General features: G+C 74.1%; 198 protein-coding genes and 3 tRNA genes. 134 read left to right on the top strand and 67 right to left on the bottom strand.

The features are described 5' to 3' along the window. The first annotated feature begins 36 nt into the window (after positions 1–36). The 9 genes from AAG589_RS05390 to AAG589_RS05430 all read left to right on the top strand — a co-directional run bounded on the left by AAG589_RS05390 (position 37) and on the right by AAG589_RS05430 (position 13140). A complete protein-coding gene (locus AAG589_RS05390) occupies positions 37–954 on the top strand; it encodes a carbohydrate ABC transporter permease (RefSeq protein WP_430566244.1) in 918 nt (305 codons plus the stop codon). A 50-nt stretch (positions 955–1004) separates the two neighbouring features. Further along, the gene (locus AAG589_RS05395) at positions 1005–1661 is read left to right on the top strand and encodes a hypothetical protein (protein ID WP_430566245.1); all 657 of its coding nucleotides are present in this window, start codon (positions 1005–1007) and stop codon (positions 1659–1661) included. Positions 1662–1756: 95 nt separating this feature from the next. Beyond that, positions 1757–4081 carry a rhamnogalacturonan lyase gene (locus AAG589_RS05400; protein ID WP_430566246.1) on the top strand — a complete coding sequence of 775 codons (2325 nt, stop codon included), beginning with the start codon at positions 1757–1759 and terminating at the stop codon, positions 4079–4081. Positions 4082–4146: 65 nt separating this feature from the next. Further along, positions 4147–5472, top strand: a complete 1326-nt coding sequence (locus AAG589_RS05405; protein WP_430566247.1) for an ABC transporter substrate-binding protein — start codon at positions 4147–4149, stop codon at positions 5470–5472. Between the two features lie 42 nt (positions 5473–5514). Then, the gene (locus tag AAG589_RS05410; protein ID WP_430566248.1) at positions 5515–6657 is read left to right on the top strand and encodes a Gfo/Idh/MocA family protein; all 1143 of its coding nucleotides are present in this window, start codon (positions 5515–5517) and stop codon (positions 6655–6657) included. Positions 6658–6844: 187 nt separating this feature from the next. Continuing rightward, positions 6845–8179 (top strand): extracellular solute-binding protein, encoded by a 1335-nt coding sequence (locus tag AAG589_RS05415; RefSeq protein ID WP_430566249.1) that lies wholly within the window; start codon positions 6845–6847, stop codon positions 8177–8179. Further along, a complete protein-coding gene (locus AAG589_RS05420) occupies positions 8176–9132 on the top strand; it encodes a carbohydrate ABC transporter permease (RefSeq protein ID WP_430566250.1) in 957 nt (318 codons plus the stop codon). The genes AAG589_RS05415 and AAG589_RS05420 overlap by 4 nt, the downstream gene beginning before the upstream one ends. Further along, a complete protein-coding gene (locus AAG589_RS05425) occupies positions 9129–10052 on the top strand; it encodes a carbohydrate ABC transporter permease (protein ID WP_430566251.1) in 924 nt (307 codons plus the stop codon). The genes AAG589_RS05420 and AAG589_RS05425 overlap by 4 nt, the downstream gene beginning before the upstream one ends. Positions 10053–10059: 7 nt before the next feature. Beyond that, positions 10060–13140, top strand: a complete 3081-nt coding sequence (locus AAG589_RS05430; RefSeq protein ID WP_430566252.1) for a glycoside hydrolase family 2 TIM barrel-domain containing protein — start codon at positions 10060–10062, stop codon at positions 13138–13140. Positions 13141–13293: 153 nt separating this feature from the next. Here AAG589_RS05430 and abc-f read toward each other — a convergent pair whose 3' ends face one another. The 4 genes from abc-f to AAG589_RS05450 form a co-directional block, all read right to left on the bottom strand. Beyond that, positions 13294–14964 carry a ribosomal protection-like ABC-F family protein gene (gene abc-f, locus AAG589_RS05435; protein ID WP_430566253.1) on the bottom strand — a complete coding sequence of 557 codons (1671 nt, stop codon included), beginning with the start codon at positions 14962–14964 and terminating at the stop codon, positions 13294–13296. A 242-nt stretch (positions 14965–15206) separates the two neighbouring features. Further along, a complete protein-coding gene (locus AAG589_RS05440) occupies positions 15207–17636 on the bottom strand; it encodes a hypothetical protein (protein WP_430566254.1) in 2430 nt (809 codons plus the stop codon). Further along, the gene (locus AAG589_RS05445) at positions 17633–19705 is read right to left on the bottom strand and encodes a beta-galactosidase (protein ID WP_430566255.1); all 2073 of its coding nucleotides are present in this window, start codon (positions 19703–19705) and stop codon (positions 17633–17635) included. The genes AAG589_RS05440 and AAG589_RS05445 overlap by 4 nt, the downstream gene beginning before the upstream one ends. A 131-nt stretch (positions 19706–19836) precedes the next feature. Continuing rightward, positions 19837–20856: a LacI family DNA-binding transcriptional regulator gene (locus AAG589_RS05450; RefSeq protein ID WP_430566256.1), complete on the bottom strand. Its 1020-nt coding sequence runs from the start codon at positions 20854–20856 to the stop codon at positions 19837–19839. Between the two features lie 89 nt (positions 20857–20945). Here AAG589_RS05450 and AAG589_RS05455 point away from each other — a divergent pair, with 89 nt between their 5' ends. The 5 genes from AAG589_RS05455 to AAG589_RS05475 all read left to right on the top strand — a co-directional run bounded on the left by AAG589_RS05455 (position 20946) and on the right by AAG589_RS05475 (position 27161). Further along, positions 20946–21320: an L-rhamnose mutarotase gene (locus AAG589_RS05455; RefSeq protein ID WP_430566257.1), complete on the top strand. Its 375-nt coding sequence runs from the start codon at positions 20946–20948 to the stop codon at positions 21318–21320. A 190-nt stretch (positions 21321–21510) separates the two neighbouring features. Further along, on the top strand, positions 21511–22692 hold the full coding sequence (gene rhaI / locus AAG589_RS05460) for an L-rhamnose isomerase (protein ID WP_430566258.1): 1182 nt from the start codon (positions 21511–21513) through the stop codon (positions 22690–22692). Between the two features lie 2 nt (positions 22693–22694). Continuing rightward, positions 22695–23612 (top strand): alpha/beta hydrolase, encoded by a 918-nt coding sequence (locus AAG589_RS05465; protein WP_430566259.1) that lies wholly within the window; start codon positions 22695–22697, stop codon positions 23610–23612. Positions 23613–23655: 43 nt separating this feature from the next. Continuing rightward, the gene (locus tag AAG589_RS05470; RefSeq protein WP_430566260.1) at positions 23656–25710 is read left to right on the top strand and encodes a bifunctional aldolase/short-chain dehydrogenase; all 2055 of its coding nucleotides are present in this window, start codon (positions 23656–23658) and stop codon (positions 25708–25710) included. Next, the gene (locus AAG589_RS05475; RefSeq protein ID WP_430566261.1) at positions 25707–27161 is read left to right on the top strand and encodes a rhamnulokinase; all 1455 of its coding nucleotides are present in this window, start codon (positions 25707–25709) and stop codon (positions 27159–27161) included. The genes AAG589_RS05470 and AAG589_RS05475 overlap by 4 nt, the downstream gene beginning before the upstream one ends. On the opposite strand, the gene AAG589_RS05480 is transcribed toward AAG589_RS05475, so the two are convergent. From AAG589_RS05480 to AAG589_RS05530, 11 genes are all read right to left on the bottom strand, one after another. Then, positions 27146–27679: an ATP-binding protein gene (locus AAG589_RS05480; RefSeq protein ID WP_430566262.1), complete on the bottom strand. Its 534-nt coding sequence runs from the start codon at positions 27677–27679 to the stop codon at positions 27146–27148. The two genes, AAG589_RS05475 and AAG589_RS05480, sit on opposite strands and share 16 nt — an antisense overlap. A 194-nt stretch (positions 27680–27873) precedes the next feature. After that, positions 27874–29928 (bottom strand): pectinesterase family protein, encoded by a 2055-nt coding sequence (locus AAG589_RS05485; protein ID WP_430566263.1) that lies wholly within the window; start codon positions 29926–29928, stop codon positions 27874–27876. Between the two features lie 25 nt (positions 29929–29953). Continuing rightward, positions 29954–31429 (bottom strand): pectinesterase family protein, encoded by a 1476-nt coding sequence (locus AAG589_RS05490; protein ID WP_430566264.1) that lies wholly within the window; start codon positions 31427–31429, stop codon positions 29954–29956. A 581-nt stretch (positions 31430–32010) separates the two neighbouring features. Continuing rightward, positions 32011–33975: a DUF6807 family protein gene (locus AAG589_RS05495; protein ID WP_430566265.1), complete on the bottom strand. Its 1965-nt coding sequence runs from the start codon at positions 33973–33975 to the stop codon at positions 32011–32013. Further along, positions 33975–35498, bottom strand: coding sequence for a glycoside hydrolase family 43 protein (locus tag AAG589_RS05500; protein WP_430566266.1), 1524 nt, complete (start codon positions 35496–35498; stop codon positions 33975–33977). The genes AAG589_RS05495 and AAG589_RS05500 overlap by 1 nt, the downstream gene beginning before the upstream one ends. A 138-nt stretch (positions 35499–35636) precedes the next feature. Beyond that, positions 35637–36116 (bottom strand): HAAS signaling domain-containing protein, encoded by a 480-nt coding sequence (locus tag AAG589_RS05505; protein ID WP_430566267.1) that lies wholly within the window; start codon positions 36114–36116, stop codon positions 35637–35639. After that, positions 36113–36451, bottom strand: coding sequence for a PadR family transcriptional regulator (locus AAG589_RS05510; RefSeq protein WP_430566268.1), 339 nt, complete (start codon positions 36449–36451; stop codon positions 36113–36115). Before AAG589_RS05510 ends, AAG589_RS05505 begins: the two co-directional genes overlap by 4 nt. A gap of 65 nt (positions 36452–36516) precedes the next feature. Then, positions 36517–36948 (bottom strand): iron chaperone, encoded by a 432-nt coding sequence (locus AAG589_RS05515; protein ID WP_430566269.1) that lies wholly within the window; start codon positions 36946–36948, stop codon positions 36517–36519. A 240-nt stretch (positions 36949–37188) separates the two neighbouring features. Further along, a complete protein-coding gene (locus tag AAG589_RS05520) occupies positions 37189–38079 on the bottom strand; it encodes a sugar phosphate isomerase/epimerase family protein (protein WP_430566270.1) in 891 nt (296 codons plus the stop codon). Further along, positions 38076–39269 (bottom strand): dihydrodipicolinate synthase family protein, encoded by a 1194-nt coding sequence (locus tag AAG589_RS05525; protein WP_446719708.1) that lies wholly within the window; start codon positions 39267–39269, stop codon positions 38076–38078. Before AAG589_RS05525 ends, AAG589_RS05520 begins: the two co-directional genes overlap by 4 nt. An 86-nt stretch (positions 39270–39355) precedes the next feature. Further along, entirely contained in the window at positions 39356–40492 is a 1137-nt protein-coding gene (locus AAG589_RS05530; protein ID WP_446719709.1) for a Gfo/Idh/MocA family protein, read from the bottom strand. A gap of 248 nt (positions 40493–40740) precedes the next feature. On the opposite strand from AAG589_RS05530, the gene AAG589_RS05535 reads away from it, so the two are divergent. Next, positions 40741–41757, top strand: coding sequence for a LacI family DNA-binding transcriptional regulator (locus AAG589_RS05535; RefSeq protein ID WP_430566273.1), 1017 nt, complete (start codon positions 40741–40743; stop codon positions 41755–41757). A gap of 19 nt (positions 41758–41776) precedes the next feature. Here the strand turns inward: AAG589_RS05535 and AAG589_RS05540 are convergent, their stop codons facing one another. The 3 genes from AAG589_RS05540 to AAG589_RS05550 all read right to left on the bottom strand — a co-directional run bounded on the left by AAG589_RS05540 (position 41777) and on the right by AAG589_RS05550 (position 44226). Next, on the bottom strand, positions 41777–43021 hold the full coding sequence (locus AAG589_RS05540) for a glycosyltransferase (RefSeq protein ID WP_430566274.1): 1245 nt from the start codon (positions 43019–43021) through the stop codon (positions 41777–41779). Positions 43022–43143: 122 nt separating this feature from the next. Then, positions 43144–43518: a VOC family protein gene (locus AAG589_RS05545; protein WP_430566275.1), complete on the bottom strand. Its 375-nt coding sequence runs from the start codon at positions 43516–43518 to the stop codon at positions 43144–43146. A 42-nt stretch (positions 43519–43560) separates the two neighbouring features. Beyond that, positions 43561–44226, bottom strand: coding sequence for a uridine kinase family protein (locus AAG589_RS05550; protein ID WP_430566276.1), 666 nt, complete (start codon positions 44224–44226; stop codon positions 43561–43563). Positions 44227–44398: 172 nt separating this feature from the next. Here AAG589_RS05550 and AAG589_RS05555 point away from each other — a divergent pair, with 172 nt between their 5' ends. Next, the gene (locus AAG589_RS05555) at positions 44399–45571 is read left to right on the top strand and encodes an endo-1,4-beta-xylanase (RefSeq protein WP_430566277.1); all 1173 of its coding nucleotides are present in this window, start codon (positions 44399–44401) and stop codon (positions 45569–45571) included. Positions 45572–45660: 89 nt separating this feature from the next. Here AAG589_RS05555 and AAG589_RS05560 read toward each other — a convergent pair whose 3' ends face one another. Genes AAG589_RS05560 through AAG589_RS05570 form a run of 3 tightly spaced genes read right to left on the bottom strand, consistent with a single transcriptional unit; the run spans position 45661 to position 48784 of the window. After that, the gene (locus AAG589_RS05560) at positions 45661–46395 is read right to left on the bottom strand and encodes a LutC/YkgG family protein (RefSeq protein ID WP_430566278.1); all 735 of its coding nucleotides are present in this window, start codon (positions 46393–46395) and stop codon (positions 45661–45663) included. Then, the gene (locus tag AAG589_RS05565) at positions 46392–47969 is read right to left on the bottom strand and encodes a LutB/LldF family L-lactate oxidation iron-sulfur protein (protein WP_430566279.1); all 1578 of its coding nucleotides are present in this window, start codon (positions 47967–47969) and stop codon (positions 46392–46394) included. Before AAG589_RS05565 ends, AAG589_RS05560 begins: the two co-directional genes overlap by 4 nt. Further along, the gene (locus tag AAG589_RS05570; protein ID WP_430566280.1) at positions 47966–48784 is read right to left on the bottom strand and encodes a (Fe-S)-binding protein; all 819 of its coding nucleotides are present in this window, start codon (positions 48782–48784) and stop codon (positions 47966–47968) included. The genes AAG589_RS05565 and AAG589_RS05570 overlap by 4 nt, the downstream gene beginning before the upstream one ends. Before the next feature lie 183 nt (positions 48785–48967). Here AAG589_RS05570 and AAG589_RS05575 point away from each other — a divergent pair, with 183 nt between their 5' ends. The 6 genes from AAG589_RS05575 (at position 48968) to AAG589_RS05600 (ending at position 57429) form a co-directional block, all read left to right on the top strand. After that, complete coding sequence (locus tag AAG589_RS05575) at positions 48968–49672, top strand: FadR/GntR family transcriptional regulator (protein WP_430566281.1); 705 nt, start codon at positions 48968–48970, stop codon at positions 49670–49672. A 111-nt stretch (positions 49673–49783) separates the two neighbouring features. Then, a complete protein-coding gene (locus tag AAG589_RS05580; RefSeq protein WP_430566282.1) occupies positions 49784–50464 on the top strand; it encodes a SprT-like domain-containing protein in 681 nt (226 codons plus the stop codon). A gap of 205 nt (positions 50465–50669) precedes the next feature. Next, positions 50670–52676: a rhamnogalacturonan acetylesterase gene (locus tag AAG589_RS05585; RefSeq protein ID WP_430566283.1), complete on the top strand. Its 2007-nt coding sequence runs from the start codon at positions 50670–50672 to the stop codon at positions 52674–52676. Then, on the top strand, positions 52673–54709 hold the full coding sequence (locus tag AAG589_RS05590) for a rhamnogalacturonan lyase (RefSeq protein ID WP_430566284.1): 2037 nt from the start codon (positions 52673–52675) through the stop codon (positions 54707–54709). Before AAG589_RS05585 ends, AAG589_RS05590 begins: the two co-directional genes overlap by 4 nt. Positions 54710–54799: 90 nt before the next feature. Next, the gene (locus tag AAG589_RS05595) at positions 54800–55846 is read left to right on the top strand and encodes a beta-ketoacyl-ACP synthase III (protein ID WP_430566285.1); all 1047 of its coding nucleotides are present in this window, start codon (positions 54800–54802) and stop codon (positions 55844–55846) included. A 179-nt stretch (positions 55847–56025) separates the two neighbouring features. Further along, complete coding sequence (locus AAG589_RS05600) at positions 56026–57429, top strand: Gfo/Idh/MocA family oxidoreductase (protein WP_430566286.1); 1404 nt, start codon at positions 56026–56028, stop codon at positions 57427–57429. A gap of 138 nt (positions 57430–57567) precedes the next feature. Here the strand turns inward: AAG589_RS05600 and AAG589_RS05605 are convergent, their stop codons facing one another. From AAG589_RS05605 to AAG589_RS05615, 3 genes are all read right to left on the bottom strand, one after another. Further along, positions 57568–59025 carry a pectate lyase family protein gene (locus tag AAG589_RS05605; RefSeq protein WP_430566287.1) on the bottom strand — a complete coding sequence of 486 codons (1458 nt, stop codon included), beginning with the start codon at positions 59023–59025 and terminating at the stop codon, positions 57568–57570. 66 nt (positions 59026–59091) lie between these two features. Further along, positions 59092–60261, bottom strand: coding sequence for a Gfo/Idh/MocA family protein (locus AAG589_RS05610; protein ID WP_430566288.1), 1170 nt, complete (start codon positions 60259–60261; stop codon positions 59092–59094). Positions 60262–60299: 38 nt separating this feature from the next. Further along, positions 60300–62261 carry a DUF6807 family protein gene (locus tag AAG589_RS05615; RefSeq protein WP_430566289.1) on the bottom strand — a complete coding sequence of 654 codons (1962 nt, stop codon included), beginning with the start codon at positions 62259–62261 and terminating at the stop codon, positions 60300–60302. 189 nt (positions 62262–62450) lie between these two features. Between AAG589_RS05615 and AAG589_RS05620 the strand changes: the two genes are divergently transcribed. Genes AAG589_RS05620 through AAG589_RS05630 form a run of 3 tightly spaced genes read left to right on the top strand, consistent with a single transcriptional unit; the run spans position 62451 to position 65680 of the window. Further along, complete coding sequence (locus AAG589_RS05620; protein ID WP_430566290.1) at positions 62451–63374, top strand: carbohydrate ABC transporter permease; 924 nt, start codon at positions 62451–62453, stop codon at positions 63372–63374. Further along, positions 63367–64302 (top strand): carbohydrate ABC transporter permease, encoded by a 936-nt coding sequence (locus AAG589_RS05625; RefSeq protein WP_430566291.1) that lies wholly within the window; start codon positions 63367–63369, stop codon positions 64300–64302. Before AAG589_RS05620 ends, AAG589_RS05625 begins: the two co-directional genes overlap by 8 nt. A 52-nt stretch (positions 64303–64354) precedes the next feature. Beyond that, positions 64355–65680 carry an ABC transporter substrate-binding protein gene (locus AAG589_RS05630; protein ID WP_430566292.1) on the top strand — a complete coding sequence of 442 codons (1326 nt, stop codon included), beginning with the start codon at positions 64355–64357 and terminating at the stop codon, positions 65678–65680. Between the two features lie 113 nt (positions 65681–65793). Here AAG589_RS05630 and AAG589_RS05635 read toward each other — a convergent pair whose 3' ends face one another. Beyond that, positions 65794–66312, bottom strand: a complete 519-nt coding sequence (locus AAG589_RS05635) for a MarR family winged helix-turn-helix transcriptional regulator (protein WP_430566293.1) — start codon at positions 66310–66312, stop codon at positions 65794–65796. A gap of 111 nt (positions 66313–66423) precedes the next feature. On the opposite strand from AAG589_RS05635, the gene AAG589_RS05640 reads away from it, so the two are divergent. From AAG589_RS05640 to AAG589_RS05655, 4 genes are all read left to right on the top strand, one after another. Beyond that, positions 66424–68730: an LLM class flavin-dependent oxidoreductase gene (locus AAG589_RS05640; protein ID WP_430566294.1), complete on the top strand. Its 2307-nt coding sequence runs from the start codon at positions 66424–66426 to the stop codon at positions 68728–68730. 102 nt (positions 68731–68832) lie between these two features. Then, positions 68833–69894, top strand: a complete 1062-nt coding sequence (gene mgrA / locus AAG589_RS05645) for an L-glyceraldehyde 3-phosphate reductase (protein WP_430566295.1) — start codon at positions 68833–68835, stop codon at positions 69892–69894. 129 nt (positions 69895–70023) lie between these two features. Continuing rightward, complete coding sequence (locus AAG589_RS05650; protein ID WP_430566296.1) at positions 70024–70998, top strand: carbohydrate kinase family protein; 975 nt, start codon at positions 70024–70026, stop codon at positions 70996–70998. Next, a complete protein-coding gene (locus AAG589_RS05655) occupies positions 70995–71648 on the top strand; it encodes a nucleoside/nucleotide kinase family protein (RefSeq protein WP_430566297.1) in 654 nt (217 codons plus the stop codon). The genes AAG589_RS05650 and AAG589_RS05655 overlap by 4 nt, the downstream gene beginning before the upstream one ends. Positions 71649–71736: 88 nt before the next feature. Here the strand turns inward: AAG589_RS05655 and AAG589_RS05660 are convergent, their stop codons facing one another. Further along, positions 71737–72210, bottom strand: a complete 474-nt coding sequence (locus AAG589_RS05660) for an Lrp/AsnC family transcriptional regulator (protein WP_430566298.1) — start codon at positions 72208–72210, stop codon at positions 71737–71739. Between the two features lie 140 nt (positions 72211–72350). Between AAG589_RS05660 and AAG589_RS05665 the strand changes: the two genes are divergently transcribed. From AAG589_RS05665 to AAG589_RS05715, 11 genes are read left to right on the top strand one after another with little or no spacing between them, the layout of a single operon-like run. After that, a complete protein-coding gene (locus AAG589_RS05665) occupies positions 72351–73658 on the top strand; it encodes a thiamine pyrophosphate-dependent dehydrogenase E1 component subunit alpha (RefSeq protein WP_430566299.1) in 1308 nt (435 codons plus the stop codon). Further along, entirely contained in the window at positions 73655–74680 is a 1026-nt protein-coding gene (locus AAG589_RS05670) for an alpha-ketoacid dehydrogenase subunit beta (RefSeq protein ID WP_430566300.1), read from the top strand. The genes AAG589_RS05665 and AAG589_RS05670 overlap by 4 nt, the downstream gene beginning before the upstream one ends. Further along, positions 74680–76155 carry a dihydrolipoamide acetyltransferase family protein gene (locus tag AAG589_RS05675; protein WP_430566301.1) on the top strand — a complete coding sequence of 492 codons (1476 nt, stop codon included), beginning with the start codon at positions 74680–74682 and terminating at the stop codon, positions 76153–76155. The genes AAG589_RS05670 and AAG589_RS05675 overlap by 1 nt, the downstream gene beginning before the upstream one ends. Then, positions 76152–77807, top strand: a complete 1656-nt coding sequence (locus AAG589_RS05680) for a carboxyl transferase domain-containing protein (RefSeq protein WP_430566302.1) — start codon at positions 76152–76154, stop codon at positions 77805–77807. The genes AAG589_RS05675 and AAG589_RS05680 overlap by 4 nt, the downstream gene beginning before the upstream one ends. 5 nt (positions 77808–77812) lie before the next feature. Continuing rightward, positions 77813–80026 carry an acetyl/propionyl/methylcrotonyl-CoA carboxylase subunit alpha gene (locus AAG589_RS05685; protein ID WP_430566303.1) on the top strand — a complete coding sequence of 738 codons (2214 nt, stop codon included), beginning with the start codon at positions 77813–77815 and terminating at the stop codon, positions 80024–80026. Beyond that, a complete protein-coding gene (locus AAG589_RS05690; RefSeq protein WP_430566304.1) occupies positions 80023–81210 on the top strand; it encodes an acyl-CoA dehydrogenase family protein in 1188 nt (395 codons plus the stop codon). The genes AAG589_RS05685 and AAG589_RS05690 overlap by 4 nt, the downstream gene beginning before the upstream one ends. A 35-nt stretch (positions 81211–81245) precedes the next feature. Continuing rightward, on the top strand, positions 81246–81764 hold the full coding sequence (locus tag AAG589_RS05695) for a MaoC family dehydratase (RefSeq protein WP_430566305.1): 519 nt from the start codon (positions 81246–81248) through the stop codon (positions 81762–81764). Beyond that, entirely contained in the window at positions 81761–82705 is a 945-nt protein-coding gene (locus AAG589_RS05700) for an HpcH/HpaI aldolase/citrate lyase family protein (protein WP_430566306.1), read from the top strand. Before AAG589_RS05695 ends, AAG589_RS05700 begins: the two co-directional genes overlap by 4 nt. Further along, positions 82702–83484 carry a CoA transferase subunit A gene (locus AAG589_RS05705; protein ID WP_430566307.1) on the top strand — a complete coding sequence of 261 codons (783 nt, stop codon included), beginning with the start codon at positions 82702–82704 and terminating at the stop codon, positions 83482–83484. Before AAG589_RS05700 ends, AAG589_RS05705 begins: the two co-directional genes overlap by 4 nt. Next, the gene (locus AAG589_RS05710; RefSeq protein WP_430566308.1) at positions 83481–84191 is read left to right on the top strand and encodes a CoA transferase subunit B; all 711 of its coding nucleotides are present in this window, start codon (positions 83481–83483) and stop codon (positions 84189–84191) included. The genes AAG589_RS05705 and AAG589_RS05710 overlap by 4 nt, the downstream gene beginning before the upstream one ends. Beyond that, positions 84188–85372 (top strand): acetyl-CoA C-acyltransferase, encoded by a 1185-nt coding sequence (locus AAG589_RS05715; protein WP_430566309.1) that lies wholly within the window; start codon positions 84188–84190, stop codon positions 85370–85372. The genes AAG589_RS05710 and AAG589_RS05715 overlap by 4 nt, the downstream gene beginning before the upstream one ends. A gap of 103 nt (positions 85373–85475) precedes the next feature. On the opposite strand, the gene AAG589_RS05720 is transcribed toward AAG589_RS05715, so the two are convergent. Beyond that, entirely contained in the window at positions 85476–85916 is a 441-nt protein-coding gene (locus AAG589_RS05720) for a DUF1772 domain-containing protein (protein ID WP_430566310.1), read from the bottom strand. A gap of 79 nt (positions 85917–85995) precedes the next feature. Here AAG589_RS05720 and AAG589_RS05725 point away from each other — a divergent pair, with 79 nt between their 5' ends. The 3 genes from AAG589_RS05725 to AAG589_RS05735 all read left to right on the top strand — a co-directional run bounded on the left by AAG589_RS05725 (position 85996) and on the right by AAG589_RS05735 (position 87800). Continuing rightward, the gene (locus AAG589_RS05725; protein WP_430566311.1) at positions 85996–86592 is read left to right on the top strand and encodes a TetR/AcrR family transcriptional regulator; all 597 of its coding nucleotides are present in this window, start codon (positions 85996–85998) and stop codon (positions 86590–86592) included. A 66-nt stretch (positions 86593–86658) separates the two neighbouring features. Further along, entirely contained in the window at positions 86659–87366 is a 708-nt protein-coding gene (locus tag AAG589_RS05730) for a ThuA domain-containing protein (RefSeq protein WP_430566312.1), read from the top strand. 47 nt (positions 87367–87413) lie between these two features. After that, complete coding sequence (locus AAG589_RS05735) at positions 87414–87800, top strand: VOC family protein (RefSeq protein WP_430566313.1); 387 nt, start codon at positions 87414–87416, stop codon at positions 87798–87800. Positions 87801–87820: 20 nt separating this feature from the next. Here the strand turns inward: AAG589_RS05735 and AAG589_RS05740 are convergent, their stop codons facing one another. The 4 genes from AAG589_RS05740 to AAG589_RS05755 all read right to left on the bottom strand — a co-directional run bounded on the left by AAG589_RS05740 (position 87821) and on the right by AAG589_RS05755 (position 90108). Then, a complete protein-coding gene (locus tag AAG589_RS05740) occupies positions 87821–88273 on the bottom strand; it encodes a hypothetical protein (protein ID WP_430566314.1) in 453 nt (150 codons plus the stop codon). Between the two features lie 46 nt (positions 88274–88319). Then, a complete protein-coding gene (locus tag AAG589_RS05745; RefSeq protein ID WP_430566315.1) occupies positions 88320–88991 on the bottom strand; it encodes an AIM24 family protein in 672 nt (223 codons plus the stop codon). A gap of 68 nt (positions 88992–89059) precedes the next feature. After that, on the bottom strand, positions 89060–89710 hold the full coding sequence (locus AAG589_RS05750; RefSeq protein ID WP_430566316.1) for an NUDIX domain-containing protein: 651 nt from the start codon (positions 89708–89710) through the stop codon (positions 89060–89062). Next, positions 89707–90108 carry a DUF4406 domain-containing protein gene (locus AAG589_RS05755; protein ID WP_430566317.1) on the bottom strand — a complete coding sequence of 134 codons (402 nt, stop codon included), beginning with the start codon at positions 90106–90108 and terminating at the stop codon, positions 89707–89709. Before AAG589_RS05755 ends, AAG589_RS05750 begins: the two co-directional genes overlap by 4 nt. A 50-nt stretch (positions 90109–90158) precedes the next feature. On the opposite strand from AAG589_RS05755, the gene AAG589_RS05760 reads away from it, so the two are divergent. After that, positions 90159–90917 (top strand): DeoR/GlpR family DNA-binding transcription regulator, encoded by a 759-nt coding sequence (locus tag AAG589_RS05760; protein WP_430566318.1) that lies wholly within the window; start codon positions 90159–90161, stop codon positions 90915–90917. Next, entirely contained in the window at positions 90914–91804 is an 891-nt protein-coding gene (locus AAG589_RS05765) for a PhzF family phenazine biosynthesis protein (protein ID WP_430566319.1), read from the top strand. Before AAG589_RS05760 ends, AAG589_RS05765 begins: the two co-directional genes overlap by 4 nt. A 2-nt stretch (positions 91805–91806) precedes the next feature. Here the strand turns inward: AAG589_RS05765 and AAG589_RS05770 are convergent, their stop codons facing one another. Then, positions 91807–92313, bottom strand: a complete 507-nt coding sequence (locus AAG589_RS05770; RefSeq protein ID WP_430566320.1) for a tRNA (cytidine(34)-2'-O)-methyltransferase — start codon at positions 92311–92313, stop codon at positions 91807–91809. 121 nt (positions 92314–92434) lie between these two features. On the opposite strand from AAG589_RS05770, the gene AAG589_RS05775 reads away from it, so the two are divergent. After that, the gene (locus AAG589_RS05775) at positions 92435–93547 is read left to right on the top strand and encodes an alcohol dehydrogenase family protein (RefSeq protein WP_430566321.1); all 1113 of its coding nucleotides are present in this window, start codon (positions 92435–92437) and stop codon (positions 93545–93547) included. After that, entirely contained in the window at positions 93534–94580 is a 1047-nt protein-coding gene (locus AAG589_RS05780) for a proline racemase family protein (RefSeq protein WP_430566322.1), read from the top strand. The genes AAG589_RS05775 and AAG589_RS05780 overlap by 14 nt, the downstream gene beginning before the upstream one ends. Before the next feature lie 19 nt (positions 94581–94599). Here AAG589_RS05780 and AAG589_RS05785 read toward each other — a convergent pair whose 3' ends face one another. Next, the gene (locus tag AAG589_RS05785) at positions 94600–95802 is read right to left on the bottom strand and encodes a hypothetical protein (protein WP_430566323.1); all 1203 of its coding nucleotides are present in this window, start codon (positions 95800–95802) and stop codon (positions 94600–94602) included. 213 nt (positions 95803–96015) lie between these two features. Here AAG589_RS05785 and trpS point away from each other — a divergent pair, with 213 nt between their 5' ends. Continuing rightward, positions 96016–97125, top strand: a complete 1110-nt coding sequence (gene trpS / locus AAG589_RS05790) for a tryptophan--tRNA ligase (RefSeq protein WP_430566324.1) — start codon at positions 96016–96018, stop codon at positions 97123–97125. Positions 97126–97321: 196 nt separating this feature from the next. Here the strand turns inward: trpS and AAG589_RS05795 are convergent, their stop codons facing one another. Further along, a complete protein-coding gene (locus AAG589_RS05795; protein WP_430566325.1) occupies positions 97322–99241 on the bottom strand; it encodes a phosphoenolpyruvate carboxykinase (GTP) in 1920 nt (639 codons plus the stop codon). 130 nt (positions 99242–99371) lie between these two features. Here AAG589_RS05795 and AAG589_RS05800 point away from each other — a divergent pair, with 130 nt between their 5' ends. After that, complete coding sequence (locus AAG589_RS05800) at positions 99372–100859, top strand: helix-turn-helix domain-containing protein (protein WP_430566326.1); 1488 nt, start codon at positions 99372–99374, stop codon at positions 100857–100859. Positions 100860–101154: 295 nt separating this feature from the next. Here the strand turns inward: AAG589_RS05800 and AAG589_RS05805 are convergent, their stop codons facing one another. Together AAG589_RS05805 and AAG589_RS05810 are read right to left on the bottom strand one after the other, a co-directional pair. Then, entirely contained in the window at positions 101155–101943 is a 789-nt protein-coding gene (locus AAG589_RS05805; RefSeq protein WP_430566327.1) for an ABC transporter ATP-binding protein, read from the bottom strand. A gap of 127 nt (positions 101944–102070) precedes the next feature. Beyond that, the gene (locus tag AAG589_RS05810; RefSeq protein ID WP_430566328.1) at positions 102071–103930 is read right to left on the bottom strand and encodes an FAD-dependent oxidoreductase; all 1860 of its coding nucleotides are present in this window, start codon (positions 103928–103930) and stop codon (positions 102071–102073) included. 118 nt (positions 103931–104048) lie between these two features. Between AAG589_RS05810 and AAG589_RS05815 the strand changes: the two genes are divergently transcribed. Then, positions 104049–104426: a YybH family protein gene (locus AAG589_RS05815; protein WP_430566329.1), complete on the top strand. Its 378-nt coding sequence runs from the start codon at positions 104049–104051 to the stop codon at positions 104424–104426. Between the two features lies 1 nt (position 104427). Here the strand turns inward: AAG589_RS05815 and AAG589_RS05820 are convergent, their stop codons facing one another. Then, the gene (locus tag AAG589_RS05820) at positions 104428–104847 is read right to left on the bottom strand and encodes a hypothetical protein (protein ID WP_430566330.1); all 420 of its coding nucleotides are present in this window, start codon (positions 104845–104847) and stop codon (positions 104428–104430) included. Between the two features lie 48 nt (positions 104848–104895). Next, positions 104896–106200, bottom strand: coding sequence for an alpha/beta fold hydrolase (locus tag AAG589_RS05825; protein ID WP_430566331.1), 1305 nt, complete (start codon positions 106198–106200; stop codon positions 104896–104898). A gap of 56 nt (positions 106201–106256) precedes the next feature. Between AAG589_RS05825 and AAG589_RS05830 the strand changes: the two genes are divergently transcribed. Both AAG589_RS05830 and AAG589_RS05835 read left to right on the top strand, forming a co-directional pair. Then, complete coding sequence (locus tag AAG589_RS05830; protein ID WP_430566332.1) at positions 106257–106982, top strand: YqeB family protein; 726 nt, start codon at positions 106257–106259, stop codon at positions 106980–106982. Then, entirely contained in the window at positions 106966–107562 is a 597-nt protein-coding gene (locus tag AAG589_RS05835) for a TetR/AcrR family transcriptional regulator (RefSeq protein WP_430566333.1), read from the top strand. Before AAG589_RS05830 ends, AAG589_RS05835 begins: the two co-directional genes overlap by 17 nt. Positions 107563–107767: 205 nt before the next feature. Here AAG589_RS05835 and glpK read toward each other — a convergent pair whose 3' ends face one another. The 3 genes from glpK to AAG589_RS05850 form a co-directional block, all read right to left on the bottom strand. Further along, on the bottom strand, positions 107768–109282 hold the full coding sequence (glpK, locus tag AAG589_RS05840; RefSeq protein WP_430566334.1) for a glycerol kinase GlpK: 1515 nt from the start codon (positions 109280–109282) through the stop codon (positions 107768–107770). A 74-nt stretch (positions 109283–109356) separates the two neighbouring features. Next, positions 109357–110118: an MIP/aquaporin family protein gene (locus AAG589_RS05845; RefSeq protein WP_430566335.1), complete on the bottom strand. Its 762-nt coding sequence runs from the start codon at positions 110116–110118 to the stop codon at positions 109357–109359. A 113-nt stretch (positions 110119–110231) separates the two neighbouring features. Beyond that, on the bottom strand, positions 110232–111977 hold the full coding sequence (locus AAG589_RS05850; RefSeq protein WP_430566336.1) for a glycerol-3-phosphate dehydrogenase/oxidase: 1746 nt from the start codon (positions 111975–111977) through the stop codon (positions 110232–110234). 100 nt (positions 111978–112077) lie between these two features. Between AAG589_RS05850 and AAG589_RS05855 the strand changes: the two genes are divergently transcribed. Together AAG589_RS05855 and AAG589_RS05860 are read left to right on the top strand one after the other, a co-directional pair. Continuing rightward, a complete protein-coding gene (locus AAG589_RS05855; protein ID WP_430566337.1) occupies positions 112078–113031 on the top strand; it encodes a sugar-binding transcriptional regulator in 954 nt (317 codons plus the stop codon). Between the two features lie 57 nt (positions 113032–113088). Next, a complete protein-coding gene (locus AAG589_RS05860; RefSeq protein ID WP_430566338.1) occupies positions 113089–113634 on the top strand; it encodes an amino-acid N-acetyltransferase in 546 nt (181 codons plus the stop codon). A 78-nt stretch (positions 113635–113712) separates the two neighbouring features. Here the strand turns inward: AAG589_RS05860 and AAG589_RS05865 are convergent, their stop codons facing one another. Beyond that, positions 113713–114636, bottom strand: coding sequence for an A/G-specific adenine glycosylase (locus AAG589_RS05865; protein WP_430566339.1), 924 nt, complete (start codon positions 114634–114636; stop codon positions 113713–113715). 728 nt (positions 114637–115364) lie between these two features. Here AAG589_RS05865 and AAG589_RS05870 point away from each other — a divergent pair. Both AAG589_RS05870 and AAG589_RS05875 read left to right on the top strand, forming a co-directional pair. Next, positions 115365–116111, top strand: coding sequence for a hypothetical protein (locus AAG589_RS05870; RefSeq protein WP_430566340.1), 747 nt, complete (start codon positions 115365–115367; stop codon positions 116109–116111). 59 nt (positions 116112–116170) lie between these two features. Next, positions 116171–116620 carry a GNAT family N-acetyltransferase gene (locus AAG589_RS05875; protein ID WP_430566341.1) on the top strand — a complete coding sequence of 150 codons (450 nt, stop codon included), beginning with the start codon at positions 116171–116173 and terminating at the stop codon, positions 116618–116620. Between the two features lie 27 nt (positions 116621–116647). Here AAG589_RS05875 and disA read toward each other — a convergent pair whose 3' ends face one another. Together disA and radA are read right to left on the bottom strand one after the other, a co-directional pair. Then, complete coding sequence (gene disA, locus AAG589_RS05880) at positions 116648–117733, bottom strand: DNA integrity scanning diadenylate cyclase DisA (RefSeq protein ID WP_430566342.1); 1086 nt, start codon at positions 117731–117733, stop codon at positions 116648–116650. A 24-nt stretch (positions 117734–117757) separates the two neighbouring features. Then, positions 117758–119188: a DNA repair protein RadA gene (gene radA, locus AAG589_RS05885; RefSeq protein WP_430566343.1), complete on the bottom strand. Its 1431-nt coding sequence runs from the start codon at positions 119186–119188 to the stop codon at positions 117758–117760. A gap of 53 nt (positions 119189–119241) precedes the next feature. Between radA and AAG589_RS05890 the strand changes: the two genes are divergently transcribed. The 6 genes from AAG589_RS05890 to AAG589_RS05915 all read left to right on the top strand — a co-directional run bounded on the left by AAG589_RS05890 (position 119242) and on the right by AAG589_RS05915 (position 123778). After that, on the top strand, positions 119242–119961 hold the full coding sequence (locus tag AAG589_RS05890; protein WP_430566344.1) for a DUF2087 domain-containing protein: 720 nt from the start codon (positions 119242–119244) through the stop codon (positions 119959–119961). 121 nt (positions 119962–120082) lie between these two features. Continuing rightward, positions 120083–120712, top strand: coding sequence for a hypothetical protein (locus tag AAG589_RS05895; RefSeq protein WP_430566345.1), 630 nt, complete (start codon positions 120083–120085; stop codon positions 120710–120712). Between the two features lie 47 nt (positions 120713–120759). Next, positions 120760–121623 (top strand): pyrroline-5-carboxylate reductase, encoded by an 864-nt coding sequence (gene proC, locus AAG589_RS05900; RefSeq protein ID WP_430566346.1) that lies wholly within the window; start codon positions 120760–120762, stop codon positions 121621–121623. Between the two features lie 19 nt (positions 121624–121642). Beyond that, positions 121643–122314 (top strand): TetR/AcrR family transcriptional regulator, encoded by a 672-nt coding sequence (locus AAG589_RS05905; protein WP_430566347.1) that lies wholly within the window; start codon positions 121643–121645, stop codon positions 122312–122314. Beyond that, positions 122304–123059, top strand: a complete 756-nt coding sequence (locus AAG589_RS05910) for an ABC transporter ATP-binding protein (RefSeq protein ID WP_430566348.1) — start codon at positions 122304–122306, stop codon at positions 123057–123059. Before AAG589_RS05905 ends, AAG589_RS05910 begins: the two co-directional genes overlap by 11 nt. Continuing rightward, positions 123056–123778 (top strand): ABC transporter permease, encoded by a 723-nt coding sequence (locus AAG589_RS05915; RefSeq protein WP_430566349.1) that lies wholly within the window; start codon positions 123056–123058, stop codon positions 123776–123778. Before AAG589_RS05910 ends, AAG589_RS05915 begins: the two co-directional genes overlap by 4 nt. Positions 123779–123850: 72 nt before the next feature. On the opposite strand, the gene AAG589_RS05920 is transcribed toward AAG589_RS05915, so the two are convergent. From AAG589_RS05920 to AAG589_RS05930, 3 genes are all read right to left on the bottom strand, one after another. Beyond that, complete coding sequence (locus AAG589_RS05920; RefSeq protein WP_430566350.1) at positions 123851–125239, bottom strand: phytase; 1389 nt, start codon at positions 125237–125239, stop codon at positions 123851–123853. Between the two features lie 160 nt (positions 125240–125399). Beyond that, on the bottom strand, positions 125400–126071 hold the full coding sequence (locus tag AAG589_RS05925; protein WP_430566351.1) for a potassium channel family protein: 672 nt from the start codon (positions 126069–126071) through the stop codon (positions 125400–125402). A gap of 35 nt (positions 126072–126106) precedes the next feature. Continuing rightward, the gene (locus AAG589_RS05930; RefSeq protein ID WP_430566352.1) at positions 126107–127498 is read right to left on the bottom strand and encodes a TrkH family potassium uptake protein; all 1392 of its coding nucleotides are present in this window, start codon (positions 127496–127498) and stop codon (positions 126107–126109) included. Between the two features lie 64 nt (positions 127499–127562). On the opposite strand from AAG589_RS05930, the gene AAG589_RS05935 reads away from it, so the two are divergent. Next, on the top strand, positions 127563–128738 hold the full coding sequence (locus tag AAG589_RS05935; protein WP_430566353.1) for an acetoin utilization protein AcuC: 1176 nt from the start codon (positions 127563–127565) through the stop codon (positions 128736–128738). Between the two features lie 154 nt (positions 128739–128892). Then, the gene (locus AAG589_RS05940) at positions 128893–128991 is read left to right on the top strand and encodes a 30S ribosomal protein bS22 (RefSeq protein ID WP_003792170.1); all 99 of its coding nucleotides are present in this window, start codon (positions 128893–128895) and stop codon (positions 128989–128991) included. 142 nt (positions 128992–129133) lie between these two features. Here the strand turns inward: AAG589_RS05940 and AAG589_RS05945 are convergent, their stop codons facing one another. Next, positions 129134–129937: an HAD family hydrolase gene (locus AAG589_RS05945; RefSeq protein WP_430566354.1), complete on the bottom strand. Its 804-nt coding sequence runs from the start codon at positions 129935–129937 to the stop codon at positions 129134–129136. 35 nt (positions 129938–129972) lie between these two features. Between AAG589_RS05945 and AAG589_RS05950 the strand changes: the two genes are divergently transcribed. After that, positions 129973–130245, top strand: coding sequence for a glutaredoxin family protein (locus AAG589_RS05950; protein WP_430566355.1), 273 nt, complete (start codon positions 129973–129975; stop codon positions 130243–130245). 31 nt (positions 130246–130276) lie between these two features. Then, a complete protein-coding gene (locus tag AAG589_RS05955) occupies positions 130277–130939 on the top strand; it encodes a redox-sensing transcriptional repressor Rex (protein WP_430566356.1) in 663 nt (220 codons plus the stop codon). Positions 130940–131056: 117 nt separating this feature from the next. Here AAG589_RS05955 and AAG589_RS05960 read toward each other — a convergent pair whose 3' ends face one another. Next, positions 131057–131605 (bottom strand): YceI family protein, encoded by a 549-nt coding sequence (locus tag AAG589_RS05960; RefSeq protein ID WP_430566357.1) that lies wholly within the window; start codon positions 131603–131605, stop codon positions 131057–131059. Positions 131606–131706: 101 nt separating this feature from the next. Here AAG589_RS05960 and AAG589_RS05965 point away from each other — a divergent pair, with 101 nt between their 5' ends. The 7 genes from AAG589_RS05965 (at position 131707) to ccsB (ending at position 138138) form a co-directional block, all read left to right on the top strand. Further along, complete coding sequence (locus AAG589_RS05965; RefSeq protein WP_430566358.1) at positions 131707–132222, top strand: MarR family winged helix-turn-helix transcriptional regulator; 516 nt, start codon at positions 131707–131709, stop codon at positions 132220–132222. Between the two features lie 160 nt (positions 132223–132382). Then, on the top strand, positions 132383–133198 hold the full coding sequence (locus tag AAG589_RS05970) for a pectate lyase (protein WP_430566359.1): 816 nt from the start codon (positions 132383–132385) through the stop codon (positions 133196–133198). A gap of 90 nt (positions 133199–133288) precedes the next feature. After that, the gene (locus tag AAG589_RS05975) at positions 133289–133933 is read left to right on the top strand and encodes a histidine phosphatase family protein (protein WP_430566360.1); all 645 of its coding nucleotides are present in this window, start codon (positions 133289–133291) and stop codon (positions 133931–133933) included. After that, entirely contained in the window at positions 133930–134574 is a 645-nt protein-coding gene (locus AAG589_RS05980; RefSeq protein WP_430566361.1) for a TlpA family protein disulfide reductase, read from the top strand. Before AAG589_RS05975 ends, AAG589_RS05980 begins: the two co-directional genes overlap by 4 nt. After that, on the top strand, positions 134574–135353 hold the full coding sequence (locus AAG589_RS05985) for a cytochrome c biogenesis CcdA family protein (protein WP_430566362.1): 780 nt from the start codon (positions 134574–134576) through the stop codon (positions 135351–135353). Before AAG589_RS05980 ends, AAG589_RS05985 begins: the two co-directional genes overlap by 1 nt. After that, positions 135353–137137, top strand: a complete 1785-nt coding sequence (gene resB / locus AAG589_RS05990; protein ID WP_430566363.1) for a cytochrome c biogenesis protein ResB — start codon at positions 135353–135355, stop codon at positions 137135–137137. Before AAG589_RS05985 ends, resB begins: the two co-directional genes overlap by 1 nt. 2 nt (positions 137138–137139) lie before the next feature. Continuing rightward, the gene (gene ccsB, locus AAG589_RS05995; protein ID WP_430566364.1) at positions 137140–138138 is read left to right on the top strand and encodes a c-type cytochrome biogenesis protein CcsB; all 999 of its coding nucleotides are present in this window, start codon (positions 137140–137142) and stop codon (positions 138136–138138) included. 88 nt (positions 138139–138226) lie between these two features. Here ccsB and AAG589_RS06000 read toward each other — a convergent pair whose 3' ends face one another. Next, positions 138227–138583 (bottom strand): PLD nuclease N-terminal domain-containing protein, encoded by a 357-nt coding sequence (locus AAG589_RS06000; RefSeq protein WP_430566365.1) that lies wholly within the window; start codon positions 138581–138583, stop codon positions 138227–138229. Positions 138584–138638: 55 nt separating this feature from the next. Here AAG589_RS06000 and AAG589_RS06005 point away from each other — a divergent pair, with 55 nt between their 5' ends. Next, positions 138639–138914 (top strand): DUF4229 domain-containing protein, encoded by a 276-nt coding sequence (locus tag AAG589_RS06005; RefSeq protein WP_430566366.1) that lies wholly within the window; start codon positions 138639–138641, stop codon positions 138912–138914. Between the two features lie 12 nt (positions 138915–138926). On the opposite strand, the gene AAG589_RS06010 is transcribed toward AAG589_RS06005, so the two are convergent. Both AAG589_RS06010 and AAG589_RS06015 read right to left on the bottom strand, forming a co-directional pair. Then, on the bottom strand, positions 138927–139796 hold the full coding sequence (locus AAG589_RS06010) for a 1,4-dihydroxy-2-naphthoate polyprenyltransferase (protein ID WP_430566367.1): 870 nt from the start codon (positions 139794–139796) through the stop codon (positions 138927–138929). A gap of 48 nt (positions 139797–139844) precedes the next feature. Then, entirely contained in the window at positions 139845–141089 is a 1245-nt protein-coding gene (locus tag AAG589_RS06015; RefSeq protein WP_430566368.1) for an AMP-binding protein, read from the bottom strand. A 118-nt stretch (positions 141090–141207) separates the two neighbouring features. On the opposite strand from AAG589_RS06015, the gene AAG589_RS06020 reads away from it, so the two are divergent. Then, the gene (locus tag AAG589_RS06020) at positions 141208–142314 is read left to right on the top strand and encodes a DUF3048 domain-containing protein (RefSeq protein ID WP_430566369.1); all 1107 of its coding nucleotides are present in this window, start codon (positions 141208–141210) and stop codon (positions 142312–142314) included. A gap of 76 nt (positions 142315–142390) precedes the next feature. After that, the gene (locus AAG589_RS06025) at positions 142391–143461 is read left to right on the top strand and encodes a DUF3048 domain-containing protein (protein ID WP_430566370.1); all 1071 of its coding nucleotides are present in this window, start codon (positions 142391–142393) and stop codon (positions 143459–143461) included. A gap of 34 nt (positions 143462–143495) precedes the next feature. On the opposite strand, the gene AAG589_RS06030 is transcribed toward AAG589_RS06025, so the two are convergent. From AAG589_RS06030 to AAG589_RS06040, 3 genes are all read right to left on the bottom strand, one after another. Next, positions 143496–145082, bottom strand: a complete 1587-nt coding sequence (locus AAG589_RS06030) for an outer membrane protein assembly factor BamB family protein (RefSeq protein ID WP_430566371.1) — start codon at positions 145080–145082, stop codon at positions 143496–143498. Between the two features lie 86 nt (positions 145083–145168). Beyond that, positions 145169–146158, bottom strand: a complete 990-nt coding sequence (locus tag AAG589_RS06035; RefSeq protein WP_430566372.1) for a 1,4-dihydroxy-2-naphthoyl-CoA synthase — start codon at positions 146156–146158, stop codon at positions 145169–145171. Beyond that, positions 146155–147129, bottom strand: a complete 975-nt coding sequence (locus AAG589_RS06040) for a DMT family transporter (RefSeq protein WP_430566373.1) — start codon at positions 147127–147129, stop codon at positions 146155–146157. Before AAG589_RS06040 ends, AAG589_RS06035 begins: the two co-directional genes overlap by 4 nt. A gap of 67 nt (positions 147130–147196) precedes the next feature. Here AAG589_RS06040 and pdxR point away from each other — a divergent pair, with 67 nt between their 5' ends. From pdxR to AAG589_RS06055, 3 genes are all read left to right on the top strand, one after another. Continuing rightward, entirely contained in the window at positions 147197–148609 is a 1413-nt protein-coding gene (gene pdxR, locus AAG589_RS06045; RefSeq protein WP_430566374.1) for a MocR-like pyridoxine biosynthesis transcription factor PdxR, read from the top strand. A gap of 189 nt (positions 148610–148798) precedes the next feature. Further along, positions 148799–149146 (top strand): SdpI family protein, encoded by a 348-nt coding sequence (locus AAG589_RS06050; RefSeq protein ID WP_430566375.1) that lies wholly within the window; start codon positions 148799–148801, stop codon positions 149144–149146. Beyond that, entirely contained in the window at positions 149143–149640 is a 498-nt protein-coding gene (locus tag AAG589_RS06055; protein ID WP_430566376.1) for a hypothetical protein, read from the top strand. The genes AAG589_RS06050 and AAG589_RS06055 overlap by 4 nt, the downstream gene beginning before the upstream one ends. 47 nt (positions 149641–149687) lie before the next feature. On the opposite strand, the gene AAG589_RS06060 is transcribed toward AAG589_RS06055, so the two are convergent. Continuing rightward, positions 149688–151400, bottom strand: coding sequence for a BCCT family transporter (locus AAG589_RS06060; protein ID WP_430567151.1), 1713 nt, complete (start codon positions 151398–151400; stop codon positions 149688–149690). 356 nt (positions 151401–151756) lie between these two features. On the opposite strand from AAG589_RS06060, the gene AAG589_RS06065 reads away from it, so the two are divergent. From AAG589_RS06065 to AAG589_RS06080, 4 genes are all read left to right on the top strand, one after another. Next, on the top strand, positions 151757–151924 hold the full coding sequence (locus AAG589_RS06065; protein WP_430566377.1) for a hypothetical protein: 168 nt from the start codon (positions 151757–151759) through the stop codon (positions 151922–151924). An 89-nt stretch (positions 151925–152013) separates the two neighbouring features. Next, the gene (locus AAG589_RS06070; RefSeq protein WP_430566378.1) at positions 152014–153030 is read left to right on the top strand and encodes an o-succinylbenzoate synthase; all 1017 of its coding nucleotides are present in this window, start codon (positions 152014–152016) and stop codon (positions 153028–153030) included. After that, a complete protein-coding gene (gene menD, locus AAG589_RS06075; RefSeq protein ID WP_430566379.1) occupies positions 153027–154856 on the top strand; it encodes a 2-succinyl-5-enolpyruvyl-6-hydroxy-3-cyclohexene-1-carboxylic-acid synthase in 1830 nt (609 codons plus the stop codon). The genes AAG589_RS06070 and menD overlap by 4 nt, the downstream gene beginning before the upstream one ends. A 96-nt stretch (positions 154857–154952) precedes the next feature. Further along, a complete protein-coding gene (locus AAG589_RS06080; RefSeq protein WP_430566380.1) occupies positions 154953–156740 on the top strand; it encodes a S1C family serine protease in 1788 nt (595 codons plus the stop codon). A gap of 117 nt (positions 156741–156857) precedes the next feature. Here AAG589_RS06080 and AAG589_RS06085 read toward each other — a convergent pair whose 3' ends face one another. Beyond that, on the bottom strand, positions 156858–157481 hold the full coding sequence (locus AAG589_RS06085; protein ID WP_430566381.1) for a TetR/AcrR family transcriptional regulator: 624 nt from the start codon (positions 157479–157481) through the stop codon (positions 156858–156860). Positions 157482–157636: 155 nt separating this feature from the next. Here AAG589_RS06085 and AAG589_RS06090 point away from each other — a divergent pair, with 155 nt between their 5' ends. Together AAG589_RS06090 and AAG589_RS06095 are read left to right on the top strand one after the other, a co-directional pair. Next, a complete protein-coding gene (locus AAG589_RS06090; RefSeq protein WP_430566382.1) occupies positions 157637–158227 on the top strand; it encodes a DUF6230 family protein in 591 nt (196 codons plus the stop codon). A 28-nt stretch (positions 158228–158255) separates the two neighbouring features. Then, positions 158256–159815, top strand: coding sequence for a DUF6114 domain-containing protein (locus AAG589_RS06095; RefSeq protein WP_430566383.1), 1560 nt, complete (start codon positions 158256–158258; stop codon positions 159813–159815). Positions 159816–159929: 114 nt separating this feature from the next. Here the strand turns inward: AAG589_RS06095 and AAG589_RS06100 are convergent, their stop codons facing one another. The 3 genes from AAG589_RS06100 to AAG589_RS06110 all read right to left on the bottom strand — a co-directional run bounded on the left by AAG589_RS06100 (position 159930) and on the right by AAG589_RS06110 (position 164422). Further along, the gene (locus AAG589_RS06100) at positions 159930–161348 is read right to left on the bottom strand and encodes an isochorismate synthase (RefSeq protein ID WP_430566384.1); all 1419 of its coding nucleotides are present in this window, start codon (positions 161346–161348) and stop codon (positions 159930–159932) included. Positions 161349–161415: 67 nt separating this feature from the next. Continuing rightward, a complete protein-coding gene (locus tag AAG589_RS06105) occupies positions 161416–162876 on the bottom strand; it encodes a nucleobase:cation symporter-2 family protein (RefSeq protein ID WP_430566385.1) in 1461 nt (486 codons plus the stop codon). Positions 162877–163060: 184 nt separating this feature from the next. After that, positions 163061–164422 (bottom strand): 8-oxoguanine deaminase, encoded by a 1362-nt coding sequence (locus AAG589_RS06110; protein ID WP_430566386.1) that lies wholly within the window; start codon positions 164420–164422, stop codon positions 163061–163063. A 159-nt stretch (positions 164423–164581) separates the two neighbouring features. Between AAG589_RS06110 and AAG589_RS06115 the strand changes: the two genes are divergently transcribed. Together AAG589_RS06115 and AAG589_RS06120 are read left to right on the top strand one after the other, a co-directional pair. Next, positions 164582–165277, top strand: coding sequence for a demethylmenaquinone methyltransferase (locus tag AAG589_RS06115; protein ID WP_430566387.1), 696 nt, complete (start codon positions 164582–164584; stop codon positions 165275–165277). Positions 165278–165403: 126 nt separating this feature from the next. After that, entirely contained in the window at positions 165404–166732 is a 1329-nt protein-coding gene (locus AAG589_RS06120) for an MFS transporter (protein ID WP_430566388.1), read from the top strand. Between the two features lie 62 nt (positions 166733–166794). Here AAG589_RS06120 and AAG589_RS06125 read toward each other — a convergent pair whose 3' ends face one another. Further along, positions 166795–167010: a hypothetical protein gene (locus AAG589_RS06125; RefSeq protein ID WP_430566389.1), complete on the bottom strand. Its 216-nt coding sequence runs from the start codon at positions 167008–167010 to the stop codon at positions 166795–166797. A 292-nt stretch (positions 167011–167302) separates the two neighbouring features. Between AAG589_RS06125 and AAG589_RS06130 the strand changes: the two genes are divergently transcribed. The 16 genes from AAG589_RS06130 (at position 167303) to AAG589_RS06205 (ending at position 186768) form a co-directional block, all read left to right on the top strand. Next, a complete protein-coding gene (locus AAG589_RS06130; protein ID WP_430566390.1) occupies positions 167303–168616 on the top strand; it encodes a geranylgeranyl reductase family protein in 1314 nt (437 codons plus the stop codon). A 49-nt stretch (positions 168617–168665) separates the two neighbouring features. After that, complete coding sequence (locus AAG589_RS06135) at positions 168666–169028, top strand: NADH-quinone oxidoreductase subunit A (protein WP_430566391.1); 363 nt, start codon at positions 168666–168668, stop codon at positions 169026–169028. A gap of 136 nt (positions 169029–169164) precedes the next feature. Continuing rightward, a complete protein-coding gene (locus AAG589_RS06140; RefSeq protein WP_430566392.1) occupies positions 169165–169716 on the top strand; it encodes a NuoB/complex I 20 kDa subunit family protein in 552 nt (183 codons plus the stop codon). Continuing rightward, positions 169713–170519: an NADH-quinone oxidoreductase subunit C gene (locus tag AAG589_RS06145; protein WP_430566393.1), complete on the top strand. Its 807-nt coding sequence runs from the start codon at positions 169713–169715 to the stop codon at positions 170517–170519. The genes AAG589_RS06140 and AAG589_RS06145 overlap by 4 nt, the downstream gene beginning before the upstream one ends. 52 nt (positions 170520–170571) lie before the next feature. Next, entirely contained in the window at positions 170572–171918 is a 1347-nt protein-coding gene (locus tag AAG589_RS06150) for an NADH-quinone oxidoreductase subunit D (protein WP_430566394.1), read from the top strand. Next, complete coding sequence (gene nuoE, locus AAG589_RS06155; protein WP_430566395.1) at positions 171915–172805, top strand: NADH-quinone oxidoreductase subunit NuoE; 891 nt, start codon at positions 171915–171917, stop codon at positions 172803–172805. Before AAG589_RS06150 ends, nuoE begins: the two co-directional genes overlap by 4 nt. Next, a complete protein-coding gene (nuoF, locus tag AAG589_RS06160) occupies positions 172798–174132 on the top strand; it encodes an NADH-quinone oxidoreductase subunit NuoF (RefSeq protein WP_430566396.1) in 1335 nt (444 codons plus the stop codon). Before nuoE ends, nuoF begins: the two co-directional genes overlap by 8 nt. Beyond that, positions 174132–176834 carry an NADH-quinone oxidoreductase subunit G gene (locus AAG589_RS06165; RefSeq protein WP_430566397.1) on the top strand — a complete coding sequence of 901 codons (2703 nt, stop codon included), beginning with the start codon at positions 174132–174134 and terminating at the stop codon, positions 176832–176834. Before nuoF ends, AAG589_RS06165 begins: the two co-directional genes overlap by 1 nt. Next, entirely contained in the window at positions 176831–178207 is a 1377-nt protein-coding gene (nuoH, locus tag AAG589_RS06170; protein ID WP_430566398.1) for an NADH-quinone oxidoreductase subunit NuoH, read from the top strand. Before AAG589_RS06165 ends, nuoH begins: the two co-directional genes overlap by 4 nt. Further along, positions 178204–178998: an NADH-quinone oxidoreductase subunit NuoI gene (gene nuoI, locus AAG589_RS06175; RefSeq protein WP_430566399.1), complete on the top strand. Its 795-nt coding sequence runs from the start codon at positions 178204–178206 to the stop codon at positions 178996–178998. The genes nuoH and nuoI overlap by 4 nt, the downstream gene beginning before the upstream one ends. Positions 178999–179045: 47 nt before the next feature. Beyond that, positions 179046–179885, top strand: a complete 840-nt coding sequence (locus tag AAG589_RS06180) for an NADH-quinone oxidoreductase subunit J (protein WP_446719710.1) — start codon at positions 179046–179048, stop codon at positions 179883–179885. After that, positions 179885–180184: an NADH-quinone oxidoreductase subunit NuoK gene (gene nuoK / locus AAG589_RS06185; protein ID WP_430566401.1), complete on the top strand. Its 300-nt coding sequence runs from the start codon at positions 179885–179887 to the stop codon at positions 180182–180184. Before AAG589_RS06180 ends, nuoK begins: the two co-directional genes overlap by 1 nt. 28 nt (positions 180185–180212) lie before the next feature. Then, the gene (nuoL, locus tag AAG589_RS06190) at positions 180213–182141 is read left to right on the top strand and encodes an NADH-quinone oxidoreductase subunit L (protein WP_430566402.1); all 1929 of its coding nucleotides are present in this window, start codon (positions 180213–180215) and stop codon (positions 182139–182141) included. 70 nt (positions 182142–182211) lie between these two features. Beyond that, positions 182212–183867: an NADH-quinone oxidoreductase subunit M gene (locus AAG589_RS06195; RefSeq protein WP_430567152.1), complete on the top strand. Its 1656-nt coding sequence runs from the start codon at positions 182212–182214 to the stop codon at positions 183865–183867. Further along, a complete protein-coding gene (nuoN, locus tag AAG589_RS06200; RefSeq protein WP_430566403.1) occupies positions 183864–185618 on the top strand; it encodes an NADH-quinone oxidoreductase subunit NuoN in 1755 nt (584 codons plus the stop codon). The genes AAG589_RS06195 and nuoN overlap by 4 nt, the downstream gene beginning before the upstream one ends. 205 nt (positions 185619–185823) lie before the next feature. After that, complete coding sequence (locus AAG589_RS06205) at positions 185824–186768, top strand: polyprenyl synthetase family protein (RefSeq protein WP_430567153.1); 945 nt, start codon at positions 185824–185826, stop codon at positions 186766–186768. Between the two features lie 36 nt (positions 186769–186804). Here AAG589_RS06205 and AAG589_RS06210 read toward each other — a convergent pair whose 3' ends face one another. Further along, positions 186805–187383, bottom strand: a complete 579-nt coding sequence (locus tag AAG589_RS06210; protein ID WP_430566404.1) for an A24 family peptidase — start codon at positions 187381–187383, stop codon at positions 186805–186807. Positions 187384–187448: 65 nt separating this feature from the next. Further along, positions 187449–188297, bottom strand: coding sequence for a UbiA family prenyltransferase (locus AAG589_RS06215; RefSeq protein ID WP_430566405.1), 849 nt, complete (start codon positions 188295–188297; stop codon positions 187449–187451). Positions 188298–188448: 151 nt separating this feature from the next. Between AAG589_RS06215 and AAG589_RS06220 the strand changes: the two genes are divergently transcribed. The 24 genes from AAG589_RS06220 to AAG589_RS06335 all read left to right on the top strand — a co-directional run bounded on the left by AAG589_RS06220 (position 188449) and on the right by AAG589_RS06335 (position 222754). Further along, positions 188449–189549 (top strand): type III polyketide synthase, encoded by a 1101-nt coding sequence (locus AAG589_RS06220; RefSeq protein WP_430566406.1) that lies wholly within the window; start codon positions 188449–188451, stop codon positions 189547–189549. Next, positions 189546–190070, top strand: coding sequence for an isoprenylcysteine carboxyl methyltransferase family protein (locus AAG589_RS06225; RefSeq protein ID WP_430566407.1), 525 nt, complete (start codon positions 189546–189548; stop codon positions 190068–190070). Before AAG589_RS06220 ends, AAG589_RS06225 begins: the two co-directional genes overlap by 4 nt. Continuing rightward, positions 190070–191119, top strand: a complete 1050-nt coding sequence (locus AAG589_RS06230) for an NAD(P)/FAD-dependent oxidoreductase (protein ID WP_430566408.1) — start codon at positions 190070–190072, stop codon at positions 191117–191119. The genes AAG589_RS06225 and AAG589_RS06230 overlap by 1 nt, the downstream gene beginning before the upstream one ends. 264 nt (positions 191120–191383) lie before the next feature. Next, entirely contained in the window at positions 191384–197488 is a 6105-nt protein-coding gene (locus tag AAG589_RS06235) for an Ig-like domain-containing protein (RefSeq protein WP_430566409.1), read from the top strand. A 106-nt stretch (positions 197489–197594) separates the two neighbouring features. After that, positions 197595–198575, top strand: coding sequence for an AAA family ATPase (locus tag AAG589_RS06240; protein ID WP_430566410.1), 981 nt, complete (start codon positions 197595–197597; stop codon positions 198573–198575). After that, a complete protein-coding gene (locus AAG589_RS06245; RefSeq protein ID WP_430566411.1) occupies positions 198572–199828 on the top strand; it encodes a DUF58 domain-containing protein in 1257 nt (418 codons plus the stop codon). The genes AAG589_RS06240 and AAG589_RS06245 overlap by 4 nt, the downstream gene beginning before the upstream one ends. Continuing rightward, complete coding sequence (locus AAG589_RS06250) at positions 199825–202287, top strand: transglutaminase-like domain-containing protein (RefSeq protein ID WP_430566412.1); 2463 nt, start codon at positions 199825–199827, stop codon at positions 202285–202287. The genes AAG589_RS06245 and AAG589_RS06250 overlap by 4 nt, the downstream gene beginning before the upstream one ends. Continuing rightward, positions 202284–203786, top strand: a complete 1503-nt coding sequence (locus AAG589_RS06255; RefSeq protein ID WP_430566413.1) for an RDD family protein — start codon at positions 202284–202286, stop codon at positions 203784–203786. The genes AAG589_RS06250 and AAG589_RS06255 overlap by 4 nt, the downstream gene beginning before the upstream one ends. Further along, a complete protein-coding gene (locus AAG589_RS06260; RefSeq protein ID WP_430566414.1) occupies positions 203783–204655 on the top strand; it encodes a PP2C family protein-serine/threonine phosphatase in 873 nt (290 codons plus the stop codon). Before AAG589_RS06255 ends, AAG589_RS06260 begins: the two co-directional genes overlap by 4 nt. Then, positions 204652–206469, top strand: a complete 1818-nt coding sequence (locus AAG589_RS06265) for an FHA domain-containing protein (RefSeq protein WP_430566415.1) — start codon at positions 204652–204654, stop codon at positions 206467–206469. The genes AAG589_RS06260 and AAG589_RS06265 overlap by 4 nt, the downstream gene beginning before the upstream one ends. Beyond that, positions 206466–208187 (top strand): serine/threonine-protein kinase, encoded by a 1722-nt coding sequence (locus AAG589_RS06270; protein ID WP_430566416.1) that lies wholly within the window; start codon positions 206466–206468, stop codon positions 208185–208187. The genes AAG589_RS06265 and AAG589_RS06270 overlap by 4 nt, the downstream gene beginning before the upstream one ends. A gap of 85 nt (positions 208188–208272) precedes the next feature. Next, complete coding sequence (locus tag AAG589_RS06275) at positions 208273–209025, top strand: hypothetical protein (RefSeq protein WP_430566417.1); 753 nt, start codon at positions 208273–208275, stop codon at positions 209023–209025. Positions 209026–209102: 77 nt separating this feature from the next. Then, positions 209103–213542 carry an FtsK/SpoIIIE domain-containing protein gene (locus AAG589_RS06280; RefSeq protein ID WP_430566418.1) on the top strand — a complete coding sequence of 1480 codons (4440 nt, stop codon included), beginning with the start codon at positions 209103–209105 and terminating at the stop codon, positions 213540–213542. Between the two features lie 127 nt (positions 213543–213669). Continuing rightward, positions 213670–213936 carry a WXG100 family type VII secretion target gene (locus AAG589_RS06285; protein ID WP_430566419.1) on the top strand — a complete coding sequence of 89 codons (267 nt, stop codon included), beginning with the start codon at positions 213670–213672 and terminating at the stop codon, positions 213934–213936. Between the two features lie 75 nt (positions 213937–214011). Further along, entirely contained in the window at positions 214012–214281 is a 270-nt protein-coding gene (locus AAG589_RS06290) for a WXG100 family type VII secretion target (protein WP_430566420.1), read from the top strand. Positions 214282–214386: 105 nt separating this feature from the next. Continuing rightward, positions 214387–215559, top strand: a complete 1173-nt coding sequence (locus AAG589_RS06295; RefSeq protein WP_430566421.1) for a C2 family cysteine protease — start codon at positions 214387–214389, stop codon at positions 215557–215559. Between the two features lie 10 nt (positions 215560–215569). Then, on the top strand, positions 215570–215842 hold the full coding sequence (locus AAG589_RS06300; RefSeq protein ID WP_430566422.1) for a hypothetical protein: 273 nt from the start codon (positions 215570–215572) through the stop codon (positions 215840–215842). Continuing rightward, positions 215839–216429 carry a hypothetical protein gene (locus AAG589_RS06305; protein ID WP_430566423.1) on the top strand — a complete coding sequence of 197 codons (591 nt, stop codon included), beginning with the start codon at positions 215839–215841 and terminating at the stop codon, positions 216427–216429. Before AAG589_RS06300 ends, AAG589_RS06305 begins: the two co-directional genes overlap by 4 nt. A gap of 148 nt (positions 216430–216577) precedes the next feature. Then, entirely contained in the window at positions 216578–217585 is a 1008-nt protein-coding gene (locus AAG589_RS06310) for a hypothetical protein (RefSeq protein WP_430566424.1), read from the top strand. Then, on the top strand, positions 217582–218370 hold the full coding sequence (locus tag AAG589_RS06315; RefSeq protein WP_430566425.1) for a hypothetical protein: 789 nt from the start codon (positions 217582–217584) through the stop codon (positions 218368–218370). Before AAG589_RS06310 ends, AAG589_RS06315 begins: the two co-directional genes overlap by 4 nt. 26 nt (positions 218371–218396) lie before the next feature. After that, on the top strand, positions 218397–219119 hold the full coding sequence (locus tag AAG589_RS06320) for a hypothetical protein (RefSeq protein ID WP_430566426.1): 723 nt from the start codon (positions 218397–218399) through the stop codon (positions 219117–219119). A 180-nt stretch (positions 219120–219299) separates the two neighbouring features. Further along, complete coding sequence (locus tag AAG589_RS06325; protein WP_430566427.1) at positions 219300–220706, top strand: FAD-dependent oxidoreductase; 1407 nt, start codon at positions 219300–219302, stop codon at positions 220704–220706. Positions 220707–220933: 227 nt separating this feature from the next. Further along, a complete protein-coding gene (gene htpX, locus AAG589_RS06330; protein ID WP_430566428.1) occupies positions 220934–221827 on the top strand; it encodes a zinc metalloprotease HtpX in 894 nt (297 codons plus the stop codon). A 60-nt stretch (positions 221828–221887) separates the two neighbouring features. Next, the gene (locus AAG589_RS06335) at positions 221888–222754 is read left to right on the top strand and encodes a potassium channel family protein (RefSeq protein ID WP_430566429.1); all 867 of its coding nucleotides are present in this window, start codon (positions 221888–221890) and stop codon (positions 222752–222754) included. Here AAG589_RS06335 and AAG589_RS06340 read toward each other — a convergent pair. The 3 genes from AAG589_RS06340 to rarD are packed head-to-tail and all read right to left on the bottom strand — an operon-like array spanning position 222724 to position 225105. Next, positions 222724–223650, bottom strand: a complete 927-nt coding sequence (locus AAG589_RS06340) for an HAD family hydrolase (protein WP_430566430.1) — start codon at positions 223648–223650, stop codon at positions 222724–222726. The two genes, AAG589_RS06335 and AAG589_RS06340, sit on opposite strands and share 31 nt — an antisense overlap. Next, the gene (locus AAG589_RS06345; protein ID WP_430566431.1) at positions 223647–224144 is read right to left on the bottom strand and encodes a YajQ family cyclic di-GMP-binding protein; all 498 of its coding nucleotides are present in this window, start codon (positions 224142–224144) and stop codon (positions 223647–223649) included. Before AAG589_RS06345 ends, AAG589_RS06340 begins: the two co-directional genes overlap by 4 nt. 22 nt (positions 224145–224166) lie before the next feature. Beyond that, positions 224167–225105, bottom strand: a complete 939-nt coding sequence (rarD, locus tag AAG589_RS06350; protein WP_430566432.1) for an EamA family transporter RarD — start codon at positions 225103–225105, stop codon at positions 224167–224169. A 124-nt stretch (positions 225106–225229) separates the two neighbouring features. Between rarD and AAG589_RS06355 the strand changes: the two genes are divergently transcribed. From AAG589_RS06355 to AAG589_RS06385, 7 genes are all read left to right on the top strand, one after another. Then, positions 225230–225311: transfer RNA gene (locus AAG589_RS06355), tRNA-Tyr, on the top strand. A 142-nt stretch (positions 225312–225453) separates the two neighbouring features. Beyond that, positions 225454–225526: transfer RNA gene (locus AAG589_RS06360), tRNA-Thr, on the top strand. Between the two features lie 63 nt (positions 225527–225589). Then, positions 225590–225663, top strand: a tRNA-Met gene (locus tag AAG589_RS06365). 90 nt (positions 225664–225753) lie between these two features. Next, positions 225754–225924: a 50S ribosomal protein L33 gene (gene rpmG / locus AAG589_RS06370; RefSeq protein ID WP_079572326.1), complete on the top strand. Its 171-nt coding sequence runs from the start codon at positions 225754–225756 to the stop codon at positions 225922–225924. A 29-nt stretch (positions 225925–225953) separates the two neighbouring features. Continuing rightward, the gene (locus AAG589_RS06375; RefSeq protein WP_430566433.1) at positions 225954–226436 is read left to right on the top strand and encodes an FAS1-like dehydratase domain-containing protein; all 483 of its coding nucleotides are present in this window, start codon (positions 225954–225956) and stop codon (positions 226434–226436) included. Beyond that, positions 226436–226861, top strand: coding sequence for a MaoC family dehydratase (locus AAG589_RS06380; protein WP_430566434.1), 426 nt, complete (start codon positions 226436–226438; stop codon positions 226859–226861). Before AAG589_RS06375 ends, AAG589_RS06380 begins: the two co-directional genes overlap by 1 nt. A 152-nt stretch (positions 226862–227013) precedes the next feature. Beyond that, positions 227014–229233 (top strand): N-acetylmuramoyl-L-alanine amidase, encoded by a 2220-nt coding sequence (locus AAG589_RS06385; protein ID WP_430566435.1) that lies wholly within the window; start codon positions 227014–227016, stop codon positions 229231–229233. A 128-nt stretch (positions 229234–229361) separates the two neighbouring features. On the opposite strand, the gene AAG589_RS06390 is transcribed toward AAG589_RS06385, so the two are convergent. After that, the gene (locus AAG589_RS06390; RefSeq protein WP_430566436.1) at positions 229362–230681 is read right to left on the bottom strand and encodes a C39 family peptidase; all 1320 of its coding nucleotides are present in this window, start codon (positions 230679–230681) and stop codon (positions 229362–229364) included. Between the last annotated feature and the right edge of the window lie 5 nt (positions 230682–230686).

Raw genomic sequence — 230686 nt, forward strand, 5'->3', positions numbered from 1 at the left:
GTCCAACGCCTGGGTCCACTACTCCGGAGACAACCGATGAGCGCGCAGACTCTCTCCCAGCCCGCACCCGTACGAGAGCCCGCCACCATCGACTCGTCCCTGCGTCAGGCCGCCAAGCGGCGTCGAGGGGCGCGGTCGGTCGGGTTCCACGCGTTCATGGTCGTGTGCACGATCGTGGTGCTGTATCCCGCGGCGTGGATGCTGATGAGCTCGTTCAAGCCGTCGAACGAGATCATCGGGAACATCAGCCTGTGGTCGGACAACTTCTCGTTGTCCAACTTCGCCACCGCGTTGTCCGGGATCGGCGGGGTCGGGTTCTGGACCTTCTTCGGCAACTCGATGATCCTGGCCGTCGCGTCGGTGGTCGGGGTGATCCTGTCCTCGACCGTGGCCGCGTATGCGTTCGCGCGGATCGACTTCCCCGGCCGGGGGATCTTCTTCGCGATCATGATCGGCACCCTGCTGCTGCCGTTCCACGTCGTGATCATCCCGCAATACATCATGTTCAACGAGCTCGGCCTGGTGAACACGTTCATCCCCCTACTGGCACCGAAGTTCCTCGCCGGCGAAGCGTTCTTCGTGTTCCTCATGGTCCAGTTCATGCGCAACCTGCCCCGCGAGCTCGACGAAGCCGCCCGGATCGACGGCGCCGGCCACGGACGCATCTTCGGCTCGATCATGCTGCCGTTGATGCGCCCCGCGATCATCACCAGCTCGATCTTCGCGTTCATCTGGTCCTGGAACGACTTCCTCGGCCCCCTGCTCTACCTCAAGAAGCCCGACCTGTACCCCCTGCCCATCGCGCTACGCCTCTACGTCGACCAAACGTCGGTGTCCGACTACGGCGCCCAGATGGCCATGGCCGTCCTCGCCCTGCTGCCCGTGATGCTCTTCTTCATCCTCTTCCAGCGCTACATCGTCGACGGCGTCGCCACCCAAGGCCTCAAGGGCTGACGATGGGGCGCGGCACGACGGTGCGCACGACGGCGACAGGAGGGGCAGCCATGGCGGCACGATCCGGGCGGGAGCGAGGCCGCGACCGGCGGAAGCGGTCCGCGGCCAGGGGCGAGACCAAGACCGGTGCCGCCCTCGGGCTGTTCGCCGAGGTGGTGCTGGCCGGCGTGCTCGTCGCGCTCGGCAGCCTGCTGCTGGTCACCGCCGTACCCTCCCTGGCGGCGGGCGTGTCGCACGTCCGCCGCCAGGTGACCGGCCACGACATCGGCGTGGCCCGGTTCGCCCGCGACTGGTGGGCGGCCGTGCGGGCCCTGTGGCCCCTCGGCCTCGCCGCCGTCGCGGTGGCGCTGCTGCTCGCCCTGGACTGGCAGCTCGCCCGGGCGGACGTGCTCCCCGGCGCGAGCGTCGTCGCGGTGGTGGTCGCCGTCGCCGCGGCGGCCGTCGTTGCCGTGCTGGCCCGGGCGGCGGGCGCCTGGTCGGAGCCCGCCGTCTCCGGCGACGGCCCCGGCCTGACGGCGCGCGAGGCGCTGGCCGCGGGCGTGCAGCGCACCCAGGACGACCTCGCCGGCTCGGTGCTGCTCGCCGCCGCGGCGGCCCTCTGCGTCGTCTTCGTCTGGATGCTCCCGCCGCTCGTGCTCGTGGTGGGCGGCCTGCTCGCCCTCGCGGTGGTGGGCGTCGAGTCCCGACGCCGCGGCCGACCGGCCTGACCTTCTTCCGGCCGCCCGTCGGGGACCCGCACGGTCCCCGACGGCGGACGGTGGTGTCCGATCCCTGGTTGCAACGATGCAGAGAGGAACGACCCATGCGAACGACCAGAACCACCGCGGGTGCAGTCGCCGCGCTGACGGCAGGGGTGCTTGCCGTCAGCGGCGTCTCCGCCGCCGCGGCACCGGCCCAGGCCGGCGGGCGCACGCCGGCGGGTGTCCAGCTGGAGCACCTCGACCGGGGCCTCGTCGCCGCGAGCACCAGCGAGGGCGTCTTCCTCTCCTGGCGGCTCCTCGGCGACGAGGTCACCGGGCACACCGCCACCGGCATGGCCGGCCCCGACTTCGCCGTCTTCCGCGACGGGAAGCGGGTCGCCACGGTCTCGGGCTCCACGAGCTACGTCGACACCAAGGGCGCAGGCGGCGACGCGACCGCGCGGTACGCCGTCGCGCCGGTGACGCAGGACAAGCACGGCCGGGACCGGGTCGGGAAGCGCAGCGCACCGGTCACCGCCTGGTCCGACGACCACCTCGACATCCCGCTGAACAAGCCCGCCGACGGGGTCACGCCCGCCGGCGAGAGCTACACCTACCGCGCGAACGACGCGTCCGTGGCCGACCTCGACGGCGACGGCGAGCTCGAGATCGTGCTCAAGTGGGACCCCTCGAACTCCAAGGACGTCTCGCAGAAGGGGTACACGGGCAACCAGTACCTCGACGCGTACGAGCTGGACGGCACGCAGCTGTGGCGCATCGACCTGGGCGTGAACATCCGCGCCGGCGCGCACTACACGCAGTTCCCCGTGTACGACTTCGACGGTGACGGCCGCGCCGAGCTCATGGTCAAGACCGCCCCCGGCACCAAGGTCACGACGTACCGGAACGGGAAGGCGGCGCACGAGAGGTACGTCCAGATCCCGAAGGACGACCGGAAGACCGGCGTCACGCACGCCGACGACTACCGGTACAGCGCCGACGACTACGCCGAGCACCTCGTGGAGACGTTCCGGGGCTGGTCCGCGCAGCCCGAGGTGGTCTCCGGGCAGTGGCCGGCCACGCTCGAGGAGGCGTTCGGCATCGAGCCGCGCTACGACTACCCGCTGAGCGAGGCGGACGCGCGCGAGCTGGTCGACTACTTCATCGACGTGTACGCGCCGTCGCGCTCCGACAAGAACGATCTGCGCGGCTTCGAGGGCTTCGTGATCTCCGGCCCCGAGTACCTCAGCGTGTTCGACGGACGGTCCGGCAGGCCGCTGGAGACGGTGGACTACGAGCCGGGCCGCACCGACGACGGGCTGCGCTGGGGCGACTACGCCATGGCGCGCATCGAGCCGGGCAACCGCGTGGACCGCTTCCTCGCCGGGGTGGCGTACCTCGACGGCGAGCACCCGTCGGCGGTCTTCGCCCGGGGCTACTACACGCGCTCGACGATGGTCGCCTACGACTGGGACGGCCGGCACCTGTCGAAGCGCTGGACGGTCGACTCCGGCTGGACGCCGATGAGCAACCCGTTCGACGACTCGCCGCACGGCGTCCCGGGCACCGACCCCGAGTTCGGGTCGATCACCACGCAGGGCTTCCACTCGATGTCGGCGGCGGACGTCGACGGCGACGGGAGGCAGGAGATCGTGTACGGGTCGGCGACCATCGACGACGACGGCTCCCTGCTCTACTCGTCCTTCGACACCCTGCCCGACGGCAGCGGCAACCCCGGTGCCCGCGCCGGCCTCGGGCACGGCGACGCCATGCACGTCACCGACATCGACCCGGCGCGCCCGGGGCTGGAGATCTGGACCTGCCACGAGGGCGGCGCCTGGGCGCCGTACGGCTCCGCGATGCGCGACGCCGCGACGGGCGAGGTGCTGTTCGGCGCGTTCTCCGGCAAGGACACGGGCCGCTGCCTCGTCGGCGACGTCGACCCGGCCACGCCCGGCATCGAGGTGTGGGCCTCCATGCCCGACGGCACGGACGCGTCCGGGCTGCTCAGCGCGACCGGCCAGAAGCTGCGCACGACCACGCCGGGCACCAACCAGACGGTGCGGTGGGCCGCGGACGGCACCACGCAGGTCGTGGCCGGCTCCGTCGACGAGACCCCGCGGATCGTGGAGGGCGACGGCACGGTGGTGCGGACCCTCGACGGCACGCTCACCAACAACCACACCAAGGGCAACCCGTCGCTGGTGGCCGACGTCCTGGGCGACTGGCGCGAGGAGGTGCTGGTGCGCACGACGGACTCGTCCGCGCTGCGGCTGTACACCTCCACCGAGGTGAGCGACGTCGCGATGTACACCCTGCTGCACGACCCGCAGTACCGGGCCGAGGTGGCCCGCCAGCAGACCGCCTACAACCAGCCGTCGTACCCGGGGTTCTACCTCGCGTCCGACACCGACTGGTCGCAGGTCCCCGTCCCGTCCCTGAGGTAGTCCGGGTCTCGCCGAGGTGCGGACTACCTCGGCGGGCCGGGAACTCCCTCGCCAGAGAGGAAGTCATGAAGCCCAGCCCCCGTCGTCGACGGCTCGCCGCCGTCGCCGCTCCCGCCGCCGTCGTCGCGCTGCTCGCCTCGTCCTGCGGGGCCGACGACGCCCCGTCGGGCGTCGCCGAGACGCTCGACCCGGACGAGAAGATCACCCTCACCGTCGCCTGGTGGGGCGACGACGACCGCGCCGCGCGGTACGAGGAGGCGCTGGACCTCTTCGAGGAGCAGCACCCGAACATCACGATCCAGAGCTCGTTCGTCTCCTTCGACGACTACTGGACGGCGCGCGCCACGGAGGCGGCGGGCAGCTCGCTGCCGGACGTCATGCAGTTCGACTCGTCGTACCTGCGCGAGTACGCGGGTACCGGGCAGCTGCTCGACGTCACGCCGTACCTCGGCGAGGGGGACGACGCGGGGATCGACACGACCCAGGTGGCGCCCGAGCTGATCGACTCCGGGAAGATCGACGACGCCGTCTACGCGGTGCCCACGGCCACGAACACGTGGGCGACGTTCTACAACCCGTCCGTGGTGGAGAAGCTCGGCCTGGAGCCGCCGGCCGACGGGTTCACCTGGGACGACCTGGCGTCGTGGACCGCCGAGGCGAGCGAGGCCGGCGCGGGGAAGGACCCCGCGCTGTACGGGGCCAACGACTACACCGGGGTCTTCTGGGCGTTCCTGCAGCACCTGGTGCAGGAGGGCGTCACCCCCTTCACGGACGACGGCGAGCTCGGCTTCACCAAGGACGACATGGCCGAGTGGCTGCACTCCGGGGACGCGCTGCGCGAGGCCGGCGCGGTCTTCCCGGTCAAGCGCGCGCAGCAGCTCGCGCCGGAGAGCGGCTTCACCCGCAACGAGCAGGCGCTCGAGATGAGCTGGGACAACTTCCTCGCCGGGTACGCGGCGGGCACCGGGCAGGACATCGAGATGCTGCCCACGCCCGCCGGGTCGGACGGCGAGAAGCACATGTTCGCCCGGACCTTCCAGATGGCGGGCTCCGCGCACACCGAGCACCCCGCGGCCGTGGCCGCGCTGCTCGACTTCTTCGTCAACGAGCCCGAGCTGGGGCGCATCTTCGGCACCTCGAAGGGCGTGCCCGCCACCCAGGCGCAGCGCGACGCGATGGAGCTCGAGCCGGGCTCCGTGGACGAGAAGGTCGTGCAGTACGAGGAGGAGCGCGCGGACGACATCACCGAGCCCGCCCCCATCCCCGTGGAGGGCTTCGGCGCGCTCGAGGCGGAGTTCAAGCGCCTCGGCGAGGAGCTCGCGTACGGCAACATCACGGTCGACGAGTTCGTCGACCAGTGGTTCTCGATGGCCGACTCGCAGCTCTCCTGACCGCACCACCCCTGTCGTCGAGGTAGTCAGAAGGAAGCAGACATGAAGGCCACCATCCTCGGCGCCGGCGCGATCGCCGGCGCGCACGTCGACGCCGTCCGCGCGCTGGCCGCGCACGGCGGGCCCGCCGGCGTGGAGGTCACGCACGTCGTCGACGTCGACGCGGGCCGCGCCGCCGCGTTCGCGGCCGAGCACGGCGTGCCGCACCACGGCACGGACCTGCCGGCGTTGCTCGACGCCGGGGAGGTCGACGTCGTGCACGTGTGCACCCCGCCGTCGGTGCACCTCGACGCCGCCGTCGCCGCCCTGCGGGCGGGGGCGCACGTGGTGGTGGAGAAGCCGGCCGTGCTCTCGCTGGCCGAGGCGGACGCCCTCGCCGCGGCCGAGCGGCAGGCGGTCGACGCCGGCCTGCCCGGCCGGTTCACGCAGATCGTGCAGCACCGGTTCGGCGCCGGGATCCGGCGGCTGCGCCGGATGCTCGACGACGGGACGCTGGGCGACGCGTACGTGGCGCAGTGCGACACGCTGTGGTTCCGCACGCCGGAGTACTTCGAGGTGCCGTGGCGCGGGCGCTTCGACACCGAGGGCGGCGGCACCACGATGGGTCACGGCATCCACCAGTTCGACCTGCTGCTGGCCGTCCTCGGCCCGTGGACCGAGGTGCGGGCGATGGCCGGCAGGCTCGCGCGGCACACCGACACCGAGGACGTGTCGACGGCGCTCGTACGGTTCGCGGGCGGCACGATGGCGACGATCACGAACTCCGCGATCTCGCCGCGCCAGACGTCGCGCCTGCGCTTCGACACCGAGGCCGCGACCGTCGAGCTGGAGCACCTCTACGGCTACGACGACACGAGCTGGACGGTCACTCCCGTGGCCGGCCGCGAGGACGTCGCCGAGGCGTGGGCGGCGGACGCGGCGGCGACGCACGAGGCGTCGGACGGCGGCGCGAGCGGCCACCTGGCCCAGCTCGTGCCCACGTACCTGGCCCTGGCGGCGGGCCGCACGCCGCCGGTCACGGTGGCCGACACCCGCGCCACGCTCGAGCTGGCCGCGGCGATCTACAAGTCGGCCTTCGCCGACGTCACCGTCCGCGCCGGCGAGATCGTCGAGGGCGACCCGTTCCACGCCTCCATGGCCGGCACCGGCACCCCCTGGCCCCCGGTGAAGGACGCCGCCGCCTGACCCCAGGCGTTGTGGGTGCGATCGTGGCCCCGTTCTCGATGAGAACGGGGCCACGATCGCACCCACAACGGTCGACTGACACGCCGCCGGATCTTGACCGCCCGGTCGGCGTCGCTGTTAACGTGACCACGCTCACAGCGCGCCCGGGGCACCCGCCCCGGCCGACGTCACGACGAAGTGGGGACGGATGCGAGAGGTCACGAGACGGGAGCTCCTCGGGTGGGGGCTCGCCGGGGGAGCGACGGCGATGCTCGCCGGGTGCGCGACACCCGGCACGACGTCGGTCAACGCGCAGCCGGTGGTGCCGGCCGCGACGGGGGAGAAGGTCACGCTCACGTACTGGGCGTGGCTCAAGGACCTGCAGAAGGTCGCCGACGTCTGGAACGCCAAGAATCCCGACGTCCAGGTGCAGGTCTCCTGGATCCCCGGCGGCAACGACGGCGGGTACCAGAAGATGTACTCGGCCCTCGCCGCCGGCGGCGGGCCCGACCTGGCGCAGGTGGAGATGCGCACCGTGCCCGAGTTCATGCTGGTCAACGGGCTGGTCGACCTCGAGCGGTACGGGGTCTCCGAGCACGCGGACAAGTTCGACGAGACGCTGTGGAGCCAGGTCAGCTTCGCCGGCGGCGTGTACGGCATCCCGCAGGACTCCGGCCCGGTGGGCATGTACTACCGGCCCGACCTGTACGACCAGGTGGGCGCCGAGGTCCCCACCACGTGGGCGCAGTGGGCCGAGGTGGCGCCCGCCTTCCGCGACGCCGGCGTCTACATCGACTCCTTCCCGCTCGACGACACGTCGGTCTTCACCGCGCACGCCATGCAGGCCGGGGCCACGTGGCTGCGCAGCGCCGAGGACGGCTGGGTCATCGACATGGCCGGCGAGGTGACGCTCGACGTCGCCCGGTTCTTCGACCAGGTGATCGACGACGACCTGGTCACCACCGCCGCCAACCCGTACACCCCCGGCTGGTACGCGGCCGCCGCCCACGACCAGATCGCCTCGCTGGTGAGCGCGAGCTGGGGCGACGCGCTGCTGCAGAGCGTCAGCGGCGCGGAGGGCAAGTGGCGCGTGGCGCCGGCGCCGCGGTGGGAGCACGGCTACGGGTCGTCGTTCATCGGCGGCTCGACGTCGGCGGTGCTGGCGAACAGCAAGCACCCCAAGGAGGCGATGGAGTTCGCCGTCTGGATGAACACCGACCCGGAGGGGATCGACGCGATGATCAAGTACTCCGGCATCGGGTGGTCGCCGGCCCGCGACTACATCGGCGCGGCGCGCGAGGAGCCGAGCGACTTCTTCGGCGGCCAGCGCTACAACACGGAGGTCTTCCAGCCGGCCACGCAGGACCAGAACCCCGACTGGCAGTGGTGGCCCATCACGCAGCAGACGTTCAACATCCTCGGCGACGGGTTCCGGCGCAAGGCGACGGGCGGCACGCTCGTCGACGCCGTCGTCGCCGCGGAGGAGCGGACCATCGAGGTGTTCCGTCAGAAGGGCCTGACGATCCGGAAGGCGGAGCGATGACCACGCAGACCACCCCCGCCGGCGCCCCCGCCGCCCGGCGCCCGGCGTCGCCCCCCGCGAAGAAGCGCAGCACCGCCGTCGGCCGTGCGCCGTGGATCCTGGTGGGGCCGTTCCTCGTGCTGTTCCTGCTGACGTTCGTGCTGCCGATCATCGTGGCGATCGGGCAGAGCTTCACCACCGTCACCCGCGCCGGGCTGTTCGGCGAGCAGGGCGTCACCACGCAGTTCGCGTGGTTCGAGAACTACCGGATCGCGCTGGAGGACGGGAACTTCATCGCGTCGATCTGGCGGATGCTGCTGTTCGGCGTCGTGCAGGTGCCGGTGATGATCGTCGCCGCGACGGTGCTGGCGCTGCTGCTCGAGTCCGCGTCGGCGCGCTGGCCGGGCTTCTTCCGCGCCACCTACTTCATGCCGTACGGCATCCCGGGCGTCATCGCGACCATCCTCTGGTCGTTCCTCTACGTGCCCGGCCTGAGCCCGATCATCGACCTCTCCGAGACGCTGTTCGGCTTCACGCCCGACTTCCTCGGCGCGGGGACGGTGCTGTGGTCGATCGCGAACATCGTCACCTGGACGTACGCGGGCTACAACATGCTCATCATCGTGGCCCAGCTCAAGGCGATCCCGCCGGAGATGTACGAGGCGGCCCGCGTGGACGGCGCCGGGCCCTGGCGCACGGCGTGGAGCATCCAGCTGCCGCTGATCCGCCCGGCCCTGGTGCTCACCACGGTGTTCTCGATCATCGGCACGCTGCAGCTCTTCGCGGAGCCGCAGCTGCTGCAGACCGTGTCGCCCGCGATCGACTCGCAGTACACGCCCAACCTGTCCGCCTACACGACCGCCTTCGCCTACAACGACTACAACGTCGCCGCCGCCCAGTCCGTGCTCATCGCGCTCGTGGCGTTCGCGCTGTCCTTCCTCTTCCTCCGGCTGACGAACAGGAGCTCGCGATGACCAGCGCCACCGTCTCCACCGCGCCGCGCCGTACCGACGTCTCGGACGCTCCCGCCCCGGCTCCCGGCGGCCGGTCCGGTCGCCGCCCGGCGACGACGATCCTCGTCACCGGCATCCTCGCCGTCGTCGCGATCTACTTCCTCGTGCCGGTGTACTGGGTCGTGGTCGCCGCGTCGAAGACGACGGACGACCTGTTCGGCACCAACGGCTTCTGGTTCGGCAACACCTTCGCGCTGTTCGACAACCTCGGCGCCGTGCTGACCTACGGCGACGGCGTCTTCGTCCGCTGGTTCGCCAACTCGGTGCTGTACGCCGGGGTGGGCGGGCTGATCGCCACCTACCTCGCGGCCGCGGGCGGGTACGCCCTCGCGAAGTACGCCTTCAAGGGCCGCAACCTCATCTTCGGGCTGGTGCTCGGCGGCGTCCTGGTGCCCGGCACGGCCACGGCCCTGCCGCTGTTCCTGCTGTTCAGCCAGCTCGGGCTCGCCAACACGTACTGGAGCGTGCTGATCCCGTCGCTGGTGTCGCCGTTCGGGTTCTTCCTCTGCCGCATCTACGCGGACGCGACGGTGGACACGTCGCTGGTCGAGGCGGCGCGGATCGACGGCGCGGGGGAGCTGCGCATCTTCCACACCCTCGGGCTGCGGATCATGACGCCCGCCCTCGTGACGGTGTTCCTCTTCCAGATCGTCGGGATCTGGAACAACTACTTCCTGCCGCTCGTGATGCTGAGCGACCAGGACCTCTACCCGATCACCCTCGGGCTCAACAACTGGAACAGCCAGACCGACCGGCTGCCCGAGTTCTACGAGCTCACCACCGGGGGCGTGCTGCTCTCGGTCATCCCGCTCGCCGTCGCCATGATCGTGCTGCAACGGTTCTGGCGCGGCGGCCTGACGGAAGGTGCTGTCAAAGCATGATGGCTGCATGACCCTGCTCTCCCCGCTCCCGCACGAACACGCAGCGCCCTGGACGGGGCGCGTCGAGCCGCCGCGGTCCGCGCCGGCCGGCGACGCCCCGCGCCTCCGCCTGGACGGCACGTGGGGCTTCCGCCTCCTGCCGGGCGTGCCCGGTTCTCCTGGGGCGCATGGCGTCCTGCCCGACGGCGAGGGCCCGGCGGACTTCGCGCAGCCCGGCTACGCGGCGTCGCCCGCCGCGGGCTGGGGCGAGCTCCCCGTGCCCGCGCACTGGGTGCTGGAGGGCGACGGCGCGCACGGGCTGCCGATCTACACGAACGTGCAGTTCCCGTTCCCGGTGGACCCGCCGCACGTGCCGGACGAGAACCCGACCGGCGACTACCGGCGCGAGGTGGACGTGCCGGCGTCGTGGACCTCCGGCGGCCGCGTGCTGCTGCGGTTCGACGGCGTCGAGTCGTTCTTCACGGTGTGGGTGAACGGCGAGGAGGTGGGCTCGGCGTCGGGCTCGCGCCTGGCGCACGAGTTCGACGTCACGGAGGCGGTGCGCCCGGGCGCGAACACCGTCGCCGTCCGCGTCGTGCAGTGGTCGGCCGCGAGCTACCTCGAGGACCAGGACCAGTGGTGGCTGCCCGGCATCTTCCGCGACGTCACCCTGCTGCACCGCCCCGTCGGGGCGCTGGACGACGTGTGGCTCGACGCGGACTTCGACCCCGCCACCGGCGAGGGCGTCCTCGTGCCCGAGGTGCGGGGCGACGACGCCGCGTACCCGGTGCGGCTGGCCGTGCCCGAGCTCGGGGTGGACGTCGCGTGGGCGGCGCCCGAGGACGTCGCGCCCGTCGCCGTCGGCGCCGTCGAGCCCTGGTCGGCGGAGGAGCCGAACTTGTACGACGTGACTGTCGCGTCGTCGGGCGAGACGGTCTCCCTGCGGGTCGGCTTCCGGCGCGTCGAGATCGTCGGCGACCGGCTGCTCGTCAACGGCCGGCGCGTGGTGTTCTCCGGGATGAACCGGCACGAGACCCACCCCGACCGCGGGCGCGTCTTCGACGAGGAGCACGCCCGCGCCGACCTGGCACGGATGAAGCAGCACAACGTCAACGCCATCCGTACCAGCCACTACCCACCGCACCCGCGCGTGCTCGACCTCGCCGACGAGCTGGGCCTGTGGGTGATCCTCGAGACCGACCTCGAGACGCACGGCTTCGAGTCCGGCGGCTGGGTGGGCAACCCCAGCGACGACCCGGCGTGGCGCGACGCCTACCTCGACCGTGTGCGCCGCACCGTCGAGCGGGACAAGAACCACGCGAGCATCGTGCTGTGGTCGCTCGGCAACGAGTCCGGCACCGGCAGCAACCTCGCCGCGATGGCGGAGTGGGTGCACCACCGCGACCCGTCCCGGCCGGTGCACTACGAGGGCGACTACGCCGGCGAGTACACCGACGTCTACTCCCGGATGTACTCGACCGTGCCGGAGACGGCGTCGATCGGGAGCGACGACGACCTGTCACCGGTGCTCGGCTGCAGCATCGGCGACTCGGCCCGGCAGCGGTCCAAGCCGTTCCTGCTGTGCGAGTACGCGCACGCGATGGGCAACGGCCCCGGGGCGCTGGACCAGTACCGGGAGCTCGTCGACACCCACCCGCGCCTGCACGGCGGGTTCGTCTGGGAGTGGCGCGACCACGGGCTGCGCACCCGCACGCCGGACGGCACCGAGTACTTCGCCTACGGCGGCGACTTCGGCGAGGTCGTGCACGACGGCAACTTCGTCATGGACGGCATGGTGCTGTCCGACGACACCCCCAGCCCCGGGCTGACGGAGTTCTGGCACGTCGAGCGGCCGGTCGTCGTGCGGCCGCTGCCGACCGAGGGCGCCGAGCCGGGCGTCGTCGAGATCTGGAACCGGCGGCACACCGCCGACACGGCCGATCTGGAGCTGCGCTGGCGCGTGGAGCACGACGGCGACGTCGTGGCCGAGGGCAAGGCCGCCGTCGAGGACGCGGACGGTCGCCCCGTCGCGGCGGGGGAGCGGGTCGTCGTCGGGCTGCTCGACGCCGCCGCGCTCCCGGCCGCCGCCCCCGGCGCCGAGGCCTTCGTCACCGCGGAGCTCGTGCTGCGCGGGGCGACGGCATGGGCCGACGCCGGGCACGTCGTCGCGCGCGACCAGTGGGCGCTGCCGACGCCGGCGGCCGTCCGTGCGCGCCGCCCGTCCGTGGCGCTCGCGGACGCGCCCGTCGGCTTCCGCGGGCCGGAGCTCGTGGCGCTGGCGGGGGCGGACGTCTCCGCGCCGCGCGTGGAGTTGTGGCGCGCGCCCACGGACAACGACGAGGGCGCGGCCATGGGCAGCTACGACGCCGACGACCCGACGACCCTGCCCTGGCGCGGCACGCCCGCGCCGTCGGTCGCCGACCGCTGGCGCCGCCAGGGTCTGGACCGGCTGACCCACCGCACCGTCGCCGTCGAGGAATCGGCCGACCGGCTGCGGGTGCTGCGTCGGGTGTCCGCGGCGCAGAGCCGCCGGTCGATCGCCGTCGAGGAGACGTGGACCGCGGAGCGGGCCGCGGACGGCGCCGTCGAGGCCGTGCTGCGCGTGGTCATGACCCCCGACGACCACTGGGACGACGTCTGGCCCCGGATCGGCGTGCACCTGGAGCTGCCGACCGACGTCGACGCGGCCTCGTGGCTCGGGCTGGGGCCGCACGACTCGTACCCGGACGTACGCTCGTCGGTCGTGGTGGGGCGCCACCGCGCCGGTATCGACGACCTGTCCGTGCCGTACGCGCGGCCGCAGGAGTCGGGCCACCGGTCCGAGGTGCGCGAGCTCGTGCTGGAGCGCGGCGGCCGACCCTGGGCGCGGGTGACGGCCGCCCGCGACGCCCGCGGCCGCCTGCCCGGGTTCACGCTCGCCCGCCACTCGGCCCACGAGCTCGCGGCGGCGGACCACCCGCACGAGCTCCCGACGCCGACCCGCCACCACCTGTACGTGGACGCCGCCCAGCACGGCCTGGGCTCCCGCGCCTGCGGCCCGGACGTGTGGCCGACGGCGATGCTGCGCCCCCAGGCCCGCACGCTCGAGCTGCGCTGGCGCGCCCTCTGATCGCCGAGGTAGTCCGAACCCTGCCGAGGTAGTCCGCATCGCGCCGAGGTAGTTCGAAACCTGCCGAGGTAGTTCGGGACACCGTGTCCCGAACTACCTCGCCAGGACCGGAACTACCTCGGCAGGTTTCGGACTACCTCGGCAGGACCGGAACTACCTCGGCGGGACGGCGGAGGTGTCCGCCACGATCGCGCCGGCGTCGAGCGCGATGCGCCGGCCGCGGAACCGCTCGCGCATCGTGCGGTCGTGGGAGACGAGCACGAGGGTGCCCTCGAACGCGGCGAACGCGCGCTCGAGCTCCTCGACGAGTGCGGGGGACAGGTGGTTCGTCGGCTCGTCCACCAGCAGCACGTCGGTCGCGGTCGTGACCACCCGCGCGAGCTCGAGGCGCGACCGCTGCCCCTGCGACAGCTCCGCGATCGGGCGGGGTAGGTCCTCCGGGCGGAACAGGCCCGTCGCGAGCAGCGCCTCCGCGTGCTCCTCCAGGTCGCCGGGTCGGCCGGCGGCGAAGCCGTGCAGCACCGTGCGGCCGTCGCCGATGGCGAACGCGCCCGCCTGCCGCAGGTGCCCGACGGCGCCCGCGGTACGCGCCGTCCCCGCCGCCGGCGCGTGCTCGCCCGCGACCACGCCCAGCAGCGTGCTCTTGCCCGCGCCGTTCGGGCCGGTCACGAGCACGTGCTCGCCCGCCGCGACCGCCAGCCGGGCGACCGTCAGCCGCCCGGGCACCTCCACGCCGACAAGCTCGATCGCCGGCGCGACGTCGTCCTCGTCGCGCGCCGGGCCGGTCGTGGTGCCGACGTCGGTGCGGAACTCGGCGCGGTCGGCGGGCCGCTCGGCCGGGTCGTCGGCGAGCCGCCGCAGCCGCTCCTTGGCGTTGCGGATGCGCCCGGTGGCGCCGTGGGTGCGCGACCGCGACCGGAAGGCGCCCGAGCCGAACGACGCCATCGGCAGCTTGCGCGGGATCTGGTCCATCGCTTCCGCGTTGGCGTCGAGCAGCCGCTGCTGGCGCCCGAGGTCGGCCTGCCACCGCTCGTAGGCGAGCCGCAGCTGCTCGCGCTCGGCCTCCTTCGCGGCGAGGTAGCCGGTCCAGCCGGTGCCGTAGCGCCGGGCGCGCCCGCCGTCGACCTCGACGAGCGTCGTCGTGAGGCCGGCCAGGAACGCGCGGTCGTGGGTGACCGCGACGACGGTGCCGTCGTGCGAGCGCAGCCGGTCGGTGAGCCAGTCGAGGGCGTCGTCGTCGAGGTCGTTGGTCGGCTCGTCGAGGAGCAGCAGCTCCGGGTCGGCCGCGAGGGTCGCGGCCAGCGCGAGGCGCGAGCGCTCGCCGCCCGAGAGCGTGCCGAGCGCACGGCCGCGGTCCAGGCCGGGCAGGCCCAGCCGGTGCAGCGCCACGTCGACCCGCCGGTCGGCGCCGCGGCCGTCGCGGGCGTCGAAGCGCGCGGTGAGCTCCGCGTACCGGCGCAGCGCGTCGTCCAGCGCCGCCCCGTCGAGGGTGCCGAGCCGGTCCTCGAGCGCGGCGACCTGCGCCGCGAGCGCGCGCACGTCCGCCAGCACGTGGTCGATCGCGTCGTCGACGGTGCTCGATGCCGGCAGGTCGAGCGTCTGCGGCAGGTAGCCGGTGCCGCCCGCAGCCCGCACGACGCGCGTGCCGTTCTGCGGCTCCAGCGCTCCGGCGACGACCGCGAGCAGGGTGCTCTTGCCGGAGCCGTTGTCGCCGACGACGCCGACGCGCTCGCCCGGCGCGACGGTCAGGGACAGGCGGTCGAGCACCACGCGGTCGGCGTAGCGCAGGGTGATGTCGGTGAGGGTGAGCTGTGACGGGTCCACGGGCGGGACTCCTTCCGTCGCCGGCGTCGGCGACCGTGGAGGACGGCGGGCGCGCGAACGCCGACGCGGAACGGCCCGGTCGGACCTGCTCGACGCGTCGGCGCGGGTGTGCTCACAGAGTTCCCATCGCGGTGCACCCTACGCATGCCCGCGCGCGGCCACCAGCGGATTGCTGTGAGCGGGCGTCTGGCCCTGTCGTGCTCCCGAAACAGGGCCAGACGCCCGCTCACAACGCTCGGGGCTCACCAGGCGAGCGTGACCGGGCCGAGCAGGCCGGACGGGCGGCGGTCGCCCTCGTAGTAGTTCGCGGCGCTGTTGCTCACCAGCACCTCGAGGGTGCGGGTTCCCGGGGCGAGGGGGCCGAGGTCCACCACGTACGGCGCGGCCAGCGCATGTACGACGACGACGCCGTCCACGCTCACCGTCGCGGCCTCGCCGACGACGCCCAGGTCCAGCCGCGCCGAGACCGTCCCGCCGGGCACCTCCACCTCCGCGACGTACCGCACGGACCCGGCCAGCCTCCGCAGCCCGGGCTCCCGGGACCAGTCGCCCAGCCCCAGCTCCGCGGGCGCGGCGACGGCCGGGTCGTCTCCGATCGCGTCCCGGTCGCCGACGACGCGCTCGACCGTGCCGCGCCAGCCGGTCACGTCGACGCTGCGCCCCGACGCCGGTGCGGCGCGGGAGACGGGGTGCCCGGCGGCCGGCACCAGAGCCAGGGTCCGGCGGCGCTCGAGCTCCAGCAGCACGCGGCCGTCGGCGTCGCGCTCCACCGGGTGCCGGGTGTCGGCGAACGGGTCCCACCAGCGCGCGTCGTCGGGCACCGACGGCAGGCGGAGCCAGGTGCGGACCGGCGTCTCGCCCTCGTGGAAGAACACGAAGCCCGCATGGTCGGAGAGCACGACGGCGCGCAGGTCCGGGGCCGCGGGCTCGGCGTCCACGACGGGAGCGCCGGTCGCGCGCAGCCGTTCCTTGAGGGCGGCGACGTCGAGGGCGGTGGCGTCGGGTACGTCGTCGGGGTCGAGCAGGACGGCGTGCCGGGCTGCCGCGCTCTCGTCGTCGCGGTCCACGTACCCGAAGTCGACCTGCCCCTCCAGCAGCGCGCGCACCACGGGCCCCGACGGTACGGCGTCGGGCCGGCTCAGCACGCCGACCGGCCAGACCGGCGGCGCCGCGTCGAGCAGCTCCGCCACCCGCCGCACGTAGGCCACCAGGGGAGGCAGGTGCGGCCACCACGAGTTCCACCGGCCGAGGTCCGGCTCGCTCTCGAACGCGCGACCGCCGCGCACGGACGCGAAGAACGCGTGCAGCACGGGGGTGGTGACGCCGCGGGCGAGGTACCAGTCCAGCAGCCAGCGCGCCTCGTCCAGGCTGAGGCGCCAGCCGTACGCGCCCAGCACCTCGGTGACCGCCGGCGCCCCGCGCAGGCGGGCCGCGCTGGCGGCCACCTTGGGCGCCGTGCTCTCCGGCCCGTCGAGGCCGCTCGTGGCCGGGTCGCCCCCGGGCAGCACCCACCGCCAGACGGTGTCCTGCCCGGGCCAGTGCAGGCGGCCCGCGGTGGCGAGGTCGTCCGGCTCGGCCGGGTGCCCGGTGAGCGCGATGCCGTGCGCGGCGCACCACGCGGCCTGCGCGTCGTAGTACACGCGGTGCAGCCGGGCGCGCACGGCGTCGTCGTACGCGCGGACGAACCCCGTGGCGTCCGGGGCGGTGCCGCCCGGGCGGGTGTCCTCGCCGTCCCACAGCTCGGGCAGGCGCCGCAGCACCTGCTCGACGTCGACGCCCGAGCCGTCGTCGAGCATCGCCGCCACCTCCGACTCCAGCCCCGGCGTGTACGGCCGGGCGAGCCTCCGGTGCCCGCGGCCCAGCAGGAACGGCTCGTCGGTGAACATCGCGACCACCGTGGTGCCCAGGTGCTCCCCGAGCGCGGCGGCGTACGCGTCGTGGGTCAGCTCCAGGAACGCCGCGACGGCGTCCCGGTTCAGCAGGTCCGCCGCCGGCGGCGCGAGCGCCGACCCGTCGTCCTGCTCCGCGTGCGCGCCGCGGATCGTGCCGCCGCTGGCGGCGTCGAACACCGCCGTCACCCGCCACGCGCCCGGCGCCAGGTCGAGCCGCACCAGCCCGGGCGCGCGCACCGGGAGCAGCACGGCGTCGTCAGGGCCGTCGTCACCCGCACGACGCGCGACGACGGCGAGCAGCCGCGCGTCCAGGTCGCGGCCGAGCGCGGGCCGCCAGTAGCCCGTCTCCCCGCCGTCGTCCGGGACGACGACGTCGCGCGTCACGGGCACCAGGCACCGCGCGGCGAACGCCGGGTCGCGCGCCACGACGGCGCCGTTGGCCGAGCCCGACGGGTACGACGCCTCGTCGTAGAGCATCACCGCGAGGCCGAGCCGGGCGCACTCGTCGACCGCGACGCGCACCAGCCGCAGGAACTCGTCCGTCAGGTACCCCACCCGCCGGCTCAGCCCCACGCGCGCGCTCAGGGTGACGCCGACGAACCCCGCCTCCGCGATCTCGCCGAGCTGCGCGAGCACGGCGGCGTCGTCCAGGTCGTCGTTCCAGAACACGAACGCGTACGGCCCCACCGGCCCGCCGGGTCGTTGTGGGTGCGCTCGTGGCCCCGTCTCCGGGCCGGACGGGGCCACGGGCGCACCCACAACGGCGGGGTGGTCGGTCATCCGTCGACCCGCACCACGCGCACGGCGCCGGCCGGCACGACGAGCCGGCCCTCGACGGCGTCACCCGTGAGCAGCTCGGTGCCGGTCACCGGGGTCTCGGCGGTGCCGAGGGTGGCGACGGCGTCCGTGTGGTTGATGGCGAACAGCCACGACACGGTCCCGTCGTCGGCCCACCGCCGCACGACCTCCACGCCCTCCGGCGCGACGACGTCCGGCCCGACGCCGGACTCCGCGACGAGGCGCTCCGCGAGCGCGGCGAGACCGGGCTCGTCGAGCCGCGTCGCGACGTACCACGCCCGCCCGGCTCCGACCTCGCGGCGGGTGACCGCGGGGCGCCCGGCGAGCGCGCCGTCGTCGTACGCCGCGACCACCTCCGTGCCGTCCACGACGCGCGTCTTCTCCGTCCACAGGTCGGCCGTGGCCTCGTCGCCCACGGCCTTGCCCGTCACGCGCACGGTCTCGCCGTCCTGCAGCGGGTGGAACTCCTCCGTCCGCACGCCGAGCAGGTCGCGGAACGCGCCCGGGTAGCCGCCGAGGCGCACGTGGTCGTGGGAGTCCACGATGCCGGAGAAGTAGGTGACGACGACGGTCGCCCCGCGCTCGGCGGCCGCCGCGACGTTCGCCGCGTCGGAGTCCGTGACGACGTACGTGGTGGGCAGCACCACCAGGTCGTAGCCGTCGAGGTCGGCGCCCGGCGGCACGAGGTCGGTCGTGACGCCGAGCCGCCACAGGGCGCGGTACCAGGCCTGCACCTGGTCCATGTAGCGCAGGTCCTGCGTGGGGTGCGAGTCGAGCTCCGACCCCCACCACGACGGATAGTCCACGACGACGGCCGCGCGCGACCGCACCCGCGACCCGCGCACCTCGCCCAGCGCCCGCAGCGCGCGGCCGAGCGTGACGACGTCGCGCCACACGTCGGAGTCGCGGCCGGCGTGGGGCACCATCGCCGAGTGGTACTTCTCGGCGCCGGCCCTCGACTGGCGCCACTGGAAGAACATCACCGCGTCCGCGCCGCGGGCCACGTGCTGCAGGGAGTTGCGCAGCATCTCGCCCGGCGCCTTGGGCGTGTTGCGCGGCTGCCAGTTCACGGCCGACGTCGAGTGCTCCATGAGGATCCACGGCGCACCGCCCCCGACGCCGCGGGTGAGGTCGGCGGAGAACGCGAGGTCGACGTGCCGTTCCGCGTCGGCGGACATCGTGTAGTGGTCGTTCGCGACGACGTCGAGCTCCGGGCCCCACGAGAAGTAGTCCATGCCCCGGCAGTGCGCCGTCGCCATGAGGTTGGTCGTGACGGGCACGTCGGGGGTGATCTCGCGCAGCGTGTCGCGCAGGTCGAGGTAGTAGTCGAGCAGCGCGTCGGAGGAGAACCGGTGGAAGTCGAGCTGCTGCGTCGGGTTGGCGAACGTCGGCGCGACCAGCGGCGGCAGCACGTCGTCGAACGAGCCGTAGCGCTGCGACCAGAACGCCGTGCCCCACGCCTCGTTGAGGGCGTCGACGGTGCCGTAGCGTGCGCGCAGCCAGTCGCGGAAGTCTGCGGCGGCGGCGTCGGAGTAGTCGCGCGACACGTGGCAGCCGATCTCGTTGTCCACGTGCCAGACGGCGAGCGCCGGGTGGTCGCGGTAGCGCTCCGCGATGCGGGTGGTCATGCGCAGCGCGTAGTCGCGGTGCACGGGGTGGGTGACGGCGTACGACTGGCGCCCGCCCTGGTGCAGCACCGTGCCGTCGGCCAGGCGGGGGAGGATCTCGGGGTGCTTGCGCGTGAGCCACGGCGGCGGCGACGCGGTGGCGGTGGCGAGCGCGACCTGGATGCCGGCGGCGTGCAGCCGGTCCATGGTCTCGTCGAGCCAGCCCCAGTCGAGCTCGCCCTCGCGCGGCTCGATGGTGGCCCAGGAGAAGATCGCCACGCTGAGGATGGTGACGCCGGCGTCGCGCATGAGCTCGAGGTCCTCGAGGCGCACGTCCTGCGGCCACTGCTCGGGGTTGTAGTCACCCCCGAAGCCGAGGCCGTCCAGGCCGGCGTTCCAGGGGCGGGGGGTCGGGGTGGACTCCGGTGTCGTGCGTCGTCGCATGGGGCGAGTCTGTCATGTATCGATTCAACGGGGAAGCGCTTGCCAACGACCGGCGCGCCTTCGACCAACCGATCCTTTGTGTCATCCGCACCGATGACGCGAGGGATCGCTTGGTCGAAGGGTGGGTGGGCTCAGCCGACGCCGGTCGTAGACTCGCGGACGACGAGCTCCGGCTGGAACGTCACCTGCTCGACGACGTCGTCCGGGTCCAGCAGCAGGTCCGCCGCGCGGTGACCGAGCTGGTGGGTGGGCTGGCGCACCGACGTCAGCGGGGTGGCGAGCTCGCCGGCGAACGTGACGTCGTCGTAGCCGACGACCGCCATCCCGGACGGCACCGGGACGTCCGCGACGCGCAGCGTGCGCAGGGCGCCCAGGGCGGTGAGGTCGTTGACGCACATGATCGCCGTCGGGCGGTCGGCGAGGGCCAGCACCTGCTCGGTGCCGGCCTGGCCGCCGTCGGCGTTGAGGGTGGAGATCGTGACCTCGACCAGCGCCTCGGCCGGGTTCAGGCCGAGCTCGACGAGCGCGTCGTGCAGGCCGGCGCTGCGGTCGGCGCACTGGCGGATCGTGTGCGGCCCGTTGAGGAAGGCGATGCGCTCGTGCCCCAGGTCGACGAGGTGGCGCGCGGCCGCGGCGGCGCCCGCGCGGTCGTCGACGGCCACCGACGACAGCGTGTCGACCGGCGACGGGCGGTCGAGCAGCACCACGCGCAGGCCGCGGGCGGCGAGGGTCTCCAGGTGCTCGACGTCCGGCGTGGCCGGCACGACCATGAGGCCCTGCACGCCGTGCTCCTCGAAGAGCCGCAGGTATCGGGCCTCGCGCTCGGGGTTCTCGTCGGAGCTGGCGAGCATCAGCGTGTAGTCCGCCTCCTCGAGGCGGTCCTCGATGCCGCGGGCGACGTCGGTGAAGAACGGGTTCGAGACGTCGAGCACGATGGCGCCCGCCGTCGTGATGGTGCCGGCGCGGAGCTGGCGGGCCGAGCCGTTGGGCACGAACGCGAGGTCGTCGATGGCGGCGAGCACGCGCTCGCGGGTGGCGGGCGAGACGCGGTCGGGCCGGTTGAGCACGTTCGAGACGGTGCCGACCGACACCTTGGCCTGACGCGCGACGTCGCTGATCGACGCGCGGCGGCGGGGGGCGGTCGTCGTCATGGGCTGCTCCTCGGGTTCGGGCGCCTCGTCGCGCCTGGGCTCCAGCGTAGAGGTACCTGGACAGGGTTCGATGTTGCTACGTTCATGCTATGAACCGTTTCATCGACGACGGCGCAACGACGCACGTCTGTTTCGTCTCCCGCGTACGGCGCGACCGGCTCGAGGAGTACAAGGCGGCCCACGCCGCCGTCTGGCCGGAGATGCTGGAGGCGCTGGCCGAGACCGGCTGGCACGACTACCGGCTCTTCCTCGGTGCGGACGGGCTGCTGGTCGGCATCCTGCGCACCGACGACTACGAGCGCGCGCAGCGCGACATGGCCGCCCGCGAGGTGAACGAGCGCTGGCAGGCGCAGATGAAGGACTTCTTCGAGCCCGCCGAGGGTCGCCCCGACGAGGGATTCGTCCAGCTCGAGGAGGTCTTCCACCTGGAGTCGCAGCTCGACGCCGCCCGCCGCGCGGGCTGACCGCCCGCGACTTGTCAGGACCGCGCGCGCGAATTGACGCTCCTGGTCCTGACAGCTCGACCGCAGTGTCCAGGCAGGGGGGACGGTTGACGCCGACCTCCCGCGCATCTAGGCTATGAAACGATTCAAAGCGCGGTCGCCCCGCCGGCCGCACCAGCACCGCGCGAGGGAGCGCGGACGAGGAGGAGACATGACGGCGACGACGCCCGTGCTCGACGCACGGCTGCGCAAGGCCCTCGGCGAGCAGACCATCGAGCTGCCCTCGTGGGCGTTCGGCAACTCGGGTACCCGGTTCAAGGTCTTCGGCACGCCCGGGACCCCCCGCGACCCGTACGAGAAGATCGCGGACGCCGCCCAGGTGCACCGCTACACGGGGATCGCGCCGCGCGTGTCGCTGCACGTCCCGTGGGACCTGGTCGACGACTTCTCCGACCTGGCCCGGCACGCCAAGGAGCACGGCGTGACGATCGGGATGATCAACTCGAACCTGTTCCAGGACGACGACTACAAGCTCGGCTCCCTCACGCACTCCGACCCGGCCGTGCGCCGCAAGGCGGTCGCGCACCACGTGCAGTGCATCGACGTCATGCGCGCCACGGGGTCGAAGGAGCTGAAGGTCTGGCTGCCGGACGGCACCAACTACCCGGGCCAGGACTCGATCCGTGCCCGTCAGGACCGGCTCGCCGAGTCGCTCGCGGAGATCTACGCCGAGCTCGACGACGACCACCGCATGGTGCTCGAGTACAAGTTCTTCGAGCCGGCGTTCTACCACACGGACGTGCCGGACTGGGGCACGTCGCTGCTGCACTGCCTCGCCCTCGGCGAGAAGGCGAACGTCGTGCTCGACACGGGCCACCACGCGCCCGGCACCAACATCGAGTTCATCGTGGCGCAGCTGCTGCGGCAGGGCCGGCTCGGCGCGTTCGACTTCAACTCGCGCTTCTACGCCGACGACGACCTCATGGCCGGCGCCGCCGACCCGTTCCAGCTCTTCCGGATCATGCACGAGATCGTGCAGGCCGACGCGCTGCGCCCGGAGTCGGGGGTGAACTTCATGCTCGACCAGTGCCACAACATCGAGGAGAAGATCCCCGGCCAGATCCGCTCCGTGATGAACGTGCAGGAGGCCACGGCCAAGGCGCTGCTCGTCGACGCCGAGGCCCTCGACGCCGCGCAGCGGTCGGGCGACGTGCTCGGCGCGAACGGGGTGCTCATGGACGCGTACAACACGGACGTGCGCGGCCTCCTCGCCGACCTGCGCGCCGAGCAGGGCCTGGACGCCGACCCGATGAAGGCGTTCGCCGCCTCGGGCTACGCCGAGAAGATCGCGGCCGAGCGTGTCGGCGGCCAGCAGGCCGGCTGGGGCGCCTGAGCATGACGACGACGGAGACGGCGGCCGCCGCGCAGGTCGTGGTCGCCGACCGCGTGCTCGACGGCCCGCACGGCGACCTGCGCGTGCGGGTCTACCAGCCCTCGACCACCCCGGTCGCGGGCATCGTGTGGGCGCACGGCGGCGGCTTCATGCACGGCGACCTCGACATGCACGAGGGCGACGGCGTGGCCCGGCACCTCGCGGCGGCCGGCGTGGCCGTGGTGAGCGTCGACTACCGGCTCGTGCCGCCGATCGACCGCGCCGCGGCGGCGGCCGACCCGGCCACGGCCGTGGGCTCCGACGGGGTGCGCTTCCCGGTGCCGTCCGAGGAGGTCGCGTTCGCGTTCGGCTGGGCCCGCAGCGAGGCCGCGGGCCTGGGCGTGGCCGACGACCGGTGGTCGATCGGCGGCGCCAGCGCGGGCGGGAACCTGGCCGCCGGGGCGTCGCTGCGCCTGCGCGACGCCGGCACGCCGGTGCGCAGCGTGGTGCTCGCCTACCCGGTCGCGCACCACGCGCTGCCGCCCCACTCCGACGAGCTCGCGGCCAAGGTCGCCGCGGTCCCCGGGGGCAGCTTCCCGCCTGCCGAGGTCCTGGCCATGAACGACAACTACCTCGGCCACGCCGACGGCCCGTCGTCGCCGTACGCGTTCCCGGGCGGCAGCGACACGGACGACCTGCGTGGCCTGCCGCCCACGTTCGTCCTGACCTCCGACCACGACGGGCTGCGCTCGTCCGGCGAGGCGTACGCCTCCGAGCTGGCCGCCGCCGGGGTCGACGTGCTGCTGGTCCGCGAGGACGGCACGACGCACGGGCACCTCAACCAGCCGGCCCACCCCGGGTGCGCCCGCAGCCTCGCGCGGATCGCCACCTGGCTGACCACGGACGCGCTCGTCGGCACCACGCACGAGCCGGCGCGCTGACCGCCCCAGACACCTCCCGACCCGTACCGAACCCGGAGCACCGATGACGAACCCGACCGTCACCTCCCTCGTCGAACGCTCGAACCGCCTGGGCGCCGACCCGAGGAACACCAACTACGCCGGCGGCAACACGTCCGCCAAGGGCACCGAGAAGGACCCGGTCACCGGGCAGGACGTCGAGCTGCTGTGGGTCAAGGGCTCGGGCGGCGACCTCGGCACCCTGACCGAGAAGGGCCTCGCCGTCCTGCGCCTCGACCGCCTGCGCGCGCTCACCGAGGTGTACCCGGGCGTGGAGCGCGAGGACGAGATGGTCGCCGCGTTCGACTACTGCCTGCACGGCAAGGGCGGCGCCGCCCCCAGCATCGACACGGCCATGCACGGCCTGGTCGACGCAGCGCACGTGGACCACCTGCACCCGGACGCCGGCATCGCGATCGCGACCGCCGTCGACGGGCCGGAGCTCACGCAGAAGATCTTCGGCGGCAAGGTCGTGTGGGTGCCGTGGCGCCGCCCCGGCTTCCAGCTCGGCCTGGACATCGCGGAGATCAAGGCCGCGAACCCCGACGCGATCGGCACGGTGCTCGGCGGGCACGGCATCACCGCGTGGGGCGACACGGCCGAGGAGGCCGAGGCGAGCTCCCTGTGGATCATCGAGACCGCCGCGGCGTACATCGCCGAGCACGGCCGGCCGGAGCCCTTCGGCCCCGCCCTCGACGGCTACGGCGCCCTGCCCGACGACGAGCGCCGCGCCAAGGCGGCCGCGCTCGCGCCGCACCTGCGCGCCGTCGCGTCGCACGACAAGCCGCAGGTGGGGCACTTCACCGACGCGGACGTCGTGCTCGACTTCCTCGCGAGCGCCGAGCACGCCCGCCTGGCGGAGCTCGGCACGAGCTGCCCCGACCACTTCCTGCGCACCAAGGTGAAGCCGCTGGTCGTGGACCTGCCGGCCACCGCCACGGTGGAGGAGATCGTCGAGCGGCTGCCCGAGCTGCACGAGGCGTACCGCGCCGACTACACCGCCTACTACGAGCGCGGCGCTGCCGAGGCCCGCGCGCGCGGCGAGGAGCCGCCCGCCATGCGCGGCGCGGACCCGGCGATCGTGCTGGTGCCCGGCGTCGGCATGTTCTCCTACGGCGCGGACAAGCAGACCGCGCGTGTGGCCGGCGAGTTCTACGTCAACGCGATCAACGTGATGCGCGGGGCCGAGGCCCTGTCCACCTACGCCCCGATCGACGAGTCGGAGAAGTTCCGCATCGAGTACTGGGCGCTGGAGGAGGCGAAGCTGCAGCGCAAGCCGAAGCCCAAGCCGCTCGCCACGCGCATCGCCTTCGTCACCGGCGCGGCGTCCGGCATCGGCAAGGCCATCGCGACCCGCCTCGCGGCCGAGGGCGCGTGCGTCGTCGTCGCCGACCTCGACCTCGCCAAGGCGCAGGCCGCTGCGGCGGAGCTCGGGAACGCCGACGTGGCCGTCGGCCTCGCCGCGAACGTCGCCGACGAGGCCGCCGTGCAGGCTGCGCTCGCCGACGCCGTCCTCGCGTTCGGCGGCGTGGACATCGTCGTGAACAACGCCGGCCTGTCGCTGAGCAAGTCGCTGTTCGACACCACCGAGGCGGACTGGGACCTGCAGCACGACGTCATGGCCAAGGGCTCGTTCCTCGTGGCCAAGAACGCCGCGCGCATCCTCGTGGACCAGAAGCTCGGCGGCGACATCGTCTACATCTCGTCGAAGAACTCCGTGTTCGCCGGCCCGAACAACATCGCGTACTCGGCCACCAAGGCCGACCAGGCGCACCAGGTGCGGCTGCTGGCCGCCGAGCTCGGCGAGCACGGCATCAAGGTCAACGGCATCAACCCGGACGGCGTCGTGCGCGGCTCGGGCATCTTCGCCTCGGGCTGGGGCGCCAACCGCGCCAAGACGTACGGCATCGAGGAGCAGGACCTGGGCAAGTTCTACGCCCAGCGCACGCTGCTCAAGCGGGAGGTGCTCCCGGAGCACGTCGCGAACGCCGTCTACGCGCTGTGCACGTCCGACTTCTCGCACACGACCGGCCTGCACGTGCCCGTCGACGCCGGCGTGGCCCAGGCGTTCCTGCGATGACGGCGGTATCGGCGCTGTCGGGGTCGACGGCGGCGGGCACGCTCGCCGCCGTCGACCTGGGCGCCACCAGCGGGCGCGTCATCCTGGGCCGCTTCGGCGGCCGCGAGGGGCTGCGGCTGCACCACGTCGCCCGCTTCCCGAACGACCCGGTGCGCACGCCCGACGGGCTGCACTGGAACCTGCTCGAGCTGTACCGGCAGGTGGTCGAGGGGCTGGCCGCGGCCGAGCGCGAGGCGCCGGGGGAGATCCTCGGCGTCGGGATCGACTCGTGGGCCGTGGACTACGGCCTGCTGCGCGGCGGGCGGCTGCTCGGCGTGCCGTACCACTACCGCGACGCGCGCACCGCCGCCGGCGTGGAGCGCGTGCACGCGCGGGTCGACGCCGCCGCGCTGTACGCCCGCAACGGGCTGCAGCACCTGCCGTTCAACACGGTGTTCCAGCTCGCCACCGAAGGGCCGCTGCTCGACCTCGCGGACCGGATGCTGCTGGTGCCCGACCTGCTCGCGCACTGGCTCACCGGCGCCGAGGTCGCCGAGCGCACCAACGCCTCCACCACCGGCCTGCTCAACGCCCGGACGGGGGAGTGGGACACGGCTCTGGCCGAGGAGCTCGGGATCCCGTCCCGGATTCTGCCGGGCCTGGTGGACCCGGGCGCGTCGCTCGGCACCCTCAGCCCCGACGTCGCGCAGCTGGTGGGGCGTGCCCTCGAGGTCACGGCCGTCGGCTCGCACGACACGGCGTCCGCCGTCGTCGCCGTCCCCGCGACCGACCGGGACGTCGCCTACGTGTCGTGCGGCACGTGGGGCCTGGTGGGCCTCGAGCTCGACGCGCCCGTCCTCACCGAGGAGGCCCGCCTCGCCGGCTTCACCAACGAGGGCGGCGTCGACGGCCGCACCCGGTTCCTGCACAACGTCATGGGGCTGTGGCTGCTGAGCGAGTCGATCCGCACCTGGGAGCGCGAGTCCACGGCGGCCCAGCGCTCCAGCACCCTGCAGGAGCTGCTCGCCGAGGCGGCGCACGTCACGGCGCCGGTGGCGATCTTCGACGTCGACGACCCGCGCTTCCTGCCGCCGGGCGACATCCCGGCCCGGATCGCCGACTGGTGCCGCGAGCACGACCAGCCGGTGCCCGCCACGCGCGGTGAGTACGTGCGCAGCATCGTGGAGAGCCTCGCGCAGGCGTTCGCCGACGCTGTCACGACGGCGGCGAAGCTCGCCGGGCGCACCGTGTCCGCCATCCACGTGGTGGGCGGCGGCGCGCAGAACACCCTGCTGTGCCAGGCGACGGCGGACCGCTCCGGGCTGCCCGTCGTCGCGGGGCCCGTCGAGGCCACCGCCATCGGCAACCTGCTGGTGCAGGCCCGCGCCCGGGGCCTCGTGGGCGGCGGGCTGGAGGACCTGCGTGCGCTCGTCGCCGCGGCGTTCACGCCCGAGCGCTACGCGCCGCGGTAGGCACCGCCGGAGGACGCCCCCGACACCGCGCCGTAGGCCGCCAGGCGTTGCGGCGCGGTGACGGGCGCCCGGTCCGCGGTCGTGAACCGCGCCCACACGTGCTTCTCGCCGCGGTCCGTGCGATACCAGCCGACCTCGTCGGCGATCGTCTTCGCGAGGCGCAGGCCGTGGCCGCCCTCGCCCGGCTCGCGATCGTGCGGGACGACGGGCGGAGCGTCGGGGCTGCGGTCGACGACGTCGACCACGGCGACGTCGCCGTCGCACAGCAGCCGCGCGACGACGGGCGGTAGGGCGTGCTCCAGCGCGTTCGCGACCAGCTCGCTGGCGACCAGCACCATCCGCTGGCGCCCGGAGAATCCGCCGACGTCCGCGGCCGGGCCCACCCGCGCCGCCGGGCAGTCGCACGGGAGGCGTGACTCGAGCGCCGCGCGCACGTCCGCGAGGTCGTCGACCGTGCGCACGGTCCACGCCCCGACCACGTCGAGCCGCCCGACGGGAACCGCCTCGACCGGCGTCACGGGCGCACGTCCGGAACCATGCAGCCTCCTGTGGCCACGGGGGATGGGTGCCTTCCGACGGCCGCGGAGGCGGCCTGAACCGTCGTCGACCCTACTGCCCCGAGGCCGCCGCCGCGCGCGCTACCGGGCACCCGCCGGTCGAGCCGGTCGAGACCCGCGCAGGGGCCCCGACCGGCTCGACGGATGCGACCAGGTCAGCGCCAGGGCGCCCAGCCGTCGTCGCCGGACAGGTACGCCTCGCGGGTGTGCGCGGTGGCTTCCTTCTCGGACAGCTGGGGGCGGCCGTCAGCGACCTCGCCGGCCGGAGCGGCGCCCGGGCCCGCGTTGCGGTACTCGCGCATGAAGTCGTCGCGCCACGACCACCCGCTCATGTCCGACCAGGCGGGCGTGCCGACGTGCGCGCCCAGCCACGAGTCGCGCACGACGACGGACGGGTCGACGAGCGGGTTGCTGCTCGGGTGCCACGGGCGGCCGAGGAAGACGGACCCCGCCGCCGCGTCGGAGGTGAACCTCGTGTGCGTGAACAGGAAGCCCTTGCCGCCCGGCACGGTCGCCGGGGCGGCCACGTACCCGTTGTTCGTCGCGGAGCCGCGGTCGAGCGAGCGGATCTCCGAGTCCTCGACGACGAGGGTGCCGCCGCCGTAGACGAAGTCGACGTCGCCCTCGATGTACGAGTCGGTGACGTAGGTGCGCGCGGCCGCGGCGCCCGAGCCCGGGTCGGCCAGGTAGGTGTCCTGGTTGCCCAGCAGGCGCACGCCGTCGAGCACCGTCCGGTCGCCCGCCGTGCGCAGCGCGAGCGCCTGGCTGCCGCCGTTCGTGGCCTCGTCGTAGGCGTTCTCGACCGTGAGGTCGCGCAGCGTGACGTCGTCGGCCAGCACCGACAGGACCGGCGAGCCGGTGTGCCCGAACGTGCCGCCGTAGAACTTCGCCTGCCCTGCGGCGAGGTCGTACGTCAGGACCACGTCCTGGGGGTCGCCGGTGGCGCCGCGGATCGTGACCCCGTCGGCGCCGGGCCAGACCCGCACGACCTCGCGGTAGACGCCAGGCTCGACGACGACGTCCACCGGGTGCGGCGACCGCGAGGCCGCGCCCACCGCGGCCCCGATGGACGCGTAGTCGCCCGTCCCGTCGAGCGCCACCGTGACGGTGCGGCCCACCTTCTCGGGCGCGCCGAGCGTGCCCGCGCCCGCCGTGACGATGCGGGTGACGTCGTCCACGTCGTCGGCGGTGTACGCGTAGCGTGCGGCCGGGTCGAACGTCGGGCCGGTGTCGTCCTTGCGGCCGCGGATGTTGACGAACCGGTTGCCGCGCGACTCCACCCTCGACTCCGCCTCATTGGCGACGATCGCGTCCTCGCCGTTCGAGTACACGCTCGACTCGACGACGAGCTGCGACGGGCCCCGCGACATCGTGCCGTACTGCGCCTGCCCGTCGAACCAGTTGTTGTACAGGTGGCCGGCGGCGACGCTGCCCATGCTGGCGTTGCGCTGGTAGGTGTTCGCGAACCGGTTGTGGTGCATCGTGATCTCGGTGACCAGGTTCTCGGTCCAGCCCACGCCCACCGTCTTGTTGTGGTCGTGCAGGTAGTTCCAGGACAGGGTGACGGCGGTGGAGTCCTTGCGGACGTCGATCAGCCCGTCGCCGAGGCGCGTGAGCTCGTTGTGGTCGATCCACACGTGGCTGGACGTGTCGATCCGGATGCCGTCGTTGTCGTTGTCCGCGCTCTTGCCGTCCCAGTCGCCCGGCACGTAGGAGTCGCGGAAGCGCAGGTTGCGGACGACGACGTTCTCCACGTGGTCGAGCCGCAGTCCGACGCCGACCAGCTCGGCGCCCGAGGCGAACCCGACGATCGTCTTGTCGCTGGCGACGTCGATCATCGAGCCGAACTCGTCGGGCTCGATCGTGCCCTTGACGTAGATGGTCAGCGGGTCGTCGGACGCCGCGGCCGCGGCGAGCGCCGCCGCGTCCCGGACGGTGACCATGTCGCCGCCCGCGCCGCCGGTCGTGCCGTGCGGCAGGTCGTCGGTGGGGGTGGAGGCGAAGCCGGTCGCGACCGGCGACCAGACCGGACCGTCGGCGGTCGTGGTGGTGGGCGCGCCGATGCGCTCGAGGACGGCGGCGCCCGCGGCGGCGGGGTCGACGTCGGTGGGCGTGGCCGCGTGCGCGGCCGGGGCGAGCAGAGTGAGCGCCAGCACGGGCGCGCCGAGGACGGCGAGACGTCGCTGGTTGAGCTTGTCGAAACCAGTCATGGTGCTCCTTCGTCGGTGAAGGGGATCAGGGGAGTCGGGGGTCCTCGGTCGTGACGTCGCCGCCGACCAGCTCGACGTCGTCCAGCACGGTGCCGTCGCCGGCGTCGCGCAGGGCGAGGGTCTCGGCGGGGCCGTTCGCCTCGGCGTCGTAGGCGTTCTCGAGCGTGAGGTCGCGCAGGGCCACGCCGTCGGCGAGGACGGTCGCGGTGGCCCAGTCGCGCGCCGGCTTGTCGTAGGTGACGACGACGTCCGCCGGGTCCCCGGTGGCGCCGCGGATCGTGAGGCCCTCGGCGCCGGGCCAGACGGTCAGCACCTCGCGGTAGGTGCCGGGCTCGACGACGACCTCGACCGGCCGGGCCGACCGCGACGCCGCGCCCACGGCGGCCTGGATCGACAGGAAGTCACCGGTGCCGTCCTGCGCCACGGTGACCTGCCGGCCGAGCCGGTCGTCGCGCGTGGAGCGGGTGCCGGCGTACCGGGTCAACAGCGGCACGACGTCCTCGACCGGGTCGGCGGTGTAGTCGTAGAGGTCGGACGCCTCGAACGTCGGCCCGGTCTCGGCCGGCTCCTCGCCCCAGTTCCCGCGGAACACGTTGCCGCGCTGGTGCAGGCGCGCGTCGTCGCCGCTGAGGATGAGGGGGTTGCGGGCGTTCTCGTAGACGCTGGACTCCACCAGCAGCGTGGAGCCGCCGCGCGACGTGGTGCCGTACGAGCTCACCCCGGACAGCCAGTTGTTGTACAGGTGGCCGAGCGCCACGTTGTCGATGCTGCCGTTGCGCTGGTGCACGTTCGAGAACCGGTTGTGGTGCAGCGTCAGCGTGGTCACCACGTTGTCCGTCCACCCGACGCCGAGCGTCTTGTTGTGGTCGTGGAACGAGTTCCAGGACGCCGTCACGGCCGTGGAGTCCTTGCGGATGTCGAGCTGCCCGTCGCCGAGCCGCGCGAACTCGTTGTGGTCCACCCACACGTGGTCGGAGGTGTCGACGCGGATGCCGTCGTTGTCGTTGTCGTCGCTCTTGCCGTCCCAGTCCGCCGCGACGTACGAGTCGCGGAAGGTCAGGTTCCGGATGATGACGTTCTCGACCTCGAGCAGCCGCAGCCCGCCGCCGACGAGCTCGCCGCCCGACGCCGCGCCCACGATGGTCTTGTCGCTCGCGACGTCGATCATGGAGCCGAACGGCTCCACGTCGAGGGTGCCCTGCACGAGGATCGTCAGCGGCTCGTCGGCCGCGGCGTAGGCCGCCAGGTCCGCGGCGTCGCGTGCGGTGACCGTCCGGCCGCCCGCGCCGCCGGTGGTGCCGTCGGGCAGCTCGTCGGTGGGCACGGACGCGAAGCCCGTCGCGGTGGGGGACCAGACCGGGCCGTCCGCGGTGGTGACGGGCGGTGCCCCGATGCGGTGCATGAGCGCCCGCCCCGCGGCGTCGGGGTCGGTGCCGGGTGCCGCGTGCGCGGCCGGGCCGAGCAGCGTCAGGCCGAGCACCGGGACCGCGAGGGCCGCCACGGCTCGGCGGGCCCGCGGTGCGCTGCGGTGGGGACGTGGGGTCGTGCCGTGCGGTGTGGGTCGATGGTCCACGGTGAAGGGCATCGTCGCGCCTCTCGTGAGACTCGGGCCGGTGGCCCTCGGGTCGGGACGAGCGGGTGGCGGTCGAGCGCCCGTCGAACCACGGACGGTGCCCGATGGTGCCTGTCGTTGCTGGTCAGTGCTGGTGGTGCTGCTCGTTGTCTCGGGCCGACGTCGGTGTCGACCCTCCCGTGCCCGTCGCGCTCTGCGACCGGAAACGCCTCAGAAACCGGTTTCCCAGAACCTAGCCGAACCCGTGCCTCTCGTCAATAGTTCAGCGGCCGGAACCAATCGCGAGGCCGGGTGGTATCGGTCCTGACCACGGAGGTGGCAAGCGGAACTGACGAGAGCGGGGCGGTGGTTTCTCCGCGGGGACGTATCCCTCCCGAAGTGGAGGGCGCCCTGGCGCCCGTGAACGCGTCCCCGCGGAGAAACCACCGCCCCGCTCGTCCCGACCGAGGTTGCGGACCGACCGAGGTCGCGGACCGACCGAACCAGCGACCGCCGAACCCGTGACCGGCTCACCCCGTGACGGCCCCCACCCGCCCGACCGCAAGAGCGGCGACGTCCCCCGCGCTCGTGATGTCGAGCCGCCGGTCCACGACCGCAGCCACGACGTCGACCTCGAGCGACGACCCGGCCGGCACCGTGCGCACGGTGTCCCAGGCGAGCGCCGGACCCAGCCCCACGTAGTCGCCCACGCGCGCGAACCAGGGATCCGGCTCCCCGGACGCCTGGGCCAGCACCAGCGTGGTCCAGGCCGTCCCGGTCCGCCGCACCACGGCGACCCAGGGGGAGCGCGAGCCGTGCACGTCGGCGCCGCGGTCGGGGCTCAGGGCGAACGCCTCGTCCGCCGAGGGGAGCCGCCAGAACCAGCCGCCGTACCCGGCGCCGGGACGGCCGTTCGTCGCCGGGCTGCCGATCTCGACGTCGGCGTCCCCGGCCCGCAGGGTGCCCCGCCAGCCGAGCACCCACGCGTCGACCTCCGGCAGCACGACCGCGGTGAGGCGCCGCTCCTCCGTGAGCTGCACGCCGCCGCGCTCGTCCAGCCAGCGCAGCTGCTGGGTCAGGGTGGCGCCGTCATCGGTCACCTCGGTGCGCCCGGCCTCCTGGCGGCCGTGGTTCGCGAGCAGCGTCGGCCCCTGGTCGCGCACGTAGGTGCGCCCGCCCCAGTGGCTGGTGCCGTCCACGTCGGCCACGGCCATCGAGACGCCGTAGTGGTGGCGGTGGTCCAGCGGGCTCTTGGCCGTCATCGCCACGCCCTGCGCCGAGTGCACGGGGTGCAGGAACGGCCGCGGGCTGTGCACCCCGGGCATCCCGTCGCCCCGGGAGTACCGGCCGAGGGGGCGGTCGTCGCCGACGCCGAGCACCCAGTCGTCGTCGACGGGCCGCCACCGGGCCCGGATGCTGTCGTCGCGGGCGTGGGCGCGCCCGGCGAGGTCGGCCGACGTCACGCCGAGCCGCCGCGCGGGCGGCACCGGCCCCGTGCTGCCCCGCACCACCAGCCCCGGCGTCACGTGCACGGCGATGCCCTCGGCGCCGAGCCGCGTGCGCTCGGTGCCCAGCACGCGGGCGTGCAGCAGCTCCCAGGCGCGGCGGCCGAGGTCGGCCTGCGGCACGGCGGCGGTGGTCAGCGACGGCGTCGCGTAGCGGGCGAGCTCGATGTCGTCGAAGCCGCCGATCGAGATGTCCCCCGGCACCGCCACGCCTGCCTCATTGAGCCGCGCGAGGAGGCCGAACGCGACCAGGTCGTTGAACGCGACGACTCCGGTCGCGCCGGTGGCCAGCACCGCGTCCGCCGCGCGGTACCCGGCGTCCACGGTGGGGCCGCAGGGCACGGTCGTGACGCGCAGGCCGGGGTGGCGCTCGCGGGCGTCGTCGAGGGCGCGGGCGCGCAGCGCGTTCGACGCGCTCGAGCGGGGGCCGGCGACGTACGCGAGCTCGCGGTGCCCGAGCGCGACCAGGTGGTCGACCATGCTGCGCACGCCCGCCCCGTAGTCGACGCGGACGCTCGGCACGGAGAGGCCGGGCACGTGCCGGTTGACCACGACGACCGGCTCCAGCCGCGGCAGGAGCTCCAGCAGCGCGTCCTCGGACGTGCGCGGCGCGGCGAGGACCAGGGCGTCGCACCGCAGGCGCGCCTCGAGCGCGACCTCGGCCTCGTCGGCCGTGTTCTCGGCGGTGTCGGCCACCAGGACGCGGTAGTCGTGCGGCGCGGCCGCCGCCATCGTGCCGCGCAGGATCTGCTGGAACATCGGGTTCGCCAGGTCGGGCACGACCAGCGCGACCGAGTTGGTGCGGCCCAGCGACAGGCTGCGCGCCACCCGGCTGGGCTGGTAGCGCAGGTCCTGGGCCGCGACGCGCACCCGCTCGGCGATGTCCCGCGCGACGCTGGCCCGGCCGTTCATCACCCGCGAGACCGTGGCCCGCGACACCCCGGCGGCCGCCGCCACCTCGTCGATCGTGGGGCCGCCCGAGCGGGCCATCAGGCCTCCTTCCCGGCCACGGTGACGCGCACCGGGCCGAAGGTGCCGCCGTCGTCCGGCCGCAGGTCCGCCCCGACCGGGGCGCTCGCGAAGAGGCCGACCTCCGCGCCGATCCAGTGCCCGACGACCGCCCGCCACGGCGGCGCGGGCTCGTGCCACCCCGCGTCCGCGCCGGCGGTGTCGGCGCGCCAGGCCCAGGTGACGAGGCCTTCCGCGTCGACGGCGGCGCGGACGACGACGCCCGTCGCGCCCGCGGGCACCGGCTCCTGCGCGACGGTCTCCTCGTCGCCGTAGGTGCCGCCGCGCCGCACGGTCATCTCGACGCCCACGGGGGTGCGCACGAGGCCCGCCCACGCGTACTCGCGGCCGAGCACGACGACGCCGGCCCGGGTGCCGGGGGCGTCGCCCGTGAGGTCGACGCGGGTCTCCCAGGTGCTCGGCTGCCCGGGCAGCTGCTGGCAGAGCACGGCCCCCTGGTCGCGCAGGTTGCCCCGCGGCGAGGGCTGCGCCGGCAGCCGCAGCGTCCCGCCGCCGTCGGCGACCGCCCAGCCGTCGGCCGGGTTCGCCTGCCAGTGCCAGCGGTGCGCGAGCCCGGGGACGGCGAAGTCGTCGCTGCGCACCGGCTCGCCGGGCTCGGCGCCCTCGACCGGAGTCGGATGGGTGAGCACCGGGGACCCTCCGTCGCCCAGCACCGGCCAGCCGCCGTCGTCCCAGGTCATCGGCTGCAGGTGGACCACGCGCCCGAAGGCGTCGCGGTCCTGGAAGTGCAGGAACCAGTCGTCGCCGTCCGGGGTGTCGACCCACGCGCCCTGGTGCGGGCCGTTGACCGGGGTGTCGCCCTGGGCCAGCACCACGCGGTGCTCGTACGGACCCCAGACGGAGCGCGACCGGAACGCCGTCTGCCAGCCCGTGGACACCCCGCCCGCGGGGGCGAAGATCCAGTACCAGCCGTCGCGCTGGTACAGCTTGGGGCCCTCGAGGGTGCGGAACCCGGCCAGCTCGTCGCCGTCGATCACGGTGCGCGCCGGCCCGACGGGGCGGCGCAGGCCGGGGTCCACCTCGACCACGGTGAGCCGGTTCTTCACCCCGGCCCGGCTCTTGGCCCAGCCGTGCACGAGGTAGGCGCGGCCGTCGTCGCCCCACAGGGGGCAGGGGTCGATGAGGCCCTTGCCCGGCAGCAGGCACCAGGGCTCGGACCAGGGTCCGCGCGGGTCGGCCGCGGTGAGGACGAAGATGCCGTGGTCCGGGTCGGGGTAGACGATCCAGAACAGCCCGTCGTGGTGGCGCAGGCTGGGCGCCCACACCCCGGAGCCGTGCCGGGGGAGCGCGTAGTGGCCGGCGGGCGGCAGCGCCGGCAGCGCGTTGGCCACGTGCTCCCAGGACACGAGGTCGCGCGAGTGCAGCACGGGCAGCCCGGGCGCGCGGTTGAAGCTGGACGCGATCAGCCAGTAGTCGTCCCCGACGCGCACGGCGTCGGGGTCCGGCCAGTCCGCGTCGAGGACCGGGTTGCTGTAGTGGGTCATGGTCGCCTTCCGTCACGTCGCTGGGACAGTCGGCGAGAAACCGTGAGAAACCGGTTCCCGCCGTGCTGTGCCCAGCCTAGCAACCGGTTTCCGTCGGAGGGAACGCCCGACCCGTGGCGGACCGCCCCTCTGGGCCCCTCAGCCGGCCAGCACGTGCGACACGAAGAGCGCCACCGCCCCCACGAAGGAGACGGCGCCCACGACGAGCGCGAACTTCTGCAGGCCACGGTTCCCGGCGCCGGAACGGAGCCGGACCAGCGCCCACACCACCACCGCGGCGGCGACGAGCGGGATCACGAAGAGCGCCAGCGAGGCGACGGCGAGCACGACCAGCCAGACGTCGGCTGCCGGCGTGGGGGAAGCCGGCGCCACAGGCGCCGCGGCGGCAGCCGGAGCCGGGGTCGAGGCGGCGGCGATGGCGTCCACCGGGCCCAGCTCGTCGAGCACGCGGCGGGCGCCGGCGTCGTCCGAGCCATGCAGCGCGAGGGACTCGGCCGCGTGCTCGCGCACCGCGGCGAGCGTCTCGGCGCGCTCGCGGGGCTCGCTCGCGGCGAGGGCGCGCTCGAGGTCGGCGAGGTAGGCCTCGATCAGCGGCGGGAATGCGGGGGCTGTGGTCATCGTGGCTCCAGGGTCGTGCGGACGTCTTCCGTGAAGCGGGCCCAGGTGGCGGCGAACGTCTCGAGCGCCGCCCGCCCCTCGGCCGTGAGCTCGTAGTACCGGCGCGGCGGGCCCATCGCCGACGCGACCTGCGTCGTCGTGACCCAGCCCTGCTGGCGCAGCCGAGAGAGCAGCGGATAGAGGGTGCCCTCGCTGGTCAGCAGGGTGCTCGTGGCGCCGAGGCGCTCGGCGAGCTCGAGGCCGTACGCCGGGGCCGTGCGCAGGCAGGCCAGGACGCAGTACTCCACGACTCCCTTGCGGAGCTGGGTGAGGACCACGTCGGAGGTCGGTACCATGCGACACAAGGTAGCAGACTCTTGCGTCGCAAGGTACCGGCCTCCGACGTGGTCGCCCCGCGTGGTCAGCCCGCCGCCGTGCGCACCAGGGCGGTGAGCCTCTCCTCGAGGGCAGGGGTCCAGGCGAGGACGGCGAACGCCGTCGGCCAGAAGTCGCCGTCGTCGAGCTGGGCGGCGGGGTCGAAGCCGACCGTCGCGTACCGGGTCTTGAACTTCGCGGCCGGCTGGACGAACACCACCATCTTGCCGGCGGCGTTCGCGAAGCCCGGCATGCCGTAGTAGGTCTTCGGCACGAGGTCGGGCGCGACCTCCGTGACGACCCGGTACAGGCCCTCGGCGATGTCCCGGTCGGAACCCTCGAGCGGCTCGATCGCCTCGCGCACCGCCTTCTCGCCCGCGGCGCGGTTCTTGCCGGCCTTCTCCTGCTCGCGCAGCTCCTTGGCGCGCTGCTTCACTGCCGCGCGCTCGTCGGCGCTCAGACCCTCGGACGTGGTCATGTCGTTCCTCCTGGCCGGTGAGGCGGCGCCGTGCGGCGCCGCTGAGAGCCAGGCTAGGGAGCGGGCCCGCCGCCGCGCTTCTCCGTTCCTGATCAGTGCGGGTCGGTGTGGGCCCTGGGTCCGCGCACGACGACGCCCCGCCGCCTCGGTGAGGCGACGGGGCGTCGTGCGGCGGGCCGGCGTCGGCGACAGGCCCGCACCGGGGTGTCAAGGCCCGGTGTGCTGGGCGGGCGGGCCGCCTTACAGGTGCGGGAGCACGTGCCGCGCGTACCGCTCGCCGACGGTACGGGCGGTGTCGCGAGGGTCGGCGGCCCAGATCTCCTCGTTGAAGATCTCGGTCTCGACGTCCCCGGCGTAGCCCGCCTCGGCGACCCAGCGCGAGATGGTCGGGAAGTCGATGTAGCCGTCGCCCACGTGCCCGCGGGAGTTGAGCGGGTCGGCGGCGAGCGGCAGGTTCCAGTCGCACACCTGGTAGCCCGCGATCCGGCCCTCGGCCCCGGCCCGCGCGATCGACTCGCGCAGCTGCGGGTCCCACCACACGTGGTAGGTGTCGACGACGACGCCCACGGTCTCGGGCGCGAACGGCGCGGCGAGGTCGAGCGCCTGCCCGAGGGTGGAGATCACGGCGCGGTCGGCGGCGAACATCGGGTGCAGCGCCTCGAGCACGATGCGGACGTCGTGCTCGGCCGCGAACGGCGCGAGCTCGGCGATCCGGTCGGCCACGCGGGCGCGGGCGGCGACGACGTCGCGGTCGCCAGGTCCGGCGTCGGGGCGCGGCCCCTGGCCGGGCTCGCTGAGGGCGGGCAGGCCCCCGACCACGAACACGAGCTCGCGGGTGCCGACGCCCGCCGTCTCCTCGATGGCGCGCTTGTTGTCGTCGAGCGCGGCGGCGATGCCCGCCTCGTCGGCGGCCGTGAGGAACCCGCCGCGGCACAGCGACGAGACGCGCAGGCCGGCGTCCGACACGATGCGCGCCGCCTTCTCCGCGCCGTGCTCCTGCACCTGGTGGCGCCACAGTCCGACGGCGCCGAGGCCGGCGGCGGCCGCGGCGTCGACCGCCTCGGCCAGGGTCGCGTGCTTGACGGTCGCGGTGTTGAGGGAGCAGCGGCTCAGGTCCGCCGTCCCGGTCATGCGGTCACCCCGTTGGTGACGAGCAGGGCGTCGAGGCGCTTGGCCGCGAGCGCCGGGTCGAGCAGCATGCCGCAGCCGTCGGCCAGGCGCGCCAGCTCCACGAGGTGCGCCAGCGAGCGGCCGGACTGCAGGCCGCCGACCAGCTGGAACCCGGCCTGGAAGCCGTTCAGCCAGGACAGGAACGCCACGCCGGTCTTGTAGTAGTACGTGGGCGCGGCGAAGATGTGCCGGCCCAGCTTCTCGGTGGAGGCGAGGATCGCGTGGCCGCGCCCTGCCTCCCCGGCGTCGAACGCCTGCAGCGCGGTGGACGCCGCGGGGTAGATCGCCGCGAAGATGCCGAGCAGGGCGTCGGAGTGGCCCTGCTCGTCGCCGGCGATGAGCTCGGGGTAGTTGAAGTCGTCGCCGGTGTACAGGCGCACGGGGGAGCCGTCGAGCGCGGCGAGCGCCCGGCGCAGGCCGATCTCGTGCTGCGCGTCGAGCAGCGACACCTTGACGCCGTCGACCCTGTCCTGGTGGGCCTTGATGAGGTCGAGGAACGTGGCGGTCGCCGACTCCACGTCGTCCGACCCCCAGTAGCCCGCCAGCGCCGGGTCGAACATCGTGCCCAGCCAGTGCAGGACGACGGGCTGGTCGGCCTCGGCCAGCACGGCGTCGTAGACGCGGGCGTAGTCCTCGGGGGAGCGGGCCACCTTCGCCAGCGCGCGCGAGGCCATGACGATGACCTGCGCCCCGGCGTCCTGCACCACGTGCACCTGCTCGCGGTAGGCGTCGATCACCGCGGCGAGGCCGGCCTCGCCGGGCTCGACCGACGCCGGGTCGAGCTGGTCGGTGCCCGCGCCGCACGCGATGCGCGCGCCGACGGACGCGGCCTCGGCCGACGACCGGCGCACCAGCTCCTGCGTCGCGGACCAGTCGAGGCCCATGCCGCGCTGGGCGGTGTCCATGGCGTCGGCGACGCCGAGGCCGAAGCGCCAGATCTCGTGCCGGTAGGCGAGCGTCGCGTCCCAGTCGACGACGGCGGGCGCGCCGGGTACGTTCTCGGCGCCGACCTGCGGCACCACGTGCGCCGCGGCGAACGCCACGCGCGAGGTGATCGGCGACGCCGGCGCGTGCCACGGGCCCGGCGCGTTGAGCTCGCGCACCTCCGTGCCGGTGGCGCGGCCCGCGCCGTCGAACCGGGGGAGGCGCACGGTGACGCCGCTGGGCGTCAGCTCGGGCGCGCCCTTCGACAGGCTCAGGGACCGGGTCTCGACGGGCTCGACCAGCGACCGCCCGGTCACAGCGAGATCTCCGGGACGTCCAGGCGGCGGCCCTCGGCCGACGACTGCATGCCCAGCTCGGCGAGCTGCACGCCGCGAGCGGCCGAGAGCAGGTCGAAGCGGTGCGGGCGCCCGGCGACGACGTCGCGCAGGAACTCCTCCCACTGCAGCTTGAAGCCGTTGTCCAGGTCGGCGTTCGCGGGCACCTCGAGCCACTGGTCGCGGAACGGCTCCGTGACGGGCAGGTCCGGGTTCCATACCGGCTTGGGGGTGTGCGCGCGCTGCTGGGCGACGCACTTGCGCAGCCCGGCGACGGCGGAGCCGTGCGTGCCGTCCACCTGGAACTCCACCAGCTCGTCGCGGTACACGCGCACGGCCCAGGAGGAGTTGATCTGCGCCACGACCGGGTCCCCGTCCGGCGTCTCGATCTCGAAGATGCCGTACGCGGCGTCGTCGGCGGTGGCGGCGTACTCCTTGCCCTGCTCGTCCCAGCGGGCGGGGATGTGGGTGATCGTCTGGGCGTTGACCGTCTTGACGGAGCCGAGGATGCCCTCGAGGACGTAGTTCCAGTGGCAGAACATGTCCGTGGTCATGCCGCCGCCGTCCTCCTTGCGGTAGTTCCACGACGGGCGCTGGGCGGCCTGGTGCTCGCCCTCGAACACCCAGTAGCCGAACTCGCCGCGCAGCGACAGGATGCGGCCGAAGAAGCCCTCGTCGACGAGGCGGCGCAGCTTGACCAGGCCCGGCAGGTAGAGCTTGTCGTGCACGACGCCGGCGGTGACGCCGGTCTCCTCGCGCAGCTTCGCGAGCTCGATCGCCTCGGCGAGCGTCTCGGCGGTCGGCTTCTCGGTGTAGACGTGCTTGCCCGCCTGCATGGCCTTGGTGAGGGTCTTGGCGCGCAGCGACGTCATCGAGGCGTCGAAGACGATGTCCGTGGCCGGGTCGGCGATGATGCCGTCGAGGTCGGTCGTGTACTCGGTGACCCCGTGCTTCGCGGCCAGCTCGGCCAGCTTGGACTCGCTGCGCCCCACGAGGACGGGCTCCACCTGCACGCGGGAGCCGTCGGGCAGCTCCACGCCGCCCTGCTCGCGGATCGGCAGGATCGAGCGCACGAGGTGCTGGCGGTAGCCCATGCGGCCCGTGACGCCGTTCATCGCGATGCGCAGCGTGCGCGTGGGTGTGCTCACTCGGGACTCCTTCGTCGTCGTCGACGCCGCACGGCGTCGCCGGATGGCGGGCGCGAGGCCCCGCCGCGAAGACGACGAGGAATGCGCTTTCCAGCCCACGGTAAGGTGTCCCCGGCGAGCGCGTCAAGGCGTGCCGCCGCCGGAGGCGACGGCGCCGCCGGCGACAGCGGGCGGTGCACAGCGGGTGGGCCCGCACGGACGAGCAGGAGGAGCAGGTGGCACGAGCGAGGCTGCAGGACGTCGCCGACCGCGCGGGGGTCTCCCTCGCCACGGCGTCGCGGGTGCTCAACGGGTCGGCGCGGCAGCCCGGGGAGGACCTGGTCGGCCGGGTCAAGGCCGCTGCCGCGGAGCTGGGGTACGTCGTGAACGCCCAGGCCCAGGCCCTGGCGCGCGCCCGGTCGGGGCTGCTCGGCCTCGTGGTGCAGGACATCTCCGACCCGTACTTCTCGTCCATCGCCGCCGGCGCCCAGGCCGCGGCGCGGGCGAGCGGTCGCCTCGTGCTGCTCGCCTCCACCGGCCGCGACCCGGAGGCGGAGCGGGAGGCGGTGGCCGCCTTCGCCGCGCACCGCGTGGACGCCGTCGTCGTCGCCGGCACGCGGTGGACTCCCGACGAGGACGCCGCGCTCGCGGCCGAGCTCGGCGCGTTCGTCTCCGCCGGAGGCCGGTCGGTGATCGTCGGCCAGCCGGTGGGCGACGGGTCGGTGGTCCGCCCGCCGAACGCCACGGGCGCGCGGGCGCTCGCGGAGGCGCTCCTGGCGCAGGGGCAGCGGCGGTTCGTCGTGCTCGGCGGTCCGGCGCGCGTCGTGACGTCGCGCGAGCGGACCGAGGCGTTCGCCGCCGCCGCCCGCGCCGGCGGCGGGGAGGTGGCGGAGGTGCTGGTCACCGAGTTCTCGCGGGACGGCGGCTACGCGGCCGGCGACGACGTCGCCGAGCTCGTGCGCGCCGAGCCCGCCGGCGGCGAGCCGCTGAGCGTGTTCGCCGTCACGGACGTCATGGCGATCGGGCTCATCGCGCGCCTGCGAGAGCTCGGCGTCGAGGTGCCACGCGACGTGCGCGTGGCCGGGTTCGACGACGTCCCGACGCTGCGCGACCACACGCCCGCCCTGTCCACCGTGCGCATCCCGCTGGAGGAGATGGGCAGCCTCGCCGTGCAGGCCGCCGTCGGCGACGCGGCGCCGGGCGCCGTCACCGAGGTGGGCTTCGAGGTGCGGCTGCGCGACTCCACGCGCTGACGGGCGGCCGCGGGGCCGGTCAGGCGCGGGCGAGCGTCAGCCCCAGCCCGCGGTGCGCGCGCTCGATCGTGGAGGCGTACCCCGAGAGCATCCGGACGTGGCTGAACCGCGGCCGCGCCGCGACGAGCGCCCCGGTGAGGGCGTCGCGCCGCGCGGCCGCCTCGCGCCACGCCGCCGCGATCTCCGCCGGCTCGAAGCCGGTCACGAGCCCGATGCCGTCCACGATCCGCGCGCTGTCGCCCACCGGCGTCGTCACGGGGACCGCGCCGCACATCGCACCCTCGATGAGGCACAGCGGCGCCGCCTCGCCGAAGGCCGACGTGAGCGCCACGACGTCCGAGGCCGCGAGAACCTGCTCCATGTCGTGCCGCACCCCGAGCAGGTGCACGCGCGCCAGCAGGTCGGGCCGGTCGCCGAACGCGTCGTGCAGGTCGGCAGCCAGGTCAGGGTTGGTGGGGCTCATGCCCGACCCGCACATCACGACGTGCGCGTCGGCGTCGGCCCCCAGCAGCTCGCGGGCCGCGGCGACGAACAGGCGGGGGTTCTTCATCGCGTCGTAGCGCGCCGCGTACGTCACGACGGTCCCGTCCGCCGGCAGGCGGTGGGCCCCGCGGACGGCGAGGCGGCGCGCGGGCCGCGCCGGCCGGAAGCGGGTCAGGTCGACGCCGTTCGGGATCACGCGCAGCAGGTGGGCGGGCACGCCCGCGGCCTCGTAGGCGGCGCGCGTGGACTCGGCGCAGCAGACGACGGCGGCGAGGCGGCCGTCGTCCGCCGCGCGCAGCAGGTGGCCGAGGCCCGAGCCCTGGTGCTCGGGGTCGGAGCGGTGCAGGCAGGCGACCACCGGGCGGTCGGGGAGCACCTCGGGGTGCGCGAGCAGCCGCAGCGGCTGCTCCTTGAGGGAGAGGACGACGTCCGTGCCGCGCAGCGCCCGCGCCAGCACCTCGGCCTCGGCGTCGGTGAGGACCTCCGGGTCGTGGGGCACCTCGGAGGACCGGCCGAGCGACGTCACCCGTACACCGGCGGCCGTGAGCTGCCGGTACCGGCGGTCGTCGACCATCCGCTGCAGAGCGGCGTCGCGCCGCACCTCGTCGTGGATGCTCAGCGCCGCGTGCCGCTGCCGGCCCTGCCCGTGCAGGCCCGCCACCACGGACGAGTGCAGCACGCGGGCGCCGCCGCTGAAGAATCCCTCGTAGAGGGACAGGACCCGAAGAGCTCCGTGCTCGACGTACCGCTCGACACCACGCTCGACGTACAGCTCGGCCATGGGGACCACCTCCTGCCCCCAGCGTGAGCGGCGATGGTGTGGGGCGGATGACCGGCGTGTGACATTCTCATGACGCGTCGAAGGGCGTTCGTGGCGACGTCTTGGCCGTCGCCGAGCCGGGCTCAGTCGATGCAGAACTCGTTGCCCTCGACGTCCTGCATGGTGATGCAGGACTCCTCCTCGCCGTCGGCGAGCTGCGTCCACAGGTGGACGGCGCCCAGCGGCTCGAGGCGCGCCTGCTCCGCGCGCAGCGCGGCCAGCCGCTCGTCGCCGACCAGCCCGGTGCCGACGCGGACGTCGAGGTGCACGCGGTTCTTGACGACCTTGCCCTCGGGCACCTTCTGGAAGTACAGCCGCGGGCCCTCGCCGGTCGGATCCTGTGCGACGCAGTCCACCCCCTCGGGCATGACGTACCCGAGCACCTCGCACCAGAAGTGGGCGACGCGGGCCGGGTCGGCGCAGTCGAACGTGACCTGGAACTTCCTCACCGTTGCCATGCGCTCACCGTAGGGGGAGGGGCGGCCGGTGCTGCAGCGAATTCAGGGGGCGAGCAGCGCGCGGATGTCCCGCTCCGCCTGCGCGGGGGTGGCGAGACGGCAGCCGAGGTCGGTCCACCGGCGCACGAGCGCGGGCTCCGCCCGCAGCAGGCCCCAGCCCCGGCGCACCAGCGTCGGTAGCGGCTTGCGCGACTCGGCGACGTCGCGCAGGAACCGGAACCAGAAGTTCACGACGCGCGGCTGGCCGAGGCAGATCGCGTCGGCCAGGATCCCCTCGGCCCGGCACGCCGCCACGAGCTCCGCCGCGAAGATGCCCTCCGCGACGACGACGGGCGCGGCGCCGGCCTCGAGCACCGTCGCGCCGGTGCGGCGCGAGGTGGGGATGTCGTAGACCGGCACGTCGGCACGGCCGGTGCGGACCACGGCGCGCAGCGCGTCCATCGCCGCCCCGGAGTCCCAGCTGCGCGGGTCGTCCCAGTCGACGATGCCGTACCGCATCGGCATCCCGGGGAAGTCGGCGTCGTGGTAGAAGTCGTCGAGGTTCATCACGGGGAGCCCCAGGCGTCGCGTCAGCGCCGTCTTGCCCGAGCCGGACGGGCCCGTGAGCAGCACGATCCGCCGGGCGGGACGGCGCGCGCCGGGCGGCACGTCGAAGAGGGCGTCGGACTCGTCCGCCGGCTCGTTCCCGGGGAGCGCGCTGTGGGTCACGGGCATCCATTGTGCGGCCTTCGTAGGGCCCTGACGACCGCGGCGTCCGGGGTCGGAGAACCGCCCGCCCTACCTCTTGCGAAAACGTTATCGACATCGCTACCTTGCACCACGTCGGACCCGTTCGACGGCTCGCCCGAGCCGTGGAAGACCCGACCGGAGAGGAACAACGATGTCCCATTCCCCGCAGCTGAGGCGCGCGGCCGCCGTCGCGGCGTCGGCCGTCACCGTGCTCGCCCTGACCGTCCCCGCGGCGCAGGCCGCCCGACCGGACCCCACCCTGCGCTCCGCCGCCCCGCACGACCTCGAGATCGGCAGCGCCGTGTGGGGCCAGAACGAGCTGATCGGCTACGACCGCAAGAACCCCACCGAGTTCCAGACGATCCTCGGGGCCGAGTTCGGCTCGCTCACCCCGGAGAACGACATGAAGTGGGCCGAGCTCCACCCCGAGCCGGGCGTCTACGACTTCTCCGGCGCGGACGCCGTCGTCGCCTTCGCGAAGGCGAACGGCCAGGAGGTGCGGGGGCACACGCTGCTCTGGCACAGCCAGAACCCCGAGTGGGTCACCGAGGCGAGCAAGACCTGGACGTGCGACGAGGCGCGCGACGTCCTCGAGGACCACGTCCGGACCGTCGTCGGCCGCTACGCCGGCGAGATCTACGAGTGGGACGTGATCAACGAGGTCATGCAGGACGACTGGGACGCCGGCGGCGTGCGCCTGCGCACCGAGGCCAACCCGTTCCTCAAGGCGTGCTCGGACGACCCGGTCGGACTCATCGGCGACGTGTTCCGGTGGGCGCACGAGGCCGACCCCGACGCGCTGCTGTTCATGAACGACTACAACGCGGAGGGCATCAACGCCAAGACCGACGCCTACTACGCGCTCGCCCAGGAGCTGCTGGCCGACGGGGCGCCGCTGCAGGGCTTCGGGGCGCAGAGCCACCTGAGCCTCCAGTACGGCTTCGACGACTCGATGCGGGCGAACTTCGAGCGGTTCGCGGACCTCGGCCTCAAGGTGGCCGTCACCGAGGCGGACGTCCGGATGCCGCTCGGCGACGACGGCGAGCCCACCGCCGAGCAGATCGCCGCCCAGGCGGACCGGTACGACCGGCTGCTCCAGGCGTGCCTCGACGTCTCCGCCTGCACGAGCTTCACCGTGTGGGGCTTCGACGACGGGCGCTCGTGGGTGCCCGGCGTCTTCCCCGAGGGGTACGCCGCGATCATGACCGAGGACTTCGAGAAGAAGCCGGCGTACTTCGCGCTGCTCGACGGCCTCACCGACGCCACCCCCGGCACGTCCCCGCGCACGCCGCCGGGTCTGAACGAGCCCGGTCGGACCGCGTAGCGGCCGCACGGCCGACGACGGCGTGCGGGCCCGAACGGGTCCGCACGCCGTCGTCGTGCCGGGGAGCGTCGTGCCGGTGCTCGCCCGGGTCAGCCGGCCGGTGCGACGAGCAGCACGTGCAGCGTGCGCGGGCCGTGCACGCCCTCGACGCGGTCGAGCTCGATGTCCGACGTCGCGCTGGGGCCGGAGATCCAGGTGAGCGGGCGCTCCGGGTGCGCGCCGAGCAGGCGGACCGCCTCCGGCACGGTCTGCACCGCCTGGTCGGTGCGCACGACGCAGAGGTGCACGTCCGGCACCAGGGAGATCGCGCGCCGGCCCTGGTCGGGCTCGCCGTCGAGCACGATCGTGCCCGTCTCGGAGATCGCGACCCGTGCGGCGGTGACGACGGCGTCCACCGCGTCGAGCTCCGTCGCGGCGAGCGGGTGCTCGCGCGAGTCGCGCACGACGTCGACGTCCGCCGGCAGCGCCGCCAGCCACGCGTCGTCCAGCCCGGCGGGGACCACCACCCGCAACGACCTGTCAGAGCCAGGTCGGTCCATACCCCCGCCTGGCTCTGACAGGTCCGTCACGAGGGTGGCGATCGTGGCGGGCAGGGCGTCGTCGGTGACCTCGTGGACGTGGGCCTTGTAGTCCACCAGCCGGTCGACGAGCTGCTCGATCACTTCCGCCGAGCCGACGGCGTGCTCCCCGGCGGCGCGGTAGGCGCGCGGCACGGGCTCCGGGTGCGGCGCCGTGCCGACCGTGCCGGACGGCGTCGTGCCGGAGCCGGTCTGACCCAGCGCCGCGCGCACCCGCGCCAGGACCTCGGTGCGTGCGGTGGTCATCGTCCGTCCTCCTGGGTCTCGACAGGCTCGACCGGCGGGGCGTCGTGCTCGGCCTTCCACCACTGGCGGAACGTCTGCCGGGGCGGCGCGGGCAGGTCGCGCGCCTTCGTCCACGCCGACGCGGGCGGCGGCGCCAGCGAGATGGCGTGGTCGCGGCCGCCCAGCCCGCTGCCCAGCGTGGCCGCACGACCGGCGAGGGCGAAGCGGTCGCCGTCGGACATCACCCACGACGCCGCCTTCATCGCCGTCCGCCACGGGTCGACGCCGCGCGACGACCGGTCGGCGTCCACCTCGCGGGCGCGCAGGTCGACGAGGATCGACGGGATGTCGATCTTCACCGGGCAGACCTCGTAGCAGGCGCCGCACAGGGTGGAGGCGTACGGCAGGGAGGCGTTCGGGTCGTGGTGCCCGGAGACGCCTCCGGTCGACGCCGTGAGCTGCGGCGTGAGGATGGCCCCGATCGGCCCGGGGTACACCGAGCCGTAGGCGTGGCCGCCCACCCGCTCGTAGACGGGGCACACGTTGAGGCAGGCGGAGCAGCGGATGCAGTGCAGCGCCGAACGGCCGACCTCGTCGGCCAGGACGTCGGTGCGGCCGTTGTCGAGCAGCACGAGGTGGAACTCCTGCGGCCCGTCGCCCTCGGTGACGCCGGTCCACAGGGACGTGTACGGGTTCATGCGCTCGCCGGTGGACGACCGGGGCAGCAGCTGGAGGAACACCTCGAGATCGTCGAAGGTGGGCACGAGCTTCTCGATGCCCATCACCGTCACGAGCGTCTCGGGCAGCGTGAGGCACATGCGCCCGTTGCCCTCGGACTCGACGACGGCGAGCGTGCCCGTGTCCGCGACGGCGAAGTTCGCGCCGCTGACCGCCACCTTGGCCGACAGGAACTTGCGGCGCAGGTGCGCGCGGGCCGCCATCGCCAGCTCGCGCGGCACGTCGGACAGGTCGGGCGGGGCGTCGCCCATCCGGGCCAGGAAGATGTCGCGGATCTCCGACCGGTTGCGGTGGATGGCGGGGACCAGGATGTGCGACGGCATGTCGTCGGCGAGCTGCACGATGAGCTCCGCCAGGTCGGTCTCGATGGCGGCGATGCCCTCGTCGGCCAGCGCCTCGTTCAGCCCGATCTCCTGGGTGGCCATCGACTTGACCTTGACCACCTCGTCGGCGCCCTTGGCCTTCGCGATGTCGGCGACGATCCGGTTGGCCTCCGCCGCGTCGCGGGCCCAGTGCACGACGCCGCCGCGCGCGACGACGTTCTCCTCGAGCTGCTGCAGCAGGTCCGGCAGCTGGGCCATCACCTGCTGCTTCACCCCGGAAGCGGCGTCGCGCAGCGCCTCCCAGTCGGGCACCTCGCCGACGACGGCGGCGCGCTTGGTGCGGATGACCTGCGTGGCGTGGCCGAGGTTGCGGCGCAGCTGGTCGTTCTTCAGGGTCTGCTTCGCGGCGGCGGGGAAGTCGTCGCCCCAGCGCAGCGGCTCCTGCGGGTGGGGGACGGGGCCGAACGGCTCGTCGGCGCCGTCGTCGTCGGGGCGGCGCAGCGTGCGCGGCAGGCCGAGGAACGTGCGGCTCATCGGGCGGCCTCCGTCCGCTTCTCGGGCCGTCCCGGCCGCGTGAACGTCGTCTCGGGCATGGGCGTCGGCTCCTCGCGGGTGGAGGCGAGCACCTCGGCGAGGTGCAGGGCGTGGATGCCGGTGCCCTGCCGGGACAGGCCGCCGCCGATGTGCATGAGGCACGACATGTCGCCGGCGGTCAGCACCTCGGCGCCCGTGCCGCGCACGTTCGCGGCCTTGTCCTCGAGCATCGCGGCCGACGTGTCGGCGTTCTTCAGCGCGAAGGCGCCGCCGAACCCGCAGCACGAGTCGGCCGCGGGCAGCTCGACCAGGTCGATGCCCTCCACGGCGCGCAGCAGCTTGAGCGGCTTGTCGCCCACGTGCAGCATCCGCAGCGAGTGGCAGGTCGGGTGGTACGTGACGCGGTGCGGGAACCAGGCGCCGACGTCGGTGAGGCCGAGCACGTCGACCAGCAGCTCGGACAGCTCGTACGTCTTGGCGGACACCGCCTCCGCGGTGGCGGCGAGGTCGTCCAGGCCGGCGCGGCGGCAGACCATCGCCTGCTGGTGGCGCACCGAGCCGGTGCACGACCCGGACGGGATGACGACGGCGTCCCACTCGCCGTCCGCCACGGGCGCGAACGTCTCCACGTGGTTGCGGATCACGGGGACGGCCTCGCGGAAGTAGCCGGTGTTGACGTGCATCTGCCCGCAGCACGCCTGGCCCGCCGGGAAGACCACCTCGTGGCCGAGCCGTTCGAGGAGCCGCACGGTGGCACGCGGCGCTCCGGGGAACAGGGTGTCGGCGATGCACTGGGCTGCGAGGGCGATACGCATGCGACTCCTAGTTGCTGCTGGTGTGCGGGCCGTGGTGCGGCCTTCCTTCAGGATGGTCGGGCCGCCGGCGGGCCGCCACGGGAACGCTGACGCGCCCCGTCGCGGTGTGTGGTCGGACCATGTGCAGGGCACTGTACCGGATGAGGTCAGGCCACAGTGCTGCGGGGCGGCTACTCTGGGCCGGTGCGCACCCACGAACGAGTCCTCGCCTACCTCGAGGAAGGCATCGCCGCCGGCCGCTGGGGCCTCGGCGAGCGGCTGCCCGGCGAGCGGGCGCTCGCGGAGGACCTCGGCGTCTCCCGCCCCTCCGTCCGCGAGGCGATCCGCGTGCTCGACGCCCTCGGCATCGTGCGCCCGGGCGTCGGCTCCGGACCGAACGCGGGCGCCGTCGTCATCGATCGACCCGCCGCCGGCCTGGGGGCCGCGGTGCGGCTGCACGTCGCCACCGGCACGCTGCCGGTACGGGACGTCGTCGCGACGCGGGTGCTGCTCGAGTCGTGGGCGGTGGCGCAGGCGGCCGAGCGGGCCACGGACCTCGCGCCGGGTGCCGCCGCCCACCTCGAGGAGGCGCGCCGGCTCCTCGGGCGGATGGAGGACGACGACGTGCCGGCGGCCGAGTTCCTCGAGCTCGACCAGGCGTTCCACCTCGAGTTCGTGCGGATGGCGGGCAACGTGCTGGTGGAGGCCGTGATGACCGGGCTGCGCGGCGCCATCGGCGGGTACGTCGCCGTGGGGATCGAGCGGCTGCCGTCGTGGCCGCGCACCGCGGCCCGGCTGCGGGCCGAGCACCGGGCGGTGCTCGACGCGGTCGGCGCCGGGGACGCCGCGGCCGCCTCCGCCGCGGTGAAGGCGCACATCGAGGGCTTCTCCCGCGAGGCCGGGGTCTGACGCTCCGGGTGACGACGGGGCGCTCCGACGGGCCTGTGGACGACGGCTGCCCGGGGGTCGGCGCCGGGCGATAGCGTCCTGCCGACGGCGAGACGCCGACGGGGGTGGAACATGGATCGGGACGACGCCGCGCGGCTGGCGCGCGGCCTCATGGCCGAGCACCGGCTGTCGGGCTGGACGTTCCGGTTCGACGGGGCGCGGCGGCGCGCGGGCCTGTGCCGCTACGACCGCCGCGAGATCAGCCTGTCGGGACCCCTGACGGAGCTGTACGACGAGGCGGACGTGCGCGAGGTGGTGCTGCACGAGATCGCGCACGCGCTCGCCGGCGCGCGGCACGGGCACGACGCGGTGTGGCGCGCGACGGCGCGGTCGATCGGCTCGACCGGTCGCCGCGTGGTGCGCGAGGACAGCCCAGAGGTGGAGGGCGACTGGGTCGGTCTCTGCCCGGCCGGGCACCGCGTGACGCGCTTCCGCCGTCCGCAGCGGCCGCAGGCCTGCGCGCGCTGCTCGCCCGTCTTCGATCGGCGCCACCTGCTGACGTGGACCTACCGGGGCCGGCCGGTGCCCGAGCTCGGGGATCCGATGTCGGGACCTCCAGGCGGGGCCCCGGCCCGCGTCGCGCCGGAGGTCGACCCGGCGGGCGTGCGGCCGGGGGAGCCGCTGCGGGTGGTCGCCCCGGGGCGGTACGACGGCGTCGTCGGCACGCTGCTGAAGCGCGGCCGGACGCGGTTCCATCTGCGGGTCGGCAGGTCGGTGCTCACGGTGCCGTTCGGCCTGGTGGAGCGCCCCTGACCGGCGTCGCCCGCGGGGTCGCACGGCCCTGACAGGGCCGTGACCTGGGGTTGTGCTTGCCCCGGTCGACGGGCATCATGGTCGCGCACCACCTGCTTGAATCCATTCAACCTCGGCGGCCGACGATGGCTGCCGAGGGCGGCTCGACGACGAGACCTCGAGGTGAGCACCAGTGACAGCACAGCACCGCCTTCCGCGTTCATCGATGGAAAGCGCTACCCATCCACCGGGCCGTCCCGCGGCGCGCGCCGCCTGCCGCGGCCTGGCCGCCGGGGCGACGACCGTCGGCCTGCTCCTCGCGGGCCTGTCCGCGGCCGCTCCCGCGTCCGCGGCCGTCCCCGCGCCCACCGCCGTCCGTGTCGCGCACGCCGTCGACGGCGCGCTGTCGATGCGGTGGAACGAGGTGGACGGCGCCACCGGCTACGTGCTCTCGCGCAGCGACGCCGTCGACGGCGAGTACACCGAGGTGGCGCGCACGGACGAGCGCACTGTCTACGCCACCGACGACGTCGACACCACCGCCGTGCACTACTACCGCGCGCAGGCGATCGGCGCCGACGGCGCGCTCTCCGCCCCGTCGGCCGCCGCCGTCGGCACGCTGGTCGGCGACGGTGTGGCCGACCCGGAGATCCCCGAGGGCGGTCTCACGCTCGACCTCGGTGACGGCGCCGTCGCCGACGGCGCGACGCCCGTCGACGCGGGCACGGCCTACGACGCGGACCACCGGCTCGGTTTCGTGGACCCGTCGAAGGTCACGGCGACCGACCGCGGCGGCGACGACGCCCTGCGCTCCGACCTGGTCACCGTCGGGGACACGGAGCTCGTCGTGGACCTGCCTGCCGGCGACTACACCGTCGGCGTCGTCGCGGGCGACCCGGAGGCGGCCACCGACATCGCGATCACCGCCGAGCAGATGGCCAAGGTGCCGGCCACCCAGAAGCCCGCCGGCGAGTTCCTCGAGACCGAGTTCGACATCGCCCTGGTCGACGGGCAGCTCAACCTCGACTTCGCCGGCGACGCGGCGCACCTGGCCGGCCTGACGATCACCCCGAAGCCGTCGCGCGGCGCGGGGGAGAAGCCCACCGTGTACGTGACCGGCGACTCGACCGTGCAGAGCTACACCGACTACTGGATCCCGCAGGCCGGCTGGGGGCAGATGATCGACGGCTTCCTCTCCGACGACGTGACCGTCGACAACCACGCCATCGGCGGCCGGTCGTCGAAGAACTTCATCAGCCAGGGCCGGCTCGACGAGGTCCTCACCCAGATCAAGCCGGGCGACTACCTGTACGTGCAGTTCGGGCACAACGACAACAGCTATGGCGTCGACGACCGCTACGCGGCGCCCGCCGACTACCGCAACTACCTGCGCACGTTCGTCGACGGCGCGAAGCAGCGCGGCGCCACGCCGATCCTCGTCACCCCGGTCTCGCGGCGCAGCTTCGACGCCTCCGGGAAGGCGAACGTCTCGTTCGGCGCGTACGTCGACGAGGCGAAGGCGCTCGCCGAGGAGACGGGCACCCCGCTCGTCGACCTGTCGGCCTCCAGCCGCGCGCTGCTGAACGAGCTCGGTCCGGAGGGATCGAAGAACCTCTTCCTGCACACGGCGCCCGGCGAGTTCGCCGACCGCCCCGACGGCACCGCGGACGACACCCACTTCCAGGCGAACGGCGCCTCGCACATGGCGCGCCTGGTGGCGGAGGGCACGCGGGCGCTCGACATCCCGCTGGCCGACGCCGTGTCCCAGTACCGGTTCGACTTCCAGCCGGCCGTCGGGACGACGCAGGCGGGCTACGCCTCGGTGGACGAGCGCACGCGCTACACCGCGGCGGCCGGGTACGGGTTCCGGGCGGACGCCGGTCCGGACGGCCGCGACCGTGGCCTGGCGTTCGACCCGGCGCCGACGTCGCTGCAGCGAGACTTCCTGTTGCCGAGCTCCGACACCCCGTTCGCCGTCGACGTCCCGGACGGCACCTACGCGGTGTCCGTCGAGTGGGGCGACCCGCTGGGCGTCGCGCGGCTCGGGGTGACGGTCGAGGGCACCGAGTTCGCCGCCCAGGAGTCGACCAAGGGCACCACGTCCACCCGCGAGCTCGACCCGGTCGTCGTGACCGACGGCCGCCTGGACGTCGTCGCCGACGGCTGGCTGAACGGGCTGACCATCACGCGGGTCGACGACACCGCGACCACCATCTCTGGAGGGGACCGATGACCGGACCACGCACGCACCGCACGGCCCGCACCCGCCGCACGGCCCGCCCGCTGGCCGTGGGAGCCGTGGCGCTCGGGCTCGTGCTGCCGCTGTGCGCGATGACGCCCGCGTCGGCAGCGGACGACGCGGCCGCCGCCGTCACCGGCGCAGGCAGCAGCGCGGGCACGACCGCGCTGAAGCGGCAGGCGGAGCGGATCGACCGCTCGCCGGTCGCCGTCGCCCTGGGCGAGGACGACGGCGTGTACGTCGGCTGGCGCATGCTCGGCGACGACCCGGAGGCGATCGGCTTCCACGTCTACCGCGACGGCACGCGCATCACCGACCGGCCGATCACCGGCTCGACCAACCTCACCGACCCGGACGGCACCGCCGGCTCCACGTACCGGATCAGCGCCGTCTCCGGCGGCAGCACCGTCGAGCGCTGGGCCACCGACCCGTTCACGGTCTGGGGCTCCCAGACGCTCGACGTCCCGCTCGACAAGCCCGCCGACGGCATCACGCCCGACGGCAAGGCCTACTCCTATCGGGCGAACGACGCGTCCGTGGGCGACGTCGACGGCGACGGGAAGTACGAGATCGTGCTCAAGTGGGACCCGACCAACTCGCAGGACAACTCCAAGGGCGGGTACACCGGCACCGTGTACCTCGACGCCTACGAGCTGGACGGCACGAGGCTGTGGCGCGTCGACCTGGGGCGCAACATCCGGGCGGGCGCGCACTACACGCAGTTCCAGGTGTTCGACTACGACGGCGACGGCCGCGCCGAGGTCATGACGAAGACGGCGGACGGCACGGTCGACGGCGCGGGCACGGTGATCGGGGACGCCGACGCCGACCACCGCAACGCGTCCGGCTACGTGCTGGACGGGCCGGAGTTCCTCACCGTCTTCGACGGCGAGACGGGCGCCGCGGTGGACACCGTCGACTACACGCCGCCGCGCGGCACGGTCGCCGACTGGGGCGACGGGTACGGCAACCGCGTCGACCGCTTCCTCGCCGGCACGGCCTACCTCGACGGCGAGCACCCCAGCGCGATCTTCGCCCGCGGCTACTACACGCGGGCCGTGATCGCGGCGTACGACTTCGACGGCGCGCACCTGACGCGGCGGTGGGTCTTCGACTCGGACGAGCAGGGCAAGCAGCACGAGGGCGAGGGCAACCACAACCTGGCTGTCGCGGACGTCGACGGCGACCAGAAGGACGAGATCGTCTACGGCTCCATGACGATCGACGACGACGGCTCGGCCCTGTACGACACCGGGCTCGGGCACGGGGACTCGCTGCACGTCGGGGACCTCGACCCGTCGCGACCGGGGCTCGAGGTGTTCGCCGCCCACGAGGACATGACGAAGTCCGGCAACGTCGGGGCGACGTTCCGCGACGCCGCCACGGGCGAGGTGCTGTGGTCCATCCCCGCCACGCGGGACACCGGCCGCGCGGCCGCGGGCGACATCGACCCGCGCCACGCGGGCGCCGAGGGCTGGGCCGTCGGCGGGGACGCCGCGTGGAACTCCCGCGTGGGCGAGCTGCACGCCGCGTCCGGCGAGCTGATCGGCAACACCATCCCGGCCGCCAACTTCCTCACCTGGTGGGACGGCGACCTGCTCGCCGAGATCGGCGACCACGACTTCGACGAGGGCCCCCGCACGGGCGTGCCGACGATCTCGAAGTGGGACTACGAGAACGGCACCGAGACGGAGATCTACCGGGCCACCGGCACGCTGTCGAACAACGACACGAAGGGCAACCCCGCCCTGCAGGCGGACCTGTTCGGCGACTGGCGCGAGGAGCTCGTGACCCGTACGGAGGACTCGACGGCGCTGCGGATCGCGACCACCACGATCCCGACCGAGCACCGGCTGCGGACCCTCATGTCCGACCCGGTCTACCGGCTCGGCGTCGCCTGGCAGAACACCGCCTACAACCAGCCGCCGCACACGTCGTACTTCCTCGGCGAGGGGATGGCGCGGCCCGCCGCCCCGGCCCTGGCGTTCACGACGCCGGCGCGGCCGGGGGAGAAGGTCGGCCGCTGACCTCGTTCGCTGGGTGAGCCTGCCGAAACCCGGGGTTCCGCTGGTTGAGCCTGTCGAAACCCAGGGCGGGTGCGGTGGGATGATCGCTCCATGAGTGAGTCCACCGCCCCCGCCCTGTCGCTGCCGAAGGGCGCCGCCGGTTCCCGCATCGTCGGCCTGGGACACCACCAGCCCGAGCGGGTCATGACCAACGACGACATCGCGCAGCTCGTCGAGACCAACGACGAGTGGATCCGCTCGCGCACGGGCATCGTCACCCGGCACGTCGCGGCCGACGACGTCACCGTCGCGGACATGGCGACCGCCGCCGCCCGGCACGCGCTCGAGGACGCCGGGATCGCCGGCACCGACGTCGACCTCGTGGTCGTCGCGACCACGACCGCCGTCGACCGCTCGCCCAACACCGCCGGCCGCGTGGCGTACGCGCTGCGCACGGGCGTGCAGCCGGGCGCCAGCACCCCCGAGGGCGAGGACGAGCCGGACCTGCGGGGCGTCGTCGGGCCCGCCGTCATCGACCTCAACACCGCCTGCTCCGGGTTCGCGTACGCCGTGGGCGTCGCCGACCAGGCCATCCGCGCCGGGTCCGCCCGCACCGCCGTGGTCGTCGGCGCGGAGAAGCTCACGTCCGTCACGGACTGGTCCGACCGCAGCACCTGCATCCTCACCGCCGACGGCGCGGGCGCGGTCGTGCTGCAGGCCGCCGACACGCCCGCCGTCGGCGCGGTCGTGTGGGGCTCCGAGCCGGAGCTGACGCCGGCGGTCGTCATCGAGCAGCCGGCGGGCACGTTCGTCCAGGACGGCCGCGCCGTCTTCAAGTGGGCCATCACCCGCGCGGCCGACCGCGCCCGCCGGATCGTGGAGGCCTCGGGCCTCACGCTGGACGACATCGGCGTGCTCGCCGCGCACCAGGCGAACCTGCGGATCATCGAGCCGCTGGCCAAGTCGCTGGGCCTCGAGGACCGCGTCGTGCTCGCCGACATCACGGAGTCCGGCAACACGTCCGCCGCCTCCATCCCGATGGGGCTGTCCAAGTGGTGGCACGCGGGCAAGATCCCGGCGGGCACCCCCGCGCTGCTCTTCGGCTTCGGCGGCGGCTTCACCTGGGCCGGCCAGGTCGTCATCACCCCGTCGAGGTAGTCCCGTGCCCCGCGAGGTAGTCCCGTACCCCGCGAGGTAGTCCCTTCCTCGCCGAGGTAGTTCCCCGGCCCGCGAGGTAGTTCGAGCGAACGAGGGTGGGGGCGGCGGCGCGGCTCGGGTAGGCTGTCGGAAACCGCTTACCCGACGTCGCCGTCGCGGCGACACCAAGGAGATCGACGATGCCCTCCGTCCCCGCCGATTCGACCGGTACCTCGACCGGTACCTCGACCGGTACTTCGACCGGCTCCGAGCGCCGCCGCTACGCCGTCGCGGGCGCCGGCCACCGTGCCGGCATGTACGTGAACGCGCTGATCGGGGACCACGCCGACGACGGCGAGATCGTCGCCTGGGTGGAGCCCAACCCCGTGCGCGCGGCCGTGCACGAGGCGAAGGTCGCGGCCGCGGTCGGCGGCGAGCGCCCGGTCTACCACCCCGACCACCTGGAGAAGGCGCTCGACGAGCAGCGGGTCGACCGGCTCATCGTCACGTCGGTGGACAACACGCACGCGGACCTCGTCTCGCGGGCGCTGCGCGCGGGCGTCGACGTCGTCGTCGAGAAGCCGATCGCCGCCACGGAGGCGGAGGCCCGGCAGATCGCGGACGCCGTCGCCGAGACCGGCCGGGACCTCACGATGACGTTCAACTACCGCTACTCGCCGCGGAACTCCGCGCTGCGCGAGGTCATCGCGTCCGGGGAGATCGGGCAGGTGCTCAGCGTCCACTTCGACTGGGCCCTCGACACCGTGCACGGCGCGGACTACTTCCGCCGCTGGCACCGCGAGAAGGTCAACAACGGCGGCCTGCTGGTGCACAAGTCCAGCCACCACTTCGACCTCGTGAACTGGTGGATCGACGCCGTGCCGCAGCGGGTCTTCGCCAGCGGCGGCCGCCGGTTCTACGGCGACGACGCGGCGCACGCGAGCGGCTACGAGCCGACGGCGGGGGAGAAGGCCCTCAACGAGCAGGGCGTGGACCCGTGGCGCATCGACGTCGACGCCGACCCGTACCTCGCGGAGCTGTACGGCGCCGAGGCGCAGGCCGTGGACGGCTACCGCCGCGACCGCAGCGTCTTCGACCCGGGCATCACCACCGAGGACACCCTCGGGCTGGTGGTGGAGTACGCCGGCGGCCCGGTGCTCACGTACTCGCTCACGGCCAGCGCGCCGTGGGAGGGGTACCGCGTGGTCGTCAACGGCTCGCGCGGCCGCGCCGAGCTCGAGGTGGTCGAGCGTGGGAGCGTCGTCTTCGGCGCGGACGGGAAGGCCACCGTCGACCCGAGCTTCACCGCGACCTTCGGCGAGGACACGGTGCGCCCGGAGGCCGAGCGGCTGGTCGTGCAGAAGCACTGGGAGCGTGCGGAGGAGCGGCCGATCGTCGCCGTCGGGCACGGCGGTCACGGCGGCGGCGACGCGCTGCTGCTCGCCGACGTCTTCCGCGGCCGCACCGAGGCCGACCCGCTGGGCCGCGCCGCCGGCTTCCGCGACGGCCTGCGCGCGTCCGGCATCGGCTACGCCGGCAACCGCTCGCTGGCCACCGGCGACCCGGTGCGCCTCGACGACCTGGGCCTCGGCATCGACCTCTGACCGCTCACCCAGGTAGCTCGAGCTCTGCCGAGGTAGTTCCTGGCCCTCCGGCCAGGAACTACCTCGGCACGAGATGAACTACCTCGGCACGAGATGAACTACCTCGGCACGAGATGAACTACCTCGGCAGGGTTCGAACTACCTCGGCGTGGTGGAGCGCAGCACGCCCGCCCCGGCGCCGGCGTCGACGACGGCGGGCACGGCGCGGGCGGGCAGCAGCCGGTAGCGGTAGTGGTCGGACGGCGCCCACCGGGCCTCGTCGGCCAGCGGGGCGTCGGCGGCGGCGTTGAACGCGCCCACCACGTCGACGGGGCGGCCGTTCACGACCGTGCCGGTCTCGCGCAGCATGGTGCCGCCGTAGGCGCCCACGGCCCGTGCGGGTTCGACGCCCGAGGCGAGCCGCAGCGCGTTGTTCTCCACGACCAGGCTCGACTCCTTGCCGGCGCCCCAGAAGTACTGGAACTTGTCGGCCGTCGACTGGATGTACGAGTTGTCGTAGACGTGCACGTCGCCGAAGCGGACACGCGGCGCACGCTGGCCGATGTCCTGGAACCGGTTGTGGTGGATCGTCACGCGGTGCTGGCCGCGGTCCTGCAGCCGCGAGTCGGACGAGCCGATGATCATCGTCTTGTCGTGCGACTCGAAGCGGTTCCACGACACGGTCACCAGGTCACCGCCGTGCGTGACGTCGAGCAGGCCGTCGTGGATCTCGAACGGCCGGCCGAACACCTGCGGCAGCGACGACGCCGGGTGATCGCCGTCGTCGAAGGTGTTGTGGTCCACCCACACGCCGGTGGACGTCCAGACCGACAGGTTGTCGTACGCGGAGTTCCAGCTGCCGAGCTCCCCGTCGGTGGGGTCCCACTGCGGGAAGCAGTCGCGGCCGTCCGAGAGGGTCAGGTTCCGCACGATGACGTTGTGCGAGTCGCGGACCCGCAGGTTCGCCCCGACGATCCGGGCGTCGTCGCCCACGCCCACGATCGTGACGTTCGACCCCACGTGCACCTGGGTCTGCGCCGCCTGCACCTTCGCCGCCGCGACCCGGGCGTCCTCGAGCGGGCCGGCGGGCTCGTCCGTGCCCCAGACGGCGGGGTCGTACGCGGCGATGTAGTCGTCCATCGTGAACGCCTCGCCGCTGCCCGCCACGGGCACCTGGTCGGCGAAGTCCTGGCAGTCCAGCGCCGCGCCGTCCGGGCCGGTGAACGCGTCGATCGTGCCGCGGACGTAGACGATGCGCGGCACCTCGAGCCCGCGACCGTCGTCGAGGTCGGCGCCCGCGCGGCCGCCCAGGGCGTCGCGGAGCTCGGCCCAGGTGTCGACGACGTACACCTCGGGGGCCGCGGCCGCGGCGCCGCCGGTGACCGGCGCGGAGTCCCGCGTGACGCCCTCGGGCGCGGTCGTGGTGGCGACCGACGCCCAGCCGTCCGCGCCGGGCGTCACGACCTGGCGGCCCAGGTCGGTGCGCGGGGGATGGCCGGCAGGCCCGCCGTGCGCCGAGGCGACGCCGGCGCCGGTCGTGACGAGCAGCGCGGCGGCCGCGAGCGCGGCGCCCGTGCGGCGGCGCGGGACCGGGAGGGGAGGGGACGGCAGACGCATGGCGAAACTCCTTCGTTCCGGCGGTACCCGGCCGGCGACGGTGCCGGCCGGGAAGCGTGTGGCGCGTCAGGCGGCCCAGGGCGCCCCGAGCTCGGCGAACGTGCGCTGCGTGCGCGCGACCTCGGCGCACCAGTGCTCGACGTCGCGCACCACGGGGTGCCGCTCCTCGTCCGTGCCCCGCCACTCGACGTGCTCGTCCGCGATCGGCGTCGGGTCGGCGCTGGTGCGCACGGCCTCGAGCACCCGCATGAACGCGCCCGTGTCGCGGACGTCGCACAGCAGGGGGCGCCGGTCGTCGGAGCGCGCGGCGATCAGGTCGTCGAGCAGGGAGGTGCGGCCGTAGGTCTTGTCCATCTGGACCGCGTCGGTGCGCAGCAGCAGCCGGTCGTGCTCGTACTCGAGCACCAGCTCGCCGCGGGTGCCGTGCACCACCACGCGCGCGGGGCTGCGCTCCGGCGCGCACAGCGTCAGGCCGAAGCCGTACCGTCGGCCCGCGGCGTCCTTGACCCGCACGGACGAGGTGTCGTCGGCCTCGATCGAGTTGGCGCGGTACAGGTCGGTGTCCACCCAGGCCACGTCCTGCGCGGTGGTCGCGCCGCCGAGGCGCAGCGTGGTCGCCACCGCGTGGGCCAGCGGGTTGGTCACCACCCCGTCGACGACGTCGCGGCCGTCGAGGCGCCGCCGGCCCGCCCAGGCCGCGCGCTTCCAGTAGGACGCCGTGCGCACCCACGTGCCGACGGCGCCCAGCCCCAGCACCTCGCCGATCTCGCCGCGGGCCAGCGCGTCCGCCGCGGCCGGCAGCGCGTGCGACCCGAACGTCTGGAACCCCACCTGGCAGCGGCGGCCCGTGCGCTCGGCCACCGCGACGAGCTCCGCGTGCTCCGCCAGCGACGCCGTCGTCGGCTTCTCCAGCAGCACGTCGATGCCCGCCTCCATGGCCGCGCGGGCCAGCGGCAGGTGGGTGGGGATGGGGGTGCTCAGCACGACGACGTCGACCCGCGCCTGCGGGGTGGACAGCAGGTCGCCGAGGGTCGGGTACCAGGGTGCGCCGGCGTCGTGCGCGTCGTGGCCGGGGCCCGGCTCCCGCGGGTCGACGACGGCGGCCAGCCGTGCTCGTCCGGCGCGCTGCAGCTCGAGGACGCGGCGCACGTGGGAGGCGCCGTGGCCGTGCAGGCCCACCACGGCGATCTGCGGGGCGATCCGGGTGGCAGAGCCGTCGGAGATCGGGTCGGTCATCGTCGTCCTGTCCGTGTCGTGCCGGGTGTGCGGGGAGGTCAGCGCAGCGCGGCCGCGAGCGCGGCGGCCTCGTCGTGGTCGAGCGCGCGGTCCACGAGGGCGGCCACGAGGCCCGTCTCGACGGTGCCGCCGGCGGGCACGACGAGCGGGGTGTCCCAGGCGAGCGCGGGGCCGGCGCCGGGGTACTCCGCGGCCCGCAGGAACCAGTGCCGGGCCGGCGAGGTCTGCGCGAGCAGCAGCGTCGTCGGGCGGTCCTCGGCGTAGGGGTCGTGGTGCTGCTGCACGTACGCGACCCAGGGCGACGTGCTGCCGTGGGCCGGGGCCTCGCCGTCGCCCGCCTCGGACAGCACCGCCGTGCTCTGCGACATCGGCGCGCGCCAGAAGACGCCGCCGTACCCGGCGCCGGGGCGGCCGTTGGTGGCGGGGGAGCGGATCTCCAGCGGCCCGAGCGACGCGTGCAGCGTGGTGCGCCACTCGAGCACCCAGGTGTCGTCGTCGAGGAGGCGGGCGCCGAGGCGGCGCTGCTCGTCGAGCAGGGGGTTGCCGTGCTCGTCGTCCCAGCGCACCGTGTCGTGCAGGACGTGCGGCGCGAGCGGGTCGACCTCCGTGTGCGTGCTCACCTGCCGCCCGTGATTCGGCAGCAGGGTCGGGCCGACGTCCGCCACGAAGGTCCGGCCGCCCCAGAAGCTGGTGCCGTTGACGTCCGCCACGGCGACGCTCACGCCGTAGTGGTGGCGGTGGTCCACGGGCTCGGACTCGGTGAGGGCCACGCCCGCCAGCGAGTGCACGGGGTGCAGGTACGGCCGCGGGGAGTGGATGGCGGGCAGCCGGCCGCCGTCGACGTAGCGCGCCAGCGGCACGCGGTCGCGCGTGTGCCGCAGCACGATCTCGTGCGGCTCCACAGACCACGTCGGCCCCGGGTCGACGACGTCGGCCTCCGGCGCGGTGGCGGGCTCCGGCTCCGTGACGACGGCGCGCGCGAGGGTGCGCGGCACGGGCCCGGTGCTGGAGCGCGCCTCGAGCCGGGCGGTGAACCGGGTGCTGCTGGCGGCGTGCGCGTCGTCGTCGATGACGGCGTGCAGCTCGCGCCACGCCTGCCGGCCCAGCTCGGCCTGGGGCACGGACACCGTGGTGAGGCCGGGGGTGGCGTACCGGGCGAGGTCGATGTCGTCGAAGCCGGCCACCGAGATGTCGCCGGGCACCGCGACGCCCGCCTCGTTGAGGGCGGCGAGGAGCCCGAACGCGACGAGGTCGTTGTACGCGACGACGGCGGTGGCGCGGCTGGCGAGCACCTCGCCCGCGGCCGCGTGCCCGGACGCCAGGTCGGCGCCCACGGGGAGCTCGACGATCTCGAGGTCCGGGTGGCGCTCGAGGGCGGTGGCGAGGCCGGTGCGGCGGGCCACGTCGGTCGCCGCGGCCCGCGGGCCGGCGAGGTAGGCGAGCCGGCGGTGCCCGAGGTCGACGAGGTGCTCGACGACCTGGACGGTGGCGTCCTCGTAGTCGATGACGAGGCTCGGCGTGGCCGGGTGCTCGACGGCGCGGTTGATCACGGCCGCCGGGCTCACCAGGGGCAGCAGCGCGTCGAGGGCGGCGCCCGGCATCCGCGGCGCGACCAGGATGAGCGCGTCGCAGCGCATGCGCGCCTCGCGGGCGATGGCCGCCTCCTCCGAGGGGTCCTCGGCGGCGTCGGCCACGAGCACCCGGTAGCCGTCCTCCGCGGCGGCGGACGTCACGCCCCGCAGGATCTGCTGGAAGACCGGGTTGCCCAGGTCGGGCACGACGAGCGCGACGGTCTCGGTGCGGCCGAGGGACAGGCTGCGCGCCACGTTGCTGGGGCGGTAGTTCAGGTCGATCGCCGCCTCCTGCACGCGCGCGGCGATGGCGGGGTCGACGGTGCTGCGACCGTTCATCACGCGGGAGACGGTGGCGCGCGAGACGCCCGCGGCGGCGGCGACGTCCGCGATGGTGACGGACGGGCGCCGGACGTTCAGCTCAGGCATCGATGCCTCCTCGGGCTCACGAGCCGACCGTACACCATTGGAAACCGGTTCCTCCCGTGGTACGTTCCCGAGAAGCAACCGGTTTCCAGGTGCAGGAGCCCCCGGAGACCTCGGATCGACGAAGATCGGGAGGCCGGCGATGACGCCCACCACCACGCCGATCGGCACCGTGAGAGGCACGGTGCCGAGATGGCGGTGATCCAGGAGGTGGCCCGCACCCGCGGGGCGGCCCCGGAGCGGCGCAAGGGCGACGGCAAGGCCGCGGCGCTCTTCCTCGCCCCGTGGTTCGTGGGCCTGATCCTCATCACGGCCTTCCCGCTGGTCGCGTCCCTCTACCTGTCCTTCACGGACTACAGCCTGCTCGAGGCCCCGGGCTGGATCGGGCTCGAGAACTACACGCGGATGTTCTCCGACCCGCGGTTCTTCCAGGCCCTCAAGGTCACGTTCACCTACGTGCTCGTCTCCGTGCCGCTGCAGCTGGCGGCCGCGCTCGCGCTCGCCATGGTGCTCGACAAGGGCCTGCGCGGCCTGGCCTTCTACCGGTCCGTGTACTACCTGCCGTCCCTGCTCGGCGGCAGCGTGGCCATCGCCATCCTGTGGCGCCAGGTGTTCGGGGCCGACGGCCTCGTCAACCAGGTCCTCGGGTTCTTCGGGATCGAGGGCGTCGGCTGGGTCTCGCACCCCGACTACGCGCTCGGCACCCTGATGGTGCTGAACGTCTGGACGTTCGGCGCGCCGATGATCATCTTCCTGGCCGGCCTGCGGCAGATCCCCGCCATGTACTACGAGGCCGCGTCGATCGACGGGGCGGGCCCGTGGCGGCGGTTCCGCAGCATCACGGTGCCCCTGCTCACGCCGATCATCTTCTTCAACCTGGTGCTGCAGCTCATCGGGGCCTTCCAGTCCTTCACGCAGGCCTTCATCGTCAGCGGGGGGACGGGCGGCCCGGTCGACTCGACCCTCTTCTACACGCTGTACCTCTACGAGAAGGGCTTCGGCTCGTACCAGATGGGGTACGCGTCGGCGATGGCCTGGTTCCTGCTGCTCGTCGTGGCGGGCATGACCGCCGTGAACTTCCTCGCCTCCAAGTTCTGGGTCTTCTACGATGACTGACGCTCCCGCGCGCACCGAGCCGCGCCCCGCCTCCGCCCGCCCCACGCTCACCGAGGTGGCCGCGAGCTACCCCGAGCGCCGCCCGCCGCGCGGTCGCGCCTGGGCCGCCGTGCGCCGCGTGCTCCGGCACGTCGCGCTGATCGCCTTCGGGCTCGTCATGCTCTACCCGCTGCTGTGGATGCTGGCGAGCTCGTTCAAGCCGACCGAGCTCATCTTCCGCGAGCCGGGGCTGATCCCCACCGAGTGGGACTTCGGCAACTACACCGACGGCTGGAACGCGCTGCTCGACCCGTTCGGCCACTACCTGCTGAACTCGGCGATCGTCGTGCTCGGCTCGGTGCTCGGCAACCTGATCTCGTGCTCGATGGCGGCCTACGCGTTCGCCCGGCTGAAGTTCCGCGGCCGCAACCTGTGGTTCGCCGTCATGCTCATGTCGATCATGCTGCCGATCCACGTCATCATCGTGCCGCAGTACATCCTGTTCTCGTCGCTGTCGTGGATCAACACGTTCCTGCCGCTCATCGTGCCGAAGCTGCTGGCCACCGACGCGTTCTTCGTCTTCCTCATGGTGCAGTTCTTCCGCGGCATCCCGAAGGACCTCGACGAGGCGGCCCGGCTCGACGGCTGCGGGCACGTGCGCATCTTCCTGCGGATCATGCTGCCGCTGTCGCTGCCGGCGCTCGCCACCACCGCGATCTTCACGTTCATCTGGACGTGGAACGACTTCTTCAGCCAGCTCATCTTCCTGACGAAGCCGGACATGTACACCGTGCCCATCGCGCTGCGGACCTTCGTGGACGCGACGAGCAACAGCTCGTGGGGTCCGCTGTTCGCGATGTCGATCGTCTCGCTGATCCCCGTGTTCCTCGTCTTCCTGTTCGGCCAGAAGTACCTCGTCAAGGGCATCGCCACCACCGGCATCAAGTAGCCCGCCGCCACCCCCACCGCACGGTCCGCACCGTCGTTCGAAGGAGAACCTCATGCGAGTCACAGCCACCCGGGCGACGCGACGCCGCGGCGCCGCGCTCGTCGCCCTCACCGCCGCCGGGGCGCTCGCCCTCACCGCCTGTTCCGGGGGCGACTCCGGCATCGTGCCGTCCGACGAGGGCGGCGACGACGGCGGGAACGTCGAGATCCGCTTCGCGTGGTGGGGGTCGGACGACCGGCACAAGACCACCCAGCAGATCATCGACCTGTTCGAGGAGAAGAACCCCGGCATCACCGTCGTGCCGGACTACACCGACTGGGACGGCTACTGGGACAAGCTCGCCACCGCCACGGCCGGCGGCGACACCCCGGACGTCATCACCCAGGAGGAGCGGTACCTGTCCGACTACGCGTCGCGCGGGGTCATCGGCGAGATGACCGGCGTCGACACGTCGAAGATCGCCGACGACATCCTCAGCACGGGCGAGGTCGACGGCAAGCTCGTCGGCATCCCGACCGGCGTCAACGCGTACGCGATGGTCGCCGACCCGCAGATCTTCGCCGACGCCGGCGTCGACATGCCGGACGACAAGACCTGGACGTGGGACGACTACGTCGACATCGCCGGCAAGATCTCGAAGGGCGCCGGCGACGGCGTCTGGGGCGCGCAGGACTACGGCTTCAACGAGGCGGGCCTCAACGTGCTGGCCCGGCAGAAGGGCGAGACCCTCTACAACGAGGACGGCACGCTCGGCGTCTCGAAGGAGACCGTCGCCGAGTTCTTCCAGACGTCGCTCGACCTCATGGCGAACGGCGGCCAGCCCGACGCCTCGCGGTCGGTGGAGTACCAGAACGCCGGGCCCGAGGGCTCGCTCCTCGGCACCAACGCCGGCGCGATGGGCGTGTGGTGGTCCAACCAGCTCGGTGCGCTCTCCGACGCCTCCGGGCACGAGCTCGAGCTGCTGCGGCTGCCCGGCGAGTCGCAGTTCGACCGCACCGGCATGTACTTCAAGCCCGCCATGTACTACTCGATCTCCGCGAAGACGAAGCACCCCGAGGAGTCGGCCAAGCTCGTCGACTTCCTGCTCAACGACCCGGAGGTCGCCAAGCTGCAGCTCACCGACCGCGGCCTGCCGGCCAACGAGTCCGTGCGCGAGGCGATCCTGCCCGACCTGACGGCGGCGGACCAGAAGGTCGCCGACTTCATGGCCGACCTGGAGCCCGACATCGTCGACAACCCGGCCGTGCCGCCGAGCGGCGCGAACGAGATCCAGGACATCATGATCCGCATCAACACCGAGGTGCTGTTCGAGCGGATGACGCCGGACGAGGCGGCCGACGCCTTCCTCAAGGACGTCGGGGCCGCGATCGGCGGCTGACGCCGCAGGCCACCGCGAGAACGGGACTCGTCCCGCCGTCCTTCAGGGCGGCGGGACGAGTCCCTTCTCGTGCGCCGCGGCGGACGGCGCAGGTCTGGTCCGGCCGGGGCCGGTCAGGCCGGGTCGACGACGCGCGCGACGACGGCGCACCGGTCGTCGCCCGGCGCGGCGCCCGTGGCGGCGCGCGTCAGCAGGTGGCGCAGTGCGTCGCGCTCGGCGTCGTCCAGCCCGGCGAGGAGCTCGTCCTCGGCCGTGCGCACCCGGGCGTCGAGGTCGGCCAGGACGGCGAGGCCGTGCTCGGTCGGGACGATGCGGCGCGCGCGCCGGTCCGCCGGGTCGGGCCGCCGCTCGACGAGGCCGCAGCCGGCCAGCTCGTCGAGCAGGTACGTCATCACGGTGCGGTCGATGCCGAGGCGCGCGGCGAGCGCCGCCTGCGTGGGCGGGGCGTCGTGGGTCACGGCGGCGAGCACCTCGTAGCCGCGGCCCCCGTGCGGGACGTCGGCGCACGCGGCGGCGACGCGGGCGCTCCACTCGCGCAGCAGCGCGGCGAGCGACCAGCCCAGCGGCGACGGCGCGTCCGGCGCGTCGGTGGGCTTGCCGTCGTCGCTCACAGGGTCGGTGGTGGTGCTCACCCCGCCATCGTAGAGGAATGCGCGGACGAGAAGAAGAGTTGCGGCTGATATCGTCTGTGGAGCAGACGATCTCCCGCGCGGTGCGGGAGCGGCACCCGCGAAAGGCTTCGCATGACGGACTACGGCCACGACCTGGTCTTCGGCACGTTCATCACCCCCACCAACGCCGACCCCCAGGCGCCCGTGCGCCTGGCGCAGGCGACCGAGGCGGCGGGCCTCGACCTGGTGACGTTCCAGGACCACCCGTACCAGCCCGGGTTCCTCGACACCTGGACGCTGCTGTCGTGGGTGGCCGCCCAGACCGAGCGCGTCACCGTCGCGGGCAACGTGCTCAACCTGCCGCTGCGGCCCCCGGCCGTGCTGGCGCGCGCCGTCGCGTCCCTCGACCTGCTGTCGGGTGGCCGCGCCGCGCTCGGCCTGGGCGCGGGCGGCTTCTGGGACCCGATCGTCGCGATGGGCGGCACCCGGCTGACGCCGGGCGAGTCCGTCGACGCCCTCGACGAGGCCCTCGACATCATCCGCGGCATCTGGGACGGCCGGGAGCGACGGGCCCTGCGGGTCGACGGCGCGCACCACCGCGTCGCCGGCGCCAAGCGCGGCCCCGAGCCCGCGCACGACGTCCCGGTCTGGCTCGGTGCGCTCAAGCCCCGCATGCTGCGGCTCATCGCGCGCAAGGCCGACGGCTGGCTTCCGTCGCTGGCGTACCTCAAGGACGGGGACCTGCAGCGCGGGCACGCGATCATCGACGAGGCGGCGCGGGAGGCGGGGCGCCACCCGGCCGAGATCCGGCGCCTGCTCAACGTGCAGGGCGCGGTGACTTCGCAGCCGCGGGGCTTCCTGCAGGGCCCGGTCGAGCAGTGGGTCGACGAGCTGGCCGCGCTCGCGCTGGAGGACGGCGTCGGCACGATGATCCTCGCCGCCGACGACCCGACCCTGATCCAGGTCTACGGCCAGGAGGTCGCGCCGGCCGTGCGCGAGCTGGTGGCGCGCGAGCGCGCGACGTCGGGCACGGCGCCGGCCGCCACGCAGCGCGGCGAGCGGGCGATCGCCCTGCGCCGCCCGGGCATCGACTACGCCGCGGTGCCGCCGTCGCTCGCCGCCTCCGCCGTCGAGCCCGGCGACCGCGCGTACGACGCGGTGCGGCACAACTACCTGCGCTCCGGCGCCCCCGGCCTCGTGCTCCGCCCGCGGGACACCGCGCAGGTGGCGGAGGCCGTGCGGTTCGCGCGGTCGCAGGACGTGCCGCTCGGCGTGCGGTCGGGCGGGCACGGCATCAGCGGCCGGTCGACGAACGACGGCGGCATCGTCGTCGACCTCGGCGCGCTCGACCAGGTCGAGGTCGTCGACGAGGCCACCCGGCGCGTGCGCGTCGGGGTGGGCGCGACCTGGGGCCGGGTGGCCGAGGCGCTCGCGCCGCGGGGCTGGGCCATCAGCTCGGGCGACTTCGGCGGGGTCGGCGTGGGCGGGCTCGCCACCGCGGGCGGCGTCGGCTTCCTCGGCCGCACCTACGGGCTGACGATCGACCACGTCGTCGCGGCCGAGGTCGTCACGGCGGACGGGCGCGTGGTGCGGGCGTCGGCCGACGAGAACCCGGACCTGTTCTGGGGGCTGCGCGGGGCGGGCGGCAACCTGGGCGTCGTGACGTGGGTGGAGATCGAGGCGATGGCGCTGGGGGACCAGGGCGCCGTCGTGTTCTCGCAGATGACGCTCGACGCCACCGACGTCGCGGGCACCCTCGAGCGCTGGGGACACGTGGTCGAGACCGCGCCGCGCGAGCTGACCAGCTTCCTCATCCTCTCGCCCGGGCGACGCGGGCGGCTCGCGGACGGCAGCGACGACCAGGGGCCCGTCGCCCAGCTCATGACCGTGTGGGCGGGCGACGACACCGACGCCGCCGTCGAGCAGCTCGAGCGCCTCGCGGGCGCCGGGCCGCTGCTCGGCCACCAGGCGTACCTGCTGCCGTACGCGGGCGTCGTGCAGGCGGGGGACAAGCACCACTCCGGCGGAGGCGACCCGGCCGTGCGCTCGGGGCTGGTGGCGCACCTGGACACCGCGACCGCCCGCGCCTTCGAGAAGTTGGCGCTGTCGGGCGAGTCGTACTTCCTCCAGGTACGCGCCACGGGCGGCGCGGCGAACGACGTCGAGGAGGGCGCGACGGCGTACGCGCACCGGCACCAGAACTTCCTGCTGTCGGCGATGTCGTCGTCCCAGGCCCGGCTCGACGCCGTGTGGGACGACGTCATGGCGCCGTACACCGACGGGCTGTACCTGTCGTTCGACACCGACACCCGGCCTGAACGGCTGCTCGACGCCTTCCCCGAGCCCACGCTCACCCGCCTGCGCGAGGTGAAGCGCGACTGGGACCCGGACAACGTGTTCCGCGCCAACTTTCCGGTGCCGCCGGCCCTCGCTGGTTGAGCTTGTCGAAACCCGGTGAGCCTGTCGAAACCCCGTGAGCCGCACGGAACCAGGTTTCGACAGGCTCAACCGGCGAGGGCGGCTGTGGGGGAAGATGTGGTCATGCCTCTCGCACCTCGGTACCTGGCCGACGACGCCCGCTACGAGTCGATGACCTACCGCCGCACCGGCCGTTCCGGCCTCGACCTGCCCGCCCTGTCGCTGGGCCTGTGGCACAACTTCGGCGACGTGAACCCGTTCGACACGCAGCGCGCCATCCTGCGCCGCGCGTTCGACCTGGGCATCACGCACTTCGACCTGGCCAACAACTACGGCCCGCCCTACGGCTCGGCGGAGGAGAACTTCGGCCGCCACCTGGCCAAGGACCTCGCGCCCTACCGCGACGAGCTCGTCATCTCCACCAAGGCCGGCTACGACATGTGGCCCGGCCCGTACGGCGACCACGGCTCGCGCAAGTACCTGCTCTCCTCGCTCGACCAGTCGCTGGGCCGCATGGGTCTGGACCACGTCGACGTCTTCTACCACCACCGCCCCGACCCCTCCACGCCCCTGACCGAGACGATGGGCGCGCTCGCGTCCGCCGTCCAGCAGGGCAAGGCGACGTACGTCGGCGTCTCCAACTACTCGCCGGCGCGCACGCGCGAGGCCGCGCGGGTGCTCGCCGACCTCGGCGTGCCGCTGCTCATCCACCAGCCCAGCTACTCGATGTTCAACCGGCACGTCGAGATCGCCGACCGCGAGGACCCGTACGACGGCCGCCAGAGCGAGTCGCTGCTCGACGTCGTCGGCGACCTGGGCGTCGGCACGATCGTCTTCTCCCCGCTGGCGCAGGGGCTGCTCACGGGCCGCTACCTGGGCGGCTCGGCGCCGGAGGGCTCGCGGGCCGCGCGCAGCGACTCGCCGTTCCTGTCGTCGTCGAACCTCACCGACACCTACCTGGAGCGGGCCCGCGCGCTGAACGCGATCGCCGAGGGCCGCGGCCAGACGCTCGCGCAGCTGGCGCTGTCGTGGGTGCTGCGCGACGACCGCATCACGTCCGCGCTGATCGGCGCGTCGAGCGTGGCGCAGCTCGAGGACAACGTGGCCGCCCTGTCGGCCCCGGCGCTCACCGAGGACGAGATCGCCGCCATCGAGCCGCACGCCGTGGACGGCACCGGCCGGTAGCACGCACTCGGTGGTTGAGCTTGTCGAAACCCCGTTCGCCGGTGATCGAGCCTGTCGAAATCCGAGGACAGGGTTTCGACAGGCTCAACCAGCGACTGGGCTCGACCGACGAAGGAGAGGGGAGGACCGATGGCGGTCTGCTGGTTCGTCGGGCTGACGACGCTCGACGTCGTGCACCGGGCGTCGGCGCGCCCGGGACCGAACGAGAAGATCACGGCGACGCGGCAGGACGTCGCGGCAGGCGGCCCGGCCGCCAATGCCGCGGTCACGGCGGCCGCGTGCGGGGCGCGGGCGGTGCTGGTCAGTGCGCTCGGCGCCGGGCCCGTCGCCCAGGCGGCGCGCGCCGACCTCGACGACGCCGAGGTGCAGGTGCACGACGTCGCCGGGCCGGACGAGGGGTTCCCCCTCGCCGTGTCCGCCGTGCTGGTCGACGAGGCGACGGGGGAGCGGTCGGTGGTCTCCGCCGACGCGGCGCTCGCCGTCGCGCCGGCACCGTCGCCCGGCGCGCTCGACGCCCTGCCGCGGCCCGACGTCGTCCTGCTCGACGGCCATCACCCCGCGATCGCGCGGGCCGTGCTGGACTTCGTCGAGGGGCTGCGGCCGCGGCCGCAGGTGGTGCTCGACGGCGGGCGGTGGCGGCCGGTGTTCGCGGAGCTGCTGCCCGCGGCGGACGTCGCCGCGCTCAGCGCGGACTTCACCGTGCCGGCCGACGTCGCGCCCGGCGCGGCCGACGCCGCGCACGGCGCGCTGCTGCTCGGGGCACGGTCCGTGGTGGTCACGCACGGCGGCGACCCGGTGACCTGGGCCCTGGCGCGCCGTCGCGACGACGGCGCCGTCGAGGCCGGCGAGCGCGGCACCGTGCCCGTGCCGCCGGTCGACGTGCGGGACTCCCTCGGCGCGGGCGACGCGTTCCACGGCGCGCTGGCCGTGGCCCTCGCCCGCGGGGCCGGCCTGCAGGACGCCTGTGCCACGGCGGTGAGCGTCGCGGGCGCCCGGGTGGGGAAGGTCGGGCCGCGCGCCTGGCTCGCGCACCTCCCCGAGCGGTCCCAGCCGCACGGCGGTACGGCCCGGCCCGCGTCGGACAGCTCCCGGGGTGACGGGTGACGGCGGTCGCGGCGACGACGGCGGAGCTCGTGGCCCGCGCCCGACGGCTGGCGGCGGGGGGCGAGCGCCGGATCCTCGGGATCGTCGGACCACCCGGGGCCGGCAAGTCGACGCTCGCTCGCGCCCTCGTGGAGGCGCTCGGGCCGGCGCTCGCCGTCGAGGTCGGGATGGACGGCTACCACCTGTCGAACGCCGTCCTCGCCGACCTCGGGCGCGGCAGCCGCAAGGGCGCGATCGACACCTTCGACGACGCCGGGTACGCGGCCCTGATCGGCCGCCTCGCGGACGCGCGGCCGGGCGACCCGCCCGTCTATGCGCCGGTGTTCCGCCGCGAGCTCGAGGAGCCCGTCGCGGCGGGGGCGGCCGTGCCCGGCGACGTGCCGCTGGTCGTGACGGAGGGCAACTACCTGCTCGCGCCGTCCGGGGCCTGGCCTGCGGCGCGGGCCCGGATGGCGGAGGTCTGGTACCTCGACGTGCCCGACGAGGTGCGCCTCACCCGCCTCGAGGAGCGGCACCACGCGTTCGGCAAGAGCCGCGACGACGCCCGCCGCTGGGCGCACGGCTCCGACCAGGCGAACGCGGAGCTGATCGAGGCGACGCGCGACCGCGCGGACGTCGTCGTCCGCTGGTCCTCCCGCCCCGCTGGTTGAGCCTGTCGAAACCTCGTGAGCCGCTCGTCACCGGGTTTCGACAGGCTCAACCAGCGGGATGGGGTTTCGACAAGCTCCACCAGCGATCTCAGAGGGCGCGGCGCGCGGCCTCGATGAGCGGGCGGATGCGGTAGGGGATCAGCTCGCCCATGGACAGGGACGTCTCGGTGCGCTCGACGCCGTCGATGGCGAGGATGGCGGCGTCGATGCGGAACAGGTGGTCGGTGTCCCGGCACACGACGTGCACGCGCAGGTCGGCGGCGCCGCTGTGCCCGTACGCCTGCACGACCTCGGGGATCCCGGCCAGCCGGTCGACGATGGCGGGCAGCTCGCGCTGCCGCACGGTGACCTCGAGGAACGCCGTCAGCGGGTGCCCGAGCGCGGCGGGGTTGATGCGCCGGTCGAAGGCGAGGAAGGCGCCCGACTCCTCGAGCCGGGTCAGCCGCGCGTGCACGGTGTTCCGGGACAGGCGCAGGCGCTCCGCGAGGGCGGCGATCGTGGCCCGCGGGTCGTCGGCGAGGGCCGTCAGGAGGCTCAGGTCCACGTCGTCGTAGCTGCGCACATCGACCAGCGTAACGGGGGCGGGCTGAGCACTCTGCGCAACGTGTCGCGGGGTGGTGGTCCCACTCTGTGAGCGGCGTTACGTTCGCGGTATCCGGCGCTCGACGAGGAGCATCCGGCGACACGCGAGGTGAGGCGACGATGCCCAGCACCATGGGTTCGACGTCCCGCGACGACCTGTCACGAGCGGGCGGAGCGCGGACGGAGACGGCGTCCGGTACGACGGACGGAACGACGGCAGGAAGCACGAACGGCAGCACGACGGCGGGCACGCAGGGCGCGACGCCGGGCGACGTCCCGGTCCGGCTGCTCGACGAGAAGGGCGTGCGGCACCCCGACCCGGCGCTCGACCGCTGGTTGACGGACGTCGACGCGGGCACGGACGAGGCCCGGGCGGCGCTGCTGACGCTGTACGAGGACATGGTCGTCGCGCGGCGCATCGACGCCGAGGCGACGGCGCTGCAGCGGCAGGGCGAGCTCGCGCTGTGGCCGCCGCTGCAGGGCCAGGAGGCAGCCCAGGTGGGTTCGGCCGCGGCGCTGCGCGCCGACGACTTCGTCTTCTCCAGCTACCGGGAGCACGCCGTCGCCCGCAAGCGCGGCGTGACCCCCGTGGACCTGCTGCGCGTGTGGCGCGGCATCACGGCGTCGGGCTGGGACCCGTACGCGGTGGGCATGGCGACGCCGCAGGTCATCATCGGCGCCCAGGCGCTGCACGGCGTGGGCTATGCGCTGGGGATCCAGGCCGACGTCGGGCGCGGCGCCGTCGAGGTGGGCGACGACGGCACGGCCGCCGTGGTGGCGTACGTCGGCGACGGCGCGATGAGCCAGGGCGACGTCAACGAGGCGTTCGTCTTCGCGGCCACCTGGCAGGTGCCGCTGGTGCTGTTCTGCCAGAACAACCAGTGGGCGATCTCGGAGCCGGTGTCGCTCCAGGCCACGGTGCCGCTGGTCCGCCGGGCCGCGGGCTTCGGCGTGCCGGGCGTGCGGGTGGACGGCAACGACGTGCTCGCCGTGCTCGCCGTGACGCGCGAGGCGCTGCACCGGGCGCGCGCCGGCGGCGGCCCCACCTTCGTCGAGGCCGTCACCTACCGCATGGGCCCGCACACCACCGCCGACGACCCGACCCGCTACCGCGACGCCGCCGAGCTGGACGAGTGGGCCGAGCGCGACCCCGTCGCCCGGCTCGCCGCGTACCTGCGGGCGGGCGGGCTGCTCGGCGAGGACGACGAGGCGCGGGTGCGTGCGGCGGCCGACGCGGTCGCCGCCGAGCTGCGGGCCGGCGTCGTCGCCCTGGAGGACCCGCCTCCGCTGAGCGTCTTCGACCATGTGTTCGCCGAGCCCCACCCGACGGTGGCGGCCGAGCGCGCCGAGCACGCGGCGTACCTGGCGGGGTTCGACGACATGGGCGACACCGACAGCACCACGGGCGCCGAGGGGGCCGACCGATGACCACCCAGACGCTGACCGTCGCCAAGGCGCTCGGCGCCGGCCTGCGCCGCGCGCTGACCGACGACCCGACCGTCATGGTGCTCGGCGAGGACATCGGCCGCCTCGGCGGCGTGTACCGCGTGACCGACGGGCTGCAGGCCGAGTTCGGCCCGCGCCGCGTGGTGGACACGCCGCTGGCGGAGTCCGGCATCCTCGGCACCGCGGTCGGTCTGGCGTACCGCGGCTACCGGCCGGTCGTGGAGATCCAGTTCGACGGGTTCGTGTACGTGGCGTTCGACCAGATCGTCAGCCAGCTCGCCAAGATGCACGCCCGGACGAACGGCGCCGTGCGGCTGCCCGTGACGATCCGCATCCCCGTGGCCGGCGGCATCGGCGCGGCCGAGCACCACTCCGAGTCGCCGGAGGCGTACTTCGTGCACACGGCCGGGCTGCGCGTGGTGTCGGTGTCGAACCCGCAGGACGCCTCGACGGTGCTGCGGCAGGCCATCGCCTGCGACGACCCGGTCGTGTTCTTCGAGCCCAAGCGGCTCTACCACGTCAAGGGGGAGGTGGACCCGGACGTGGCGCTCGACGCCGCGCCGCCGATGGCCGCCGCTCGGGTGGTCCGGCCGGGCGACGACGTCACGCTCGTGACGTTCGGCTCGCACGTCGCGACGGCGCTCGACGCCGCGACGGCGGCGTCCGACGAGGGCGTCTCGATCGAGGTGATCGACCTGCGCTCGCTGTCCCCGATCGACCACGACACGATCGCCGCGTCCGTGCGCCGCACCGGACGGCTCGTCGTGCTGCACGAGGGGCCGAGGCAGGCCGGCGTGGGCGCCGAGATCGCGACGTCGGTCACCGAGCGCTGCTTCGACTTCCTCGAGGCGCCGCCCGTCCGCGTCACCGGGTACGACATCCCGTACCCGCCCGCCAAGCTCGAGGGCAACCAGGTGCCCGACCTGGACCGCGTCCTCGTCGGCGTCGATCGCGTGCTCGGCCGGGTGCCGGCGTCGGGCGCCGGCGTGGAGGTGGGAGCGTGATGGCGACGCGCGAGTTCCGGCTCCCCGACCTCGGCGAGGGGCTGACCGAGTCCGAGGTCGTCGAGTGGCGCGTGGCCGTCGGCGACGCCGTCGAGCTCAACCAGGTGATCGCCGAGGTGGAGACCGCCAAGGCGCTGGTCGAGCTGCCGTCGCCGGTCGCCGGCGTCGTGCGGGTGCTGCACGCCGAGGAGGGACAGACCGTCGAGGTCGGCGAGCCGCTGGTCACCTTCGACCTGTCAGGACCAGGAGAACCAGGACCCGCTCCTGGCCCTGACAACTCCGGGGCGTCAGAGTCGTCAGGACCAGGAGAACCAGAACCTGCTCCTGGTCCTGACAACTCGGCGGGGGAGGACAGCCCGGAGCCGAACCTCGTCGGGTACGGCGCGCGGCCCGCGCGCACGGGTCGCCCGGCGCGACGGAGGCGCCGGGACGTCCCGGTCGCCACCGTCCCCTCAGCGACCGCGACGACGTCGGCCTCGGCGTCGTCCCGGAACGGCGTCGCGTCCACCCCGACGGACGGGCGCGAGCGGCCGCGCTCGACGCCGGTCGTGCGGGCGCTGGCGCGGCAGCGCGGCATCGACCTGGCCACGCTCACGGGCACCGGCCCGCACGGGCGGATCACGCGCGAGGACGTCGAGGCGGCGTCGTCGGGCACGACGGCGCCCGCCACGGCGGCGGGCACAGCGGCGGACGGCGAGACCCGGACGCCGGTGCGCAGCGTCCGCAAGCGCACGGCGGCGGCGATGGTCGCGAGCGCGGCGGCGCCGCAGGCGTCGGTGTTCCTCACCGTGGACGTCACGGCGAGCATGGAGCTGCTGGCGCGCCTCAAGACGCACCCGATGGCGGGCGGGCAGCGGATCACCGTGCTGGCGCTGGTGGCGCGCGCCGTCCTCGCGCTGCTGCCGCAGCACCCGGCGCTCACGAGCCGCTGGGTGGACCTGCCGGGCGGCGAGGCGGAGATCGTCCGTCCCGCGCACGTGAACCTCGGCATCGCCGTCGCGACCGACCGGGGCCTGGTCGTGCCGCACGTCCCCGCCGCGGACACGCTGTCCCTCACCGGGCTGGCCGCCGCGCTGACGGACCTGACGACGACGGCGCGGGCCGGCCGGACCGCGCCCGAGCGGCTCGTGAACGGCACGCTGACGATCACCAACATCGGCGTCTTCGGGGTGGACGCGGGCACGCCGATCCTCAACCCGGGCGAGCCGGCGATCCTCGGCCTCGGGCAGGTCGCCCGGCGCCCCTGGGAGCACGACGGCGAGGTGGCGCTGCGGCAGGTGACGACGCTCAGCCTGACGTTCGACCACCGCGTGGTGGACGGCGAGCAGGGCGCCCGGTTCCTCGCCGACCTCGGGGCGGTGCTCGCCGACCCGGCGCTCGCGATCCTCACCTCGCCGGTCTCGCTGGTCGAGCCTGTCGAGACCACGGCCACCCCAGTCTCGACGGGCTCGACCAGCGATGGGGAGGCCCCGTGACCACCCTGACCAGCGCGGTCGACCCCCGCACCGACGCGGCCCGCGCCAACGACGCGGCCCAGCGGGCGCTCGCGGACCGCCTGCGCGAGCGCACCGCCACGGCCGCCGTCGGCGGGACCCAGCGTGCCCGCGACCAGCACACGTCGCGCGGCAAGCTGCTGCCGCGCGACCGCGTGGCGCGGCTGCTCGACGAGGGCAGCCCGTTCCTCGAGGTCGCGCCGCTCGCGGCGTACGGGATCGACGCCGACCGTGCCGGTGAGCGTGGCGAGCCGGGCGAGTGGCCGGGCGCGGGCGTCATCGCCGGCATCGGGCTGGTGAGCGGGCGGCAGGTGATGGTGGTCTGCAACGACGCGACCGTCAAGGGCGGCACCTACCACCCGCTCACCGTGAAGAAGCACCTGCGGGCGCAGGAGATCGCGCTGGAGAACCGGCTGCCCTGCGTCTACCTCGTGGACTCGGGCGGCGCGTTCCTGCCGCGGCAGGACGAGGTGTTCCCCGACCGGGACCACTTCGGCCGGATCTTCTACCACCAGGCGAAGCTGTCGGCGGCGCGCATCCCGCAGATCTCCGCGGTGCTCGGCTCGTGCACGGCGGGCGGCGCGTACGTGCCGGCGATGAGCGACGAGACGGTCATCGTGCGGGGCCAGGGCACGATCTTCCTCGGCGGGCCGCCGCTGGTGAAGGCGGCGATCGGCGAGGACGTGACGGCCGAGGAGCTGGGCGGCGGGGAGCTGCACGCGCAGCGCTCCGGCGTCGTCGACCACCTCGCCGAGGACGACGAGCACGCGCTCGACCTCGTGCGCGACATCGTCGCCACCCTGCCGCCCGACCCGGAGCCGGCGTGGGAGGTCGCGCCGTCGCGCGAGCCCGTCGTCGACCCCGACGAGCTGTACGCCGTCGTACCAGCAGACGTGCAGCAGCCGTACGACCCGCGCGAGGTGATCGCCCGCATCGTCGACGGCAGCGAGCTGCACGAGTTCAAGCCCGAGTACGGCACCACGCTCGTCACGGGTTTCGCGCGCATCCACGGCCACCCGGTGGGGGTGCTGGCCAACGCGGGCGTGCTGTTCCGCGAGTCGGCGCTCAAGGGTGCGCACTTCGTGGAGCTCTGCGACCAGCGGGGGATCCCGCTGGTGTTCCTGCAGAACATCTCGGGGTTCATGGTCGGGCGCGACGCCGAGGCCGGCGGCATCGCCAAGGACGGCGCCAAGATGGTCACGGCCGTCGCGACCACCCGGGTGCCCAAGCTGACCGTCATCGTGGGCGGGTCGTTCGGCGCCGGGAACTACGCCATGTGCGGGAGGGCGTACTCGCCGCGGTTCCTGTGGTCGTGGCCCGGGTCGCGCATCTCCGTGATGGGCGGAGCGCAGGCGTCGTCGGTGCTCGCCACCGTGAAGCGCGACCAGCTCGCCCGCCGCGGCGAGGAGTGGGACGCGGGCGAGGAGGAGGCGTTCCGCGACGGTATCCGCGAGAGCTACGAGGCCGCCGGCGACCCGTACCACGCGACCTCGCGCCTGTGGGACGACGGCATCGTCGACCCGCCCGACACCCGCCGCCTGCTCGGCCTGGCGCTGGGCGTCGTCGCCCGCACGCCCCTGCCCGGCGCGGCGTCCACCGACACCGAGCCCCGCTTCGGGCTCTTCCGGATGTGAGCGCCATGACGACGCCATCGACCACCAGGCCGTTCGCCACCGTGCTCGTGGCCAACCGCGGCGAGATCGCCTGCCGCGTGATCGGCACGCTGCGCCGGCTGGGCATCCGGTCGGTCGCCGTGCACTCCGACGCGGACGCCGACGCCCGGCACGTGCGGGAGGCGGACCTCGCGGTGCGGATCGGCCCCGCGCCCGCGGCGCAGAGCTACCTGGACGTCGAGGCCGTCGTCGCGGCGGCCGTCGCGACCGGCGCCGACGCGATCCACCCGGGCTACGGCTTCCTGTCGGAGAACCCCGCGCTCGCCCGGGCGTGCGAGCGCGCCGGGATCGTCTTCGTCGGGCCGTCGGTCGAGGCGCTGGAGACGATGGCGGACAAGGCCGCGGCCAAGCGCCTCGTCGCCTCCCACGACGTGCCGGTGCTCCCCGGCACGCTCGACGACGGGATGGACGACGACGCCCTGGTCGCCGCGGCCGACGACGTCGGGTTCCCGCTCCTGGTCAAGCCGGTGGCGGGCGGCGGCGGCAAGGGCATGGAGGTCGTGCGTGCGGCGGGCGAGCTGCCCGGCGCGCTGGCGTCGGCCCGGCGCGTGGCGGGGGCGTCGTTCGGCGACGACGGGCTGCTGCTCGAGCGGCTCGTCGAGCGGCCGCGGCACATCGAGGTGCAGGTGCTGGCCGACACCCACGGCGGCGTCGTGCACCTGGGCGAGCGCGAGTGCACCCTGCAGCGCCGCCACCAGAAGGTGGTGGAGGAGGCGCCGTCGCCCGCCGTCGACGACGCGACCCGGGCGCGGCTGGGCGAGGCCGCCTGCGCCGTGGCGCGGTCGGTGGGGTACGTCGGCGCGGGCACCGTGGAGTTCCTCGCGCCCGGCGATGACCCCGGCACCTTCTGGTTCATCGAGATGAACACGCGCCTGCAGGTGGAGCACCCCGTGACCGAGCTGGTCACCGGCCTGGACCTCGTGGAGCAGCAGCTGCGCGTCGCGGCGGGGGAGCGGCTCGCGATCGGGCAGGACGACGTCCGGCTGGACGGGCACGCCGTCGAGGCCCGGCTGTACGCGGAGACGCCCGCGCGCGGGTTCCTCCCCGCCGCCGGGCAGGTGCTCGCCTATGACGACGCGGGCGTGCCCGCCGGCCCGGGGGCCACGCCGCTGCGCCTCGACAGCGGCCTGCTGCCGGGCAGCGACGTGACCGGCGACTACGACCCGATGCTCGCCAAGGCCGTGGCCTGGGCGCCCACCCGGGCCGAGGCGATCGCGCGGCTCGACGGCCTGCTGGCCGACGTCGTCGTGCTGGGCGTCGAGACCAACGCCGGCTTCCTGCGCGACCTGCTGGCCGACGACGACGTGCGCGCCGGCCGCCTCGACACGGGGCTGATCGACCGCTTCGTCTCCCGGTCGCTGGTCGCGCCTGTCGAGACCGTCCGGTCGGTCGAGACGGTGGCGGCCGCGCTGCTGATGCTCCCGCCGGACGGCGGTGCCGGAGGCCCGTGGGCCGCCGCCGACGGCTGGCGGCTGAACGCCCCGCCCGCGCCGCGCCGCTCGGTGCTCGTGGACACGACGGGCACGGAGCACGCCGTCGCCGTCACCGGGACGCCCGACGACGCCGTCGTCACGGTCGACGACGGCGAACCAGTCCGTGCCTCCCTGCGGCCGGCCGACGGCCGCCGCCTGCTCACCGTCGGCGGCATCACCCGGCTCCTGGTCGCCGCTGTGAGCGGAGGACACGCCCACGACACGCCGACCGAGCGGGCCAACCGCCCGCTCACAGCGACACCGACGGTGGTGTGGACGCACCTCGACGGGCGGACGTCGTCGTTCACGGTGCTCGACCGGGCGGCGCTGGCTGCACGACGGCGCGAGGCCCGCGCGCTCACCGGCGGCGAGGACGGCGCGGCGCAGGCCGCCCCGGTGCGCGTCGCGATGCCCGGCACGGTGTCCGCCGTGCCGGTCGCGGACGGCGACGTGGTCGCCGCCGGCCAGCCCGTCGTCGTCGTCGAGGCGATGAAGATGGAGCACCCGCTGCTCGCGCCCGTCGGCGGCGTCGTGCGGCTCGACGTGCGACCGGGCGACCAGGTGCGCCTCGACCAGGTGGTCGCCGTCGTCGACCCCTCCGAGACCGGTCCGAAGGACCCACCCGCCGACCCACCCGAGGACCACGCTCCCGCGCCGGCAGACCCCGCCGTCGCGGCAGCACACTCCACCACCCGAGGAGCGTCATGATCAGCGAGACCCAGTCGACCGTGCTCACCGACGAGCAGCGCAAGCTCAGCCAGGTGGTGCGCGAGTTCGCCGACCAGGTGGTGGCACCCGCCGCCTACCAGTACGACACGGAGCGGCGCCTGCCGGTCGAGATCATCGCCCAGATGGGCGAGCTCGGGCTGTTCGGACTGCCGTTCCCGGTGGACGTGGGCGGGCAGGGCAAGGACTACGTCTCGCTGTGCCTCGCGGTCGAGGCGCTCGCGCGCGTGGACCAGTCGATCGCCGTGACGCTCGAGGCGGGCGTCGGGCTGGGCATCATGCCGATCTTCCGGCACGGCACGGACGAGCAGAAGCAGCGCTGGCTGCCCGACCTGGTGAGCGGGCGCGCGCTGGCGGCCTTCGGCCTCACGGAGGCGGGGGCCGGGTCCGACGCCGGCGCCACGCGCACCACGGCGCGCCGGGACGAGAGCACCGGCGAGTGGGTGATCGACGGGTCCAAGCAGTTCATCACCAACTCCGGCACGCCGATCACCAGCGTCATCACGGTCACCGCGGTGACCGGGGAGCGCACCGGCGACGACGGCGTCGTCCACAAGGAGCTGTCGTCGTTCCTCGTGCCGTCGGGCACGCCCGGCCTGACCGTGGAGCCCGCCTACGACAAGGTCGGGTGGCACACCTCCGACACCCACCCGCTGACGCTCGACGGCGTCCGCGTCCCGGCGGGGAACCTGCTGGGCGAGCAGGGCCGCGGGTTCGCGAACTTCCTGCGCGCGCTCGACGAGGGGCGCATCGCCTTCGCCGCGCTCGCGACCGGTGCGGCGCAGGGCTGCCTCGAGGAGGCGCTGCGCTACGCGAAGGAGCGCCGGGTCTTCGGCCACGCGATCGGCGGCAACCAGCACATCGCGTTCACGCTGGCCCGCATGCAGGCCCGGGTGCACTCGGCGCGGCTGTGCTGGCTGGACGCGGCGCTGAAGCAGACCCGCGGCAAGCCGTTCAAGGCGGAGGCGTCGGTGGCGAAGCTCGTGGGCGGCGAGGCCGCGATGGCGAACGCGCGCGACGCGTCGCAGATCTTCGGCGGCTACGGCTTCCTCAACGAGAACGCCGTGGCGCGGCACTACCGCGACTCGAAGATCCTCGAGGTCGGCGAGGGCACCACCGAGGTGCAGCTCATGATCCTCGCCCGCGACCTGGGGCTGGCGTCGTGAGCCCCGGCGGTTCGGCACGAGCGAGGGAGGGCGTCATGCGTGACGAGGTGCAGCGCGGCCTGTACTACGACGAGCTGGAGCCGGACGTGCGCTACGTGCACCGGCCGGGGCGCACGATGACGGAGGCGGACAACACGCTGTTCACGTCCGTCACGATGAACCCGCAGGGGCTGCACCTGGACGCGGCGTGGGCGGCGACCCAGCCGTTCGGCCGCCCCCTGGTGAACTCGATGCTCACGCTGGCCACGCTGGTGGGGCTGTCGGTGGCGCACCTGACCCGCGGCACGCTCGTGGCGAACCTCGGCTTCTCGGAGGTGGCGTTCCCGCACCCGATGTTCCACGGCGACACGCTGTACGCGGAGACGACGGTGACCGAACGGCGCCTGTCGCGCTCGCGGCCCGGCACGGGCGTCGTGACGGCGGAGCACGTGGGCCGCAACCAGGACGGCGACGTCGTGGCCCGTGCCGTGCGGACCATGCTGATGTGGACGCGGGAGGGGCACGAGGAGCACGAGCACAAGAACGCGACCGAGCACGGCGGGGGCGTGCTGTGAACCCCGCCCCCTTCGCCCTCGGCCCGGCGCTGCTGTTCTGCCCGGCCGACCGGCCCGACCGGTACGCCAAGGCCCTGGACCGCGCCGACGCGGCGATCCTCGACCTCGAGGACGCCGTCGCGCCCGGTCGCAAGGAGGCCGCCCGGGCGGCGCTGGCGGAGACGCTGCTCGACCCCGAGCGGGTGATCGTGCGGGTCAACGCGGTCGGCACCCCCGACCACGACGCCGACCTCGCCGCCCTCGCCCGCACGCCGTACCGCACCGTGATGCTGCCGAAGGCGGACGGGCGCTTCGTCGGCCCGCTGCTCGCGCCGGACGGCGGCCCGTACGCCGTCGTCGCGCTGTGCGAGACGGCCGCGGGCGTGCTCGCCGCGCCCGCGCTCGCCGCCCGGCCCGACGTCGTCGCCCTCGCGTGGGGCGCCGAGGACCTGGTGGCGTCGCTGCACGGCACGTCCAGCCGCCGGCCCGACGGCGGCTACCGCGACGTCGCCCGGCACGCGCGGTCCGCCGTCCTGCTCGCGGCCGGGGCGGCCGGCAAGGCGGCGATCGACGCCGTGCACCTGGAGCTCGACGACCTCGAGGGTCTGCGGGACGAGGCGCGGGACGCCGCGGCCAGCGGGTTCGTCGCGTCGCTGTGCGTGCACCCGAGCCACGTCGCCGTCGTGCGCGCCGCGTTCGCGCCGTCGGAGGCCGAGGTGGAGCGGGCGCGCGAGGTGCTGGCGGCCGCCGCCGGGCGGGCCGAGGCGCTCGCCGACCTGCCCGCCGGACGCTCGGCCGACTCCGGCGTGCTCACCGTAGGCGGCCAGATGGTGGACGCCCCGCTGCTGCGGCACGCCGAGGCCGTGCTGCGCCGGGCGGAGCAAGCAGGGCAGGGCGCGGAAGGCACTCCCGACGGCACCGCCGTCGGACGTACGGTCGAGGAGAACGGGGGACGACGATGACGAGGACCACCGACAGGCGGCAGCCCGGCGCCGTGGCCGCGCTGGACGGCCTGCTGCGCGACGGCATGACCATCGCCGTCGGCGGGTTCGGCCTGAGCGGCAACCCGAACGACCTCATCGAGGCGGTGCGCGACTCGGGCGTCAAGGACCTGACGATCGTGTCCAACAACATGGGCGTGGACGGCAAGGGGCTCGGCATCCTGCTGGAGAACGACCAGGTGCGGCGGGTGCTCGCGTCGTACGTGGGGGAGAACAAGCTGTTCGCGCAGCAGTACCTGGACGGCGTGCTCGAGGTCGAGTTCGTGCCGCAGGGCACGCTCGCCGAGCGGCTGCGGGCCGGCGGTGCGGGCATCCCGGCGTTCTACACGCCGACGGGCGTCGGCACCCCCGTCGCCGAGGGCAAGCCCGTGGACGAGATCGACGGCCGCCGGTACGTGCTGGAGCGAGCCATCGTGGCCGACCTGTCGCTGGTGCACGCGCGGCGCGCGGACCGGTTCGGCAACCTCGTCTACCGGTACACCGCCCGCAACTTCAACCCGGTCGTCGCCACGGCGGGCCGGGTGACCGTCGTGGAGGCGGAGGAGATCACCGACGAGCCGATCGACCCGGACGTCGTCGTGACGCCCGGCATCTACACCCACCGCCTCGTGCTGGCGCGCGAGCGGGTCAAGGACATCGAGCAGCGCACGGTGCGGCCGGCTCCGGTGGTTGAGCCCGTCGAGCCCGCGAACCGGGTTTCGACAGGCTCAACCAGCGATCACGAGGGAGGTGCGGCATGACCTGGACGCGCGACGAGATGGCGGCCGTGGCGGCGCAGGAGCTGCGCGACGGCGACTACGTCAACCTCGGCATCGGCATCCCGACCCTGGTGGCGAACCACCTGCCGCCCGGTGTCGGCATCACGCTCCAGAGCGAGAACGGGCTGCTCGGCATCGGGCCGTTCCCCGTCGAGGGCAGCGAGGACGCCGATCTCATCAACGCGGGCAAGCAGACGGTCACCGCCGTCCCGGGGGCGAGCTTCTTCGACGCGGCGGACTCGTTCGCCATGATCCGCGGCGGCCACGTCGACATCGCGATCCTGGGCGCGCTGCAGGTGTCGGCCACCGGCGACCTGGCGAGCTGGACCGTGCCCGGCAAGCTCGTCAAGGGCATGGGCGGCGCGATGGACCTCGTGGTCGGCGCGCGACGCATCGTCGCGCTCATGGACCACGTCGCCCGCGACGGGTCGCCCAAGCTGCGCCGGCGCTGCACCCTGCCGCTGACCGGCGAGGGCGTCGTCGACCGGATCGTCACCGACCGCGCGGTGCTCGACGTGACCGACCACGGCCTGGAGGCCGCGTTCGTGCTGCGCCGGCTCGCGCCCGGGGTGACCGTCGACGAGGTGCGCGACGCCACCGAGGCGGAGATCGTCGTCCCGCTGGTCGAGCCTGTCGAGACCCGGGTCTCGACAGGCTCGACCAGCGAGCAGAGAGAGGAGCAGCCATGACCGTGATCGCGGGGTACCGGCGCACGCCGTTCGTGCGCTCGAACGGGGCGTTCGCGAACGTCCCGGCGACGGCGCTGGGCGCGCACGCCCTGGCGGCGGCGCTCGCGGCGGCGGGCGTCGAACCGGGGGAGGTGGACGTCGTCGTCGGTGGGCAGGTGCTGCAGGGCGGCGCCGGGCAGAACCCGGCCCGGCAGGCGGGCGTCGGCGCGGGGGTCCCGATGACCGTGCCGGCCGTCACGCTCAACGCCGTCTGCCTCTCCGGGGCGGAGGCCGTGGTGCAGGCGCACCGGCTGATCGCCGGCGGCGAGGCGGAGATCGTCGCGGTGGTCGGCATGGAGTCGATGACGCTGGCCCCGCACGCCTGGGTCGGCTCGCGCGCGGGCCAGAAGTTCGGCCCGGTCGAGCTGATCGACACGATGGCGCACGACGGGCTGACCGACGCGTTCGAGCACGACTCGATGGGGCTCAGCACCGAGCGGCACGGCGAGGAGATGGCCGCCGCGGCCTGGAACACGCGCGAGGCGCAGGACGCGCTGGCCGTCGCGTCGCACACGCGCGCGGCCAAGGCGGCGGACCTGCTCGCCGCGGAGATCGCGCCCTACGACGTCCCCGGCCGGCGCGGCACCGTCCGCGTCGAGGCCGACGACGGCGTGCGGCCGGACTCCACGCTCGACGGGCTCGCCCGGCTGCGGCCGGCGTTCCGCGAGGACGGCACCATCACCGCGGGGAACGCGTCGCAGATCTCCGACGGCGCGGCGGCGCTGGTGCTCGTGTCCGACGACGTGGCCGCCGCGCGCGGGCTGACCGGCGTGCGTGTGCGCTCGCACGCGCTGGTCGCGGGGCCGGACGTGGGCCTGCACGCCCAGCCCGCGAACGCGATCGCCGCCGCCTGCGAGCGGGCCGGCGTCGCCCCGCGCGACCTCGGCGCCGTCGAGATCAACGAGGCCTTCGCCGCGGTGGTGCTCGCGTCGGTGGACATGCTCGGCCTGGACCCGGAGTTGGTGAACGCGCACGGCGGCGCCATCGCGCTGGGGCACCCGATCGGGGCGTCCGGCGCGCGGGTCGTGGGGCACCTGGCCCGGCGGCTGGAGCTGCTCGGCGCCGGGTCGGTGGGCGTCGCGGCCCTGTGCGGCGGCGGCGGCCAGGGGTCGGCGGTGCTGCTGGAGGCCCCCGCTGGTTGAGCCTGTCGAAACCTGACGCCGCTGGTTGAGCCTGTCGAAACCTGACGCCGCTGGTTGAGCCTGTCGAAACCCTGCGAGGGGTCTCGACAGGCTCGACCGACGGTCACTGTGCGACAGCGACAGTCACGAGGACGAACGCGGCGACGATGAGCGCGAGGCGCACGAGGTGCAGCCGGTCCCACCGGGTCGACTGCTCGCGGTGGTCGTCGGGGGCGGTCTCGGGTGTCCAGGTCTTCGACCGGTCGGCGATCGGCACCAGCAGCGTGACGGACAGGACCACGCTGGCGAGCAGCAGCCCGACGGCGGTCCACGCCAGGGTGGCGGCGCCCGGCACCACGAGCGCGGCGGCGGCGACCAGCAGCGTGGAGCCGATGTACCAGAACGGCATCAGGCGGCCGAGCATCCTGGCGCCGTGCGAGCGGGCGAGCACCCTGGCGTCCTCCGGCAGCGCGTCGGTGATCGGGTTGATCACGAACGCGACGGACAGCTCCACCCCCACCATCAGTCCGGTGACGACGACGGCGACGATCGGCAACCACTCCATGACAGCCTCTTCCCTCGACGGAATCTAGCAACGCTAGGAAACGTACCAGTGATCTGCTAGCAGTGCTAGGGTCGGCGTCATGACCACACCCGCTGCAGCCCGCCGAGCCCGTCAGGTCGCCGAGCGCCGGGAGCGGATCGTCGCGGTGGCCCGAGCCCTCGCCGAGGAGCAGGGCTGGGAGGCCGTGACGATCCGTCGGCTCGCGGACGCGATCGAGTACAGCCAGCCCGTGCTCTACGGGCACTTCCCGCAGGGCCGCACCGAGATCGTCACCGCTGTCGCGATGGCGGGGTTCGAGGAGCTGGCCGTGGTGCTCTCGGCCGCGACGTCCGGGGAGGCAGGGACGGACGCCGAGCGCGTACGCGCGCTCGTGACGGCGTACCTCGACTTCGCCGCGCAGCATCCCGCCACCTACGACGCGATGTTCCTGCTGCCCGTGCTGATCCCGTTCGCCTCGGACGACACGCCGGAGGCCCTGCGTGCGGGCTTCGCGGCGATCGAGGGGGCGCTGACCGGCCTCGAGTCGCCGCCGCCCGACCCCGCGACCGCGGCCGAGGTTCTCTGGGGCGCGGTGCACGGCCTCGTCGCGCTGCACCGCGCGGGCCGCCTGTCGGCCGGGAACGACGAGCGCCGGGTGGACGAGCTCGTCCGCCTCGTCACCGCCGCCGTGGACTGAGCCCGTCGACACCCGGTGACCTGGACCCCGACCCGCTCGGTCGCCGGGCTCTGGCAGGATCGGGCCGTGACTTCCGCGACGACGCGCATCCTCATCCTCGCCGGCCGCGGCCGCCACGAGGACCCGTGGCACGACCACGCGGCCACCTCCCACCGGCTGGCGCTGGTGCTCTCGGGGCTGGACCTGGCGGCGGGCGCCCCCGACGTCGTCGTGCGGTCGACCTTTCCCGACGCCCTCGACGACCTGGACGACGTCGACCTGCTCGTCGTCAACGCGGGCACCCCGTGGCCTGGGTTCCGGGAGGCGGGGATCGGCCCCGACGACGCGGCGTGGGCGCCGTTCCACGCCCGCCTCGACGCGTGGGCCCGCGCGGGCGGGCGGATCCTCGCCGTGCACCAGGCGGCCAACGCCTTCGGCGACCACCCGGGGTGGGAGGAGGTGCTCGGCGGGCGCTGGGTGCCGGGGGAGTCGTACCACCCGCCCTTCGGCCCCGCGACGCTGGCGCTCGCGGCCGGGACGCACCCGATCACGGAGGGGCTCGGCGCCGTCGAGGTCGACGACGAGCGCTACTGCCACCTGCGCGTCGCACCGTCGTCCCAGGTGCTGGGCTGGGTGACCGACGACGACGGCGAGCGCCACCCCGCCGTCTGGGTCGCCGACGCCCACGGCGGCCGCACCGTGTACTCCGGGCTCGGGCACGACGTGCGCGCCTACGACTCGCCGGCGCATGCCGAGCTGCTCCGCCGCGCGGCCACCTGGCTGCTGGAGGGTTGACCGCGGAGTATCTTGACGTCGAGATACTCCGACGACGAGGAGACGACGTGCGGCTGCATCACGTGCAGGTGGCCTGCCCGCCGGGCGGCGAGGACGCGGCGCGCGCGTTCTACGGCGCGGGGCTGGGGCTGACCGAGGTGGCCAAGCCGCCGGAGCTGGCGGGCCGGGGCGGCTGCTGGTTCCGGGGGTTCGACGACGACGGCGCCGTGGTCGCCGAGATCCACGTGGGCGTGGAGGAGCCGTTCGTCCCGGCGCGCAAGGCGCACCCGGCCCTGGTGGTCGACGACGCCGCCGGCCTCGACACGACGGCGGACCGGCTCGAGGCGGCGGGCTTCGGCGTCGACCACTCGGAGCGCGAGACGTTCTCCGGGTACCTGAGGTTCCACACCCGCGACCGCGCGGGCAACCGCGTCGAGGTGCTCGCGCCTGCCTGACGGCTCGGGCGCCGGGCGCCCTACCCCTCCGTCTCCTGTAGCGGGTCCTCCGGGCGATGGCGTGCGATGACCTCGGCGGTCAGCTCCACCGCGAGAGGTTCCTCGGTCCAGAGGCTGAGCGCGGGGAGCACGGCGCGCACGTGAGCCGATCCGGGCGTCGCGCGTGTCCACTCGGAGCCGCCGATGGACACCGGCATGCGGGCGTATTCGCCCGGGTCGAGCGGGACCGCGGCGTCCTGGCTCCCGAAGAAGGCGAAGCCGAAGGACGTCCGCTCCTCCCCGGGGGACAACAGGAGCCCGGCCGCCACAACGAGTTCCCCTTCCCGCGGGGTCCAGCTGGCGGTGCCCACGTTGACGAGATCGACCGCGAGGTGCTCGATGTCGGGTCGTGTCGCCGACGGACCCGACCAGCGCAGGACCAGTCCGCGGGAACGCTCGGGGTCGCTCGGGAGCGCGGCGTCGCGAGGCGTCATGCGCCGAGCATCCCAGGCGCGCCGGGATGCGCAAACGGCCGCGGCGTCAGTTCTGGTTCGGCAGCGGGTGACCCTCCGAGGCCTGCACGACGACGATCCCCTGGCCCGTGAGCCCGAGCTGGTACGCCTCGCCCGAGCCGCGGCCGATGGCGGCGCCGAGCTTCGCCGTCTTGCGCACGGTGCTGGTGAGCGTCGTCGACCAGAGCACGACGCTCTGCATGTCGACGAACGTGGGCTCGTCGACCTCGAGCACGACGGGCGTGCCGTACGCGGTGACGGCGAGCGCGCCGGAGCCGGTGAACGTCGTGTTGAACAGCCCGCCGCTGAGCACCGACGCCCCCTGGACACGGTTGATGTCCCAGGTGAGCGTGCTCTCGAAGGCGAGGATGTTGCTGCCCGAGACGGTGACGCTCTCGTTCTCCAGGTACAGCACGAAAACCTCGTCGGCGTCCTGGGCGAGGAAGACGTCACCGCCGCCGGAGACCTTCATCAGCGACATGCCCTCGCCGGTGAACGCCTTCTTGAAGAGCTTGGTCATCCCGCCCGCGCCCTCGTAGGCGAAGTCGACGTCGCCCTGGTAGGCGATCATCGACCCCTGCTTGGCGTAGAAGAACCCGCCGGAACCGGCGAGGTCGACCTTGAGCATCCGCGGGTTGACGAGCTGGAAGCTGCCCGGCTCGCCCTGCGGCTCGGTGTGGTGGAAGAGGCTGCTGCGCATGGACGCCATCCTGCCGTCGCGCGGGGTCGCACACATCCGCCGGGAGGATGAGGGGCGTCCACCGATGGTCACCGGGCGAGCGCCCACCACTGGAGCAGCATGATGGTCTTGCCGTCCACGATGCGCCCGTCGCGGACCATCGTGAGGGCGTCGTCCAGGCCGAGCTCCACGACCTCGATGTCCTCGCCCTCGGCGGCCACCCCGCCACCGGGCCCGGTGCGGTCCCGCCCGGTGTAGGGCGCCGCGTAGAAGTGCACCCGCTCCGTGACCGACCCCGGGCTCATGTACGCGGTGAACACGTGCTCGACCGGCCCGACGATGACGCCCAGCTCCTCGGCGACCTCGCGACGGATCGCGGTCTCGGGGTCGTCGTCGTCCAGCAGGCCGGCAGCCGTCTCGAGCAGCATCCCGTCCGGGTGGTCGTTGACGTAGGCCGGGAACCGGAACTGGCGCGTGAGGAGCACGGTGGACCGTGCAGCATCGTGCAGAAGGATCGTCGCGCCGTCGCCGCGGTCGTAGGTCTCGCGCTGCAGGGTCTGCCAGCGCCCGTCGCGGCGGCGGTAGTCGAAGGTCGTGCGGCGCAGCACGTGCCAGCCGGTGGAGGTGAGCTCGACGTCCCGCACGACGACGCCCGGGTTGCGGTCCAGGCCCCGCCCCGCCCGGTCGAGCCCGGTCCGGCCGCGGTGGTCGGGGACGTCGACCCCGGGCCGCCCGCTCACCGGTCGTCCTGCCCGTCGTCCTGCCGGTCCTGCCTGGCGAGCCGCGGAACGTCGGCGACGTCGTAGTACACCGGGAGACCGCGGCTCGTGGCGATCGCGACGTCCTGGTCGGCCCCGGTCGACTCGCCCGGCAGCCGGAGCACGGCGTCGCAGTGCTGCAGCAGCCGCTGCGCCGTCGGGTAGAGCACGTCGTCGGCCAAGGTGTCGTCCAGGGTGGCTCCGGCCGAGCGCAGCACCGGCAGCGCCACCCACTCGCCGATCATGGGGACGTGGCCCGCCTCGAAGATCGGCCAGGCGGCCTCCTCGAGGCGCCGGAGGTTGGCCGCCATCGCGGCCGGGTCACCGCCGGTGCCCGATCGGTAGGGCCCGGCGATGAGGATGAGCAGTGGTCTCGTCATGAGCGTAGACTAAGCACAAACATGAAGAACTACGAAGAAACGAGATGACCATGCTGGCAGCCGAGAGGCGCGACCACCTCCTGGAGACCCTGCGCCGCGACGGCAAGATCGTCGCGAAGACGGCCGCGGCCGAGCTCGGCCTCTCGGAGGACAGCATCCGGCGCGACCTGCGGGAGCTCGCCGCCGAGGGGCTGTGCCAGCGGGTCTACGGCGGCGCGCTGCCGGTGTCCCCGGCGCTGGCCGACTACGACGGCCGCCGGCGGGTCGCGGTGGCCGGCAAGCAGCTCGTGGCCGCGGCCGCGGTGCGGCTGATCGACCCCGGCAGCACGGTGATCCTCGACGGCGGCACCACCGCGCTGGCGATCGCGTCAGGCCTGCCGGCCGACCTGCGGTGCACCGTGATCACGCACAGTCCGACCGTCGCGGCGGCGCTGGTCGAGCACCCCGTCGCGGAGGTCTTCGTCCTGGGCGGCCGGCTCTTCAAGCACTCCGCGGTGGCGAGCGGCGCCGCGGCTGTCGAGGCGGCGCAGCAGGTCTCGGCGGACGTGTTCTTCCTCGGCGTCACGGGCATCCACCCGGAGGCCGGGCTGACCACGGGTGACGCGGACGAGGCGGCCATGAAGCGGGCGCTGGCGTCCCGGGCCGCCGAGACCTACGTGCTGGGCTCGTCCGAGAAGGTGGGCGCCGCCTCGCCGTACCGGGTGATCGGCTTCGACGCCGTCGCCGGCGTGATCACCGACGCCGACCCGGGCTCCGACGTCGTGCGCCGGCTCGGTGAGCAGGTCCGCGTCGTCGAGGCTGGGCGGTGAACGACGTGCCCCTGGACTACCGCCACGTCGACGTCTTCGCCGACCGGCCGTTCACCGGCAACAGCCTCGCCGTCGTCCCCGGCGCCGCCGGCCTCACCGCGGCCCAGATGCTCGCGATCACCCAGGAGCTGCGGCACTTCGAGACCATCTTCCTGGGCGACACCGAGGACTCTGCCGAGGCCTCGCCCGACGTCGCCGCCCGGGTCTTCGACCTGTTCGAGGAGCTCGACTTCGCCGGCCACCCCGTCCTGGGCGCGGCCGCGGTCCTGCACGAGCGCGCGGGCGGCTCCGGCGCCCGGCGCTGGCGATTCCACCTGACCGCCAGGACGGTCGAGGTGACCACCCGGCCCAGCGCCGCCGGCTACCACGCCGAGCTCGACCAGGGCCCACCGGAGCTCCTCGGCACCGTGCCGGACGCGGACAGGGCCGAGATCGCCGCGGCCCTGAACCTGCCCGCCGGCGCGCTCGCTGACCTTCCCTTCGACGTCGTCTCCACCGGCCTGAGCTATCTCGTCGTCCCCGTCGTCGCCGGGCTGGCCGAGGCGCGGATCGTCCGCGACGACTTCGCCGACCTGGTCGGGCGGTTCGGCGCCCAGTTCGTCTACGTGCTCGATGTCGAGGCGCGGGAGGGCCGCACCTGGAACAACGACGGCGTCCTGGAGGACGTCGCGACCGGCAGTGCCGCCGGCTGCGTCGGCGCCTACCTGGCGCGGCACGGTGTCGTGCCCGCCGACGAGGCCTTCGTCCTGCACCAGGGCCGCTTCACCGGCCGCCCGAGCCGGCTCACCGTCCTGCCCCAGGGCCTCCCCGACGCGCTGCACAACGTCCGGGTCGGCGGCGACGTGAGCATGGTGGCCCGGGGGACCCTCGACGTCATCCCCGGGTGAGGTCAGGAGGCGCCGGAGAACCCCGCCTGTCGCCACGCCTCGTACACGACGATGGACGCGGCGTTGGTGAGGTTGAGCGACCGGCGTCCGGGCAGCATGGGGATCTTCACGCGGTCGGTGACGCGCGGGTGGTCCATCGCCTCCTCGGGCAGGCCGGTCGGCTCGGGGCCGAAGAGCAGGACGTCGCCGGGGCGGTAGGCGACGTCGGTGTACGTGGTCGTGGCGTGCGCGGTGAAGGCGAAGACTCGGGCGTCCGGCAGAGCGTCGAGCGCGGCGTCGAACGTCGGGTGCACGTCCATGACGGCCAGGTCGTGGTAGTCCAGTCCGGCGCGCTTGAGCTTCGCCTCCGACAGGTCGAAGCCCAGCGGCTCCACGAGGTGCAGGCGCGCGCCGGTCACGGCGGCGAGCCGGATCGCGGAGCCCGTGTTCCCGGGGATCCGCGGCTCGTAGTAGACGACGTGGGCGAACGGGGACGGCTGCTGGTCGGAGGGGAGCTGCTGGTCGGGCACGGGCCGATTCTCCCACCGGACGCGGAGTCGCTCTCACGCACGTGTTGCGCTCGCGTGACGGGCGGGTGACACCTCGCCGCACCCCCTGACGCGGCGGGGGTGTCGCCCCTAGGCTCACGTGATGGCGGAGATTCCGGCGGTGATGAAGGCGGTCCAGCTCGTCGGCCACGGAGGCCTCGACCGGCTGGTGTACCGCGACGACGTGCCCACGCCCGTGCCCGCGCCGGGCGAGGTGCTGATCGACGTGCACGCCTGCGGCATGAACAACACGGACGTGTGGGTCCGCGAGGGCGCGTACGGCACCGAGACCGATCCGGCGTCGGTCTCCTCCTGGAGACGCGGCAGTCCCACGCTCACCTTCCCCCGCATCCAGGGCGCGGACACGGTCGGCGTCGTCGCCGCGGTCGGCGACGGCGTGCCCGCCGACCGGGTCGGGGAGCGCGTTATGGTCGACTTCTCGCTGTACCACCGGCCCGAGGGCGACGACAGCCTGGCGGACATCGACTACATCGGCCACGGGCGCGACGGCGGCTACGCGGAGTACGTGACGGTGCCGGCGGAGAACGCCTACGAGATCACCGCGGACCTCGCCGACGCGGAGCTCGCGACCTTCTGCTGCGCCTACCTCACCGCGGAGCAGATGCTCGACCGGGCGCGGCTGTCCGCGGGGGAGCGGGTGCTCGTGACGGGCGCGTCCGGCGGGGTGGGCTCCGCGATCGTCCAGCTGGCGCGGGTGCGCGGCGCCGTCCCGTACGCGGTGACGAGCGCCGGCAAGGAGGACGCGCTGCGGGAGATCGGCGCGCAGGACGTCGTGCTGCGCGACGCCGGCGACCTCGTCGCCGAGGTGGCGCGCGTGGTGGACGGTCCGGTGGACGTCGTCGCAGACCTGGTCGCCGGCCCGATGTTCAACGACCTGCTCCGCATCCTGCGGCCCGAGGGCCGGTACACCACGGCGGGCGCCATCGGCGGGCCGGTCGTGCAGCTCGACCTGCGCACCATGTACCTCAAGCAGCTCGAGCTGCACGGCTCGTCGCAGGGCACGCGCACCGCGTTCCGGCGGCTGGTGCGGTACGTCTCCGACGGTGAGGTCCGCCCGCTCCTGGACCGCACGTTCCGGCTCTCCGAGCTGCGCGAGGCGCAGCGGGCGTTCCTGGCCAAGCAGTACGTCGGGAAGCTCGTCGTCGTGCCCGACCGGCACTGGGACCGCGTGGGGGCACCGTATGCGCAGCCGTGAGCGCACCCTCGAGCTGATCGACGCGCAGTCCGGCGGGGACGTCAGCCGGGTCGTGATGTCCGGCGTCGAGCCGCTGCCCGGGGCCACCGTGCTGGAGAAGGCGCGCTACCTCCAGCGGCAGGGCGACGGGCTGCGCCGCCTGCTGCTCTCCGAGCCCTACGGCGACCCGGCGATGTCGGTGGACCTCATCGTGGAGCCGAGCCATCCTCGGGCGCAGGCCGGCTACGTGATCATGGAGGCGATGGGGTACCCGCTGTACTCGGGCTCCAACACCATCTGCACGGCCACCGCACTGCTGCAGAGCGGGGCCATCCCGCTGCGCGAGGGCGACGGGCTGCAGGACGTGACGCTGGAGTCGCCCGCCGGCCTGGCCCGCGTGAGCGCCCGGGTGGTCGACGGCCGCGTCGTGTCCATCACGACGGAGGGCGAGCCGGCGTACGTCGCCGACGAGGCCCTGAGCGTCGAGGTGCCTTACCACGGCGACGTGCTGTTCGACCTGGTGTGGAGCGGCGCGTACTACGCCCTGGTGGACGCGTCGCGGTACGGGTTCAGCCTCGGCGCGACGGAGCAGGTCGCGCTGACCGCGTTCGGCGACGCCTTCGTGCGCGCGGCCCGGCCCGGCCTGCGCGAGGAGCACCCCGACCTGGGCGCCGTCGGGCCGCTGCCGTTCGCGCACTTCATGGGGCCGGTGCGTCAGGTCGGCGACGGCCGCTGGGAGTCGCCGTCCGCGACCTACGTGCACCCCGGCGTGCTCTGCCGCAGCCCCACCGGCACGGGCACGTCGGCGCGCCTCGCCCTCATGGCCCGGCGCGGGGAGATCCGCGAGGGCGAGTCGCTGGAGACGGTCTCGCCGCGCGGCAGCCGGTTCGTCGGCACGGTGCTGGAACGCACCCGGGTGGGCGACTATCCCGCCCTGCGTTCCGCCATCACGGGTGCGGCGCGGGTGATGGCGCGCTCGCAGCTCACGGTGGACCTCGACGACCCGCTGGTGGACGCCTCGGACCTGGAGCCGCTGCTCACGCCCCCGGCATGACGGACGACGACCGGGGCGCTCAAGCCCCGTCCTGCTCCTCGGCGGCGGCCGCCTCGGAGCTGGGTGCCCCGCCCCACATGTCCACGACCTCGCCGTCGACGGAGTAGTCCACCGACCCGTCGTGGTAGGCGTCCTCGACGTACGTGCGCACGAGGGGCGCGCTGGGCTTCTCGCCCGTGATCACCTGCCGCTCGACGAAGAACGACGGGTCGTCGGCGTCGTCGATGCCGGTGAGCCGCTCCGTCTCGTCGTGCAGCGCGGGGAAGGCGGCCCAGTCGAGCGCGGAGGCGTCGAAGAGCCCCCGCGACACGTCCTCGGGCTCCGGCTGGATGAGCGACGGGCCGGTGTGGGTAGCCTCGCCGTCGGCGAACTCCCACTCGTCCGTGGTCGTCGCGCCGTGCGACGTCGGCGCGGTGACGCTCACGTGCTGGTCGTAGACGTACACCTGGACGACGTCGGGGCCCGACAGCGCCAGGAGGGCGTCCACCGCCGGCGCCAGGTTGCCCGGCGTGAACATCGAGGTCTCGGCGGCCGCGGCGGCGTCGTGCTCGGCGCGGACGGCGTCGATCGACCGCGTCTGGACCAGGCGGCCCACCTCGTCCCACGCCGGGTACAGGGCAACGCCGAAGCCGACCACGGCCAGCACGGGGAAGACGACGAACGGGATGTGCAGGATGCCGTTGGCCGAGCGCCCGCGGCGCGGTGCCTCCCAGGGCTCCGCGGTCGCCACCTCGCGGACCTGCCGGTCGTCCGCGGCGCGGCGCACCCAGTCGGGGTCGGGAGCGTCGTCGATCGCGACCTCAGGGCGGTCGGCGTCGAGCTGCGTCACGACGAGCACCGCGCCGGGCTGCATCGACGGCAGCCGGGCGAGGTTGACGATCCGTCGCAGGGTGGTGCGGTACGGGCCGCGACCCTGTCGGGGCACCACCAGCAGCTCGATCTCGCACACGGGCTGGTCGTTGACGCTCGACCCGGTGGCCCTGATGCCCGTCACCCGGGCGAGCGTGGTGCGGCCCTCCGCCTTGGCCTGCGCGACCTTCTTCGGCGGGGCGCCGACCGCCGACCCCGCGGCGCTCCCGATGAGCACGAGCGTCAGGCCGACGCTCGCCGCCGTGATCGAGACGAAGAACAGCGTGCGGTAGAACGGTGCGCCGGTGAGTGCGTCGCCGAGGACCGACGCCGCGAGCGTGCCGAGGGACAGGGCGAACAGGCAGCGGATCACGGCCCACATTCTGCCGTGTCGCCCGGAGCACCGACCTGCTGCGGGCCGCCGGGCGTAGGGTGGCGGCATGACGACGCGCGCGTGCTGGTGGTGGCTGCTTCCGCAGCCCTGACCCGACGCGCCCACGTCCCCGTCCCGAGCTGCCCGTCGCAGCCGGGACGCCTCCGTGTCCGGACCGGACCGACGGGCGGCGACCCCTGAGGAGCCGACCCGATGACCGCACCGACCGTCCTGACCGCCCCCACCCCTGGCCCCACCGCGAGCGCCGCCGTCGTGCAGGCCAGGTCCGCCGAGATCGATGCCGAGATCGCGCGCGACCCGGCCCGCTTCCGCGTCCTCACCGGCGACCGGCCGACCGGCGCGCTGCACCTGGGCCACCTGCTCGCCACGCTCGACAGCCGGGTGCGCCTGCAGGACGCCGGCGTCGACGTCGTCCTCGTCGTCGCCGACTACCAGGTCATCACCGACCGCGACGACGCGGGCGACCTGCCTGCGGTCGTGCGCGAGGTGGTGCTCGACTACCTCGCCGCGGGCATCGACCCGGCCCGGTCCACGGTGTTCACGCACTCGGCGGTGCCGGCGCTGAACCAGCTGCTGCTGCCGTTCCTGTCGCTGGTGAGCGTGGCCGAGCTGGAGCGCAACCCCACCGTCAAGGCGGAGGCCGCCGACGCCGAGCGGCGCCAGGGGCGCGGCATGTCCGGGCTGCTGTTCACCTACCCGGTGCACCAGGCCGCGGACATCCTGTTCTGCCACGGCAACCTCGTGCCGGTGGGGTTGGACCAGCTGCCGCACCTGGAGACGACGCGGACCGTGGCGCGCCGCTTCAACCAGCGCTACGCCGCCGCGAGCCCGTACTTCCCGGAGCCCGAGGCCCTGCTCACCCCGTCGCTCACCGTGCTCGGGAACGACGGCGCCAAGATGAGCAAGTCGCGCGGCAACGCGCTCGAGCTGAGGGCGTCCGCGGACGAGACGGTGCGGTTCTTCCGCCGCGCCCGCACCGACTCCGAGCGGCACATCGACTACGACCCGGACGGGCGGCCCGAGGTGGCGAACCTGCTGCGCATCGGCGCGCACTTCGGCGGCACGACGCCGGAGGACCTCGCGTCCTCGGTGGGGGACGCCGGCGCCGGGCGCCTCAAGGCGGTCGTCACCGACGCCGTCGTCGAGGGCCTGCGGCCGCTGCGCGAGCGCCGCGCCGCGCTGGCGGCCGACGGTCCCGCAGTCGTCCGCGACGTCCTGGCCCGTGGCAACGCCCGCGCGAACGCCGTCGCCGACCGCACCCTGGCCGACGTCCGCGAGCTCATGGGCACGGTCTACGGCTGAGCGCCGAGGTAGTTCAGACCCTCGCGAGGTAGTTCGAAAATCCGCGAGGTAGTTCGCATCGCACCGAGGAGAACCCTCCTCCAGGCGGTCAGCGAACTACCTCGCGGCTTCCTGAACTACCTCGCGGCTTCCTGAACTACCTCGCGGCTTCCTGAACTACCTCGCGGTTCTTCGAACTACCTCGCGGGACCCGGAACTACTTCGCCGAGAGGCGCTCGCGCAGCAGGGCGAGCTGCGCCCAGAGCTGGTCGGGCACCCGGTCGCCGAACGTGTCGAAGAACTCGCCGGTCAGGGCCGTCTCGGCGAGCCACGCCTCGGCGGGGACGTCGAAGAGGGCGGCGAGGTCGTCGTCGGACAGGTCGAGGCCGTGGGTGTTCAACGCCCCCGGCGCGGGCAGCAGGCCGACGGGGGAGTGCACCGCGCCGGCATCGGTGCGCAGGCCGCGCGCCCGGTCGAGCTGGGTGACGATCCACTCGACCACGCGAGAGTTCTCCCCGAACCCGGGCCAGAGGAAGCCGCCGTCGGCGTCCTTGCGGAACCAGTTCACCTGGAACACCTTGGGGCGCTTGTCGGCGTCGAGGCCCTTGCCCACCGCGAGCCAGTGCGACCAGTGGTCGGCCATGTTGTAGCCGCAGAACGGCATCATCGCGAACGGGTCGCGGCGCAGCTCGCCGACCGTGCCCTCGGCCGCGGCCGTGCGCTCGGAGCTGATCGTGGCGCCCATGAAGACGCCGTGGTCCCAGCTGGTCGCCTGGGTCACGAGCGGCACGTTGGTGGCGCGGCGGCCGCCGAAGACGATCGCGTCGACGGGCACGCCGGCCGGGTCCTCCCACGTGTCCGCGATGGACGGGCACTGCGCCGCCGACACCGTGAACCGGGAGTTCGGGTGCGCGGCCGGGGTGTCGGAGTCGGGCGTCCAGTCGTTCCCCCGCCAGTCGATCAGGTGCGCGGGCGGCTCGGCCGTCAGCCCCTCCCACCACACGTCGCCGTCGTCGGTGAGCGCCACGTTCGTGAAGATCGCGTCGTGAGTGAAGGTCTCCACCGCGGTGGGGTTGGTCTCGACGCCGGTCCCCGGCGCGACGCCGAAGAAGCCCGCCTCGGGGTTGATGGCGCGCAGCCGGCCGTCCGGGCCGGGGCGCATCCAGACGATGTCGTCGCCCAGCGTCTCGACCGTCCAGCCGGGGATGGTCGGGCGCAGCATGGCGAGGTTGGTCTTGCCGCAGGCGCTCGGGAACGCGGCGGCCAGGTGGTACTGCCGCTGCTCCGGCGAGGTGACGCGGATGAGCAGCATGTGCTCGGCGAGCCAGCCCTCGTCGCGCGCCATCGCCGACGCGATGCGCAGCGCGAAGCACTTCTTGCCGAGCAGCGCGTTGCCGCCGTAGCCCGAGCCGTACGACCAGATCTCGCGCGTCTCGGGGTAGTGGACGATGTACTTCGTGTCGTTGCACGGCCACGGGACGTCGGCCTCGCCGTCCGCGAGCGGAGCGCCGACCGAGTGCACGGCCGGCACCCACTGCTGGCCGTCGTCGATCAGGTCGAGGACGGCGGCGGAGACGCGCGTCATCACGTGCATGGACACGACGACGTACGGCGAGTCGGTGATCTCGACGCCCACCTGCGAGATCGGGCCGCCCACAGGCCCCATGGAGAACGGCACCACGTACATCGTGCGGCCGCGCATGGAGCCGGCGAAGACGCCGTCCGGCCCCGTCAGGGTCCGGCGCATCTCGGCGGGGGCGCGCCAGTTGTTGGTCGGGCCGGCGTCCTCCTCGCGCTCCGAGCAGATGAAGGTGCGGGACTCCACGCGGGCGACGTCGGACGGGTCCGAGCGGGCGAGGTAGGAGTTCGGGCGCTTGGCCTCGTCGAGCCGGATCAGCGTGCCGGCCTCCACCATGCCGTCGAGCAGGCGCTGCTTCTCCTCGGCCGAGCCGTCGCACCAGACGATCTCGTCCGGCTGGGTCAGCGCGGCGACCTGGCGCACCCACGCCCGCGGGTCCGGGGACGCCGGGGCGGCGGTGCGCGTCGCGCCGCCGGGCCGCTCGTCGAGGGCCAGGGTGTCGGGCGCGAGCTCGGCGATCGCGAGTCGCGTGCGGCGCGGGTTCGCGGTGAAGGTCATCGGGTGCTCCGTCCGTCGGCGGGCCCGGCGAGCGCTGCCGGGTGGGCTGTCTCCAGCGTCTCCCGCGCCGGATCGAACTTTCCACCACTTCACCCGTGAAGATTCGACGATCTTCACGTAACGTCAAACCATGGCTGCGAAGGACGGCGCCGCGGCAGCGGCGGACTCCCCGGACCTCATCACCCTCGGGCGCCGCATCCGCCATGCGCGGACGTCGCGCGGGCTCACCCTCGAGGCGCTGGGGGAGCGGGTGGGCTCCGCTCCGAGCCTGCTCTCCCTGATCGAGAACGGGCGGCGCGAGCCGCGGCTGTCGCTGCTGCGCTCGATCGCCGACGCCGTCGGCGTGGCCGTGCCGGACCTGCTCGCCGACGAGCCGCCGTCGCGCCGCGCGGAGCTCGAGATCGCCCTCGAGCGCGCGCAGCGCGGCCCGCTGTTCGGCGCGCTCGGCCTGCCGTCGGTGCGGCCGAGCCAGAAGCTGCCGATGCCGGTGCTCGAGCAGCTCGTCGGCCTGCACGCCGAGCTGTCGCGGCGCGAGGAGGAGGCGATCGCCACCCCGGAGGAGGCCCGCCGCGCCAACACGGAGCTCCGGCACGAGCGGCAGGCGCGGGACAACTACTTCCCGCAGATCGAGGCCCTCGGCGAGGAGCTGACCAAGCGCGCGGGATACGCCGGGGCGGGCGCACTCACGCACCGCACGGTGGCGCGCATGGCCGAGCAGCTGGGGCTGACCATCCTGCACGTCGACGACCTGCCCCGGTCGGCCCGGTCGGTGACCGACCTCGAGAACGGCCGCATCTACCTGCCGCCGGCGTCCATCCCGGGCGGCCACGGGCTGCGCTCGCTCGCCCTCCAGGCCATCGCCCACCGGGTCCTGGGGCACGAGCGCCCCCGCAGCTATGCGGAGTTCCTGCGGCAGCGGGTGGAGATCACCTACTTCGCCGCGAGCTGCCTCATCCCGCAGTCGGTGGCCGTCGAGTTCCTGCAGCGGCGCAAGCGGGAGAAGGACCTGGCGGTCGAGGACTTCCGCGACGCGTTCGGCGTCACGCACGAGGCCGCCGCCATGCGCCTGACCAACCTCGCCACGGTGCACCTCGGCATCCCGCTGCACTTCCTGCGCGTGGGCGACGACGGCGCGCTGTTCCGCGGCTACGCCAACGACGGCCTCCCGCTGCCGCAGGACGTGACGGGCGCCATCGAGGGCCAGCTCGTGTGCCGGTGGTGGGCGGGCCGCGAGGCGTTCACGCGTCGCGACCGGGCCACCGAGTCCTACCAGTACACGGACACGCCGGCGGGCACGTTCTGGGACTCGGTGCAGACCGGCACGGGGGCCGACGGGCGGCAGTTCTCCATCACCGTGGGCGTGCCGTACGCGCACGCGAAGTGGTTCCGGGGCCGCGACACGCAGGTGCGGCACGCCTCCACGTGCCCCGACCCCGCGTGCTGCCAGCGTCCGCCGGCCGACCTCGCCGAGCGGTGGGACGGCGTCGCCTGGCCCAGCGCCCGCATGCACCAGCAGGTGCTCGCGGCTCTGCCGCGGGGCGCGTTCCCCGGCGTCGACGACACCGACGTCTTCGCCTTCCTGCAGCGCCACGCCCCGAGCGCCCCCGCCGCGGGTTGAGCCTGTCGAAACCTCGGTCACTGGATTTCGACAGGCTCAATCACCGGAGCCGCGGGTTGAGCCTGTCGAAACCTCGGTCACTGGATTTCGACAGGCTCAATCACCGGAGCCGCTGACTGAGCGTGCCGAGACCTCGGTCACTGGATTTCGACAGGCTCAATCACCGGAGCCGCTGACTGAGCGTGCCGAGACCTCGGTCACTGGATTTCGACAGGCTCAATCACCGGAGCCGCTGGTTGAGCTTGTCGAAACCCGGTGACGCGCCACGACAGGCTCAATCACCGGGGAGAGCCCGTCAGCGGAAGCGCTGCGCCGCCAGGGGAGCCGCCTCCGCGAGGCCGCGGACGGCCGGGTGCGCGTCGTCGCCGGTGGCGGCGAGGAGGTCGCTCATCGGGCCGGACGCGACGAACGCGCCGTCGGCGAGCACGTGCACGGTCTGGCACAGCCGGGCGACCAGCTCGACGTCGTGCGAGACCAGCAGCACGGCCGTGCCCTCTGCGCGCGTGGCGTCGGTGAGGCGGCGCACGATCTCGCCGCGCATGGCCGGGTCGACGGCGGTGAGCGGCTCGTCGAGCAGCAGCGCGTCGGGGCGGGTGGTCAGCGCGAGGGCGAGCGCGAGCCGCTGCTTCTCGCCGCCGGACAGCGTCGCGACGCGCCGCCCGGCGACGTGCGGCTCGAGCATGACATCGTCGAGGAGGTCCGCGACGTCGCGCCCGTTCGCGCGACCGGCCTTGCGCGCGTCGGCGAGCGCACCCTTGACGGTCCGCTCCACGCTCCACGTCGGGTCGGTGCCGAGCCCGTTCTGCGCCACGGTGCGCACGGCGCCGCGGAACCTGCGCTTGTCCCGGAGCCCGAGCTTGGACGCGGTGCGCCCCTGGTAGGTGACCGTGCCCCATCGCGGCTTGATCTGGCCGAGCAGTGCCTGCACCAGCGTCGACTTGCCCGCCCCCGACTCGCCGACGACGCCGACCGGGGCCGCGCCCTGCACCAGCTCGAGGTCGATGCCGTCCAGGACGGCGGGGCCGCCGTAGCCGACGACGAGGCCCTGTGCGCGCAGGATCGGGGCGGGGGAGGTCGAGCTCATGCTGGTGTCACCTTCGTGTGTGCGAGGGGCGGACGACGGGGCCGGCCCGCTAGTCCGACGAACGACCGTACCCCGCGGTTCCCGGCGCCCTCGACGACCGAGGACGCCGGGACCGCCCGCGTCACCGTCAGACGCCGGCCAGCACCGCCCCGGCGGGCTCCGCGGACGGCGCGGCGGGGCTGCGGCCGAGGACGGCGGACAGCGCCTCCGCGAGCCACTCCCGCGCCTCGGCCGCCGTGCCGGGCGCGCTCGGCCGGCGGGCGGCGACGTGCAGGTCCGGGCGGACGAGGAGCACCCCGGAGTCCTCGATCTCCCGCAGGTCCGCCCACGTGCCGTACGGGTCCTCGACGGGCCGGCCGGGGCCGATCGCGACCGTCGTGAGGTCGAGCCCGAGCTCCGCGCCGAGCTCTCGTGCCGCGTCGACCCACGCCTCGCCCCCGATCCCGGTGACGACGGCGAACCGCCCCCGCCCCACGAGGTCGAGCGTCGACGTCCGGACGCCGTCGACCGTGACCCAGGTGTGGGGGAGCTTGGCGCCGGGCCAGGTGGTGGGCTGGGCGTACAGCTCGGGGTCGAGCGTGTACTCCGGCTCGGGGGTGCCGTCCGGAACGACCGCGCCCGACGCGTAGCGGTGGTTGTGCTCGACACCGTGGGCGTCGAACTCGTACTGCTTGGACGCGATCGCCTCGCGCAGGGCGGTGCGCACCCGCTCGCCGTCGGCGCCCGGCGCCTTGCGGAGCTCCAGCTGGGCCTCGAGCCGCGCCGGGTCGCTCGTGTCCTCGAGCTCCAGCGCGGCCAGGATGCGGCCGGTGTCGGCGATGCTCCGGTTGGCCCGCTCGACGATCTGCTTCGCGACCGGCGCCCGCTCGGCGTCGTAGGAGTCCAGCAGCGCCGGGTCCGCCGTCCCGGCGACGACGTGCGCGAGCTTCCACGCCAGGTTGTAGGAGTCCTGGATCGACGTGTTCGAGCCCAGGCCGTTCGTCGGGGGGTGCCGGTGGACGGCGTCGCCCACGCAGAAGACGCGCCCCCTCGCCAGGGTCGTGGCGTAGTGGTGGTTCACCGTCCACGGCGACGCGGACTTCACGCGCATCTCGAAGTCGTCGGTGCCCACGAGGTTCACGGCGAGCTCGCGCACGAACTCGTCGGTGAGCTCCGGAGGCCCCGCCGCGACCTCATAGCCCCACATGACCATCCACTCGTTCCAGGGCTTGATCATGCGCAGCACGCCGAGCCCCACGCCCTCGCGCTCCGCGCCGGGCTGCAGCATCCAGTAGAGGACCGCCGGACGGTGGGCCACGAAGCGCGAGAGGTCCGCCTCGAACACGATGCTCAACGACCCGCCCACCGCGCCGGGGCCCTCGTAGGGCAGGTCGAGGTCCTCCGCCACGCGGCTCCGTGCGCCGTCGGCGCCCACCAGGTAGCGCGAGCGCACCCGGTACGTGGCGCCCGTCAGCCGGTCGCGGACGGTCGTGGTGACGCCGTCGGCGTCCTGCACGTGGCCCAGGTACTCGGTGTCGAAGCGCACCGTGGCGCCGCGCTCCTGCGCCGCCTGCACGAGGATCGGCTCGGTGATCGTCTGCGGGGCGTCGACCATCGGGCACGGGCTCTGCAGCTCGTACCGGGCACGGCGCGCGGTGTCGGTGCCCCAGGAGGGGATCCGCCCGAGCTCCTCGCCGGCCAGGCTCGTGCAGAACGTCGTGTTGCCCATCTGGTCCCACGGCGTCGCCTCGCGCAGCAGCGCGTCCTCGAGGCCCATGTCGCGCAGCGCCTCCATCGTGCGCTGGTTGGTGATGTGCGCGCGGGGGCTGTCGGCGAGGCGTCCGTACTTGGTCACCACCATGACGCGCGTGCCGTAGGTCGCGAGGAAGAGGGCGGCGGACGCGCCCGCGGGCCCGGTCCCGACGACGAGGACGTCGGTCTCGAGGACAGGGCTCTCGGGCTCAGCGGTCACGGGTCGGGTCTCGGGCACGGGGGAGTCGTGGGTCATCGGCGATCAGCTCCTGAGCGTGAGGGGTACGACGCCCCGCACCGTAGCGAGAACCGGCCCCCACCTGCAGCGACGTTCCGCACGGGCGAGGGTGGCCGACGGCGGCGATACTGCACGGATGGTGGAGCGGGAGACGGTGCGGCGGTGGGTCGACGGGTACGAGGCGGCCTGGCGCGCCGGCGACGCCGACGCCGTGGCGCGGCTGTTCACGCCCGACGCGCGGTACGCGCGCTCGCCCTACGACCCCGAGGAGCTCGTGGGTCACGACGCGATCCGCGGCTTCTGGACCGTCGACGAGGGAGCGACGTTCACAATGACGGCCGAGCCGCTCGCGGTCGAGGGCGACGTCGCCGTCGTCCGGCTCGAGGTGCGCTACACCGCCCCGGACGTGCAGGAGTACCGGGACCTGTGGGTGCTGCGCTTCGCCGGCGACGGTCGCGTGGCGGACTTCGAGGAGTGGGCGTACTGGCCGGGGAGGGCCTGGACCGCGACGTGACCTACGCGCCCGAGGTCTCCCAGTAGTCCAGCTCGACGATCCACGGCTCGGGGAGCGCCGCCCCGAGCGCGTCGCGCAGCGCCTCACCCTCGGCGCGGTGCGTGGCCGCGACGCGGGGGTCGTCCCAGCCGTCGAACGGGTCGAAGTGCTCCTGGAACGTGGCCGCCCAGGCACGGAGCCGGCCGGCGAGGGCGTCGTCGATCGCATCGTCGAGGGACGCCGGGAGCCCGTCGTCGCCTGCCTTCGCCCACAGCGGCCAGTCGACGGAGTACTCGTTCATGAGGCGCACGGTGAACCGGTCACGGATGGTCGAGGCCGGTGCGGGCACCGGCTCGGCGTCCGCGTCCGGCGGAAAGACCGCCCCGGACAGCGGCGCGTAGGCGAACCAGCCGAAGGTCCGCTCTTCCCGTGCTCCTGCCATACGGGCAGGATGCCGCGCCGGCGGGCCGCCGGACAGAGGAAATCCGGGCTAGGCCGCCGGCAGGGCGCCGCCGCGGGCGTCCATGCGGGCGAGGAGCCGGGGGAAGACGTCGCCCAGGCGCAGCCCGTCGTGCTCGAACTCGTTGGTCACCCAGGCGCGGGCGTTCCCGACGCGCGACGCCGTCTCCAGCGAGAGGCCGGCATCCACGAACATGTCGTCGTGGTAGACGGCGGCCTCGAGCGGGGCCTCGTTGGCGGCCAGCGCGTCCAGGTCGTACAGGTCGCCCCAGTCCTCGCGCGCCGCCAGCGCCTCCGCGGCCGCGCAGAACGGCCGCAGCTCGGCGAGCTGCTCGAACATCCAGGGGTAGATCATCTCGCCGGTGAACAGCAGCGGCCGGGCCGACGGCGCGAAGCCCGGGTCGTCGTCGCGCACGCGCTGCGCCGCCCACGCGGTGGCGCCGGTGCCGGACTGCGCGTAGATCGTCTCGTGCAGGACGGCGTACATGGGGTTGGTGGCGAAGCCCGTGGCGGCCTCCACCTCGGCGAGGAACGTGTCGGTCAGCTCGTCCTCGCGGCCCGGGACGTCGTCGAACGCCTCGTCCACGATCCAGTGCACGCGCTCGAAGCCGGGGCCCATGCCGAAGGCCATGCCGAGGGTCTGGAACCGCTCGACGCTGAGCAGGTCGCCGCCGGGCAGGTGCACGTCGCCCGCGCCGATCCGCTCGGCGATGCGCGCGACGCGGTCGACGTCGTCGGGGTATCGCTCGCGGTAGAGCGCGTTCTTGGCGGCGACGCGCGGCTGGGTGCGGCGGTAGACGTCCTCGGCGCTCGCGGTCAGCCCGGCGAGGCCGCCGGTGACGTACGACGCCGCGACGCCCTCGGGCGCGCGCGACAGGTAGGTGAGCGTGAGGAACCCGCCGTACGACTGGCCCAGCGTGGACCAGCGGCGCCCGCCGTACACCGTCTTCCGCACGTGCTCGGCGTCGGCGACGATCGAGTCCGCGCGGAAGTGCGTCAGGTGCTCGGCCTGGGCGTCGGCGGAGCCCAGCGCGGTGAGCGCGCCCGCGCGGACCGCCGTCGAGCGGCCGGTGCCGCGCTGGTCGAGCAGCACCACGCGGAACCGCTTGAGGGCCTCGCCCACCCAGCCGTCGGGGCCCGTGGGGCGCGGGCCCTTGCCGCCCGGGCCGCCCTGCAGGAAGACGAGCAGCGGCAGGTCGTCGCGCCGCCTGGTCGGGTCCACCAGCTCGCGCACGAAGAGCGAGATCGTGCGGCCGTCGTCCGGTCGCGACCAGTCCAGCGGCACCTGCAGGGTGCGGTCGGTGACGTGGATGCCGGGCAGGGTGTACTCGCTCACGGGGCCCAGCGTAGGCCGGTTGCATTCATGGAGTGCGCACTCCAATAATTGCTCTCGTGTCGACCACCCAGGTCCGTCAGGGCCGCTCCGTCCCCGTCCTGATCGGCCTCGTGGCGCTCCCGGTCGCCGTCGGGCTCGGCTTCGTCCTCCCGCCGCTCGCTCGCTGGGTGCGCGAGGCGAGCGACGGGACGCCGCTGCCGCTGCACGGCCTGGTCGACGTTCTCGCGGACATGCCCTGGTCGTGGTCGGTGCCGGTGCTGGGCGCGCTCGGGATCGCCGCGGCCGGCTACGTCGGCTACCACGCCTACGTCGAGGCGCTCGAGCTGGACGTCGCCGACGACCACCTGGAGCACAGGACGGACGGGCGCGAGGGGTGGGTCGAGCGGGGCGAGGTCGCCGACGTCTTCCGCGACGGCCGGTACCTCGTCCTCCTCGGGGCGACCGGCGCCCCGCGGGCCCGACTGGACGCGGACACGCTGCGCCCGGCGGAACTCCGGGCAGCGTTCGAGGCCCACGGCTGGCCGTGGCGCGACGCCGACCCCTACGAGGACGCGTACCAGCGATGGGTGGACGGGCGCCCCGGGTTCTCGTCGGACGAGCACGCGCTGCTGCGGCGACGGCTCGCGGAGCGCAAGGACGCCGCGGCCGTCGCGGAGGTCGACGGCGCACTCGCGGCGCACGGCCTGGCCGCGCGCGTCCGGGACGACCGGCTCCAGGTGCGCCGGCTCGACGTCGGCGCTCCGACGGACTCCGCGGACGGGCCCCGTGGCGCGCAGGGTTGACCCGGAGCGCCACGAGGCGCGCCGCCTGCAGATCATCGAGGCCGCGCTGACGGTGCTGGCGGAGCGTGGCTACGAGGGTGCGACGACGGCCGCCATCTGCCGGCGCGCGGGGATCGGGTCGGGCACGTTCTTCCACTACTTCGCCACCAAGACGGAGCTGGTGGTGGCGATCCTCGAGCTCGGCACGGCCGACACGGTCGAGAAGGCGGCGGCGCTGGACGGCCGCACGGATCCGCTCGCCGTCCTGCTCGAGCTGCTGGGCTCGTGGGCCGACGACGCCGCCGACCCCCGCATCCCCGGCTTCGTGCGCGCCGTCGCCGGCGTCATGCACCTGCCCGCCGTCGCGGACGCCCTGGCCGCCGACGACCGCGCCCAGCGCGACCTGCTGCTGCCGTGGATCGAGCGCGGCCAGGCCGCCGGCGAGATCCGCACCGACCTCGCGCCGCCCCGCGTCGCCTCGTGGCTCGTCCTGCTGTCGGGCGGCTTCCTCGAGCGCGTCGCGACGGACCCCGACTTCACCGTCGCCGGCGAGCGCGCCCTCCTCCTCACCACGGCGGAGTCCTTCCTCCGCCCCGCCTGACGGATCGAGCTCCTGACGCCCCGCCGTTCACCTGCGGAGCACAGCACCGGCCAGCAGCACCCACCATGGGCTGCAGGCCGGACGCAGAGCGGCGGGGAGGAACGTCGTGCGGGCGGTCGTAGAAGTCCCGAAGTGGAGGGCGCCCTGGCGCCCGTGAACGCGACCGCCCGCACGACGTTCCTCCCCGCCGCGGGCTCAAGAACGACTACTGCACGTCAGCATCCACCCAGTCGAAGGTCTTCGTGACGGCCTTCTTCCACGACCGGTAGAGGCGCTCGCGCTCGTCCTCGGCCATGGCCGGCGACCACCGCTTGTCCTCCGCCCAGTTGGCGGTGACGTCCTCCTCGCCCTTCCAGAAGCCGACGGCGATGCCGGCGGCGTAGGCGGCGCCGAGCGCGGTCGTCTCGGCGACCTTGGGGCGCACGACGTCGACGCCGAGCTGGTCGGCCTGGAACTGCATGAGCAGCTCGTTGGCCACCATGCCGCCGTCCACCTTGAGCTCGGTGAGCTGCACGCCGGAGTCGAGCTTCATGGCGTCCACGACCTCGCGGGTCTGGTAGGCCACGGCCTCCAGGGCGGCCCGCGCGATGTGGTTGCGGTTGACGTACCGGGTGAGGCCGACGAGCGCGCCGCGCGCGTCGGGGCGCCAGTACGGCGCGAAGAGGCCGGAGAACGCGGGCACGAAGTACGCGCCGCCGTTGTCCTCGACCTTGCGGGCCAGCCACTCGACGTCGGGGGCGTCCTCGAACATGCCGAGGTTGTCGCGCAGCCACTGGATGAGGGAGCCGGTGACGGCGATGGAGCCCTCGAGGGCGTACACCTGGGGGGCGTCGCCGATCTTGTAGCAGACGGTGGTGAGCAGGCCGTTCTTGCTCGGCACCTTCTCCGTGCCCGTGTTGAGGAGCATGAAGTTGCCGGTGCCGTAGGTGTTCTTCGCGGTACCGACCTCGAAGCAGGCCTGGCCGAAGGTCGCGGCCTGCTGGTCGCCGAGGATGCCGGCGATCGGCACGCCGGGAACCATGCCGCGGGCGCGACCCTGCCCGTACACCTCGGAGGAGGAGCGGATCTCGGGCAGCATCGACATCGGGATGCCCATGTCCGCGGCGATGTCCTCGCGCCAGCTGAGGGTGTCGAGGTCCATGAGCATGGTGCGCGACGCGTTGGTGACGTCGGTGACGTGCACGCCGCCCTCGGGCCCGCCCGTCATGTTCCACAGCACCCACGTGTCGGTGTTGCCGAACAGCAGGTCGCCCTTCTCCGCGGCCTCGCGCGTGCCCTCGACGTTGTCGAGGATCCACTTCACCTTGGGGCCGGAGAAGTAGGTCGCCAGGGGGAGCCCGACGATCGACTTGTACTTGTCGGCGCCCTCGGAGCCGCCGAGCTCGTCGACGATCGCCTGCGTGCGCGTGTCCTGCCAGACGATCGCGTTGTAGACCGGCTTGCCGGTGTTCTTGTCCCACACGACCGCGGTCTCGCGCTGGTTGGTGATGCCGATCGCGGCGAGGTCGGTGTGCGCCAGGTTGCCGCGCGTCAGCGCGAGGCCGACGACCTCGCGGACGTTGGTCCAGATCTGCTCGGCGTTGTGCTCGACCCAGCCCGCCTTGGGGAAGATCTGGTCGTGCTCGAGCTGGCCGGAGGAGACGATCCGGCCGGAGTGGTCGAAGACGATGGCACGCGAGCTCGTCGTGCCCTGGTCGATGGCGAGGACGTAGTCAGCCATGGGGGTTGCCCTTCACGTCGGTGTGGGTGGTGCGGGGTGCCGGCCGGGCCGGGCGGCCCGGCCGGCGGGGTCTGTCAGGAGTAGACCGAGCCCAGGAGGCCGGCGAGCACGCCGCCCACGAGCGGGCCGGCGACGGGCACCCAGGCGTACGCCCAGTCGCTGGACCCCTTGCCCTTGATCGGCAGGAACGCGTGCGCGATGCGGGGCCCGAGGTCTCGGGCGGGGTTGATGGCGTACCCGGTCGGGCCACCGAGGCTGGCGCCGATCGCGACCACGATGAGTGCGACGCCGAGCGGCCCGAGCCCGGACGGCGTCTTGCCCGAGACGACGACGAAGAACACGAGCACGAAGGTCGCGATGACCTCGGTGATGAAGTTCCAGCCGTAGGAGCGCAGCTCCGGCCCGGTCGAGAACACCGCGAGCTTGGTGGCGCCGGGGGCGTCCTGGTCGAAGTGCTTCTTGTACGCGATGAAGGCGAGCACCGCGCCGATGATGGCGCCGATCATCTCCGCCGCGAAGTAGATGAACATGTTGCTCACGGTCGGCTCGATCGTGGCGGTGACCCGGCCCTCGGGCCCGGTGAGCGTCGCGAACGGCTGCTGCGCCGAGTAGAGCCCGATCGTCACGGCCGGGTTGAGGTGCGCGCCCGACTTGTACGCGGTGAAGACGCCCGCGAAGACCGCGAGGCCCCACCCGAAGTTGACGAGCAGCCAGCCGCCGTCGAAGCCCTTCGTCCTCGGGAGCACCACGTTGGCGACGACGCCGGCGCCCAGCAGGATCAGCGTCGCGGTCCCGAGGATCTCGGACCAGAACGCCTGCATGATCAATGAGTCCATCGTCGGTTCTCTTTCTCTTGAGGGACCACGTTGTCCTCCCCGGGGTCGGAGAGCACCCGCGACGGGCGGCGCCCTGCGGGAGTGCCCGGCCGGTCTCCCGGCCGGGGTCGGGATCAGCCCCGCAGGGGCTGCATGGCGGCGACGTCGGGGGCGCGGAGGCGCGCGGCCTCCGCGCTGGCGTCGTCGGGCTCGGACTCCGCCGCGTCCTCGGCCTGGGCGCGGGCGGTGTAGGCGTCGATCTCGGCCTGCCGGGTCGCGTCGTCCCAGCCGAGCAGCGGCGCGGCGATGTCGGCGATCTCGGGCAGCGCGGCCAGGCCGCGGTCCTCGACCTCGTAGACGAGGCGGGTGCGGTGCAGCAGCAGGTCCTCGAGGTGCAGGGCGCCCTCGTGGCTGACGCCGTAGTGGATCTCGGCGCGCAGGTACGCGGGGGCGTGCTCGAGCGGGCGCGCGAGCGACGGGTCCTGCTCGCACAGGTCGACGAGCTGGCGCAGCGACGACCCGTACCGGTGCAGCAGGTGGTCGACCATCGGCGGCGTCCAGCCGTACCGCGCCGCCCAGGTGCGGGCGAGCCGGCGGGTGGCCTGCAGCCCGACCGCGCCGAGCAGGGGGATCTTGTCGGTGATCGACGGCAGCGCGGCGGCGCGCTGCCCGATGGCGAAGTCCACGGCGTCCTTCGCCATCACGCGGTAGGTGGTGAGCTTGCCGCCCGCGATGACGGTGAGGCCGGGCACCGGGCTGGCGACGGTGTGCTCGCGCGACACCTTGGCCGAGCTGGTGCCCTCCTTGGTACCGGGCTGCAGCAGGGGGCGTAGCCCGGCGTACGTGCCGATGATGTCGTCGCGGGACAGCGGGTGGGCCAGCACGGCGTTCGCGTGGTCGAGGATGTAGTCGATGTCCTGCGCCGTGGCGATGGGGTGCGTCGGGTCCTGGTTCCACGGGGTGTCGGTGGTGCCGACCACCCAGTACCGGGACCACGGGATGACGAACAGCACGGACTTCTCGGTCTGCAGGATCAGGCCGACCGAGCCCTTGATGCGCTCGCGGGGGACGACGATGTGCACGCCCTTGGAGGCCAGCACCCGCAGGCCGCCGGAGTCGCCGGCGAGCGCCTCGGTGTCCTCCGTCCAGACGCCGGTCGCGTTGATGACGTGCCGGGCGCGGACGTTGATCTCCTCGCCGGTCTCCAGGTCGACCAGGACGGCGCCGTTCACCGCTCCGGTGGCGCCCTTGGTGAGCGCCACGACCTGGGTGCGGGACGCGGCGTGCGCGCCGTAGCTGACCGCCGTGCGCACGAGGGTGGCCACGAGGCGGGCGTCGTCGACGGACGCGTCCCAGTACTGCACGGCCCCGATGGCGGCGTCGTGCGCGAGGTCGGGGAACTTGCTGGCCATCCGCCGCCGGGACAGGTGCCGGTGCAGGGGCATGGCGCGGCGGCCGGGGGCGAGCGACGCGAGCGTGTCGTACAGCGCGATGCCGGCGCCGACGTACGCGCGCTCCCACAGCCGGTGCTCGAGCGGGTAGAGGAACGGCACCGGCTTGACCAGGTGCGGGGCGATGTCCTTGAGGAGGAGGTCCCGCTCGGTGAGCGCCTCCTTGACGAGGTGGAAGTCGAGCATCTGCAGGTAGCGCAGCCCGCCGTGCACCAGCTTGCTGCTGCGGCTGGACGTGCCCGACGCCCAGTCCTGCGCCTCGACGATGGCGGTCGACAGGCCGCGGGTGGCGGCGTCGAGCGCGATGCCCGCGCCGGTGACACCGCCGCCGACGACGAGCACGTCGAGCTCGCCACTGGGGGTCTGCGAGCCCTTGAGCGCGGCGAGAGCCTGGGTACGTGACTCGGCCGTGAGCCGGGTGGAGGCCATCGGGGTTCCTTCCGATCGACGACGACGCTCCCAGAGCAGCACCGCCAGCACGTCCGCGCAACCTGGGTGCACGAACGTGCAGGGTGAGATCCTGGACGGCATGGCGACGTATCGGGAACGCGACGTGGTGATGGCCGCGACGATGTACTACCTGCAGGACATGAAGATGGAGACGATCGCGCGCCACCTGCGCACGTCCCGCTCCACGGTGTCCCGCCTCATCAAGCGGGCGCGGGACACCGGCGTCGTCGAGATCACCCTGCGTCCCGGCCCCTCGCGGGCGCCCGGACTCGGCCAGGAGATCGCCGAGCGGCACGGCATCGACGCGTACGTGGTGCCCGTCTCGGACTCGGCCTCCGACGACGACCGGCTCCAGCAGGTGTCCATCACCACCGCGCGGCTGCTGGCGCGCTGGTTCGACTCCGACATGGTGCTCGGCGTGGCCTGGGGCACCACCCTTGCCGCGATCACCGAGCACCTGCCGCACAAGCCGACCCGCGGCTCCGCCGTCGTGCAGCTCAACGGCGCGGCCAACACGCGCACCTCGGGCATGAGCTACGCCGGCGACCTCATCTCCGGGTTCGGCACCGCCTTCGACGCCTCCGTCCACTACTTCCCGGTGCCCGCGTTCTTCGACTTCGCCGAGACCAAGGCCGCGATGTGGCGGGAGCGCTCCGTGCGGCGCGTGCTCGACGTCCAGGGGCGCGCCGACATCGCGCTGTTCTCGGTCGGCGCCCTCACCGGCGGCGTGCCGTCCCACGTGTACTCCGCGGGCTATCTCGAGCCGGACGACGTGGCCGTGCTGGACGCCGAGGGCGTCGTCGGCGACGTGTGCACGGTCTTCGTGCGCGGCGACGGCACCTACCGCGACATCCCCCTCAACGCCCGCGCCACCGGGCCGGCGCCCGCCGAGCTGCGGCGCATCCCGCGGCGGCTGTGCGCCGTCGCGGGCGACAACAAGGTGGCGCCCCTGCGGGCGGCGCTCGCGGCCGGCGTCGTCACCGACCTCGTGATCGACGAGGTCACGGCGGCCGCGCTCGTGGAGGAAGCGTGAACGTCCGTGCACCGGGACGCCCGCGCCGCGCGGGGGTCCCGCTCGTAGAGTGACGGCGTGCTTCCGGAACCGCCCGCGGACCGCCGGCCCCAGGACCACGGCGCGTCGTTCGCCGTCCGCTCCGCGATGCCGGCCGACATGCGGGCGGTGCGCCGCCTGGTGGAGCCGTACGCCGAGCGCCGCATCCTGCTGGCCAAGGAGATGGTCGGCTACTACGAGTCCGTGCAGGAGTTCCTCGTCGCCGCGGACGTCGACGGGGGAGTCGTGGGGTGCGGGGCGCTGCACGTCATGTGGGACGACCTCGCCGAGGTGCGCACCCTCGCCGCCGACCCGGCGTGGCGCGGCCGCGGCGTCGGGCACGCGATCGTCGAGGGGCTGGTCGACCGGGCGCGCCGGCTCGGGCTGCGCCGGGTGTTCTGCCTGACGTTCGAGGTGGGCTTCTTCCGCACGCACGGGTTCCGTGAGATCGACGGCACGCCCGTCGACGCCGACGTGTACGCCGAGCTGCTGCGCTCCCACGACGACGGCGTCGCCGAGTTCCTGGACCTGGCGCGCGTGAAGCCCAACACCCTCGGCAACACGCGGATGCTGCTCGAGCTCTGATCACCGTTGTGGGTGGGCCGGTGGCCCCGAGATCGGCGAGAAGAGGGCCACGATCCCACCCGCAACGGAGGGCGGGCATCAGGCGGGCAGGTGGTACCGCCCGGCGTCGTCCTGCTCGACGAGCCCGTCCTCGACCAGGCCGCCGAGGCAGCGGTCGACCTGGGCCTGGTCCGGGCCGGAGTCGGCGAGCAGCGCGCGGGGCACGGGGTCGACGGCGGCCCGCAGCGCGGCCATGACCCGCCCGCGCACCTGCCGGTCGGTGCCGTGCCAGGCCTGGGTGCGCCGACGGTGCGCGTGCGGGTCCGGCGGGTGGCTGGCGGCGCGCCAGGCGCACAGGTCGGCGACGGGGCAGGCCCCGCAGCGCGGCGCCCGCGCGGTGCACACCACGGCGCCGAGCTCCATCGACGCCGCCGCCCAGCGCGCGGCGCGCGCGTCGTCGTCGGGCACGACCCGGGCGGCGAGGTCGCGCTCCGCGGCGGTGGGGGAGGGCGCGCCGAGCGCGGCGCCGCCCAGCGTGCGGGCGAGCACGCGGCGCACGTTGGTGTCGACGACGACGGAGCGGCGCCCGAACGCGAACGCGCGCACGGCGGCGGCCGTGTACTCGCCGATCCCGGGCAGGGCCCGCAGCGCGTCCTCGTCGTCGGGGACCGTGCCGTCGTGGCGGCGGGCGATCGCGGCCGCGCACTGCTGCAGGCGCAGCGCCCGGCGCGGGTAGCCGAGCCGGTCCCACGCCCGCAGCACGTCGGCGGTGGGCGCGGCGGCGAGGTCCGCGGGGGTCGGCCAGCGTTCCATCCACGCGCGCCACACCGGCTCGACGCGCACCACCGGCGTCTGCTGCAGCATCACCTCGCTGACGAGCACGCCCCACGCCGTGCGGTCCGGGCGCCGCCAGGGCAGGTCGCGCGCGGCGTCGTCGAACCACGCGACGGTGCGCGCGACGAGCGCGTCCGTGGTGCCCGGCGCGGGCGACGTCGAGCGGGGCGGGGCGGGGACGGTCGGCACGGTGCCCCATTCTGGCCCACGAGCTGTCAGGGCCAGCGCCGCGTATACCGTCCCGTGACCCTGACAACTCGGCGGCGGGGCGCGGCGGCGCGGCTCCGCCGCAGGTGGGGGACCGCGTCGTACGGTGGCGCCGCGGCACGAACGAGACGGAGGGATGGCCCGTGGCACGTGCGGACGACGGGCGTCGAGGTGCCGGCACCTCGCGCGGCTCCGGCGCGCGCTCCGGCAGCGGTCGGACGGGCTCCGCGTCGTCGGGGCGGTCCGGCGGAGCGACGCGCGGCAAGGCGACGGGGAGCGCGAAGGGCGCGCCGCGGAGCACCGCGAAGGGGACGTCGAAGAGCACCTCGAAGGGCACCGCGAAGGGCGCGCCGCAGCGGTCCGGGCGGGGCGGAGCGACGGCGTCCGGGCGGTCCTCCGCCGGCGGCTCGGGCGGCCGGTCGTCAGCTGCGCGGTCGTCGAGCACCCGGTCCTCGAGCGCGAAGCCGTCGAGCGCCCGGTCGTCGAGTGCTCGGTCGTCGACGGGTCGGTCGTCGACGGGTCGGTCGGGGACCTCGCGGTCGGCGTCGTCGTCCCGCTCGCAGGGGGCGCGCCGGGGAGACCGGCGCGTCGTCACGACGTCGCGGCTGGTGGCCCCGGGGGCGTCGCGCGCGGGAGCCCGCTCGACGTCGTCCCGCCGCACCACGAGCCGCCGGACGGCGGCGCCGCGACGCGGCCGACGCTCGCTGGTCGTGTCGATGCTGGTCGTCGTGCTGCTGTGCGCGGTGGGCGTGGCCGGGGGCTACGGCCTCGGGCGGGTCGTCGACGGCGCCCGGAGCCTGCTCGCCGGCCCCGAGAGCCTGCCCGCCGACAAGGTCGCGGCGCCCGAGCCGCTGGACGTCGGCGGCCCCGCCACGACCTGCCGCGCGGACGACGTGGAGCTGGGCCTGTCCGCGAGCGCGACGACGGTCACCGAGGGCTCGCCGATGTCCTTCATGGTGCGCGTCACGAACGTGGGGCGCGTGCCGTGCCTGTTCGACGGCGCCGCCGCCAGCCGCGCCGTGACGATCACCGACGAGACCGGCAAGGAGAAGGTCTGGTCGTCCGCCGACTGCGTCGACGGGTCACGACCGCTGCTGCTCGGACCCGAGGGCGTCGACGCGGGCGAGGTGCACTGGAAGTCCGTCCAGGGCTGCGCGAAGAAGGCGCCGGCCGTCGGGGCGGGCACCTACCAGGCCACCGCCTCGCTGGAGGACGTGCCGGGCGCCACCAGCGAGCCCGTGACGTTCACCGTCGCGGCGAAGGCCAAGCCGCACTCCGACGACGCCAAGGACACCGGGGACGCCGACGACGGCACGGCGTCGGGCGACGCCGCGAAGAGCGACGACAAGACGGGCGACGAGAAGGTCGGCGACGACGCGGCCGATGCGGCGGACCGCGACGCGAAGGACGAGGGCGACGAGAAGGCCGCCGCGGACGAGAAGGCCGCGACCGACTGACCGCCCGGGGTCGGTGGACCTCCCGGCGCCGTGCGCGCGCCCTCGGCTACCGTGCGGGCGTGCTCGAACCCGTCCGCCCCGGTGACGTCCCCGACCTGAGCGCCTTCCTGCGCGGCGCGGACCTCACGGTCGCGGGCCTGGACGCGCCCGCGGTGCACCTGTGGGCCCGGCGCGACGACGCGGGCATCGCGGCGAGCGCGGGCTACGAGCTCAGCGCGGACGGCCGCCACGCCCTCGTCCGCAGCACCGCCGTGCGTCCGGACCTGCGCGGCCGGGGCGCCGGGCTCGCGGCCGCGACGTTCGCCGTCGAGCGGGCCGCGGAGTCCGGGGCGGTGACGGCGTGGCTGTTCTCCCGCCGGTCCGGGCCGTTCTGGCAGCGGCTGGGCTTCACCCGTACGACGACCCACGCGCTGGCCGCGGCGCTGCCGGACGCGCAGCAGGTGCTGTTGTTCCGCCGGACCGGTCAGCTCGACCGGGAGGTCGCGTGGAGCCGTCCGCTGCGGGGGTGAGCGGGTCGGCGACGCCGCCGCGAGCGGTCAGACGTACCGCTCGAGGATGCTGGACTCCGCGAGGCGCGACAGGCCCTCGCGCACGGCGCGGGCACGCTGCTCGCCCACCCCGTCGACGGCCATGAGGTCGTCGACGCTCGCGGCGAGGAGCTTCTGCAGCCCGCCGAAGTGTCCGACGAGCCGCTCGATGATGGCATTGGGCAGGCGCGGCACCTTGGACAGCAGGCGGTAGCCGTGCGGCGCGACGGCGGCGTCGAGGGCGACGCCCCCGCCGGGCAGCTCGAGGACGCGGCCGATGTGACCGAGGTCGAGCAGCTGGGCGGAGTCGAGGGCGGCGAGGTCGGCGTGCACGCCGGCGAGGGTGCGGCCGCCTCGCTCGAGCTCCACGTAGTCCCGCACGACGAAGTCGCGGTCGGCGCCGATGCCGCCGATGAGCTCGTCGAGCTGGAGGGCGAGGAGGCGGCCGTCGGCGCCGAGCTCGACGACGTACCCGTCGATCTCCTCGGAGATCCGGCGCACCATCTCGAGGCGCTGGACGACGGAGCACACGTCGCGCACGGTGACGAGGTCCTCGATCTCCAGCGCGGACAGGGTGCCGGACACCTCGTCGAGGCGGGAGCGGTACCGCTCGAGGGTGGCCAGCGCCTGGTTGGCGCGGCCGAGGATCGTGTCCGGGTCCTCGAGGACGTGCCGGTGCGCCCCGACGTAGATGGCGATGATCCGCATGGACTGGCTGACCGAGATCACGGGGAGGCCGGACTGCTTGGCCACGCGCTCGGCGGTGCGGTGCCGGGTGCCGGACTCGCTGGTCTCGATCGACGGGTCGGGCAGCAGCTGGACGGCGGCGCGGCGGATGCGGGTGGCGTCGTGGTCGAGCACGCACGCGCCGTCCATCTTCGACAGCTCACGCAGCCGGGTGGCGGAGAACTGGACGTCCAGCTCGAAGCCGCCGGAGCACATCTGCTCGACCGTCTTGTCGAGGCCGAGCACGATGAGCGCACCCGTGCGCCCGCGCAGGATGCGCTCGAGACCGTCGCGCAGCTCGGTGCCGGGGGCGACCGCGGCAAGCGTCTCCCGGAGCAGGGCATCGGAGTGCACGGAGGAGGGAGCCACGGGGGAATCCTACGACGTCAGGGGTCACTCGCCCCGGCGATCCGCCGATCGGACGCCGACCCCCGCGAGCTCGACCGCCTCGGCGAGGTGCCGGGCCTCCAGGAGCTGCATCCCGGCGGGCGCCTTGACCGACGACCCGGCGGGGACGACGGCGCGCACGAAGCCGAGGCGGGCGGCCTCGCCGACCCGGCGGTCCAGGCCGGTGACCGGCCGGATGTCGCCCGCGAGGCCGACCTCGCCGAGCGCGACGGTGCCGGTGGGCAGCGGCTCGCCCGTCCGCGCGGAGACGATCGCCAGGGCCGTGGCCAGGTCGGCGGCGGGCTCGGTGACCCGCGCGCCGCCGATCGTGGAGACGTACACGTCCTGGTCGGCGAGGCGCAGGCCCGCGTGCCGGTGCAGGACGGCGAGGATCATCGCGAGCCGCGACGACTCGACGCCGCTGGTGGTGCGCCGCGGGTTGGCCAGGGGCGACGGCGCGACGAGGGACTGGAGCTCGAGGGCGAGCGGGCGCCGGCCCTCGAGCGTCACGGTGACGCAGGTGCCCGGCACACCCGCGCCGAGGTGGGAGAGGAACAGGCCGCTCGGGTCGCTCAGCCCGACGATCCCCGCCTCGGACAGCTCGAAGCAGCCGACCTCGTCGGTGGGGCCGTACCGGTTCTTCACCGCGCGGACCATCCGCAGCCGGGAGTGCCGGTCGCCCTCGAACTGGCACACGACGTCGACCAGGTGCTCCAGCGTGCGCGGCCCGGCCACCGTGCCGTCCTTCGTGACGTGGCCGACCAGCAGCACGGGCACCTGCCGCGACTTGGCCACGGCGATGAGCGACGCCGCGACCTCGCGCACCTGGCTCACGCCGCCGGGGGCGCCGTCCACCTCGGACGACGCGATGGTCTGCACGGAGTCGACGACGAGGAGGTCGGGCTCGTTGGCCTCGACGTGGCCGAGCACCGTGCCCAGGTCGGTCTCGGCGGCGAGCAGCAGCGTGGGGGCCAGGGCCCCGACGCGCTCGGCGCGCAGCCGCACCTGCCCGGCCGACTCCTCGCCCGTCACGTACAGCACGGTGCGGGCGTCGCGGCCGTCGGCGCCGCGCGCGTAGGTGGCGGCGACGTCGAGCAGCAGGGTCGACTTGCCGACGCCCGGCTCGCCCGCCAGCAGCACGACGGCGCCGGGCACGAGCCCGCCGCCGAGCACCCGGTCCAGCTCCGCGACCTGCGTGGGCGCCGCCTGCGCGGCGGCGACGTCGATGTCCCCGATGGGCCTCGCCGGGGTGCGGCCCGGGCTGACCGCGACGGTGCGCGGCCCCGTCGCGGCGGGGCCCTCGTCGGTCACCGTGCCCCACTCCTGGCACTCGCCGCAGCGGCCCACCCACTTGGGGGTGGTCCACCCGCACTCGGTGCAGCGGTAGCCGGGGCGCGACTGCTTGGCGCGGGTGCGGGACGACGTCGTGGTGCTCACGTCGTCCGACGCTAGGGGTCGGCACCGACAACGGGGTGCGCGACGATGGCGACATGGTCGACGACGCGACGCCCGCGCCGGCGGACGTGAGCCGCTTCCTGCACGACGGCCGCCTCCCGGCGATGCCCCGTCGGCGGGAGCACCGCCGGGCGGTGGCGCGCTGGCTCGCGCACGCCGTGCTGCCGACGCTCCTCGACACCGTGGGGGAGCGGGAGCTCACCGACCGGCTGGCGGAGCTCGTGGACGACCCGGTGGGCGTGCGGCGCGCCCTCGTCGACCTGGGCCTCGTGCACCGCACCCGCGACGGCGCGGAGTACTGGCGCACGGAGCTGACCGAGCACGACCGGGTCGCCGCGTTCGAGGACGTCGTCACCGACGCCGGCGTCCGTCGCACGTTCCACCTCGACGGCGCCCGGATCGACTCGATCGCCGCGCTCTACGACGAGCTGAACCGCGTGTTCATGGCTGGCGAGGACTGGGACCTCGGGCCGAGCCTCGACGCGCTGAGCGACCTGCTGCACGGCGGCATCGGCGCGGCGCACGGCGCGGACCGCCTCGCCGTCGTCTGGCACGACTTCGCCCGCTCGCGAGATGCTCTCGGCTTCGCCGCGACCCGCGAGTACTACCGGGCGAAGATCGCCGACCCGCGGTTCGACGCGGCGCTGTTCCAGCGGCGGCTGGACGACCTCGAGGCCGGGCGCGGCACGACCTACGCCGAGCTGGTCCTGGAGGTCTTCGCCGACCACCCCGATGTCGAGCTGCTGCTGCGCTGAGCGTGCGGTGCGGGCGCGCAGGCCGACGCGCGACCGACACACGGCCCCTGGCGCGGCCGAATCGGGACCGGGCGCCCCTAGGCTGCGGGGTGCACCGCCGCCGACCCCGCAGGAGGACATCGTGAGCCAGGCACGCACGGGCGGGAACGGCCGCCCGTCGCCGGAGGTGTTCCGCCGCCGGCGCATCGTGGTGGCGGCGGCCGCGGGCGCGCTGGTGCTGCTGGTCGTGCTGCTGACGGCGTTCGTGTGGCCGGGGTTCGCGCGCGAGGAGCCGGAGCCCCAGGCGACGGTGACGGCCCCGGTGCCGACGCCGACGATCTCGCCCAGCGGTCGGCCGGAGGAGGGGCAGACGGCGTTCGTCAAGGCGCAGCCGGACTCGGTGCTGGCGCTCGCGCTGCGCGCGGTCACCGAGGACAAGTCCTGGGAGGACGACGCGGACGCCGTCGAGTCGTGGCAGCTCGTCTACGCGGACGGTGACGGCGAGGGCGCGACGACGGTCGAGGTGCACGCCGGGCAGTGGGAGGACGACGACGCGGCCACCGGCGCGTACGAGGCCCTGGTCAAGGCGGCCGGCGAGCCGACCGGCGAGGGAGAGGTCGCGGTCAAGGGCGAGACGACCGGCGCGTACGTCGTGACTCCCGGCTCGACCGAGGGCACCGCCGTCGTGACGTGGCGCAACGGCACCGCGGTGCTGCAGGCCACGGGCCCGGCGGACCTGGTCGAGGACTTCTACTCCGCCTACCCGCTCTAGGTCCGCCGCCCGGTCTCCAGCACCCGCGGCGACGTACCGTGGTGCCCGTGAGCGAGCAGACTGACGAGCAAGCCGGAGCCCCGACGAACAGCCGGGTGGGCGGCGTGAAGATGGCGTTCCTCGGGACGGGGAACATGGGCGAGGCGGTGCTGGCGGGCGCCCTGTCCGCCGGCGTCGTGCCGCAGGACGTGGTGGCCACCTCCCGCCGGACCGAGCGCGGGGAGCACCTCACCGAGCGGTTCGGGGTCCGCGCCACGACGGACAACGTCGCCGCGGTCGCGGGGGCGCACGTCGTCGTCATCGGCGTGAAGCCCAAGGACGTGGGCGCGATGCTCGACCGCGTGGCGGACGCCCTGGAGCCGGGCGCCGTCGTCGTCAGCGTCGCCGCCGGCCTGCCGCTGTCGTTCTTCGAGCAGCGGCTGCCCGCCGGGACGCCCGTCGTCCGGGCGATGCCCAACACCCCCGCCCTGGTGGGCGCGGGGGTCACCGCCGTCGTCGGCGGCAGCGCGGCGCGGGAGGACGACATCGCGCTGGTCGAGCAGGTGCTCGCCGGCTCCGGGCACGTCTTCCGCGTCGCGGAGAAGGACATCGACGCGTTCGGCGCGCTCGCGGGCTCGGGCCCGGCCTACGTGTTCTACGTGGTCGACGCCATGGCGGAGGCCGGCGTGCTGCTGGGCCTGACGCGCGACGTCGCCCGGCGCCTCGCCGTCGAGACCGTGCTGGGCTCGGCGAAGCTGCTCGACGAGACCGGGGAGCACCCCGTGCTGCTGCGCGAGAAGGTCTCCTCGCCCGGCGGCACCACGGTCGCCGCCCTGCGCAAGCTCGACGACGGCGGCGTGCGCGCCGCGTTCCTCGACGCGCTGGAGGCGGCGCGCGACCGGTCGCGCGAGCTCGCCGCCGAGCACGGCTGAGCCGGGTCGGGAGCCGGTCGTGACGGGCGTTCGGACGGACGACGGGGCGGGGTCCGCGCGGCGGGGGCGCCGGCCCGCGGGCCAGGACACGCGCGACCTCGTGCTCGCCGGCGCGCGGGAGGAGTTCCGCGAACGGGGCTACGAGGCGTCGTCCGTCCGGTCGGTCGCGCGGCGCGCGGGCGTCGACCCGGGCACGGTGCGGCACTGGTTCGGCGACAAGACACGCCTGTTCACCGCGGCGCTCGGCCTGGCGGACGTCGACCCCGCGACGGTCGTCCGGGCGGCGGCCGAGGGGCCGGTCGACGGCCTGGGGGAGCGGCTGGTGCGGGCGGTCGTCGAGCTGTGGGACGCGGACGGCGGCACCACCGTGCGGCTGGTCATCCCCGCCGTGATGACGGACCCGGGGCTGCGCGGCCTGCTGCCGCAGTTCCTCGGCGCGGAGATCCTCGGCCCGCTGGTGCGGCGGCTCGACGTCGCCGACGCGCGGCTGCGGACGGCGCTCGTCGCGTCCCAGGTGGCGGGGGTGCTCATGACGCGCTTCCTCGTGCCGATCGACCCGCTGGCGTCCCTGCCGCCGGCGCGCGTCGCGGCCCTCGTCGGCCCGACCGTGCAGCGCTACCTCACGGCAGACCTGCCCGCGGGCATTGCGCCGTCCCCGGACGAGGAGCACAATTCCCCACATGGGGAATAACGACGCCGCGGTGCGGGTCCGGGGGCTCCGCGTCGAGCGCGGCGGCCGCACGATCATCGACGGGCTCGACGTGTCGGTGCCCGCCGGCCAGGTGGTGGGCCTGCTCGGGCCGTCCGGCTCGGGCAAGACGACGCTGCTGCGCGCCGTCGTCGGCGTCCAGGCGCGCGTGACGGGCGAGGTGACGGTGCTCGGCGAGCCGGCCGGCTCGCCCGGTCTGCGCCGCCGCGTCGGCTACGTGACGCAGGCCGCGTCCGTGTACGCGGACCTCACGGTGGTGCAGAACCTGCGGTACTTCGCCGAGCTGGCCGGCCTGCCGCGCGCCGGGGCGGAGGCCGCGGTACGGCGCGCCGTCGCCGCCGTCGACCTGGGCGGGCACGAGAAGCAGCGCGTCGGCACGCTGTCGGGGGGCGAGCGCTCCCGGGTCTCCCTCGCGGCCGCGCTGGTCGCCGACCCCGAGCTGCTCGTGCTGGACGAGCCCACGGTCGGCCTCGACCCCGTGCTGCGCCGCGACCTGTGGGCGATGTTCCGCCGTCTCGCGGGCGAGGGCCGCGCCCTGCTGGTCTCCAGCCACGTCATGGACGAGGCCACCCAGTGCGACCGGCTCCTGCTGCTGCGCGACGGGACGCTCGTCGCCGACACCACCCCGGCCGAGCTGCTCGCCACCACCGGCGCGCCCGACGCGGAGCGCGCCTTCCTCGCCCTCATCGACCAGCGGGCCGCCACGACCGGGGAGGGGTCCCGATGACGCTCACCACCACGACCGCGGGCCGCGTGCTGGCCCAGCTCCGGTTCGACCGCCGCACGGTCGCGCTCATCCTCGTGCTGCCCTGCCTTCTGCTCGGGCTCATCGCGTGGATGTTCGACGGCACCCCCGTGCTCGACCAGTTCGGCCCGATGCTCGTGGGGCTGTTCCCGCTCGTCGTGATGTTCCTCGTCACGAGCGTCGCCACGCTGCGCGAGCGGCAGTCGGGCACCCTCGAGCGGCTGATGACGACGCCGCTGCGCAAGGGCGACTTCGTGGCCGGCTACGCGCTCGCCTTCGCCGGGCTCGCCCTGCTGCAGTCGCTGGTGGTCGTGGGCTTCGCGCTCGCCGTCGGGATGGACGTGCTCGGCCCGCTGTGGCTGGTGCTCGTCGTCGGCATGCTCGACGCCGTCCTCGGCTGCTGCATGGGCCTGGCGGCCTCCGCCCTCGCGCGCACCGAGTTCCAGGCCGTGCAGATGATGCCGGCGATCATCTTTCCCCAGCTCATCACCTGCGGCCTGCTCATGCCGCGCGACCAGATGCCCGAGGTGCTCGAGTGGCTCTCGCGGGTGTTCCCGCTCACCTACGCCGTCGACGCGATGCAGACCTTGGCCGCCGGCGGCGAGTGGGTCGACGTCCGGGGCGCCGTGGGTGCCATCGTGCTGTTCATCGTCGGCGCCGTCGTCCTCGGCATCGCTACCCTGCGGCGCCGCACTGCCTGACGCCCACCGCGTGGGTTGAGCCTGTCGAAACCACCTCACCGGGTTTCGACAGGCTCGACCAGCGGGTGGTGATCAGCGGAAGCGCGGATCGTTCCCGGCGCGGGTGCTGACCACCAGCCCGAGCTCGTCCGCGACGTCCTCCCAGTCGACGTACGAGAACCCGGTGGCGTCGCCGCGGCCGTCCTCGACGTCCGCGCCGGTCTCCGGCTCGTCGTGCGTGACCAGCAGGCCCTCGTCGAAGTCGCCCACCGGGCGGTGCGTGACGGCGAGCCCGTCGGAGCCGTTGACGTCGTCGACGCCTCCGGTGCCCTCGACCCGGAACGAGCCGAGGGCCTTGTTGCGGCCCGTGGTCGAGTAGACGGCGTAGGTGTCGTCGCCCTGGCTGGAGACGATGACGTAGCCCGTGCGGCCGGGGCCGTGGTAGACGTCCACGCCCTCGGCGTCGGCGGTCAGCAGGTCGCCGCCGAACGGGTTCTTCGCTACCGCCTGCTCCTGCGACGAGCCGTCGGCTGGCGAGCACTCCTCGGTCTGCGGGTCGTAGGCGTCCTGGACGCCGAAGTCCGTGACGGTGTCGACGAGCGACGGGGTGCCCGAGCCGAGCGGGAGCCGCAGCTTCCACAGCCCGACGTCCTCCTGCGCGGCGTACAGGGTGCCGGTGCGCTGGTCGACGGACAGCCCCTCGAGCTGGGGGCCGGTGCCCGGCTCCTCGCACGGCGTCCAGGTGCTGCCGTCGGGCAGGTCGAACGACGCGGGCAGGTCGAGGTGCTCCACGTCGTCGTACCCGACGGTGCCGTCGTCGCCGGGGACGAGGCGCGCGGTGGCGACGCGCGTGGTGCCTTCCTGCGTCACGACCGCGTACGCGTCGTCGCCGTCCTGCCAGACCGCCAGCCCGTACGCCGTGTGCTCGGAGCCGACGCCCTCCCGGTCCGGCTGGAACAGGAACGGCTGCTCGGGCGCGGTGATCTCGGTGAGCGGCGCGTCCGCGTCGGCGCCGTCCGCGTCGATCGCGAAGAGACGCAGCTGGTCGTTGTAGCGGTCGGAGACGACGGCGACGTCCACCGTCTCGCCGCCGACCTCGAGCCCGTAGGTGATGTCGACGTTGTTGTAGCGGCCGGCGACGCCGTCCGCCCGGGGCGCCGGGTCGGCGGCGACGGCCTGCAGCTCGTCGCCGTCGGCGTCGTACACGCGCAGGCCGCCCTCCTTGGCCGTGGCCAGCACCAGCGACTCGTCCGCGTCGTCCGGGTGCACCCAGATCGCCGGGTCGTCGCCGGAGGCGTTGCCGCCCGCCTCGTCGTCGTACAGTACGGGCGTCTCGACGTCGGTCGTCACGGTGGCCACGTCGTTCCCGTGGTGTCCGTGGTCGCCGTGCCCCGGGTGACCCCACGCCGCCGATGCGGGGACGAGGGCGACGGCGGGCAGCAGCAGGAGCGCCGGCAGGGCGGCGCGTCGGGGTGATCGCATGGACGGGAACTCTGGCCCGCGCGGTCGACGCTCCGGTGTCCCGCCGGTGAACGTGGGCGGAACATGCCTCGTCGGTCGAGCCCGTCGAGACCTGGCCCCCGCTGGGTGAGCTTGTCGAGACCCGGATCCGGGTTTCGACAGGCTCAACCGGCGGAGGGGGTCAGGGCCGCGCCGAGAACCGCTCCAGCAGGTCGGCGTGCCCGGAGCAGACGAGCAGGTCGTTGGCGCTGACGCGCGTCTCGGGCGTCGCGTACTGGAACTCCACGCCGGGCGACTTCACGCCGATGACGGTGACGCCGTACCGCTTGCGGATGTCGGACTGGGCGAGCGTGAAGCCCTGCATCTCCTTCGGCGGGCGCATCTTCACGATGGTGAAGCCGTCCTCCACCTCGATGTAGTCGAGCATCTTGCCGCTCACGAGGTGCGCCACGCGGGAGCCGGCGTCGGCCTCCGGGTAGACGACGTGGTGTGCGCCGATGCGGGTGAGGATGCGGCCGTGCTCCGCGGAGATGGCCTTGGCCCAGATCTGCGGGGTGCCGAGGTCCACGAGGTTCGCGGTGATGAGCACGGACGCCTCGAGCTCCGTGCCCACGCCCACCACCGCGACGCCGAAGTCCTTCGCGCCGAGCTGGACCAGCGCCTCCGCCTCCGCGGCGTCCGCCTCGACCAGCGGCAGCCGGCCGGACCACTGCGCCACGAGCTTCTCGTCGCGCTCGACGGCGAGCACGTCCTGCCCCAGCCGGTCCAGCGTCGTCGCGAGCGAGGAGCCGAAGCGGCCGAGCCCGATCACGAGCACGCCCGCGTCGCGCGCGGGAGCCTTCTTGTCCGCCACGGTTCTCCTCCGTCAGGCCGGTCGTCGGTACGAGGTCACCCGATGATCGGGCGTTCCTCGGGGAAGCGTACGATGCGGCGCCGGTCGCGCAGGGCCAGGGCGCCGAGCAGCGAGATGACGCCCACGCGCCCGACGAACATGAGGGCGGCGAGCAGGTACTTCGCGGCGTCGGGCAGGGACGCCGTGACGCCGGTGGACAGGCCCACCGTGGCGTAGGCGGAGATCACCTCGAACAGCGCCTCGGACAGCCGCAGGTCGGTCATGCGCAGCAGCGCGAGGCACGACACGAGCACGGCGGTCGCGCCCACGAAGACCACCGCGATGGACAGCCGCAGCGTGTCGCGGGGGATGCGCCGGCCGAACACCTCGGTGTCGGCGTCGCCGCGGGCCTCGGCGACGATCGCGAGCAGCATGACGGCGAACGTCGTGACCTTGATGCCGCCCGCGGTCGACGCCGAGCCGCCGCCCACGAACATCAGGGCGTCGGTGAGCAGCCAGGTCTCCTGGGTCATCTCGTGCACGGGCACGGAGCTGAAGCCCGCCGAGCGGGGCATCACCGACGCGAACACCGACGAGAGGATCTTGGTCGAGAAGCTCTGCTCGCCGAAGGTCGCCGGGTTGTTCCACTCCAGCGCGCCGATGAGGATCGCCCCGGACACGAGGAGCGCGAGGCTCGTGGTCACCGTGAGCTTGGTGTGCAGGGACAGGGCGCGCACCCAGTGCTTGTGCTTGCGGCGCCGGTTGGTGATCACGTTGAGGATGACGGGGAAGCCGAGCGAGCCGATGAAAACGCCCAGCGCGATCGGCACCAGCACGAACCAGTCGGAGGAGAAGGGGAGCAGGCCGTCCGGCGTCGGCACGAACCCGGCGTTGTTGAACGACGAGATGCCGTAGAACAGGGCGTGCCACGCGGCGATCCCGGCGTGGTCGCCGAGGACGAGGAAGCGCGGGAACAGCAGCAGCGAGAGGATCAGCTCGATGCTCGTGGCGGTGATGATGATCGTCCGCAGCAGCGCGCCGACCTCGCCGAGCCGCTCCGTCTTCGTCTCCGAGGCGGTCAGCAGCTTCTGCGTGAGGCCGAGCCGTCGGGATACCGCGAGGCCCAGCAGCGAGGCCAGCGTCATCACGCCCAGGCCGCCCACCTTGATGCCGACGAGGATGACGACGTGCCCGAACTCCGACCAGTAGGTCGCGGTGTCCTGCACGACGAGGCCGGTGACGCAGACGGCGGACGTCGCCGTGAACAGGGCGTCGACGACCGACGCCCCCCGGCCCGACGTCGTCGCCCAGGGCGTGAGGAGCAGCAGCCAGATGACGGTGATGACGGCCGCGAAGACCGTCATCGCCAGCCGGGCGGGGTACTCGCGGGCCGCCCGGTTGGCCCATCCGCGCAGCGCGAGCGCGCGACCGCCCCACGTCCTCGGCACCGTGCCCCCTCTCGCCCCTCAGTCGCTGGGCACAGCCTGCCACGACGTCGGCTACCGTGACGGGATGCGCGTCGCCCGGCTGCTGTGGAGCCCCGAGCTCCTGCGGTACGACTTCGGACCCGGGCACCCCATGGCGCCCGCCCGCCTCGACCTGACGATGCGGCTGGTGGCGGACCTCGGCCTGCTCGACGAGCCCACGCTCGAGGTGGCCGACGTCGAGCCCGCCCCCGACGCGCTCATCGAGACGGTGCACGACGCCGCGTACGTCGCGGCGGTGCGGCGCGCGGCCGCGGACGGCACGCCCGACCCGGCGCGCGGGCTCGGCACCGAGGACGACCCCGTGTTCCCGGCGATGCACGAGGCGGCGGCGCGGCTGGTGGCGGCGTCGGTGGACGCGGCGGAGGCGGTCTGGTCGGGCCGGGTGGCCCACGGCGTGAACATCGCGGGCGGGATGCACCACGCCCAGCGCGGCGCGGCCTCCGGGTTCTGCATCTACAACGACGCCGCCGCGGCCGTGCAGCGCCTGCTCGACCTCGGGGCGGAGCGGGTCGCGTACGTCGACCTGGACGCCCACCACGGCGACGGCGTCGAGGCGATCTTCTGGGACGACCCTCGCGTGCTCACGGTGTCCGTGCACCAGGACGGGCACACGCTGTTCCCGGGCAGCGGCAACGCCGGCGACACGGGCGGGACGGCGGCGCAGGGCACCGCGGTGAACGTGGCGCTGCCGCCGCGGACGGACGGCGCGCACTGGCTGCGCGCGGTGGACGCCGTCGTGCCGGCGGTGGTGCGCGAGTTCCGCCCGCAGGTGATCGTGTCGCAGCACGGCTGCGACGCGCACGGCAACGACCCGCTCACCGACCTCGACGTGGGCGTGGGTGCGCAGCGGACGGCCGCGCGCTGGGTGCACGAGCTCGCGCACGAGCTCGCCGACGGCCGGTGGGTGGCGCTCGGGGGCGGCGGGTACGCCGTGGTCGACGTCGTGCCGCTGGTGTGGGCGAGCCTGGTGGCGGAGGCGGCGCACGCGCCGCTGGCGATCGGCATCGAGCTGCCGGAGTCGTGGCGCCGCGAGGTCGAGGAGCTGTCCGGGCTGGACCCGGCCGAGCGCCTCGGCAGCGGTGACGTCGCGTGGCGGCCGTGGGCCGACGGGTACGACCCGGCCGACGACGTCGACCGCGCCGTCCTCGCCACCCGCCGGCACGTCTTCCCCACCTGGGGGCTGGACCCGTACCGCGACTGACGTCACGGCGCCCGTCGGACGGGCGCCGGTCGGGAGGACGCCGCGCATCGGGTACCCTGGGGGACGGACTTTTCCGCGTTGGTCGGCTGCTCCTGGAGACAGGGCTCCTGGGACCAACCGTGTTCCACCGACCGACAAGCATTGTGAGGACCTCATGGGCTCCGTCATCAAGAAGCGCCGCAAGCGCATGGCGAAGAAGAAGCACCGCAAGCTGCTGCGCAAGACGCGTCACCAGCGTCGCAACAAGAAGTGACGTCGTCCGCCTGACGGCGGACAGCACGGACGAACGGGCCCGGCACCTCCACGGAGGTGCCGGGCCCGTTGTCGTCGGCCTTCCCGCCGGTTGAGCTCGTCGAAACCCGTGGCCCTGGGTCTCGACAGGCTCGACCAGCGGATCAGCGGCCCTGCAGCCGCCGCCGGATGCTGCGCAGCACGAGCCCGGCGACCCAGGCGGCGCCGGCCCACGACGCCGTCTTCATCCCGCGCCCGGCCACCCGCCGCCCGCGGCCGCGGAACTCGCGGATGGGCCAGCCGACCTCCTTGGCGTGCCGGCGCAGGCGCGCGTCGGGGTTGATGGGGCAGGGGTGCCCCACGGTGCGCATCATCGGCAGGTCGTTGAGGGAGTCGCCGTACGCGTACGAGGCGGCCAGGTCGATGCCCTCGCGCTCTGCGAGCTGCCGCACCGCGGCGCCCTTCGCCTCGCCGTGCATGAGGTCGCCGACGAGCCGGCCGGTGTAGAAGCCGCCCGAGTGCTCGGCGATCGTGCCGAGGCAGCCTGTGGCGCCGAGGCGACGGGCGATGAGGCCGCCGATCTCGACCGGCGTCGCGGTCACGAGCCACACCTGGTCGCCCGCGGCGAGGTGCTCGTCGAGCAGCCGCTTGGTGCCGGGGAAGATGCGCAGCTCGAGCACCGTGTCGTACACGTCCTCGCCGACGGCGGTGATCTCCGCCACGGACCGGCCCGCGATCAGCGACAGGGCCCGGCTGCGCACCGTCTCGATCTGGGAGCGGGACTCGCCGAACACCAGGTACTTCGCCTGGATGAGCGCGAACCGCAGCAGGTCGCGGGTGCCGAAGAACCGGCGCTGGTACAGGGCGCGGGCGAGGTGGAACGCGCTGGCGCCGCGGATGATCGTGTTGTCGACGTCGAAGAAGGCTGCGGCGCGCGCCGGCGGGAACGACTCGGCGGGCGACGGCATGCGGTCCACTGTATCGGCGCCGCTACCCTTGGCAGGTGAGCAGGCCGCAGGGATCCGCAGGTGAACCCCGGGTGCTGCTGTACACGCGTGTCGGCTGCCACCTGTGCGACGAGGCTCGGGCGGTGGTCGCGGACGTGTGCGGCGCGGCGGGGGAGGCGTGGCGGGAGGTCGACATCGACGTCGACGGGCCCGACGGTGACCTGGTGGGCAAGTATGGGGACTACGTGCCCGTCGTCGAGGTGGACGGCGTGCAGCAGGGCTTCTGGCGGGTGGACGGCGCGCGGCTCGCGCGGCGGCTGGCCCGTTGAGCCCGGGAGGGGACGACGGGGTGATCCAGCAGTGATCGAGCTCGGTGAGGCGACGGTGCCGGCCGCGACGGTGGCGCGGCTGCCGTACTACCTGCGCGCGCTGCGCGACCTGGCGGAGGCCGGCGTGACGACGACGTCGTCGTCGGAGCTGGCGGAACGGTCGGGGGTGGGGTCGGCGCAGCTGCGCAAGGACCTGTCGTACCTCGGGTCGTTCGGCACGCGCGGCGTGGGCTACGACGTGCAGTCGCTGGCCCAGTACATCGCGACGGCGCTGGGGCTGGAGTCCGAGCACCGCCTGGCGATCGTCGGCATCGGCAACCTGGGGCACGCGCTGGCGAACTACTCGGGGTACGCCGCGCGCGGCTTCCAGGTGGTGGCGCTGCTGGACGCGGACCCGCAGGTGGTGGGTCGCTCCGCGGCGGGGCTGACCATCGAGCACGTCGACGCGCTGGAGGACGTGCTCGCGCGCACGGGCGTGTCCATGGTGGTGCTCGCGACGCCCGGGCCGGTGGCGCAGGGCATCGCCGAGCGGATCGTCGGCTGCGGGGTGCGGGAGATCCTGTCGTTCGCGCCCGTGGCGCTGCAGCTGCCGGACGACGTCGTCGTGCGCTCCGTGGACGTGGCCGGCGAGCTGCAGATCCTGGCGTTCCACGCCGCAGCCCGCGCCGCGACCAACGGAACCCCCGCGAGGTAGTTCCGGACGCGCCGAGGTAGTTCGAAAACTGCCGAGGTAGTTCGAAGGGCGGTCCGCAGACGTGCGGACCGCCCTTCGAACTACCTCGGCAGTGTGTGAACTACCTCGGCGCGAGGCTCAGGCCTGCTTGATCGCCGAGACGTCGAGGGCGATCTTGACCTTGTCGCCCACGAGGACGCCGCCGGTCTCGAGCGCGGCGTTCCAGGTCAGGCCGTAGTCCTTGCGGGAGATCTCGATCTCGGACTCGAAGCCGGCGCGGGGGTTGCCGAACGGGTCGGTGGCGGTGCCGGTGAACTCGGTGGGCAGCGCGACGTCGTTGGTGACGCCGTTGATCGTCAGGGCGCCGTGGATGACGTAGTCGTCGCCGTCCGTGCTGATGCCCTTCGAGGCGAAGGTCCAGACCGGCTTCTCCTCGGCGTGCCAGAAGTCGGCGCTCTTCAGGTGGCCGTCGCGGTTCTCGTCGCCGGTGTTCACCGACGCGGCGTCCAGCTCGGCGGTGACGGCCGACGACTCGAGGTCGTCGCCCACGGTGATCTCGCCGGACGAGATCGCGATCGTGCCGCGGACCTTGGCGATCCCGGCGTGGCGCACGGAGAACGAGGCGGTCGAGTGGGCGGTGTCGATGGCGTAGGTGCCGGCGGTCAGGCCTGCGGGCAGCGCGGTCATGCGGGTCTCCTCGTGTGGTCGGTCGTGCTGATCCATCCAAAGTAGTTGATGAATCAACTATCGTCGAGAGGGGGAACGTGAGGCTCTCGTAACCTATTCCCGTGGGTGCGACGACGGCGCGGGAGCGCGACGACGAGGGTGGCGCGGACGTGCGCTGGCTCGACGAGGAGCAGCAGTGGGCGTGGCGGCGTTTCCTCGAGGGGACGTCGCGCTTCTTCGAGGCGCTCGGCGACGCCCATGACGAGGGGCTGCCCGTCACGCTCGGCGAGTACCACCTGCTGGTCCAGCTCTCCGAGGCGCCCGGGCGGACGCTGCGGATGTCGGCGCTCGCGGAGTTCCTCGCGCTGTCGCGCAGCCGCCTGACGCACACGGTCGACCGGATGGAGCGGCGCGGGCTCGTCGTCCGCACGCCCGTGCCCGGCGATCGGCGGGGAGTGAACTGCGTCATGACCGACGCCGGGTACGCGGCGCTCGTCGACGCCGCGCCCGGGCACGTCACCGCCGTGCGTCGGCTGCTGGTGGACGCCCTCACCGACGAGGAGTTCGCCACGCTGGGACGCGCGATGGCAAAGGTCGCCGAGGCGTCCAGGGGTTCCGCCGGAGCCTCGTCGGCCTGATCGGATCGCCCGGCTCGGGCGCGCTGTCCCTCTGTCTCGCGGAGCGAGAAACCGGTTGCTCGTGCGTACAACGATGGAGGAGGGTGGGTCCCGCTCCATCGGACGGAGCGGACCGACAACGATCCGAGAACGAACCGAGACGAGTCGAAAGGGATCGACGATGACCCGGAAGACGACAAGGAACGGCAACGGACGCACCCGCGCGACCCTCGGCGCGCTGGCGGGGATGGCGGTGGCCGCCGGCACGGCGGTGCTCGTCTCCGCGACGCCGGCCACCGCGGACGGCACGGCGGTGGCGGCGGACTGGCCGACGGCCACCGGCGACGAGAACGTGTCGGAGACGATCGAGGTGAGCGGCACCTTCGACGGCGAGCTCGTGCGCTACGGCGGCTTCGCCTCGGGCGACCAGGGGGAGGGGGGTGACCCGATGTTCCAGCTCGAGGACGGCGCCGTCCTCAAGAACGTGATCCTCGGCGAGGACCCCGGCGACGGCGTGCACTGTTCCGGCACCTGCACCCTCGAGAACGTGTGGTGGGAGGACGTCGGCGAGGACGCCGCCACGCTCAGGGACAACGAGTCCGGCAGCGACACGATGACGATCGACGGCGGCGGCGCACGTGGCGCCGACGACAAGGTGTTCCAGCACAACGGGCCCGGCAACGTCGTCATCAAGAACTTCCAGGTCGAGGACTTCGGGAAGCTCTACCGCTCGTGCGGCAACTGCTCGACGCAGTACGACCGCCACGTGACGATCCAGGACGTGACGGTGACGGCCCCCGGCAAGTCCCTCGCCGGGATCAACTCGAACCTCGGCGACACGGCGACCATCTCCGGCGTCACGATTGTCGGCGACGACGACAAGGACATCGCCGTCTGCGAGGAGTACGAGGGCGTGACCGACGGCGAGCCGGAGAAGGTCTCGGAGGGCCCCTCCGACGCCTGCCGGTACACGGAGTCCGACATCAGCTACGAGTGATCCCCGTGCGCCGGTGAGAGAGGTCACAGACCTCCGGGGTGTCCGCTGAGCAGGACCTGGGTACCCCGGAGGTCTGGGACACTGGGACGCATGGCCACCACCACCGTCCATCTCGTACGGCACGGCGAGGTCCACAACCCGGACGGCGTCCTCTACGGACGCATCCCCGGCTACCGCCTGTCCGACCGGGGTCAGGCGATGGCGCGCCGCGTGGCGGAGCACCTGTCCGGCACGGGCCGCGACGTCGTCGCCGTCGTCGCCTCCCCGCTGCAGCGGGCGCAGGAGACCGCGACCCCGACGGCCGAGGCCTTCGGCCTGGCGCTCGCCACCGACCACCGGCTCATCGAGGCGGGCAACCACTTCGAGGGCACGACGATCGGGAAGAACCCGGGGCAGCTCGCGCACCCCCGGTACTGGCGCTACCTGTGGAACCCGCTGCGCCCGTCGTGGGGCGAGCCGTACGCGGAGCAGGTGACCCGGATGCGGGCCGCCGTCGACGACGCGCGCCGCGCCTACGCGGGGCACGAGGTGGTGCTGGTGAGCCACCAGCTGCCCGTGTGGGTCACCCGTCGCTCCTACGAGGGCGGCTCCCTGGCGCACGACCCGCGGCGCCGGCAGTGCGCCCTGGCGTCGCTGACGTCGCTGCGCTTCGACGGCGAGACCTTCGTGGGCCTGCACTACACCGAGCCCGCCGCCGACCTGCTCGCGGGCGCCGACCCGGTGCCGGGGGCATGATGCGCGCCACCCGCACGCGCGCGCTCCGCCGCGCCTCCGTGGCCGCCTGCGCCGTGCTCGGCCTGGGCCTGCTCGCCGCGTGCGGCGCCCAGGACTCGGGCGCCGGCGACGTCGTCGGGCAGGGCTTCGTCTCCGGCGACGGCTCCGTGAAGCAGTGGGACGCGGGGGACCGCGAGGACCCCGTGACCGTCGAGGGCACCACCTTCGAGGGCGACGACGTCAGCACCGACGACTGGCGCGGCGACGTCGTCGTCGTGAACACCTGGTACGCCGGCTGCGCGCCGTGCCGCGCCGAGGCCCCCGACCTGGTGGCCCTCGCGAACGACCGCGAGGCCGACGGCGTGCACGTGCTCGGTATCAACACCGAGGACGAGGCGGGCGCCGCCACCTCCTTCCAGCGCACCTTCGACGTGCCGTACCCGTCCATCGAGGACCGCAGCGGCCAGGTCGTGGCCAAGCTGTCGGGCGTCGTGCCGCTGCAGGCCGTGCCGTCGACCGTCGTGCTCGACGCCGAGGGGCGCGTCGCGGCCCGCGTGATCGGGCAGGCCGAGGCGTCCACGCTCGACGCGATCGTCGACGAGGTCCTCGCCGAGTCCGACGGCGGGTCGGGCGGCGGCTCCGGCGACGCGAAGGACGCCTGATGGGCGGCGCCTTCGCCACCACGGCGTTCAGCGGCTCGATGCTGCTGGCGCTGCCCGTGGCGCTGATCGCCGGCCTGGTGTCGTTCGCGTCGCCGTGCGTGCTGCCGCTGGTGCCCGGCTACGTGGGGTACGTCAGCGGCATGGCGGCCGCCTCGGCCGGATCCGGCGGGCGGGCCCGTGCGGGCGTCCCCGCGGACCCCGGCCGTCGCCGCGTCGTCGCCGGCGTGGCGCTGTTCGTCCTCGGGTTCACCGCGGTGTTCGTCGTCCTCATGGCCGCCGCCGGAGCGGTCGGGTCCTACCTGGTGCAGTGGGAGGACACGATCATGCGCGTCCTCGGCGTCGTCGTGATCCTCATGGGGCTCGCGTTCCTCGGCGCCGTGCCGTTCCTGCAGCGCGAGCGCCGCATGCACCTGAGCCCGCAGGCCGGGCTGTGGGGCGCGCCGCTGCTGGGGATCGTCTTCGGCCTCGGCTGGACGCCGTGCATCGGCCCGACGCTGGCCGCGGTGCAGGCGCTGTCGCTCGACCAGGCGTCGGCGGGCCGCGGCATCGCGCTCGGGATCGCGTACTGCGTCGGGCTGGGCGTGCCGTTCCTGCTGGTGGCGCTCGGGCTGCAGTCGTCGCAGCGCATGCTCGGCTTCCTGCGGCGCCACCGGCTGGTCATCCAGCGCGCGGGCGGCGCCCTGCTGGTGCTGGTCGGCCTGGCGCTGGTCACGGGCCTGTGGGCCACGTGGACCGGCCAGCTCCAGGGCTGGGTCAGCGGGTTCGGGACGGTGGTGTGATGAGCGACAAGGCGACCTACCGCCCCGAGGGCATCCACGACGCGTTCACGGAGGGGCGCGGCGACGACGCCCCGGCGGCCCCGGGCGACGGGAAGCAGAAGCCCTCCGGGCCCAACCTGCCGACGCTCGGCTGGCGCGGGATGCTGCGCTGGACGTGGCGGCAGCTCACGAGCATGCGGGTGGCGCTCATGCTGCTCATGCTCCTGGCCGTCGCGGCGGTGCCCGGCTCGGTGCTGCCGCAGCGCGGCCAGGACCCCGCGAAGGTCCTCGAGTACCTCGGCGACCACCCCACGCTGGGGGAGTGGCTCGACCGGTTCGGCTTCTTCGAGGTCTACAGCTCGGTCTGGTTCTCCGCGATCTACATCCTGCTGTTCGTGTCGCTCGTGGGCTGCATCGTGCCGCGCACGCTCTCGCACGCGCGCGCCCTGCGGAACCGCCCCCCGAAGACGCCCGTGCGCTTCGGCCGGTTCCCCGCCACGGCCGAGGCGAGCACGACGGCGTCGCCCGACGCCGTCGTCGACGCGGTGGCCACGCACCTGCGCGGGCCGTGGCGACGGCTGCCGACGTTCCGGGTCGACGTCGGCGCGGAGGAGCCGCGGCTCGGCCGCCCGGCCACCCGCACGGTCGCGGCGGAGCGCGGCTACCTGCGCGAGACCGGCAACCTGGTGTTCCACCTGGCGCTGCTGGGCCTGCTCGTCTCGGTCGCCCTCGGCCAGCTGCTGCACTACCGCGGCCAGGCGATCGTCACGGAGGGCCGCGGCTTCGCCAACGCCGTCGTGGACTACGACACCTTCGACAAGGGCGCCTGGTTCCGGCCGGCGTCGCTGTCGCCGTTCTCCATGACCCTCGACTCGTTCGACTCCGAGTTCGCCTCCGACACGGTCGCCTTCGCCCAGGCGCGCGACTTCACGGCGCACGTGACCGTCACGGAGCCCGACGGCGGGCAGCACTCCGACCAGATCAAGGTCAACTCCCCGCTGACCGTCGACGGCGCCAAGATCTACCTGCAGGGCAACGGGTTCGCGCCCGAGATCACGGTGAAGGACGGCGCCGGCGAGATGGCGTTCTCCGGCCGCGTCCCCTTCCTGCCCGAGGACACCATGTACACCTCGCGCGGCGTCGTGAAGGTGCCGGACGTCTCGAAGGGCCAGGAGCAGGTCGGCCTCATCGGGTACTTCCTGCCCACGGCCGTCGTCGAGGAGGACGGGTCGGCACGCTCCGTCTTCCCGCAGCCGCAGAATCCGCTCATGGTGCTCGAGGTGTACCGCGGCGACCTGGGCCTGGACGACGGCGTGCCGCAGAACGTGTACCGCCTCGACACGGCGAACCTCACGCCGTCGGTGGACGACGACGGCCAGCCGATCAAGCTGCTCGTGAAGCCGGGGGAGACGGTCGAGCTGCCCGACGGCCTCGGCAGCGTCACCCTCGGCGAGGACGTGCCGCGCTACGTCGCGCTCGACCTGCGGTACGACCCGTCGCTCGGCTGGGTGCTGACGTTCGCCCTGCTGGCCCTCACCGGCCTGGCGGTCTCGCTGTTCACGCCGCGCCGCCGCGTGTGGGTGCGATCATGGGAGACCACGGACGACGACGGCCGCGCCGTCACGCACGTCGAGCTCGCCGGGCTCGCGCGCGGCGACGACGCCGGCCTGCAGCGCGAGGTCGACAAGGCCCTGGCAGCGGTGCCGGGGGTTGCCGACGGCACGAGCGACGACGACACCACCGACGACACGACCGACGACGACACTGTCGCCGCCGACCACCAGAGAACCGCCACGGAGGACTGACCATGCAGATCGCCGAGCTGAGCGTGCTGCTCGTCTGGGGCGCCGCCACGGCGCTCACGATCGCGCTCGTCGCGTTCGCGATCGACCTCGGCCGCCGCACGGAGGCGCGGGCCGACGCCCACGCCGAGGCGCGCACTCCCGTCGCGGTGGGGGCCGGGTCCACGACCGCGGGCGCACCGGCCGGCGGCTCCGGGGCTGCGGAGGGCGCCGCGCCGGCGCGCCGTCGCGCCGCCGGCATCGCCATGTCGACCACCTGGCTGGGCACCGCGATGCTCCTCGTGGCGATCGTGCTGCGCGGCCTGGCCGCCGGCCGCACGCCGTGGGCCAACATGTACGAGTTCACGCTGGTGGGCTCGTTCATGGCCCTCGCGGTGTTCCTCGGCATGAACGTGCGCAAGGACTACAAGTTCCTCGGGGCGTTCGTCACCGGGCTGGCCGTGCTGTTCCTCGTGCTCGGCCTGAACGTCTTCTACATCGCCGCGACGGGCGTGCAGCCGGCCCTGCAGAACTACTGGCTGGTCATCCACGTGGGCGTCGCGATCAGCGCGACCGGCATCTTCACGGTCGCGTTCGTGTCGTCCGTGCTGCAGCTGGTGCGCGACAGCCGCGACTCCGGCTCGCCGTACCTGCAGCGCCCGGGCTTCCGCTGGCTCGACCGCGTGCCGACCCCGACCTCGCTGGAGGCGCTGTCCTTCCGGCTCAACGCCGTCGGCTTCGTGCTGTGGACGTTCACCATCATCGGCGGCGCCATCTGGGCCGAGCACGCCTGGGGCCGCTACTGGGGCTGGGACCCCAAGGAGGTCTGGAGCTTCGTCATCTGGGTCGTCTACGCGGCCTACCTGCACGCCCGCACCACCCGTGGCTGGGACGGCCGCCGGGCCGCGTGGTTCGTGATCGTCGGCTACCTGTGCGTGCTGTTCAACTTCACCGGCGTGAACCTGATCTTCAACGGCAAGCACTCGTACTCGGGCCTCAACACCGACAGCACCGGCGGCGCCTGACGCCAGCCCTGCTGACCGAGACCCGTTGTGGGTGGGATTTTGGCCCTGTTTCACGTCCGAAACAGGGCCAAAATCCCACCCACAACAGTCAGGGGGTGTCGCCGTTGCCGCCGCCCTCGCGCTCGCGACGGCGCTTCTCCTGCTCGAGGCGCCACAGGAACTCCGGGTCGTCGTCGGGTGCGACGGGGCCGGACGGCCGGCGCGGGCCGGAGGGGCGTCGCCCGGGGCGTGACGACGGTCCCGGGCCGCCGCCGGACGCGCGCCGCGCCGAACGCTTCACGACGATCCACGCGACGGCGCCGAAGATCGGCAGCAGCACGATGATCACCGCCCACAGCCACCGTGGCAGGCCGCCGCGCTCGTCCTCCTCGGAGCCGAACAGGTCGAGGAGGGCGTAGAGGGCGAGCCCCACCACGAGAAGGGGCAGGATCACACGCGCGAACATGGCCCCAGCCTAGTTCGGCGTCGGGATGCTCAGGATTCGCGCCTACCCTGGACGGGTGCCCCTCGTCATGTACACCGTCTGGCGGATCCTGCTGTTCGTCGCCGCCCTCGGTGCCGGCTACCTGCTCGGCCTGCGCAGCTGGCTCCTCGTCCTCGTCGCCGCCGTCGTGGCGTTCGCCGTCTCGTACCTCGCCCTGAGCAAGCCGCGGGACGCCGCCGCGCGGTGGCTGGCGGAGAAGGAGCAGCGGCGCAAGGACGGCTCCGACAAGCACGACGCCGACTCGGACTACGAGGACTCCGTCGTGGACCGGGAGAACCCCACCGCCGGGTGAGTCCCGCGAGGGTCAGAGCGCCAGGCCCAGGCCCAGCAGCACGCCGTACGCGAGCTCGAACATGCCGGTGCCGGCGAGCACCTTGACCAGCAGCGGGCCGCGCGCCCCCGCGATCACGGGGGTCACGAGCAGCGCGGCCGGCAGCAGCAGCACCGTGACCAGCAGCGCCCACGGCGACCACGCCGCGCACACCATGCCCAGCACCACGGGCAGCAGGATGCAGGCGGCGTACCAGCGCCGGGCGCGGTGGTCGCCCAGCCGGACGGCGAGGGTGCGCTTGCCCGCGACGACGTCCGTCGGGATGTCGCGCACGTTGTTCACCATGAGCAGGCCGCAGGCGATCAGGCCGACGCCGACCGCGCCGAGCACGGACGGCCACGTGAGGGCGTCCGCCTGGGTGTAGGTGGTGCCGAGCGTCGCGACGAGCCCGAAGAACACGAACACGCCCACCTCGCCGAGCCCGGCGTACCCGTAGGGGTGCTTGCCGCCGGTGTAGTACCAGGCGGCCAGCACGCACACCACACCCACGGCCAGCAGCCACCAGTGGCCGGTCACGGCGCACAGGGCGAGGCCGAGCACCCCGGCGACGCCGAACGAGGCGAACGCGGCGCCCTTGACGCGGCGGGGCGCCGCGATGCCGGAGGCGGTGAGCCGCAGCGGCCCCACCCGGTCCACGTCGGTGCCGCGCACGCCGTCCGAGTAGTCGTTCGCGTAGTTGACGCCCACCTGCAGGGCGAGCGCCACGCCGAGCGCGAGGACAGCGGGCAGCCACGCGAACGCGCCGACGTCCGCCGCGGCGCCGGTGCCGATCAGCACCGGCGCGGCGGCGGCCGGCAGGGTGCGGGGTCGTGCTCCGGCGATCCACTCGCTCGACGTGGCCATGGTTCTCCGTCCATCCGTGCGGCGCCGGGCGTCGCGTGCGCGAGCGGGTCAGGCGTGCGCCTCGTGCTCGCGGACGAGGGCGACGACGCCGCTGCGGTCCACCTTGCCGGGGCCGCGCAGCGGGAGCGCGGCCGCGGCGTACACGCGGCGGGGCGCGGACGGCCCACCCAGCCTAGTCGTCGCGGCCGACCGCACCCGCGCCAGCGCGTCGTCGTCGACCGGCACGAGGGCCGCCCCCGGACCGGGGGGTCCCGCGGGAGCCGCGACGACGGCGACGAGTGCCTGGCCCCACTCCGGGTCGGGGACGCCGACGACGCACGCCTCGCCGCCCAGCAGCTCCCCGACCAGCGCCTCGACGGGCGCCGGCGCCACGTTCACACCGCCCGTCACGACGACGTCGTCCGCGCGGCCCAGCACCTGCAGCGTGCCGTCCGAGCGCAGCCGGCCGAGGTCGGACGTGCGGAACCAGCGCGACCCGTCCGGGTCGGTGCGGAACGCCGCGGCCGTGGCGGCGCCGTCGCCCAGGTACCCGGTCGCGAGCGTGGGCCCGCCCAGCTCGACCACCCCGATCTCCCCGGACCTGTCAGAGCCAGGGCGCGCCATACCCCGCCCTGGCTCTGACAACTCTGGGGCGACGACGCGGACCCGGACGTCGCGCAGGGGCGCGCCGTCGTACACGCAGCCGCCGGCGGTCTCGGACATGCCGTAGGTCGTCACGACGCGCACCCCCGCGTCGGCGGCGCGCTCGAGCAGCGCGGGCGGCGACGCCGCACCCCCGAGCAGCACCGCGGCGCAGCGGGCCAGCGCCGTCAGGCCGCGGGGAGCGCCGTCGTGCGCCGCGGCGAGCAGGCGGTGCACCTGGGTGGGCACCAGCGACACGTACACGGGGTCGTCGCCCGCGGCGGCGAGTGCCGGCTCGAGCAGGTCGGCCAGGCCGTCGGGCGTGAAGTGCGCGTCGGGGTCCGCCGCCGTCAGGGGGGTCCCGGCGAGCGCCGACCGGACCACCACCTGTAGGCCCGCCACGTGGGTGGGCGGCAGCGTCAGCACCCACCGCCCGGGACCGCCGAGGCGCTCGTGCGTGGCGGTCGCGGAGGCGCGCAGCGCGGCGGCCGGGAGCGCCACCTCGCGCGGCGTCCCCGTCGAGCCGGACGTGCGCACCACGAGCGCGGTACCCGGGGGCACCGGGGCCCGCGTCGTGCGGGGCAGGGGGACGACGGCGGGACCGCCGTCGAGCGCGGCGCGCACGGCGTCGCGGAGGGCGTCTGCGGGCGGGGCAGGGTGGGGACCGGGCACCGCACCAGGGTAGGACCGCGCCCTTCGGGCCGACGACGGGCCTGCCGTAGGGTGGCACGGTCCCGGCGCGGGAGGCCCCGGGCCGCGCGCCGCACGCACGTCGAGGAGGACGCCGAGGATGCTCATCACTCCCGGAGGCGCGCCCCGCGGCGCCCGGACCGGCGCCGTCGGCGCGCTGGTCGCGCTCGCCCTGCTGGCCACGTCCGCCTGCGGCGTCGGCGAGCCCGCCGCCCCGCCCACCGTGACCGCCGCCCCCGACGTCGCGGTGCCCAAGGCGGCCCCGCCGGATCCCGTGAAGCCGAAGCCCAAGCCCAAGCCCGTGGTGTGGCCGCTCAACGGCAGGCCGACGGGCACCACGAAGGTCCCCGCCCGGCCCGCCGTCGCCGTGAAGATCGAGAACTCCGTGCAGGCGCGGCCGCAGACCGGGCTGCAGAAGGCGGACATCGTGTGGGAGCAGGTGGTCGAGGGCGGCATCACGCGGTACGTCGCCGTGTACCAGTCGACGCTGCCCGGCACGGTCGGGCCCGTCCGGTCCGTGCGCCCGATGGACCCGGCCATCGTCGCGCCGATGCGCGGGATCCTCGCGTACTCGGGCGGGCAGCCGCCGTTCATCCGCGCCGTGGGGAAGGCGAAGGTCCAGTCCGTGACGATGGACAGCGGCGACCCCGGCTTCCGGCGCAGCGGCGACCGGGCGGCGCCGCACAACGTGTACGGGTCGGTGAAGACGTTCGCGAAGCAGGCCAGCAAGAGCCGCGCGACGCCGCCGCCCGCGCAGTTCTCCTACGCGGCCAAGGTCGGGCGGGGCACAGCCGCGACGAACGACCGCACGGGCCACGTCGCCGACGTCCGGCTCTCGCCGGCGCAGCGGACCGTGTGGCGGTGGAAGGCGAAGACGAAGACGTACGCCCGCTACGACGGCTCGCGCCCCTCGATCTCCTCCGGCAGCCAGCTGCGCGCGCGGAACGTGCTGATCCTGTCCGTGCAGATGAAGAACACGAAGTACCGCGACCCGAGCGGCGCTCCCGTGCCCGAGACGCAGATGGTCGGCCGCGGCAAGGGCGTGCTGCTCACCCGCGGCAAGGCACTGAACGTGGTCTGGTCCAAGAAGAAGACGGGCAAGAAGCTGGTGCTCACGACCCGCGGCGGCGACCCGGTCACCCTCGACCCGGGCAACCTGTGGGTCGAGCTCGTCCCGCGCGGCAGCGGGTCGTGGCGGGTGCGTTGACGCCGGATCGGGGCGATCCGGGCCTACGGTGAGGTCGTGTGACCGCGCGCACAGCCCGCCATCTCGGGAGGACCGCATGACCGCAACGCCCCGCCCGACCCGATCCCGGCGCGCCCCCGCGTCGGCGCTGGCCGCCGTGGCGGTCGGCGCCGTCCTGGCGCTCGGGGCGTGCTCGTCCGGAGGGTCGCCCGCGCCGACCGTCACGCCGAGCGCGGACAAGGGCGCGCCGCCGTCGCCCACCATGCCGTCCGCCTGGCCGCTCACCGGGGTGCGCTCGGACGACGTCGCCGCCCGCCCCGCGCTCGCGATCAAGGTGGAGAACGCGCCCGAGGCGCGGCCGCAGACCGGGCTCGAGGACGCCGACCTCGTGTGGGAGGAGGTCGTCGAGGGCGGCATCACGCGGTTCGTCGCCGTGTACCACTCGACGCTCCCGAAGGCGGTGGAGCCGGTGCGCTCCGTGCGGCCGATGGACCCGGACGTCGTCGCGCCGCTCGGCGGGCTCCTCGCCTACTCGGGCGGCCAGACTCCGTTCATCAAGGCCGTCGAGAAGTCCGGCACCCAGTCCGTGATCATGGACCGCGGCGACGCGGGCTTCTCCCGCGACCCGGACCGGTCCGCCCCGCACAACGTGGTCGGGGACCCGAAGGCGTTCCTCGACCAGGCCGACGGCGACCGCACCGTGCCGCCGCCCGCCCAGTTCCGGTACGCGGCCGGGGCGGGCGAGGGGACCGCGGCGGCCGACGGGACGAAGGCGGGCACGTTCGCCGTGACCCTCAGCCCCGCGCAGCGCAGCGTCTGGGACTGGTCGGGCAAGGCGAAGCAGTGGCAGCGCAGCGAGGGCTCGCGCGAGTCGGTGTCGTCGTCGGGCGCGCGGCACGCGGCCACCAACGTGCTCGCGCTGTCCGTCGACGTCGTGGACACGAAGTACAAGGACCCCGCCGGCGCTCCCGTCCCCAAGACCGAGCTGGTCGGCAAGGGCAAGGGCGTGCTGGCCTCCGCGGGCAGGACCCTGCCCGTGCAGTGGTCCAAGAAGGACCAGAAGTCCCCGGTCGAGCTCACCCACGACGGCGAGCCCGTCGAGCTCGACCCCGGCAGCACGTGGATCGAGCTCGTCCCGAAGGACGGCGGGAGCTGGAAGGCCTCCTGACCGCCGACGTCGCGCGGCCGCGGCGGGCGGGGAGTCAGCCGAGGCCGTGCACGACGAGGTCGAAGGCCACCACGTGCCCCTCGACCGCGGTCAACCACTCGAGGAACCCGCGCTCCTCCCGCTCCCACACCGTGGTGCCGTCCCGGAGGTCGAGGGTGACCAGCCGGTGGTGCTCGTCGTTGCCGCTGACGCCGATCAGCAGGCGGGTGCCGTCCGTGACCGCCCCGGCGACCCAGGTGCCCGAGCCGTCGCTCGACGCCGGCAGCAGGTCGTCACGCGCCCAGATCACGGCGCCGGTCTGCCGGTCGAGGCCGACGAGCCCGTCGTCGACCTGCGCGACGACGACGCCTGCGACCCGCGCGAGCACGTCGGCCGGCCCGTCGACCGTGGCGGTCCACTCCTTCGCGCCGTCCGGGTCGAACGACGCGAGCCGCAGCTCCGACGGGCCGTCGCCCGCCTCGCTCACCCCCGTCAGGGCAAGCGAGGAGGAACCGGGGGCGTCGTCCACCGTCGGCGGGACCGACCAGCCCGGCACCGTCGTGACGACCGTGCCGTTCTCCTCGAGCACGGTGCTCTGCTTCTCACCCGGGACGACGTAGCCACCGCCGACGAGCGGCATCGCCCACTGGCCGTCGGTGCCCGTGTCGAGCACGGTCCCGTCGGGCGTGACGACGACCGAGGCGCCGCACACGGCGAGCGTCGTCGCCGACAGGGACGCGACGACCGCGGGGGCCGTCGCCAGCTCGGGGTCGGCGCTCCCGTCCTGCATCATCCCGCACTCCTCGAGGTCCTCCGGCCGGAGGCGCAGGGTCGCCTCGCCCCGCACCTCGCCGGTGAGGGCGTCCTCCAGGCGGAGGTGCGGGTCGACCCAGCCGTCGGCGCGGAGCCTGCTCAGGGTGTCCGCGTCGGGTACGTCGTCCGAGGGCCAGGGCGCGGTGGCGTCGGTGAGGTCGTCGGCCACCGCGATCGCGCCGCCGGCGGCGGGCACCACCACCGGGGCACCGTCCGGGCTCACGTCGTCGTACACGTCGGTCCGCGCGGCGCCGATCGGGCGTTCGCCGACGACGGAGCCGGCGGCGTCGAGCACCGTGACGGTGCGGTCGTCCGGGTCGCCGCCGAGACAGACGACTTCGTCGGCGGGCGGGACCGGATCCTCCCGGTAGCCCCGCTGCGGCCCGCACGTCGGGAAGGCCCCGACGTCGTGCCGCCACACCTCGCGGCCGGTTCCGGCGTCGAGCGCCGACGCCTCGGTTCCCTCGGTTCTGAGCAGGAGGCCGCCGGAGAGCGCCACCAGGGTGCCGTCGCCGTTCGCGAGCTCCCACGTCTCGGCCAGCGGCTCGGACAGGTCGCCGACGGCTCCGGGCAGGCCCTGCACCGCCTCGGCGCGCAGCCGCTCGGCACGGGCGTCGAGCAGGCCCGGCATCACGGCTGCGGTGGCGGCGGCGACCACGACGACGGCGGTGCCCGCCGCGACGGTGACGCGGCCGCGGCGGGACAGGGCGCGCCAGCGTGCGACGGCGCGGTCGCGGAGGGTGGGGGAGCCTGGTGCGTCGCCGTCGGTCGCCGGCCGGCTGTCGCCGTCGTCGCGCTCGTCGTCCGGCACGAGCTCGAAGGTGGTCATCGGCTCGGAGCGTCGGAACCTCGGCGGCATGGCCGGAGGCTATCGGCACACCGGCCGTGCGGGCCGGGTCGACGCGGGTGAGAACGTCAGAAGGCGTACGGGAACCGCGACCAGTCGGGGTCGCGCTTCTCGAGGAAGGCGTCGCGGCCCTCGACGGCCTCGTCGGTGAGGTAGGCGAGGCGGGTGGCCTCCCCGGCGAAGACCTGCTGACCCATGAGGCCGTCGTCGGCCAGGTTGAACGCGAACTTGAGCATCCGGACCGCCTGCGGGGACTTGCCGGCGATGGTGCGCGCGTACTCGATGGCGAGGCCCTCGAGGTCGTCGTGCTCGGCCACCTCGTTGACGCCGCCCCACCGCTCGGCGTCGTCGGCGGAGTACTCGCGGGCGAGGAAGAAGATCTCCCGCGCACGCTTCTGGCCCACCTGGCGGGCGAGGTAGGCGGAGCCGTAGCCGCCGTCGAACGAGCCGACGTCCGCGTCCGTCTGCTTGAAGCGCCCGTGCTGGCGGCACGCGATCGACAGGTCCGCCACGACGTGCAGCGAGTGCCCGCCACCGGCGGCCCAGCCGTCCACGACGGCGATGACGACCTTCGGCATCGTGCGGATGAGGCGCTGCACCTCGAGGATGTGCAGCCGACCGGCGCGGGCGGGGTCGACGGCGTCGGCGGTCTCGCCCAGGACCTCGCCGCCGTCGGGGGCGTCGACGGCGGTCGTGTACTGGTAGCCGGAGCGGCCGCGGATGCGCTGGTCGCCGCCGGAGCAGAACGCCCAGCCGCCGTCCTTCGGGGACGGGCCGTTGCCGGTGAGCAGCACGGTGCCGACGTCGGAGGTCATGCGGGCGTGGTCGAGCACGCGGTACAGCTCGTCGACGGTGTGCGGGCGGAACGCGTTGCGCACCTCGGGCCGGTCGAACGCGACGCGCACCACGGGCAGGTCGCGCACGACGGCGCCGTCGGCGTCGCGCTCCACCCCGCGGTGGTAGGTGAGGTCGGTGAGGTTCTCGAACCCGGTGACCTCGCGCCACCGCGTGGGGTCGAACGTGTGGGAGACGGTCCGGGGGAGGGGTGCGCTGCTCACGCCGTCACCCTAGTTCGTCGCCGCCGAGGCGCTCGCCGCGAGGAGGACAGCCCGAGCGCCAGCCCCGCCGCGACGACGAGGGCGCCCGCGACGCCGTGGGCCGTCGGCGTCTCGACGCCGAGCGCGAGGGACGCGACGAGCGCGGCGACGGGCATCAGGCCGGCGAAGAGCCCGGCGCGGGCGGCGCCGACCCGCGCGAGCCCGGTGTACCAGAGCAGGAAGGCGACCGCGGTGACGACGACGGACAGGTACGCCAGCGCGGCCAGCTCGCCGCCGTCGGGCACGGCGAGCAGCGGACCAGGCGCGAGCAGGCCGAGCAGCAGGAGCTGCGGCACCGCCGCGGCGCACGCGTACGCCGAGACGCGCAGCGCCCCCAGCGTCGGCAGCAGCGGGACGGCGAGCAGCGAGAACGCCGCCTCGCACGCGAGCGCCCCGACGGCGAGCAGCAGGCCGAGCGGGTCGGCCGAGCCGACGCCCTCGGCGAGGACCACCCCGGCGGTGACGACTGCCGCCGCCGCCAGGGTCCGCGGCGCGAGGCGGCGCTCGCGCACGGCCTGGGTGGCGGCCAGGACGACGGGCGTGGCGCCCACCACCGCCCCCACCAGGGACGGCTCGGCGTGCCGGGTGGCGAGGACGACGAACGCGCTGAACCCGGTGAGGCCCGTCGCGGCGAGCGCCGCGAGGCGGGCGGCCTGGCGCGGGCTCGGCAGCACGAACGACACGCGCCGCCACCGCATCACCGCGAACAGGCACAGCGCGGCGACGGCGTACCGCGCGGCCTGCCCGCCGAACACCGGGTAGTCCGCCAGCGCGGCGGACGCGGTGAACGAGGCCCCGACGAGCACCATCGCGACGGCGCAGAGGCCGTACGCGGCGATCGTGCCGTCCGTGGCTCCCGGTGGTCGAGCCTGTCGAGACCCGGGAGAGGTCGGTCGGTCGACGTCGACGGAGGCGGTCGAGGAACGTGTCATGCCTGCGACGCTACGAGCGCGCTGGACCGGCGGGCAGGGCCAGTTCGTTGCTGGTTCACTGGTCCAGATGAGGCGGCTGCACCCCGAGGACCTGCTTCTCCTGCTCGGCGCCCGTCCGCGCGCCGACGTCGGCGCCTGGCTGCGCGACGGGCTGCGGGACGCCGTCGCGTCCGGACGGCTGGAGGCCGGCGTCGCACTGCCGTCGTCGCGGGCCGCGGCGGCGGGCCTGGGCGTCTCGCGGGGCACGGTCGCGGCCGCGGTGGACGAGCTCGTGGGGGAGGGCGTCCTCGAGAGCCGCCCCCGCTCGAGCGTCGTCGTGGCGGACCTCGCCCGTCGCCCGCGCGGCGCCGCCCCCGGGCCTGCGCGTGCCGGTGCGGAGGCCCCCGGGGAGCGGCCGGCCAGCGTGGGGGCGCCCGACCCGGCGCTCTTCCCCCGCGCCGCGTGGGCTCGCGCCGTGCGCGACGCGACGCGCGAGCTGCCCGACGCGGAGCTGGGGTACCCCGACCCGCAGGGCCTGCTCGAGCTGCGCCTGGCCCTCGCCGCGCACCTGCGCACCGCGCGCGCCGCCCCGGTCGAGGCGCGGGACGTGGTGATCGTCAGCGGCGTCGCGCAGGGGCTCGCACTGCTGGGCGAGGTGCTCGCCGAGCGGTCCGCCGGACGCCGCATCGCCGTCGAGGACCCGGCGTCACCCGGGGTCGTCACGCAGCTGCGCGACGCAGGGCTGGAGGTCGTCCCCGTGCCCGTCGACGACCGGGGCATCCGCACCGACGCGCTGCCCGACGCCGCGGCCGCCGTCGTCACACCGGCGCACCAGTTCCCCCTCGGCGTCGTCCTCGCCCCCGAGCGACGGCGCGAGCTGGTCGCCTGGGCGCGGGACGGCGGCCGGCTGCTGCTGGAGGACGACTACGACGCCGAGCTGCGCTACGACCGGCAGCCGGTCGGCGCGCTGCGGGGCCTGGACCCGGACCACGTCGTCCTGCTCGGCTCGGTGTCCAAGCTGCTGTCCCCGTCGTTGCGGCTGGGCTGGGTGGTCGCGCCGGCCGGGGCGCGCGACGCGCTCGTCGACGCCAAGCGGCGCGCCGACCTCGGCTGCTCGGTGCCGGAGCAGGCGGCGTTCGCCCGGCTGATCGCCGACGGCGCGTACGCGCGGCACCTGCGCCGGGCCCGGCTGGCGTACAAGGGGCGCCGAGGGCTGCTGCTGGACGCCCTGGCTCGCGACGCGCCGCAGCTGGTCGTGGAGGGCGTCGCGGCGGGGCTGCACCTCGTCGTGCGCCTGCCGGACGACGACGCCGAGGCGCGGGCCGTGGCCGCCCTGCGCGACGTCGGCGTGCCGGCGGAGGCGCTGTCCGGCATGTCGGTGCGCCCCGGCTCCCGGGGCGTCGTGGTCGGGGCGGCGCGGGTGCAGGGTTCGGCCGTCGCACGCGTCGTCGAGATCCTGGCGGCCGCGGGCGGAGTAGAGGCGACTTCACAGGAGAAGTGACGTGTGCTTCGCTCTCGGCATGCTGACCCGCGCGTCCCGCACCCTGGCCGCGACGGCCGTGATCCCGCAGGTGGGCAGTGCATAGCCGCGTCCGTGAGCTGCGGGGCTCGGCACCCGCGTGGACGAGCTGTTCATCCCCGACGACGACGACGACCGGTCCGTCGTCGACAACGACGAAGGAGTGGTCTGATGGTGGTGCTGGTGGTCGCGGTGGCGGTTGCGGTGGGGGTGTGGCTGATCACCCGCGCGGCCGCCCGCGGACAGCTGGGGGCCAACGGCGCGGTCGGCATCCGCACGCCCGCCACCCAGCGCTCGGAGGCGGCGTGGGAGGCCGGCCACCGGGCCGCCCTGCCGCTGCTCCGCTGGGCCGCGATCGTGATCGCGCTCGCCGGCATCGGCGCCCTCCTCGTGCTCGGCCCGGACGGCGCCGGCCGGCTCGAGATCGCCGGCCTCGTGCTGCTGGTGGCGGTCCTCGTGGTCGTCGTGGTCGCCGGCGTCGTCGCCCACCGCGCGGCGTCCCGGGTGCCCGTGCCGTGAGCGGCGCGCCCGTGCCCGCCGAGCGGTTCACCGCGCCCACGCCGGGAGGGATCCGGGGGCTCGGCGTCGGGATCGCCGCGCTCGAGGCCGTCGGGACCGGCTGGGCTGTGTGGGCGCTGCACGACGCCCCCGGGCTCCTGGTCGCCACGCTCGTCCCGCTCGCGGTCGGCGCCCTCGTCGCGGTGGCGCTGATCGTCTGCCGGATCGAGGTCACGGTCGCCGACGCGTTCGCGGTCTTCGCGTTCCGGCCGCTGCACCGTGCCGTGGTCGACACCGCCGACGTCGCCGCCGTCGAGCTCGTGGACCGGGTGGACCCCGCGCGCCTCGGCGGGGTCGGGCTGCGCCGGATGCCGGGCAAGGTCACCGGCCTGCTGTGGGGGCCCGGACCGGGGGTCGAGGTCCGCACGACCCGCGGCGAGCGGATCGTCGTCGTGGTCCCGGCGGCGCGGGAGCTGCACGACGCGCTGGACTCCGCCCGGGCGCGGCACGCCTGACGAGCCCTCCGCGACGGCGCGACGACCGGCCGGGGCGAGCCCTCCCGCTACCGGTGGTCGCCGTCGGACCCGTCGTCGGTCGTCGCGCGGGCGGCCGCCACGTCGCCGGGAAGGTCGACCTCGTCGGGTACCTCGACGCCCGGGGGCGTGATCGGCTGGTCGGAGGGTTCGACCGCGATCGCGAAGTCGTCCCCGTGCTCGGTGACGCCGGCGATGACCGCCTGCTTGACGGCCTCCCGGGCGTACTTCTGCCGGACGATCATCGGATCGGAGTTGAGGTCCCGGGTCAGCGAGACCATCAGGAGCACCATCACGACCACGAACGGCAGGGCGACCAGGATGGTGAGGTTCTGGAGGCCGGTGAGCGCGTCGTTCCCGCCGACGAGCAGCATCACCGCGGCGACCGCACCGGTCGCGACACCCCAGAAGATGACGTTGAGGCGACTCGGTTCGGCGCTACCGCGCTGCGCCAGGGTGCCCATGACGATGGAGGCGGCGTCCGCCCCGGAGACGAAGAAGATCGCGACCAGGATCATCACGACCACGGTGGTGAGCGACTGCCACGGGTACTCGCCGAGCATCCCGAACAGCTGCGCCTCGGTCGCCCCGGCGCCGGCGATGTCGGTGCCGCCCTGCTGGAGATAGAGGCCCGCGCCGCCGAAGATGCAGAACCACACGATGGTGACCAGGCTCGGCACCAGCAGGACGCCGCCGACGAACTGGCGGATCGTCCGACCGCGGGAGATCCGCGCGATGAACATGCCGACGAAGGGCGTCCAGGAGATCCACCAGGCCCAGTAGAAGACGGTCCACTGCGCCAGCCAGTCGCTGGTGGAGACCCCGCCGGGGGTGGAGGAGCTGTCGGCGCCGGTCCGGGCCGCCATCATCGCCAGGTCCTGGACGTAGGTGCCGATCGAGTTGGGGATGAGGTTCAGGATGAACACGGTCGGCCCGACCACGAAGACGAATAGGGCCAGCGCCAGCGCCAGGACCATGTTGATGTTCGAGAGCCACTGGATGCCGCGGGCGACGCCCGAGACGGCCGAGAGCACGAAGCAGACCGTCAGGACGGCGATGATCGCGACCAGGACGGCGTTGCCGACGTCGCCGGCCCAACCGACCACCTCCAGGCCGCTCTTGATCTGCAGCGCACCCAGCCCGAGCGAGGCGGCCGATCCGAACAGCGTCGCGAAGATCGCGAGCATGTCGATGACCTTGCCGACCGGGCCGCGCGCGTGCCGGCCCAGGAGCGGCTCGAACACCGAGGAGATGAGCTGCTTGCGGCCCTTGCGGTAGGCGCTGTACGCGATCGCCAGGCCGACGACGGCGTAGATCGCCCACGGGTGCAGCGTCCAGTGGAACATCGTGGTGGACATCGCGTGCTGGACGGCCTCGGGGTCGCCGGCGTCGACGGTGCCCGGCGGCGGGTCCACGAAGTGGGCGAGCGGCTCGGCGACGCCCCAGAAGATCAGCCCGATGCCCATCCCGGCGGAGAACATCATCGCCACCCAGGACACCGTGCGGAACTCGGGTGCCTCGCCGTCGGCGCCGAGCGGGATGGCGCCGTACCTGCTGATCGCCAGCCACAGGCTGTACACGACGAACAGGCTGGCGGTCAGCACGAAGAGCCAGCCGACGTTCGTCGTCACCCAGCCCAGGGCCGAGCTGGAGGCGCTGGCCAGGCCGTCGGTGTCGACGAACCCCCAGACGAGGAACGCGACGGCGACGGCGGAGGTGACTCCGAAGACGACCCAGTCCATCGGGCTGCGCCGCTGCTCGTCGACCCCGATCGGGTAGTCCAGGGCCGGGTGCGGCACCACCTCGGCGGTGGGCGACCTGAGCGCGCGACCGACCCTGTCCGCCGCGTCCTGGGCGTGCCGCTTCGCGCCACGCTGTTCGATCTTGCTCGAATGATCGTTCACTGCGAAGCCCTGTCCGTGACTGTGATGACAACTCGTGTGACCCAGATGGGACGGCAACCGACCGTCTCGCACCTGGTCGCCTTGTGCAACATTTCGCAGATCGCCCCGCGTGTCGTGGGGGTCGGCTCGCGCCGGGCGCGGCGCGCCCGGCGACCTTCCGCCCCGAGCGACGGGAACGGGCGCACCCTGGAGGCATGAGCGTGCGGGAACCGGACGACGCCGTGGTGGACCCGGAGGACGTCGCGCACGAGATCTTCGTGTACGACGCCGACACGGTCCGCCGCGACGCCGAGCGCATCGGTGGCCGGCCTGCTCCGAGCCCGCTCACGTACGTGCCGGAGCTGACGGACTTCACCGACTGACGCCGAGCGACCTCCCGGCGGGGGCCACCCGGGGTCCCGGCGCGCCCGCGCGCTGCGACCGGCGACGTGCCGGCCAGTACCCTGAACGGGTGCAGCTGCTGCGTGAGATCGTGTACCGCACCCCGCTGACCACCCGGTTCCGGGGCCTCGACGTGCGCGACGGGCTGCTGCTGCGCGGCGACGCGGGCTGGGGCGAGCTCTCCCCGTTCTGGGACTACGACGACGTCGAGTCCGCGACCTGGCTGCGCGCCGCCCGCGAGGCCGCCGACGTCGGCTTCCCCGCCCCCGTGCGCGACCGCGTGCCGGTCAACGTCACCGTGCCCGCGGTCGGGCCCGAGCGGGCGCGCGCGATCGTCCTCGCCTCCGGCGGCTGCCGGACGGCGAAGGTGAAGGTGGCCCAGCGGGGGCCGTCGGCCGGCGGTCGCCCCGGTGCGCTCGAGCCGCTGGCGGCGGAGGAGGCGCGGGTCGCCGCCGTGCGCGCCGCGCTCGACGAGCTGCACGGGCCGGGGGTCGGCGCGATCCGGGTGGACGCGAACGGCGGGTGGTCCGAGGACGAGGCGCTCGCCCGCATCCCGGTGCTCGACGCCGCCGCGGGCGGCCTGGAGTACGTGGAGCAGCCGTGCGCCGACGTCGCCGGGCTGGCCGCCGTCCGCCGCGGGCTGCGCTCCCCGGTGCCGGTCGCCGCGGACGAGTCGATCCGCCGCGCCGCCGACCCGCTGCGGGTCGTGCGCGAGGACGCCGCGGACGTCGTCGTGCTCAAGGTGCAGCCGCTGGGCGGCGTGCGTGCCTGCCTCGACCTCGCCGAGCAGGTGGGGCTGCCGGTCGTCGTGTCGTCCGCCCTGGAGTCGTCGGTCGGCCTCGCGGCCGGGGTGGCGCTCGCAGCGGCGCTGCCCGAGCTGCCCTACGCCTGCGGCCTCGCGACGTCGCAGCTGCTGGTCCACGACGTGGTCGCCGACCCGCTGCTGCCGGTGGACGGCGACCTGCCGGTGCGGCGCCCCGTGCCGGACGCCGCCGCCCTCGCGGCGGCCGAGCCCGACCCGGCGACCCTCGACCGGTGGCTGGCGCGGTACGCGCGCCTGTCGGTGTTGCTCGAGGACGCTGCGTGAGCGCCGCGCTGCCCCCGTCGCTGGTCGCCGCGCGGGCGGTCGTGACCGACCTCGCGCTGCAGGGGGTGCGTGACGTCGTCCTCGCGCCCGGGTCCCGGTCAGCCCCGCTCGCGTACGCGCTGGCCGAGGCCGCGGAGCGCGGGCTCCTCACGCTGCACGTGCGCGTCGACGAGCGGTCCGCCGGCTTCCTCGCCCTCGGCCTGTCCCGGGGTGCCGAGCTCGTCCGCCGTGGCGCCGGGGAGGACGAGCAGGTCGAGCTGCCGCGGCCGGTGGCCGTCGTGACGACGTCCGGCACCGCGGTGGCCAACCTGCACCCCGCGGTCCTCGAGGCGCACCACACCGGCGTGCCCCTCGTGGTGCTCGCCGCCGACCGCCCGCACGAGCTGCGCGGCACCGGCGCGTCCCAGACCACCGACCAGGTGGGGATCTTCGGCTCCGCCGTGCGGTACGCCGTCGACGTCCCCGCGCCGGACGGACGCGACGGCGAGGTGCGCGACCTGCTCGGCACGCTCGGCCGGGCGCTCGCGGCGGCCCTCGGGCTGCGCGACGGCCACCCCGGCCCGGTCCACGTGAACCTGGCGTTCCGCGACCCGCTGCACCCGCCCGCCCCGCTGGCCCCGCTCCCGTCCGAGGACGTCTGGCCCGAGGGCTTCCGCCGCACCACCGTGGTCCCGCCGGCTCCCGCGCCGGGCGACGACCCCGCCCTGTACGGGGACCCGGCGCGCACGCTCGTCGTCGCGGGCGACGGCGCGGGGCCGGTCGCGCGCGCCGTCGCGGAGGCGCAGGGCTGGCCGCTGCTCGCCGAGCCGTCGTCGGGCGCGTGCGGCGGGCCGAACGCGGTGGCGGCGTACCGCTCGGTGCTGGCCGTCGAGGAGCTGACCGGCGACGTCGAGCACGTCGTCGTCTTCGGCCGCCCGACGCTGTCCCGCCCCGTGCAGCGGCTGCTGGCGCGGACGGACGTCGTCGTCACGGTCGTCGCCCCGGGCGGCGGGCCGTGGCCGGACGCCGCCCGCAACGCCGAGGCCGTCGTCCCCGCGCTCGCCGACCGGTGGTCGTCGCCGACGGCGCACGTGGGCGCCGACGGCGGGGTGTTCCTCGCGCGCTGGCGGGCGGCGGGCCGGGCGGCGGCCGCCGTCGTGGACGGCGCGACCTCGGACGCCGCCGTCGCCGAGGGGCTGCTCACCGCCCCCCACGCGGCGCTCGCCGTCGCGCGCGCCGTGGCGTCCGTGCTCGGACCGGACGACCTGCTCGTGGTCGGCTCGTCCAACCCCGTGCGCGACCTGGACCTCGTGCTCGGGCTGGACCACCCGCAGGCCGGCGACCTGCCCGACGTGCTCGCCAACCGCGGGCTCGCCGGCATCGACGGCACCGTGTCGACCGCGACCGGCGTCGCGCACGCCGCCGCCCGCCAGGGGCGCCGCACCCGCGCCCTGGTCGGCGACCTCACGTTCCTGCACGACGCCGGCGGGCTGCTGCGCGGGCCGCACGAGCCGCCCGTCGACCTGGAGATCGTCGTCGTCAACGACGACGGCGGCTCCATCTTCGCCACGCTGGAGCACGGCGAGCTCGCGACGTCGTCCGAGGGCGGCGCCGCCACCTTCGAGCGCGTCTTCGGCACGCCGCACGGGGCCAACCTCGCCCAGCTCTGCGCGGGCTACGGCGTGGACCACCAGCTCGTGCTCGACGTCGGCTCCCTGCGGCACGCCCTGCGGGCCCCGACGCGCGGCGTGCAGGTGATCGAGGTGCGCGTGCCGCGCGCCGACCGGCTCGCGGAGACGCGCGACCTCGCGGCGCGCGTCGCGGCCGCCGTGCGGGAGACGTTCTGACCTGCGGGAACATGATTCGCAGCAAGTTCTCAGGTTGAACCAAGCCGCGCACCAGGGTGGGGTGGTCTGCTAGGGGCACACATCGAGGAGGGCACCATGAGCACCGACACCCCGGGCGCACCGCAGCCGTCGGGCGCCGACGAGCCGAACCGGAGCGAGAACCCCACGGAGCAGCCGGCCGAGCAGCCGGCCTCCGCGGACCGCACCGCGCCGCAGCCGGACACGCAGGACACCCAGCACCTCACCGTTCAGCCGACCCAGCAGCTCCCCACCCAGGGAGCCGGGCAGCAGCCCGCCGCGCCGCAGCACACGACGCAGCAGCACCCGGTGCAGCAGCCGGGGCAGCAGCCGCGGTACGGGCAGATGGCGCCCGGGTCGCCCTACTACTCCCCGCAGCACCCGACGCAGCCCCAGCAGGGCGCACCCCAGCAGCAGTACCAGCAGGCGCAGCACCAGCAGGGGCAGCAGCCTCAGCAGCAGGGCCAGCAGCCTCAGCAGCAGGGCCAGCAGCCGTACGGCCAGGGCCAGCAGAACCCGTACGCCCTGGGCCAGTCCCCGGCGCAGCCGGGTGCCACGGGCACGGCCTCGACCGAGCGCCGCCGGTCCGTGTGGGTCCCGGTGGCGAGCGCGGCGGTCATCGCGGCCGTCCTCGCGAGCCTCGGCACCGCGGCGGCGACGGGCGCGTTCGACTCGGGCGACCCGTCCTCGCTCGCGAGCGTCGGCACGACCCCGCAGTCCACCGACGAGGCCCCGGTCAAGAACTCGACCTCGAACAACCCGGACTGGGAGGCCGTCACGACGGCCGTCGCCCCGTCCGTCGTCGCCATCCAGGTGCAGAGCCAGTCCGGCGGCGCCGAGGGCTCGGGCGTCGTCTACGACGACCAGGGCCACATCCTCACGAACAACCACGTCGTGTCGGGCGCGCAGAACGACACCGTGCAGGTGACGCTGTCCGACGGCAGCCTCTACGAGGCGACCATCGTGGGCACCGACCCGACCACCGACCTGGCGGTCGTGAAGCTGAAGAACCCGCCGAAGGACCTCAAGCCCGCGTCGTTCGGCTCGTCCGACGACGTCACGGTGGGCGACGGGGTGCTGGCGGTCGGCAACCCGCTCGGTCTGGCGAACACCGCTACGACGGGCATCGTGTCGGCGCTCGACCGCCCGGTCTCGGCGTCGGGGGAGGACGGCAGCACCCAGGTCGTCACCAACGCGATCCAGATCGACGCGGCGATCAACCCCGGCAACTCGGGCGGCCCGCTGTTCAACGCCCAGGGCCAGGTCATCGGCATCACGTCGTCGATCGCCACGATGTCGAGCGGCATGAGCGGCGAGCAGTCCGGCTCCATCGGTCTCGGGTTCGCGATCCCGGTGAACCTCGCGACCAACATCGCCGACCAGCTCATCAAGGACGGCACGGCGGAGCACGCGTTCCTCGGCGTGACGATGCAGGACACGACGACCACGGCCGACGGCGTCACGCGTCGCGGCGCCCAGGTGGTCGACGTCTCGTCCGGCTCGCCCGCCGCCGACGCCGGCGTCAAGACCGGCGACGTGATCGTCGCGATCGACGACGACGCCGTCAACGGCGCCGAGTCGCTCACGGCGTACGTGCGGGAGAAGGCGGCCGACCAGAAGGTCACGCTGACGTACGTCCGCGACGGCAAGACGCAGAAGGTCGACGTCACGCTCGCCGTGCGCGACGAGTCGTCCAGCAGCGGCCAGGGCGGCACCGACCAGAACGGTCAGGGCGGCACCGGCCAGGGCGACCAGAACGGCCAGGGTCAGGGCGACGGGCAGGGCCAGGACGGCGGCTCGGACTCGACCGACCCGGGCAACCTGCCCGGCTGGCTCCAGGACCTGCTCCCGGGCGGCACCAACTGAGCCACGGCCCGGCCGGACCGCACGGTCCGGCCGGGCCGCACCATGCAGCCCCGCGGGCCGCGACGACCCCCTCCCCGTCGCGGCCCGCGGGGCTTTTGTCCTGCTCGACGGGCCCGGTCAGCGGGGACGGGCGTCGGAGGGCTCGACCGGCGACCGGCGCAGGGCGGCGAGGACGCCGAGGGCGCTGCGCTCGAGGAAGTCGGCGAGCTCGGTGGGGGAGATCTCGGGGTCGGTGGCGGCCTCGACGAGCGCCTGCTCGGCGAACGAGATCCACGAGTGCAGCGCGACCTCCAGCAGCGGGCTCTGCGCGACGCCGATCTCCTGGAAGGCGTCGCGCAGGTGCCCGGCCAGCACGTCGCGGGCGTGCTGGATGGTGGCGCGCACGTGCTCGTCGCCCGACGCGGCGCCCCGCACCAACGAGTAGAACGTCGCGTCGTGGTCGTGCACGAACTCCACGAAGCGGTCCAGGGTGTCGCGCAGGCGCTCGCGCGGCGGCAGCTCCGGGCGGGGCTCGGTGGCGTGCAGCATGGCGTCGCGGGCCGTGCGGACGATGGCGGAGTGCAGGCCCTGCCGGTTGCCGAAGTAGTAGTGCACGAGCCCGGGGGAGACGCCGGCCTCGGCGGCCAGGTCCTCCACGGTGACGGCCTCCAGCGGCCGGTCGGCCAGCGCCGCCACCCCCAGCGCGACGAGTTGCTGCCGGCGTTCGTCGGGGCTCATCCGGGTGCGTCGCGCGGCTGCCATGTGCTGAGCATATGGCCGTTCCGGCAGGTCGCGGGCGCGCCGGCGGCGGGCCCCCGACGCGCGCGCGGAGTCCTATTGACGTCGCCTCAGTAAGGGGCGTACCGTCGCCACTCGTCGGCGACACAGGGGTCGCCATGTCGTCTGTTGGAGGGGAAATGAAGCTCAGCGCACTGACGCGCACGCGTCGAGGCCGTGCGATGCTCGCGGCGGTCCCGACGGTGGCGGTGATCGGCGTCCTGATGGGCGGGGTCGCCCAGGGGGCCGTGCCGGTGTCGATGGCGATCTCGGGCCAGCAGTTCAAGATCGCGGCGGACAAGCTCGACGGGACCGGCTTCTCGCAGTACGCGGGCGAGGCGAAGGACGCGGACGGCAAGTCGCACCCGGTCGCGATCGCCAACATCAAGGACGCGACGCTGCACAACCTGTGCCAGTCGGTGAAGATCCCGGGCATGCCGCTGGGCCTGCTGATCTCCGCGGGCACCAACCCGAAGAACCCGGTCAAGGCGACCGACCTGCAGATCGGCATGAGCGACCTGCGCGGCACCGCGCAGTTCAACCAGATCCGCATCGGCGTGGACGCCTCCACCGTGAACACCAAGGCGCACGGCAGCAAGGGCGACTTCGCGATGGACTCCGACGCGGTCGCCATCGACGACCTCAAGCAGGTCTCGTCGAGCACGTCGGCGGCGGTCTTCAAGCTCACCGACCTGCACCTGAAGGTCTCCGACGGCACCGAGTGCTTCTGAGCGGCCCCGGCGACCAGGGAGACCAGGCGTGAGCGACGAGAACACCTCGGCCCCTGAGGCGACCCCGACGCCGGCCCCCGAGGCGCCGGCCACCCGCCGCCAGCGGTTCGCCGCCTGGCGGCGGGACCGGCCCTTCTGGGGCGGCGTGCTGGCGATCCTCGCCGGCGTGGTGATGTGGTTCTCCGGCCGGCTGCAGTTCGACAACTTCGAGATCCAGCTCGGCATCGAGGGCATGCAGTCCACGCTGCTGCCCGCGGCGCTGGTGCTCCTGGGCGTGCTGGTGATGACGCAGCCGCAGTTCCGCGTGTTCTACGGCGTCATCACGCTGGCGATCTCGGTGTACTCGCTGCTGGGCGTCAACCTGGGCGGCTTCGGCATCGGCATGGTCCTCGGTGTCGTCGGGGGCATCCTCGCGGTGTCGTGGATGCCGCGCGCCGGCGGCGCGGAGGCGCCGGCGGCGGCCGACGACGAGACGCCCGCGGCGGCGCCCGGACCCGACTCCGTCCCGGCCCCCGCGGATCCCCGCGCCGACGGTCAGGAGGTCGGCCTCGCCGAGATCCTGCCGTTCGACGAGGAGCCCACGCGAGGCGGGCGGCACGCGGCCGTCGTCGCGGCGGTCGCGGTGCTCGCCCTCGGGGGGACGGGCGCGACGACGGTCCAGGCGGCCGCCGCGCCCGTGCAGCAGGTGCGCACGGCGTCGGACTGCTGGGACCCGCTGGGCTGGCTCGAGTGGGCCTGCGGCAGCGACGACGCCGCCGACCCCACGCCCAGCCCGTCACCCTCCGCCTCGCAGGACGCCGGGACGGCCGACGACGACGCGACGAGCGGCACCGACGACGGGGCCACCGCCGACGGCACGACGTCCGGCGACGAGGCGGCGGACCCGTCCACCGCGGCGGGCGAGGACGCGAAGGGCGGGGACGGCACGGGCGACGACCCGGCCGGCGCCGAGGAGAAGGCCGCGGGCAAGGAAGACAAGAGCGGCAAGGACGGCAAGGGCGATGCGGACACGCCGTCCGAGGAGCAGGCCCAGGACGACGTGAAGAAGGAGTTCAGGCTGGAGCTGGGCCCCTGCGCGCGGATCACGTTCGGCGGCGAGTACGACATCAACGTCTCGTTGCCGGGCGACTGCGGCACGCAGGAGGACGAGAACGTCTTCTCCCAGGACGGCGAGCTCGAGACGCGGGACCTGCAGCTGCCGCTGACGGGCATCAACGGGATCGACGTGGTGAACGTCCCCGTGACGACCGGCGGGCCACGGCGTGACGCGCTGCGGATCAACGTCGACTACGTCAAGGTGCCCGGGTTCTGGCTCAAGACCTATGCCGACAACAACGGCAAGGTCGGCGGCACGATCACCGACGCCGACTACGTGTCGATGGAGGGCGACGCGCAGATGTACATCTCCTCCATCCACGCGGACCTGCCCGACGGCGACGACTGGGCCGAGCTGGGCGACAAAATCGCGGCGGGCGCGTCGCCGGTCGAGATGCTGCTGGGCCTCACGGACGCGCGGATCGGCCTCATGGGGGCCACCTCGGACAAGCAGATCTGGTCGAGCTTCCGCGAGCAGGTCTGGGAGGAGTGACAGCCGAGGTAGTTCTAAATTCGCCGAGGTAGTTCGAAATTCGCCGAGGTAGTTCGCGGCCTGAGGTGGGCCGCTCGGCCCACCTCCTCGCGAACTACCTCGGCGAATTTCGAACTACCTCGGCGTGTCTCCGAGCGCCCACCGCATGGGCACCAGCTTCGCCTCGGACTCGGCGAGCTCGGCCTCCGGGTCGGACGCGGCGACGATGCCGCAGCCGGCGAAGAGTCGCACGTGGCGGGGGTCGGTCGCGGACAGCTCGGCGGACCGCAGGGCGATGCCCCACTCGCCGTCGCCGTCGGCGCCCACCCACCCGACGGGGCCGGCGTAGCGGGAGCGGTCCATGCCCTCGATCTCGCGGATGAGGTCGCGCGCGACGTTCGTCGGCGTGCCGCAGACGGCTGCCGACGGGTGCAGCGCGGCGGCCAGGGTGAGGGAGGACGGCGCCCGCCCGGCCGCGTCGCCGCCGCGGTCGAGGACCCCGGTGACGTCGGACGCGAGGTGCATGACGTTCGGCAGGTGCAGCACGAACGGGGCGTCCGGGACGTTCATCGACGAGCAGAACGGCTCCAGCGCGGCGGCGACGGATCGCACGGCGTACTCGTGCTCCTCCAGGTCCTTGGAGGAGCGGGCGAGCTGCGCGGCGTGCAGCAGGGCGTCGTCGTCGGACATCCCGGCCTCGCGGCGGATGGTGCCCGCCAGCACGCGGGAGGTGACGAGCCCCTTCTCGCTGCGGACCAGCAGCTCGGGGGTGGCGCCGACCATGCCGGAGACGGAGAACGTCCAGCAGGCGGCGTAGCGGTCGGCGAGGCGGCGCAGCAGCCACCGGGGGTCCAGGGGGTGCTCGGTGGTGGCGAGCACGTCGCGCGCCAGCACCACCTTCTCGAGCGCGCCGGACTGGATCCGGGCCACGCCCTCGCGCACGACGGCGGGCCAGTCCGCGGCGGCGACGGCGCCGTCGGCGAAGCGGACTCGGCCGGGGGCGGTGACGTCCGCGCGCGGCTCGCGCGCCAGGGCGTCGGTCCCGGGGGCGGCGTCGAGGTGCGCGCCGGGGGTGATGGTGGTCATCCAGGTGACGCCCGCGCGGCGGCCCACGACGACCCGCGGCACGACGAGCGACCCGTCCGGCCGCGGGTGGCCGGCGTCGTCGCCGTCCTGGTCGTCCAGCTGGCCGGCGTCGTCGAACGCGAACGTCCCGAACGCGACCGGGCCCGTGCCGGGCAGCTGCACGTCGTCGCGCACCACGGCCCGCTGGAGGGTGGCCTGCCAGGCGGCCTCGGCGTCGGCGAACCGGCCGGGGCCGAAGGTGTCGAAGCGGAGCGCCTCGCCCCAGCCGACGATGCCGTCCCCGCGCCGTACCCAGCTCAGCGGGCGGGTGTCCGGCAGCAGGTCGACGAGGGCGGTGAGACCGCCGGGCAGGTCGTCGATCCGGGAGGTGCGGACCAGGAGCGCGAGGGGCTCCGTCGCGGGATCGGGGCTGGTGCCGGTGGTCGTGCCCGGAAGGGGGCGCGGGGCCGGCAGGGGCGTGGCGGACATCGGCTCCAGGGTACGCCCGGAGGTCCGCCACGCCCCGCTCACCGAGGCGTCCGCGCCGTCGGCCCGGTCACGCGGTCGGGGTGCTGCCGCGACGCTCGGTCGAGTGGTTCAGCACGCCGTCGTCGGCGAGGTCGTCGAGCTGGTCGTCGTCCACGGCCTTGCTCGCGGTGCCCTTGACGAAGACCGACGGGTTCTCGGGGGTGCCGGCCTTGATGTGGTTGAACAGGATGTTCAGCAGGATGGCCATGAGCGCCGCCGAGCTGATCCCCGAGTGGAAGATGGTGCCGAACCACGTGGGGAACTGGTCGTAGAAGTCGGGCTTCGCGATCGGGATCATGCCGAACGAGATCGACGCGGCCACGATGACGAGGTTCATCGAGTTGGCGTAGTCCACCTTGGCGAGCGTCCGGATGCCCGACGCCGCCACGGAGCCGAACAGGACGACGCCGGCGCCGCCGAGGACCGGGGTCGGCACGGCGGCCACGACGCGGCCCAGCACGGGCAGCAGGCCGAGCACGACGAGGATCACGCCGCCGGCCGAGACCACGAAGCGTGACTTCACGCCGGTGATCGCGACCAGGCCGACGTTCTGCGCGAACGCGGACTGGGTGAACGAGCCGAAGACCGGCGAGACGACGGACGACGCCATGTCGGCGCGCAGGCCGTTCGCGATGCGCTTGCGGTCCACCTTGGTGCCGACGATCTCGCCGACGGCGATGATGTCCGCCGTCGTCTCCGTGAGCGTCACGAGGATGACGATGAGCATCGACACGATGGCGGCGATCTCGAACGTCGGGGCGCCGAAGCTGAACGGCATCGGGAACGCGACCACCGGGCCCTCGCCGACGCCGGAGAAGTCCGCCATCCCGAGCGCGAGGGCGATGAGCGTGCCGGCGACGATCGCGATGAGGATCGACAGCCGGGAGACGACGCCGGAGCCGACCTTCGACAGCAGGATGACGATGGCGAAGGTGAGGAACGCGAGACCGATGTTGCTCGTGGAGCCGTAGTCGGGCGCCTCGGCGTCGCCGCCCATCGCCCAGTTCGCCGCCACCGGCATGAGGGTCAGGCCGATCGTCGTGATGACGACGCCGGTGACCACGGGCGGGAAGAACCGGACGATCTGGGCGAAGAACGGCGTGATGAGGAACCCGATCGCCGACGCGACGAGCACCGCGCCGAGGACGGCGGGGATCCCGCCGCCGCCCCCGACGATCGCGACCATGGTGGAGACGCCGGCGAACGACACCCCCTGCACGAGCGGGAGCTGGGAGCCGAAGAACCTGATCCCGACCGTCTGCAGGATCGTGGCCAGGCCGCCCATGAAGAGGCACGCCGCGATGAGCGTGCCGATCTCCGCCGACGTGAGCCCGGCGGCGCCGCCCACGATGAGCGGGGGCGCGATGATGCCGCCGTACATCGTCAGGACGTGCTGGAAGCCGTACCCGAACGTGGCGCCGATCGGCAGGCGCTCGTCCTCGGGGCGGCTCGGGCTGGTCGCCGCCCGGGGGGATGTGGACCGTGACATAGCGGACCTCCTCGTTCGCTATCGATGGCCAGTCTTCCGGTCTACGGAAGAAGCATTCCACTATTCGACCCGGCAAGTGTGACCTGTGTCAACCCCCTCCGCTGGTCGAGCCTGTCGAAACCCCGCCGTTGGTTGAGCTTGTCGAAACCCGGTTTCCTCGCCGGCCACCGGGGTTTCGACAAGCTCAACCAGCGTCGGCGACCAGCCGCCGGGCCGCCTCGCGGTGCTCGGCCAGCAGCGCGGGCAGGTCGAGGCCGACCACGGCCCCGTCGACGACGCGCCACTCGCCGCCGACCATCACGCGGTCGGCGCGGTCCGCCCCGCACAGCAGGAGCGCGGCGACCGGGTCGTGCGAGCCGGAGAAGCGGGGCTCGTCGAGCCGCCAGAGCGCGAGGTCGGCCTGCTTGCCGACGGCCAGCACGCCGAGGTCGTCGCGCCCCAGTACGCGGGCCGAGCCGCGCGTGGCCCAGCCGAGGGCGCGGGCCACCGGCACCGAGGCGCCGTACTGGAGCCGCTGCAGGTACAGCGCCTGGCGGGCCTCGGGCATCATCGTCGACGCGTCGTTGGAGGCCGAGCCGTCCACGCCGAGGCCGACCGGAGCGCCGGCGTCCTCGAGCTCCAGCACCCGCGCGATGCCGGACGCGAGCCGCATGTTCGACGTCGGGCAGTGCGCCACTCCCGTGCCCGCCGCGCCGAGCCGCGCGATCTCGGCGTCGTCGAAGTGGATGCCGTGGCCCAGCCAGGCGCGGTCGGTGAGCCAGCCGACCGACTCGAGGTAGTCCACCGTGCGCATGCCGAACCGTTCGCGCAGGAAGTCCTCCTCGTCGATCGTCTCGGCGAGGTGGGTGTGCAGCCGCACGTCGAGCCGCTCGGCCAGCTCGGCGGTGTCGCGCATGGTCTCCGGGGTGACCGAGAACGGCGAGCACGGCGCCAGCGCGATCTGGACCCGCGCCCCCGCGCCGCGCTCGTGGTAGGTGGAGACCAGCCGCTCGGAGTCGGCCAGGATCGTGTCCGGGTCCTGCACCACCGACTGCGGCGGCAGGCCGCCGTCGTCCGTGCCGAGCGTCATCGACCCGCGCGTCAGCGTGGCGCGCATGCCGAGCTCGCGGACCGCCGCGACCTGGAGGTCGATCGCGTCGTCCAGCCCCGCCGGGAACACGTAGTGGTGGTCGGCCGCCGTGGTGCAGCCGGACAGCAGCAGCTCGGTCAGCGCGACCTTCGTCGCGAGCTCGTGCGCGCGCGGCGTGAGGCGCGCCCAGACGGGGTAGAGCGTGGTGAGCCAGGGGAACAGCTCGGCGTCGGCGACCGGCCCCCAGGCGCGCGTGAGGGTCTGGTAGAAGTGGTGGTGCGTGTTGATCAGGCCGGGCGTGACCACGTGCTCGGACGCGTCGAACGTCTCGTCGACCGGGGCGGACGGGCCCGCCCCTGACGCGACCAGCTCGGTGATCACGCCGTCCGTGACGACGACGCCGCCGCGCGCGTCGGGCGCCTCGGGTCCGTCGTCGGCGGTGAAGATCGCCAGCGGGTTCTTGATCCAGGTGCTCATCGGTGCCTCCATGGCGGCGGCACCGGGAGCGGCGCCGCGTCGCGCCGGCTCAGTGGTCCTGTCTGCCGATCCAGGGAGCGACGGCACCGCGCCGTCCTCTGCGGCGACCGTAGGCGAGCGTCGCTCGGGGCGTCAACGGTGCGTGCGACGATGACGACCATGTCTCGCGCCAGCCTGGAGAAGAAGCCCGCCGAGGTCGCGTCGATGTTCGACGGGATCGCGAAGCGCTACGACCTCGTCAACGACCTCGTCTCCCTGGGGCAGGACCGGCGCTGGCGGCGCGCGGTGGTGGACGCCGTCGCGGCCGTCCCCGGCGAGCGCGTGCTCGATCTCGCGGCGGGGACCGGCACGTCGAGCGAGCCCTTCGCGGGCGACGGCGCGCTGGTCGTGCCGTCCGACTTCAGCCTCGGCATGCTGGCGGTGGGCAAGGAGCGCCGCCCCGACCTGTCGTTCGTGGCGGGCGACGCCATCCGGCTGCCGTTCGCCGACGGCGCGTTCGACGCGGTGACGATCAGCTTCGGGCTGCGCAACGTCGTCGACACGGACGCCGCGCTGCGCGAGATGCTGCGCGTGGTGCGCCCCGGCGGGCGGGTGGTGATCTGCGAGTTCTCGACGCCCACGTGGGCGCCGTTCCGCACCGTGTACCTGGAGTACCTGATGCGCGCGCTGCCGGTGGTGGCGGGCGCGGTCACGCGCGACCGCGGGTCGTACGACTACCTCGCCGAGTCCATCCGGAGCTGGCCCGACCAGGCCGCGCTCGGGCGCCGGCTGCTCGCGGCCGGGTGGGACCGCGTGTCCTACCGCAACCTCACCGGCGGCATCGTGGCGCTGCACCGGGCCGTGCGCCCGGCCTGACGCCCGCGCCGACGTCTGGCCTCGGCCTTTGACGCCCGCACGGAGCCCGGCGTATCGTCCTTGCGATCCTGAAACGATTCAAAGACGACGTTCAGCACGACGACGTACGCAGGGAAGGCACGGTCGATGACGACACCACACAGCGCCACGCGCCCGACGCCGGGCGGCGGATCCCGCCTGCACGGGTACCGGGCGACCGTCGCGGTCGCGATGTCCAACTACATCGAGGCGGGCTCGATCATCGCGCTCGCCACGAGCCTCACGCTCTGGCAGGAGCACTTCGGGCTCAGCAACCTCGCCGTCGGGCTCGCCGCGGCCCTGAGCGCCAACGCGTTCGGCGCGGCGGTCGGCGCGATGGTCGGCGGCCCGCTGGGCGACAGGTACGGGCGCAAGTTCATCTACACGTACGACCTGCTGCTGTACATGCTCGGCACCGCGTTCATCGTGTTCGCCGGTGCCCCGTGGATGCTGTTCGTCGGCATCGTGCTCACCGGCATCGCCGTGGGCGCCGGCGTCCCGGTCGCCTGGACGTACATCGCCGAGGAGGCGCCGGACGACCAGCGCGCCCGGCACGTCGGGACGGCCCAGCTCGCGTGGTCGCTCGGGCCGTTCGTCGGCTTCGTGCTCGCGACGGCGCTCGTGCCGCTCGGCCTGCTCGGCAGCCGCATCATCTTCGCCCACCTGTTCGTCATCGCGTTCGTCACCTGGTGGGTGCGGCGCGGCCTGGCGGAGTCGGACGTCTGGAAGGAGTCCAACGCCAAGCAGGTCGCGCTCGGCCGCAAGCGGCGCGGCTTCCGCGAGCTGATCTCGCACCCGCAGAACGTCAAGGCGCTGCTGTTCCTCGTCGGCGTCTACGCCCTGTGGAACACGGTGGCCGGGCAGGCCGGCATCTTCATGCCGCGGGTCTACCAGACGGCCGGCGTCGAGAGCGCCGTCGCGCAGAACCTGCTGCAGGTGCTGGTCTGGGGCCTGACGTCGGCGGCCACCTTCTGGGGCTTCATGAAGTACGGCGACCGGGTGAGCCGGCGGCTGCTGTACGGCATCGGCGCCGCCTTGGCGGTCGCCGCCTGGATGATCCTCGCGTTCGTGCCGCACGTCTCGATGCCGCTGCTCATCGCGTACGCCGTCCTGTGGGGCGTGTCCGCCGGCATCGGCGCCCAGGCGTTCTACGCGCTCTGGACCGCCGAGCTGTTCGCCACGGCGTACCGGGCATCCGCGCAGGGCGTGCTGTTCTTCGTCGCCCGCATCGCGGTGGGCCTGCTCAGCTACCTGTTCCCGACCATGCTCGCCGAGCAGGGCGTGCCGTTCGTCGGCGGGATCATGGTGGCGTTCCTCGTGGCGTCGCTCGTCATCGGCGTGGTGTGGACGCCCGACACCGCCGGCAAGAGCCTCAAGGAGATCGAGAAGGAGCGCTACGGCGCCGACCTCGACGACGAGATCCCGGCCGCCCGCTGACCCGCTCGTCGGTCGAGCCCGCCACGACCTCGAGGGTCCCGGCGGGCTCGACCGGCTTCAGGTCAGCTGCCGGCGGTGCGGTCCTTGAGCGCGCCGCCCTGCTCCCGGGCGAACTCCGTCACGCTGCTGGTGACGTCGGAGACCTTGGCCTGCACGCGCGGGTCGTTCCAGGTCTCGGTCGCCCAGCCCTTGGCCTTGTCGAGCTGCTGCCGGCCCTTCTCGGTGCCGAGCAGGTAGCCCAGCGCCGCGCCGACGACGAATGCCGGTCCTGCCTTCATGGGTCACGCCTCCCGATGGTCGTGCTGATGGGTCGTGCTGACGGTCGCTGCCGTGGGTCGTGCGCACGACCGTAGGCACGCGAGGCGTCGCACGCACCCCGCGACATGCCGGTGGCGCCACCCTCTCGGACCTGCGGGGACGCGGGTTGCGGGGGCGGTGCCCGGCAAGGAAGGCTCACCTTCCTACACACGGCCGCCCGATCGTGACTAGAGTGCTCGCAAGAGTTGTGATGAGGTTCACAAGTCCGCCCCGGCACCGTCGCCGGGAGGCTCGAGGGATCGAGGTGAGCACGTGCGGTCAGGTCGTTCGGACGACGCCGACGTCATCGTCGTGGGCGCCGGCCCGGCCGGTTCGTCCACGGCTCACTGGTGCGCCGCCGCCGGCCTCGACGTGCTCCTGCTCGACAAGGCGTCCTTCCCGCGCGACAAGGTGTGCGGCGACGGGCTCACCCCCCGCGCCGTCGGCGAGCTGGCCCGCATGGGTCTCGGCACGCGCGAGGAGGACGGCTGGATCCGCAACGAGGGCCTGCGCGTGGTCGCCGGCGCCCGGTCGTGGGAGCTGCCCTGGCCCGACCTCGACTCGTTCCCCGGCTACGGCATGGCCCGCGCCCGGACGTCGCTCGACCACCGCCTCGCGCAGCACGCGCAGGCCGGCGGCGCCAAGCTGCTCGAGCGCACCAAGGTGTCCGGCCCGCTGCTCGACGAGCGCGACGGCCGGGTCGTGGGGGTGCGGGCGCAGGCCCTCGACGGGAACGGCCGCGCCGACGGCGCCGAGACGACCTACCGGGCGCCCGTCGTCGTCGCGGCCGACGGCGTCTCCTCGCGGTTCGCGACGGCGCTCGGCATCACCCGCCGCGACGACCGACCGCTCGGCACCGCGGTGCGCACCTACTTCCGCACGGCCGGGACCTCCCGGCACGAGGACGCGTGGATGGAGTCGCACCTCGAGCTGTGGGACGGCGCGCCGGGGGAGTCGAACCTCCTGCCCGGGTACGGCTGGATCTTCGCGCTCGGCGACGGCACGGCCAACGTGGGCCTCGGCGCCGTGAGCTCAACGCCCGCGCGCCAGTCCGCCGTCGGGCACGACTACAAGCGGCTGATGCAGGCCTGGATGCGCAACGCCCCCGAGGAGTGGGGGTTCACGCCCGAGAACCAGGTGGGGCCGATCCGCGGCGCCGCGCTGCCGATGGGCTTCAACCGCAGCCCGCTGTACTCGGGCGGCGCGGTGCTGGTGGGCGACGCAGCCGGCATGGTCAGCCCGTTCAACGGCGAGGGCATCGCCTACGCGCTGCAGGCGGGCCGGGTGGCCGCCGACGCGATCGCCCAGGCGCGCACCCGCACCACGGACGACGCGCGGGAGCGCACGCTCGCCTCCTACGCCGACCGGATGCGGGCCGACCTGGGCGGCTACTACACGCTGGGCCGCTGGTTCGTGCGGCTCATCGAGCACCCGCAGGTCATGCGGATCTGCGTGCGGTACGGGCTGCCGCGGCCGGTGGTCATGCGGTTCGTGCTCAAGCTGCTGTCCGACTGCTACGAGCCGCGCGGCGGTGACTGGGTGGACCGGGTCATCAGCGGGCTCACCAGGGTGGTCCCGGCGGCATGAGCGCAGACGAGCACAAGGGAGTGGTCGAGATGCACAGCGGAGGAGCGCGATGACGAACCCGTACGTTCCGGTCCTCATGCTCATGGGCGTGGCCCTGGTGCTCGCGGTGGGCGGCGTGGCGGCGAGCGCCGTCATCGGCCCGAAGCGCTACAACCGGGCCAAGCTCGACGCCTACGAGTGCGGCATCGAGCCGACGCCGCACGCCGTCGGCGGCGGGCGGCTGCCCGTCAAGTACTACCTGGTCGCGATGACGTTCATCGTCTTCGACATCGAGGTGGTCTTCCTCTACCCGTGGGCGGTGGACTTCGCCGCGCTCGCCGGCTTCGGCCTCGTCGCGATGCTGTCCTTCCTCGCCCTCATCACCGTGCCGTTCGTCTACGAGTGGCGGCGCGGGGGCCTCACCTGGGTCTAGGCCCGGGCGCACGAGCAAGCACCACCCAGCACGACCTGCACCACCCAGCACGACCTGCACCACCCAGCACGACACGGCACTACGGACGGCATCGGCGCCGAGCATCCGGCACCGATGTTCACGAAGGGGAGGGGTCATGGGCCTGGAAGAGGCTCCGTCGGGCTTCCTGCTGACGACGATCGAGGACCTGGCGGGCTACCTGCGCAAGGCGTCCGTGTGGCCGGTGACGTTCGGGCTGGCGTGCTGCGCCATCGAGATGATGGCGGCCGGCGCGTCGCGGTTCGACCTGTCGCGGTTCGGCATGGAGGTGTTCCGGGCGTCGCCGCGGCAGGCGGACCTCATGATCGTCGCGGGCCGGGTGAGCCAGAAGATGGCGCCCGTCGTGCGGCAGGTCTACGACCAGATGAGCGAGCCCAAGTGGGTGCTGTCCATGGGCGTGTGCGCGTCCAGCGGCGGCATGTTCAACAACTACGCGATCGTGCAGGGCGTCGACCACATCGTGCCCGTCGACATCTACCTGCCGGGCTGCCCGCCGCGGCCGGAGATGCTGATCAACGCGATCCTCGCGCTGCACCAGCAGATCCAGGACTCGCCGCTGGGCGTCAACCGCCGGGAGGCGGCCGCGGCCGCCGAGGCGGCGGCGCTGGAGGCCACGCCGACGTTCGAGCTCAAGGGGCTGCTGCGATGACCGACGGCACGACGGCGGGCGGCGCCGACAAGCCCGTGCCGCAGCCGGAGGAGGTCCAGGGCCCGCGGTCCGGGGAGCTGGTGCCCGGCAGCGAGCAGGCCGGCCGGGGCGGGCGTGGCCCGGAGGTCGTCGAGGTGCGCCGGGGCATGTTCGGCGTGCAGGGCTCGGGCGACACGTCCGGGTACGGGGGGCTCGTGCAGCCGGTCGCGCTGCCGGGCGCCGCGACGCGGCCCTACGGCGGCTGGTTCGACGAGGCGGTCGACGTGCTCGCCGAGGTGCTCGGCGAGGCGGGCGTCGCCTTCGACGACGCGATCGAGCGGGTCGTCGTCGACCCGCAGGCCGACCCGCCCAGCCCGCACGCCGAGCTGACCCTGGACGTGGCGCGGGAGCACCTCGTGGCCGTCTGCCGGGCGCTGCGCGACGACCAGGACCTGCGGTTCGAGCTCAGCCTCGGCGTCTCGGGCGTGCACTACCCGCAGGACACGGGCCGCGAGTTGCACGCCGTCTACCACCTCACCTCCGTGACCCACGGCCGGCGCGTCCGCCTGGAGGTGGCCGCGCCCGACGCCGACCCGCACATCCCCTCGACCACGTCGGTGTTCCCGACCAACGACTGGCACGAGCGCGAGACCTGGGACTTCTTCGGGATCGTCTTCGACGACCACCCCGGCCTGGCGCGCATCGAGATGCCGGACGACTGGCCGGGCCACCCGCAGCGCAAGGACTACCCGCTCGGCGGCATCCCCGTGGAGTACAAGGGCGCCACGGTGCCGCCGCCGGACACGAGGAGGCAGTACTCATGACGCCACCCCACACGACCACTCGCTGCGCTCGCGCTCGTGCGGGGGCCCCGACATGACCTCGGGGACCTTCACCGCCACCCGACCGCCCACCGACGACGAGTTCGACCCCGGCATCCCGGGCTTCGAGGCGTCCGGCGGCGACTGGGACGAGATCGCCCGCGAGGCGGTGGGCGAGGAGCGCATCGTCGTCAACATGGGCCCGCAGCACCCGTCCACGCACGGGGTGCTGCGCCTCATGCTCGAGATCGACGGCGAGACGGTCACCGAGGCCCGCTGCGGCATCGGCTACCTGCACACCGGCATCGAGAAGAACATGGAGTTCCGCACCTGGACGCAGGGCACCACGTTCTGCACCCGGATGGACTACCTGGCGCCGCTGTTCCAGGAGTCGGCGTACTGCCTCGCCACGGAGAAGCTGCTCGGCATCACCGACGACGTGCCCGAGCGGGCGTCGATCATCCGGGTGCTGATGATGGAGCTCAACCGGGTGGCGTCCCACCTCGTGTGCCTGGGCACGGGCGGCAACGAGATGGGCGCGACGACGGTCATGACGATCGGCTTCACCGCCCGCGAGGAGATCCTCCGGTTGTTCGAGGCCGTCACCGGGCTGCGCATGAACCACGCGTACGTGCGGCCGGGCGGCGTCGCGCAGGACGTGCCGGAGGGGTTCGAGGACCAGGTGCGGGCGGCGCTGCCGAAGATCCGCCAGTACCTCGGCCAGCTCGGCGACCTCATGCTCGCCAACCCGATCTTCAAGGCGCGGCTGACCGACGTCGGCGTGCTCAACCTCGCCGGCTGCATGGCGCTGGGCGTCACGGGCCCGGTGCTGCGCTCCACGGGGCTGCCCTACGACGTGCGCAAGGCGTTCCCGTACTCCGGGTACGAGACGTACGACTTCGACGTCCCGACGTCGACCGACGCGGACTGCTACTCCCGCGTGGTGCTGCGGATCGAGGAGTGCTACCAGTCGCTGCGGATCGTGGAGCAGGCCCTGGCCCGGCTCGAGGCGACCACCGGGGCGCCGGTGATGGTGGCGGACAAGAAGATCGCGTGGCCAGCGCAGCTGGCCGTCGGGTCGGACGGCCAGGGCAACTCGCTGGACCACATCCGCCAGATCATGGGCACCTCGATGGAGGCCCTGATCCACCACTTCAAGCTCGTCACCGAGGGCTTCCGGGTGCCGGCCGGGCAGGCGTGGCAGACCGTCGAGCACCCGCGTGGCGAGCTCGGGGTGCACGCGGTGTCCGACGGCGGCACCAAGCCCTACCGGGCGCACTTCCGCGACCCGTCGTTCAACAACCTCCAGGCCGTGTCGGTGATGTGCGAGGGCGGCCAGGTGGCCGACGTCGTCGTCGCCGTCGCGTCCCTGGACCCCGTGCTGGGAGGGGTCGACCGATGACGGCAGAACCCACGAGCGCCCGCTCGGCCACGCGGTACGACGCCGACACGCTCGCGTCGCTCGCCGCCGACGCCGCCGCGATCACCGCGCGCTACCCGGACCCGCGGTCCGGCCTGCTGCCGATGCTGCACCTGGTGCAGTCGGTGGACGGGTACGTGAGCCGCGACGGCATCCTGTTCTGCGCCGAGCAGCTCGAGATGACGCCCGCCGAGGTGAGCGCGGTGGCCACCTTCTACACGCAGTACAAGCGGCACCCCAACGGCACGTACACCGTGGGCGTGTGCACCAACACGCTGTGCGCGGTGATGGGCGGGGACGCCATCTTCGACGAGCTGAGCGAGCACCTCGGCGTCGGGCACGACGAGACCACCGACGACGGCGCGATCACGCTCGAGCGGGTCGAGTGCAACGCGGCCTGCGACTACGCGCCGGTCGTGATGGTCAACTGGGAGTTCTTCGACAACCAGACGCCCGAGTCGGCCACGGAGCTCGCCGACCGCCTGCGGGCGGGCGAGCCGGTGGCCCCCACGCGCGGCGCGTCGTCGGTGTGCGGGTTCAAGCAGATGAGCCGCGTGCTCGCGGGGTTCACCGACGGCCGCGCCGACGAGGGCGTGGGCGCGGGGGAGCCGACGCTCGCCGGGCTGCGCCTGGCGCGCGCGGCCGCCGCCGTCGACAGCCCGTCGGCCGAGCCTGTCGAGACCACCGAACGGGTCTCGACAGGCTCAACCGGCGAGAACGGCTCGACCAGCGAGGTGCCGCCGGAGACGGGCACCGCGCAGTCCAGCGCGGAGCGGAAGCCCGCCGCGCCGGGGGACGAGAGCCCCGGGCGCTCGCCGTCGGGCGGCGACGCCGACCCCGAGCCGGAGAAGGGTGGCAGCGATGACTGACCTCATGCCCGTGCTCACGGACACGTGGGACGCCGACCGGTCGTGGAAGCTCGCGTCGTACGAGGCCGCCGGCGGGTACGCCGGGCTGCGCCGGGCGCTGACCATGGAACCGGGCGACCTCGTGCAGACGGTGAAGGACTCCGGCCTGCGCGGCCGCGGCGGCGCCGGCTTCCCGACCGGGATGAAGTGGGGCTTCCTGCCCCCGCCGGACGGCGGCCCGCGCTACCTCGTGGTCAACGCGGACGAGTCCGAGCCGGGCACGTGCAAGGACATCCCGCTGCTGCTCGCGAGCCCGCAGCACCTGGTGGAGGGCATCGCGATCACGAGCTACGCGATCGGGTGCCACCACGCGTTCGTGTACGTGCGCGGCGAGGTGCTCCACGTGTACCGCCGGCTGATGGCCGCGGTGCAGGAGGCGTACGACGCCGGGTACCTCGGCGCGGACGTGCTCGGGTCGGGCTTCGACCTCGAGGTCACGGTGCACGCCGGCGCCGGCGCCTACATCTGCGGCGAGGAGACGGCGCTGCTCGACTCGCTGGAGGGCAAGCGCGGCCAGCCGCGGCTCAAGCCGCCGTTCCCCGCCGTCGCCGGCCTGTACGCGCGGCCCACGGTGGTGAACAACGTGGAGTCGATCGCGTCGGTGCCGGGCATCGTCGCCCGCGGCGCCGACTGGTTCGCCGGCATGGGGACGGAGAAGTCCGCCGGCCACGGGCTGTTCTCGCTGTCCGGCCACGTCACGCGCCCTGGCCAGTACGAGGCGCCGCTCGGCATCACGCTGCGCGAGCTGCTCGACCTCGCCGGCGGGATCCGGGCCGGGCACGAGCTGAAGTTCTGGACGCCGGGCGGATCGTCCACGCCGCTGTTCACGGCCGACCACCTGGACACCCCGCTCGACTACGAGTCGGTCGGCGCGGCGGGGTCGATGCTCGGCACCCGCGCCCTGCAGCTCTTCGACGACACGACGTGCGTGGTCCGGGCGGTGAGCCGGTGGACGGACTTCTACGCGCACGAGTCCTGCGGCAAGTGCACGCCCTGCCGCGAGGGCACCTACTGGCTCAAGCAGGTGCTGCACCGCATCGAGGCCGGGCAGGGCGAGGAGCGCGACGTCGACCTGCTGCTCGACCTGTGCGACAACATCCTCGGCCGCGCGTTCTGCGCGCTGGGCGACGGCGCGACGTCGCCCGTGACGTCGAGCATCCAGCTCTTCCGCGACGAGTACGAGGCGCACATCACCGGTCACGGGTGCCCCTTCGACCCGAGCGCCAGCGCCCTGTTCCCGTACACCCCCAAGCAGGCACCGGCGCTCGCCGGGGCGGGAGGTCACTGATGACGGCGACCACGGACTCCAAGGACGCGGCCGCGCCGCCCGTCGAGACGGTGACGCTCACCATCGACGAGGTCGAGGTGACGGTGCCGAAGGGCACGCTGATCATCCGCGCGGCCGAGCAGGTGGGCATCCAGATCCCGCGGTTCTGCGACCACCCGCTGCTCGAGCCCGCGGGCGCGTGCCGCCAGTGCCTGGTCGAGGTGGCGATGCCCGACCGCGAGGGCAACGTGCGACCGATGCCGAAGCCGCAGGCCTCCTGCACGATGACGGTCACGCCCGGCATGGTGGTCAAGACGCAGCGCACGTCGCCGGTCGCGGACAAGGCGCAGCACGGGGTCATGGAGCTGCTGCTCATGAACCACCCGCTCGACTGCCCGGTGTGCGACAAGGGCGGCGAGTGCCCCCTGCAGAACCAGGCGATGAGCAACGGGCGCGCCGAGTCGCGGTTCGAGGACGTCAAGCGCACGTTCCCCAAGCCGATCGCCGTGTCCACCGAGATCCTGCTGGACCGCGAGCGCTGCGTGCTGTGCCAGCGCTGCACCCGGTTCAGCGACGAGATCGCGGGCGACGCGTTCATCGCGCTGCAGGAGCGCGGCGCGCACCAGCAGATCGGCCGGTTCGACGAGACGGTGCTGGACTTCACCCCCTCCCCGGTGGTTGAGCCTGTCGAGACCGAGGAAGGGGTTTCGACAAGCTCAACCAGCGAACCTGTGGTTTCGACGAGCGCCACCAGCACGGCGGGCGTGCCGTTCGCGTCGTACTTCTCCGGCAACACCGTGCAGATCTGCCCGGTCGGCGCGCTCACCGGCGCGGCCTACCGGTTCCGGTCCCGGCCCTTCGACCTGGTCTCGACGCCGAGCATCTCCGAGCACGACTCGTGCGGCTCCGCGATCCGCGTCGACCACCGGCGCGGCGTGGTGCTGCGGCGGCTGTCGGGGGAGGACCCGGCGGTCAACGAGGAGTGGATCACCGACAAGGACCGCTTCGCGTTCACCTGGCAGGCGGCGCCCGACCGGCTCACCGTCCCGCTGGTGCGGGACCGGGTGCTCGACGAGGACGGCGCGGTCGTCTCGCGCGGCGAGCTGCGGCCCGCGTCGTGGGTCGAGGCCTTCGAGCTGGCGGCCGAGGGACTGGCCGCCGCCCGCGCGGCCGGCGGCGTCGGGGTGCTGCCCGGCGGCCGGCTGACCGTCGAGGACGCGTTCGCCTGGTCGCGCTACGCACGCACCGTGCTCGGCACCGACGACGTGGACCAGCGCGCCCGCGTCGGGTCGGCGGAGGAGACGGCGTTCCTGGGCCACGCGGTCGCAGGCACGGGGGTCGGCGTGACCTTCGGCGACGTCGAGGCCGCCCCGGCGGTGCTGCTGGCCGGCCTGGAGGCCGAGGAGGAGGCCGGCGTCACCTTCCTCCGGCTGCGCAAGGGCGTGCGCAAGCACGGCACGAAGGTGTGGTCCGTGGCCCCCTTCGCGAGCCGTGGTCTCGCCCGGCTGGGCGGCGAGCTGCTGCCCGCCGCCCCCGGCACGGAGGCGGAGTGGCTGGGCATCCTCGCCACCCGGGCGGGCGGCGGTCTGGTGCCCGCCGACTCCGACGCCGGCACCCTGGGGGCCGTCGCCGACGGCCTCGCCGCCCCGGGCGCGCTGATCCTCGTGGGGGAGCGGCTCGCGTCGTCGCCCGGCGCGTACGGAGCCGCCCTGCGGCTCGCGGCCGCCACCGGCGCCCGCATCGCCTGGATCCCGCGCCGCGCGGGGGAGCGGGGAGGCCTCGAGGCGGGGCTGCTGCCCGGCCTGCTGCCCGGCGGCCGGCCGCTGACCGACCCGGCCGCCCGCGCCGAGGTCGCCGCGGCCTGGGGCGTCGACGCCGACGCGCTGCCGGCCGCCCCGGGGCGCGACGTCGCGGAGATCCTCGACGCGCTCTCGGTCGGCCAGCTCGGCGGCGCCCTCGTCGGCGGGGTGGAGCTCGCCGACCTGCCCGACCCGGCGCACGCACGGCGCGCCCTCGGGGCCGCGGGCTTTGTCGTCTCGCTCGAGGTCCGGCGCTCCGAGGTGACGGAGCTGGCCGACGTCGTCCTGCCCGTCGCCCCGCCCGTGGAGCGCGCCGGGTCGTACTGGAACTGGGAGGGGCGGGTCCGCGCCTTCGGTCAGGCGCTGGAGTCGGCCGCGCTGCCGGACCACCGCGTGCTCGACGCCCTGGCCGCGCAGGCCGGCGTCGCGCTCGGCGCGGGCACGCCGCTGGACGCGCACCGCGCGATCGCGGCCCTGCCCGCGTGGGGCGGCGCCCGGGTGCCTGCTCCCCAGGCCGACCCCGTCGAGCCGCCCGAGGTTCCGGCCGGGTCCGCCGTGCTGGCGAGCTGGCACCTGCTGCTCGACGACGGCGCGCTGCAGGACGGCGAGCAGTTCCTGGCCGGCACGGCGAAGCGGCCGGTCGCCCGGATGTCCGCGGCCACCGCGGCCGCCGTCGACGTGTACGACGGCGACCGGGTGACCGTGACCACCGACCGGGGCTCGCTGACCGTGCCCGTCGCGATCACGGAGATGGTCGACCACGTGGTGTGGCTGCCGCTCGCGTCCCGCGGGTGCCGGGTGCACGACGCCCTGGGCGCCGCGCCGGGCGACCTGGTGCGCATCTCTTCGCCTGCCGATCCGGTCGGGGCCCACGACGGGGTCTCGACGGGCTCGGCCACCGACGTCGATGGAGGGGCCGCATGATCCCGGGGGTCGCGTCCGACTTCAGCAACGACTGGCTGTGGGTGTCGCTGATCAAGGCGGTGCTCATCGTCGTCTTCCTGCTGACCAGCGTGCTCTTCGCCATCTGGTTCGAGCGCAAGGTCGTGGCGCGCATGCAGGTGCGCCCGGGCCCCAACTGGCATGGGCCGTTCGGCCTGCTGCAGTCGCTCGCGGACGCGATGAAGCTGCTGCTCAAGGAGGACGTGAACGTCACCCGGGCGGACCGGGTCGTGTACCTGCTGGCGCCGATGATCTCGGTGTTCTGCGCGCTGCTGGTGTTCGCGGTCATCCCGTTCGGCCCCGAGGTGACGATCCCGTTCACGGACTACACGACGCCGGCGCAGCTCACCGACTTCCCCGTCGCAGTCCTGTACGTGCTCGCCTGCGCGTCGATGGGCGTGTACGGCATCGTGCTGGGCGGCTGGTCGTCCGGGTCCACCTACCCGCTGCTCGGGTCGGTGCGGTCCACCGCCCAGGTGATCTCGTACGAGCTGGCGATGGGGCTCTCGCTCGTCAGCGTGTTCATCATGGCCGGCTCGATGTCGACCTCCCAGATCGTGGCCTCGCAGACGAGCATCTGGTGGTTCCTGCCGCTGCTGCCCGCGTTCGTCGTCTACGTCATCTCGATGATCGGCGAGACCAACCGCCTGCCGTTCGACCTGCCGGAGGCCGAGGGCGAGCTCGTCTCCGGCTACATGACGGAGTACAGCTCGATGAAGTTCGCCTGGTTCTTCCTGGCGGAGTACATCAACATGCTCAACGTCTCCGCGGTGGCGACCACCCTGTTCCTCGGCGGCTGGCGGGCGCCGTGGCCGCTGTCGGCGATCAACGACGGGATGTTCAACGCGGGCTGGTGGCCGCTGCTGTGGTTCCTCGTCAAGCTCTGGCTGGTCATGTTCGTGTTCGTCTGGGTGCGCGGCACGCTGCTGCGGCTGCGCTACGACCAGTTCATGTCGTTCGGCTGGAAGGTGCTCATCCCGGTCGCGCTGGTGTGGGTCGTGGTGCTGAGCGTGTTCCAGTACCTCGGCCTGGCGGGCGTCACGCGCACCCAGCTCATCACCGGCGTCGTGGTCGCGGCCGTGGTGGTCATCGCCCTCCTGTGGCTCTGGCCCGACCGCAAGCAGGCCCCGGCGAAGGCCGCAGCCGGCGCCGGGCCCCCGGGCGGCGCACGCCGCCCGACAGAGCCCTCACGGGACTTCGACGCCTTCGCCGACGGCTTCCCGGTGCCGCCCCTGCCGGGGCAGTCGCTGCCGCCGTCGCCGCGTGCGCGCCGGCACGTGATGCAGGCCGCCGACGTCCCGGGGGCGTCCGGCGCCTCCGACCCCGCCGTCGACCGATCCGAGGAGACGCGATGACCGACAAGCCCTACGAGCCGCTGCGCCCGTCCAAGGGGCCGCTGGGGGAGATGTTCGCCCCTGTGGCCGGGTTCGGCGTGACGTTCTCGTCGATGTTCCGGCCCACGGTGACCGAGCAGTACCCGCGCAAGAAGACGCCGCCGCAGCGCCGGTACCACGGGCGTCACCAGCTCAACCGGTACGCGGACGGGCTGGAGAAGTGCATCGGCTGCGAGCTGTGCGCCTGGGCGTGCCCCGCGGACGCGATCTACGTCGAGGGCGCGGACAACGCCGAGCTGCCGGACGGCGAGCACATGTCGCCCGGCGAGCGGTACGGCCGCGTCTACCAGATCAACTACCTGCGGTGCATCTTCTGCGGGCTGTGCATCGAGGCGTGCCCCACCCGGGCGCTCACGATGACGAACGACTACGAGCTCGCGGGCCCCGACCGCGCGGGGATGATCTTCGAGAAGCAGGACCTGCTCGCCCCGCTCGCGGAGGGGATGCTCGCCGCGCCGCACCCGATGGTCGAGGGCACCACGGACACCGAGTACTACCGCGGCGAGGTCACGGCGCCGACGCCCGAGCAGGTGGCCTGGGTGCGCGAGCACCGGCCCGACGACCCGACGCTCGACGCCGCCGAGCGGGTGGCGCACGGGGACGCCCCGCCGCCCACGCCCCGCCGGCACCGGCTGCGCGGCAGCGCGACCAAGGCCGCCGTCGCGACCCGGCAGGCCGCCGAGGGCGGGCACGTCGCGACGTTGCCCACGCCCGACCCGACGGACCCCGGCCACCCCGGCGGCCGGCCGTGACCGCGTCGGGCGCGGAGGCCGCGCTGTTCTGGGTGCTCGCGCCGCTCATGGTGCTCGCCGCGCTCGGGCTGCTGTTCGCCCGCAAGGCGGTGCACGCCGCGGTGTGCGTGATGTTCGTGATGGTCGGGCTGGCCATCCTCTACGTGGCGCAGGAGGCGCCGTTCCTCGGCGTCGTGCAGGTGGTCGTCTACACGGGCGCCGTGATGATGCTCTTCCTGTTCGTGCTGATGCTGGTGGGCGTCGACTCCGCCGACTCGCTCACCGAGACCATCAAGGGCCAGCGCTGGCTGGGCGTGCTGCTCGGCCTGGGGCTGGTCGTGGTGCTGCTCGGCGTGGTCGCGCAGGCCGCGTTCCCGCCCGCGGTCGGGCTGGCGGCGAGCGAGGAGCTCACCAACCCGGTGGCGCTGGCCCGGGTGTTGCTGGGGGACTACGTGCTCGCGATGGAGGTGGTCGGCGTTCTGCTGGTCACCGCCGCCCTGGCCGGCCTGGTGCTGACGCACCGCCGCCGGCTCAGTGTGCGGCCCACGCAGCGCGTCCTCGCGGCCGCGCGCGTCGCCGCCCTGCCGGAGGGCCGCACGCTCACCCCGCTGCCCGCCCCCGGCGTCTACGCGCAGAACAACGCGATGGACACGCCCGCGCTCGGCCCGGACGGCGAGCCGCTGCCGCACTCGGTGCCGCGCGTGCTGCGCATCCGCGGGCAGGAGCGGTCGGCCACCGCGGTGCTCGCCGAGGAGGAGACGCTCGTGGTCTCGTCGATCTCGCTGGTCGAGCCCGTCGAGACCGAGGAAGGGGTTTCGACAAGCTCAACCAGCGGTGGGGTTTCGACAAGCTCAACCGGCGATGGGGTCTCGACGGGCTCCACCAGCGGTGAGGAGGAGGTGCGCTGATGGAGATCACCAACTACCTGGGGCTGGCCGTGATCCTGTTCGCGATCGGCGCGACGACGGTGCTGCTGCGGCGCAACGCCATCGTCGTGTTCATGGGGGTGGAGCTCATGCTCAACGCCACCAACCTCGCGTTCGTGACGTTCGCGCGCATCCACGGCGACGTGACGGGCCAGGTGCTCGCGTTCTTCGTCATGGTGGTCGCCGCGGCCGAGGTCGTGGTGGGGCTCGCGATCATCATCACGATCTTCCGTTCCCGCCGGTCGGCCTCGGTCGACGACGTCAACCTGCTGCACAGCTGAGAGGCGACCTGTGGACACGCAGACGACGATGCAGACTCTCTCCCTGGCCCCGTGGCTGGTCGCGACCCCGATGATCGGCGCCCTCGTGCTGCTGGTCGCCGGCCGGCGCACCGACCGGTGGGGGCACTGGCTGGGCGTGCTGGCCAGCGCCGCGACGTTCGTCGTCGGGCTGGTGATGCTGCTCGACATGCTGGGCACCCCCGCCGACCAGCGGGTGGGCACGCACACCGTGGGCACGTGGATCGACTCCGGGCCCCTGCACGTGGACCTCGGGTTCCAGGTGGACCCGCTGTCGATGACGTTCGTGATGCTCGTGACGTTCGTCGGCACCCTGATCCACGTGTACTCGGTGGCGTACATGGACCACGACGTCGATCGGCGCCGGTTCTTCGGGTACCTCAACCTGTTCGTCGCGGCGATGCTGCTGCTGGTGCTCGCGGACTCCTACCTGCTGCTGTTCGTCGGCTGGGAGGGCGTGGGCCTGGCGTCGTTCCTGCTCATCGGGTTCTGGGACGGCAAGCGCGAGAACGCGGTGGCGGGCAAGAAGGCGTTCGTCATGAACCGCGTGGGCGACATGGGGCTCATCGTCGCGATGATGCTGCTGCTGGCCACGTTCGGCTCGGTGCGCTTCGCCGACGTGCTGCCGGCCGCCGGCGAGGGCGCCACGGCGGCGGGTCAGGCGACGATGACGGCCATCGGGCTCATGCTGCTGCTGGCGGCGTGCGGCAAGTCGGCGCAGCTGCCGCTGCAGGCGTGGCTCGGGGACGCCATGGCGGGCCCGACGCCGGTGTCCGCGCTGATCCACGCGGCCACGATGGTCACCGCCGGCGTGTACCTCCTGGTGCGCTCCGGCCCGATCCTCGAGGCCGCGCCGGACGCGCAGCTCGTCGTCGCGATCGTCGGCGCGCTGACGCTGCTGTTCGGGGCGGTCGTCGGTACCGCGAAGGACGACATCAAGAAGGCGCTCGCGGCGTCGACGATGTCGCAGATCGGCTACATGATGCTCGCCGCCGGCCTGGGTCCGATCGGGTACGCGTTCGCGATCTTCCACCTGCTCACCCACGGGTTCTTCAAGGCCGGGCTGTTCCTCGGCGCCGGGTCGGTGATGCACGCGATGGACGAGGACGTGAACATGCGCCGCTTCGGCGGCCTCGCCCGGCTGCTGCCGGTCACGGCGATCACCATGGGCCTCGGCTGGCTGGCCATCCTGGGGGTCCCGCCGTTCTCCGGGTTCTGGTCGAAGGACAAGATCATCGAGGCCGCGTTCGTGGGCGAGGGCTGGCGGCCGTGGGTGTTCGGGCTGGCGGCGCTGCTCGGCGCCGGGATCACGGCCTACTACATGTCGCGGCTGTTCTTCATGACCTTCGCCGGCCGCCGGAGGTGGCGGCCCGACGAGGGGGCCGGCGACGACGGCGCGCCCGTGCGGCACCCGCACGAGTCCCCGCGCCTCATGACCTGGCCGATGATCGTGCTGGCCGCCGGGTCGGTGTTCCTCGGCGGGTTCCTGGCCCTGGGCGACAGGTTCGTCACCTGGCTGGAACCGGTCACCGGGCACGCGGAGCACCACGAGCCGGTGCTGCCGGTGTGGCTGCTCATGACGCTGACCCTGGTGCTGGTCGTGCTCGGCGCGCTGCTCGCGTTCCGGCAGTTCGCGGTCGCGGCCGTGCCCGTCGAGCCGCCGCCGGCGCCCGCCGTGGTGCGGGCGGCGCGCGTCGACCTGTACCAGGACGCGGTCAACGAGTCCCTGGTGATGCGGCCGGGGCAGTACCTCACCCGGGCGCTGGTGTACTCCGACCGCACGGCCGTGGACGGCGGCTGGCTGGGCCTGGCGGGCGGCATCGGCCGCCTCGGCGCCCGGCTGCGCCGGATGCAGAACGGCTACGTGCGGACGTACGCGGCGACGATGCTCGGCGGCCTCGGCGTCGTCGGGCTGGTCGTGTGGGTCCTGGCGAGCTGATCGAGATGTCGGGAGCGATGGCGATGACGCCGAAGAAGACGTCGACGACGAAGGACGGGGACGCATGACGATGTCCACAGGGTTCCCCTGGCTCACGGTCCTCATCGTGTGGCCGCTCGTGGCGGCGGCCGCGACGGCCCTCACCGGTGTCGGGCGGGGCCGCCCGGCCGCCGGCCCGGTCACCGGGGGGAGGTTCGGCGCGGGTGCCGCGCGCACGGTCGCGCTGGTCGGCTCCCTCGTCGAGGTCGCGCTGCTGGTCGGGGCGTTCGCCGCCTTCGACACCGGCGACGCGGGCAGCCACCAGCTCGCCGAGACGCACTCGTGGATCCCGGCGCTCGGCGCCAGCTACGCCGTCGGCGTCGACGGCGTGGGACTGCTCCTGGTGGCGCTGTCGGTGGGCCTGGTGCCGCTGGTGATCCTCGCCGCGTGGCGCGAGCAGGGCGGCGACCACGTGCGGCTGCGCCGCTACCTCGCCACCGTGCTGCTGCTCGAGGCGTTCATGGTGACGGTCTTCGTGGCGCGCGACGTCTTCCTGTTCTACGTGGTGTTCGAGGCCATGCTCATCCCGGCGTACTTCCTCATCGGCGGGTTCGGGCAGGGGCCGCAGCGCCGGTACGCGGCGGTGAAGTTCCTCCTGTTCTCGCTGGCCGGCGGGCTGGTCATGCTGGTGGGCGTCATCGCGCTCTACCTGCAGGTGCCCGCCGCGGACCGCGGTCCGCAGACCTTCCTCACCGACAACCTCACCGGGCTGACCCTCGACCCGACGGCCGAGAAGCTCATGTTCTGCGCGTTCTTCCTCGCGTTCGCGATCAAGGCGCCCATGTTCCCCGTGCACTCGTGGCTGCCCGACGTCACGCAGCACGCGACGCCCGGTACCTCCACGCTCCTGATCTGCGTGCTCGACAAGGTGGGCACCTTCGGGATGCTCACCCTGTGCCTGCCGCTGTTCCCGGAGGCGAGCCGCTGGGCGGCGCCGTTCGTCATCGTGCTCGCGGTGATCTCGATCCTGTACGGCGCGATCCTGGCGATCGGCCAGAGCGACCTGCTGCGGCTCATCGGCTACACGTCGGTGTCGCACTTCGGGTTCATCATCCTGGGCATCTTCACGTTCACGTCGCTGGGCACCGCGGGCTCCGGCCTGATGATGCTCAACCACGGCATCTCCACCGGCGCGCTGTTCCTGATCGCCGGGTTCGCGATCGCCCGGCACCCGCGCCAGAGCCAGCTCATCGGCGACTACGGCGGCCTGCGCCGCGTGGCCCCGATCCTGGGCGGCACGTTCCTCGTCGCCGGGCTGTCCGCCGCGGCGCTGCCCGGCCTCGCGACGTTCGTCTCCGAGATCATGGTGTTCCTCGGCTCGTACTCCCGCTGGCCCGCCGCCGTGCTCGTGGCCGTGCCCGCCGTCGTGCTGGCCGCCGTGTACGTGCTGCTCACCTACCAGCGCATGTTCACGGGCACGACGACGCCCGAGCTCGAGGGCGCGCGCGACCTCGACGGCCGCGAGAGGACCGTGGCCGGCGTGCTCGTCGGGGCGCTGCTGGTGCTCGGCCTCGTGCCCGGGCCGGTGCTCGACTACGTGCGGGCGCCGGGGGAGGTCGCCGTCGAACAGGTCGGCGAGACGGACCCGCCGCCCGACGTCGTTGTGGGTGCGCTCGTGGCCCCACACACCGGACAGGGAGGGGCCACGAGCGCACCCACAACGACCACCGAGGGGAGCTCGCTGTGAACGACTTCGTCGCCCCGCCCATCGACTGGGCGGCCGTGTCGCCGGTGCTGATCGTGCTGGCGGCGGGCGTGCTCGGCGTCCTGCTGGAGGCGTTCGTGCCCGCCCGGGCGCGGCGCACGACGCAGCTCACGCTCGCCCTGGTGGCGCTCGCGGGCTCGCTCGTGGCGGTCGCGCTGCTGTGGGACCGCGTGCAGGAGGCCGCGGTCTCCGTGGTCGGCGGGTCGTACCTGCTGACCCCCTTCGGGCTGGGCGTGCAGGCCGTGATCGGCGTGTGCGCGCTGCTGGGCGTGCTCGTCGTCGCGGAGCGCACCACGACCGGCCAGGACGCGTTCGCGCCGGCCGCGGCCGCGGTGCCGGGCACCGCGTACGAGGACGAGACGCGCCGCGCGGGCCTGCAGCAGACCGAGATCTACCCGCTGCTCCTGTTCTCGACCGGCGGCATGCTGCTCTTCCCGGCCACGGACGACCTCATCGTGATGTTCGTCGCGCTCGAGGTGCTGTCCTTGCCGCTGTACGTGCTGTGCGCGACGGCGCGCCGCCGCCGGCTGCTCAGCCAGGAGGCCGCGTTCAAGTACTTCGTGCTGGGGGCGTTCGCGTCCGCGCTGTTCGTCTTCGGCATCGCGCTCGTCTACGGCTTCGCCGGCACCGTGCGGCTGCAGGGCGTGGTGCAGGTGCTCGCGGACCCCTCCGTCTCGCCGCTCGGGTCGATGCCGGCCCTGGTGGTGGTGGGGCTGCTGCTGGTGCTCAGCGGCCTGCTGTTCAAGATCGGCGCCGCGCCGCTGCACGCCTGGACCCCGGACGTGTACCAGGGCGCCCCCACGCCGATCACCGGCTTCATGGCGGCGTGCACCAAGGCCGCGGCGATGGGCGCGCTCGTGCGCGTGCTGTTCACGCTGGCGAACGGCCTGGACCCCGCGACCCGGCACGACGTCGAGGTCGCCCTCTGGGCGGTCGCCATCCTCACGATGCTGGTCGGCACCGTGGTCGGCGCCGTGCAGACCGACGTCAAGCGACTGCTCGCGTACTCCGCGATCGCGCACGCCGGGTTCCTCCTGGTGGGCGTCGTCGGGATGGACGAGGCGGGCTCGCGGGCCGTCCTGTTCTACCTGCTCGCCTACGGGCTCGCGTCGGTGGGTGCGTTCGCCGTCGTCACGCTGGTGCGCGAGCGCACCGTGCCGGGCGACGACGAGGCCGGGTCGGGCCGCGGGCCGGTCCCGGACGACGGCGTCGTCCTGGGCGAGGCCACGCGGCTGGCGCAGTGGGCGGGCCTCGGCCGCCAGGCCCCGTGGCTCACGGCGGCGTTCTCGCTGTTCCTGCTGTCCATGGCGGGGATCCCGCTCACCGCCGGGTTCGTGGCGAAGTTCGGCGTCTTCTCCGCCGCCGTCGAGGCGGGGGCGTGGCCGCTCGCCCTGCTCGGCGTGCTCGCGTCCGCCGTCTCCGTCTTCTTCTACGTCCGGGTCATCGTGCTCATGGTGCTGACGCCGGCCCCGGGGCGGGAGAACCAGGCGGCATCGTCGACGGCGTCCCCGGGCGCGGGCGGCGAGCGCGTCGAGGGGACCGGCGGCGGCACCGCCACGGTGACGGGCACGGCGACGCGCACGCTCGTCTCGCGGACGGTCGTGACGGTGGTCGGCTCGCGCGGGCCGGCGGCGTTCGCGATCGCGGTGTGCGCGGTGGGCGTGCTGCTGCTCGGCATCTTCCCCGCGGGGGCCCTGGACCTCGTGGGGCAGGCGGCACAGTTCCGCCCGTGAGCGCGCGGCGTCGCCGCTCTGGCGTGAGGCACCCGACGCGTCCGGGAGGCGTCTCCGTGCGGTGTTCGGCGCCCCGGCCGGATAGGTTCGGACAGTGACTCGCGCACCTTCCGCCTCGGCCCACCGGCCCCGGCCCACGCCGGCCCCGGCACCTCCGGCGATCCCGCTGTCAGACCCGGCGCTGGCCGACCGGCTCGCCGAGCGCATGACGCGGGTGGACGCGGCGCTCGACGGCGCCGTGGGCTCGGCCGACGCCCTCGCCGACGACGCGTCGCGCCACCTCGTCGCGGCCGGCGGCAAGCGGTTCCGTCCGCTGCTCACCCTGCTCGCCGGCGAGCTCGGCGACGGGTCGCGCCCCGAGCTCGTGGATGCGGCCGTCGTCGTGGAGCTCACCCAGGTCGCGTCGCTGTACCACGACGACGTCATGGACTCGGCGCCGCTGCGCCGCGGGGCGCCGGCGGCGCACACGGTGTGGGGCAACTCGGTCGCGATCCTGGTGGGCGACCTGCTGTTCGCCCGGGCTTCGGCGCTCGTCGCCGGCCTCGGCCCGGAGGCGGTGGTGCTGCAGTCGCGCACGTTCGAGCGCATGTGCCTCGGCCAGCTGCACGAGACGATGGGCCCCGGCGTCGACGACGACCCGGTGGAGCACTACCTGCAGGTCCTCAGCGACAAGACGGCGTCCCTGCTCGCCACGTCGGCGCGCCTCGGCGCGATGTTCGGCGGCTGCGAGCCCGCGATCGTCGACGCCGTGGGCGCGTACGGCGAGAAGGTGGGCGTCGCGTTCCAGCTCGCGGACGACGTGCTCGACATCGCGTCCTCCGGCGAGGAGTCCGGCAAGACGCCCGGCACCGACCTGCGCGAGCACGTGCCGACGATGCCCGTGCTGCTGCTGCGCCAGCGGGTCGCGCGGGGCGAGGGTTCCGAGGCGGACGCGGCGCTCGTCGCGCGGCTCGACGGCGACCTCGCCGGGGACGACGACCTCGCCGCCGTCGTCGCCGAGCTGCGGGCGCACGACGTGCTCGCCGAGACGCGGGCCCTCGCCGGCCGGTGGGCGCGCGAGGCCGCCGCGGAGCTGGCGCCGTTGCAGGACGGCCCCGTGAAGCAGGCGTTCGGCGACCTCGCGGAGGCGCTCGCGGACCGCACGGCCTGACCGAGCGGGCGGACTCGTCGGCGGGATCCTCGGCGGCTACGGGGCGGCCAGCCGCGCGAACGTCACCGCGACGGCCGCGCCGGCGAGCAGGTATGGGCCGAACGCCAGCGCGGTGGTGCGCGACGCGCGCCGCGTGACCATGAGGACGATCGCCCACGACCCGCCGAGCAGGAACGGCAGCACGGCCGCGGCGGCGAACGTCGGCCAGCCGTACCAGGCGGTGACGAGGCCGAGGAGCACGGCGAGCTTGGCGTCGCCGCGGCCCATCCCGGTCCGGTGGGCGAGGTGCAGCAGCAGGTAGCCCCCGCCGAGCAGGATCGCCCCGAGCAGCGCCCGGAGCGCGGCGTCCCACGTCCCGCCGGCCGCAGCCGCGAGCGCGAGCAGCACGGCGACGGCCGCCGTCGTCGGGTAGGTGAGGGCGTCCGGCAGCCGGTGCGTCCGGGCGTCGATCACCCCCAGGGCGGCGCCCGCCGCCGCGGCGACGACGAGGGCCGGCGTCGCCCAGCCGGGCCCGCTCGCCCAGACCGCCCACACCACGGCGGCCGCGGCTCCCCACGCCACGGGGCGGCGGTGGGGCGCGACCTCGTCTCGGACGCGCTGCAGGATCGGGGGCACGTGCGGATGCTATGCGCCGGGGTCCGCCGGCGCGGCGCGTCGTGCACAGCGGGGCACGGCCCGGCTCACCGCGGGAGGGCCACGGCGTCGGCCGCGAGGACGAGCTGCGCGACGCACACGGCCGCCACCGCCAGGCTGAGCAGGAACGGCGCACGGCTGCGGGGACGCAGCAGGCCCACGGCGCCCGCCGCGACCGCCAGGGCCACGGCGCTCCCCGTGAGCGCCCCCGACGCCACGGTGGGCGGGCCGGGCGGCCCGAGGAGGATCACGACGCTGCCCGCCGCGAGGACGACGGGGGCCAGCACGCTCGCCGCCCGGCGGCCGAGGCGGTGCGGCAGGCCCCGCACCCCGGTGGCGCGGTCGTCCTCGAGGTCGGGCAGCACGTTGGCGACGTGCGCGCCGACGCCGAGCAGCGCGGCCGCGCCGACGGTCCAGCCCGCCACGACGCGCCCGTCGTGCCCGGCCGCCACGACGAACGCCGGCAGCAGACCGAAGCTCACGGCGTAGGGGAGCCAGGAGAGCGGCGTCGCCTTGAGCCACGCGTTGTACGACCAGGCGCTCGCGACGGCGGCGAGGTGCAGCAGCCCCGGCACCGCGCCGGTGGCGAGCGACAGGACGACGCACGCGGCGAGGGCCGCGAGCGCGCCGGTCCGCAGCGTCCGCGGCGTGACGGCGCCCTGCACGGTGGGCTTGTCCGCGCGCCCGACCCGCCGGTCGCGCGCGGCGTCGAGCCAGTCGTTGCTCCACCCCACCGAGAGCTGCCCGGCGGCCACCGCGGCCGTGACGAGGAGCGTGCGGCCCGCGGACAGCCCGATGCCGACGGCGAACCCCAGCGCCAGCACCGTGACCACCGCCGCCGGCGCCGGGTGCGTGGCGAGCAGCATCCCGCGCGCCCGCTCCCGCGTCGTCGTCATGTCGGGAACCTACGCCGACGGCCCCGTCCACGAGCGCCGAACAGGCGGTTGCTGCCGGAATGCGGCCGTCCGGGGCCGCATTCCGGGAGCAACCGCCTGTTCGGCGAGGGCCCTCGCGCGGGAGAGCGGCACCGGTGCCACGATGCGAAGCATGTCGCGCGTCCTGGCCGTCGCCCCCGTGCTGCCGGGGCCGGCGCACCCGCAGGAACGGATCGCGGACGTCGTCGCGCCGCTGCTCGCCCCCGCGGGGCCGCGGCGCGAGCTGGCCCGGCGGCTGCACCTCGCCTCGGGCGTGCGCACCCGGCACCTGGCGCTCCCGCTGGCCGGGTACGCCCGACCGACGGGGTTCGCCGAGGCCAACGCCCACTTCGCGCGCGTCGGGACGGCGCTCGCGGAGGAGGCGTGCCGTGCGGCGCTCGCGGCGGCGGGGCTCGGCCCGCGGGACGTCGACCTCGTCCTCTTCACGACGGTCACGGGCCTGGGCGCGCCGTCGCTCGACGTCGCCCTCGCGGGACGCCTCGGGCTGCGACCCGACGTGCGGCGCATGCCCTCGTTCGGCCTGGGGTGCGCCGGGGGAGCCGCCGGCCTGGCGCACCTGCACGAGCACCTGGTGGGGCACCCCGACCAGGTGGCGCTGCTGGTCTCGGTCGAGCTGTGCTCCCTCACGTTCCAGCAGGACGACGGATCCACCGCGAACCTCGTCTCCTCCGGGCTGTTCGGCGACGGGGCGAGCGCCGTCGTCGTCGCGGGCGACGACGTCCCGCGCCCGGCCGGGCGCCCGTCCCCGTCGGTGGTGGGCACCCGCAGCCGCCTCTACCCCGGCACCGAGCGGCACCTCGGCTGGGAGGTGCGCGACACGGGGTTCGGCATCGTGCTCTCCGCGGAGCTCCCGCAGCTGCTGCGCGCGCACCTGGCCGGCGACGTCAAGGACCTGCTCGCCGGCCACGGGCTCGAGCCGGGCGACGTCGGCACCTGGGTCGTGCACGCCGGTGGCCCGAAGATCGTCGACGCCGTCCGGGACGCGCTCGACCTGCCGGAGGCGGCGCTCGCGCGCACCCGCGCGACCCTCGCCGCCGAGGGCAACCTCTCGTCGTCGTCGGTGCTGCACGTGCTCGCCGCGACGCTCGACGACGGCGCGCCGCCGCCCGACGGGTGGGCGGTGCTCATGGCGTTCGGGCCGGGCGTGGGCGTCGAGCTGGTGCTGCTGCGCGGTGCGCCCGGAGAGGCCGGAGAGGCCGGGGCGCCCGCGTGAGCGTGCTGCTGTACGCCCTGCTGGTCCTCGCCACCGGGCTCGAGCGGGTGGCGGAGCTGGTGGTCTCGGCGCGCCACGCCCGGTGGTCGTTCGCGCGCGGGGGCGTGGAGAGCGGGCGCGGGCACTTCCCGGCGATGGTGGCGCTGCACTCCGGCCTGCTCGTGGCGTGCGTGGCGGAGGTGGTGGTGGCCGAACGGCCGTTCGTGCCGTGGTTGGGATGGCCGATGCTCGCCGTGGTCCTCGCGAGCCAGGCGCTGCGCTGGTGGTGCATCGCCACCCTGGGGCCACGGTGGAACACGCGCGTGATCGTGGTGCCGGGCCTGCCCCTCGTGCGGCGCGGCCCCTACCGGTGGCTGGCCCACCCCAACTACGTGGCGGTGGTGCTGGAGGGCCTCGCGCTGCCGCTGGTGCACACGGCGTGGGTGACCGCGGTGGCGTTCACGGTGCTGAACGCCTGGCTGCTGCTCCGGTTCCGCATCCCCGCGGAGGAGCGCGCGCTGCGGGCGGCCGGGGCCGCGTGATGGCGGGGGACGGGGCCGACCTCGAGACCGACGTCCTCGTGGTGGGCGGAGGCCCGGTCGGCCTCGCGGCCGCGATCGAGGCGCGGCGTGCCGGGCTGGGCGTCGTGGTGCTCGAGCCGCGCGCCGCGCCGATCGACAAGGCGTGCGGCGAGGGCCTGATGCCCGGCACGCTGGTCGCCGTGCGACGGCTGGGGATCGACCCGCCGGGGTGGCCGCTGCGCGGGATCTCCTACCGGCAGGACGGCGCGGTCGCCGACCACCGGTTCGGCGACGGGCCGGGCCGGGGCGTGCGCCGTACGTCCCTGCACGCGGCGCTGCACGCGGCGGCGCTCGACGCCGGGGCGACGGTGCTGGCCCGCCGCGCCGCCGCCGTCGTGCAGGACGCCGAGGGCGTGGCGACGGCGGGGGTGCGGGCGCGGTGGCTGCTGGGGTGCGACGGGCTGCACTCGCGCGTGCGGCGGGAGGCCGGGCTCGAGGCGGGCGCCGCCGGCCGGGGCACGGCCCGGCCGCGGCGGTACGGCCTGCGCCGGCACTTCCGGGTGCCGCCGTGGTCCGACCTGGTCGAGGTGCACTGGGGCCCGCGGGCCGAGGCGTACGTGACCCCGGTGGCCGAGGACCTCGTGGGCGTCGCCCTGCTCGGCCCGCCGGGCACGGACTTCGCGACCGAGCTCGCCACCCTGCCCGAGCTCGCGGAGCGGGTGGCGGGCGCGCGGCCCGACGGGCCGGTCCGGGGCGCGGGCCCGCTGCGGGTGCGCAGCACGGCGCGCACCGCCGGGCGCGTCCGCCTGGTGGGGGACGCCTCCGGCTACGTCGACGCGCTGACGGGCGAGGGGCTGCGCGTCGGGCTCGCGCAGGCGCGCGCCGTCGTCGCGCACCTCGACGACCCGGCCGGCTACGAGCGCGCGTGGGCCCGGGCGACCCGGGAGGTGCGCCTCCTCACCGCCGGCCTGGTGGCGGCCGCGGCGTCGCCGCTGCGGCGGCGCGTCGTGCCGGCCGCGGTGCGGGCGCCAGGCCTGTACGGAGCCGTCGTGGAGCGCCTCGCGCGCTGAGGGCCGGTCCGGGGCCGCGGCGGCGCGGGCGTCGCGCGGGCGCGTGTCCGAAGGACGGAAGCGCGTGCGCGCGCGGCGCCGTCTCCGCCACGCTGTGCCGCCGCGGGGGCCGCATGGGGAGAGGTCCCCATCCCGCGCAACCCGGGGCAACCGTCGGGCTATCCTGGGCGGCGCTGCCCGCACGCCGTACGTGATCCCGACCGACGACGGTCCCGAACGCACCACCCGACGCACAGCAACCGACGAACGAGGAGTCCCTGGCCCATGGGCTGGTCGAGCACCCTGAAGGACAAGCGCCGCTTCGTGTCCTCGACGTCCGTGATCGCCGTGTCGGCGATCGTCGTCACGGCGGCCGTCGTCTACGACGGGGAGGCCACGGCCGACCTGGACCTCAACGACTCGGGCGTGTGGGTGACCAAGACGGAGACGGGCGAGGTCGGCCGGTTCAACTACGAGTCGCAGGCCCTCGACGGCACGCTCCTCGCCGGCAGCTCCTCGTTCGACGTCCAGCAGGCCGGCCAGCGCGTGCTGCTCGACGACGACGGCGCGTCGTCGGCGGCCCCCGTCGACCCGGCGCACCTCGAGCTCGACGGGGCGCTGAAGGCGCCCAAGGGCGCCCAGGTGATCTCGGGCGGGGCGACGACCGCGGTGGTCGACGCGGCGGGCGGGCGCCTGTGGGTGCTGCCGTTCGAGGGCACGAGCAGCTTCGAGGAGGACCGCACCGACCCGACCGCCGAGTTCAAGGGCAAGGCGACGGGCGCCGTGGGCACGGACGGCACCGTGTACGTGGCGCTGCCGTCGCAGGGCGAGCTGCTCGAGGTGCCGACATCGGCGGGCGGGGCGCCGCGGGCGCCGGAGCGGCACGACCTGCCGGTCGCCCAGGGGGCCGACGTCGAGGTCACCGTGGTGGGCGACGACCCGGTGGTCCTGGACCGCACCGGCGGCCAGCTCGTCCTGGCCGGCGGGGACACGGTGGAGCTCGCGGACGCGGGGGACGCGCGCCTGCAGCAGCCGTCCGCGGAGGCGGACGACGTGCTCGTCGCGACCCCGCAGGGCCTGTTCTCCCAGCCGGTCGGCGGCGGCACGGGGCAGCTGCGGCGCTCCTCGGGCGGCACGCCGTCCGCGCCGGTGCAGGTGGCCGGCTGCTCGTACGCGGCGTGGGTGGCCTCGGGGCAGGGCGCGGTGCTGCGCGACTGCGAGGGCACCGACCGCGACCTGGACACCACGCTGGACGGCCTCGGCACCGACACGGCGCTCGAGTACCGCGTGAACCGGCAGTTCGTCGTGCTCAACGACCTCGCCGCCGGCACGCTGTGGATGGCGGCGAAGAACTTCGAGAAGGTCGACGACTGGAAGGACAAGGAGCCGGTCGACCAGGAGGGCGACGACGGCGAGTCGGAGGACTCCACGCTCGAGCAGGTGGACCAGGTCGTCGTCGACCGGGACAAGCCGAACCACCCCCCGAAGGCGAAGGACGAGACGCTGGGCCTGCGGCCCGGACGCACCACCGTGCTCCCGGTGCTGTCCAACGACTTCGACCAGGACGGCGACACGATCACCGCGTCGGTCGTCGACCCGCCGGAGGCCGACGGCTTCGAGGTGCAGCGCATCATGGGCGGCGCCGCGCTGCAGGTCGTCGCCGACGACGACGTGTCCGGGACGACGTCGTTCACCTACGAGGTCTCGGACGGGCGCCCGAACGGCACCGCGCAGGCCACGACCACGCTCAAGGTCTCCCCGGAGGGCGAGAACGAGGCGCCGACGCAGCCCGGCGAGCCGGTGCTCAAGGTGGAGAGCGGCGGCACGGCGACGATCGACGTGCTGCCGTACTTCCAGGACCCCGACGGCGACGACCTGGTGCTCTCCAGCGCGAGCTCGCAGGCGCGGGGCGACGACGTGTCGTTCGAGCCGGACGGCACGGTCGAGCTGGTCGACGGCGGCGGCTCGACGGGGCGCAAGGTCATCGACCTGACGGTCTCCGACGGCCTCGGCGCGACGGCGGAGGGCAAGCTGCTGGTGGACGTCGTGTCCGGGCAGCAGCCGCCCATCCCGGTGAACGACCACGTCGAGGTGCTCGCGGGCGAGGCCGTGACCGTCTCCCCGCTGGACAACGACGCCGACCCGAACGGCGACGACCTGCAGCTGACGGACGTCGCCGAGGTCTCGGGGGCGGACGTCACGCCGAGCACGGAGACCGACACGTTCACGTTCACGTCGTCGACGCCGGGCAGCTACGACGTCACCTACCAGGTGAGCGACGGCCCGTCCGCGTCGACCGGCCTGGTGCGGGTCGACGTGCTCGCCCCGGACGACGCCCAGGGCGCGCCCGTCGTCGTCGCCGACCGCGCGCTGCTGCCGGCGGGCGGCTCCACGCTCGTCGACGTGCTGGCCAACGACACCGACCCCGCGGGCGGGGTGCTCGTGGTGCAGTCGGTCGAGGCGCCGGAGGACTCGGGCGTGGGCGTCGCGGTGCTCGCGCACCACGTGCTGCGCGTGACCGAGAACCGCCGCCTCGAGGAGCCGGTGACGGTGCGGTACACGGCGTCCAACGGGACGCAGACCGCGGACGGCGAGGTCCGCGTCGTCCCAGTGCCCGCGGCCGCGAAGCTGCAGCCGCCGGAGGCGGAGGCCGACGAGGTCACCGTGCACACCGGCGACGTGGTGACGGTCCCGGTGCTGGAGAACGACACCCACCCGGACGGCCTGGAGCTCACGCTGAACGACGAGCTCGTCGAGGAGCCGGAGGGCGGCGTCGGCGAGGCGTTCGTCGCGGGGGAGGACGTGCGGTTCAAGGCCGGGCCGACCGCCGGGACCACGCACGCGGTGTACGAGGTGACGGACCCCAACGGGCAGAAGGACGCGGCGCAGCTGACGATCCGCGTGCGCGACGGGGCGGAGAACGCCGCCCCGCAGCCGCCCGAGGTCGAGGCGCGCGTGCTGTCGGGCGCCGCCGTGCGCGTCGACGTCGACCTCGAGGGCATCGACCCGGACGGCGACTCCGTGACGCTCACGGGCGTCTCCTCCGCCCCCTCGAAGGGCACCGCGGAGATCCAGGAGGGCTCGCTCGTCTACACGGCGGGGGAGACGTCGTCGGGCACCGACACGTTCACGTACGCCGTGCAGGACGCGCGCGGCGCGACGGCCACGGGCACGGTCCGCGTCGGCATCGCGCTGACCGACGACGGCAACCAGCCGCCCGCGCCCATCGACGACGAGGTGACCGTGCGCCCGGAGCGCACCGTCGCCGTGCCGGTCCTGTCGAACGACTCCGACCCGGACGGCGACCAGATCTCCCTGGTCGACGACGGGCTCGAGGCGGCGAAGGAGTACGAGGGCAAGGTCAAGGACGACCAGGTGGTCGTCGAGAGCCCCGCCGAGGAGGGCACCGGCTCCTTCTACTACACGGTGCAGGACCCGCTGGGCGCCCGCGCCGGCGCCGCGGTCACCGTCAAGACGCGCGAGGACGCCCCGCTGCTGCGGCCGGTGGCGCAGGACGACGTCGTGAGCGACGAGGACGCGTACGCGGCGAAGGGGTCCGTCACCGTGGACGTCCGCGCCAACGACGCCGACCCCGACGGCACCGCGGACGCGCTCGAGGTGTCGGTGGACGACGCCACGGCCGCGACCGGAGTCCGGGTCACCGAGAAGAACACGCTCGTGGTCCCCGTGACCGCCGAGCGCCAGGTGGTCACGTACGCGGTCACCGACGTGGACGGCCTGGAGGCCAAGGCCTTCGTGCACGTGCCGGGCGTCCTCAAGGAGGACCAGCGGCCGCTGCCGAAGCTGCGCAAGGCCGCGCCGATCGAGGTGGTCGCGGGCGAGCCGTTCACGCTCGACCTGACGAAGGTGGTCGAGGTCGCGCCCGGGCACGAGCCCCGCCTGACCGAGGAGGAGAAGGTCTCCGGGCTCGAGGGCGCCGCCGAGGTGACCGGGCCGCAGGAGATCGTCTACACCCCGGCCGAGGACTACTCCGGCCCGGCGTCGGTGACGTTCGAGGTGACCGACGGGTCGGGCCCGGACGACCCGGACGGCCTGAAGGCGCTGCTGACGCAGCCCGTCGTCGTCGTCCCGCCGGAGAACCTGCCGCCCGAGATCACGCACGGCGAGCTCCAGGTCGCGGCCGGCGAGACCGGCACGCTGAACCTGGCACGCCTCGCGAAGGACCCGGACGGCGACGAGCTCACGTTCACGGCCGAGGCCGCGAAGCAGGGCCTGACGGTCACGGTGGCCGGGACCCAGCTCGAGGTCCAGGCGGGCCCCGGGGTGCCGAAGGGCAGCACGGTGCCGATCGAGATCACCGCGAACGACGGCACCAACGCGCCCGTGTCCGGGCAGGTGGACGCCCGCGTCGTGGCCTCCACGCGGGAGCTCGCGCGCGCCAACGACGACCGGGTCTCCGGCGCCCACCAGGGCCAGGCGACCAAGGTCCGCGTGCTCGACAACGACACGAACCCGTTCCCGGGCGAGAAGCTCACCGTGGTCAGCGCCGTGGGCGAGACCGGCTCCGGCACGGTGTCGGTGTCCGGCGACCAGGTCGTGATCACGCCCGACGACAGCTTCGTGGGCGTCATGGTGGTGCGCTACCGCATCCAGGACGCGACCGAGGACCCGGCGCGCGAGGTGGAGGGGCGCGTGCACGTCACCGTGCTCGGCAAGCCCGAGACCCCGCGGGCGCCGCGCGTCGAGGAGGTGCGCTCCGAGACGGTGGTGCTGACCTGGGAGCCGCCGAACGACAACGGCTCGCCGATCACCGGCTACACGGTGCGCAGCAGCCGCGGCGACGAGCAGCAGTGCGCCAGCACCACCTGCACCATCAAGGGGCTGACCAACGACCAGGAGTACACGTTCACGGTCGTCGCGAACAACGACGTCGGCCCCTCGTCGCCGTCGCCCGCCTCCGCGACCGCACGCCCCGACGAGCGTCCCGACCCGCCCGCGGCCCCGAAGCTGAAGTTCGGCGACAAGCAGCTCACGGTGAGCTGGACCAACAAGTCGTACTCCGACCGGTCGCCGATCGAGTGCGTCAACCTGGAGATCTCGCCGGCGCCCGCGTCGGGGGCGATCCAGCAGGAGTGCGTCAGCGGCACGTCGAAGAGCTGGGAGGGGCTCACCAATGGCACCGCGTACCGGGTGCGCGTCCAGGCCGAGAACGGGGCACCGGAGCCGTCCGACTGGGGCGCCTACTCGGCCGAGGAGATCCCGGCGGGCAAGCCCGGGGCGCCCGCGGCGCCCACCGCCACGCGCGTGAACACCGCGCTCGGCGGCCAGGTGAAGGTGACGTGGAAGGCGGCGCCCGCCAACGGCGACACGGCGTCCACGTACTGGCTCGACGTCATGCAGGGCGGGTCGGTGGACAAGACGATCAAGGTCACCGGCGGCCAGCTGTCGCAGACCGTGCAGGGCCTGAGCACCAAGGCCACCTACACGTTCCGCGTGACGGGGCAGAACAAGGCCGGCAAGGGCAAGGCCTCCGCCGCGTCCAAGGCCGTCGTGCCCTACGGCAAGCCCACGACGCCGAGCGGGATCAAGGCGGCGCTCTTCGCCGCGGACAGCACCAGTGGCCGGGCCAAGGTCACCTGGACGAACATCTCGTCGGGCGCCTTCCGCGGGCCGGGCGGCTACTACCAGGTGCGCGCGAACGGCTCCGGCGCCCGCAAGGCCACGACCCCGTTCACGTACACCGGGCTGAAGAACGGCACGAGCTACTCGTTCCAGGTGCGCGCGTGCAACGAGTACGCCTGCTCGGACTGGTCCGGGAAGTCGAACGCGGTCAAGCCGTTCACGAAGCCCGGCACGCCCGGCGTCTCGTGGGCGCGCAGCGGCACGAAGGACGGGTCGTTCAAGGTCACGCAGCCGAGCAGCAACGGCGGCAGCACGCTCAAGCGGATCGAGTACCAGCGGTCCTGGACGGGCAGCGGCAGCTCGACGAGCTACCCGTTCAGCGTGGGCGTCCCGGCCGCGTACTCGAAGAGCTACACGCTCAAGGCGCGCGCCTGCAACGCCGCCGGGTGCAGCGCCTACGTCAGCAAGTCCGGCACCACCGCCGCCGCGCCCAAGCCCACGCTCACCGTCGGCAAGGGCGGCGACGCCCGGAACGACCCGTACGGCGAGTGCACCGACTCGTCGTGCCGCTACCTGACCCTGACGATCAAGAACGCCGCGAAGAACAAGTCGTTCACGTACACCTGCAACGACTCCAACGGGCAGTTCAACAAGTCGACGCTGTCGATCATGCACGACGGGTCGCCGGCGAAGACGAACTCGAGCGGCAACCTGCCCACCGAGGAGGTCTTCTGCCACTACGGCTGGCCGGGCCGGCAGGTCTGGATCAAGACGAGCATCGGTACCACCTCGAAATACACCTGGTAGCGGTCGCGCCGGCCGGACCGTCGGTCCGGCCGGCGCCTCGCCGCCACGACGCCCCTGACCCGCACGACCCGCGCCGCCCGCCGGCGCCGCACACGAGAGAGCAGCCATGACGACGACCACGATGACCCCGGAGCAGGCCGCCTGGTTCGCCCAGACCTTCGACCGCCTGGTCGGCAACGTCGGGCAGGCGGTGCTCGGCAAGGCCCCGGTGGTGCGCCTCGCGCTGACGTGCATGCTGGCCGAGGGCCACCTGCTGCTCGAGGACGCGCCGGGCACGGGCAAGACGTCGCTGGCCCGCGCGCTGGCCGCGAGCGTGCAGGGCACCAGCAGCCGCATCCAGTTCACGCCCGACCTGCTGCCCTCCGACGTCACGGGCGTGACGATCTACGACCAGAAGACCGGCGAGTTCGACTTCCACCCCGGACCGGTGTTCGCCTCGATCGTGCTCGCGGACGAGATCAACCGCGCCTCGCCGAAGACGCAGTCCGCGCTGCTGGAGGTCATGGAGGAGGGCCAGGTCACGGTCGACGGCGTGCCGCACTCCGCCGGGCGCCCCTTCATGGTGATCGCGACGCAGAACCCGATCGAGCAGGCCGGCACCTACCGGCTGCCGGAGGCGCAGCTCGACCGCTTCCTCATGAAGACGTCGGTGGGCTACCCCGACCACGCCTCGACGGTGCAGATCCTCGGCGGGGCGTCGGTGCGCGACCGCAGCGCCGCGCTGACGCCGATCGTCACCACCTCCGCCGTCGTCGAGATGGCCGAGCTGGCGGGCACCACGCACGTGGACCCGGCCGTCCTCGAGTACGTCTCGCGCCTGGCGGAGGAGTCCCGCGCCGCGCTGGAGGTGCGGGTCGGCGTCTCGGTGCGCGGCGCCCTCGCGCTGGTGCGCTGCGCCAAGGTCTGGGCGGCGGCGCACGGCCGCAACTACGTGCTGCCCGACGACGTGAAGCAGCTCGTGCAGCCCGTGTGGGCGCACCGCCTCACGCTCGACCCGGAGGCGGAGTTCGCGGGCACCACCGCCGAGCAGGTGCTGGCCCGGATCCTCGCCGACGTCGCCGCACCGCAGGAGAAGGCCCGGGCATGACCTCGCGCACGTGGCGGCACGACGCCCGGCGCGCGCTGCGGCGCGCGCTCGGGCGCGTCGAGGGACCCTGGGGCCGGGCGCGCGAGCTCGCCTCCCCGGTGACCTCGTCCGTCAGCCCCTTCGGCTGGGCGGTCCTGGCGACCGCCGTCGCCGCGTGGGTGGCGGGCCTGATGGGGTCGTGGCTCGAGGTGCTCGTCGTCGCCGTGCTGCTCACGGTGGTGCTGCTCGGGGCGCTCGCGTTCGTGCTGGGCCGGCTGCGCTACGCGGTGCACCTCGACCTGGCCCAGCGCCGCGTGACCGTCGGCGAGCGCGCCGTCGGCCGCCTGGAGGTGCGCAACCCGACCCAGCGGCCGCTGCTGCCGTCGGTCATGGAGGTGCCGGTCGGCGCCGGATCGGCCGCGTTCCCCGTGCCCCGCCTGCGGCCGGGCGGCACGCACGAGGAGATCTTCACCGTGCCGACCCGCCGCCGCTGCGTCATCCCGGTGGGCCCCGTGCGCTCCGTGCGCTCGGACCCCCTGGGCCTGCTGCGCCGCGAGGTGCAGCTCACCCAGGTCGAGGAGCTGTTCGTGCACCCGGTGACGAAGCCGCTCACCGGGTCGTCCACGGGCTTCCTCAAGGACCTCGAGGGCCGCGTCACCACGGACCTGTCCGACTCCGACGTGTCGTTCCACGCGCTGCGCGACTACGTGCCCGGCGACGACCTGCGGCACGTGCACTGGAAGACGACGGCCCGCACCGGCCAGCTCGTCGTGCGGCAGTTCGAGGAGACGCGCCGCTCTCACCTGGCCGTGCTGCTCTCGACGCGCCACGACGACTACGCGAGCGACGACGAGTTCGAGCTCGCGGTCAGCGTGTGCGGCTCGCTCGGCCTGCAGGCCATCCGCGAGGACCGCGGCGTCACCGTGCTCGTGAACGACGGGCGGCTGCGCGGCGACGACCGCACGCGCCTGCTCGACGACCTCGCCCGGGTCGAGACGACGTCCGCGACCCGCGCGCGGCTCGCCGACGTCGCGCGGCTGGCGGGGCAGACCATCACCGACGCGTCCGTCGTGGCGTTCGTCGTGGGCAGCGGGGTGCGCCCGGCCGAGCTGCGGGCCGCCTCGGCACGCCTGCCGCAGAACGTGCAGGTCGTCGCGCTGCAGTGCGTGCCGGGGTCGTCCATGAGCCGGCACACCGTGGCCGAGCTGACCGTGCTCACCCTCGGCAGCCTCGGCGAGCTGCCGCTCGCGATGCGGAGGATGAACGAGCGATGACCGAGGTGCACACCCAGGGCACCCAGGGCACGACGCGCCGTCGAGGCCCCGCGCCCCGCGCCCTGACCCGGGCCGGCGCGGTCGACGGCGCCGTCCTGGTGCTGCTGCTCGCCGCCGTCGTCGTGGGCTTCGGGCCCGTGTGGGGGTCGACGGGCTACCTGCTGCCCGCGGGCGGCGGCGCCGTGGTCGGCCTGCTGATCGCGTGGCTGGGCGCCTGGCGGCGCTGGCCCGTGCTCACGGTCGCCGCCGTGACGATCGTCGGCTACTTCGTGCTCGGCGGCGCCCTGGCGCTGCCCGCCACGACGCTGGGCGGGGCGGTGCCCACGCTCTCCACGGTGCGCGGGCTGGCGCTCGGGTCCGTGGAGAGCTGGAAGGAGTTCGTCACCTCCCCGCCGCCGCTGCTGTCGTTCCCCGACCTGGCCGTGGTGCCGTACCTGCTGATGCTCGTCGTGGCGGTGCTCGCCGGCACGATCGCGTGGCGGGCCCGGTTCGCGGCCTGGGCGATGCTGCCCCTGGTGGCCGGCCTCGTCGGCGTGATCCTGCTCGGCACGGTCGACGAGGCGCTGCCGCTGGCGCAGGGCCTGGTGCTCGGCGCCGTCGGGCTGCTGTGGTCGGCGCTGCGGGTGGTCGAGGGGCGCCTCGGGACGCACTCGGTCACGACGGAGGCGAGCACCGAGGCGACCCGCCGGCTGCGCTGGTACCGGTTCCGCACGGGCGCGATGGTGCTGGGCGTGGCGGCGGTGGTGGCGGCCGTCGCCGCTCCCGCCCTGCTGCCCGCGGACCCCCGCACCGTGCTGCGCGACGAGATCACCCCGCCGCTCGACCTGCACCAGTACGTGACGCCGCTCGCGTCGTTCCGCGAGTACGCCAAGGACAAGCGGGAGACGGAGCTCTTCCGCGTCGAGGGGCTGCCCGAGGGGGCGCGGGTGCGGCTCGCGACCCTCGACTCCTACGACGGCGTCGTGTTCGCCGCGTCGAGCGACCTGCCCGGGTCCGGGGTCTACACCCGCGCCGGCGCCCAGATCGCGACCGCGGGCGACGCCGCCCGACGGCCGGTCACGGTGCAGGTGCTCGACTACTCGGGCGTGTGGCTGCCCGACGTCGGCGCCGTCACGGGGATCACCTGGGAGGGCGACCGGGCCGACGAGCACGCCGCCGGCACCTACTACAACGCCACCACGGGCACGCTGCTGGCGACCGAGGGCGTCGGCGCGGGCGACTCCTACGAAGTGCAGGCCCAGGTGGCGCCGGCCCCGTCGGAGGAGGACCTGCGCGCGGGGGCGATCGACACCGACGTCGAGCTGCCGCCGCTGCCGAAGGACGACGTCCCGGCGTCCACGAGCGACAAGGCGGGGCAGTTCATGGGCGACGCGACCGACCCCGTGGAGCGGCTGTTCGCGCTGCGCGACGGCCTGGTGGCCTCCGGCATCTTCTCGAGCGGGCTGGAGGGCCAGTCGTTCTCGCGGCCGGGCCACTTCGCGGCGCGCATCGACGCGCTGCTCGCGGACGAGGAGATGGTCGGCGACGACGAGCAGTTCGCCGTCGCGCTCGCACTCATGGCTCGCGAGGCCGGCATCCCCGCCCGGGTGACCATGGGCTTCTACCCGGAGAAGGGCACGCTCGAGCCGGGCGACCCGTACGTCGCCACGGGCCAGGACGTGCACGCCTGGGTCGAGGTCCCGTTCGAGGGGTACGGCTGGGCGCCGATCGACGCCGTGCCCGACGAGGACTCCAAGGTCCAGCCCCAGCCGCGCAGCAAGCAGGTGCCCAAGCCGCCGGTGCTCGACGAGCCGGAGCCGCCGGAGGAGCCCGCCGACGACATCCCGGGCGAGACCGAGGACACCGACGACGACGACCAGGACGGGGCGGGCTTCGACTGGGGCCTGGCCGCCCTGGTGGTCGCGGCCGTGGTGGTGCCGCTGGCGCTGCTGGCCTCGCCGTTCCTCGTGATCCTGGCGCTCAAGGCGCGCCGTCGCACCCGGCGGCGGACCACCGGGCGCCCGTCCGACCGGATGAGCGGGGGATGGCGCGAGGTGGTGGACACCGCCACGGACCTCGGCACCGGCGTCCCGCCGGGCGCCACCCGCCGGGAGGGCGCGCAGGCGCTGGGCGAGCGGTTCGGCGACACGGGGCACGTGGCGCTGGCGCACCGCGCGGACGCCAGCGTCTTCGGCGGCGCCGAGCCGAGCCCGCAGGAGGCGGAGGCCTACTGGGCCGACGTCGCCACCGTGGTGGGCGGGCTGCGCTCCGGCGTGCGCCGGCGCGACCGGTGGCGGGCCGCGGTCTCGCTCCGCTCCCTGCGCGGGGGCGACGGGTCTCGGGGGCCGGCACGGTGGCTCGCGTGGTGGCCGGCCGTGCGCGCGCGGCTACCGTGGGGCCGGCCGTCCGCGGCGGCGCGCCCCGACAGCGAGCAGCAGCACCGGAACGAGCACGGGAACGAGAACGGGGAATCCCGATGACGGACATCACCTGCGCGGCCTGTGGCAGCGCCCAGCCCGCCGGCGCGGCGCTGTGCGCGCTGTGCGGCACGGAGTTCCCGCGCACCGGGCAGCGGGTGCCGCAGGACCCGCGGCGACCGGCCGGCGGCATCTTCGCCCACCAGGTGCCCGAGGCCGCGCCCGCCGGCGCGGGCCCGTCGGCCGGGGCGCCGGCGTCGCCCGACACGGTGGCGGCGGGAATCCCCTTCGCCGCACCTGCGGGCGGGGTGCCGGCGGGCGCCACGACCGCGGGCACCGGTCGCCGGTTCGCGGCGTGGCTGATCGACGGCGTCGCGATGGGGGTGCTGCCGTTCGTGGCGCTCCTCGTCGGGCTCGGGACGGCCGGGGTGCCGCTCACCGGCGGCGTCGTCCAGGTCACGCCGGAGGAGGCCGCGGCGATCGCCGCCCGGATCGTGGGCGCGTACGTCGTGGCCGCCGTCGTGGCCCTCGCCTGCTGGGTGGCGCTGGTGCTCGTCGAGGGGCGCACCGGCCGCACGGTCGGCGGCGCGCTGCTGGGGCTGCGCACGCTCGACGAGCAGACGTACCAGCCCCTCGGGTTCTGGCGCGCCGCGCTGCGCTGGATCATCATCGGCGCCGGCACGGTCGTGCTGGGGATCGGGCAGTTCGTGGTGCTGGCGAGCCCCTCGTTCGACGGGCCGCGCCGTCAGGGCTGGCACGACAAGGCCGCCCGCGCCGTGGTGCTGCACCGACCCAGGGACGCCGGGCCCGAGCCGATCACCTCGCTGACCGCGTTCGCCGCCCCCGCACCCGTCGCGGCAGCGGCTCCCGCTGCCGCGCAGGCTCCGGCCGCGGCACCCGCGGCACCCGCGGCACCCGCGGCGCCGGCCGCCCCGGCGCCGGCGGAGGCGGAGGCCGCCCCCGCCGAGCCGGCGCGCGCCGCGACGCCGGACCCCTGGGAGTTCCCCTCCGCTCCGGCCCCGGCCGAGGGGCTGATCACGCGCGTCCCCGGCGTCGTGCAGGGCGGCGCGCCCGCACCGGCCGCTGCCGCCCCCTCCCCGGGCCCAGCGGCGCCCGCCCCGGCGGCCCCCGCCGCGGCGCAGGTCGAGCAGCCGGCCGCGCCGCAGGTCGAGGACGCGGCCGACGAGCCGGTCGACGGGCAGACGCGCATGGTGCCCGTCGCCCCGCGCCCGGCCGCCCTCGTGCTCGACTCGGGGGAGACGGTCGCCGTGGTCACGGCCCCGACGCTCGTGGGCCGCAACCCGCAGTCGCCCGCCGGCGAGACGTGGACCACCGTCGTCGTGCCGGACAGCACCCGGTCCGTCTCCAAGACGCACGCCGAGCTGTACCCGGACCCGAGCGGCCTGTGGGTCGTGGACCGGGGCTCGACCAACGGCACCGTGGTGTCGGCGCCCGGGCAGCGACCGCGGATCGTGGCGGCCGGCGCGCGCGTCCGGGTGCCGTTCGACGCGACGCTGCACCTGGGGGACTGCCCGGTGAAGATCGTCCGGGGCGACGCGTGAGCGCCGCCGGGGGGACGCCCCTCGACCTCCCGCTCGAGGTGCGGTGGGGCGCCGCGACGCACCGCGGCGCCCGGCGGACCCTCAACGAGGACAGCCTCCTCGCGTCGGGGCGGGCGTTCGTCGTCGCGGACGGCATGGGCGGCCACGACGCCGGCGAGGTCGCGAGCCGGGTCGCGGTCGAGGCCCTCGAGCCGCTGTCCGCGGGCCTGCGCGAGGCGGCGGGCGAGAGCGCCACGCACGACGTCGAGGAGCGCCTCGCGATCGCGCACGAGCGGCTGCAGGAGATCGGCACCGCGCCCGGCCGCGGCGCCGGGACCACGATCACCGGCGTGATCCTCGTGGAGCACGAGGGCGCCCCCTACTGGCTGGTCCTCAACCTGGGCGACTCGCGCACCTACCTCCTGGTCGACGGGAGCCTGGAGCAGGTGAGCGTGGACCACTCCGAGGTGCAGGAGCTCCTCGACGCCGGGGAGATCACCGCCGCCCAGGCGCGCACGCACCCGCGCCGGCACGTCGTGACGCGGGCCCTGGGCCCGGGCCCGCGCCCTGCGGCCGACTTCTGGTTCCTGCCCGTGGGCGCGCACGACCGGATGCTGATCTGCTCGGACGGCCTCACGGTCGAGCTCGACGACGCCCGGATCGCGAAGATCCTGCTCGCGGCCCCGGACCCTCAGGTGGCGGCCGACCGTCTGGTCGCGGAGGCTCTGCATGCCGGGGGGCGGGACAACATCACCGTGGTGGTGGTGGACGCGGCCTCGGCGGACGACGACCCGGGCGCCGAGCACACGGCCCCGCGGGCCGAGACCGAGACGGACGACGAGGACACGCTGCCCCGCGCGCACGGGCTCGTGATGGGAGGACCGCTGTGACCGCGACCGCGCGATACACGCCGGGCGACGACGTCGCCGTCGTGCACGACCGGGCGTGGGCGCTGCTGCCGGCGTCCGCGTCGGCGACGGCCGGCCCGCTGTGGGAGGCGGGGGCCGCGGGCACGCCCCGCGTCACCGCCGTGGTGGACGTGCTGACGGCGCACTTCGGGCTCGACCTCGCGACCCTGCCGGACTTCGCCGCGGCCACGGTCGCCGGGGACCGGGAGGCGCACGTGCTCGTGCGCGGCGGCTTCCGGGTGCGCTGCGAGACCGCGGACGGGCCGGTGGACGTCGAGGGCTCCGGGGTCTCCACGTGGCAGGAGCGCCGCGTCGCGGGCGTGCACGCCGTGCGGCTCGACCGGGTCGGCGCCGCCGCGGACGACGCCGACGGCGCCGGCACGGCCTCCTGGCCGGTGCGGCAAGGCGTGGTCCGGGCCGCCGCGGTGTCGGCGGCCCTGGACGGTGCGGGCGGTGCTGAGGGTGCAGGTGGCGCTGACGGCGCCGGCCTTCCCGTCCTCGTCGAGGCCGCGCCCGCCGACCGCCCGGCGCCCGCCGACCGCCCCGCGGCGTCCGGACGTCCCGCTCCCGCGGACGACGTCGCGCCGCCGCGGCCGGAGCCGGCGACGCTCGTCGGGCTCTCCGAGACCTTCGCCCCGTCCGTCGAGACGGTGCTCCCCGAGCCCGAGCCTGAGCCGGAGCTCGAGGGGACGCCGCCGGTGGCGGAGGACGGGGCCGGCGCCGACGTGCCGGCGGACGCGGGGGCCGTGCAGGACGCTGTGCAGGACGCCGGGCCGCAGGACGAGCAGCCCGACGAGCCGGCGTTCGCCGGCTACACGCACCTGTGGGGCGAGACGATCGCGCGCAGCGTGGAGGACGCCGCCGTGCGCCTGGCCGCGGACGACGAGCACGACGAGCACGAGGCGGCGGCCGGGGCGTCCGGCCCCGCGTCGTCCGGCCCCGAGACCGGGGCGGTGGCCGCCGACGCCCCGGTGGACCCCGCCGCCACGGTCGCGCCGGAGGCGGCGGACCTCGCCGGCCCGCCGCCGGCGCCCCTCGACGACGGACCCGGGCTGATCTCGGGCGTGCCCCGGTCCTGGGGCGGGGCACCGGCCGCCGCGCCGGAGCCCGTCACGCCGCCGGCCCCGCCGGTCTCTGCTCCCGGCACCGCGCCCGGCCCCGCCACCGACACACCGCCGGAGGAGGACGCCGCGGACGACGACCACGACGGGCACACCGTGATGGGGTCGCAGATCGCCGCGCTGCGCGCGCAGGCGGTGGCGCAGCCGGCCCTCGCGGGCCCGGCGCCCGCCGACCCGGCCGGCGGCGCGTCGGCGCCCGGGCCGGCGCTCGCCTCCGGACCGCAGGTGCTGGCCCGCGTGTGCCCCTCGGGGCACGCCAACCCGCCGTCGCGCGACGACTGCCGCGAGTGCGGCGCCGCCCTGCAGGGTGACGCCGCGCCCGCCCCGCGGCCGCCGCTCGGGCAGGTGCGGGTCTCCGACGGGAGCGCCGTGGACCTGGACCGCCCGCTCGTCGTCGGCCGGCGGCCCCGCTCGCCGCGCTCCGCGGCGGCCGAGATGCCGCGCCTCGTGACGGTGCCCAGCCCGCAGAACGACGTCTCGCGCTCGCACGTGTCCGTGCAGCTGGAGGGCTGGCACGTGCTGGCCAGCGACCTGGCGACCACCAACGGCACGGTGCTGCTGCGGCCCGGGCAGGCGCCGCAGCGGCTGCACCCGAACGAGCCGACGCTGCTCGCGGACGGTGACGTCGTCGACCTCGGCGACGGCGTGACCCTGAGCTTCGAGGGGCTGTGGTGAGCAAGAGAGCCCCCGCACCGCCGCCGCAGATCGACGGGTTCGAGTACATCTCGCTCATCGGCTCCGGCGGCTTCGCCGACGTCTTCCTGTACCAGCAGCACCGACCGCGCCGCCGCGTCGCGGTCAAGGTGCTGCTCACCGAGCGCGACAGCGGCCGCCGCGCCGCGTTCGAGTCCGAGGCCGACCTCATGGCCTCGCTGTCGAGCCACCCGTCGATCGCGACCATCTACGAGGCGGACATCGCCCAGGACGGCCGCCCGTACCTGGCGATGGAGTACTGCCCCCGCCCCAACCTCGGGCAGCGCTACCGCAGGGAGCGCTTCTCGGTGGCCGAGGCGCTGCGGACCACGATCCAGGTCGCGGGCGCCGTCGAGACCGCGCACCGGGCCGGCATCATCCACCGCGACATCAAGCCGGCCAACGTGCTCGTCACCGAGTACGGGCACCCGGCGCTGACCGACTTCGGCATCTCTGCCACGCTCGGCGACAGCGGCGAGGCCGAGGGCATGTCGATCCCGTGGTCGCCGCCGGAGGCGTTCTCCGACCCGCCGCTGTCCGGCGTCGCGACCGACGTCTGGGCGCTCGCGGCCACGCTGTACACGCTGCTCGCCGGGCGCACGCCGTTCGAGGTGCCGGGAGGCGGGAACACGTCCGCCGACCTGGTCGCGCGGATCACGGGGACGCCGCTGCCGCCGGTGGGGCGCAGCGACCTGCCGCCGTCGCTGGAGGGCGTGCTGTCCACCGCGATGGCCAAGCGGCCCGAGGCGCGCTACCCGTCGGCGCTCGCGTTCGCCCGGGCGCTGCAGCGCGCCCAGGGCGAGCTGGCGCTGGCGCACACGCCCGTCGACGTCCTGGACGACTCGGGCCAGGTGCACGCGGACGACGCCATCGACGACCTCGACGACGACGCCCCCGGCACCCGGCTGCGCGAGGTCGTCTCGGTCGACCCGTCGCCGTCGCGGCCCTCCGCGCCGCGGCCGCCGGCGGCGTCCTGGGGCGCCCCCGCGCCCGCCGCCCCCGACGTCGCGCCGGGACGTCCCGCGGCGCCGTCGAACCCTGCCGCGAGCTCTGCCGTGAGCCCTGCCACGAGCCCGTCCACGGGCGGGTACGTGCCCGTGCTCGACGGCGGTGCGCCGGCCGCCGACACGGGGTGGACCACCGGCCCGGGCACCGGGCTGCCCGGCGTGCCGGACGAGGAGACGGTCTACCGGTCGGCGTCCGCGGCCCCGTCGCGCGCGAGCATGCCGGACGGGCCCGGGGGTCCCGAGGACGACCCCCGGCCCCGGCGCCGCGTGGTGGGCCTGGTCGTGGGCGGCGTCGTGCTGGCGGTCGTCGCGGTGGGCGTGCTGGTCGGGCTCCTGAACGGGCTCGGCGAGGCCGACGACCCGACGGCCTCCGCCACGGGCGGGTCGGCGTCGGAGCAGCCCGCCCCGGCCGAGGACAACCTGGGCGACCTCGTGCCGCCGGTGCAGGGCCTCGCCGGCAAGGCGGACGGCGACGAGGCGGTCTTCAGCTGGAAGCCGCCGAAGGGCGCCCAGGACGGCGACTCGTACGCCTGGGCGAAGCTCAGCCTGACCGGGGACGCGCCCTACGAGCCCACCGACTCCACGCGCGTCTCCGTCCCGCTCGACTCCGGCGAGACGTGCGTCTCGGTCGTGGTCGTGCGCAACGGCAAGCCCTCGGCGCAGCCGCAGGACGCCTGCGTGACGGCGCCATGACCCGCCGGACGGGCCGCTCCACGAACCGCTCCACGCACCGCTCCACGAACCGCTCCACGCACTGCTCCACGGATCAGGAGGCACGATGACGGGAACGCCGGCCGGCGACGACGCCGGGACGCCGCAGCCCGCGGGGCCGGCGCCCCTCGCCGTGGAGTTCTGCGGCGAGTGGTTCTACCCGGACCCGGCGGGCCCGGGGTTCGACGTGGGCCGGGACGCCGACCTGGAGGTCGACGACAACCCGTACCTGCACCGGCGCTTCCTGCGCTTCGTGCACGAGGGCGGCATGTGGTGGCTCGTGAACCTGGGGTCGCGGCTCTCGGCGACGGTGAGCCAGGCCGGCGGCGGCGTGCAGTCGTGGCTGTCGCCGGGCAGCCGGCTCCCCGTCGTCTTCCCCGCCACGACGGTGGTGTTCACGGCCGGCCCGACGACGTACGAGCTCGCCGTGCACCTGGACGACGCCCCGTACGCGGCGGTGGGCGGCGACCCGCAGGACGAGGTGGGCTCCACGACCATCGGGATGCCGTCGTTCACGCTCTCCCAGCGGCAGCTGGTGCTCGCGCTGGCGGAGCCGATGCTGCGGCGCGAGGGGACGTCGCTCGTGGAGATCCCGTCGTCGCAGGCCGCCGCGGACCGCCTCGGCTGGGCCACGACGCGCTTCAACCGCAAGCTCGACAACGTCTGCGACAAGCTGGACCGGATGGGCGTGAAGGGGCTGCGCGGCGGCCCCGGGGCGCTGGCGACGAACCGGCGCGCCCGGCTGGTCGAGTACGCCGTCGCCTCCCGTCTGGTGACGCCGGAGGACCTGCCGCTGCTCGACCTGGCCGACGACGGCTGACCCCGCCGGCGCCCTGCCGCGCCTGCCCGCCCCCGCCCTGCTCCTGACCTCTCACCGAACGGAACGCCGAGGACCCCGTGCGCATCAAGCTCGCCCTGCACCGCCCCGACCACAGCGTCGCGAACGTCGCCGTCACCGCCGACGCGACGGCCTCGGTCCAGGACGTCGCCGAGGCCCTGTTCGGCGGCGACCCGCAGCGGGCGGGCGCCACCGTGCCCGACCGGCTGACCCTGCAGGTGCGCCCCACGGGCGACGTCGGCCAGCCGCGGCTGCTGCTGCCCGCGGACGACGTCGTCACCGCGGGCCTGCGCTCCGGCTCCTCGGTCGAGATCGTGCGGATGTCGGAGCAGTTCGACCAGCCGGGCCAGGCCCGCGGCCCGGCCGTCGCCGTGCTCCGCGTCCTGGAGGGGCCGGACGCGGGCGCGGAGTTCCCGCTGCCGGCCGGCACCAGCTACCTGGGCCGCGAGCGCGGCATGGACATCCGCCTCAGCGACTCGCTGGTCTCGAAGCGGCACGCGCGCATCTCCGTGGGCGAGACGATCGAGGTCGCGGACCTCAACTCGGCCAACGGGCTCGTCATGGGCGGCGAGCGCATGACGCGGGCCTACCTCACGTCGTCGGACACGGTCGTGGCGGGCGACACCACGTTCTCCGTGGTGCCGCTGCACCGCAGCGCCAGCATCGCGCCCACGAGCCCGGTGGTGGAGTTCAACCGGTCGCCGCGCGTCGTGGCGCGCTACCCGGAGAAGAAGCTGGTGGCGCCGAAGCCGCCGCAGCCGGTGCAGCCGTTCCACCTGCCGTGGCTGGCGATGGTCGCGCCGCTGATCCTCGGCGGCGTCATGTTCGCGGTCACCCAGAGCCTGCTCTCGGTGATCTTCATGGCGCTGAGCCCCATCCTCATGCTCGCGATGTACCTCGACAACCTCATCCAGGAGAAGCGCCGGTTCAAGCGGGAGAGCGCGGCGTTCTACGCCTCCGCGGACGCGCTGTCGCAGACCATCGTGAAGTCGCACACGGTGGAGCGCGCCGTGCGGCTGTCGGAGACCCCGGCGGTGGGCGACGCGCTGGACGCGGTCCGCCGGCTCAGCGGGCTGATGTGGACGCACCGCCCCGAGCACCCCGCGTTCCTCACGCTGCGGATGGGGCTGGGGGCCGCGCCGTCGCGCACGACGGTCGACGGGCCGAACGAGAACGACACGCTGCCCGAGTTCTGGGACCGGATCAGCGAGCTCCAGGACCAGTGCCACACGATCACCGACGTGCCGATCGTGGCGCGCCTGCGCACCGCGGGCGGGTTCGGCATCGCCGGGCCCGACGCCGTGGCGGACGCCGTGGGGCGCTCGGCCCTGCTGCAGCTCGTCACGCTGCACTCGCCCGCGGACCTCGTCGTCGCGGCGATCACCTCCCAGCGCTCCCGCGAGAGCTGGGAGTGGCTCGAGTGGGTGCCGCACACCGGCTCGCCGCACAGCCCGCTCGGCGCGTCCGACCACCTCGCCGACAACCCGGGGACGGCGGCCGGCCTGCTGTCGCGCCTCGAGGACCTCATCGAGGCGCGCGGCGCGTCGCTGGAGCGCCGCGCGGAGCTGCGCGGCCCGATCGACGAGGAGAAGGAGAACGACGCGGTCCCGGAGCCGATCCTCCCGAGCGTCGTCGTGCTGGTGGAGGACGACGCCCCCGTGGACCGGTCGCGCCTGACCCGCCTGGCCGAGCGCGGCGCGGACGCCGGCGTGCACGTGCTGTGGGTCGCGCCCACCGTGGAACAGCTGCCCGGCTGCTGCCGCACGTTCGTACGCGTCGCCGACCCGGCGGCGGGCACCACGGGCGAGGTGCGCGAGGGCCGCCTCAGCTACCCGGTGGTGTGCGAGACGGTCGAGCTGGGCGAGGCGCACGAGATCTCGCGGTCCATGGCGCCGGTGATCGACGTCGGCGCCCCCGTGGAGGACGACTCCGACCTGCCGCGCACGGTGTCGTACCTGGCGCTCGCGGGCATGGGCCTGCGCGACGACGCCGGGTCGGTCATCGAGCGCTGGAAGGAGAACGGCTCGCTCACCCCGCGGGACGGCACGCCGCCGGTGCGGCGCAAGAAGCCCACCGACCTGCGCGCCCTGGTGGGGCACAACGGCGTCGAGCCGATGCACCTGGACCTGCGCACCCAGGGCCCGCACGCCCTCGTCGGCGGCACCACGGGCGCGGGCAAGTCCGAGTTCCTGCAGTCGTGGGTGCTCGGCATGGCGGCGGCGCACAGCCCGGACCGCGTGACGTTCCTGTTCGTGGACTACAAGGGCGGCGCGGCGTTCGCCGACTGCGTGCACCTGCCGCACACCGTCGGCCTGGTGACCGACCTGTCCCCGCACCTGGTGCGGCGCGCGCTCACGTCGCTGCGCGCCGAGCTGCGCTACCGCGAGCACCTGCTCAACCGCAAGAAGGCGAAGGACCTGGCGTCGCTGGAGCGCACGGGCGACCCCGACGCCCCGCCCAGCCTGATCATCGTCGTCGACGAGTTCGCGGCCCTGGTGGGGGAGGTGCCGGAGTTCGTGGACGGCGTCGTCGACGTCGCGCAGCGCGGCCGTTCGCTCGGCCTGCACCTCATCCTGGCCACGCAGCGCCCGGCCGGCGTCATCAAGGACAACCTGCGCGCCAACACCAACCTGCGCGTGGCGCTGCGCATGGCCGACGAGGCGGACTCCTCCGACGTGCTCGGCCTGCCCATGGCGGCGCACTTCGACCCGTCGATCCCGGGCCGCGGCGCCGCCAAGACGGGGCCGGGCCGCATCATGCAGTTCCAGGCCGGGTACGCCGGCGGCTGGACGTCGGACCGCCCGGAGCGCGCCGAGATCGACGTGGAGGAGCTCGCGTTCGGCTCGTCCGTGCGCTGGGAGCCGCCCGCGCCGGAGGTCGAGGACGTCGCCGACCCGGGCCCGAACGACATCGCCCGCGTCGTGGGCAACATCTCGACGGCCGCCCGGTCCGCGGGCGTGCCGGTGCCCCGCAAGCCGTGGCTGCCGGAGATGGCGACCACCTACGACCTGGCCCTGCTGCCCAACCCGCGCACCGACGCGCAGCTGCTGCTGGGCGTCAAGGACGACCCGGCCGAGCAGGCCCAGCCGACGTTCTTCTACGAGCCCGACCGGGACGGCAACCTGGCGGTGTTCGGCACGGGTGGCTCGGGCAAGTCGACCACGCTGCGCACCATCGCGATCTCGGCCGCGATCACCGCCCGCGGCGGCCCCGTGCACGTGTACGCGCTCGACTTCGGCGCGAGCGGCCTGCGGATGCTCGAGGAGATGCCGCACGTCGGCGCGGTCGTGTCCGGGGACGACGAGGAGATGGTGGGCCGCGTCATCCGGATGCTGTCCGACCTGGTGGACGAGCGCTCGGTGCGGTACGCGGCCGTGCGCGCCGACGGCATCGACGAGTACCGGCGGCTGGCCGACCGCCCCGACGAGGCCCGCGTGATCCTCCTGGTGGACGGCGTCGCGCCGTTCCGCGAGGCGTTCGAGTGGGGTCCGGCCTGGACGCAGTTCACGCAGATCGCCACCGACGGCCGCCAGGTGGGTGTGCACGTCGTGGTCGCGGGGGACCGGGCGAACGCCGTCCCGGCGTCCCTGGGCTCCACGATCCAGAAGACGATCGTGCACCGGCTCGCGTCGGAGGACGAGTACCAGACCCTCGGGGAGCCCCGCGACGTGCTCGACGTGACGTCGCCGCCCGGGCGCGCCGTCGTCGACGGCGACGAGCTGCAGGTCGCCGTCCTGGGCGGAGACCCGAACGTGGCGCTCCAGTCGCGCGCCGTCTCCAGTCTCTCGGCGTCGATGGTGCGCATGGGCGTGTCCCCGGCCCCCGGGCTGCGGCGGCTGCCGGACAGCTTCCCGCTGTCGGGCCTGCCCGCGACCGTCGACGGGTTCGCCACGATCGGCCTCGACGACCTCGACGTCGCCCCGGTGGGCCTGCCGGAGCGCGGCGCGTTCATGGTGGCGGGCCCGCCCGCCGCGGGGCGCACGACCGCGCTGGTCACGATGGCGCACGCCCTGCGCCGCGCCGGCAAGGGGCGGCTGGTGCACGTCGCGATGCGGCGCACCGCGATCGCAGGGCTGGACGTGTGGGACCAGGCGGCCTACGGCGAGGAGGACGTCGCCGACCTGATGCGCGACCTGCGCCGGGAGGTGGAGGCGGGCGAGCACGCACCGGGCCGGCTCACGCTGTTCGTCGAGGCGCTGGCCGACTTCACGGACTCGGACGCCGAGGCCACGCTGGACCGGTTCGTGCGGTCGGCGGTGCGCGCCGACCAGCTGGTCGTCGGCGAGTCCGAGACGTCCACCTGGGGCCAGGCGTGGACGCTCGCGCAGCCGTTCAAGGCGGGCCGCGCCGGCCTGCTGCTGACGCCGGGGGACCTGGACGGCGACTCGCTGCTCAACACGGGTCTGGGCCGGATCCGGCGCAACGACTTCCCGCCGGGCCGAGGGTTCCTCGTCGTCGGCGGGCGGCCGCGGAAGCTGCACGTGGCGCTCCCCGAGTAGGGGCGCGGCGGCGCGCCGCGGGGATGGGGAGCAGTCCCCATCGACCGATGCAACCGGCTCTGGTTGCATGAACGCATCAACACCAGGACGGCACCCAGCAGGGGGGCCCTAGCGGAAGGAAAGCGACATGGCCGGATACCTCGGGCTCAACCCGGAGGAGATGCAGCAGCTGGTCCAGGTGCTCCGCAAGAAGGCGGACAAGATCGAGGAGCTGGTGGGCAAGCTCAACCAGCAGGTCAAGGCCACCACCTGGGACGGCCCGGACGCCGAGCGCTTCAAGAGCGAGTGGGAGTCCAAGCACCAGACGGCGCTGAAGCAGGTCGCCACCGCGCTCGAGCAGATCTCGCAGGCGGCGAAGAAGGAGCTCGACCAGCAGAAGGCGACGTCGCACTGAGCGTCAGCTCGGCACGCCTGACCCACTGAACAGCTTGACCGCCCGGAGGCGGTCGCCCAGACGAAGGAGAGAAAGATGGCCGGCAACAAGCTCGGTATGGAGATCGCCGAGGTCCGGAAGCTCGGCAAGAGCCTCCAGTCCGACTCGGACGTCCTGACCCAGGCGGCGCAGCAGATCACGAGCCAGCTCAACGGCACGTTCTGGAAGGGCGCCGACGCGGAGCGCTTCAAGAACCAGTGGAACAGCGAGTTCCAGCCCAAGCTGAAGCAGGTCGCGACGGCCCTGGACGAGTTCGGCCAGCTGGCCGGCAAGCAGGCCGACGAGCAGGAGAAGGCGTCGAACTGACGTCGTCGACCCGGGCACGACGCCTGGGTGCGGCCGGAAGGGCGCGGGGCAGCGATGCCCCGCGCCCTTCCGGCATCGGAGGGCGGGCGGACGAAGGAGTGACGGGTGAACGGCAGGCTGGGTGCGGATCCGGAGGACCTGCGACGGCTGGCGTCGGCGTTCGAGCGTGCCGGTGAGGGGCTCGAGGACGACGCCCGCCAGATCGGCACGACGATCCGGGCCGCGGGCTGGGACGGTCCGGACGCGCAGCGGTACCTGAGCCGATGGGAGTCGTCGTGCAAGCCGGTGCTGCTGGGCGTCGGCCGTGACCTGACGTCGACGGCCGCCACCCTGCGCGGCGAGGCGAGGGCGCAGGAGAAGACGTCCGAGGGGGGATCGAGCACCTTCGCGGGCGTGCGGGTCACCGGCGACTCCTCCGCGCCCGACGGGTCCGAGCTCGCGGAGAAGTACCAGGACTTCGACGACGAGTCCGAGTGGGAGCAGCTGCCGTCGGACCCCGACGAGACACTGTCCGACGAGGCGCTCCGCTGGGAGGAGACCCGCCAGGGCGGCCTCGGCGACTGCTGGATGCTCGCCTCGTTGATCTCGGTGGTCGACGGCGACCCGGACTTCGCGCGCGAGCACATGACCCCGCACCCGAACGGCACATGGACCGTCACGCTGTACGACGACGGCGAGCCGGTCGAGGTGACCGTGGGGCCGCTGGGCCCGGACGGCGGGGCGACTGACGCGGCCGGGCGACCCAACTACGCGACCATCTACGAGGCGGCGTTCGTGACGTTCCTCGAGGACCACCCGGACGCCACCGGCTCGGACGACGACGGCACCGGGAGCTACGCGGACATCGGCGAGGGCGGGTTCTCCGACGAGTCGCTGGCGATCATCACGGGGCAGGAGACGCAGAGCCACGACCTGCAGAGCGACGGTTTTCTCGGGATCGGCGGCGGCGAGGCCGGCTACGACGAGCTGTCGCGCATGGTCGACGAGGGGTACGTCGTGCTGTCGACGAAGGGCGACGACTCCGACGGGCCGCTGTGGACCGAGAACCCGACGATCCAGGACTCGGACGTCGTGCCGAACCACGCCTACGTGCTGGAGAGCATCCGCGAGACGGAGGACGGCGACTTCGAGGTGGTCCTGCGCAACCCCTGGGGGCCGTCGGGCGGCACCCTCACGGACGACAAGTTCGGGGAGGCGGAGCGCTCGGGAACGCTGCGGCTGACCCGGGACGAGCTGTACGAGAACTTCGACACGGCGTACACCGCGCCGCGAGCGTGAGGAGCCGACGATGCGGAAGACAGTGCAGGCGAACCAGGGCTCGCAGCCGTCGTTCGGCGGCACGCGGGTCGGGGTGGTGCGGGCGGCCGCCCGGGACGGCGTGGGCCGGGTGCAGCTCCTGGTCCGTGCGTCGCAGGACGAGCGGACGGTGATCGCGACGCAGGGCGACGTCCTGCCGCTGCCCGGCGGCGGGACCCTGACGATCGGGCCGGTCCTGGCGGAGCCGGGGTCCACCCGGGGCACGGTCACGCTGGAGTTCGACGACGCCGAGGGGGACCGATGACGCGCCGGCTCACGCGACGGCCCGTGCGACGGCCCACGTGGCGCGGCGCCCTCGCGCCGGTGCTCGCCGGCGTCGCGCTCGCGGCGCTCGTGGGGTGCGGTGGGGGCGGGCAGGACCCGTCGTCGCCGTCGCCGTCATCGCCGACGGCGGACCCGGCGCCGACCGCGGACGCCGACCAGGCGTGGGCGGCGTACGGCGCCCTGCCGCAGGACCTCGCGTCGGCGCTCGACCACGCCGTCGGAGACCTCGGCTGGACCGAGCTGCAGGAGCCCGCCGTCGCTGCGGGCGACGGCACCTGCGCGCTGAACCTCTCGCGGCAGCGGTCGGAGCAGGTGCTGCTCGACCTGGACGACGCGGACCTGAGCGCGAGCCGCGCCGCGCTGGACCCCGTCCTCGCCGGGTACGGCTTCCCGCCGCTGTCGGAACCGACGACGGACGGCGGCGGGCAGACCGTCGTCGCCTCCGAGCACCCGGACGGCGGCGAGGTCACGCTGACCACCCGCAGCGACACCGTGCTCGACGTCGGCGGGGTCCCGCTCGACCCGGCGGGGTGCACGCCGGGCGCGTACGTGCCGGCCGACCGATGAGCGCGTCGAGGGCCGTGGTCGTGGCGGCCGCCGGGGTGGGGACTTGTCCCCATGGGCGTCCGGGGCCGCTGTTCGTAGAGTGTCGTCCGGATTTCGGAGTCGAGACAGGAGCGGTCATGAACCGTGGTGACGGTGGCGGGGTGGGCTCGTGAGCGGGCGGCTCGGGGCAGACCCCGAGAGCCTGCGGCGGTTGGCGTCGGCGTTCGAGCGCGCCGGTGAGGGGCTGGAGGACGACGCCCGCCAGATCGGCACGAAGATCCGGGCGTCGGGCTGGGACGGCCCGGACGCGCGGCGGTACCTGAACGCGTGGGACTCGCAGCACAAGCCGGTGCTGATCCGTGTCGGGCGCGACCTGGCGAGCACGGCGACGACGTTGCGCCGTGAGGCGAAGGAACAGGAGCGGGCCAGCGGCGAGGGAGGCTCCGGCGGTCCCGGAGGCCCCCCCGGGGGCGGCGGGGGCTCGTACTGGGACGAGGTCGGCGCTGTGGGGGCCAAGGGGGCTAGCGTCGGGCTCGCCGGGTACAAGGCGTGGAAGACCGGCAGCGCGCTGACGGCCGCCGTCCGGGCCGGTCAGCTCGGCCAGTACACGGACGAGGCCGCCGGGGTATACCGGGCTGCCGGCGGGCTCGTCGGCAACACCGCGCGTTCGCTCGACATGGCGGACGACCTCGGCATCCTGGGCCGGCTCGGCACAGGGATCGGTACGGCCGGGCGCATCGCCGGCGGTGTCGGTGGAGTCTTCGGCGTGGTCGGCGGCTTCAACCAGATGTTCAACACCCAGTACGACGGTGCGCGCGGCGTCACGGACCGCGTGATGGGTGGCGTCTCCGTCGTCGGAGGCGCAGGGGGCATCGCGATGGCCCTGGGCGGTGCCGCGATGCTCGGCCCCGTGGGGGTCGGCGTCGTGGTCGGCGCGGGCGTCGTGGCCGGGGCATGGGCGCTCGGCAACCTCGTCTACGACAACTGGGACTCGATCTCGGCGTTCGCGGGCGACGCATGGGACGTGATCGACAAGGTGACTATCGATCCCGTCGAGATGGCGCAGGGCGCGGTGAAGGTTGCGGGCAAGGTGGCGGACGTGGCGGGTGACGTGGCAGATTCGGTCGGCGACACCCTGGGCAAGGCTGGCGACTTCGTGGGAGGGCTTTTCGGATGAGCGAGCAGGCGGTGAGGTTTGACGACGCCGACCTCGAGGCCGCGCGGAGCACGTTGGCGCGTGCGGTGGACGGCGCCGCGACGCACGTGGTCACGCTGACGGACGAGCAGGTGATGATCCTAGACGGGCTCGACCGCGAGCAGATCGTGCCGCTGCCGTGGCTCGACGAGCAGGAGGGGGCCGACCGCGCGCTCGTCGGGAAGGTGGCGCTGCGCGCCCTGCTCTCGCAGGGGGTCGTCGTGCCCGGGCCGGGGCGGGACGACGACGAGGTGTCCCTCGAGGCCGTCCCGGACATCACCGGGCCGATGCTGTTGCGCCGGACGGCGCAGGCGATCCTGTCCGCCGAGCGCGTCACGTCGATCGACCGGTCGTGGGTGGTCTGCTACCTGCACGACGACGCGGGCGTCCTGGAGGAGGAGGTCTCGACGAGCGGGCACCACCGGTTCTCGGTGTACCCGGTCGCCTACCTGGGCGAGCGCCTCTCGACCTATCTCGACCCGATCGCGGCCGCGGCGCGCGACGGCGAGCCGCTGCGGCTCTCGACAGCAGAACTCGAGGAGCGCGGCGCGACGATGCCTGAGCTGACGGAGGCTCGTGCCGTGACGACCGTCTCGGCGGTCCGTTCGGGGGTGCCCGAGCTCGTCAACGTCACCGTGTATGCCGGGCCGCTGGGCACGTTCGTGCTGGAGGGCGGTGACCGCGCGTCCACGGGCGGCGCGGAGCTGACCCTGACCGAGGTCGCGGCCGACCGCGTCCGTGCGCTGCCCGTCGAGCTGGTGGCGTGATGGCGGCGACGCCCACCGGAGGTCGGGTGACGCGGAAGGTGCGCGCCACGGCGGAGCGCTTCCCCGAGCTCGGAGCGCTGCGGCACGTCGAGACGGCGCCGCCGTCGCCCGTGGCGCTGACGGTCACAGCGGCGGTGGTCGTCGTCTTCGCCCTCGTCATCGTGCTGGGGAGCGGCGACGTGGTCGACGCCGCGATCGTCGTGCCGTTCTGGGTCGCGATCGCCGCGCTGATCCTCTGGTACATGGGCTCGGAGAAGCTCCTGGTCATGGACCGGGGCATCATCATGGGATCCCACGCGCCGTTCCTCCGCCCGTTCGTGATCCCGTTCGTGGGCTTCGAGGCGTCGAGCGTGACGGCCTGCCGGCCGGTGTGGAAGCTCGCCGCCATGCTGGGCCGCCGCACGCGGTTGCGCGGAGGTCGGAACACGGCCTGGACGTGGAACGGCGTCGCCTTCGTCTCGCTCCAGGGGTCGGTGGCTCGCCGACCGGTGGTGGACCGGACGGGGATCCTGCGGCCCGACGCTGCGGCGCGGCTGCCCCGAGGCGTGTTCTGGTTCGGGACCTGGCGCGAGACGGGGGCGCTCCTGCGTGCGCTGGAGGCGGCGCTGGTCGCGTACGGCGCACCGGAGGCGACCGGGATGGCAGAGCGGGCTCTGCCGCAGGTGTCGATCTCGGGTAGCCCGGCCGACGCCCCGCAGCAGGTTCCTCGGCTCCTGGCGGCGCTGGACCGCACGGCGTCCGGGGCCTGACCAAGGTGTGCGTCGGGCAACCATGACCGCAATGCGGGACGACCTGTTCGCGCCCTGAGACGGGTGTGGCATCCTGGGTAAGGCTGGACCCTGACAGGTGAGGTAAGCCTCACCCGATCGCAGGAGAATCCTCCTAGAATCGAACGCCACGCATCCCCGATCCGGAAGGCGTACCCCGCAGTGAGCAGCATCCGACCTCTGCGCGTCGCGATCGTCGGCGCAGGCCCCGCCGGCATCTACGCCGCGGACATCCTGTCGAAGACCGACCTCGACGTGAGCATCGACCTCTTCGAGCGCCTGCCCGCCCCGTTCGGCCTCGTGCGCTACGGCGTCGCCCCGGACCACCCGCGCATCAAGCAGATCATCACCGCGCTGCACCGCGTGCTCGGCCGCGGCGACGTCCGGCTGCTGGGCAACGTGGACTACGGCGTCGACCTCAAGCTCGACGACCTGCGCCAGTTCTACGACGCCGTGATCTTCTCCACGGGCGCGATCAAGGACCACGAGCTGCCGATCCCCGGCATCGAGCTCGACGGCTCGTACGGCGCCGCGGACTTCGTGTCCTGGTACGACGGCCACCCCGACGTGCCGCGCACCTGGCCGCTCGAGGCCAAGGAGGTGGCCGTGCTGGGCGCCGGGAACGTCGCGCTCGACGTCGCCCGCATCCTCGCCAAGCACGCGGACGACCTGCTGCCCACGGAGATCCCGGCCAACGTCTACGACATCCTCAAGGCCTCGCCGGTCACGGACGTGCACGTCTTCGCCCGCCGCGGCCCGGCCCAGGTGAAGTTCTCGCCGCTGGAGCTGCGCGAGCTCGGCCACGTGCCGGACGTCGACATCGTCGTCTACCCCGAGGACTACGACTTCGACGAGGGCTCGATGGCCGCCGTCGAGTCGTCGAACCAGACCAAGCAGGTCGTCAAGACGCTCACCGACTGGACGCTCGTCGACCCCTCCACGCAGAAGGCGTCGCGCCGCCTGCACCTGCACTTCCTGCACGCGCCGGCCGAGATCCTCGGCGAGGACGGCAAGGTCGTGGGGCTGCGCACCGAGCGCACGGCCCTGCAGGGCGACGGCACGGTCCAGGGCACGGGCGAGCACCACGACTGGCCCGTCCAGGCCGTCTACCGCGCGGTCGGCTACTTCGGCTCCCCGCTGCCGGAGATCCCGTTCGACGAGCTCAAGGGCGTCATCTCCAACCGCGAGGGCCGCGTCGTCGACCTCGACGGGGAGCACCTGCCCGGCGTGTACGCCACCGGCTGGATCAAGCGCGGGCCGGTCGGCCTCATCGGCCACACCAAGTCCGACGCGTCCGAGACGATCCGCCACCTCGTGGAGGACGTCACGGGCGTCGGCGACGGCGGCGACGTCGCCACCGGGGACCCGGCCGGCGGCCGCACCGCCACGCAGGCGGACCCGCAGGCCGTGCTCGACTTCCTCGCCGAGCGCGGCGTCGACGTCGTCGAGTGGGACGACTTCGTGCTGCTCGACGAGCACGAGAAGGCGCTGGGCGAGCCGCACGGCCGCGAGCGGATCAAGGTCGTGCCGCGCGAGGAGATGCTCGACGTCGCCAAGGGCCGCGCCTGACCCGTACGCCGAGGTAGTTCACAACCCGCCGAGATAGTTCAGAACCCGGCGAGGTAGTTCCGAAGGTCGCGAGGTCGTTCACCTCGCGAGAACCGGAACTACCTCGCCGGGTTCTGAACTACGTCGGCGACGTGCGGGAACCGCCCGGGCCCTCGGCGCGTTCACCCCGTGGGATCCTGCCGGCGCGCCGGTGCAGGCGGGGCGCACGGAAGGAGACGGCAGGACACATGGGCCATCAGCACTTCAACGGTCTCAAGACGGCGGCGCTCTTCGGCGTCATGTGGGCCGTGGTCCTCGGCCTGTGGGCCCTGTTCTTCCGCGGCAGCGCGGGCATGCTCGTCCTGTTCGTGGGGATCGGCCTGGTCACGACGTTCGTCGGCTACTGGAACTCCGACAAGATCGCGATCCGCGCGATGCACGCCTACCCGGTGACGGAGCTCGAGGCGCCGGAGATGTACCGCATCGTGCGCGAGCTCTCGACGCAGGCCCGCCAGCCCATGCCGCGCCTGTTCATCTCGCCCACGCAGGCGCCCAACGCCTTCGCGACGGGGCGCAATCCCAAGAACGCGGCCGTCTGCTGCACCGAGGGCATCCTGCGCCTGCTGGACGAGCGCGAGCTGCGCGGCGTGCTCGGCCACGAGCTCATGCACGTGTACAACCGCGACATCCTCACGTCGTCGGTGGCGTCGGCGATGGCCGGGGTCATCACCTCGCTGGCGCAGTTCCTGCTGTTCTTCGGCGGCGGCGACCGGCGCGAGGGCGGCAACCCGCTCGCCGCCCTGGCGATGGCGATCCTCGCGCCGTTCGCGGCGATGATGATCCAGATGGCGATCTCCCGCACGCGCGAGTACGACGCGGACGAGGACGGCGCCAAGCTCACGGGCGACCCGATGGCCCTCGCCTCCGCGCTGCGCAAGCTGGAGTCGGGCACGGCGAAGGCGCCGCTGCCGCAGACCCGCGAGCTGCAGAACGTCTCCCACCTGATGCTCGCCAACCCATTCCGCGGCGCCGGCATGGCGAAGATGTTCTCCACCCACCCGCCGATGGCCGACCGCATCGCCCGCCTCGAGAAGATGGCGGGCGGCACCGGCTTCGGCCCCGGGGGAATCACCCGCTACTGAGCCCGGCGGCCGCGCCGTCCGGGCGGCGGGACGGCGCCGGTTCTGCCAGGCTGACCAGCGATGTCCCCCTCGACGCCCGACCCCGCGGCCGCCTCGTCCGGGCGTCCGGTGCCGCCGGGCCCGGACGCCGGCAAGGCGCGCCTGCGGCGCTGGCAGGCCGCCACGGAGGCGCCGCTGACGGTGGTCTCCCTGGTCTTCCTCGTGGCGTACGCGGTGCCGATCGCCCGCCCGGACGTGCCGGCGGACGTGCGGGCCGTCTGCTCGGTGGTGCTCGGGCTGACCTGGCTGATGTTCGTCGTGGACTACGTGGTGCGCGTGCGGCTGGCGCCCCACGCCTGGACGTACGTGCGGCGCCACCCCCTCGAGCTCGCGGTGGTCGTGCTGCCCGTGCTGCGGCCCTTGCTCCTGGTGTCGGTGGTGATCCGGCTCAACCGGGCCAACGCCGTACGGCTGCGGGGCCGGGTGGTGCGGTTCGCCGCGGCCGGGACCGGCCTCCTGGTGGTCGTCGGCGCGCTGATGGTGACGCAGGCGGAGCGCGGTGCGCCGGGCGCCACCATCGTCAACCTCGGCGACGGGTTCTGGTGGGCGGTCGTGACCATCACCACCGTCGGCTACGGGGACTACACGCCGGTGACCCCGGCGGGCCGGGTCGTCGCCGTCTGCCTGATGCTCGGGGGCATCGCGCTGCTGGGCGTCGTGACGGCGACGCTGTCGTCGTGGCTGGTGGAGCGGGTCACCGACACGTCCTCGCCGGACGACCGCCTGGGCGCGGTGGGCGCCGGGGCGGCGGGCGAGGCGCCCGTCGGCATGGTCAGCCAGGCACAGGTGGCCCTGCTCGTCGCGGAGGTGCAGGAGCTGCGCGCCCAGATCGTCGCCGACCGGCAGCGCGAGCGGCCTCAGGGGGAGAGCGGCTCCGCGGGGGAGTGAGGGCGCGCGGGCGCGGGCGCGTCGAGCGCCGCCTCCAGCGCCGCGGCCACGCCGTCGTCGTCGTTGCCGGGCACGACGGCGTCCGCACAGGCGAGCACGTCGGGGTGCGCGTTGGCCACGGCGTGACCGCGCCCGGCCCAGCGCAGCATCGGCAGGTCGTTGGGCATGTCGCCGAAGGCCCACACGTCGCGGGCGTCGACGCCCAGGCGGCGGCACCACCGGGCGAGCGCGACGTCCTTCGTCACGCCGGGCGGCAGCAGCTCGGCCAGCCCGGCGGCGCCCGAGTAGTGCAGCTCGGCACGCCCGTCGACGACCCGGCGCACCCGGTCGAAGAAGGCCTCCTGGGCGTCGTCCCGGACGTCGCCGCGCTGCACGACGCCGAAGCCCTGCGTCGGGGTGCCGGGCCGGACGGCGAGGAGCTTGGCGACGGCGCCGCCCGCGCCCTCGAGCGCGTCCTCGACGGGGGCGGCGCGCAGCGCGCGGTCGAGGCCGGGCTCCCCGTCGGGGAACCACGGGTCGAAGGCGGGCCCGTGGACCGTCTCGACGGCGAGACCGACGCCGGGCACGGCGTCGCGCAGCCCGGCGACGAGGTCGCGCACGACGCCGTCGTCGAACCCGCAGGCGTCCAGCGCCCGGGCGGTGGCGAGGTCCCAGACCGCCGCGCCACCCAGGGCGATCACCCGGCCGTGCCCGCCGACGAGGTCGGCCAGCCCGTCCAGCCAGCGGGGCGGGCGGGCTGTCACGAAGACGACCTCGGTGCCGGCCGCCTCCGCGGCCCGCAGGGCGCGGCGGGTGCGCGCGGAGACCGTGCCGTCCGTGCGCAGCAGCGTGCCGTCGAGGTCCGTCGCGACGACCCGCGGCAGCCCGCGGGCGGCGCCGCCCGCCCGCGCCGTCACCGGTAGTTGACGAACTGGACCGCGAAGTCGAGGTCGGCGCCCTTGAGGAGCGCGATCACGGCCTGCAGGTCGTCGCGGGACTTGCTGGTGACGCGGACCTCGTCGCCCGTGATCTGGGTCTTGACGCCCTTGGGCCCCTCGTCCCGGATGATCTTGGTGACCTTCTTGGCGTTCTCGCCCGCCAGGCCCTCCTTGAGCGAGCCGGCGAGGCGGTAGGCCTTGCCGGAGGCCTGGGGCTCGTTGTCGCCGGTGTCGAACGCCTTGAGCGAGACGCCGCGCTTGATGAGCTTGGTCTGGAAGACGTCGAGCGCGGCGAGGACGCGCTCCGACGAGTTCGCCTCGAAGACGACGGTGTCCTGGCCGCTCCACGCGATGGAGGCGCCCACGCCCTTGAAGTCGTACCGCTGGGAGATCTCCTTGGCGGCCTGGTTCAGGGCGTTGTCCACCTCCTGGCGGTCCACCTTGCTGACGATGTCGAACGACGAGTCGGCCATGACGGGTCTCCTGGGGTCGGGGTCAGGGTTCGGTGACCACCGTAGTGCGTGCGCGCGCGGCCAGGCGGGTGCTGCGCGCCTGGCGGGCGCCGTCGACGCTGAGGATCACGAGCGCCACCCACACGAGCGCGAAGCCGGCCCAGCGGGTGGGCGGCATGTGCTCGCCGAAGACGAGCAGGCCCAGCAGGAACTGCAGCACCGGGGTTAGGTACTGCAGCATGCCGACCACCGACAGGGGGAGGCGGCGGGCGGCGGCCGAGAAGAGGAGCAGGGGCAGGCCGGTGATGACGCCGCACGCGGCGAGCAGCAGCGCGTGGCCCGCGCCCGCGGTGGCGAACGTGCCGACGCCGGTGGCGCCGAGGACGACGAGGTACGCCAGGGCGAACGGGGTGGCGACCGCCGTCTCCGCGGCCAGGCCGGGCAGCGCGCCGACGTCGCGGCCCACGCGGTTCTTCACCAGGGAGTAGAGCCCGAACGCGCCCGCGAGGACGAGCGCGATCCACGGCAGCCCGCCGACCCCGGTCGAGATCACGACCACGGCCGCGGCGCCGAACCCCAGCGCCACCCACTGGGCGACGCGGAGGCGCTCGCGCAGCACGAGCACGCCGAGCAGCACCGTGAGCAGCGGGTTGATGAAGTAGCCCAGGGCGGCGTCGAGCACGTGGCCGGAGAGCACCGCGTACACGTAGGTGGTCCAGTTCGCGATGATCAGCACGGACGCGACGGCGAGCACGCCCATCACGCGAGCGTTGCGCAGGACGGCGACGAACGAGGAGAAGCTGCGCGTGACGAGCAGGAGCACCAGGCAGAACACCAGGCTCCACACCACCCGGTGGGCGATGATCTCGACCGGGCCGGCGGGCTCGAGCAGCGGGAAGAACAGGGGCATCGCGCCCCACAGGACGAACGCCGAGAGGCCGAGCGGCAGCCCCCAGCGGTCGGGGGAGGAGGGGGACGTCACCGCCTCAATGTAGGCGTTCGGTACAGCGTGCAGCCGTCGTGGCGGAGGCCACGACGGGACGATTTCCCGAGAGCCCGTCCGGGGCGTTATGGTTCTACCCGCGAGCTCGTCCGCGAGCCCGCACGGCAGGTTGCCCGAGCGGCCAAAGGGATCTGACTGTAAATCAGACGGCTCAGCCTTCGGGGGTTCGAATCCCTCACCTGCCACCGCGACGGACGGGGCGCCACCTTCGGGAGGCGCCTCGTCCGACGTCTGGAGGGGGCCGCACGGCCCCGGCGCACGATGTGATCGAGCGGGCACCCCGCGGATTTCATCAGGTGCCGCGAGCCGTGTAGAGTCTTCTCCGCTGCCCCGATAGCTCAGTCGGCAGAGCGTCTCCATGGTAAGGAGAAGGTCAAGGGTTCGATTCCCTTTCGGGGCTCTGTGACAAAGACGCGGGGCCGCCTTCCGGATTCGGGCGGCGGTCTCGCGTCGCGTCACGCGCGGCGGGGTAGCTCAGCTGGTCAGAGCGCACGACTCATAATCGTGAGGTCGCGGGTTCGAGCCCCGCCCTCGCTACCGACACCATCACGGTTCGACGGCCGGCGTCGGACCGGCCTGTTCCTTGATTCACGTGGCGCCTTCCGGGGGCGCGAGAGGTGACACACCATGGCTGCCAAGAGCGCGGACGTCCGCCCGAAGATCACGCTGGCCTGCGTGGACTGCAAGGAGCGGAACTACATCACGAAGAAGAACCGCCGCAACGACCCCGACCGTCTCGAGCTGGCGAAGTTCTGCCCGCGCTGCGGCAAGCACACGTCGCACCGCGAGACCCGCTGACACAGCTCTCGACGGACCACCGCACCGACGTGGCGAACACGCTTCCCGATCGAGGCTTCGCTGGCCGCGAGTACCCGGCCACCGCCCCCTACTCCGTGGGGCGCGAGAAGCTCCGTGAGTTCGCGTCTGCCGTCGGTGCCGCCCACCCCGCGCACCACGATCTCGTGGCGGCGCGGGGTCTCGGCTATCCGGACCTGGTCGCGCCCCCGACGTTCGCCGTCGTGGTCGCGCAGCGCGCCGAGGCGCAGTACGTCCAGGACCCGGCGGCCGGGATCGACTTCTCGCGCGTGGTCCACGCGGACGAGAAGTTCACGCACCACCGGCCGATCGTCGCGGGCGACGAGCTGGTCACCGTGCTCCACGTGGACTCCGTGACCGAGCGGGCCGGCATCGCGATGGTGACCACGCGCTGCGAGATCTTCGCGGAGCCCGGCGACGCGGCCGGGGACGGCACGGGCGAGCCCGTCGCGACCGTCTCCTCGAGCCTCGTGATCCGCGGGGAGGATTCCTGATGGCCCGCCCCGTGCTCGCGGACCTGTCCGTCGGCGACGTGGTCGCCACCGGCACGGTCGAGCTCGACCGTGCCCGCCTCGTGCGCTACGCCGGGGCCAGCGGCGACTTCAACCCGATCCACTGGGACGAGTCGTTCGCCACCCGGGTCGGGCTGCCGGGCGTCATCGCCCACGGCATGCTCACGATGGGCTCCGTGGTCGGCGTCGTCGCCGACTGGGCGGGCGACCCGGGCGCCGTCGTCGCCTACCAGACCCGCTTCACGAAGCCGGTCCCGGTGCCGCGCGACGGCGTCGCCGTCGTCGAGGTCTCCGCGGCCGTCGGCGCGATCGACGCCGACGCCGGCACGGTGCGCGTCGACCTCACGGTGACGCACGAGGGCACCAAGGTGCTCGGCCGCTCGCAGGCCACCGTCCGCCTCTCCTGACATCTCCCTGGCGCGCCACGATCGTGCGCTGTCTCGTCGCGCGCGGACGCGACGAGATTTTTTACACGTACGACTTCCCATGAAACGGGATTTCACGGTTCGATGACGGGGTGCGCCCTGAGCGCACGCCGTCCTCGAGAGGAGCACTCCCCGTGAGATCCGTACGACGACGCACCACCGGGCTGGCAGCCGCCGGCCTCCTCCTTCCCCTGGTCACGTTCCCCGCGGTCGCCGCGGGGGCGGGGCCGTCCGCCGCACCCCCGTCCGACGTGACCTGCGACGCCGTCGTCGCCGCGCCGGACCGGGAGTCCGCGTTCGCCGCCGCGAGCGACGCCACCGGAGTCCCGTCCGACCTGCTCAAGGCCGTGTCCTACATGGAGTCCCGTTGGGACCAGCACGCGGGCGCGTCCAGCGCCGACGGCGGCTACGGCCTGTTCAACCTGCTCGACCACGCGCCCGCGGCGCCCGACGGGGCCGGCAAGGACGCCACGCCCCGCACCGCCGTGAGCGAGCTCGACCGGGCAGCCGCTCTGACCGGGCTGTCCGTCGCGACGCTGAAGTCCGACGCCGCCGCGAACACCTGCGGCGCCGCCGCGCTCCTGGCCTCCTACCAGGAGGACGCGGGAGACGGCGCGGGCGACCTCGCCTCCTGGGACACCGCCGTCGCCCGGCTGGGCGGCACGCCGGAGTTCGCCGAGCGGGTGTACTCCACCCTGCGCCAGGGCGAGAGCCGCACGACCGACGACGGCGGGCGCGTGACCCTCGCCGCCCGTCCGGACGCCGTCCTGCCCGAGACGTCCACCGCGACATCCACCGAGGCGGCGGGCGACCCGGCCGCCGACTGCCCGCCCGACCTGGGCTGCGAGTGGGTGCCGGCGCCGTACGAGAAGGGCAGCCCGGACCTGCCGGACGACACCGGGAACTACGGCAACCACGACCAGGGCGACCGCACGGGCGACGGCGGCCCGTCGATCGACTACATCGTGGTCCACAGTACGGAGGGCGGGTACGACGGGACGCTGAACCTCGTGCAGGACCCCACCTACCTGGCGTGGAACTACACGGTGCGCTCGTCGGACGGGCACGTGGCCAACCACCTCGAGCCGGCCGACGTCGGCTGGCACGCCGGCAACTGGTACATGAACATGCACTCGATCGGCATCGAGCACGAGGGCTGGGCCGGCACGTCCGGCTGGTTCACGGAGGCGATGTACCAGTCGTCCGCCGAGCTGGTGCGCTACCTCGGGGAGAAGTACGACGTCCCGCTCGATCGCGCGCACGTCGTCGGGCACGACCAGGTGCCCGGCATCCTGCCCGGGTACACCAAGAGCGTGCACTGGGACCCGGGCCCGTACTGGGACTGGGAGCACTACTTCGACCTGCTCGGCGCGCCGATCGGCGGGGGCCTGGGCACGACGACGGACGTCGCCCCCGGCGACGTCGTCGAGGTGGTCGCCGGCTACGACGACAACGCCAACCCGATCACCGGCTGCCAGCAGGCGTCGCCGGGCTCGGGCGACTGCGTGGCCGGCGCGGGCACCAACTTCGCCGTTGCGTACCAGCAGCCGTCGCTCGACGCGCCGTACGCCCGCGACCCGGGCTGGAAGCCGAACGGCGCGGACGGGACGACCTACGCCAGCGACATCAGCGCGCGCGTCACGTCGGGCCACAAGCTCGTCGTCGCGCGGGTGCAGGGCGACTGGCTGGGGGTGTGGTGGGCAGGCTCGCTGGCCTGGATCCATAACCCGGCCGACCGGCCCGTCGTCGTGCCGGCGACCGGGCAGACGGTGACCGTGAGCGGGGACCAGGCGGCCGCGATCTACGGCCGCGCGTACCCCGAGGCGGCGGCATACCAGCCCTACCCGGGCATCGCCGAGCAGGCGGTCACGCCGATCGAGTACACGATCGGGGCCGACCAGAGCTACGTGGTGTCCGACGACTCGGTGTCGACGGACTACTACTACGCCACGTCGTTCGACGGCTCCGTGCCCGACGACCGCACGGACGTGCGCGGCGGGGATGCGTACTACCAGCTCTGGTACGCGCACCGGCATGTGTTCACCCGTGCTGCCGACGTGACGCTGCACGACCCGGTGGTCACCGACGTCGAGGGGCCGAGTATCGAGGGCCGGCCGACGATCGGGAAGGTGCTGACCGCGGACCCGGGGGAGTACCTGCCCGGGGACGGCGCCGACGTCGACGTGCAGTGGCTGCGCGACGGCGAGCCCGTGCGGGGCGCGGACGGGACCCGGTACCACCTCACGGGCCGGGACCGCGGCGCGGACATCTCGGTCGAGGTGACCGTGTCCGCGCCGGGGTACACCTCGGCGACGTTCACCACCGACGCCGTCGGCCCGGTGCGCCCGCACTGACGCCCCCCGCTGGTTGAGCTTGTCGCAACCCGCCCATCGTTGGTTGAGCTTGTCGAAACCCGGTGAACGGGTTTCGACAAGCTCAACCGACGGAGCCCGGCTCCGACAAGCTCAACCGACGAGGACGATCACCAGTTGGGGGTGGCCCCGGGGACGTTGCGGGGCAGCTTCACCTGGTGCGGGTGGATGACGTACGCGATGCCGTCGGTGGACGTCTGCCACACGCGCTCGAAGTTCTCGCGGGTGTAGACGCTGCGCACGTCGGCGTCGGTCGCCTTGTTGGGGTCGTTGATGACCGGGTCGCCGTCGGCGGTGAAGCCGACGATGGTGACGAGGTGGCCGTCGGTGCCGTAGCCGGCCTCGGGCATCTCCTCCTTCGCGAAGTGGATCGACACGACCAGGGGGATGCCGGCGGCGACGAACCGCTCCGCCTCGGCGAGCGAGCGCAGCCGCGTCACGAACGTCTCCAGCCCGTACTCGTGCGCGTACGCCGTGTTGAACGGCCAGTTGCCCGCGCCCTCGTACGTGTAGTCCCACGCGTTGATGGCGGCGTGCGCCACCTGCGGGTCGCCGTTCGGGGCGACGATGCCCTCGAGCTGCGCGGCGGGGACCTGGTGCTTGGCGCCGTACGAGTACTGGATCATCGTGGTCGACGTCGGCGAGCACCACACCTGGCCGCCGCCGCCGAACTCGGGGTACTCGCCGATGTGGATCAGCTGCGAGTAGCCGGGCACGTCGAGCTCGACCGCGCGGCCGAGCGTGAAGTCGCTGGTGCCGGCGTAGGCGCCGTCGGGCAGGTACTCGTTGGTCATCGTCGTGACGCCCGCCAGCCGCGGCGTGGCCCGCGACCCGGCCGGCCGGTGGAGGGTGACGCGGGTCTGGAACGCCTCGGGCTCGTGCCCGGTGCGCGCCGAGAACGTGTCGGTCCAGATGTTGGCGTCGGCGTCGCCCTGGCCGTCCACCGACGTGCGGTGGATGTCGCCCGCGCCGCCGTCGGCCGGCGCGAAGTCGGAGCCGGACGCCCAGCGCCCCATGACGTACCAGGTGGTCCAGGCGCCGTCGGCCTTGCGGCCGCGGAACTCGACCTCCACCCATGTGCCGGTCGGGGTGGTGGCGTTCCACGAGGTCAGGGACTCGTCGATCGCGTACCCCGGCTCGACGACGGGGGACGTCCAGGTGCCCGTCTCGTACGCGACGGCCGTGCCGTCGCCGAACGGGTCGGTGTAGTCGGTGGTGGGGCCGCCGGCGTCGCGCACGACGAGCGTGCCGCCGGGCCCGGGGCGCAGGTTCTCCCACTCGCCCTGCCGCAGGTCGTCGATGCCCTGCCAGTGCGTGGTGGTGATCTTGTTGCCGGTCGGCTCCGGGGAGTCCGCGGGCGCCGCGCCGGCCGCGCCCGCCGTGGGCGCGATCACCGCCCCCGCCGCCAGTGCCGCCGTCGTCGCTCGCATCCAGC

The organism is Isoptericola sp. F-RaC21 (assembly GCF_038593535.1).
Classification (GTDB): domain Bacteria; phylum Actinomycetota; class Actinomycetes; order Actinomycetales; family Cellulomonadaceae; genus Isoptericola.

Excerpts from the sequence above, each read along its gene's own strand:
- AAG589_RS05390 (WP_430566244.1), top strand. The coding sequence starts at position 37 with ATGAGCGCGCAGACTCTCTCCCAGCCCGCACCCGTACGAGAGCCCGCC.
- AAG589_RS05395 (WP_430566245.1), top strand. The coding sequence starts at position 1,005 with ATGGCGGCACGATCCGGGCGGGAGCGAGGCCGCGACCGGCGGAAGCGG.
- AAG589_RS05400 (WP_430566246.1), top strand. The coding sequence starts at position 1,757 with ATGCGAACGACCAGAACCACCGCGGGTGCAGTCGCCGCGCTGACGGCA.
- AAG589_RS05405 (WP_430566247.1), top strand. The coding sequence starts at position 4,147 with ATGAAGCCCAGCCCCCGTCGTCGACGGCTCGCCGCCGTCGCCGCTCCC.
- AAG589_RS05410 (WP_430566248.1), top strand. The coding sequence starts at position 5,515 with ATGAAGGCCACCATCCTCGGCGCCGGCGCGATCGCCGGCGCGCACGTC.
- AAG589_RS05415 (WP_430566249.1), top strand. The coding sequence starts at position 6,845 with ATGCGAGAGGTCACGAGACGGGAGCTCCTCGGGTGGGGGCTCGCCGGG.
- AAG589_RS05420 (WP_430566250.1), top strand. The coding sequence starts at position 8,176 with ATGACCACGCAGACCACCCCCGCCGGCGCCCCCGCCGCCCGGCGCCCG.
- AAG589_RS05425 (WP_430566251.1), top strand. The coding sequence starts at position 9,129 with ATGACCAGCGCCACCGTCTCCACCGCGCCGCGCCGTACCGACGTCTCG.
- AAG589_RS05430 (WP_430566252.1), top strand. The coding sequence starts at position 10,060 with ATGACCCTGCTCTCCCCGCTCCCGCACGAACACGCAGCGCCCTGGACG.
- AAG589_RS05440 (WP_430566254.1), bottom strand. The coding sequence starts at position 17,636 with ATGACCGACCACCCCGCCGTTGTGGGTGCGCCCGTGGCCCCGTCCGGC.
- AAG589_RS05445 (WP_430566255.1), bottom strand. The coding sequence starts at position 19,705 with ATGCGACGACGCACGACACCGGAGTCCACCCCGACCCCCCGCCCCTGG.
- AAG589_RS05450 (WP_430566256.1), bottom strand. The coding sequence starts at position 20,856 with ATGACGACGACCGCCCCCCGCCGCCGCGCGTCGATCAGCGACGTCGCG.
- AAG589_RS05455 (WP_430566257.1), top strand. The coding sequence starts at position 20,946 with ATGAACCGTTTCATCGACGACGGCGCAACGACGCACGTCTGTTTCGTC.
- rhaI (WP_430566258.1), top strand. The coding sequence starts at position 21,511 with ATGACGGCGACGACGCCCGTGCTCGACGCACGGCTGCGCAAGGCCCTC.
- AAG589_RS05465 (WP_430566259.1), top strand. The coding sequence starts at position 22,695 with ATGACGACGACGGAGACGGCGGCCGCCGCGCAGGTCGTGGTCGCCGAC.
- AAG589_RS05470 (WP_430566260.1), top strand. The coding sequence starts at position 23,656 with ATGACGAACCCGACCGTCACCTCCCTCGTCGAACGCTCGAACCGCCTG.
- AAG589_RS05475 (WP_430566261.1), top strand. The coding sequence starts at position 25,707 with ATGACGGCGGTATCGGCGCTGTCGGGGTCGACGGCGGCGGGCACGCTC.
- AAG589_RS05485 (WP_430566263.1), bottom strand. The coding sequence starts at position 29,928 with ATGACTGGTTTCGACAAGCTCAACCAGCGACGTCTCGCCGTCCTCGGC.
- AAG589_RS05495 (WP_430566265.1), bottom strand. The coding sequence starts at position 33,975 with ATGGCCCGCTCGGGCGGCCCCACGATCGACGAGGTGGCGGCGGCCGCC.
- AAG589_RS05500 (WP_430566266.1), bottom strand. The coding sequence starts at position 35,498 with ATGACCCACTACAGCAACCCGGTCCTCGACGCGGACTGGCCGGACCCC.
- AAG589_RS05505 (WP_430566267.1), bottom strand. The coding sequence starts at position 36,116 with ATGACCACAGCCCCCGCATTCCCGCCGCTGATCGAGGCCTACCTCGCC.
- AAG589_RS05510 (WP_430566268.1), bottom strand. The coding sequence starts at position 36,451 with ATGGTACCGACCTCCGACGTGGTCCTCACCCAGCTCCGCAAGGGAGTC.
- AAG589_RS05515 (WP_430566269.1), bottom strand. The coding sequence starts at position 36,948 with ATGACCACGTCCGAGGGTCTGAGCGCCGACGAGCGCGCGGCAGTGAAG.
- AAG589_RS05520 (WP_430566270.1), bottom strand. The coding sequence starts at position 38,079 with ATGACCGGGACGGCGGACCTGAGCCGCTGCTCCCTCAACACCGCGACC.
- AAG589_RS05530 (WP_446719709.1), bottom strand. The coding sequence starts at position 40,492 with ATGAACGGCGTCACGGGCCGCATGGGCTACCGCCAGCACCTCGTGCGC.
- AAG589_RS05540 (WP_430566274.1), bottom strand. The coding sequence starts at position 43,021 with ATGGCCGAGCTGTACGTCGAGCGTGGTGTCGAGCGGTACGTCGAGCAC.
- AAG589_RS05545 (WP_430566275.1), bottom strand. The coding sequence starts at position 43,518 with ATGGCAACGGTGAGGAAGTTCCAGGTCACGTTCGACTGCGCCGACCCG.
- AAG589_RS05555 (WP_430566277.1), top strand. The coding sequence starts at position 44,399 with ATGTCCCATTCCCCGCAGCTGAGGCGCGCGGCCGCCGTCGCGGCGTCG.
- AAG589_RS05560 (WP_430566278.1), bottom strand. The coding sequence starts at position 46,395 with ATGACCACCGCACGCACCGAGGTCCTGGCGCGGGTGCGCGCGGCGCTG.
- AAG589_RS05565 (WP_430566279.1), bottom strand. The coding sequence starts at position 47,969 with ATGAGCCGCACGTTCCTCGGCCTGCCGCGCACGCTGCGCCGCCCCGAC.
- AAG589_RS05570 (WP_430566280.1), bottom strand. The coding sequence starts at position 48,784 with ATGCGTATCGCCCTCGCAGCCCAGTGCATCGCCGACACCCTGTTCCCC.
- AAG589_RS05580 (WP_430566282.1), top strand. The coding sequence starts at position 49,784 with ATGGATCGGGACGACGCCGCGCGGCTGGCGCGCGGCCTCATGGCCGAG.
- AAG589_RS05585 (WP_430566283.1), top strand. The coding sequence starts at position 50,670 with ATGGAAAGCGCTACCCATCCACCGGGCCGTCCCGCGGCGCGCGCCGCC.
- AAG589_RS05590 (WP_430566284.1), top strand. The coding sequence starts at position 52,673 with ATGACCGGACCACGCACGCACCGCACGGCCCGCACCCGCCGCACGGCC.
- AAG589_RS05595 (WP_430566285.1), top strand. The coding sequence starts at position 54,800 with ATGAGTGAGTCCACCGCCCCCGCCCTGTCGCTGCCGAAGGGCGCCGCC.
- AAG589_RS05600 (WP_430566286.1), top strand. The coding sequence starts at position 56,026 with ATGCCCTCCGTCCCCGCCGATTCGACCGGTACCTCGACCGGTACCTCG.
- AAG589_RS05605 (WP_430566287.1), bottom strand. The coding sequence starts at position 59,025 with ATGCGTCTGCCGTCCCCTCCCCTCCCGGTCCCGCGCCGCCGCACGGGC.
- AAG589_RS05610 (WP_430566288.1), bottom strand. The coding sequence starts at position 60,261 with ATGACCGACCCGATCTCCGACGGCTCTGCCACCCGGATCGCCCCGCAG.
- AAG589_RS05615 (WP_430566289.1), bottom strand. The coding sequence starts at position 62,261 with ATGCCTGAGCTGAACGTCCGGCGCCCGTCCGTCACCATCGCGGACGTC.
- AAG589_RS05620 (WP_430566290.1), top strand. The coding sequence starts at position 62,451 with ATGGCGGTGATCCAGGAGGTGGCCCGCACCCGCGGGGCGGCCCCGGAG.
- AAG589_RS05625 (WP_430566291.1), top strand. The coding sequence starts at position 63,367 with ATGACTGACGCTCCCGCGCGCACCGAGCCGCGCCCCGCCTCCGCCCGC.
- AAG589_RS05630 (WP_430566292.1), top strand. The coding sequence starts at position 64,355 with ATGCGAGTCACAGCCACCCGGGCGACGCGACGCCGCGGCGCCGCGCTC.
- AAG589_RS05640 (WP_430566294.1), top strand. The coding sequence starts at position 66,424 with ATGACGGACTACGGCCACGACCTGGTCTTCGGCACGTTCATCACCCCC.
- mgrA (WP_430566295.1), top strand. The coding sequence starts at position 68,833 with ATGCCTCTCGCACCTCGGTACCTGGCCGACGACGCCCGCTACGAGTCG.
- AAG589_RS05650 (WP_430566296.1), top strand. The coding sequence starts at position 70,024 with ATGGCGGTCTGCTGGTTCGTCGGGCTGACGACGCTCGACGTCGTGCAC.
- AAG589_RS05665 (WP_430566299.1), top strand. The coding sequence starts at position 72,351 with ATGCCCAGCACCATGGGTTCGACGTCCCGCGACGACCTGTCACGAGCG.
- AAG589_RS05670 (WP_430566300.1), top strand. The coding sequence starts at position 73,655 with ATGACCACCCAGACGCTGACCGTCGCCAAGGCGCTCGGCGCCGGCCTG.
- AAG589_RS05675 (WP_430566301.1), top strand. The coding sequence starts at position 74,680 with ATGGCGACGCGCGAGTTCCGGCTCCCCGACCTCGGCGAGGGGCTGACC.
- AAG589_RS05685 (WP_430566303.1), top strand. The coding sequence starts at position 77,813 with ATGACGACGCCATCGACCACCAGGCCGTTCGCCACCGTGCTCGTGGCC.
- AAG589_RS05690 (WP_430566304.1), top strand. The coding sequence starts at position 80,023 with ATGATCAGCGAGACCCAGTCGACCGTGCTCACCGACGAGCAGCGCAAG.
- AAG589_RS05695 (WP_430566305.1), top strand. The coding sequence starts at position 81,246 with ATGCGTGACGAGGTGCAGCGCGGCCTGTACTACGACGAGCTGGAGCCG.
- AAG589_RS05705 (WP_430566307.1), top strand. The coding sequence starts at position 82,702 with ATGACGAGGACCACCGACAGGCGGCAGCCCGGCGCCGTGGCCGCGCTG.
- AAG589_RS05710 (WP_430566308.1), top strand. The coding sequence starts at position 83,481 with ATGACCTGGACGCGCGACGAGATGGCGGCCGTGGCGGCGCAGGAGCTG.
- AAG589_RS05715 (WP_430566309.1), top strand. The coding sequence starts at position 84,188 with ATGACCGTGATCGCGGGGTACCGGCGCACGCCGTTCGTGCGCTCGAAC.
- AAG589_RS05720 (WP_430566310.1), bottom strand. The coding sequence starts at position 85,916 with ATGGAGTGGTTGCCGATCGTCGCCGTCGTCGTCACCGGACTGATGGTG.
- AAG589_RS05725 (WP_430566311.1), top strand. The coding sequence starts at position 85,996 with ATGACCACACCCGCTGCAGCCCGCCGAGCCCGTCAGGTCGCCGAGCGC.
- AAG589_RS05740 (WP_430566314.1), bottom strand. The coding sequence starts at position 88,273 with ATGACGCCTCGCGACGCCGCGCTCCCGAGCGACCCCGAGCGTTCCCGC.
- AAG589_RS05745 (WP_430566315.1), bottom strand. The coding sequence starts at position 88,991 with ATGCGCAGCAGCCTCTTCCACCACACCGAGCCGCAGGGCGAGCCGGGC.
- AAG589_RS05755 (WP_430566317.1), bottom strand. The coding sequence starts at position 90,108 with ATGACGAGACCACTGCTCATCCTCATCGCCGGGCCCTACCGATCGGGC.
- AAG589_RS05760 (WP_430566318.1), top strand. The coding sequence starts at position 90,159 with ATGCTGGCAGCCGAGAGGCGCGACCACCTCCTGGAGACCCTGCGCCGC.
- AAG589_RS05775 (WP_430566321.1), top strand. The coding sequence starts at position 92,435 with ATGGCGGAGATTCCGGCGGTGATGAAGGCGGTCCAGCTCGTCGGCCAC.
- AAG589_RS05780 (WP_430566322.1), top strand. The coding sequence starts at position 93,534 with ATGCGCAGCCGTGAGCGCACCCTCGAGCTGATCGACGCGCAGTCCGGC.
- trpS (WP_430566324.1), top strand. The coding sequence starts at position 96,016 with ATGACCGCACCGACCGTCCTGACCGCCCCCACCCCTGGCCCCACCGCG.
- AAG589_RS05795 (WP_430566325.1), bottom strand. The coding sequence starts at position 99,241 with ATGACCTTCACCGCGAACCCGCGCCGCACGCGACTCGCGATCGCCGAG.
- AAG589_RS05800 (WP_430566326.1), top strand. The coding sequence starts at position 99,372 with ATGGCTGCGAAGGACGGCGCCGCGGCAGCGGCGGACTCCCCGGACCTC.
- AAG589_RS05805 (WP_430566327.1), bottom strand. The coding sequence starts at position 101,943 with ATGAGCTCGACCTCCCCCGCCCCGATCCTGCGCGCACAGGGCCTCGTC.
- AAG589_RS05810 (WP_430566328.1), bottom strand. The coding sequence starts at position 103,930 with ATGACCCACGACTCCCCCGTGCCCGAGACCCGACCCGTGACCGCTGAG.
- AAG589_RS05815 (WP_430566329.1), top strand. The coding sequence starts at position 104,049 with ATGGTGGAGCGGGAGACGGTGCGGCGGTGGGTCGACGGGTACGAGGCG.
- AAG589_RS05820 (WP_430566330.1), bottom strand. The coding sequence starts at position 104,847 with ATGGCAGGAGCACGGGAAGAGCGGACCTTCGGCTGGTTCGCCTACGCG.
- glpK (WP_430566334.1), bottom strand. The coding sequence starts at position 109,282 with ATGGCTGACTACGTCCTCGCCATCGACCAGGGCACGACGAGCTCGCGT.
- AAG589_RS05845 (WP_430566335.1), bottom strand. The coding sequence starts at position 110,118 with ATGGACTCATTGATCATGCAGGCGTTCTGGTCCGAGATCCTCGGGACC.
- AAG589_RS05850 (WP_430566336.1), bottom strand. The coding sequence starts at position 111,977 with ATGGCCTCCACCCGGCTCACGGCCGAGTCACGTACCCAGGCTCTCGCC.
- AAG589_RS05855 (WP_430566337.1), top strand. The coding sequence starts at position 112,078 with ATGGCGACGTATCGGGAACGCGACGTGGTGATGGCCGCGACGATGTAC.
- AAG589_RS05890 (WP_430566344.1), top strand. The coding sequence starts at position 119,242 with ATGGTCGACGACGCGACGCCCGCGCCGGCGGACGTGAGCCGCTTCCTG.
- AAG589_RS05910 (WP_430566348.1), top strand. The coding sequence starts at position 122,304 with ATGGGGAATAACGACGCCGCGGTGCGGGTCCGGGGGCTCCGCGTCGAG.
- AAG589_RS05915 (WP_430566349.1), top strand. The coding sequence starts at position 123,056 with ATGACGCTCACCACCACGACCGCGGGCCGCGTGCTGGCCCAGCTCCGG.
- AAG589_RS05920 (WP_430566350.1), bottom strand. The coding sequence starts at position 125,239 with ATGCGATCACCCCGACGCGCCGCCCTGCCGGCGCTCCTGCTGCTGCCC.
- AAG589_RS05935 (WP_430566353.1), top strand. The coding sequence starts at position 127,563 with ATGCGCGTCGCCCGGCTGCTGTGGAGCCCCGAGCTCCTGCGGTACGAC.
- AAG589_RS05940 (WP_003792170.1), top strand. The coding sequence starts at position 128,893 with ATGGGCTCCGTCATCAAGAAGCGCCGCAAGCGCATGGCGAAGAAGAAG.
- AAG589_RS05945 (WP_430566354.1), bottom strand. The coding sequence starts at position 129,937 with ATGCCGTCGCCCGCCGAGTCGTTCCCGCCGGCGCGCGCCGCAGCCTTC.
- AAG589_RS05960 (WP_430566357.1), bottom strand. The coding sequence starts at position 131,605 with ATGACCGCGCTGCCCGCAGGCCTGACCGCCGGCACCTACGCCATCGAC.
- AAG589_RS05970 (WP_430566359.1), top strand. The coding sequence starts at position 132,383 with ATGACCCGGAAGACGACAAGGAACGGCAACGGACGCACCCGCGCGACC.
- AAG589_RS05975 (WP_430566360.1), top strand. The coding sequence starts at position 133,289 with ATGGCCACCACCACCGTCCATCTCGTACGGCACGGCGAGGTCCACAAC.
- AAG589_RS05980 (WP_430566361.1), top strand. The coding sequence starts at position 133,930 with ATGATGCGCGCCACCCGCACGCGCGCGCTCCGCCGCGCCTCCGTGGCC.
- AAG589_RS05985 (WP_430566362.1), top strand. The coding sequence starts at position 134,574 with ATGGGCGGCGCCTTCGCCACCACGGCGTTCAGCGGCTCGATGCTGCTG.
- resB (WP_430566363.1), top strand. The coding sequence starts at position 135,353 with ATGAGCGACAAGGCGACCTACCGCCCCGAGGGCATCCACGACGCGTTC.
- ccsB (WP_430566364.1), top strand. The coding sequence starts at position 137,140 with ATGCAGATCGCCGAGCTGAGCGTGCTGCTCGTCTGGGGCGCCGCCACG.
- AAG589_RS06000 (WP_430566365.1), bottom strand. The coding sequence starts at position 138,583 with ATGTTCGCGCGTGTGATCCTGCCCCTTCTCGTGGTGGGGCTCGCCCTC.
- AAG589_RS06010 (WP_430566367.1), bottom strand. The coding sequence starts at position 139,796 with ATGGCCACGTCGAGCGAGTGGATCGCCGGAGCACGACCCCGCACCCTG.
- AAG589_RS06020 (WP_430566369.1), top strand. The coding sequence starts at position 141,208 with ATGCTCATCACTCCCGGAGGCGCGCCCCGCGGCGCCCGGACCGGCGCC.
- AAG589_RS06025 (WP_430566370.1), top strand. The coding sequence starts at position 142,391 with ATGACCGCAACGCCCCGCCCGACCCGATCCCGGCGCGCCCCCGCGTCG.
- AAG589_RS06030 (WP_430566371.1), bottom strand. The coding sequence starts at position 145,082 with ATGACCACCTTCGAGCTCGTGCCGGACGACGAGCGCGACGACGGCGAC.
- AAG589_RS06040 (WP_430566373.1), bottom strand. The coding sequence starts at position 147,129 with ATGACACGTTCCTCGACCGCCTCCGTCGACGTCGACCGACCGACCTCT.
- pdxR (WP_430566374.1), top strand. The coding sequence starts at position 147,197 with ATGAGGCGGCTGCACCCCGAGGACCTGCTTCTCCTGCTCGGCGCCCGT.
- AAG589_RS06050 (WP_430566375.1), top strand. The coding sequence starts at position 148,799 with ATGGTGGTGCTGGTGGTCGCGGTGGCGGTTGCGGTGGGGGTGTGGCTG.
- AAG589_RS06060 (WP_430567151.1), bottom strand. The coding sequence starts at position 151,400 with ATGGACTGGGTCGTCTTCGGAGTCACCTCCGCCGTCGCCGTCGCGTTC.
- AAG589_RS06065 (WP_430566377.1), top strand. The coding sequence starts at position 151,757 with ATGAGCGTGCGGGAACCGGACGACGCCGTGGTGGACCCGGAGGACGTC.
- AAG589_RS06080 (WP_430566380.1), top strand. The coding sequence starts at position 154,953 with ATGAGCACCGACACCCCGGGCGCACCGCAGCCGTCGGGCGCCGACGAG.
- AAG589_RS06085 (WP_430566381.1), bottom strand. The coding sequence starts at position 157,481 with ATGGCAGCCGCGCGACGCACCCGGATGAGCCCCGACGAACGCCGGCAG.
- AAG589_RS06090 (WP_430566382.1), top strand. The coding sequence starts at position 157,637 with ATGAAGCTCAGCGCACTGACGCGCACGCGTCGAGGCCGTGCGATGCTC.
- AAG589_RS06100 (WP_430566384.1), bottom strand. The coding sequence starts at position 161,348 with ATGTCCGCCACGCCCCTGCCGGCCCCGCGCCCCCTTCCGGGCACGACC.
- AAG589_RS06105 (WP_430566385.1), bottom strand. The coding sequence starts at position 162,876 with ATGTCACGGTCCACATCCCCCCGGGCGGCGACCAGCCCGAGCCGCCCC.
- AAG589_RS06110 (WP_430566386.1), bottom strand. The coding sequence starts at position 164,422 with ATGAGCACCTGGATCAAGAACCCGCTGGCGATCTTCACCGCCGACGAC.
- AAG589_RS06115 (WP_430566387.1), top strand. The coding sequence starts at position 164,582 with ATGTCTCGCGCCAGCCTGGAGAAGAAGCCCGCCGAGGTCGCGTCGATG.
- AAG589_RS06120 (WP_430566388.1), top strand. The coding sequence starts at position 165,404 with ATGACGACACCACACAGCGCCACGCGCCCGACGCCGGGCGGCGGATCC.
- AAG589_RS06125 (WP_430566389.1), bottom strand. The coding sequence starts at position 167,010 with ATGAAGGCAGGACCGGCATTCGTCGTCGGCGCGGCGCTGGGCTACCTG.
- AAG589_RS06135 (WP_430566391.1), top strand. The coding sequence starts at position 168,666 with ATGACGAACCCGTACGTTCCGGTCCTCATGCTCATGGGCGTGGCCCTG.
- AAG589_RS06140 (WP_430566392.1), top strand. The coding sequence starts at position 169,165 with ATGGGCCTGGAAGAGGCTCCGTCGGGCTTCCTGCTGACGACGATCGAG.
- AAG589_RS06145 (WP_430566393.1), top strand. The coding sequence starts at position 169,713 with ATGACCGACGGCACGACGGCGGGCGGCGCCGACAAGCCCGTGCCGCAG.
- AAG589_RS06150 (WP_430566394.1), top strand. The coding sequence starts at position 170,572 with ATGACCTCGGGGACCTTCACCGCCACCCGACCGCCCACCGACGACGAG.
- nuoE (WP_430566395.1), top strand. The coding sequence starts at position 171,915 with ATGACGGCAGAACCCACGAGCGCCCGCTCGGCCACGCGGTACGACGCC.
- nuoF (WP_430566396.1), top strand. The coding sequence starts at position 172,798 with ATGACTGACCTCATGCCCGTGCTCACGGACACGTGGGACGCCGACCGG.
- AAG589_RS06165 (WP_430566397.1), top strand. The coding sequence starts at position 174,132 with ATGACGGCGACCACGGACTCCAAGGACGCGGCCGCGCCGCCCGTCGAG.
- nuoH (WP_430566398.1), top strand. The coding sequence starts at position 176,831 with ATGATCCCGGGGGTCGCGTCCGACTTCAGCAACGACTGGCTGTGGGTG.
- nuoI (WP_430566399.1), top strand. The coding sequence starts at position 178,204 with ATGACCGACAAGCCCTACGAGCCGCTGCGCCCGTCCAAGGGGCCGCTG.
- AAG589_RS06180 (WP_446719710.1), top strand. The coding sequence starts at position 179,046 with ATGGTGCTCGCCGCGCTCGGGCTGCTGTTCGCCCGCAAGGCGGTGCAC.
- nuoK (WP_430566401.1), top strand. The coding sequence starts at position 179,885 with ATGGAGATCACCAACTACCTGGGGCTGGCCGTGATCCTGTTCGCGATC.
- nuoL (WP_430566402.1), top strand. The coding sequence starts at position 180,213 with ATGCAGACTCTCTCCCTGGCCCCGTGGCTGGTCGCGACCCCGATGATC.
- AAG589_RS06195 (WP_430567152.1), top strand. The coding sequence starts at position 182,212 with ATGTCCACAGGGTTCCCCTGGCTCACGGTCCTCATCGTGTGGCCGCTC.
- AAG589_RS06205 (WP_430567153.1), top strand. The coding sequence starts at position 185,824 with ATGACGCGGGTGGACGCGGCGCTCGACGGCGCCGTGGGCTCGGCCGAC.
- AAG589_RS06215 (WP_430566405.1), bottom strand. The coding sequence starts at position 188,297 with ATGACGACGACGCGGGAGCGGGCGCGCGGGATGCTGCTCGCCACGCAC.
- AAG589_RS06220 (WP_430566406.1), top strand. The coding sequence starts at position 188,449 with ATGTCGCGCGTCCTGGCCGTCGCCCCCGTGCTGCCGGGGCCGGCGCAC.
- AAG589_RS06230 (WP_430566408.1), top strand. The coding sequence starts at position 190,070 with ATGGCGGGGGACGGGGCCGACCTCGAGACCGACGTCCTCGTGGTGGGC.
- AAG589_RS06235 (WP_430566409.1), top strand. The coding sequence starts at position 191,384 with ATGGGCTGGTCGAGCACCCTGAAGGACAAGCGCCGCTTCGTGTCCTCG.
- AAG589_RS06240 (WP_430566410.1), top strand. The coding sequence starts at position 197,595 with ATGACGACGACCACGATGACCCCGGAGCAGGCCGCCTGGTTCGCCCAG.
- AAG589_RS06245 (WP_430566411.1), top strand. The coding sequence starts at position 198,572 with ATGACCTCGCGCACGTGGCGGCACGACGCCCGGCGCGCGCTGCGGCGC.
- AAG589_RS06250 (WP_430566412.1), top strand. The coding sequence starts at position 199,825 with ATGACCGAGGTGCACACCCAGGGCACCCAGGGCACGACGCGCCGTCGA.
- AAG589_RS06255 (WP_430566413.1), top strand. The coding sequence starts at position 202,284 with ATGACGGACATCACCTGCGCGGCCTGTGGCAGCGCCCAGCCCGCCGGC.
- AAG589_RS06275 (WP_430566417.1), top strand. The coding sequence starts at position 208,273 with ATGACGGGAACGCCGGCCGGCGACGACGCCGGGACGCCGCAGCCCGCG.
- AAG589_RS06285 (WP_430566419.1), top strand. The coding sequence starts at position 213,670 with ATGGCCGGATACCTCGGGCTCAACCCGGAGGAGATGCAGCAGCTGGTC.
- AAG589_RS06290 (WP_430566420.1), top strand. The coding sequence starts at position 214,012 with ATGGCCGGCAACAAGCTCGGTATGGAGATCGCCGAGGTCCGGAAGCTC.
- AAG589_RS06300 (WP_430566422.1), top strand. The coding sequence starts at position 215,570 with ATGCGGAAGACAGTGCAGGCGAACCAGGGCTCGCAGCCGTCGTTCGGC.
- AAG589_RS06305 (WP_430566423.1), top strand. The coding sequence starts at position 215,839 with ATGACGCGCCGGCTCACGCGACGGCCCGTGCGACGGCCCACGTGGCGC.
- AAG589_RS06315 (WP_430566425.1), top strand. The coding sequence starts at position 217,582 with ATGAGCGAGCAGGCGGTGAGGTTTGACGACGCCGACCTCGAGGCCGCG.
- htpX (WP_430566428.1), top strand. The coding sequence starts at position 220,934 with ATGGGCCATCAGCACTTCAACGGTCTCAAGACGGCGGCGCTCTTCGGC.
- AAG589_RS06335 (WP_430566429.1), top strand. The coding sequence starts at position 221,888 with ATGTCCCCCTCGACGCCCGACCCCGCGGCCGCCTCGTCCGGGCGTCCG.
- AAG589_RS06345 (WP_430566431.1), bottom strand. The coding sequence starts at position 224,144 with ATGGCCGACTCGTCGTTCGACATCGTCAGCAAGGTGGACCGCCAGGAG.
- rpmG (WP_079572326.1), top strand. The coding sequence starts at position 225,754 with ATGGCTGCCAAGAGCGCGGACGTCCGCCCGAAGATCACGCTGGCCTGC.
- AAG589_RS06380 (WP_430566434.1), top strand. The coding sequence starts at position 226,436 with ATGGCCCGCCCCGTGCTCGCGGACCTGTCCGTCGGCGACGTGGTCGCC.
- AAG589_RS06390 (WP_430566436.1), bottom strand. The coding sequence starts at position 230,681 with ATGCGAGCGACGACGGCGGCACTGGCGGCGGGGGCGGTGATCGCGCCC.